The organism is Paraburkholderia dipogonis, assembly GCF_046027395.1.
Taxonomy (GTDB): Bacteria; Pseudomonadota; Gammaproteobacteria; order Burkholderiales; family Burkholderiaceae; genus Paraburkholderia; species Paraburkholderia dipogonis_A.
Genome location: NZ_JAQQEG010000003.1, coordinates 170949 through 347951, shown reverse-complemented (window position 1 = coordinate 347951; position 177003 = coordinate 170949). Strand labels below are relative to the sequence as shown.

The 177003-nt window shown below is 61.7% G+C and carries 171 protein-coding genes and 3 pseudogenes; 88 read left to right on the top strand and 86 right to left on the bottom strand.

Features of this window, described 5'->3' with window-relative positions:
• The 3 genes from PQR32_RS05610 to PQR32_RS05600 all read left to right on the top strand — a co-directional run.
• Positions 1-1295, top strand: a 1295-nt coding sequence (locus PQR32_RS05610) for a collagen-like triple helix repeat-containing protein (RefSeq protein ID WP_408223042.1), incomplete at its 5' end; no start/stop codon positions are given.
• Between the two features lie 81 nt (positions 1296-1376).
• Positions 1377-2645, top strand: coding sequence for an isoprenylcysteine carboxylmethyltransferase family protein (locus PQR32_RS05605; RefSeq protein ID WP_408223040.1), 1269 nt, complete (start codon positions 1377-1379; stop codon positions 2643-2645).
• A 292-nt stretch (positions 2646-2937) separates the two neighbouring features.
• Complete coding sequence (locus tag PQR32_RS05600) at positions 2938-3189, top strand: hypothetical protein (RefSeq protein ID WP_408223038.1); 252 nt, start codon at positions 2938-2940, stop codon at positions 3187-3189.
• Between the two features lie 160 nt (positions 3190-3349).
• On the opposite strand, the gene PQR32_RS05595 is transcribed toward PQR32_RS05600, so the two are convergent.
• Both PQR32_RS05595 and PQR32_RS05590 read right to left on the bottom strand, forming a co-directional pair.
• A complete protein-coding gene (locus PQR32_RS05595) occupies positions 3350-4744 on the bottom strand; it encodes a sensor histidine kinase (protein ID WP_408223036.1) in 1395 nt (464 codons plus the stop codon).
• A complete protein-coding gene (locus PQR32_RS05590) occupies positions 4734-5411 on the bottom strand; it encodes a response regulator (RefSeq protein WP_011492737.1) in 678 nt (225 codons plus the stop codon). The genes PQR32_RS05595 and PQR32_RS05590 overlap by 11 nt, the downstream gene beginning before the upstream one ends.
• Before the next feature lie 238 nt (positions 5412-5649).
• Here PQR32_RS05590 and PQR32_RS05585 point away from each other — a divergent pair, with 238 nt between their 5' ends.
• From PQR32_RS05585 to PQR32_RS05550, 8 genes are all read left to right on the top strand, one after another.
• Positions 5650-6669 (top strand): ABC transporter substrate-binding protein, encoded by a 1020-nt coding sequence (locus PQR32_RS05585; RefSeq protein WP_408223034.1) that lies wholly within the window; start codon positions 5650-5652, stop codon positions 6667-6669.
• A gap of 39 nt (positions 6670-6708) precedes the next feature.
• Positions 6709-7503 (top strand): ABC transporter ATP-binding protein, encoded by a 795-nt coding sequence (locus PQR32_RS05580; protein WP_168789403.1) that lies wholly within the window; start codon positions 6709-6711, stop codon positions 7501-7503.
• A 16-nt stretch (positions 7504-7519) separates the two neighbouring features.
• Positions 7520-8386, top strand: coding sequence for an ABC transporter permease (locus PQR32_RS05575; RefSeq protein ID WP_408223031.1), 867 nt, complete (start codon positions 7520-7522; stop codon positions 8384-8386).
• A gap of 456 nt (positions 8387-8842) precedes the next feature.
• A complete protein-coding gene (locus tag PQR32_RS05570) occupies positions 8843-9109 on the top strand; it encodes a hypothetical protein (protein WP_408223029.1) in 267 nt (88 codons plus the stop codon).
• A gap of 346 nt (positions 9110-9455) precedes the next feature.
• A complete protein-coding gene (locus PQR32_RS05565) occupies positions 9456-10889 on the top strand; it encodes a tetratricopeptide repeat protein (protein WP_408223027.1) in 1434 nt (477 codons plus the stop codon).
• Between the two features lie 99 nt (positions 10890-10988).
• A complete protein-coding gene (locus PQR32_RS05560) occupies positions 10989-11471 on the top strand; it encodes a glycoside hydrolase family 108 protein (protein ID WP_408223026.1) in 483 nt (160 codons plus the stop codon).
• Entirely contained in the window at positions 11471-12163 is a 693-nt protein-coding gene (locus tag PQR32_RS05555) for a hypothetical protein (RefSeq protein WP_408223076.1), read from the top strand. Before PQR32_RS05560 ends, PQR32_RS05555 begins: the two co-directional genes overlap by 1 nt.
• A 228-nt stretch (positions 12164-12391) precedes the next feature.
• Positions 12392-12709: a DUF4148 domain-containing protein gene (locus PQR32_RS05550; RefSeq protein WP_408223024.1), complete on the top strand. Its 318-nt coding sequence runs from the start codon at positions 12392-12394 to the stop codon at positions 12707-12709.
• 344 nt (positions 12710-13053) lie between these two features.
• On the opposite strand, the gene PQR32_RS05545 is transcribed toward PQR32_RS05550, so the two are convergent.
• The 7 genes from PQR32_RS05545 to PQR32_RS05515 form a co-directional block, all read right to left on the bottom strand.
• Positions 13054-13302 carry a hypothetical protein gene (locus PQR32_RS05545; RefSeq protein WP_408223022.1) on the bottom strand — a complete coding sequence of 83 codons (249 nt, stop codon included), beginning with the start codon at positions 13300-13302 and terminating at the stop codon, positions 13054-13056.
• Between the two features lie 105 nt (positions 13303-13407).
• Entirely contained in the window at positions 13408-13545 is a 138-nt protein-coding gene (locus tag PQR32_RS05540; RefSeq protein ID WP_408223020.1) for a hypothetical protein, read from the bottom strand.
• Between the two features lie 93 nt (positions 13546-13638).
• Entirely contained in the window at positions 13639-14685 is a 1047-nt protein-coding gene (locus PQR32_RS05535; protein ID WP_408223017.1) for a phytoene/squalene synthase family protein, read from the bottom strand.
• 146 nt (positions 14686-14831) lie between these two features.
• On the bottom strand, positions 14832-15716 hold the full coding sequence (locus PQR32_RS05530) for an amidohydrolase family protein (protein ID WP_408223015.1): 885 nt from the start codon (positions 15714-15716) through the stop codon (positions 14832-14834).
• Between the two features lie 34 nt (positions 15717-15750).
• Positions 15751-17652: a feruloyl-CoA synthase gene (locus PQR32_RS05525; protein ID WP_408223013.1), complete on the bottom strand. Its 1902-nt coding sequence runs from the start codon at positions 17650-17652 to the stop codon at positions 15751-15753.
• A gap of 250 nt (positions 17653-17902) precedes the next feature.
• A complete protein-coding gene (locus PQR32_RS05520; RefSeq protein ID WP_408223011.1) occupies positions 17903-19354 on the bottom strand; it encodes an aldehyde dehydrogenase in 1452 nt (483 codons plus the stop codon).
• 79 nt (positions 19355-19433) lie between these two features.
• A complete protein-coding gene (locus tag PQR32_RS05515; protein ID WP_408204408.1) occupies positions 19434-20261 on the bottom strand; it encodes a p-hydroxycinnamoyl CoA hydratase/lyase in 828 nt (275 codons plus the stop codon).
• Positions 20262-20398: 137 nt separating this feature from the next.
• Between PQR32_RS05515 and PQR32_RS05510 the strand changes: the two genes are divergently transcribed.
• From PQR32_RS05510 to PQR32_RS05470, 9 genes are all read left to right on the top strand, one after another.
• Positions 20399-20899: a MarR family winged helix-turn-helix transcriptional regulator gene (locus tag PQR32_RS05510; RefSeq protein WP_408223009.1), complete on the top strand. Its 501-nt coding sequence runs from the start codon at positions 20399-20401 to the stop codon at positions 20897-20899.
• Positions 20900-21246: 347 nt separating this feature from the next.
• Positions 21247-22476, top strand: coding sequence for a 3-(3-hydroxy-phenyl)propionate transporter MhpT (mhpT, locus tag PQR32_RS05505; RefSeq protein ID WP_408223007.1), 1230 nt, complete (start codon positions 21247-21249; stop codon positions 22474-22476).
• Positions 22477-22543: 67 nt separating this feature from the next.
• Positions 22544-23683: a porin gene (locus PQR32_RS05500; protein WP_408223005.1), complete on the top strand. Its 1140-nt coding sequence runs from the start codon at positions 22544-22546 to the stop codon at positions 23681-23683.
• A gap of 10 nt (positions 23684-23693) precedes the next feature.
• Positions 23694-25427 (top strand): tannase/feruloyl esterase family alpha/beta hydrolase, encoded by a 1734-nt coding sequence (locus tag PQR32_RS05495; protein WP_408223003.1) that lies wholly within the window; start codon positions 23694-23696, stop codon positions 25425-25427.
• A 350-nt stretch (positions 25428-25777) separates the two neighbouring features.
• On the top strand, positions 25778-27253 hold the full coding sequence (locus PQR32_RS05490) for an ATPase domain-containing protein (RefSeq protein WP_408223001.1): 1476 nt from the start codon (positions 25778-25780) through the stop codon (positions 27251-27253).
• A 6-nt stretch (positions 27254-27259) separates the two neighbouring features.
• Positions 27260-27610, top strand: a complete 351-nt coding sequence (locus tag PQR32_RS05485) for a response regulator (RefSeq protein WP_408222999.1) — start codon at positions 27260-27262, stop codon at positions 27608-27610.
• Positions 27611-27807: 197 nt separating this feature from the next.
• Positions 27808-29241 carry an MFS transporter gene (locus PQR32_RS05480; RefSeq protein WP_408222997.1) on the top strand — a complete coding sequence of 478 codons (1434 nt, stop codon included), beginning with the start codon at positions 27808-27810 and terminating at the stop codon, positions 29239-29241.
• A gap of 27 nt (positions 29242-29268) precedes the next feature.
• The gene (locus PQR32_RS05475; protein WP_408222995.1) at positions 29269-30468 is read left to right on the top strand and encodes a CaiB/BaiF CoA transferase family protein; all 1200 of its coding nucleotides are present in this window, start codon (positions 29269-29271) and stop codon (positions 30466-30468) included.
• A 2-nt stretch (positions 30469-30470) separates the two neighbouring features.
• Complete coding sequence (locus PQR32_RS05470) at positions 30471-31295, top strand: citryl-CoA lyase (protein WP_408222993.1); 825 nt, start codon at positions 30471-30473, stop codon at positions 31293-31295.
• A 29-nt stretch (positions 31296-31324) separates the two neighbouring features.
• Here PQR32_RS05470 and PQR32_RS05465 read toward each other — a convergent pair whose 3' ends face one another.
• Positions 31325-32089: an IclR family transcriptional regulator gene (locus PQR32_RS05465; protein WP_408222991.1), complete on the bottom strand. Its 765-nt coding sequence runs from the start codon at positions 32087-32089 to the stop codon at positions 31325-31327.
• A 321-nt stretch (positions 32090-32410) separates the two neighbouring features.
• Between PQR32_RS05465 and PQR32_RS05460 the strand changes: the two are divergent.
• A pseudogene (locus PQR32_RS05460) lies at positions 32411-32685 on the top strand (dicarboxylate transporter/tellurite-resistance protein TehA); the annotation flags it as partial.
• Positions 32686-32733: 48 nt separating this feature from the next.
• Here the strand turns inward: PQR32_RS05460 and PQR32_RS05455 are convergent.
• The gene (locus PQR32_RS05455) at positions 32734-33198 is read right to left on the bottom strand and encodes a DUF4126 domain-containing protein (RefSeq protein ID WP_408222989.1); all 465 of its coding nucleotides are present in this window, start codon (positions 33196-33198) and stop codon (positions 32734-32736) included.
• Between the two features lie 263 nt (positions 33199-33461).
• Positions 33462-34397 carry a class A beta-lactamase gene (bla, locus tag PQR32_RS05450; protein ID WP_408222987.1) on the bottom strand — a complete coding sequence of 312 codons (936 nt, stop codon included), beginning with the start codon at positions 34395-34397 and terminating at the stop codon, positions 33462-33464.
• Between the two features lie 100 nt (positions 34398-34497).
• Between bla and PQR32_RS05445 the strand changes: the two genes are divergently transcribed.
• Positions 34498-35376: a LysR family transcriptional regulator gene (locus PQR32_RS05445; protein WP_408222985.1), complete on the top strand. Its 879-nt coding sequence runs from the start codon at positions 34498-34500 to the stop codon at positions 35374-35376.
• Here the strand turns inward: PQR32_RS05445 and PQR32_RS05440 are convergent.
• Together PQR32_RS05440 and PQR32_RS05435 are read right to left on the bottom strand one after the other, a co-directional pair.
• Positions 35373-35630, bottom strand: a complete 258-nt coding sequence (locus PQR32_RS05440; RefSeq protein WP_408222983.1) for a hypothetical protein — start codon at positions 35628-35630, stop codon at positions 35373-35375. The two genes, PQR32_RS05445 and PQR32_RS05440, sit on opposite strands and share 4 nt — an antisense overlap.
• A gap of 67 nt (positions 35631-35697) precedes the next feature.
• Positions 35698-36195, bottom strand: coding sequence for a lecithin retinol acyltransferase family protein (locus tag PQR32_RS05435; RefSeq protein ID WP_408222981.1), 498 nt, complete (start codon positions 36193-36195; stop codon positions 35698-35700).
• A gap of 473 nt (positions 36196-36668) precedes the next feature.
• Here PQR32_RS05435 and PQR32_RS05430 point away from each other — a divergent pair, with 473 nt between their 5' ends.
• A complete protein-coding gene (locus PQR32_RS05430) occupies positions 36669-36956 on the top strand; it encodes a hypothetical protein (protein ID WP_408222979.1) in 288 nt (95 codons plus the stop codon).
• A gap of 5 nt (positions 36957-36961) precedes the next feature.
• Positions 36962-37732, top strand: coding sequence for a PP2C family protein-serine/threonine phosphatase (locus PQR32_RS05425; RefSeq protein WP_408222977.1), 771 nt, complete (start codon positions 36962-36964; stop codon positions 37730-37732).
• 24 nt (positions 37733-37756) lie between these two features.
• Here the strand turns inward: PQR32_RS05425 and PQR32_RS05420 are convergent, their stop codons facing one another.
• The 9 genes from PQR32_RS05420 to PQR32_RS05380 all read right to left on the bottom strand — a co-directional run bounded on the left by PQR32_RS05420 (position 37757) and on the right by PQR32_RS05380 (position 50428).
• Positions 37757-39112 carry a sigma-54 interaction domain-containing protein gene (locus tag PQR32_RS05420; protein ID WP_408222975.1) on the bottom strand — a complete coding sequence of 452 codons (1356 nt, stop codon included), beginning with the start codon at positions 39110-39112 and terminating at the stop codon, positions 37757-37759.
• Positions 39112-42168, bottom strand: a complete 3057-nt coding sequence (locus PQR32_RS05415) for a peptidase domain-containing ABC transporter (protein ID WP_408222973.1) — start codon at positions 42166-42168, stop codon at positions 39112-39114. The genes PQR32_RS05420 and PQR32_RS05415 overlap by 1 nt, the downstream gene beginning before the upstream one ends.
• 67 nt (positions 42169-42235) lie before the next feature.
• Positions 42236-42988 carry a peptidylprolyl isomerase gene (locus PQR32_RS05410; RefSeq protein WP_408222971.1) on the bottom strand — a complete coding sequence of 251 codons (753 nt, stop codon included), beginning with the start codon at positions 42986-42988 and terminating at the stop codon, positions 42236-42238.
• Positions 42989-43025: 37 nt separating this feature from the next.
• Positions 43026-44399: a beta-barrel domain-containing protein gene (locus PQR32_RS05405; RefSeq protein WP_408222970.1), complete on the bottom strand. Its 1374-nt coding sequence runs from the start codon at positions 44397-44399 to the stop codon at positions 43026-43028.
• Positions 44377-46959 carry an FHA domain-containing protein gene (locus PQR32_RS05400; protein ID WP_408222968.1) on the bottom strand — a complete coding sequence of 861 codons (2583 nt, stop codon included), beginning with the start codon at positions 46957-46959 and terminating at the stop codon, positions 44377-44379. The genes PQR32_RS05405 and PQR32_RS05400 overlap by 23 nt, the downstream gene beginning before the upstream one ends.
• 229 nt (positions 46960-47188) lie before the next feature.
• Positions 47189-48643, bottom strand: a complete 1455-nt coding sequence (locus tag PQR32_RS05395) for an efflux transporter outer membrane subunit (protein WP_408222966.1) — start codon at positions 48641-48643, stop codon at positions 47189-47191.
• Positions 48644-48868: 225 nt separating this feature from the next.
• Positions 48869-49150, bottom strand: coding sequence for a hypothetical protein (locus PQR32_RS05390; protein ID WP_408204385.1), 282 nt, complete (start codon positions 49148-49150; stop codon positions 48869-48871).
• Positions 49151-49442: 292 nt separating this feature from the next.
• Positions 49443-49877 (bottom strand): DUF4399 domain-containing protein, encoded by a 435-nt coding sequence (locus PQR32_RS05385; RefSeq protein WP_408222963.1) that lies wholly within the window; start codon positions 49875-49877, stop codon positions 49443-49445.
• A gap of 47 nt (positions 49878-49924) precedes the next feature.
• The gene (locus PQR32_RS05380; RefSeq protein WP_408222961.1) at positions 49925-50428 is read right to left on the bottom strand and encodes a DUF4399 domain-containing protein; all 504 of its coding nucleotides are present in this window, start codon (positions 50426-50428) and stop codon (positions 49925-49927) included.
• Positions 50429-50795: 367 nt separating this feature from the next.
• Between PQR32_RS05380 and PQR32_RS05375 the strand changes: the two are divergent.
• Positions 50796-51635: pseudogene (locus tag PQR32_RS05375) on the top strand (caspase family protein); the annotation flags it as partial.
• A 15-nt stretch (positions 51636-51650) separates the two neighbouring features.
• Positions 51651-52766: a formylglycine-generating enzyme family protein gene (locus PQR32_RS05370; RefSeq protein ID WP_408223074.1), complete on the top strand. Its 1116-nt coding sequence runs from the start codon at positions 51651-51653 to the stop codon at positions 52764-52766.
• A 74-nt stretch (positions 52767-52840) separates the two neighbouring features.
• Here PQR32_RS05370 and PQR32_RS05365 read toward each other — a convergent pair whose 3' ends face one another.
• Positions 52841-54976, bottom strand: a complete 2136-nt coding sequence (locus PQR32_RS05365; RefSeq protein ID WP_408222959.1) for a serine/threonine protein kinase — start codon at positions 54974-54976, stop codon at positions 52841-52843.
• A 415-nt stretch (positions 54977-55391) separates the two neighbouring features.
• Here PQR32_RS05365 and PQR32_RS05360 point away from each other — a divergent pair, with 415 nt between their 5' ends.
• The 13 genes from PQR32_RS05360 (at position 55392) to PQR32_RS05300 (ending at position 64330) form a co-directional block, all read left to right on the top strand.
• On the top strand, positions 55392-55670 hold the full coding sequence (locus PQR32_RS05360; protein ID WP_408222953.1) for a hypothetical protein: 279 nt from the start codon (positions 55392-55394) through the stop codon (positions 55668-55670).
• Between the two features lie 88 nt (positions 55671-55758).
• On the top strand, positions 55759-56043 hold the full coding sequence (locus tag PQR32_RS05355) for a hypothetical protein (protein ID WP_132378884.1): 285 nt from the start codon (positions 55759-55761) through the stop codon (positions 56041-56043).
• Between the two features lie 183 nt (positions 56044-56226).
• Complete coding sequence (locus PQR32_RS05350; RefSeq protein WP_408222957.1) at positions 56227-56436, top strand: hypothetical protein; 210 nt, start codon at positions 56227-56229, stop codon at positions 56434-56436.
• A 316-nt stretch (positions 56437-56752) separates the two neighbouring features.
• Positions 56753-56959, top strand: a complete 207-nt coding sequence (locus PQR32_RS05345) for a hypothetical protein (protein WP_408222955.1) — start codon at positions 56753-56755, stop codon at positions 56957-56959.
• A 677-nt stretch (positions 56960-57636) separates the two neighbouring features.
• Positions 57637-57915 carry a hypothetical protein gene (locus PQR32_RS05340; protein WP_408222953.1) on the top strand — a complete coding sequence of 93 codons (279 nt, stop codon included), beginning with the start codon at positions 57637-57639 and terminating at the stop codon, positions 57913-57915.
• Positions 57916-58003: 88 nt separating this feature from the next.
• Entirely contained in the window at positions 58004-58288 is a 285-nt protein-coding gene (locus tag PQR32_RS05335; RefSeq protein WP_132378884.1) for a hypothetical protein, read from the top strand.
• Between the two features lie 183 nt (positions 58289-58471).
• Positions 58472-58681 carry a hypothetical protein gene (locus PQR32_RS05330; RefSeq protein ID WP_408222951.1) on the top strand — a complete coding sequence of 70 codons (210 nt, stop codon included), beginning with the start codon at positions 58472-58474 and terminating at the stop codon, positions 58679-58681.
• A gap of 405 nt (positions 58682-59086) precedes the next feature.
• Entirely contained in the window at positions 59087-59374 is a 288-nt protein-coding gene (locus PQR32_RS05325) for a DUF3303 domain-containing protein (protein WP_408204379.1), read from the top strand.
• Positions 59375-59381: 7 nt separating this feature from the next.
• On the top strand, positions 59382-61019 hold the full coding sequence (locus PQR32_RS05320; protein WP_408222949.1) for an MFS transporter: 1638 nt from the start codon (positions 59382-59384) through the stop codon (positions 61017-61019).
• A gap of 117 nt (positions 61020-61136) precedes the next feature.
• On the top strand, positions 61137-61751 hold the full coding sequence (locus PQR32_RS05315) for a TetR/AcrR family transcriptional regulator (protein ID WP_408222947.1): 615 nt from the start codon (positions 61137-61139) through the stop codon (positions 61749-61751).
• A gap of 94 nt (positions 61752-61845) precedes the next feature.
• Positions 61846-63072, top strand: a complete 1227-nt coding sequence (locus PQR32_RS05310) for a YbfB/YjiJ family MFS transporter (RefSeq protein WP_408222945.1) — start codon at positions 61846-61848, stop codon at positions 63070-63072.
• Between the two features lie 154 nt (positions 63073-63226).
• Positions 63227-63382 carry a DUF3309 family protein gene (locus PQR32_RS05305; protein WP_012429014.1) on the top strand — a complete coding sequence of 52 codons (156 nt, stop codon included), beginning with the start codon at positions 63227-63229 and terminating at the stop codon, positions 63380-63382.
• 147 nt (positions 63383-63529) lie between these two features.
• Positions 63530-64330 (top strand): SDR family oxidoreductase, encoded by an 801-nt coding sequence (locus PQR32_RS05300; RefSeq protein WP_408222943.1) that lies wholly within the window; start codon positions 63530-63532, stop codon positions 64328-64330.
• Here the strand turns inward: PQR32_RS05300 and PQR32_RS05295 are convergent.
• From PQR32_RS05295 to PQR32_RS05275, 5 genes are all read right to left on the bottom strand, one after another.
• On the bottom strand, positions 64327-65673 hold the full coding sequence (locus PQR32_RS05295; protein WP_408222942.1) for a four-carbon acid sugar kinase family protein: 1347 nt from the start codon (positions 65671-65673) through the stop codon (positions 64327-64329). The genes PQR32_RS05300 and PQR32_RS05295 overlap by 4 nt on opposite strands.
• 26 nt (positions 65674-65699) lie before the next feature.
• The gene (locus PQR32_RS05290) at positions 65700-66998 is read right to left on the bottom strand and encodes a ribulose-bisphosphate carboxylase large subunit family protein (protein WP_408222940.1); all 1299 of its coding nucleotides are present in this window, start codon (positions 66996-66998) and stop codon (positions 65700-65702) included.
• On the bottom strand, positions 66995-67534 hold the full coding sequence (locus PQR32_RS05285) for a VOC family protein (protein ID WP_408222938.1): 540 nt from the start codon (positions 67532-67534) through the stop codon (positions 66995-66997). The genes PQR32_RS05290 and PQR32_RS05285 overlap by 4 nt, the downstream gene beginning before the upstream one ends.
• Positions 67535-67637: 103 nt before the next feature.
• The gene (locus PQR32_RS05280; protein ID WP_408222936.1) at positions 67638-69524 is read right to left on the bottom strand and encodes a TRAP transporter large permease; all 1887 of its coding nucleotides are present in this window, start codon (positions 69522-69524) and stop codon (positions 67638-67640) included.
• A gap of 62 nt (positions 69525-69586) precedes the next feature.
• Complete coding sequence (locus PQR32_RS05275) at positions 69587-70612, bottom strand: TRAP transporter substrate-binding protein (RefSeq protein ID WP_408222934.1); 1026 nt, start codon at positions 70610-70612, stop codon at positions 69587-69589.
• A 198-nt stretch (positions 70613-70810) separates the two neighbouring features.
• Here PQR32_RS05275 and PQR32_RS05270 point away from each other — a divergent pair, with 198 nt between their 5' ends.
• Positions 70811-71866, top strand: coding sequence for a LacI family DNA-binding transcriptional regulator (locus tag PQR32_RS05270; RefSeq protein WP_408222932.1), 1056 nt, complete (start codon positions 70811-70813; stop codon positions 71864-71866).
• Between the two features lie 522 nt (positions 71867-72388).
• Positions 72389-72757 (top strand): hypothetical protein, encoded by a 369-nt coding sequence (locus PQR32_RS05265; RefSeq protein WP_408222930.1) that lies wholly within the window; start codon positions 72389-72391, stop codon positions 72755-72757.
• Between the two features lie 75 nt (positions 72758-72832).
• On the opposite strand, the gene PQR32_RS05260 is transcribed toward PQR32_RS05265, so the two are convergent.
• Positions 72833-73453 (bottom strand): LysE family translocator, encoded by a 621-nt coding sequence (locus tag PQR32_RS05260; RefSeq protein ID WP_408223072.1) that lies wholly within the window; start codon positions 73451-73453, stop codon positions 72833-72835.
• 394 nt (positions 73454-73847) lie between these two features.
• Here PQR32_RS05260 and PQR32_RS05255 point away from each other — a divergent pair, with 394 nt between their 5' ends.
• Positions 73848-74321 carry an Lrp/AsnC family transcriptional regulator gene (locus PQR32_RS05255; protein ID WP_408222928.1) on the top strand — a complete coding sequence of 158 codons (474 nt, stop codon included), beginning with the start codon at positions 73848-73850 and terminating at the stop codon, positions 74319-74321.
• Between the two features lie 40 nt (positions 74322-74361).
• Here the strand turns inward: PQR32_RS05255 and PQR32_RS05250 are convergent, their stop codons facing one another.
• Positions 74362-75591 (bottom strand): YbfB/YjiJ family MFS transporter, encoded by a 1230-nt coding sequence (locus PQR32_RS05250; protein WP_408223070.1) that lies wholly within the window; start codon positions 75589-75591, stop codon positions 74362-74364.
• Between the two features lie 275 nt (positions 75592-75866).
• On the opposite strand from PQR32_RS05250, the gene PQR32_RS05245 reads away from it, so the two are divergent.
• The 3 genes from PQR32_RS05245 (at position 75867) to PQR32_RS05235 (ending at position 78029) form a co-directional block, all read left to right on the top strand.
• Complete coding sequence (locus PQR32_RS05245; protein ID WP_408222926.1) at positions 75867-76532, top strand: nitroreductase family protein; 666 nt, start codon at positions 75867-75869, stop codon at positions 76530-76532.
• A gap of 153 nt (positions 76533-76685) precedes the next feature.
• Entirely contained in the window at positions 76686-77165 is a 480-nt protein-coding gene (locus PQR32_RS05240) for a hypothetical protein (RefSeq protein WP_408204364.1), read from the top strand.
• 12 nt (positions 77166-77177) lie between these two features.
• On the top strand, positions 77178-78029 hold the full coding sequence (locus PQR32_RS05235; protein WP_408222924.1) for a 4'-phosphopantetheinyl transferase family protein: 852 nt from the start codon (positions 77178-77180) through the stop codon (positions 78027-78029).
• Positions 78030-78049: 20 nt separating this feature from the next.
• Here the strand turns inward: PQR32_RS05235 and PQR32_RS05230 are convergent, their stop codons facing one another.
• The 5 genes from PQR32_RS05230 to PQR32_RS05210 form a co-directional block, all read right to left on the bottom strand.
• Positions 78050-78745, bottom strand: a complete 696-nt coding sequence (locus tag PQR32_RS05230) for a 4'-phosphopantetheinyl transferase family protein (RefSeq protein WP_408222922.1) — start codon at positions 78743-78745, stop codon at positions 78050-78052.
• Between the two features lie 92 nt (positions 78746-78837).
• On the bottom strand, positions 78838-79314 hold the full coding sequence (locus tag PQR32_RS05225) for a hypothetical protein (RefSeq protein WP_408222920.1): 477 nt from the start codon (positions 79312-79314) through the stop codon (positions 78838-78840).
• A gap of 321 nt (positions 79315-79635) precedes the next feature.
• On the bottom strand, positions 79636-79872 hold the full coding sequence (locus PQR32_RS05220; protein ID WP_408222918.1) for a DUF2783 domain-containing protein: 237 nt from the start codon (positions 79870-79872) through the stop codon (positions 79636-79638).
• Positions 79873-80015: 143 nt separating this feature from the next.
• Positions 80016-81725 (bottom strand): FAD-dependent oxidoreductase, encoded by a 1710-nt coding sequence (locus PQR32_RS05215; RefSeq protein ID WP_408222916.1) that lies wholly within the window; start codon positions 81723-81725, stop codon positions 80016-80018.
• 54 nt (positions 81726-81779) lie between these two features.
• Entirely contained in the window at positions 81780-82739 is a 960-nt protein-coding gene (locus PQR32_RS05210) for an MBL fold metallo-hydrolase (protein ID WP_408222914.1), read from the bottom strand.
• Between the two features lie 219 nt (positions 82740-82958).
• On the opposite strand from PQR32_RS05210, the gene PQR32_RS05205 reads away from it, so the two are divergent.
• Both PQR32_RS05205 and PQR32_RS05200 read left to right on the top strand, forming a co-directional pair.
• Positions 82959-83864: an IclR family transcriptional regulator gene (locus PQR32_RS05205; protein WP_408223068.1), complete on the top strand. Its 906-nt coding sequence runs from the start codon at positions 82959-82961 to the stop codon at positions 83862-83864.
• Positions 83861-84742 (top strand): IclR family transcriptional regulator, encoded by an 882-nt coding sequence (locus tag PQR32_RS05200; RefSeq protein WP_408222913.1) that lies wholly within the window; start codon positions 83861-83863, stop codon positions 84740-84742. Before PQR32_RS05205 ends, PQR32_RS05200 begins: the two co-directional genes overlap by 4 nt.
• Positions 84743-84832: 90 nt before the next feature.
• On the opposite strand, the gene PQR32_RS05195 is transcribed toward PQR32_RS05200, so the two are convergent.
• The 3 genes from PQR32_RS05195 to PQR32_RS05185 all read right to left on the bottom strand — a co-directional run bounded on the left by PQR32_RS05195 (position 84833) and on the right by PQR32_RS05185 (position 87788).
• The gene (locus tag PQR32_RS05195; protein ID WP_408222911.1) at positions 84833-85696 is read right to left on the bottom strand and encodes a MurR/RpiR family transcriptional regulator; all 864 of its coding nucleotides are present in this window, start codon (positions 85694-85696) and stop codon (positions 84833-84835) included.
• Positions 85697-85867: 171 nt separating this feature from the next.
• The gene (locus PQR32_RS05190) at positions 85868-86950 is read right to left on the bottom strand and encodes an ABC transporter ATP-binding protein (RefSeq protein ID WP_408204356.1); all 1083 of its coding nucleotides are present in this window, start codon (positions 86948-86950) and stop codon (positions 85868-85870) included.
• 64 nt (positions 86951-87014) lie between these two features.
• A complete protein-coding gene (locus tag PQR32_RS05185) occupies positions 87015-87788 on the bottom strand; it encodes an SDR family oxidoreductase (protein WP_408222909.1) in 774 nt (257 codons plus the stop codon).
• Positions 87789-88170: 382 nt separating this feature from the next.
• Here PQR32_RS05185 and PQR32_RS05180 point away from each other — a divergent pair, with 382 nt between their 5' ends.
• The 3 genes from PQR32_RS05180 to PQR32_RS05170 all read left to right on the top strand — a co-directional run bounded on the left by PQR32_RS05180 (position 88171) and on the right by PQR32_RS05170 (position 91285).
• Positions 88171-89403, top strand: coding sequence for an ABC transporter substrate-binding protein (locus PQR32_RS05180; protein WP_408222907.1), 1233 nt, complete (start codon positions 88171-88173; stop codon positions 89401-89403).
• Positions 89404-89546: 143 nt separating this feature from the next.
• Positions 89547-90437 carry a carbohydrate ABC transporter permease gene (locus tag PQR32_RS05175; protein WP_408222905.1) on the top strand — a complete coding sequence of 297 codons (891 nt, stop codon included), beginning with the start codon at positions 89547-89549 and terminating at the stop codon, positions 90435-90437.
• Positions 90434-91285 (top strand): carbohydrate ABC transporter permease, encoded by an 852-nt coding sequence (locus tag PQR32_RS05170; RefSeq protein WP_132378946.1) that lies wholly within the window; start codon positions 90434-90436, stop codon positions 91283-91285. The genes PQR32_RS05175 and PQR32_RS05170 overlap by 4 nt, the downstream gene beginning before the upstream one ends.
• Positions 91286-91395: 110 nt before the next feature.
• Here PQR32_RS05170 and PQR32_RS05165 read toward each other — a convergent pair whose 3' ends face one another.
• Positions 91396-91689, bottom strand: a complete 294-nt coding sequence (locus PQR32_RS05165) for a DUF1330 domain-containing protein (RefSeq protein WP_408222903.1) — start codon at positions 91687-91689, stop codon at positions 91396-91398.
• Positions 91690-91945: 256 nt separating this feature from the next.
• Here PQR32_RS05165 and PQR32_RS05160 point away from each other — a divergent pair, with 256 nt between their 5' ends.
• Positions 91946-92617, top strand: a complete 672-nt coding sequence (locus tag PQR32_RS05160; RefSeq protein ID WP_408222901.1) for a DsbA family oxidoreductase — start codon at positions 91946-91948, stop codon at positions 92615-92617.
• A 421-nt stretch (positions 92618-93038) separates the two neighbouring features.
• On the opposite strand, the gene PQR32_RS05155 is transcribed toward PQR32_RS05160, so the two are convergent.
• On the bottom strand, positions 93039-94199 hold the full coding sequence (locus PQR32_RS05155) for a porin (protein WP_408222899.1): 1161 nt from the start codon (positions 94197-94199) through the stop codon (positions 93039-93041).
• A 622-nt stretch (positions 94200-94821) separates the two neighbouring features.
• On the opposite strand from PQR32_RS05155, the gene PQR32_RS05150 reads away from it, so the two are divergent.
• Complete coding sequence (locus PQR32_RS05150) at positions 94822-95268, top strand: Fur family transcriptional regulator (protein ID WP_408222897.1); 447 nt, start codon at positions 94822-94824, stop codon at positions 95266-95268.
• A gap of 24 nt (positions 95269-95292) precedes the next feature.
• Here the strand turns inward: PQR32_RS05150 and PQR32_RS05145 are convergent, their stop codons facing one another.
• On the bottom strand, positions 95293-95775 hold the full coding sequence (locus PQR32_RS05145) for a hypothetical protein (protein WP_408222895.1): 483 nt from the start codon (positions 95773-95775) through the stop codon (positions 95293-95295).
• 310 nt (positions 95776-96085) lie between these two features.
• Here PQR32_RS05145 and PQR32_RS05140 point away from each other — a divergent pair, with 310 nt between their 5' ends.
• Positions 96086-96412, top strand: coding sequence for a hypothetical protein (locus PQR32_RS05140; RefSeq protein ID WP_408222893.1), 327 nt, complete (start codon positions 96086-96088; stop codon positions 96410-96412).
• Positions 96409-98481 (top strand): tetratricopeptide repeat protein, encoded by a 2073-nt coding sequence (locus PQR32_RS05135; protein WP_408222891.1) that lies wholly within the window; start codon positions 96409-96411, stop codon positions 98479-98481. Before PQR32_RS05140 ends, PQR32_RS05135 begins: the two co-directional genes overlap by 4 nt.
• 26 nt (positions 98482-98507) lie before the next feature.
• On the opposite strand, the gene PQR32_RS05130 is transcribed toward PQR32_RS05135, so the two are convergent.
• The 7 genes and pseudogenes from PQR32_RS05130 to PQR32_RS05100 all read right to left on the bottom strand — a co-directional run bounded on the left by PQR32_RS05130 (position 98508) and on the right by PQR32_RS05100 (position 106196).
• The gene (locus PQR32_RS05130) at positions 98508-99092 is read right to left on the bottom strand and encodes a nucleoside 2-deoxyribosyltransferase (protein ID WP_408222889.1); all 585 of its coding nucleotides are present in this window, start codon (positions 99090-99092) and stop codon (positions 98508-98510) included.
• A gap of 196 nt (positions 99093-99288) precedes the next feature.
• Positions 99289-99729: a hypothetical protein gene (locus tag PQR32_RS05125; RefSeq protein WP_408177320.1), complete on the bottom strand. Its 441-nt coding sequence runs from the start codon at positions 99727-99729 to the stop codon at positions 99289-99291.
• A 268-nt stretch (positions 99730-99997) separates the two neighbouring features.
• Positions 99998-101689 (bottom strand): annotated as a pseudogene (locus PQR32_RS05120) (purple acid phosphatase family protein).
• A 588-nt stretch (positions 101690-102277) separates the two neighbouring features.
• Positions 102278-102502 (bottom strand): hypothetical protein, encoded by a 225-nt coding sequence (locus tag PQR32_RS05115; protein WP_132378974.1) that lies wholly within the window; start codon positions 102500-102502, stop codon positions 102278-102280.
• A gap of 136 nt (positions 102503-102638) precedes the next feature.
• The gene (locus PQR32_RS05110; protein ID WP_408223066.1) at positions 102639-103058 is read right to left on the bottom strand and encodes a hypothetical protein; all 420 of its coding nucleotides are present in this window, start codon (positions 103056-103058) and stop codon (positions 102639-102641) included.
• 30 nt (positions 103059-103088) lie between these two features.
• Positions 103089-105023 carry a putative bifunctional diguanylate cyclase/phosphodiesterase gene (locus PQR32_RS05105; RefSeq protein WP_408222887.1) on the bottom strand — a complete coding sequence of 645 codons (1935 nt, stop codon included), beginning with the start codon at positions 105021-105023 and terminating at the stop codon, positions 103089-103091.
• A gap of 234 nt (positions 105024-105257) precedes the next feature.
• On the bottom strand, positions 105258-106196 hold the full coding sequence (locus tag PQR32_RS05100) for a LysR family transcriptional regulator (protein WP_408222885.1): 939 nt from the start codon (positions 106194-106196) through the stop codon (positions 105258-105260).
• Between the two features lie 99 nt (positions 106197-106295).
• Here PQR32_RS05100 and PQR32_RS05095 point away from each other — a divergent pair, with 99 nt between their 5' ends.
• The 4 genes from PQR32_RS05095 to PQR32_RS05080 all read left to right on the top strand — a co-directional run bounded on the left by PQR32_RS05095 (position 106296) and on the right by PQR32_RS05080 (position 110061).
• The gene (locus PQR32_RS05095; RefSeq protein ID WP_408222883.1) at positions 106296-107717 is read left to right on the top strand and encodes an aldehyde dehydrogenase family protein; all 1422 of its coding nucleotides are present in this window, start codon (positions 106296-106298) and stop codon (positions 107715-107717) included.
• A 121-nt stretch (positions 107718-107838) separates the two neighbouring features.
• Complete coding sequence (locus tag PQR32_RS05090; RefSeq protein WP_408222881.1) at positions 107839-108177, top strand: hypothetical protein; 339 nt, start codon at positions 107839-107841, stop codon at positions 108175-108177.
• A 298-nt stretch (positions 108178-108475) separates the two neighbouring features.
• Positions 108476-109504, top strand: a complete 1029-nt coding sequence (trpS, locus tag PQR32_RS05085; RefSeq protein WP_408222879.1) for a tryptophan--tRNA ligase — start codon at positions 108476-108478, stop codon at positions 109502-109504.
• A 176-nt stretch (positions 109505-109680) separates the two neighbouring features.
• Positions 109681-110061, top strand: a complete 381-nt coding sequence (locus tag PQR32_RS05080) for a nuclear transport factor 2 family protein (RefSeq protein ID WP_408222877.1) — start codon at positions 109681-109683, stop codon at positions 110059-110061.
• A gap of 104 nt (positions 110062-110165) precedes the next feature.
• Here PQR32_RS05080 and PQR32_RS05075 read toward each other — a convergent pair whose 3' ends face one another.
• The 3 genes from PQR32_RS05075 to PQR32_RS05065 all read right to left on the bottom strand — a co-directional run bounded on the left by PQR32_RS05075 (position 110166) and on the right by PQR32_RS05065 (position 111437).
• Positions 110166-110477: a hypothetical protein gene (locus tag PQR32_RS05075; RefSeq protein ID WP_408222875.1), complete on the bottom strand. Its 312-nt coding sequence runs from the start codon at positions 110475-110477 to the stop codon at positions 110166-110168.
• A 210-nt stretch (positions 110478-110687) separates the two neighbouring features.
• Positions 110688-111125 carry a DUF1801 domain-containing protein gene (locus PQR32_RS05070; protein WP_408222873.1) on the bottom strand — a complete coding sequence of 146 codons (438 nt, stop codon included), beginning with the start codon at positions 111123-111125 and terminating at the stop codon, positions 110688-110690.
• 150 nt (positions 111126-111275) lie between these two features.
• Positions 111276-111437 carry a hypothetical protein gene (locus tag PQR32_RS05065; RefSeq protein WP_408222871.1) on the bottom strand — a complete coding sequence of 54 codons (162 nt, stop codon included), beginning with the start codon at positions 111435-111437 and terminating at the stop codon, positions 111276-111278.
• A gap of 177 nt (positions 111438-111614) precedes the next feature.
• Between PQR32_RS05065 and PQR32_RS05060 the strand changes: the two genes are divergently transcribed.
• A complete protein-coding gene (locus tag PQR32_RS05060) occupies positions 111615-111866 on the top strand; it encodes a hypothetical protein (RefSeq protein ID WP_408222869.1) in 252 nt (83 codons plus the stop codon).
• Positions 111867-111878: 12 nt separating this feature from the next.
• Here PQR32_RS05060 and PQR32_RS05055 read toward each other — a convergent pair whose 3' ends face one another.
• Complete coding sequence (locus PQR32_RS05055) at positions 111879-112568, bottom strand: substrate-binding domain-containing protein (RefSeq protein WP_408222867.1); 690 nt, start codon at positions 112566-112568, stop codon at positions 111879-111881.
• A gap of 14 nt (positions 112569-112582) precedes the next feature.
• Positions 112583-113512 carry a 4-carboxy-4-hydroxy-2-oxoadipate aldolase/oxaloacetate decarboxylase gene (locus PQR32_RS05050; RefSeq protein ID WP_408222865.1) on the bottom strand — a complete coding sequence of 310 codons (930 nt, stop codon included), beginning with the start codon at positions 113510-113512 and terminating at the stop codon, positions 112583-112585.
• A gap of 616 nt (positions 113513-114128) precedes the next feature.
• Here PQR32_RS05050 and PQR32_RS05045 point away from each other — a divergent pair.
• Positions 114129-114575 (top strand): SRPBCC family protein, encoded by a 447-nt coding sequence (locus tag PQR32_RS05045; protein ID WP_408222863.1) that lies wholly within the window; start codon positions 114129-114131, stop codon positions 114573-114575.
• Between the two features lie 16 nt (positions 114576-114591).
• Here PQR32_RS05045 and PQR32_RS05040 read toward each other — a convergent pair whose 3' ends face one another.
• The 4 genes from PQR32_RS05040 to PQR32_RS05025 all read right to left on the bottom strand — a co-directional run bounded on the left by PQR32_RS05040 (position 114592) and on the right by PQR32_RS05025 (position 117121).
• Positions 114592-114960 carry a nitrile hydratase accessory protein gene (locus tag PQR32_RS05040; protein ID WP_408222861.1) on the bottom strand — a complete coding sequence of 123 codons (369 nt, stop codon included), beginning with the start codon at positions 114958-114960 and terminating at the stop codon, positions 114592-114594.
• The gene (gene nthB / locus PQR32_RS05035) at positions 114957-115622 is read right to left on the bottom strand and encodes a nitrile hydratase subunit beta (protein ID WP_408222859.1); all 666 of its coding nucleotides are present in this window, start codon (positions 115620-115622) and stop codon (positions 114957-114959) included. Before nthB ends, PQR32_RS05040 begins: the two co-directional genes overlap by 4 nt.
• Positions 115619-116287 carry a nitrile hydratase subunit alpha gene (gene nthA / locus PQR32_RS05030; RefSeq protein ID WP_408222857.1) on the bottom strand — a complete coding sequence of 223 codons (669 nt, stop codon included), beginning with the start codon at positions 116285-116287 and terminating at the stop codon, positions 115619-115621. The genes nthB and nthA overlap by 4 nt, the downstream gene beginning before the upstream one ends.
• A 195-nt stretch (positions 116288-116482) precedes the next feature.
• Positions 116483-117121, bottom strand: coding sequence for a CGNR zinc finger domain-containing protein (locus PQR32_RS05025; protein WP_408222855.1), 639 nt, complete (start codon positions 117119-117121; stop codon positions 116483-116485).
• 76 nt (positions 117122-117197) lie between these two features.
• Here PQR32_RS05025 and PQR32_RS05020 point away from each other — a divergent pair, with 76 nt between their 5' ends.
• The gene (locus PQR32_RS05020; protein WP_408222853.1) at positions 117198-118121 is read left to right on the top strand and encodes an EamA family transporter; all 924 of its coding nucleotides are present in this window, start codon (positions 117198-117200) and stop codon (positions 118119-118121) included.
• Between the two features lie 175 nt (positions 118122-118296).
• On the opposite strand, the gene PQR32_RS05015 is transcribed toward PQR32_RS05020, so the two are convergent.
• The 3 genes from PQR32_RS05015 to PQR32_RS05005 all read right to left on the bottom strand — a co-directional run bounded on the left by PQR32_RS05015 (position 118297) and on the right by PQR32_RS05005 (position 120353).
• Complete coding sequence (locus PQR32_RS05015; protein WP_408222851.1) at positions 118297-118752, bottom strand: META domain-containing protein; 456 nt, start codon at positions 118750-118752, stop codon at positions 118297-118299.
• A 242-nt stretch (positions 118753-118994) separates the two neighbouring features.
• Complete coding sequence (locus PQR32_RS05010; protein ID WP_408222849.1) at positions 118995-119666, bottom strand: haloacid dehalogenase type II; 672 nt, start codon at positions 119664-119666, stop codon at positions 118995-118997.
• A gap of 54 nt (positions 119667-119720) precedes the next feature.
• Complete coding sequence (locus tag PQR32_RS05005; RefSeq protein ID WP_408223061.1) at positions 119721-120353, bottom strand: CGNR zinc finger domain-containing protein; 633 nt, start codon at positions 120351-120353, stop codon at positions 119721-119723.
• A gap of 172 nt (positions 120354-120525) precedes the next feature.
• Here PQR32_RS05005 and PQR32_RS05000 point away from each other — a divergent pair, with 172 nt between their 5' ends.
• From PQR32_RS05000 to PQR32_RS04990, 3 genes are all read left to right on the top strand, one after another.
• Complete coding sequence (locus PQR32_RS05000; protein ID WP_408222846.1) at positions 120526-121221, top strand: alpha/beta fold hydrolase; 696 nt, start codon at positions 120526-120528, stop codon at positions 121219-121221.
• Positions 121222-121313: 92 nt separating this feature from the next.
• Complete coding sequence (locus PQR32_RS04995; protein WP_408222844.1) at positions 121314-122168, top strand: alpha/beta fold hydrolase; 855 nt, start codon at positions 121314-121316, stop codon at positions 122166-122168.
• 51 nt (positions 122169-122219) lie between these two features.
• On the top strand, positions 122220-122990 hold the full coding sequence (locus PQR32_RS04990) for an SDR family oxidoreductase (RefSeq protein ID WP_408222842.1): 771 nt from the start codon (positions 122220-122222) through the stop codon (positions 122988-122990).
• A 110-nt stretch (positions 122991-123100) separates the two neighbouring features.
• On the opposite strand, the gene PQR32_RS04985 is transcribed toward PQR32_RS04990, so the two are convergent.
• The 3 genes from PQR32_RS04985 to PQR32_RS04975 all read right to left on the bottom strand — a co-directional run bounded on the left by PQR32_RS04985 (position 123101) and on the right by PQR32_RS04975 (position 125840).
• Complete coding sequence (locus PQR32_RS04985) at positions 123101-124534, bottom strand: MFS transporter (RefSeq protein WP_408222840.1); 1434 nt, start codon at positions 124532-124534, stop codon at positions 123101-123103.
• A 51-nt stretch (positions 124535-124585) separates the two neighbouring features.
• Positions 124586-124975, bottom strand: a complete 390-nt coding sequence (locus PQR32_RS04980; protein WP_408222839.1) for a nucleotide pyrophosphohydrolase — start codon at positions 124973-124975, stop codon at positions 124586-124588.
• 133 nt (positions 124976-125108) lie between these two features.
• Positions 125109-125840, bottom strand: a complete 732-nt coding sequence (locus PQR32_RS04975) for a glycosyltransferase family 2 protein (RefSeq protein WP_408222837.1) — start codon at positions 125838-125840, stop codon at positions 125109-125111.
• A 370-nt stretch (positions 125841-126210) separates the two neighbouring features.
• Here PQR32_RS04975 and PQR32_RS04970 point away from each other — a divergent pair, with 370 nt between their 5' ends.
• Together PQR32_RS04970 and PQR32_RS04965 are read left to right on the top strand one after the other, a co-directional pair.
• Entirely contained in the window at positions 126211-126930 is a 720-nt protein-coding gene (locus tag PQR32_RS04970; RefSeq protein ID WP_408222835.1) for a YrzE family protein, read from the top strand.
• A 200-nt stretch (positions 126931-127130) separates the two neighbouring features.
• Positions 127131-127637, top strand: a complete 507-nt coding sequence (locus PQR32_RS04965) for a phasin family protein (RefSeq protein ID WP_408222833.1) — start codon at positions 127131-127133, stop codon at positions 127635-127637.
• 293 nt (positions 127638-127930) lie between these two features.
• Here PQR32_RS04965 and PQR32_RS04960 read toward each other — a convergent pair whose 3' ends face one another.
• Entirely contained in the window at positions 127931-129373 is a 1443-nt protein-coding gene (locus PQR32_RS04960) for a M6 family metalloprotease domain-containing protein (protein ID WP_408222831.1), read from the bottom strand.
• 430 nt (positions 129374-129803) lie between these two features.
• On the opposite strand from PQR32_RS04960, the gene PQR32_RS04955 reads away from it, so the two are divergent.
• The 4 genes from PQR32_RS04955 to PQR32_RS04940 all read left to right on the top strand — a co-directional run bounded on the left by PQR32_RS04955 (position 129804) and on the right by PQR32_RS04940 (position 133662).
• The gene (locus PQR32_RS04955) at positions 129804-131351 is read left to right on the top strand and encodes a metallophosphoesterase family protein (RefSeq protein WP_408222829.1); all 1548 of its coding nucleotides are present in this window, start codon (positions 129804-129806) and stop codon (positions 131349-131351) included.
• A gap of 24 nt (positions 131352-131375) precedes the next feature.
• Positions 131376-132173 carry a hypothetical protein gene (locus PQR32_RS04950; protein ID WP_408222827.1) on the top strand — a complete coding sequence of 266 codons (798 nt, stop codon included), beginning with the start codon at positions 131376-131378 and terminating at the stop codon, positions 132171-132173.
• 315 nt (positions 132174-132488) lie between these two features.
• Positions 132489-133046 (top strand): glycine zipper domain-containing protein, encoded by a 558-nt coding sequence (locus tag PQR32_RS04945; protein WP_408222825.1) that lies wholly within the window; start codon positions 132489-132491, stop codon positions 133044-133046.
• A gap of 112 nt (positions 133047-133158) precedes the next feature.
• Complete coding sequence (locus PQR32_RS04940) at positions 133159-133662, top strand: universal stress protein (protein WP_408222823.1); 504 nt, start codon at positions 133159-133161, stop codon at positions 133660-133662.
• 295 nt (positions 133663-133957) lie between these two features.
• Here PQR32_RS04940 and PQR32_RS04935 read toward each other — a convergent pair whose 3' ends face one another.
• On the bottom strand, positions 133958-134332 hold the full coding sequence (locus PQR32_RS04935; protein ID WP_408222821.1) for a BON domain-containing protein: 375 nt from the start codon (positions 134330-134332) through the stop codon (positions 133958-133960).
• A 249-nt stretch (positions 134333-134581) separates the two neighbouring features.
• On the opposite strand from PQR32_RS04935, the gene PQR32_RS04930 reads away from it, so the two are divergent.
• Positions 134582-135346, top strand: a complete 765-nt coding sequence (locus PQR32_RS04930; protein ID WP_408222819.1) for a GntR family transcriptional regulator — start codon at positions 134582-134584, stop codon at positions 135344-135346.
• A gap of 85 nt (positions 135347-135431) precedes the next feature.
• On the opposite strand, the gene PQR32_RS04925 is transcribed toward PQR32_RS04930, so the two are convergent.
• From PQR32_RS04925 to araD, 8 genes are all read right to left on the bottom strand, one after another.
• Positions 135432-136397, bottom strand: a complete 966-nt coding sequence (locus PQR32_RS04925; RefSeq protein WP_408222817.1) for a hydroxyacid dehydrogenase — start codon at positions 136395-136397, stop codon at positions 135432-135434.
• A 57-nt stretch (positions 136398-136454) separates the two neighbouring features.
• Positions 136455-137528 (bottom strand): porin, encoded by a 1074-nt coding sequence (locus PQR32_RS04920; RefSeq protein WP_408222815.1) that lies wholly within the window; start codon positions 137526-137528, stop codon positions 136455-136457.
• 207 nt (positions 137529-137735) lie between these two features.
• Entirely contained in the window at positions 137736-138524 is a 789-nt protein-coding gene (locus tag PQR32_RS04915; protein WP_408222813.1) for an SDR family NAD(P)-dependent oxidoreductase, read from the bottom strand.
• Positions 138521-139360, bottom strand: coding sequence for a carbohydrate ABC transporter permease (locus PQR32_RS04910; RefSeq protein ID WP_408222811.1), 840 nt, complete (start codon positions 139358-139360; stop codon positions 138521-138523). The genes PQR32_RS04915 and PQR32_RS04910 overlap by 4 nt, the downstream gene beginning before the upstream one ends.
• On the bottom strand, positions 139357-140289 hold the full coding sequence (locus PQR32_RS04905) for a carbohydrate ABC transporter permease (RefSeq protein WP_408222809.1): 933 nt from the start codon (positions 140287-140289) through the stop codon (positions 139357-139359). The genes PQR32_RS04910 and PQR32_RS04905 overlap by 4 nt, the downstream gene beginning before the upstream one ends.
• On the bottom strand, positions 140286-141395 hold the full coding sequence (locus PQR32_RS04900; RefSeq protein WP_408222807.1) for an ABC transporter ATP-binding protein: 1110 nt from the start codon (positions 141393-141395) through the stop codon (positions 140286-140288). Before PQR32_RS04900 ends, PQR32_RS04905 begins: the two co-directional genes overlap by 4 nt.
• Before the next feature lie 94 nt (positions 141396-141489).
• On the bottom strand, positions 141490-142302 hold the full coding sequence (locus PQR32_RS04895; RefSeq protein WP_408222805.1) for an HpcH/HpaI aldolase family protein: 813 nt from the start codon (positions 142300-142302) through the stop codon (positions 141490-141492).
• A gap of 13 nt (positions 142303-142315) precedes the next feature.
• Entirely contained in the window at positions 142316-144046 is a 1731-nt protein-coding gene (araD, locus tag PQR32_RS04890; RefSeq protein WP_408222803.1) for an L-arabinonate dehydratase, read from the bottom strand.
• A 290-nt stretch (positions 144047-144336) separates the two neighbouring features.
• Between araD and PQR32_RS04885 the strand changes: the two genes are divergently transcribed.
• Entirely contained in the window at positions 144337-144576 is a 240-nt protein-coding gene (locus PQR32_RS04885; RefSeq protein WP_408222801.1) for a hypothetical protein, read from the top strand.
• A gap of 35 nt (positions 144577-144611) precedes the next feature.
• Here the strand turns inward: PQR32_RS04885 and PQR32_RS04880 are convergent, their stop codons facing one another.
• Positions 144612-145367, bottom strand: coding sequence for a phytanoyl-CoA dioxygenase family protein (locus tag PQR32_RS04880; RefSeq protein ID WP_408222799.1), 756 nt, complete (start codon positions 145365-145367; stop codon positions 144612-144614).
• Between the two features lie 300 nt (positions 145368-145667).
• Here PQR32_RS04880 and PQR32_RS04875 point away from each other — a divergent pair, with 300 nt between their 5' ends.
• The 4 genes from PQR32_RS04875 (at position 145668) to PQR32_RS04860 (ending at position 150939) form a co-directional block, all read left to right on the top strand.
• On the top strand, positions 145668-146489 hold the full coding sequence (locus tag PQR32_RS04875; protein ID WP_408222797.1) for an AraC family transcriptional regulator: 822 nt from the start codon (positions 145668-145670) through the stop codon (positions 146487-146489).
• A gap of 67 nt (positions 146490-146556) precedes the next feature.
• Complete coding sequence (locus tag PQR32_RS04870) at positions 146557-147639, top strand: IolE/MocC family protein (protein WP_408222795.1); 1083 nt, start codon at positions 146557-146559, stop codon at positions 147637-147639.
• A complete protein-coding gene (locus PQR32_RS04865) occupies positions 147636-149663 on the top strand; it encodes an alpha-glucosidase (RefSeq protein ID WP_408222793.1) in 2028 nt (675 codons plus the stop codon). The genes PQR32_RS04870 and PQR32_RS04865 overlap by 4 nt, the downstream gene beginning before the upstream one ends.
• Before the next feature lie 19 nt (positions 149664-149682).
• Positions 149683-150939 (top strand): ABC transporter substrate-binding protein, encoded by a 1257-nt coding sequence (locus PQR32_RS04860; RefSeq protein WP_408222791.1) that lies wholly within the window; start codon positions 149683-149685, stop codon positions 150937-150939.
• Between the two features lie 97 nt (positions 150940-151036).
• On the opposite strand, the gene PQR32_RS04855 is transcribed toward PQR32_RS04860, so the two are convergent.
• Positions 151037-151741 carry a GntR family transcriptional regulator gene (locus tag PQR32_RS04855; RefSeq protein ID WP_408222789.1) on the bottom strand — a complete coding sequence of 235 codons (705 nt, stop codon included), beginning with the start codon at positions 151739-151741 and terminating at the stop codon, positions 151037-151039.
• Between the two features lie 209 nt (positions 151742-151950).
• Between PQR32_RS04855 and PQR32_RS04850 the strand changes: the two genes are divergently transcribed.
• From PQR32_RS04850 to PQR32_RS04840, 3 genes are all read left to right on the top strand, one after another.
• Complete coding sequence (locus tag PQR32_RS04850; protein ID WP_408222787.1) at positions 151951-153225, top strand: glucarate dehydratase family protein; 1275 nt, start codon at positions 151951-151953, stop codon at positions 153223-153225.
• A 127-nt stretch (positions 153226-153352) separates the two neighbouring features.
• A complete protein-coding gene (locus PQR32_RS04845) occupies positions 153353-154681 on the top strand; it encodes an MFS transporter (RefSeq protein ID WP_408222785.1) in 1329 nt (442 codons plus the stop codon).
• Between the two features lie 47 nt (positions 154682-154728).
• Positions 154729-156018 carry an MFS transporter gene (locus PQR32_RS04840; RefSeq protein WP_408222783.1) on the top strand — a complete coding sequence of 430 codons (1290 nt, stop codon included), beginning with the start codon at positions 154729-154731 and terminating at the stop codon, positions 156016-156018.
• Positions 156019-156184: 166 nt separating this feature from the next.
• On the opposite strand, the gene PQR32_RS04835 is transcribed toward PQR32_RS04840, so the two are convergent.
• The 3 genes from PQR32_RS04835 to PQR32_RS04825 all read right to left on the bottom strand — a co-directional run bounded on the left by PQR32_RS04835 (position 156185) and on the right by PQR32_RS04825 (position 158444).
• Positions 156185-156994, bottom strand: coding sequence for an alpha/beta fold hydrolase (locus PQR32_RS04835; RefSeq protein WP_408222781.1), 810 nt, complete (start codon positions 156992-156994; stop codon positions 156185-156187).
• 153 nt (positions 156995-157147) lie between these two features.
• A complete protein-coding gene (locus PQR32_RS04830) occupies positions 157148-157372 on the bottom strand; it encodes a DUF3563 family protein (protein ID WP_408222779.1) in 225 nt (74 codons plus the stop codon).
• A gap of 481 nt (positions 157373-157853) precedes the next feature.
• Positions 157854-158444, bottom strand: a complete 591-nt coding sequence (locus PQR32_RS04825) for an NAD(P)H-dependent oxidoreductase (RefSeq protein WP_408222777.1) — start codon at positions 158442-158444, stop codon at positions 157854-157856.
• A 389-nt stretch (positions 158445-158833) separates the two neighbouring features.
• Here PQR32_RS04825 and PQR32_RS04820 point away from each other — a divergent pair, with 389 nt between their 5' ends.
• The 5 genes from PQR32_RS04820 to PQR32_RS04800 all read left to right on the top strand — a co-directional run bounded on the left by PQR32_RS04820 (position 158834) and on the right by PQR32_RS04800 (position 164427).
• Positions 158834-159688 (top strand): LysR family transcriptional regulator, encoded by an 855-nt coding sequence (locus PQR32_RS04820; RefSeq protein ID WP_408222775.1) that lies wholly within the window; start codon positions 158834-158836, stop codon positions 159686-159688.
• 183 nt (positions 159689-159871) lie between these two features.
• Entirely contained in the window at positions 159872-160198 is a 327-nt protein-coding gene (locus PQR32_RS04815) for a DUF4148 domain-containing protein (protein ID WP_408222773.1), read from the top strand.
• Between the two features lie 138 nt (positions 160199-160336).
• Positions 160337-161815: an aldehyde dehydrogenase gene (locus PQR32_RS04810; RefSeq protein ID WP_408222771.1), complete on the top strand. Its 1479-nt coding sequence runs from the start codon at positions 160337-160339 to the stop codon at positions 161813-161815.
• 90 nt (positions 161816-161905) lie between these two features.
• Positions 161906-163981, top strand: a complete 2076-nt coding sequence (locus PQR32_RS04805) for an FUSC family protein (RefSeq protein ID WP_408222769.1) — start codon at positions 161906-161908, stop codon at positions 163979-163981.
• Positions 163972-164427 (top strand): MEKHLA domain-containing protein, encoded by a 456-nt coding sequence (locus tag PQR32_RS04800; protein ID WP_408222767.1) that lies wholly within the window; start codon positions 163972-163974, stop codon positions 164425-164427. The genes PQR32_RS04805 and PQR32_RS04800 overlap by 10 nt, the downstream gene beginning before the upstream one ends.
• Positions 164428-164509: 82 nt before the next feature.
• Here PQR32_RS04800 and PQR32_RS04795 read toward each other — a convergent pair whose 3' ends face one another.
• Both PQR32_RS04795 and PQR32_RS04790 read right to left on the bottom strand, forming a co-directional pair.
• Positions 164510-165313 carry an enoyl-CoA hydratase/isomerase family protein gene (locus PQR32_RS04795; protein WP_408222765.1) on the bottom strand — a complete coding sequence of 268 codons (804 nt, stop codon included), beginning with the start codon at positions 165311-165313 and terminating at the stop codon, positions 164510-164512.
• Between the two features lie 11 nt (positions 165314-165324).
• Positions 165325-166092: an SDR family NAD(P)-dependent oxidoreductase gene (locus PQR32_RS04790; protein ID WP_408223059.1), complete on the bottom strand. Its 768-nt coding sequence runs from the start codon at positions 166090-166092 to the stop codon at positions 165325-165327.
• 351 nt (positions 166093-166443) lie between these two features.
• Between PQR32_RS04790 and PQR32_RS04785 the strand changes: the two genes are divergently transcribed.
• Positions 166444-168519, top strand: coding sequence for a CaiB/BaiF CoA-transferase family protein (locus PQR32_RS04785; RefSeq protein WP_408222763.1), 2076 nt, complete (start codon positions 166444-166446; stop codon positions 168517-168519).
• 2 nt (positions 168520-168521) lie between these two features.
• Positions 168522-168947 carry an ester cyclase gene (locus tag PQR32_RS04780; RefSeq protein ID WP_408222761.1) on the top strand — a complete coding sequence of 142 codons (426 nt, stop codon included), beginning with the start codon at positions 168522-168524 and terminating at the stop codon, positions 168945-168947.
• Positions 168948-169159: 212 nt separating this feature from the next.
• Here the strand turns inward: PQR32_RS04780 and PQR32_RS04775 are convergent, their stop codons facing one another.
• Positions 169160-169303, bottom strand: a complete 144-nt coding sequence (locus tag PQR32_RS04775; RefSeq protein WP_408222759.1) for a hypothetical protein — start codon at positions 169301-169303, stop codon at positions 169160-169162.
• Between PQR32_RS04775 and gcvA the strand changes: the two genes are divergently transcribed.
• The gene (gene gcvA, locus PQR32_RS04770) at positions 169302-170201 is read left to right on the top strand and encodes a transcriptional regulator GcvA (RefSeq protein ID WP_408222758.1); all 900 of its coding nucleotides are present in this window, start codon (positions 169302-169304) and stop codon (positions 170199-170201) included. The two genes, PQR32_RS04775 and gcvA, sit on opposite strands and share 2 nt — an antisense overlap.
• Positions 170202-170274: 73 nt before the next feature.
• Here the strand turns inward: gcvA and PQR32_RS04765 are convergent, their stop codons facing one another.
• The 3 genes from PQR32_RS04765 to PQR32_RS04755 form a co-directional block, all read right to left on the bottom strand.
• Positions 170275-171447: a thiolase family protein gene (locus PQR32_RS04765; RefSeq protein WP_408222756.1), complete on the bottom strand. Its 1173-nt coding sequence runs from the start codon at positions 171445-171447 to the stop codon at positions 170275-170277.
• 69 nt (positions 171448-171516) lie between these two features.
• Positions 171517-172821: an MFS transporter gene (locus PQR32_RS04760; protein ID WP_408222754.1), complete on the bottom strand. Its 1305-nt coding sequence runs from the start codon at positions 172819-172821 to the stop codon at positions 171517-171519.
• Positions 172822-173433: 612 nt separating this feature from the next.
• Complete coding sequence (locus PQR32_RS04755) at positions 173434-174381, bottom strand: LysR family transcriptional regulator (protein ID WP_408222752.1); 948 nt, start codon at positions 174379-174381, stop codon at positions 173434-173436.
• Positions 174382-174500: 119 nt separating this feature from the next.
• On the opposite strand from PQR32_RS04755, the gene PQR32_RS04750 reads away from it, so the two are divergent.
• A complete protein-coding gene (locus PQR32_RS04750) occupies positions 174501-175226 on the top strand; it encodes an SDR family oxidoreductase (RefSeq protein ID WP_408222750.1) in 726 nt (241 codons plus the stop codon).
• Positions 175227-175281: 55 nt separating this feature from the next.
• Here PQR32_RS04750 and PQR32_RS04745 read toward each other — a convergent pair whose 3' ends face one another.
• Positions 175282-176709: a purine-cytosine permease family protein gene (locus tag PQR32_RS04745; protein ID WP_408222748.1), complete on the bottom strand. Its 1428-nt coding sequence runs from the start codon at positions 176707-176709 to the stop codon at positions 175282-175284.
• Positions 176710-177003: the final 294 nt, after the last annotated feature.

Genomic DNA, 177003 nt, shown 5'->3' with positions numbered 1-177003 from the left:
GTACTTCGGGTACTTCGGGTACTTCGGGTACTTCGGGTACTTCGGGTACTTCGGGTACTTCGGGTACTTCCGGCACTTCGGGCACTTCGGGCACTTCGGGTACCTCCTCCACCCCCATCGGCAACATCGTCACCCACGCCAGTAATCTCATCACCGCCGTCGGCACGACAGCCGCCGATACCGGCACGAAGATCACCGGCACCTCGATTCCCGGCGTCAGCGGCGCTACGACCTCGAACCTCGGCACCGCGATCACTGGCCTGGGCAAGGGCGTGAAGGTACTGGGCAACGGCACCGCCGCCGGCCTCGGCACCGTTGGCAGCACGGCCAATCCCCTCGGCCCGACGCTGACCTCGACCTCCGGCCTCGTCTCCAATACCGGCGCCGCCGTAACCGCAGTCGGCGGCGTGGTGTCGAGTCTCGGCAATGGGCCGCTGAAGCCGCTCTCCCCGGTGACGTCGACACTCGGCAGTGCCGTCGGCGGTGTCGGGAGTGGTGTGACTGCTGTCGGCTCGGGATTGAACACCGCGCTCTTGAGCGCGCCGGTCCAGCAGGTCGAGACGCAACTCAGCTCGGCAATCAACCCGATCACCCTCGCCGTCTCCAACACGACACAGACGATCGGCAACGCAACGGGTCTAGGTACGCCGCTCAACAACCTGCTCGGCACGCTCGGCAACGGACTCAACTCGGCCGGTATCAAGGTGTCGGGCGCCACCGGCGATCAGGTCGGCAAGGACGGCGGCGGAGTCGTGAGCCAATTGGGCAAAACCGTCACGAACACGGGCGGACTGTTCACCGGCGCGACGACCAATCCGCTCGCGCCGCTCACGGGCTTGCTCGGGCCACTCGGCGGGCTCGGCGGCACGAGTGGCTCGGGCGGCGGCGTCTCCATCCCGCCGTTGACCGGACTGATTGGCAACCTTGGATCATTGGGCGGCGCTGCGGGTGGCACCGGCGCCTCGGGCGGCGCCGCCGGTCTGCTCGCGCCCGTCACCGGGCTTCTCGGCAAGGTCGGTTCACTGGGCGGGACGTCCGGCACGAGCGGCCCACTCACACCGATCGTCAGCCTGGTCGGCCCGTTGACGGTCAGCGTGACCGGCGGTGTCAGCGCCAGCGCCAACGCCTCTCAAGGCGGCACGGCAGCCAATCCGGTGACGGGTCTCATCAGCGGTTTGACCGGTGGCTCGGCAAGCGGCACAGGCAGCAGCGGTTCGTCCAGCAAGAACCCACTCGCGCCGGTGACGAACCTGGTCGGCGGACTGCTCGGCGGCGTTGCAACGGCCGGCAAATAAGCGTTACGCAAGCACGGCGGCCGGGCGTCAAAAAAAGCCAACAGCCCGGCCGCCTTCAATGTCATGACAACGAGGGATGACATGAACTCCACTATCGATGCCGTCGCGCGCGTACACGACCCGCGCCCCCGCTCGGCGACTCCGTTTTCGATCGGTCTGCTCGGTATCGCCGCCGGCCTGATCACACTCTGGCTGCTGCGCAACAGCAGCGTGCTCGATGGCGCGGCACGCAGCACCGTCGCCTGTCTCGCGATCATCGCGACCATCGCCGCCTACGAGCTCTTCGTCGCGCGCGTCTATCTGCGCCCGAGCGCTGGTCTGGCGAGCCGCGCGGTGAGGCCGCTGAACATCGTGCGCGTCGCGTTGCGCCTCGCGGCGTTAGCCTCGGTGTACGCGGGCATCGGCGCGCTTTACTGGCTGTTGCCCGAATATCACGGCGTCTTCTACAACCCGTTCTGGTCGCTGATCGGTACGCTCGCGCCGTATGTGCTCTTCGCGGCGCCGTTCTATTTTGCGTGGATGGACAGACATCAGCGCGAAATCGACGACGCATATCTCCTATGGGCACGCCTGCTGTTTCGCGGCGAGCGTCCCACGAACTGGCGTCCCGTGCGGGAAATGCTGGCCGGTTGGATGGTGAAGGCGTTCTTCCTCCCGCTGATGATCGTCTACCTGTCCACCAATGCGGACCACCTGAACGCCTCGTTGACGACCGCGCTGAACACGCCGTTCTCTCTCGCGACATTCCGGTTCATGTACGACCTGGCCTTCGCGATGGACCTGATGTTCGGCACCGTGGGTTACCTGTGCACGTTGCGCATTCTCGACAGCCATGTGCGCAGCGCTGAGCCCACCATGCTGGGCTGGCTCGTTGCACTGATCTGTTATCAGCCGTTCTGGTCGCTGATCTCGAACCAGTACATCCATTACGAAGGCTCGGTGTTCTGGGACAACTGGCTTATTTCGATGCCCGTTGTCCGCGTGGCGTGGGGCGTGGTCATCGTTGCTTTGCTGCTTTGCTATGCGCTCGCCACCATCTCGTTTGGCTTGCGGTTTTCGAATTTGACCAATCGCGGCATCATCACTTCAGGACCTTATCGGTTCACCAGGCATCCCGCTTATATCGCGAAGAATCTGTCTTACTGGATGGTGACGGTACCGTTTGTCGAGCCGCTGGGATGGCGGATCGCTGTGACGCATTGTGCTGCACTGCTCGCGGTGAATCTGCTTTATTTGCTGCGGGCCAAGACTGAAGAAAGGCATTTGATGAACGATCCGGCGTACAGGGAGTACGCGGAGTGGATTGCGAGGAATGGCGTGATTGCGAAGCTCTCGCGGATGTTTGATTGAGCGGTGAGTTCGGTCGATCGCGACAACACGACCGGCAGGATACCGATGACAAACCAGCAAATCATGCAGCGCAACAAACGCACCTCACACGGAACAAACCGCGCGACGACCCGGCTTGCGTCGGGTTATCCTTGCGTCGACGAGCGTCGGAAACCTTGACCGACGAATTGTGAGTTTGTAGGATGTTGACCGCCGCTTTCGGACAAACACCGCCTGACAGACTCAGTCCACCCGCGACATAAGAACCGAGGCGGCGACTAAATGGCGAGGTCATCGGGGTTATGGCATGACAATGGATGAAGACATCGCGCACGTGGCGCGTGTGATGGTGCCGTCGCTGAGCGCATTTCGCGGTGAGCCAGTGCTGCAGCCGGCATATTGGCGAAGACGTCTGCATCGCATACAGAACGAATTCCGGTTGACCGAAACCCAAGCCTCGCAGATCCAGCATTTGCTTAGGGATCTGGATAAGTTTGAGGCGAAAAATGGTGCGAAGAAAAAGCCCATCGGTACGCAGATTCGTGCGCCTTGGATACCGCGGTAATGAAGTGCGTGTGCTAACGGGCACACCTGGCGCCTTGCTCACCTAACGATGCAGAATTGATCCGTTGCCGATCGCCCAGAAGACGAGCGTAGCCTCCGGCACTTTGTTGCTCGCGAGAACAACACGATAGTTCGACGTTTCCATCACGCCGGTTCAGGCTTTAATCCGTCTGGGACCGCTCTGCCGCAATCCGCGGAAACGACACGCTGATGTGCACGCCTTTGCCGCCCTCGCCCGGCTTCAGCGTGATCACGCCGTGATGGGCGTCGGCAATTTCACGCACGATAGCGAGGCCCAATCCCGTGCCTTCCGTATCCGCCGACGCCCGGAAGAACGGCTCGAACACCCGATTGCGCGACTCGGCCGGAATGCCGGGACCATCGTCCAGCACGCTCACGGTGACGGTATCGGTATCGGCGCTCACGCCCACGGTGACATGCCCGCCACGGCACGTATAGCGGATCGCATTCTCCGCGAGGTTGGCGATCAACGCCTGAAGCAGACCGCGATGCCCTGCAACCGGAGCGACGCCGTGCAGTTCGGCTCCTAAATCGATGCCTCTGGCCTGGGCGAGTAGCGCAAGGTCCTCGACGACTTCCATTGCGAGCGACACCAGGTCCACCGTTTCCACTGCCAACTGCGTGTTGTCGGCGGCCTCGGCTTGCGCGAGCAGAAGCAGCTTGTTCGTGAGGCCCACCATCGAACGGTTACTGCGATGCATGGCGGCGAGCGCCTCGTCGAGCGCGGGATTCAAGCCGTCCTGTTGACGCGCGAACTGCAACTGCGTGCCGAGCAATGTCAGCGGCGTGCGCAACTGATGCGCGGCGTCGGCGATAAAGCGGCGTTGCGCAGCCACCTGCACGCCGAGCCGCGCGATGCACTGATTGATCGCTTCCACGATCGGCCGCAACTCGGTATGCAGACGCTCGACACGAATCGGCTCGAGTTGCATCGGATCGCGGTCCGTCACATCCTCTTTCACTTTCATCAGCGGACGCAACTCGAAAGTCAGGCCGATGCATACCAGCGCGACCGCCAACACGATCATCTCGATCTGCCTCACGAGTTGCGGTTGCCACAATTGCTGAGCCATGGCGTCGCGCGAACGCACGGTTTTGCCGACCGTCACACGCACGCGGCGCGTCGCGCCGTTGTCGTACATGAGACGCACGAGGCCGACCGCGCGCACAGTGTGGCCTTGCAGATGGGTGTCGTAGTGATCCGGTGTATCCGGTGCTTGCGCCGGACGGGACGGGAAATCAGGTGTGCCGGCGAGCAGGCGTCCGTCGTCGACACTCACGCTGTAGAACACCTGATCGCGATAAGGCGACACGAATACTTCGAGCGCGGCGGGCGGCACATCCACACGCAGAAAGCCATCCACCCATTCCACTTCGCCCGCGATCATGCGCGCCGACGAGATCAACTGATTGTCCTGCACCAGATCCGCCGTGCGCCGCGCGTTGTCGTATTCGGCCTTGCCGGTCACGAACACGTACAGCGCGAGTGGCACCAGCAGCCACCACAACAGGCGCATACGCAGACTATTGGTCATCTTCTTTCTTGCGCAGCAGATAGCCGAGCCCGCGCAGCGTGACGATCGCCGCCGAACTGCCGTCGAGTTTCTTGCGCAGACGCGAGATGTAGATTTCGACGGCGTCTTCGCTCGGCTCGTCGGCGAGGGTGAAGATCGCGTCGACCAGCGCCGGCTTCGTCACGGTTTTGCCCAGACGCAGGATCAGCGTTTCGAGCACCGAGCGCTCGCGCGGCGTGACGTTCAGCGGCGCACCCTTCAGCGTGAACTGGCGCGTATCGATGTCGAATGCGAGATCGCCGCACACCACTTCGCTTGCCTTCGAGGGTGACTGCCTACGGATCGCCACCTTGATCCGCGCGATCAACTCCCGCACTTCGAACGGCTTGACCAGGTAATCGTCCGCGCCGGCTCCGAGCAGTTCCACCTTTTCGTCGATCGAGCCGCTCGCCGTCAGAATCAGCACCGGCGTCGCGTCGCCACGCTGACGCAGACGCCGCAGCACGTTCTTGCCCGACAGCTTGGGCAGATTCAGGTCGAGCAGGATCACGTCGTAGTGATTGGTGCGCAGCAGCTGGTCGGCAGCGTCGCCATCCTGCACAGCATCGAGCGCGAACGCCTCCTGCTCCAGCATCTTAGCGAGCCAGTGCGCCAGCGTGGGGTTGTCTTCGATGAGCAGCAGCTTCATGGCGGGGACGGCAAAAGTCAGGCCGTCGATTGTGCCGTAAAACAAGGGGTTTGCGCGCGTCCTATTTGGTTGGTGGCATACGTTGGGGTGTTTGAGGCGCAGTTTCGGGTTAACACCCATGATTTGCTCACACGCCCGAAAGCTGGCAGAAGGTTTCCAATTTCTATAATCGCCGTCATTCACCCAGAAAGCGCCGCGCGCAACACCCAGCGGCGACCAAACCTAAGGAGACTGCTTCATGCGTACCTTGCGCCAGATTGCCGCTGTGTCAGGTGTTGCGTTCACCCTTGCCGCCGCTTCGGCGGCCGCTCACGCGGAAAAGCTCACGATCATGGTCGGCGGCGCCACCAAGATCATCTATCTGCCCGCCAAGCTCACGGAGCAACTCGGCTACTTCAAGGACGAAGGCCTCGATGTCGAAATCCTCTCGCAACCGGCCGGCGTCGACGCGGAAAACGAACTGCTGGCGGGCGCGGTGCAAGGCGTGGTCGGCTTTTACGACCACACCATCGACCTGCAGAGCAAGGGCAAGGAAATCCAGGCGCTGGTGATCTTCGGCCAGGTGCCGGGTGAAGTGGAAATGGTCTCCACCAAGGCCGCGGACAGCTTCAAGAGCATGGCCGACTCGAAGGGCAAGACGCTCGGTGTGACCGGGCTCGGTTCGTCGACCAGCTTCCTCACGCAATACCTCGCGCAACGTGCGGGTGTGCCGTCCACGCAATACACGCTGCTCCCGGTGGGCGCGGACAACAGCTTTATCGCGGCCATCAAGCAGAGCCGTATCGACGCGGGCATGACGACTGAGCCGACCGTCTCGCAGTTGCTAAAGACCGGCGACGCCAAGGTGCTGGTCGACATGCGCACGCTCGAAGGCACGCGCGCCGCGCTCGGCGGCACCTATCCGGCGTCGAGCTTCTACGTGCAGCGCGCGTGGGCGGAGTCGCACAAGGACGACGCCGCGAAGCTCTCGCACGCTTTCGCGAAGACGCTGAACTTCATCGCGACGCATAGCGCCGAAGAGATCGCCGCGAAGATGCCGAAGGACTACTACGGCAACAACAAAGACCTGTATGTCGGCGCGCTGAAGGCGTCGCTGCCGATGTTCACGAAGGACGGCAAGATGCCCGCCGACGGCCCGGACACCGTGCTGAAAGTGCTGTCGGCGTTCAATCCTTCGGTGAAGGGTAAGCATATCGACCTCGCCAAGACCTACACCAACGACTACGTGTCGGCAGCGGTCAAAACCGCGGCGAAGTAACGCCCTTTCAACATCACGAGAACAGCGAGGCACCAGCCGATGAATCAACCCCTGTCACGCGATACGCCAGCGATCGAGATGCGCAACGTATCGTGCCGTTTCATTTCTCCTGACGGCAAGGCAACGATCGCATTGCGCGACTTCAGCATGTCGGTGGCGCGCGGCGAATTCGTCGCGGTGGTCGGCCCCACGGGTTGCGGCAAGTCCACCACGCTCAGCATGATTACCGGCTTGCTGAAGCCCACCACCGGCGAAGTGCGCGTGATGGGCGCACCGGTGGACGGCATCGATCCGCGTATCGGTTTCGTGTTTCAGGCCGACGCCGTGTTCCCCTGGCGTTCGGTGCTCGACAACGTGGCGGCCGGTCCGCTGTATCGCGGCCGCTCGAAATCCGCCGCTTACGACGAAGCCAACGAATGGCTGCGCCGCGTAGGCCTCGACAAGTTCGGCAAGCATTATCCGCATCAGCTGTCCGGCGGTATGAGGAAGCGCGTGGCGCTCGCGCAGACCTTTATCAACAAGCCGGAGATCCTGTTGATGGACGAGCCGTTCTCGGCGCTCGACATGCAAACCCGCACGCTGATGCAGGACGAACTGCTGCAACTGTGGGGCGGCGCCGGCTCGGTGGTGTTCGTCACGCACGATCTGGAAGAAGCGATTGCGCTCGCCGACCGCGTGTTCGTGCTGACCGCGCGCCCGGCGACGTTGAAGAAAGTGTACGAAATCGATCTGCCGCGTCCACGCGTCACGTCGGAGGTTCGCTACGACCCGCGTTTCATCGAAATCTCGCGTGACATCTGGCACGACCTGCGCGAAGAAGTGCAGATCGGTTAATCAAGGAACGGCAAACATGTCTACTACCCCTCAACAGATGATGCCCCGTTCGGGCATCGACGCCGCATCGCTCGCGCAAGTCGAACGCGTGGCGCAAAGACGCATCCGGCAGCGTCACGCGCTGGTGATCTCGCTGCGTGTCGTCGTGCTGGTGGTCGTACTCGGCGGATGGGAATTGTCCGCGCGCCTGAAGTGGATCGACCCGTTCTTCTTCTCGATGCCCAGCGCGATTTTCGAACAGATCATCGACTGGTTCGTGAACGGTACTTCGCAAGGTCCGCTACTCACCCAGGTGTGGGTCACGCTCGAAGAAACCGGCCTCGGCTTCATTATCGGTTCGGTGGCCGGTGTGTTCTGCGGCATCGTGCTCGGCCGCAACAAGCTGCTCTCCGACGTCTTCAGTCTCTATATCAAGATCGCCAACTCGATTCCGCGCGTGGTGCTCGGTTCGGTGTTCGTGATTGCGCTGGGGTTGGGTATGGCGTCGAAGGTGGCGCTGGCGGTGGTGATGGTGTTCTTCGTCGTGTTCGCCAATGCTTTCCAGGGCGTGCGTGAAGCCGATCGCTACATGATCGCGAATGCGCAGATTCTCGGCGCGTCGCGCCGTCAGGTGACGACCTCGGTGGTGATTCCGTCGGCGTTGAGCTGGATTCTCGCGAGCTTGCATGTGAGCTTCGGTTTCGCTCTGGTCGGTGCGGTGGTCGGCGAGTTCCTCGGCTCGAAGCAAGGTATCGGACTGTTGATCTCCACTGCGCAAGGCGCGTTCAACGCAAGTGGTGTGTTCGCCGCGATGATTGTGTTGGCTGTCGTCGCACTGGCAGCGGATTATCTGTTGACTGCGGTCGAACAGCGGTTGTTGAAGTGGAGGCCGGCTGCGGTTTAAGCAGGCCATATTAATTGCGCAGAAGACTGCTTTAAAAAGAATGCCGTTCGGCCACAGGCCGAACGGCATTTTCTTTTGTGCAAAATGAAAGATGGAAGTAAGGCTAAATTAACCTGGTCGGATTTTTTGAAGCAAAGAGCCATATATGCATTCAGGATGGCTGATTAATGCTTGAATTTGCATGCAGCGTACCCGTCTCCTTTACATGGTGGAGGCAAGATCGGCTCTCTGAACCGTCGCCGAACAATAAAGCCTCAGCGCGCACCTTTCCTTGCTACACGAAGTACTTCGATGACGCACCTCTCTGGTGCGCTGCGCGGAATTCGACAAGGAAGCCGGTGATCGTCTCCGCCCTGTGTTCCGTCAGGTTGTGCGGCATGTATTGCGGGCAATCCCGGCGGAACTTCCGCAATGAGGTGTCGCGAGGGCGACGCCAAGGGTTTGAAGGAGAGGGACATGAAGAAGGCTCTGATCATCGCAGGCGGACTGCTTTGCGCGTTCGCATGGCAAGCGCACGCTCAGGACGCCAGTACCGAGAATACAGCGCAAGCTCAACCGACAGCAGCCGATGCGGTGGGCGGGCAACCCTCCACCACTTCGATGTCCGGTGGCCCTGCAAAAGCACAGGGACTGACGCGTGCGGACGTCTACCAGCAACTTATTCAATCGCAGAAAAATGGCGAAGCGGCGCGCCTGCAAGAGCTGTTCAAAGGAGGCAACTGAACGGCGCCGTAGTATTGGAGGCGACCGCATTGCTGACGAGCTCGCCTCCGGCTTCGCTATATGAATGACGCCGTATCCGGCCCGTCGCCCGACGGGACGAAGCGAATATGGCGTCTCATCGAAACGCCCCTTTCTCACCTCTGCGCCAACTCCCCGCCACCTGTCTCCCGCCACCGAACTCGCGATCGGCATTCGTTGGTCCGCGCGCAACACAATTCCGCTCTCCAGGTCGCCGCAATAGCGTACAGGCCCACTGCATAAGGCACTGTGCGCAATGGCACGGTCGATGCGTAACAACCGTCACCCAGTCGTGCACTTACCAACATCGGTTGAATCGAGGTGCGTCATGTCGAGTGTGCAGAGTCAACGTCGACCAATGAATTCGCGAAGCCGGTCCTTTTCCGCGGCAAGCGGTTCGACGCATCGCGCGGGAAATCGCCACTTTTCAGCCGGACTCGTGCCGTTCGGGTTGCGGACCGCAGGTTTCATCGGGCGAGGCCCGAAACGGTTGTGGCCGTATGTCTTGCCGTGGGTTTTCGCGGTGCTCACCATCGGTTTTTTCTGCCTCGTCGTGCGCGGCGTACTCACGCGGCAATTGCTGGTGCCGCCCGTCGAAACACCGCAGTCGCTGGTGGAACGCGGCTATACATCGAACTTCCTCGCGGAACGCATCATGTCGTCGATGCGGGCGATCGGCCAGGACGCCGAGTCGATTCCGCACGACACCATGACGGACAACGACGCACAACCGGACATTCAGATCCCCGGTCAGGAGATGTCGTATGCGACCACCGTCCGCTTCATCAAAGGCGTCATCAAACGCACGGATGTCGTGGTTCATGTCGGCATCACGAAGGTCAACGACAGCGCGGACTCCTATGTGGCGCATGTGGAGATTGAAGGCGGCCCCTTCGATTCCCGCGAAAGCACCGTGTCTTTCGAAGGACGCGATCTGGAGAAGTTCGTGCACGACATCGCGGTCAAAGCCATGCGTCTTGCCGAGCCGAATATTCTCGCCAGTCATCTCTATTCGCAGGTCCAGAGAACCAAGTGTTCGCTCGCGCAATGCGACTACGGCGAGATCGTTTCGATCTACGACGAAGTGCTGGCACTGCCTGCCTCCGAGCAAGGCGAATGGGCGCTCGCCGGCAAAGCGTGGCTGCTTGCCAATCAGGGGCTATCCAAAGAGGCCGAACAGCAGACTCGCGAAGCGCTGACCGTGTACAAACATTCGGCGGTGCTGCACGCAAGCCTTGGCATCGCACTCGAACAGCAGCATCGCATCGGCGACGCACTCGAAGCCTTGCGAGCCGGCGCGAGCGAAAAATCGAAGACTGCGGAAAATCTGCGTCTCCTCGGCGACGTGCTGTTGCATGCGAATCGCTATTCCGAAGCACTCGATGCATTCAAGCAGGCTGACAGCATGAAGCCGGACTCTGTCGACAACCTGCACGATTGGGGCGAAGCGCTCGTCACTGTCGGCCGCTATGACGAAGCGATCGAAAAGCTCTCGCGCGCTGTCGCACTGCGCCCCGATCTCGCGCCCTCCTACGCGGAATGGGGCCGGGCACTGGATCGCAAAGGCGATCTGCCCGGCGCCTCGCGCAAATATGCGCAAGCGTTGCAACTCGACGCGGGGACTTTGTCAGCGCGGGAAAGTCATCTGGCGCGGCTTGCCAGAGCGGCGCAGGCAGGCAATCGCCCGGACGCATCGAAACCCAATGGCGGAGTCAGACCTGTTTCGAATCCGCCCGCCTTGCTTCCGTTGCAAACCGCGTAACGAACCACCAGCCATACCGAATGGCTCGCAATGCAGATGGCTTGATCCGGCAGCACCTAACCGTTGCAGTAAAGCACCTAGTTGAAGAGGAGATGTTCGATGGACAATTTCGAAGAGGCGTTCAAGGCTCTGATCGGCAATGAAGGCGGTTACTCCTTCAATCCGCATGACCCTGGCGGTGAAACGATGTGGGGCGTCACGGCGCGCGTGGCACGCAGCGCGGGTTATACCGGCGCCATGAAAGATCTGCCGCTGGATACCGCCAGACAGATCGCCAAACAGAAATACTGGGATCCGCTGCATCTCGACGAACTCGACGCGCGCGTGGCCTTCCAGATCTTCGACGCCAATTACAACGGCGGCCTGGTGGTGTTGTGGATGCAAAAAGCTTCCGGCGCGAAAGAAGACGGCAAGTTCGGCCCGGACACACTCGATGCAGTCAAAAGCGCGGACCCGCTGAAGTTTGTCATGCGTTTTGCCGCTTATCGCTTGCGTTACCTGCGCAACCTTCACGCATGGCCCAATTTCAGCCGTGGATGGACCGAAAGAATGGCCGCTAATCTTCTCCTGGGAGCAGCATGATGGACTGGTCTAAAGTAGCGTCGAACATCGGCAGCAGCGCCCCGCTTCTCGCCGGCCTCGTGGGTGGTCCCATTGGCGTGGGTGTGACGGCCGCCGCCGCGATCATTTCGCATGCGCTCGGCACGCCGAGCGATCCCGGCGTGGTGGAACTCGCGTTGAACGATCCCAGCGCACTCGAGAAAGTCCGGCAAGCCGAAAGTGCGAACTCGTTGCAATTGCAACAACTGATGGTCAGCGCCGCCCAGGCGAGCCTCGCGCACGAAAGCGATATGGCGCGCATCCAGGCCGCCGATCGGGCCGACGCGCGCGCAATGGGAATCAGCAACAAGGACTGGGTGCCCAAAGTCCTTGCGATGGCGGTCACCGCCGGCTTCTTCGGCATTCTGCTACTCATGGCCTTCCAGCCGTTGCCGGGCGCGAACAAAGATCTCGTCAACGTGATCGTCGGCGCATTGGGTACGGCGTGGATCAGCATCATCGGCTACTACTTCGGCACGTCGGTGGGATCGATGCGAAAGACCGAGTTGCTCGCCAAGCCCAGCGTTCCCATCACGCCGGACAGCGCTCTCACGCTTCGCGAGCCCGCAACGGCCTCGGCCGCGCGTCCACAAGCGGCGCCGGCTCCGTCGCACAGCGAGGTATTCCAGCAATTCGCGCCGGGCGGACAGGGTCCGATATTCTCGGGCAGCTGATCGGCGACTCGTTCAAGTACCAGACGATGCACGCGACGAGTGAACCGCTCGCCGCGTGCATCGTTGCGCGTTTCTCACCGCCGAATTCCGGCCGTTTGTCTCAAATTTAGCAACAAACATTACCTCAAACGGTGATTACTCTCTCCAGGTCGCAAAACTACAATGCAATCACTGAATACGAACAAGAAGGTTCGTAGCAAGATAAAACTGATCTGGAGGTAGTTCATCATGAAATCGCTCATTCAAGCTGTTGTTATCGCCGCTGTGCTGGCCGCTCCCGTTGCTTCGTTTGCGCAGTCCAACCAGCCCGTGACCCGCGCGCAAGTGCGCGCTGAACTGATTCAACTCGAAAAGGCAGGCTATCAGCCGGGCCTCGCCGACCCGTACTATCCGGCCGATATTCAGGCCGCACAAGCTCGCGTCGCTCGTGAAAACGGCACCGCACAGGCTGCGGGAAGTGGTTATGGTGGTGTGGTGAACGGCGCCTCGCAATCGGGCAGCCAGGTTCAAGCGAACGGCCCGAAGTCGATTTACTTCGGCAATTAAGCCGCAGCCGCGCGGTAATCAGGCAGTAACCCGACCGTAACCAGCCATTCGGCGAGTTGAACTGCACAAGCGCCAGGTCCTGTGCGGTGATTGACCGCCCAGCGCGCCAGTAACCGCTGCGCGATGATTCAAAACGAACTGGCCCGCGACCGGGTATCCCCGATCGCGGGCCAGTCGTCTATTGGTTACCTCCGTCATCGGGCTCCCGATGGCTTCGCCTGGACCCTTCACGGTCCGGGCGCTTTTTATTGGCGCCTTGTTCGGCGGCGCCTTTGTCAGCATCGAAACGGCGCCCGCAATGACAGACTACGCGCCGGTCGCAGATAGTGAGCCGGCGACCCGCGTTAGTCGCGTGCGATCAGATCGCCGACTCGACCGCGCCCGGTGACAAGACAGCTCGAGAGGAAATTCTCGCCCTGGCTGCTGGCCCCGATGTCTCCAAAGCCTTTTTTCAGCGCGTTCGATTTGACCAGTTCAGCGCCCTGGTGACACGTTATTGTCCCCATCTCTCCCGCTTGCGCACGCATCAGCGCTCTATCTGCCATCAGATAGCCGAGCAACAGCACTACGGCAATATTGAACGCTTGTCTCATGGTTCGTCTCCTCTTTTGAAGAGACTAACGCGAACCATGGATACACGGTCCTAGGGGTTTCCCGATCGATGGCTATTCCATGATGCAGATTAAATCAGATCACGCTTACGCGCGATCCGTTATGCGGCGTGGCTGGATCTGGTCTTGCCCGTAGAAATGAAACATCTGAATGCTTCGCCAGACACGCCCGGTGTTCCGCTCGAACAGCGGATACACCGCATAGGCATACACGTTGGGCGCCATGTGAATCTGCATCGGACAAAGGGGTTGTCCGCCAATTACGGTTCACCGCCTTTTTATTCGGTACGTTCCCCTACACTGCGTGTCTCGTTACCCTCAAAGCCGGGCTTCGATCTGCCTGATTCGCTGTTCGATGGCGTTGCGCACCAGCGCATTCGAAGGCACCAGCAACAGCGACGACGCGATGATCTGATACACCTTATTACGCCGCACCTTGGACACCTTCTGCGGATCAAGCCAGGCGTTGTTGTCCGCGAGCAGGATCAGCGTCTCGAGGCCGATCAGAATCGGCCACAAACATGCGAGACGTAAACGCACGGAAAACGCCGGAATCGCCAGCGTGTAATCGAGGGCTTCGCGGAAATGATCGAGTGTCTTGCGCAGAAGCTCGACCATCAACGGCCGGGCACGCACCGAATTCGCCGGCAACAAGAGGTCCTGCGCACTTAGACCATATTGGTCGAGCAGGGTCTGCGGCAAGTAACAGCGGCCGATCCGCAAATCCTTGCCGCAGTCGCGCAGTACGTTGGTCATCTGCAGCGCCTTGCCGAACCGCACGCCGCGCCGTGCCATCGTCTCGGGCCGTTCTTTCAGCGTGCCGGGCATGTGCGCGTAAGTCATCGTGGTCCAGAATTCGCCGACGCAGCCCGCCACCAGATACGTATAGCGGTCGAGTTCGTCGTATTCGCGCAGCGCCGCGATCTGGCCGGAACGTTCGTCAGGGAAAGTGCGAAGATCGAACTCCATGCCTTCGCTGAGCGTCGAGACGATCTCGCGCACCGCCTTGCGATCCGATTCGCTCAGTTGCGACAACACATCGAGCGCGGGGCCGAGCGATTCGAGCAGCACCTTCTCATCCGACTGGATCTGCTGCCCCGCCACTTCGGCGGCCATGCGCTGGAACAGCGCGCCGTCGTCCGTTGCGCCGTTTACCTGCGCGCGCAGCGACAACAGCAAGGCGAGGCGTTGTTCCGGCGAGATCAGCGAGGTGTCCGCAATCGTATCGGCCGCGCGGGCCAGCAGGTACGCGAGTCCGATCGGATCGCGCATCCCGACGGGCAGCACGCGCAGGGTGAGATAGAAGGAGCGTGAAACGCCTTTCAGGAGCGGGCCAAGAAGGAAGGCCCGGGTCGGATTCGGCATGGATGGGATCAGGTCGGAGTTGTGCAAGAAGCGGGCAAAAAATCAGGCAAAAATCAGGCGCTGCCGAATTGTATACGGCGAAGCGCCTCTGCCGTGCTGCGCGAATCTGCCCCGCTACCCGTTAACCCTCTCGCCACCGCTCGCGTTCAGGCGTCTTTCTGAAGCCCCAGCAGACCGATCGCGTTCTGCTTGAGGATCAAAGGCTGCACCTCTTCCCTGAAACCGACCTGCTTGAAATCCTCCAGCCAACGGTCCGGCTGGATCAGCGGAAAATCCGAACCGAACAGCATTTTGCGCTTCAGTACCGTATTGGCGTGGCGGATCAACTCAGGCGAGAAATACTTCGGCGACCAGCCGGACAGGTCGATATAGACATTGGGTTTATGCAACGCAATCGACAACGCCTGCTCCTGCCACGGCCACGACGGATGCGCGATCACGATGTTCATATCGGGGAAATCCGCCGCGACGTCGTCGAGATGGATTGGCTCCGAATATTTCAGGCGCAGGCCGCCACCGCCTCGCATGCCCGACCCCATGCCGGAATGGCCGCTGTGAAAAACGGCCGTGAGCCGGTGTTCGGCGATCAATTCGTAGAGCGGATAGGCAAGCCGGTCGTTAGCAAAAAACGCCTGCATCGTGGGATGAAACTTGAAACCGCGCACACCGTGTTCCTCGATCAGCTTGCGCGCTTCGCGCACACCCATCCTGCCCTTGTGCGGATCGATGCTCGCGAAGGCGATCATGATGTCGCTGTTCTTCTGCGCGAATTCGGCGATTTCCTCGTTCGGGATGCGCCGTCGTCCGAGGTTCGCTTCGCAGTCCACGGTGAACATCACGAAACCGATCTTGCGCTCGCGATAGTGTTCGATGGTCTCGGGAATCGTCGGCCGCCGGCCGAGTTTCAGCACGGTGCCGAAGTACTTGTCGGCGGCATCGTCGAATTCCTTGCCGAACAGATCCGGCGGCTGGCAGCACGAGACTTCCGCGTGCACGTGAGTGTCGATTGCGACGAGTTGGTCGAGATTCATCTACCGTTCCCTGTCTGATCCTGCGGCCCACGCGTCACGTCGCGCTGCATGCGCTCGCGACGATCACCGCGCGATCGCGCTGCGCCACGTCGTACATCGCCTCGACAAGCGCGGCGCGATGCGTCAACACCGCGCGTTGATTGATCGAGCCCTTGTCAGTGATTTCGCCGAGATCGAGCGACGGCGCGACGTCCATGAGCCGCAAACGCGCAATGGTGGTCGCGCCGCCCGTGGCACTGCGATTGAGCGTGTCGAGCAGCGCGGCGAAGTGCGCGCGCACGGCGGGTGCTTCGACCACCTGTTGCGCGCTCGCCGAAGCAGGCAAACGAGCGAGCCGTTTGCAATCGTCGAGCCGCGGAAAGACCAGCAGCCCCACATCGTCGCGATTCATGCCGGCGACCACCACGTCCTGCACATACGGTGCGCCTTCAGAAATCACGCGCGCCCGCATCGGGCCAACGCTCACGAACGTGCCCGAACTCAGCTTGAAGTCCTCCGCAATGCGCCCGTCGAACAGCAATCCAAGTTCTGGTTGCGTCATGTCGACAAAGCGCAGCGCGTCGCCACTGCGGAAGTAGCCTTCTTCGTCGAAAGCGTTTTCCAACTCGGCCGCGTCGGCGCGCCAGTACCCGGCCATGACGTGCGGCCCGCGATAACGCGCCTCGAGCTTGTCGCCGACCGGCGCGAGTTTGACTTCGCAACCGTGCGCGGGCAGGCCCACATAGCCCGCGCGCATGATCGGCCCCGTGGTGAACAGACACGACGGCGACGTCTCCGTCATGCCGAGTCCGGCCATGATGCGTATCCGCTCGCCGCAATACGTTTCAGTGACGCGTTCGAGCCTGTCCCACGCCGCTTGCGACAAACCCGCGCCGGAGAAGAAATACACCTTCACGCGCGAGAAAAATGTTTCTCGCAGTTGCGCGTCGCGTTCCAGCGCGATCGCCAGTTCCTCCCAACCCTTCGGCACATTGAAGTAGATAGTCGGAGCGATCTCGCGCAGATTGCGCAGCGTTTCCTCGAACTTGCCGTTGACCGGTTTGCCGTCGTCGATATAGAGCGTTCCGCCGTTGTAGAGCGCGATGCCCACGTTATGACTGCCGCCGAACGTGTGGTTCCAGGGCAGCCAGTCGACCAGCACCGGCGGTTCCTTCGCGAACTCGGGGAACGTTTCAAGCAGCATCTGCTGATTGCTGCATAGCATGCGGTGGGTGGTCGGCACGGCCTTCGGCAGTTTGGTCGAACCCGACGTGAAAAGAAATTTGGCGACGGCATCCGGACTCACCGTGGCGTGAACGGCGTCGACCGTAGTGGGCGTTGTGTTCAGCAGGTCGTCGAACGAAGTCACGTTGCGCGCCGCCGGGTGTTCCCGTGGCAGCTTAGCGGTGAAAACTTCAATATCGGCCGGCACGACCGCCTCGATTGCCTTGGCGAACGTATCGTAGCCGCTTGCAAACACGAGACCCGGAGTCAGCAGATCGATCGTATGGCGCAGCTTGCCGAAGTCGCCGGAAGCAAGCGCATAGGCCGGCGAAATCGCGGCATAGGGAATGCCGGCCCACATCGCGCCGAGCGCAAGTTGCAGATGTTCGAGATCGTTGCCCGACAGAATCACGACGGGCCGCTCAGCGGACAGATCCCGCGCGAGCAGCGCCTGGCCGATTGCGCGAGCGCTTTGTAATGCTTTCGCGTAGCTGAGACCGATCCATTGACCGTCGCTGCCGCGACGCGCTGCCAGCCATCGGTTGGGATGCGCTTGCGCACCGCTGGCGAGCCGCTCCGTCATACGCTGCGGATGTTCGCCGAGCGGTTCTGCCGCGCGCAGATACCACGTGTCGCCTTGCCGTTGCGTGTGCAACGATGAAGCGCCGATCGTCGTCGCCCGGTAGCGCATCGGCGCGCCGGGGGTATTCGGTTGTATCGGCTCGGAATGCAAAGCCTGTCTCCTGTGTCGATCAGAGTTAGCGCTTTAGCGCTTACTCTGATCCCATGCAACTGCGGTCGATCAGAGTTAGCGCTTTAGCGCTTACTCTGATCCCATGCAAGTGCGGTCGATCAGAGTTGGCGCTTTAGCGCTTACTCTGATCCCATGCAACTGCGGTCGATCAGAGTTGGCGCTTTAGCGCTTACTCTGATCCCATGCAAGATGATTGCGGGAAAAGTGCCCACGGCGCGCGTCGCAACGATCAGATCGGATAGTGCCGAGGTCCGGTTTGAATCGTGATCCAACGCAGATCCGTGAACTCGGCAATCGACGCCTTACTACCAAATCGTCCATAGCCGCTTTTTTTCACACCGCCAAACGGCATCTGCGCTTCGTCGTGCACGGTTGGCCCATTGATATGGCAGATGCCCGATTCAATACGTTTCGCCACGTTCAACGCGCGCGACACATCGCGGCTGAATACCGCTGCCGAGAGTCCGTACTCGCTGTCGTTGGCGATTCGAATCGCTTCTTCGTCGCCATCCACGCGCTGCACCGTCACCACTGGCCCGAACGATTCTTCCGCATACAGCTTCATTGCAGGCGTAATACCGTCGACGATCACCGGTTGCATCACGGCGCCTTCAACTGTGCAGCCGACCGGCAAGCTCGCGCCCTTCTCGTGCGCATCTTCGATCAACGCCTTGATGCGTTGCGCGGCGGCTGCGCTTTCGAGCACGCCGAGCACGGAGTCCGCAGCGGCAGGGTCGCCCGCTTTCAAGGTCCGTGCCTTTGTCGCGAGTTTCTCCACCAGCGCGTCCGCAATCTTCCGGTCGACGACCACGCGCTCCGTCGACATGCAAATCTGCCCCTGGTTGAAGAACGCACCGAACGCGATACCGGCCACGGCCGCATCCAGATCGGCGTCATCGAGCACCACCACGGGCGCCTTGCCGCCGAGTTCGAGCAACGCCGGCTTCAGATGTAGCGCCGCATGCTGCGCGACAATGCGCCCCACGCGCGTGGACCCGGTGAAATTCACACGACGTACCGCCGGATGCGCAATCAGCCGCTCGACGATCGCCGGTGCATCTTCAGCGGAATGTGTGATCACGTTGACGACACCATCGCCAAGCCCGGCCTCCTGCAGCACGCTGCCGATCAACCGATGCACGCCCGGACAACCTTCGGATGCCTTGAGCACGACCGTGTTGCCGCACGCGAGCGGCATGGCAATCGCCCGCGTGCCGAGAATCACCGGCGCGTTCCACGGCGCCATGCCGAGCACCACGCCGCATGGCTGGCGCACCGCCATCGCGAGACTGCCCGGCACGTCTGACGGAATCACGTCGCCGTCGATCTGCGTGGTCATGGCGGCGGCTTCGCGCAGCATGTTGGCGGCCAGCATGACGTTGAAGCCGTACCAGTTCGGCATCGCGCCCGTTTCGGCGACGCCGGTTTCGATGAACTGCGCCGTGCGGGCATCCATCAGATCCGCTGCCGCCAGCAGACGCTTGCGGCGCTCGGTCGGCGCCAGCGCCGACCAGGCCGGAAAGGCCCGCGCGGCCGCTTCGACCGCGGCATCGGCATCGGCCAACGTGGCCGCCGCCGCCCGCGAAGCAGCCTTGCCGCTCGCGGGATTGATCCGCTCGAACGTCTTGCCGTCCGCTGCGCCACGGCTTTCGCCTCCAATCAACAAAGTCACTTCATGCATGTCCGTCGTCTCCTCGCTGTCTCTCTCGCTGCATCTCTCAGTAGTCTGCGTGAACCGAATTCCGTGTCGATGCGACCGATCAGCGCTTGTACGTTTGCAGACCGGGCTTGATCGCCTTGTCGTCGAGGAACTGCTTGAGGCCCTGTTCGCGGCCGCCTTCCGGATCGCGCAGTTGCGCCTGATCGAGCTTGGCGTACAGGTAGTCTTCGTTCTGATCCCACGTCAGTTCACGGCAACGCTTGAAACCATGCTTGGCGGCGCGCAACACCACCGGATTCTTCTCGAGCAGTTTACCGGCGAGCGCACGCGTCACTTCGCGCAGTTCGGCGCGCGGCACGCTCTTGTTGACAAGGCCCATCTGCGCCGCTTCCTGACCGGTGAACGTCTCGCCCGTCATGATGTAATACAGCGCCTGACGATGCCCGACAGTATCGGCCATCGCTTTGCTTACCAGGTTGCCCGGCGGAATGCCCCAGTTGATTTCGGAGAGGCCGAACACGGCTTCGTCGGCGGCGATTGCGAGGTCGCACGCCACCAGTGGCGAGAAGCCGCCACCGAAGCACCAGCCGTTGACCATCGCGATGGTCGGTTTCGCGTACATGCGCAGCAGTTGCCATTGCCAGCGGCACGCGTCGCGGCGAATCTTTTCCTGCAGGATTTCGGGGCCGGCGTCGACTTCGCGGAAATATTCCTTCAGGTCCATGCCGGCAGTCCACGCGTCGCCTTCGCCCGTGAGCACCAGAACCTGCGCTTCCGCGTCGAGTTCCACGGCTTCGAGCACTTCGATCATTTCCTTGTTCAGCGTCGGGCTCATGGCGTTGCGCTTCTCTGGGCGATTGAACGACACCCATGCGATTCCTTCCACGACATCGACCTTGACGGTTTTCCAACGGCCTTCATAACTCATCTGCTTTCTCCGTGAACGTTGGCCGCGACAGCGGCCTGATGAACACATTTAATATCAGGCTGCCTGATATGTAAAGCGGAAATTCACCCGCTCGGTGCAAACCCCTAGCGGCGGAATTCCCGTCGAAGCGCGCTAAGATGCGGGATAGACCGAACCTCCTGCCCATGATGAGCAAAAATCAAAATACGCCTGCCGAACTCGCCGCCACGCGCACTCGCCGTTCCAGCCTGCGTCTGACCTATGTGATCGGCAGTCTCGACCGCATCCTGCGGCGCCGTATGACCGAAGCGCTCGCGCCGCTCGGTCTGACGCTCGCGCAATTCACCGCGCTTTCCGTGCTCGAAGCCAAAGGGCAAGCGTCCAATGCGCAGGTCGCCGAGCGTTCCTTCATCACGCCGCAATCGGCCAACGAGGTGATGAATGCGATGGCGAGCCGCAACTGGGTGAGCCGCGAACCGGACCCGACGCACGGCCGCATCGTGCTGCTGCAACTCACGGACGAAGGGCGCGCCGTGTTGCGCGAATGCGAGCAGGCCGTCAAGGCCATCGAGAAGCAGATGATGGCAGGCATCGAACTCGACGCTGCCGGTGCAGTTCAAACCCACCTCGAAACTTTCGTCCGCAATCTGCGCGGCTAGATCCGCCCGCCGCGCCGCCGAATTGCTAGGTGTTTTCACCGAACAATTTGCGCTTGTGTTATCAGCCTACCTGATATTAAATCCAGTCCACGATGCAGCGTGTGGAGACGCGCCGCATCGCTTCGAAGCAAATGCACCGTCGTATGGCCATCGAAATGATGCGCCGCGCGCGGCGGTGTCCGCTGCGCTGCTGCAGGGCATTTCATCGCGGCCTCGACGATGATCTGACGCCCGCTTGCCGACACCGTCTGTCATGCAAGACGGCGGCTCGGCATCTGCTATCTGTCAGCGAAACCGGAAAACCACGCCATTTAATAAGGATCACTAACGTGAAAAGAGCCGGAACCTTGAATTCGACCGAAGGCACTGCGCTACCGGCGACGTCCAGCCGGACAGGCGCCTACGTCACCCTTGGATTGTGTTTTGCGATTGCGTTGCTCGAAGGGCTAGACCTGCAGTCGGTCGGCGTCGCCGCGCCGCGCATGGCGCGAGAGTTCGGCCTCTCGGTCGCGCAGATGGGACTGGCGTTCAGCGCCGGCACCTTCGGCTTGCTGCCCGGCGCGATGTTCGGCGGACGGCTCGCCGACCGCATCGGCCGCAAGCGCGTGCTCGTGATTTCCGCCTGCCTGTTCGGCCTGCTGTCGATCATGACCGCGCTGGTGAGCGACTTTCACACGCTGGTGATCGTGCGGGTGCTGACGGGCATCGGACTCGGCGGCGCATTGCCGAACCTGATCGCGTTGTCTTCGGAAGCGGTCGAGCCGCGTTCGCGCAGTACGGCCGTGAGTGTGATGTATTGCGGGATTCCGTTCGGTGGTGTGATCGCTTCAGTCATCGGCGTGCTGAGCGCGGGCGACACCGAGTGGCGTCATATTTTTTACGTCGGCGGAGCGGGACCGTTGGTGCTGGTGCCGCTGCTGCTCGTGTTCCTTGCGGATTCGAGGGCGTTCACCAAAGCATCGCGCGATGGCCAGGCCAAACCCGCGCCGGTCGGCGAAATCCTGTTCGGCGGCACGCGTGGGCTCTCCACCGTGCAGATCTGGGTCAGCTACTTCTGCACGCTGATCGTCCTCTACTTCCTCCTCAACTGGCTGCCCTCGTTGATGGCCGCAAGCGGTCTGACGCGCGCGCAGGTCGGCTACGTGCAGATCTTTTTCAACATCGGCGGCGGTATCGGCGCGTTATGCATCGGCATGTTGATGGATCGCATGCGCTCGGGCGTCGTGGTGGCCGGCATGTATGTCGGGATCATCGCGTCGCTCGCAGCGCTTTCGATGGCGCCCGGCTTCGGCGCGCTGGCGGCCTCGGCTTTCTTCGCGGGGATGTTCGTGATCGGCGGCCAATCGGTGCTGTATGCGCTTTCCGCAGCGTTTTATCCGACTGCCATGCGCGGCACCGGCGTAGGCGCGGCGGTGGCGGTGGGCCGCATCGGCTCGGTGGTCGGGCCGCTGGCCGCGGGTCAATTGCTGGCGATGGGCCGCAGTTCGTCGACCGTGATCGGCGCGAGCATTCCCGTCACGTTGATCGCCGCAGCAGCCGCGCTGCTTCTGCTACGCCGCCCACGCGCCGACGACTGACCGTGCGCACAAGAACACTCAACAACAACAACACACACATTCATTCAACGGTTCGGAGACACCCTTCATGCAAGCATCCGCACGTCTTTTACTCTGCGGCGCACTGTGCACCGTCAGCGGCGCCGCAGCGGCCCAATCAAGCGTGACGCTCTACGGCATTGTCGATACCGGTATCGAATACGTTTCGCACGCGAACGCCGCGGGCAAGAGCGTGTTCCGCATGCCGTCGGTCACAGGCGAACTGCCTTCGCGCTGGGGTCTGCGTGGCAATGAAGACCTCGGTGGCGGCTATAGCGCCGTGTTCACCTTGGAAAGCGGCTTCAACGTACGCGCCGGCGATCTCGGCCAGGGCGGGCGGCTGTTCGGCCGTCAAGCGTTCGTCGGCATCAAGAGCCCGTATGGCACCGTCTCGTTCGGCCGCCAGTACACGATGACGTACCTCGCGCTGATGGGCGCGGACCTGATCGGCCCGGACATCTACGGTCTGGGCTCGCTCGACGCCTATGTGCCCAACGCGCGCGCCGACAACTCGGTGGTCTACCTCGGCAGCTATGCGGGCGTGACGCTCGGCGCGAACTACTCGTTCGGCCGCGATTCCGCCGGCACCGGCAACTCGCCGGGCCAAGGCACGTGCACCGGCTCGGTCGCCGGACAGGCGACTCAATGCCGCGAATGGTCCGTGATGCTGAAGTACGACGCGCCGCTGTTCGGCGTTGCGGCGTCGTATGAAGAGCAGCGTGGCGGCAGCACCGCGGCGGCGAACTTCTTCGACGGCATCGCGCCGACTCCGCTCACCAGCGCAGCCGACAAGGACATCCGCACGCACGTGAGCGGCTACGCGAACCTCGGCAAGGCCAAGCTCGGCGTCGGCTGGCTCAACCGCCGCGTCGAACCGGGCGCGGACACGATTGCGAGCGTGCGCTCGAATCTGTTCTTCGTGGCCGCGTCGTACAACGTGACGCCCGCTTTCATCGTCGACGGCGAGGTTTATCACATCACCAACAGCGAGCACGACACGCGCGCCACGATGGGCACGCTGCGCACCACCTATCTGCTCTCGAAGCGCACCGCTGTCTACGCCCAAGGTTCGTATCTCGCCAACAGCGCGAAGGCGCACTACTCGGTCAGCGCCGGCGGTGGCGGCACGACGCCCGCGGCAGGCACTGGCCAGACCGGCGTGATGGTCGGCGTTCGTCATTCGTTCTAGGAGACACGGCATGAAGTGCACCTCTATCGCGCTCGCAGCGGCCGCGACGCTCACACTAGCCGCGTGCGGCGGCAACGATCTCGGCAGCGCCGCCAGCACCAGCGCCAACACATCCGCGTTGCCGCAACTGAGCGTCGCCAGGCCCGGCACGCTCGCAGGCAATTGCGCGGCGCTCGCCGCGAAGCTCAGCTTCGCCAGCACCGTCTTCACCACGGTGACGGACGTAGCCGCAGGCACGCTCAAGGTGGCCGGCAAACCCATCGCCGAACACTGCCTGATTCAAGGCAGCATGAATCAGCGGGTTAGCAGCGTCGATGGCAAGACCTATGCGATCGGCTTCGAAATGCGTCTGCCGATTGCATGGAACGGGCGTTTCTTCTATCAGGCCAACGGCGGCCTCGACGGCAATGTGGTCACCGCCACTGGCGAGATCGGCGGCGGCGGTCCCACGAGCGACGCGCTCAACATGGGCTTCGCGGTCATCAGCTCGGACGCGGGGCACAGCTCGGCGCAAAATCCGCTGTTCGGTCTCGACCCGCAAGCGCGCATCGACTACGGCTACAACGCGGTCGCCACGCTCACGCCGATGGCCAAGCAGGTCATCAAGCTCGCGTACGGCAAGGCGCCGGATCGCAGCTATTTCGACGGCTGCTCCAACGGTGGACGTCATGCGCTGGTCGCGGCGGCGCGTTCGTCAGCGGAATATGACGGCATCATTGCGGGCGATCCGGGCTTTCATCTGCCGAAGGCGGCCGTCGGCGAAATGTGGAGCGCGCAGCAACTGGCGAAAGTGGCGACCGCGACGACTTCGAACGGCCTGCCCGATATCACGACCGGCTTTACCGCCGCGGAACGTCAAATGGTGGCGTCGAAGATACTGGCCAAATGCGACGCGCTCGACGGTGCCAGCGACGGTCTCATTCAGGATATCAAGGCATGCCAGGCAAATTTCAGCCTTGCCAACGACGTCCCGACCTGCACGAACAACGTCCGCGACGGCACGTGTTTGACGAGTGCGCAGAAGGACGCCGTCGGCAACGTGTTCTCGGGTGCGCGCAACAGTGCCGGGACCGCCCTATATGCGAGCTTTCCATACGACGCCGGACTCGGCCCGGGCTGGTCGGCATGGAAGCAGGCCAACTCGATCACGCTCGATCCGGCCGCGGCCGCCTTCACGTTCACCACGCCGCCTCAAAGCGCTTCGGTGTTGAGCCAGTTATCGGCGTACGCGCTGAACTTCAGCATGGACAATGACGCGCCAAAGATCTTCGTCACCAGCGGCGCGTATAGCGAGTCGGCCTGGTCGTTCATGACGCCGCCGGACGAAACCAATCTGAGCGCACTGAAGCAGCGCGGGGCGAAGCTGATGGTTTATCACGGCACGAGCGATCCGGTGTTTTCATCGAACGACACGACCGACTGGTATCAGCGGCTCACGACGGCCAACGGCGGCGACGCGTCGAACTTCGCCCGTCTTTACACGATCGCCGGTATGAACCACTGCAGCGGCGGCCCCAGCACCGACCAGTTCGACATGCTCACGCCCCTCGTCGCATGGGTCGAACAGGGCAAGGCGCCGGATAGCGTGGTCGCCACCGCGCGCGACGCGGGCAATGTCGTGCCGAACACGGACGTGCCTGCCGGTTGGGGCGCGGGACGCACGCGGCCGCTTTGCCCTTATCCGAAAGTGGCGCGCTATCAGGGCGGCGACGTCAACGCCGCGAGCAGTTTCGCCTGTAGCTGAGTCAAGAGCGGGCCATTGGCCCGTTCCGCTGTATTCGCCTCGCGCATGACGTGTGCCTTTGCACGATCGCATGCGCGAGGCGTCGTCTGAATCTCCCTCTCCTTACATCGCGTTGAAAAGTTCGCCGTCATGCCGGCGATCGGCAACGCCCCGCCCCACCGCCTCGGTTCGCACGCCCCTGTGCCGTTCGCCAAGCGCGCCGCCGCCAGGTAGAATCCTCAGCATCTTATGCCGACGCGCAGCGTCGCCACCCCGCAGCGGGAACGTGAATTGCTCATATGAGTAGTTTGAACAATGGACGGCGCCTGTGCAAACCGTCGCTTCTCCGCACTTTGAACGACATTTCGACAATGACTAACCACGAATCTCAGACATCTTCCCGATCCAATGTGGAAACGGGAGTCCCCGGTCTCGACGAGATCCTGGGCGGAGGTCTGGTCCGCGGCGGCGTGTATCTGCTGGAAGGCATGGCCGGCGCCGGCAAGACGATTCTGTCGAGCCAGATTGGTTTTCATCGTGTAAGCCAGGGCGAGAAGGTGCTGTACATGACCTTGATCGCCGAATCGCACGACAAGCTGCTGGGGCATCTCAAGGGTCTGAGCTTCTTCGACGAGAAGGCGGTTGCGCAGCAGATGCTGTTCGTGTCCGGCTATCACGAACTGATGCAGGACGGTCTCGATGGCTTTCTCAAGCTGATTGCCTCGAGCATTTACGATTACCGTCCGAGCCTGATGATCATCGACGGCTTTCGCAGCGCGCGTGAATTCAGCGAGACCGAGCTGTCGCTGTCCAAGTTCATCCACGAGCTGAATGCGCTGGTCGCGGCGATGGATTGCACGACCTTGCTGCTCGCCCCGCTCTCCGGCAACGAACCGCATCCGGAACATACGCTGGTCGACGGCCTCATCGAACTGAACCGTTACAACGACGGCATGCGCCGCGCGCGTGAAATCGAAGTCCACAAGATGCGTGCGCGCAATCATCTGATGGGCAAGCATTTCTTCCGCATTGCCGAAAGCGGGCTCCTGATGTTCCCGCGCCTCGAAGCGCAGGCCGCCCCGCAGCCGGGTCCGGTGGACCTGAAAACGCGTCTCGGCTTCGGCCTGCCGCATCTCGACGGCCTGCTCGGCGGCGGCTTTGCGCAAGGCTCCACGACTACGCTGATCGGGCCGTCAGGCGTCGGTAAGACGCTGCTGTGTCTGCAATTTCTCGCGGCCGGCCTGGCCCGTGGCGAACGCTGCGTGTACCTCGGCTTTTACGAAGGACCGCAACGGCTGGTCGGCAAAGCCGAGGCCGTGTCGATCGGGTTGACCGAGGCATATGAGGACGGCCGGCTCGTGATCCAGTGGCAACCGGCCATTGAACTGGCCATCGACGAACTCGCGGCCACCGCGCTCGCCACGGTCAAGCGGATCGGCGCGTCGCGCATCGTCATCGACGGTGTAGAAGGTTTCCGCGATTCCGCGTTGCGCACCGAGCGCTTTGGCCTGTTCCTGAATGCGCTGCTGCATCAGCTTCGCGAAGCCTGCGTCACCACACTGCTGACCGAAGAACTGCCGCTTTACGCGGACCCCGGCCACGCGAAGAGCGTGCGGGTTTCGGCGCTGACCGAGAACCTCATGCTGCTGCGTTACGCCGAAACCGAAGCGGGTCTGCGGCGCATGATTTCGGTGGTCAAGCAACGTGAAAGCGCCCACGACACGTCCTTGCGCGAGCTTGTGATTTCGTCCCAGGGCCTCGACGTGATCGAAAACTCGGGGAGCCCCGCCAGCCTGCATTCGCCGGGCGGCCTGTCGGCCACGCTGCCGCCGCGACGAAACACCTAGCCGCCCATGAAAACCATTCTGGTCGTGGACGACGAGTTCGACATCCTGACAGTCTGGCGGCTGCTGCTGGAGCGGCACGGCTATACCGTGCTGACGGCGTCGAACGGCGCCGCCGCGCTCGAGCAGATACGCAAGACCCGGCCCGACATCATCGTGTCGGACTGCATGATGCCGGTCATGTCGGGGATGCAACTCTGCGCGGCGCTGAACGCCGATCCTGATCTGCGCGCCATCCCGATCATCCTATGCAGCGCGGCTGCGGATATCCCGGTGCAACCGAATCCCCGCATCGAATACGCGCGCAAGCCTCTTTCGTTCGACACGCTGCTGGCCATGCTTCAGCGCATGTCCGCGTAAAAAGCGGACCGCCCATGCGGCGGACGGGCGCGCTTGCTGCGCGAACGCCCGTCCGCAAGCACCTTTCCCCCTCTCTCTAGGTAAAACCCCGGATTCCTGCCGTCGGCCGCACGGACTACTCTCGGCACACCCATTAAACAGAACGTCGTTCTATTCAACAGAACGTCACTGACGAGAGACACCCGAAGGAGGATTTCATGGCAAGCCTGCCGCTCGACACGTCCGGCGCGTCGCCCCATTCAAGCGCCGGCGCGCAGGGGCTCACGCCCGGCGTCAACGCACGCATCGACCGCCTGCCCGCGACGCGTGCGGTGTGGATGCTGGTGTTCCTGCTGTCCATCGGCGGCTGGTTCGAGTTCTACGATCTGTTCTTCACCGCGTACGTCGGCCCCGGCCTCGTCAAAAGCGGGGTCTACTCGACGACGACCGCGTCGTTCTTCGGCGTATCCGGTCTTGGCGCGTTCGTGGCGGCGTCGTTTGCCGGGCTCTTCATCGGCACGTTCTTTCTGGCTGGCATGGCGGACCGCTACGGCCGCAAGACCGTGTTCACCGTGTCGCTGCTGTGGTACTCCGCCGCGACGCTGATCATGGCGCTGCAAAGCACGGCGCCCGCCATCAATCTGTGGCGCCTGATCGCCGGCATCGGCGTGGGCGTCGAGCTGGTGACGATCGATACGTACGTCAGCGAACTCGTGCCCAAACATTTGCGCGGCCGTGCCTTTGCGTTCGTTCATCTGGTGCAGTACACCGCGGTGCCGTCGGTCGCGTTTCTCGCGTGGTGGCTGGTGCCGCTTACGCCGTTCGGGCTCGACGGCTGGCGCTGGGTCGTGATCATCGGCGCGTTGGGCGCGGTGGTGGTGTGGGCGATTCGCCGACGCGTGCCGGAAAGCCCGCGCTGGCTCGCGCAACAAGGCCGCGCCGCCGAAGCCGAACAGGTGCTGCAGGCGCTGGAAGCGAAAGTCGCCGCGCAATACGGCAAGCCTCTGCCGCCCGCCGTGCCGACCGTCGAACCGGCGACCACCAAGGCCGCCTTCCGCGAAATCTGGCAGCCGCCGTATCGCAAACGCGCGATCACGATGCTCGTGTTCAATCTGTTCCAGGCGATCGGTTTCTACGGCTTCGCCTCATGGGTGCCGACGCTGCTCGTCTCCAAAGGCGTGACGATCACGCACAGTCTGCTGTACTCGTTCGTGATTGCGGTTTCGAATCCGTTCGGGCCGTTGATCGGCATGGCGATCGCAGACCGCATCGAACGGAAGACGCTGATCGTGCTGTCGGCGCTCGGCATCGCCGTGTTCGGCAGCCTGTTCGCGACGCAAACCTCGCCTGCGATGCTGATGACGCTAGGCGTGCTGATCACACTGAGCGGCACGCTGCTCTCGGTCGGTTATCACGCGTATCAAACCGAACTCTTCCCGACGCGTTTGCGGGCGCGCGCCGTCGGCTTCGTCTACTCGATGTCGCGTCTGTCGGCCATGTTCTCCGGCTTCATGATCGCCTTCGCCCTGCGGCACTTCGGCGTGAGCGGTGTGTTCGCGCTGATCAGCGCGTCGATGGTGATGGTGATGGGCGCGATCGGCATCTTCGGGCCGCGGACCAACCTTCGCAATCTCGACGAAATCTCGCATTGAACCGCATTTGAACAAGAGGCTTTAAAGATGACGCTGCCGTTGGCTGGAGTCCGCGTACTGGACTTATCGAATGTATTGGCCGGGCCGTTTTGCGCGTATCAGCTCGCGTTGCTCGGCGCCGAAGTGATCAAGGTCGAACACCCGGAAGGCGGCGATCTGGCGCGCCGCCTGGGCGCCGATAAGGACGCGTCGGCGCGCAACATGGGCGCCTCGTTCGTCGCCGTGAACGCGGGCAAGCAGTCGCTTACGCTCAATCTGAAAGACCCGCGCGGCAAGGCGATTCTGCGCGAGCTCGTCAGAACCGCGGACGTGCTGGTCGAAAATTTCCGGCCCGGCGTGATGACGCGGCTCGGCCTCGATTTCGACGCGCTGCGCGAGGTCAATCCGAAGCTCGTGTATTGCGCGATCTCCGGCTTCGGCATGGACGGCGAGTTTTCAAAGCGGCCTGCTTACGATCAGATCATTCAGGGCATTTCCGGCGTGATGAGCGTGACCGGCGATGCCGACAGCGCGCCGTTGCGCGTCGGCTATCCGGTGTCGGATACGGTGGGCGGCCTCACCGCGGCATTCGGCATTTGCGCCGCATTGCTCGACGCGCGCGCCACGGGCCACGGCCGCATGCTCGATGTGTCGATGCTCGAAGCCACGCTCGCAACCATGGGCTGGGTCGTCTCGAACTTCCTGAATGCCGGCGTCACGCCGACACCAATGGGCAACGAGAACTTCACCGCCGCGCCGTCGGGCACGTTCAAAACCGGCGACGGCCCGCTCAATATCGCCGCCAACGAGAACAAACAGTTCGCGAGCTTGTGTCAGTTGATCGGCCGGGCCGATCTGCTTGACGATCCGCGTTTTTCCGAGCGCAACGCCCGAAAGCTGAATCGCGCGGCATTGAAAGCGGAGATCGAAACGGCATTGGCCAACGATAGCGCCGCGAACTGGGAAGCGCGTTTCTTCGAAGCAGGCGTGCCGGCCGGCCGCGTAATGTCGGTACCGGAGATTCTCGCGCATCCACATCTGGAGTCGCGCGGCTTCATCCGCGAATTTGCCGCGGATGCCAACGCGGATCGCCAGCGCGTGACCCGCGCGGGTTTTCGTCTGCACGATGCGGACACGGCGCCGAGCACACCCGCACCGGTGCTATCGGCTCACACACATGAACAACTCGCCGCGCTCGGTTACGACGACGCCCACATCGACCAACTACGCGCCGAAGGAGTGATCTGAACATGACGCAGGCATTCGACGCAGCGAAGCTCGCTGCCGACTATTGGAGCACGTCGATCATCGACATTCATCCGGGCTCGATCAACGTGCGCGGATTCCCGATTCAGGAGTTGATCGGCAATATCAGTTTCCCGCAGATGATCTGGCTGATGCTGCGGGGTGAACTACCCGACGCCGAGCAAGCGCGTCTGTTCGAAGCGGCGCTGGTGTCGTCGGTGGATCATGGGCCGCATGCGCCATCGATTGCAATCTCGCGGATCGCGACCAGTTGCGGCTTGCCGCTGAACGGCGCGATGGCGTCCGCGATCAACGCGCTGGACGACGTGCATGGCGGCGCAGGTCAGCAGGCGGTCGAACTGTACGACTCGATCGATGCGCGCATGCAGGCGGGCGCCGCGTTGGAAGACGCCGTCGAACAAGGTGTGGATGCCTTCATCGCGGCGCACGGCAAATATCTGCCGGGCTTCGGGCACCGCTTTCATCCGGTCGATCCGCGTGCGCCGAGGCTTCTCGCGCTGGTGGACGAGAGTGTCCGCGCGGAGCGCATCAGCGGACGCTATGCCGCAATCGCGCGCGGCATCGAAGCACTACTCTTGGGCCGCAAGAGCAAGCCCGTGCCGATGAATATCGACGGCGCCACCGCCGTGATCTATGCCGAACTCGGCTTTGCGCCCGAGTTGGCGCGCGGTGTGTTCTGCCTGTCGCGCGCGGTCGGCATTCTGTCGCATGCATGGGAACAGCGCGGACGCAAGGAGCGCAACAAAGGCCCGATGCCGCGCCAGATGGCCTACACCTACACCGGCAAGCCCGAGCGGCATTTGCCTTGAGCCGTTTGCGCTGAACTACTTGTTCTGAACTACTTGTCCTGAACTTCGGCGGCGCGCCGCTGCGCGTTGCGCATGGCGCGCGAATCGCCGCCCAAGGCGTCGGTGGCGCGCGCGGCGCAATCGAACAGCGCACCGAGATTGCGTTCGAGAAACGCGTGATCGATACGCGAGCTCGGACCGGCCAGCGTCAGCACGCCACGCAGGCTCTGGCGCACGCCGAATACCGGCATGGAAACACCCGCCGTCTCCCGGTCGCGTTCGCCGATCGACACACAGTAGAAGTCCTCGCGAATCTTGTCGTACGGTGCGCCCGGCATGCCGTCGAAGGCGAGCAATGCATGGCCGCCCGAGCCGCTTTCCAGCGGCAGCACGTCGCCTTCGCGCACGTGAAAGCGCACCGCGTGCTTCGAATCCACGCGATGCAAACACACCCGTACCGCTTCGTCACGCACGTAGAACGACACGCTTTCGCCACTGGTTTCCGCGAGTTCGCGCATGAGCGGCACCAGAATATCGCCGAGGTTCAGGCTGCGCTGATACAGCGCGCCCAGCATGAAAGTGGCGGAACCGAGCTGATAGCGGCCGTCGTCGAGACGCAGCAGCAGGCGATGCTGGATCAGCGAGCCCGCGAGCCGCAACAACGTGCTCTTGTAAAGCCCCGTGCGCGCCGCCAGTTCGGCGAGCGTGAGCGCGTCATCGTCCGGCCGGAAGGCGAACAGGATGGCGCAAGCACGATCGATGACGGCAACACCTTCGCTTTCCTTCGTGTTCGATTTGTCCGCAGGCGTTGGCATGGATGGCATTACTTCATAGGGAAGCGGAAATTTTACGCCATGATGCGGGGCTGTCATACCCGCCACGGGCGCTTCAGCACTGAATCTGCGCGGAATCCGGGGCATGAGCGGAAACCACGGCGCAAACACTTGCCGGATGCGGCACATTGCATCTTGAGACGATCGCGCAATTTGTTGAGCGCGCCCAGCATTCAGCGTTATGCCGCTTTTTACAGTTCGTCATCGATCGCGCGGAGCCGGAACAGCGGAGCGCGACGCAACTTTCGGAGGGTCGGTGATGAACAGCAATCGTGGGACGATTCCAGTTGCCTTCTTCGGGATCGCAGTGCTTTCGTGCCGGCTTATTGGGCCTTCAGCTTCGGCGCCGCCGCCCTGCCGACGATGGCGCTTCTCGGATGGTCGAACGAGGCGCGACGGGGCCAGTTGAATGGGCCGCGCCGGTTCTGTTTATCGCGGCGAATGTGATCATCGCGATTCTGGCGGTGAAGACTTTGGTCTTGCTGGTGCGCGGCAAGCTGATTCCCACCGCCGCGGCTACGGGCGCCCTGCCCGCACCGCAGGCATCCGCTGATTCACGTATCGCAATGGCCGGCTAGACTGCCCGAACCGATTCAGCGAGGCGCCCCGCGTCTCGCTGAATCGCATCAACGCAACGCCATCACGATCAACGCCGCGCCGACGATCGCCACCGCATCTTCGATCAACGCCGCAGGCTGGTCCCGTCCGAACGCACGCGCCATCGCGCCGCGGACTCGCGCGCCGCCCACAGTACCGATCACGGCGCCAATCAATCCCGCGATCAACCCATTCCCCACTCCGCCATGCGCCGCGCCGATCGCCGCACCGCTCAATCCGCCCAGCACGAGACGCGCGCCGAATTGCATCGGCACGGTACGGCTAGGGGTTTTCGGCAGTTGATCGGTGATCAGTTCGACGATGGCCAGCACCGTGAAGATATACGGCGTGGCGGTGAAGCCGAGAAAGGCCAGCGGGGTGTCTTGCAGCGGCAACCAGCCCAGATACGCCGCCCAACTAACCGCGGCGGGCGCGGTCATCGCGCGAAGACCGGCCACGACGCCGATCAGCAATGCGAGGACATAGACAGACATAGGGGACTCCGAATCAAGGGCAACGATGCGTGGTTGAACAAGCCGACGGCTTACCTGGACGAACGTCGGCAGAAGGTGTCGAGCATTTCCATGGACAGTCAACTTCTCACCGCATCCATCGAGGCCGATTCGCCGTTGCCTCCTTTCGGTGTGGCCCTAGTGTCGCATACTTCGATCGGCGCATCGGCGGCGATGGCCACGGGACGCATCGGCCATCGCATCGTATGCGTGTCGCGTCGCGTGCGTCCCTGTCCGCGCCAAGATCAGATAGACGCCACCACCAGCGCGCCCACGTTCGCGATCGCCGCATTGCTGCGCGCCGCGTCGCCAGCCGTTTCGGTCAGATACACGGTCACCAGCACCGGGCCGCGTCCGGGCGGCCACAGAATCGCCACGTCGTTGGCGGTGCCGTGATCGCCGGTGCCGGTCTTGTCGCCCACGCCCCACTCCTTCGGCAGCTTCGCGCGAATCCGTGCGCCGCCGGTCTCGTTGGCCGCGAGCCAAGCCAGCAGTTGCGCTCGCGACGACGACAACAAATGCTCGCCGAGCAACAGCTCGCGCAGATTGCCGAGCATGGCGTTGGGCGTGGTGGTGTCGCGCGGATCGTCGGGAATGGCTTCGTTCAGTGTAGGCTCGTTGCGGTCCAGACGCGTGATGCCGTCGCCGAGGCTGCGGGCGAATGCGGTCAACCCAGCCGGGCCGCCGAACGTCACCAGCAACAGATTCGCCGCTGTGTTGTCGCTGAGCGTGATCGCCGCCTTGCACAGCTCGGCGATGCTCATGCCCGCGTTACCGGTGAGCTCGCGTGTGTGCTTGCTCGTGGCCGGCGAGTTCGATACCACGTCGCTTTGTGAGAACACCACGCGCCGCTGCAAGTCTTCCTCGCCGCGATCCGTGCGCGCCAGTATGGCGCCCGCCGCCAGCACCTTGAAAGTGCTGCACATCGGAAAGCGCTCGTCGGTCCGCCAACCGGCGTGCAAGCCGGACATCGTATCGACGATCGACACGCCCAGCCGCCCGCCGCTCGCCGCTTCGATTTCAGCGAGCCGCCGACGGATCGCATCCGCCTTGGCCAGTTCGCGCCCTTGCGCCGCCGCGCCCGTTTTCATCGCCTTGCCAAACGCGCCGGCACTGCCAACCGCAACCCCAGCTATCGAAACACCCAGCATCGCGCCCGCGAACTTCCGTCTTGTAATCATCGCCGCTCCTTTGTGTGAAGCCGCAACTATCGGTTTTCCGCCGGCCGCTGACAAACGATGATAAGTTAGCCAACTCACAAGAAAATCTTATGCCTTCGCCATGAGACCGTACCTTCCATTGAACGCGCTGCGCGCCTTCGAATCGTCCGCCCGCCATCTGAGCTTCACGCGCGCGGCGCTCGAATTGAACGTCACCCAGGCCGCCGTCAGTCAACAGGTCAGAACCTTGGAGGAGCGGCTGGGCACCGCGCTCTTCAAGCGTCTGCCGCGCGGCCTCGCCATGACCGACGAGGGCCTCGCGTTGCGTCCGGTGCTGACCGACGCATTCGATCGCATCGAGGCCGTGCTCAAGCAGTTCGAAGGCGGCCACTTTCACGAGGTGCTGACGGTCGGCGTGGTGGGCACCTTCGCCGTGGGCTGGCTGATGCCGCGCCTCAAGTCGTTCCGCGACGCGCATCCGTTCGTCGAACTGCGCCTGCTGACGAACAACAACCTGGTCGATCTCGCCACCGAAGGTCTCGACTTCGCGATCCGTTTCGGCGACGGCACCTGGCCCGGTTCGCTCGCGACCCGCCTGCTCGACGCGCCGCTTGCGCTGCTATGCACGCCGGAGATCGCCGCGCGTCTGTCGAAGCCGGAAGATCTCGCCGACGAGACCTTGCTGCGCTCCTATCGCGCTGACGACTGGATGAGCTGGTTCACCGCCGCCGGCATTCCGCCGCGGCCGATTCGCGGGCCGGTGTTCGATTCATCGCGGCTGATGGTGGAAGCGGCGATGCAGGGTGCGGGCGTCGCGCTCGCGCCCGCGCTGATGTTCGATCACGAGATCAACACAGGCCGGCTGGTGCGCCCGTTCGATGTGGAGGTTCACGCCGGCAGCTATTGGCTGACATGGTTGAAGGGCAAACCCATGACGCCGGCGATGCTGCTGTTCAATCAGTGGATCATCAAGGAAGCGTCTGCGCAGACGCAGAACTAGGCAGCCAGCAAAGCGCGGCGATGGCCGTTCATTGCGGGCCGTTCGGCTTGCGGCGGAAACACATTCCACGAGCCGTCGTCATGACGGAAGAAGAAGATCGACAGCAGACCGCTCGGCCGCAAGGCTTCCACGCACACATAGCGCTGATGTTGCGACGCACGGTGGCAGAACTGCACGACGCGTGCGGGCATCGACGGGGTCGGGGCGAGCCATTTGTCTACGGCCCAATGCAAGGTCTTTTCTGCGGCAACCATGATGTTCTCCTTGAATCCTTGACTGGTTGAATCACTGAATGAGTCACTGAAATTCTGTGTCGCCAGTTCACGCCAACTGCGCGGAACCGTGAGCGCCCTTCGCGGTGCTTTCCACAAAAGCCTTCACGAGGCACACCAACGCATGCATGCCGGTGCGCGGATGGCGCAGGCAGCAATGCACCTGTTCGCTACGGCTTTCGCCGAGTAGGCACCATGCGCAGAAGTGCTCGCAGTTGTTGGTCAGCAGGCGATAGTGGTTTTCGCCGAGACGGGAGCGTGCGCGGCGCACGGCTTCGTCGCCGACGTAGCGGGCGGACGGCGTCGCACGGATCGTCAGCGGATGGCCGGCGGCGAAGCGTTCCAGTTCCACTTCCTCAACCGGGCCGCGATGCGCTGAGCTCGCAAAGCCCGAGTAATGAACCACGCGGCCATTGCCCACATAAATGCCGTGGTGTTCATAACCGGGGCGTTGCGTGACGAGATGCGCGCCGATCGGCAGTTCGATGGTGGACGCGGCGTCGCAGCGGTCTTCGCTGTTTTCGCTGCTGGTTTGGTTCGTGTTCATGGCTGGCCTCGCTTCGATTTCCAACACTGTTGCGAGATCTTTTGCATCATTCGGGCCATGCGCGCGAAAGCCTTTATTTAAAGGGTTTCGCGGGAGAACGAGGCGCTCCGGAGGCGACGAGTGTGCGTTGCGGCCCGACAGAAATTCGGCCGAAGTGTTGGCGAGCGGCGCTCATTTATCGCTGCCGTGGAATGGGGAAGTGCGTCGATTGAAGAGGTGTGGCGAGCACCAGCAATGTGTTGGGTCGCGCACCGGTTCGAATGCGGGCGTGTTGGCTGCCAGCCGACCGCCGAATTCATGCGTGCCCGTGCGCTGCATACGCAAGCGCGCGGAATCGCCCGGCAATCAAGGCATTACGACAAACCGCGCGAATCACTCGCGAATTGGCATGGCACTTGCACTATAACGGCCAGATACTTCTTAACCGCGCGTCACCGCGCGCGTTTTCACACGCGGCCAACCGGAGAAACGACATGGCTTCTATTACAGTAGGCGACCTCTCGCTGAACCTCGCGCTAGACCGTAAAGCGATGGCGGCGATCCGCGGCGGCGGCGGCGCCCCGTGGGTGTACGGCTGGATTCAGCCTTATGTACGCGAAACGCCGAGCATTGGACCCGTCGTGAACCTGTACGATGTGACCAACAACTTCTATGCTAACCAGATGATCAACACGTTCCAGTCGGTCGATGTACGCAACACCGGCGCGAACTCGAACATCAGTGTCTCTCCCGACGCACGCAGCAGAAACGATACGGTGTAAACGTTGTGACCTGTGCGAGCCAATTTCGCTGGACGTCGTCCGCGCGTTCCGACGCCGGACGCGTCCGCGAAATCAACGAAGATGCCTGCCTCGACCAGTCCGCACTCGGACGCTGGGCCGTCGCCGACGGCATGGGTGGACACGCGGTCGGCGATCTGGCGAGCCGTCTGGTGATCGACGCGCTCTGCCGGCTCACGTCTCCGGTCAACATGAAGTCCTTCGTCGCCGACGCGCGCACGCGCCTGCAAACCGCCAATCGTCAACTGCGGGAAGAAGCCGCGCGCCGCCAGGTGCAGCGCATCGGCAGCACGGTCGTCGTGCTGCTCGCCTGCGATCGCTTCTGCGGCTACATCTGGGCCGGCGACAGCCGCCTGTACCTGCTGCGCGAAGGCAGCCTGCGACAACTCACGCGCGACCACAGTCAGGTGGAAGCGCTCAAGTCGCTTGGCGTCCTCACCGAGGAAGAGGCGCGGCATCACCCCGCGCAGCATATGATCACGCGCGCCGTTGGCGCAACCGACGTGCTCGAACTCGACGACGATGCCATCGAGGTCACCGATGGCGACGTCTTCCTTCTCTGCAGCGACGGCCTGAGCAACGAAGTCAGCGAAGAAGACATGCTCGCCGTGCTGAGCAAGGCGGCAAGCGCAAACGCGTCTGAAGAACTCGTCGACCTGGCGCTCGCGCGCGGCGGCCGCGACAACATCACCGCTGTGGTCGTGCGCGCTGAAGACCCCAACGCCTCAGACAAAACGCTGCTTAACCCGGCGCCATGAACCTATTGGCGTGACGCCGCGGTCTCAGGTCTCGTTGTCCTCATCGTCGCGGTCTTCAGCGCCGTTCTTGTTCCCGGCCGGCTGATTACGATTGCGGAAATCCTTCGAATGCAGGCCGTGTTTCTTCAGAAGCATCTGCAGGTGCGAGCGGTTCATGTCGATACGACGCGCGAGTTCCGCGACCGTGCCGCTCACTTCGCGTAGGCCGCGCTCAAGAAAGGCTTTTTCGGCATCATCGCTGGCGGCACGCTTTGCGTCGCTCAGCGACATCAGATTCGCCACGCTGATCGGCTCCTGCCCCGTTGCGGTCGCGGCGTTGGACGACACCGTCGATCCGGGCGCCGCCGGCCGCATGTCCACCGGCAAATGATCCACATCCGCCATATCGCCGGCCAGACATGACACGCGATACATCACGTTGCGCAACTCGCGAATATTGCCCGGATACGCATAGTTCAGCAGAAAATCCCGCAGACGTGGCGTCATTCGCACGGGCCTGCGCTTTAACGTGCCGGCGGCTTCGTCGCCGAACCACGCGATCAGCAGCGGAATTTCATCGCGACGCTCCCGCAGCGGCGGCAACGTCACATGAATCACGCTAAGCCGGTAGAACAGATCCTCGCGGAACTTGCCCTCTTCGCTGAGCTGTCGCAGATTGCGATTGGTCGCTGCGACGATGCGCGTATCCACCGCAATCGTTTCATCGGATCCGACGCGTTGGATCTCATGCGCTTCCAGCACGCGCAACAGCTTCACCTGGCCGGCGAGCGGCAACTCGCCGATTTCGTCGAGAAAGATGGTACCTGTATGCGCGCTTTCGAATTTCCCCTTGCGATCGTTCGACGCCCCCGTGAACGCCCCCTTGCGATGCCCGAACAATTCCGACTCCAACAGATTGTCGGGAATCGCGCCGCAGTTCACGGAAATGAAGGGTTTGTCGGGACGCGAGCCGTTGGCGTGAATCACTTTAGCCATCAACTCCTTGCCGGTGCCGCTCTCGCCGTCGATCAGCACAGGCAAATCGGTCGGCGCCGCTTTCTCGGCGATTTCGAGCGATTCGAGCAAGCGCGGATTGTCGCCGAATGTCCCTTCGAAAATGAAACTGCGTTCGAGCAACGCTTTGCGGCGCGCACCGCGCGATAGATCGCCGCGCTCCTGCGGCTCCGCGGCCACCGCCGCTTGCACGAAGCGCTCCTTGTGCGAGAGTTGCATCACTTCGTCGCGCAGCGAGGTGGCTTGCCGGAGCAGCTTGTCGATGTCCGCGCGCTCCAGCCGCGACGACCAGCGCAATGTCGAGCGTAGAATCTCGATCCGCTCGATCAGCCCAGCATACGAAATCGCGGGGCTGGCCTCTTCAATCTGGTCGAGTATCTTCATCATCACGCACTCAACTGTTTCTGGACCAGCTGGTAATACATGCCGCCGCGCTGGATCAACTCATCGTGACGGCCCTGTTCGACAATCGCCCCTTCATACAGCACGAGAATCTTGTCCGCACGCATGATCGTGCTGAGCCGGTGCGCGATGATCACCGCCGTGCGGCCCTTCAGAATGTCGTGCATATTGCCGAGGATATTGCTCTCCGATTGCGAGTCCAGTGCCGAAGTCGCTTCGTCGAATACGAGCAGACGCGGATCGTGATACAGCGCCCGTGCAATGCATAGCCGCTGGATCTGCCCGCCGGACAAGCCGATTCCGCGCTCGCCCACAATCTGCTCGTAGCCGAGCGGCATCTTGCTGATGAATCCATGCGCGTCGGCCATCTTCGAGACTTCCTCGATGCGGCGCCGATCGGGCGCGTCGTCGCCGCTCGCGATGTTCTCCGAAATCGTGCCGGAGAACAGCAGATTGCTCTGCATCACATAGCCGATCTGCGCACGGTAATAGGCTTTGTCGACCACGCCGAGATCGTAGCCGTCGATCGTCATCTTGCCTTCGGTCGGCGTGTAGAAGCCGACCAACAGTTTGGCGAGGGTCGTCTTGCCCGACCCGCTGCGCCCGACAATCGCCACCAGCTCACCGGGCTTGATATCGAAGCTGATGTTTTCGAGCACGTACGCCGAGTCGTTTTCGCCGTAACGGAAATAGACGCCGCTGAGGCTGATTTCGCCTTGCAGTTCGGGCAGCATCACACGCGAGGGTAAATCCTGCGGCTTCTGTTCGGGCTCGATATCGAGCACATCGCCGAGCCGTTCCATCGCTACGCCCGCGTCGTTCAACATGCTCCACAAGCCGACCAGGCCCATGAGCGGCCCCAGTACGCTACCCATGAACGCATTGAACGCGATCAACTGACCGATCGTCATTTCGCGCGCGAGCACGAGATTCGCGCCGACCCAGAGAATCGCAATCGTCGTCGCGGCGTTCAGCAACTGACTGCCAAGTCCCACGAGAATATTGAACGCGTGCGCGCGATATTGCACTTCGAGCGCCTTTGCGTACTTCTTCTCCCAGCGCAAGCGCACCGGCCGCTCGATACCCATGCCTTTGATGGTCTCCACGCCGGCGAGCGCTTCCATCAGAAACGACTTCGATTCGGTCGACGCGGTGAACACTTCGCGTGCATAGCCTTTTATTTTCGGCGTGGCGAGCGCGGTCAGCGCCATGATCGGAATGACGAACGCGATCAGCACCAGCGTCATCTTCACGTTGTAGACGAACATGATCGTGAAGTAGATGAACACCATCAGCAGATTCAGCGCTGTCGTGACGGTGGATTCGGTGAGGAACGCGCGGATCGTCTGGTTCTCCTGGAAGCGCGCGAAGATGTCGCCGGTCTTGCGCTTGGCGAAAAACGAAAACGGCAGCGACATGGTGTGCTTGAAGAACTGCGACATCATCGCGAAGTCCATGTTGCGCACCATGAAATTCGCGAGATACGCGCGAATCGACGACATCAATTGCGAAAAGACATTGGCGATAATCAGGCCGCCGATCAGCAGATGCAGCAGGCTGACGTTCTGATGCACGATCACGCCGTCGAGAATGTTCTGGATAATCAGCGGCGGAACCACGCCCAATACCTGAATCACGAAAGTGGCGAGAAACAGGTGGCCGAGAATCTTCTTGTACGGCTTGAGGTAGCCGACAAAGCGTATCCACGGCGAACGCGCGGCGGACATTTGCAGCAGATGCGGTCCGCCGGTAAACAACAGACAGGTGCCGCTCCAACCGCGCTCGAAATCCTCCACGGTCATTTTTTTGAAGCCGACCGCCGGATCCGCCACCCACACGTAATCCTTGGAGAGCCCGTACACCACGACGTAGTGATAGCCCTCCCAGTGCACGATGAACGGCAGATCGAAACCGCGCAACGAATCGAACGTGCATTGCACGCCGCGCGCCGTGAAGCCCAGTGATTCACCCGCGCGCGCGAGACTGTCGAGCGTCGCGCCCTGGGTCGTGACGTTGGCCAGTTCGCGCAATTTGCCGAGCGTCATCGGAATGCTGTAGTGGCGGCATACCATCGCAAGGCACGCTGCACCGCAATCCATTTCTTCGGCCTGTTCGACCAGCGCGAAGCGTTTGATGACTTTCTCGCCGAACTCGGGTTTGCTCTGCAGATCGAGCATCAGCGGCAACTTGCGGCGCTGTTCGACCCGTTTTTGCCGCTGCAATTCGCGGTCGCCGTAGCGAATCCGCTCGTCGAGCACTTCGCGCAGCTTTGGATTGCGTTCGAGAATGAAGTGAACCGTGCGCTCCGGAATCACCAGCAGCCGCGTATCGGTCGTCGCGACCACCGACGCCATCTGCTCCTGGCGCATCAAACACGCTTTCTCGCCGAATATCTCGCCTTCTCCAAGCGTGGCGAGCGTATAGTCGTGCCCCTCCTCGTGCCGCACGATGCGCACTGCGCCCTGGCGCACTACGTACAGGCGCCGGTCCTCGCGCCCGTCCTGCTTGAGGATTTCCTTGCCCGCAGCCACCCGTTTCACACCAACGCTGCGCACATACTCTTCGAGTTCCGCCTTGTTCAATTTGCCGCGCAGATCGAATAACTGCGCGACGAAACCACCCGCCGAATTGATCGCCACATAGCTGGCAACGAACGCCAACGCGGCCTGATTGCCGGCCATTACCGGTTCGATTGCGGCACGCGGAATGAACAGCAGTTCGGTTTTCGCCGACGCCCGCACCGACGCTTCGTGGACATAGGTACGCAACATCGCAATGTCGGCGAAAATCTCGCCCGACTTGCGCACTCCCATGCTGGTTTCCTTGCCGTGCTCCTCCGTGAAGATCCGCACGGAACCCGAGCGAATCACGTACAGACCGTCAGCCGTCTCGCCCGCAGAACAAACCGTTTCGCCGAACGAATAGAAGCGCGCTTGCGCATATTCGGCAAGACGCTCGATCTCGTCGCGCGAAAACGGCGAAAGAATTTCCACCGAGGTGAGAAACTCGGCTGCGGAGGGCGCGGTCTGGGGTGCATCCATGTGCTTGCGGACCTCGAATCGGCGTGTCGTTGCGTTGTTTTCAGTACGGCGTGTGGCCTCGAACGGCCTAGCGCGCTTCGATCACGTGCTCCTGAGCGCGTGCGATCAGCCAGCCTTCGCGCAGCAGGCGCCGGACCTCGGAGGCCACGTCCGCGTCGAGCGTCGCCGGATATTTGGCCGTCACGGCGAAAATCTCGAAGCACGAGCGATCCGCCGACGGAAACGGACCAAGCAGATCGCCCACCGCCGCGTTGAAGATCTTCGCCTCGATATCCGGCTTCAACGAGCCGCGCAGCACCTTGCCGATCACACCGCCCGCTTCGCGGGTATCCGCAATCGAGTGCTCGCGCGCCATGTCGGCGAAACTGTCGGGATCGTCGTGCAGATACGAAATCATTTCCTTCGCCTTGCCCTCGCTGTCGAGCACGATGTGGCTCACTTCGATCGCGTCGAACTTCGGCGAATTCAGCGCGAAGTAGTCCTTGATCGCGGCCTCGTTGCCGATCTCGTCGAGCATCTTCTCCTGATACAGCCCGTCGGTAATGAAGGCCTCGAATTCGTCGAGACTGACATTGAGCGCGTCGAGGTACTGATTCATATCCGTCGCGCGATGCAGGCCGCGCACACGACGGAACTGATCGGCGCGTTGCTGGATTTCATCGGCGGTGACAGTGATGCCTTGCTTCTTCGCCGCGTGGACCGTGAGCTTGTCGCGCACGATCTGCTCGATCAGGCTCTCGAACTGGCCGGTCAGTTTCAGAAGACGAATGAACTCGGCCACGTCCACGACTTCGTCATCGATTCGCACTATCGCGGTCATTTCTTCCGCTCCTTTAATTGACGTGTGATCCGCGCGGTCAACCCGCAACCTGCCTGAACGGATCGAGACCCAGATCGATCAGGCGCCGCTCGCGCACCACGATCTCAGCGCTTGCCGTCATGCCGTAGCGCAACGGATAGCGCGTGTCGGCAATCTGGTAGTAATTTTTGTCGAGCGTGACGCGGCCTTCGTAGACCGGCTGCTTGTCCGTCAGCGACGGCTTGGTGGCCGGTGAAATATAGGCCAGCGTGCCGCTGATCAACCCATAGCGTTGATACGGAAAGGCGTTGAATTTCAGCTTGACGGGCAAGCCCTCGTGCAGAAACGCGCGATCGTGTTCGGCGATTTCAATCTTCAGCACGGGCCGCGCATCTTTGGGCGCAATGCCGCCAAGCGGCGCGTTCGCCTGAATCTTGTCGCCGCGCTGCGTCGACGTCACATCGGTGATGACGCCCGAAACCGGCGCGAGAATCAGCAGGAAATTGTCTTTGTCGATGTTCTCGAAGCGAATCCGCGCGGCCGCTTCAGACACTAGCCGTGCGCTTTGCAGCTGCAGGCGCAACTTGTCTTCCGCGTCGGTAATGTCGCGCACCGCCGAATCGTATTGAAGCTGCAGGTCGGTGGTCTGCTGGCCGCTGGTTTCCAGTTGCGCATTGGCCTGCGTATATTCGTGGCTCAAACGGAAATCCAGCTCCGCGAGCTTCGATTGCGCGACACGGTACGCGTTATCCGCTTCCATTGCCGCGGTGCGTTTCTGTTCCACCTGCAATTCGGCAATGCCGCCGCCGCCCGGCTGCGCGAAGAGCCGCGAGTATCGGTCCAGTTCCTGACGCGCCGCTTCACGCGCGCGCCGGGCGTTGTCGAGCATGCTGCGCGCTTCGTCGAGTTCGGCCTTCTGCCCTTCCGCGAGTTTGGTCGTGCCTTCGGAGACGCGAGTTTCGTGCTGGCGCGCTTCCACCTCCATCTGCGTCTTGAGCGCGGCGGCTTTACGCTCCATCAGCGCTTTCTTCTCGGGGAACTGCTTCCAGTCGCGCTCGGCGTCTTCCAGTTTGAGTTGCGCTTGCAATGCGTTGCTGGCGGCCTCGATCGCGCCGCGCGCATTCAGGCGCGCGAGCACGTCACCTTTCGACACCGGTTGCCCCTCAGCGATATACAGATCGGCGAGTTCGCCGTCGATCGGCGCATAGATTCGGCGTACCTCCGATTCCGGCGACAAGGTGCCTTGCGCGCTGACGATCACGTCCGCACGTCCCACGAACGACCACAACAGCCCGACCACCACCAGCGCGACCATCGCCCAGATCAGCGCGCGCGCAAGCCGCACCGGCTCCGCCATCAGAATCGCGATGCCCTCGACGCTGTGATCTTCCAGCGCCTCCGACAACGGCTTAGGGTGACTGTCGCGTTTCACTCTGCTCGCCTCCAATCAACGCCAGCTTCGCTTTCAGAAGTCCCGGATCCAGCACCATGCGCAACTCTGTCAGCGAGCGGCGCTGCAAATTGGCTTCGGCTTCGATATCCGCAAGCAGACGGTCGAAGTCAGCGGGATGATCGGCCTTCAGTTGCGTGTAGATGCGCATGCCTTGTTGCGCCGACGTTTGCGCATCGGAAAGCAGGCGCGCCTCACTGCGAAATCCCGGTGAAATACCGGCTTCGAGACGCTGCGTACCGCCGATCGATCCACCCGCGCGATACTGTTTCCACAGGCTCTGGGCCCGCAGCAGCAGGTCTTGCGCACGCGCCAGCGCTTTGTCGTGCAAGGCGGCGACGTCTTTCTGGATCGACTGCAGGAACCACACGTCCGTTGCCGGATCGAGGCTCGCGTAGAACGACAGCAGGCGCTGGTCGTAATCCTTGTCGCCGCGCGTCTTCTGCAATTGCGCGTACTGATCGAGCAACGTTTTCTTGTGTGCCAGTTCCGCCGCGAGCACGTCGGACCACGGCCCTGCGGGCATCGCCTGCAAACCGGCAAGCGCCTGCTGCGCGTCGCCGCGCTGCCATGCCGCTGTCACTGCGTCATGGCGCGCAATCACGTCTGACGAAGGCAAACGGCTGGCCGCCAATTGTTGAAACTGCGCCTGAAAAGGCGGCGTGCTGAAGCGCGCCGTTTTCAGCATCGCGAGCAACGGCGCCAATTGGCGGCTCAGCGCGGCGTTCAACAAATCGGTGTATTGGCGCAAATCCTGACGCACCCGATCAATGCCCGCGAGACGCGGGTAGCGCTGCGCGTAGTCGTCGAGCACGGGAGGCAGCGCGTCGGGTTTGTCGCGCGCCAGTTCGGTGCGGATCGTTCCATTCAGACGGTCGATGGCGGCGAGGTACACCGAGTCGTCGCTTTCCAGTTTGCGCAGATGGCTCAGCGCCCGTGCGTAGGGATCGGCGAACACGGGCACGTAGGAAGCGATGCGATCGAGCGCGCGCTGATGGCTCTTCGCGTCGTCTTCCCAGCGTTGCAGCAGGTTGTTGATCGTGCCCTCGTCCGTGTACATGCGAATCGGCGCGTCCATGCCGCCGCGCGCCGCGACGAAACGCTCCAGATCGCCCACCCATTGCAATTCGCCGATCAGCGACGCGGCGTCCGCGTTGTTTGCGCTCAACGAACGCATCTCCTTGAGCAACGCGTCGGCCTGATCGAACTGTGCCTTTTCCAACGCATTCAGCCAGCTGGGGAGCTTCGCCTTCAACAACGCTTCGCTCGCAAGCGCGCTGACTTTGGTGTCCGTGGGATGGTTCGCCAGATAGCCCGAGGCCGCCGTGACCGCACTCGTGTAATCGCCGTTCGCCAGCAGGTTCTTCAACTCGCGCTCCGACGAACCGCGCATGTAAAGCGTCGTTCCAATCGCGGCTATCACCACGACGCCCACGCCGCCCCATGTCGCCATGCGCCGCACGCTCGTGCGATCGTCGATTGCAAACGCCTTGCCGAGTTCGCCCGCGAGCAAGCGCCAACGGCGCGGCCGGCCTTTCGCGGCGGCCGCGTTGGCGGCGCCACTCGCACCGTTGGTTCCGTTCGTGCCAGTCGCCCCTCTTGCCGTGCCCGTCGGCGCGTCGCGCTTCGCATGCGCGGACGCGGCCTGTGCCGCCTCGTTGACTTCGTCTTCACGCTGGAGGCCGGGGTCGACGCAAAAGATATCGAGGAATGAATGCGCAGCGCCGACAAACGTGGTCTTGTCGGGATCGACAGCTTCGTCGGCGGCCGGATTGAGGAATAGTTGTGTCACGGTGGGCTCGACTTCAGGGGGTTTCTGCAGCGACACCCTGTAGACGAAGTGGTCTCCGCCAAATGCAACGAGGTCTCCCTCTACCAGTGGCAGCGCGGATTCGTCCAGCCGCTTCCCGCCGACGAATGTGCCGTTGGTGCTGCCGAGATCTTCGACATAGAGCTCGCCACCCTTCAGAAAGATGTGCGCGTGACGGCGCGAGATGTAATTGACCTGATGCGGATAGCGGTCCTTGTAGCGCGAAAAGACTTCGTCCGCCTTGCTGACGAGAAACGGGAATGCCTGCACCTCGATGGGTTGCAGGCCGAGGTCGTCGCGCTGCGGCACGAGCAGCAATCCCGGCGCGGTGGATGAACTGGCGGCCGCCACGATACGCGCGCGCGGCTCGATGCTCACCCGGTAGCAGAGCTCGCCGCCGAAGCACAGTTCGTCGCCGGCACGCACACGGGCCGGTGTTTGCCGCACCGCCACGCCGTTCACCGTCGTGCCGTTCTTGCTGCCGAGGTCGGCGACGTAAACCGCGCCGTGTTCCGTGAAAACCCGTGCATGACGGCGAGACAGGCGCGCAATCCGCTCTGCGGGATAGTCGGTAAAAGGTGCCTCGCTGCGCCCGATTGCAAACAGGTTGTCGACGATCCGGATCGCGTCGAGCGCGGGACGTTGCGCGGACGCAGCCGGCGACAACACCACGTCGAACGCGGCGTCTTCTGTCGCGCGCATCTCAGCAATCGGAGCTTCGCCGGCGGCCATTTTATCTGGATCACTAAGCGTTTACCCGTTGCGGCGAGAGCGCAACGGAAACGGGACGAAGGACTACGGCGGAAAGATATTGTTCGAGTGAGCCGTGCAAAAGCCGGCTCCTTAAAGATTGTAAGTCACACATGGCGAGTGTCAATTTTCCGATCGTCGAATTATGAAGGCAACGAGCGCGTCAGAGACAGCCGAAATACCCACGCTGCGCGCCACATTGCGGATTAGCTCAGTGTTCCTTTACTTCAGCCTGCACGTCGACGCTCGGCCAGCCGCCGCCCAGCGCTTTATAAAGCAGCACCGTGTCGGACAGAATCTGTTGATGGTTGGCGAGCAGTTCCTGCTGCGCCTCCAGCAAAGTCCGCTCGGTTTCGAACACCTCCAGTTGCGACACCACGCCGAGACGCAATTGCGACTGGATCTGGTCCGCGACGATTTGCAGCCGCGACACTTCCTGCTGTAACTCCACACGCTGTTCCTTGTGCGAATTCACATTGACCAGCGCGTTCTCCACTTCCTCGAATGCGCCCATCACCGCCACGCGATACTGCTGTTCGGCCACCGTCGACTGTGCTTGCGTAACTTTCACGTGCGCGCGCACGCCCGGATCGAGCAGCGGAATGTTGATGCTGGGCATGAAGCCGTAAGTGAACGATTTCAGCAGATCGGTCAGCGCAAAACTCGCGGTGCCGCCGTGCCCGGTCAGGCTGATGGTCGGCAGTTGCGCGAGCTTGGCCTGGCCGACGAGGTCGTAGGATTCCAGCACTCTGAACTCGGCGGCCACCACGTCGGGACGGCGCGCGAGCAGTTGTGCGGGCAGGCCGTCCGGCACGGGCGGCAGTTGCACGCGCTGCTGCAAATGCCCCTTGGGCATCTGAAACTCGCCCGCCGGCACGCCGATCAGCGTGCACAGCGCGTTGTTGGCCAGCGCGCGCGAACGGCGCAGGTCGAGCAGTTGATTGGTCAGGCGGTTGATCTCCGCCTGCTGGCGCAACACCTGGGTTTGCGGCACGAGCCCGTTGCGGCGCTGGCCGTCGTAAATCGTGAGGATTTGCCGGTTCGTTTCGAGCGTTTTCTGTTGCTGTTCGATCTGGTCGTCGAATTGCAGAATCTGGAAATACGTGCTGGACACGTTCGACACCAGTTCGAGATAGCCGGCGCGCCAGTCCGCCTCGCTGGCGTGGAATTCCGCCTTTTGCGCCTGCACGCCTTTTTCGACTTTGCCCCAGATATCGATGTCCCAGTTCACCTGCGTCGCGAGGTTGTACTGCTTGGAGAAGGTTTGGTGCGTGGTCTTTTCGAAATCGGCGCCGGCGCCGAGATCCATGGTCGGCAAGGCGCCCGCTTTGGCTTCGCCGATCTGCGTGCCGGCCACGTCGATACGCGCAGCCAGCACCTTGATATCGAAGTTGCCGGCAATCGCCTTCGCGATCAGCGTGTCGAGATAGGGATCGTGGAAGCCTTTCCACCAGTCGGGTTCGATCGTCGCGGCGGCCGAAACGGGCGAGCCTTTCTGATCCGACCACGACGCTTTGGCGGGCGTGTCGGGACGCTTGTAGTCGGGCATGCTGACATCGATACAGGCCGACAGCGAAAGCGCGCAAACGGTCGCCGCGCAAACGCAGCGCAGCGCGGATGTTCTGCGGAAGAAGCGCTGACGAGCTGATGAAAGCAACGCTGACACGATGGTCTCCGATGGCGCCCACGTCGTTGCACGAGTAGAGCGCGCCCTTTAAGTAAAGCATCTCCTGCGCGGCTTCACCATCGAAGCGATGCAGGAAGGTCGGCGCGGGAATCGGGCGGTGAAACGGGGGTGGCGTGAAAAGAACGATTGGCTGCGAAATCTTTTTGAGGAGCGGCCGGTAAGAGTCCGCGGAGGCTGTCGCGCCTCCGCGGCGGCCTGCGCCGTTTAGTGCACGTTGATGTTGTTGCTGGCGTACACGTGCGGGTCGATCGTGGACGAGATGCCCGAGACGAACGCTGCGTTGTTGCCGTTGGCGTTCTGGATGTTCATCGTCGTGTTGATCAGTTGGGTGGCGTCGACGGTCTTGCTGTTGTTCGGCGCGTACACCGGCATGAAGTTGAAGTACGACGAAGACGGATAGTAGCCGGTGCCGCCGCGCACGGCGCTCATGGCCTTGCTGTCGAGTTGTTCGGTGATGGACAGGTCTTTGATCATCAGCGTGTTCATGGTAAATCTCCTGGAAGGGAATACAGCACAGTTTGCGGTTGGGTTCGAGCAACTTGTCTGCTCGAGTGTCACTAATGCATGGGCTGTGCCAGGATTGCTTTCCTATCCTAAGAAATGTGCCGGAGCGCCGTAGATAAAGGGTTGCAGGGCTGGCCGGGAGATGAACGCGAGACGCAGCCGTGAAGCGACGCAGGGAGGATGGTGGATCGCGGCCAACAACCCGTGCGGAATTGTTGGTTGCGGCGTGACACCGAGGCGCTAACCGACGCGCCGCGCCACGCCGCGCGCTACGTCACCGCGCAATGACGGTAATCTTCTTCGAATACACCGGCGGATTGTGCGGCACATGCATGTCGTCGCCCATCAGCAGCTGCAACGTGTGCTTGCCCGGCGGGAGTTGAATCATGGTCTCCGTTTCACCCGCGCCGAAGTGCAGATGATTGCGATCCGACGGAATTTCCTGGTCCATCGGCGGCAAGTCAGTGTCGATCAGCAGATGATGGTGGCCGGTGTTCGGATACTTGACGCCTTTCGGCGCCACGCCCATGTAGCGCAGGCCGAACCACACCTTGAACGGCTTGTTGGCGGGGACGACCTGGCCATCGTTGGGATAGCCGATATATGCGTAGGCGCCGGCCGGCGCCGGCGTGCTACCTGCAATGGCGACATTCGGCGAAGCCAATGCCGCAGACATGACGAGCGCCGCGACCGCGATGATCTTGTACATGAAGGTCTCTCCGTCCTGACGGACCCGCTTTGAACGAACGGATCGCGCTAGTCTTTTAGCACGGTGATGGTGATCTTTTTCGAATACACAGGCGGCACATGCGGCACGTGGTTGTGGTCGCCGAGAATGAGTTGCAGCGTGTGCTTGCCCGGCGGCAACTCGATACGCGCGTCCGTCTCACCGGCGCCGAAGTGCAGGTGATTGCGATCCGATGGAATTTCCTGATCGAGAGGCGGCAGGTCGGTGTCGATCAGCAAATGGTGATGGCCGGTGTTCGGGAACACGACGCCCTTCGGGCACACGCCCATGTTCCGCAGTCCCATGCGCACCCACAACTTGCCGCCGTGAATCACCGTGCCGTCCGATGGCCAGATGATGTATTCCTCGGCGCCCGGCGGCGACGCCGTATGCTCGGCCGCCGCAAAGACGCTGGGCACCGTGTTGCCGAACATGAGGACGAGCGTCGCGCGCAGAGCGCGGCGCAGCGCCTCGCGACGCGCATTCGATCCATGCCGCACGTCGAGAACAACGGGGGTAACGGTTCTTCGCATAGCGCACTCTCCCGAAGAGTGGTCATGGCCAGGTCGGCTGCACGGGGCAGGCCGGGCGTTCCGGCTGGATGTCGCGGGCGCACGCGCGATTGGACGGCCACTTGGTTAAAACGAGCTTGCCGCCCTACTTTGTGAATTAGCTTAGGTCGTAACTTGCCAAAAAGATACGCCACACCCGTTAACCGTATAACGCATTCGGGGCACGCGGACAGTTGTGGCGCGCAAAGCGCGTGCTATCGTTATTAAGAGGTTGCAGATGGATGGTCGATAGCGGCGTCGATGTTTCGCGCGATTCACTCCAGCAGTTGCTGCGAGTAGCGCGGTCCCCGATTGCCTATGTTCTGTCCGGAACAAACAGGATGTGAAGATGTGGCGAATATTCATGCTGGTGTGCATGGCCGGGGCGATGCAGGCGCATTCGGGCGACGCTTTTGCGGCGCCGCAACGTGACGGCGCCGAGCGGGATACGAGTGCGGCGAGTTTGCCGCTCACGCTGGTCACTCCGTTCACGCCACAACCGGGCAAAGGGCTTTCTCCACGTATCGCGCTTGTGATCGGTAATGGCGCGTATGGTGCGGACGGCGCGGATCGTGCGGATCGCAATGACCCGCATGTGGACGCGTTGCGGGAAAACGCGCCGCGCGACGCCGAAGCCATGCGCGACAGGCTTCAAACGCTCGGCTTCGACGTCATCACGCGCACCAATGCGACGCCGCAGCAAATGCGCGAAGCCATCGGCGAATTCCATCAACGCTTGCGGGCAGGCGGTGTTGGCCTCTTCTATTTCGCGGGACACGGTATGCGGATCGGCCCGCAAACACTGCTCATCCCAGCGGGACTCGATGCTCGCTCGCCGGCTGAGGTCGTGAGCAACGGTGTCGATTTGCACGCCGTGCTACAGGCCATGCGCGGGCCGCGGGACGGCCGGCTCAATCTTGTGATCCTCGATACGTGTTTGAACAATCCGTTCTCGGCGGACGTGACGGACGATACGTCAGCGCTTCCCGGCAATACGGTGGTTGCCTACGCAACCGCGCCTGGCGGTTTTGCAGCGGACGGCGCACGCCACGGCGTCTATACGAATGCATGGCTGCACGCGCTCGACAGCGCTCCGTCGCTAGCGATGGCGGATCTGTTGCAACGCGTCGCAGTGCAGGTTCGCGACGCGACTGGCGGCGAGCAATCGCCGTGGCTTGCCTCGTCGCTTCCTCGGCCCTTGTTGATGGCCGATGCTGCGTCGACCGCTCGGGATAATCCCGTGGTCACGCTGCATAGCCGAGGCATCCTGCCGAAAGACAGCAGCGAACAATACGAAATCACGTTCTGGAATTCGATCAAGGACAGCAACTATCCGGGCGACTACGAGGCGTATCTGAAGGCCTATCCGAACGGCCGCTTCGCCACGCTCGCTCATGCGCGCATCGAGCGCTTGCGGGCTGCGGCGACATCAAATGCGCCGTCCGCGGCCACGCCTGCTGCGCCTTCAGTTGCGCCCGCGCCGCAGGCCGCGCGGCCGACGCCGCCGGCTAGTGCTCCAGCACCCAAGCCCACTGCGAGCGCTGCCCCGCCCGCGGCGCCACCGGCGGCGGTCGCGCAAAAGCCCGTCACGCATGCGCCAGTTGCCGGCGAAAGCCGTGATTGCGCGACCTGTCCGATCATGATCACCGTGCCCGCCGGTTCGTTCTCGATGGGCAGCAGTACCGACGACCCATCCGAAAAGCCCGTTCATCACGTGACTATTGGCGCGCCGTTCGCGATCGGCAAGTACGAGGTGACGGTCGACCAGTGGAACGCGTGTGTCGCCGCCAATGCCTGCCAGAAGCTCACGCCGGAAAGCAACACCAACAAGGCCGCACCGGCGCGCGACCTCAGCTGGGACGACGCGCAGCAGTACGTGAAATGGTTGAGCAAGACCACCGGCAAACCGTACCGTCTGCCCACCGAAGCGGAATGGGAATACGCGGATCGCGGCGGCACCACGACCGCCTACTGGTGGGGCGACCAGATGCGCAAGGGCAACGCCAATTGCAAGGACTGCGGCGACCCGTGGCACAAGGAAGGGCCTGAGGCCGCCGGCTCGTTCGCGCCGAATCCGCTCGGCCTGTACGACATGAACGGCAGCGTCTGGGAATGGACCGCCGACTGCTGGCACAACTCCTACCAGGGCGCGCCCGCCGATGGTCATGCATGGGACACCCCCGGCTGCGACATGCGCGTGATTCGTGGCGGCTCGTGGCGTGAAGGCGGCGGCTACATGCTCAGCGCGACACGCTTCAAGTACAGCGCGGGCGTGCGTCAATCGCAGGATGGCTTCCGGGTCGTCAAAGATCTGAAGTGACTTGCCACAGGCCGCGTTCAGGTCTCGATCGGACTCACAGCCCCTTACGAGAGAAAACCGCGCTCCCGCTCCGCTCAGGGCGAGCGCGGTTTCGTCGTGATCGGAGCGAAATCGGCGACGATATGATCGCGGCCGTATTTGCCGCCGATCTGCGCGAGGCGTGCATCGAGCGCACGCAGATAATCGGCGCGCGATTCGCTCTCCGGGCGCGGCTTGTCGAATAGCGGCGCCGGCGTGATCAGCAGCACCACCATCTCCGATCCGAACGGCTTCGAAATGATCCAGTCACCGGCGCTGCCGACCGTGGCGGCGTAGTGCGGCGGCGCCTGATTGTCCTTTGCGCGCGGGCTCGGCACCATGTGCACGACGCTGCCGTCGAGCTGGTAGTAGTCGAGGTTCACATATGAGTCGTAGCCCGGTGTGGTGACGTCGACCACTAGCGGGTCGCCGTCGCTCAACTGGCCGCCTGGCGGCCGCACATGCAAGGCCGCAACGTGGCCGGCCTGCATGTTGTGAATCCAGTAGGGCGCGAACGCCTTGATGGTGTCGCATTTGTCATCGGCGAGCGGCTCGACCTGAAGCGTCAGCGTATCGACGCCCGGCAACGCCGCCAGCGTGTCCTTCAGATGCGCCGCGCCATAACGTTGCGAGACGTAACCCCGCACCGTCAGCGAGTGATCCTGCACTGAGGCGGATAGCGCCGAACAAGGCACTTGCGTCAGCGCCGGTGTGACGGCGGCGAGAGTCAGTGCCGGCTTGGGCGCGGGCTTGGCTGCCGGCGCTGCCGGTGGCGTGGCGGGCACTGCCGCGACCGGACTTGCCGGCGGCGCCACCGGCGGCGCGGTCACCGTCCCTTCCGAAATCGACGAAGCCGCCTGCTCGGTCAAAGCCTGCGAGGCGCCTGCCTGCGTCTGTGGTCCGTTATGCCGGTTCGCCCCCGAGCGGAACGCGAACACGCCGACCGCCGCGGCGCAAACCACCGCGAAACTCGCGAGCCCCACCTTCGCCAGCGTGCCCGACTTTTCCGCGCGCGCTTCGTTATCGAACTCCGCGATAAAGCGCACCACGCTTGGCATGCGCGTATTGCGATCGAACGACAGCGCGGAACGCAGCGCGCGCCATTGTTTTGAATCGAGATTGGCCGGCCGCTGCGGTTTGAAATCAGAGTTGCGGGCTTGCGTCGCGGACAAGCGGTCAAACGGATGGTGGCCGGTCAGCAACTCATACGTGATGCAGCCCAGCGCGTAAATGTCATCGCGCGGATCCGGCTCGCGGTGCTCGATCATTTCCGGGCTGGCATACGCGGGCGTCAACGCGCCGAGGCTGCCCGGATCGAAGACGGTTGCATCGCTCTCCTCTTCCGGACGCTGGAACACGCGGGCAATGCCAAAGTCGATCACCTTCACTTCGGCATTCGTCGTGAGAAACACATTGGCGGGTTTGAAGTCGCAATGCACGAATCCGCGTTCGTGCGCATACGCGAGCGCGCTGCACATGCCGCGCACGATCGGCAGCGCCGCGCGCACCGGCATGCCCTGGTAACCCGGCGTGCGCAGCAACTGGCTGAGCGGCTTGCCGGACAGGTACTCCATCGTCAGATAGACGATCGGCCCGTCGCGGTCGAAGTCGTACACCGTGATGATGTTGCGATGCGCGAGCACTTGCGCCTTGCGCGCCTCGCGCTGCAACGCGACCAGCGAATTCGGGTTGCCGCGGAACTGGACGTTGAGCACCTTGATCGCGAGATACGGCTTGCGGTCCGAAGCCTCGAGCTTGCGCAGATCGAGCGCCTTGTACACCGTCCCCATGCCGCCGACGCCGAGGCATTCTTCGAGCACGAAGCGGTTGTTGAGCGTGTCGCCGGTGCCTTTGATCTGGTCGTGTCCTGCGGCACTACCGGCGCCAGCTATGTTGGCCGCGCTACCCGCGCTGGATGACCGTATCGACGGAATCTCGACGGTGGTCTGGATGCCGGTTTCGTCGCCGCCCGCCGCTACGTTCGACACGCGCAACTGCTCGATGCGTCGCCGCACTTCCACATAGAGATCGTCGGGGAGCGGCGCCTTGCGATGTGCAGCGCCAAGCATGTCCAGCAACTGCGTGGGACCGAGTCCTTCGGTCGTCAACGTGCTGTCGAGTTGAGCCACGAACTCGTCACGGGACAGCTCGCCGTTCTGAAAGTCGTGAATCACACGCGCAAGGCTAGCCATTTGTGCGAAGCGCCGCCGCTGCCGTTGGGCTGGGTCGCATGCGACCCAAGCCTCTCGGGCTGATAGAGAACCTGTCGTAACCAGTTACATGTGCCGCTTCGATACTAGCTCCGGCTCCGTGCTTTCGCAAACCAGGATTGGCCCGCTGCCTGCGCGGCGAGCCCGTGTCGGGCGATATCCAACAGCATGGGGTGGTCTGTCGGGCGTATGCCGTCTGTCGTTCTTCCCTTCCGCACGGCCGAGCTCCGGTGCGAGCCCGGTACTGCAACGCGAAACCCCTGTGCAGCAGGCCTCCACCAACTTTCTTAGGAACCTTGAATATAACTGGCACAGCCCGTGCATTAGTGACACCCGAGCAGACAAGTTGCTCGCACCCAATCGCAAGACCCTGACCTTTACCTTCTGGAGACTCACCATGAACACGCTGATGATCAAAGACCTGTCCATCACCGAACAACTCGACAGCAAGGCCATGAGCGCCGTGCGCGGCGGCACCGGCTACTATCCGTCCTCGTCGTACTTCAACTTCAGCCCCGTCTTTGCCCCGAACAACAGCAAGAAGGTCGACGCCACCCAGCTCATCAACAACGAGCTGAACCTGCAGAACGCCAACGGCAACAACGTCGCGTTCGCCACCGGCATCAGCTCGACCGTCAACCCGTACATCTCCACGAGCAACAACATCCACGTGTAATACGCGGCGACGCGAGGCGCCCGGCTCGCCGGCGCGCTTCGCCTGCCACCGATTACCCCCGTCTTCCGCGCACCTTTGGAGAAGCACCATGTCATCCCTCATGATTCGCGATCTGTCCGGCACCCGCGAGCTCGACCGCCGCGCCATGTCGGCGGTGGCCGGCGGCACCGGCAGCAGCGTGCCCGGCCTGCCCTCGGTCGCCGGCCTTGGCGGCATTGCCAACGTCAACGTCTCGATCAACCAGAACCTCAACCAGCTGCAGTACGTCAACGTCGCCGCACTCAACAACGTCGGCGTGATCGGCGCGGGCTTCGTGCCGCTGCACCTGAACGTCAGCCCGTCGCTGTGGGGCGCCAACTACGCCAACGTGTGACCGCTTGCCGTAGCGAGGGCCGGGGGGCCTTACTACTGCCGGCAGGTTGTCACCGGCCAGCGGGCGGCAGACAGATTTCCTATACTGATAGTGCGGGGAGACCTCAGCACATTTCACGACACACCCGAGCGGCGGCCGGCGCATTGCACCGGCGCGCCGCTCGACTTCTTTCCTGGAGCCACCATGACCAAGCTGATCATCAGGGACCTCAACGATAGCGTCGAACTCGACCGTCAGGCGATGGCGGCCATCGTCGGCGGCGCGCGTATCGGCGCGCGGCTGAACGCGGCCGTGCCGCTGGTGCCGGCTTCGGCACGCGTCGTCGAATATCCACCGGGGTTCCCCGGGGTGCATCAGACGATTGCCACAGCGGCCATGCGGCGCAAAACATAGCGCGCCTCGCTTCGGCGTCGCACAGTCACAGCAACGGCACGCGTCACACACGCGTGCCGTTTGCTTTTGTTGCCAACGGAGCGCCGTAAGCCGACATTCCGCCCGCGATTGGTCGGGCCTCACCGAACAGTCCCGTCGAAATTCGCGCTCACTGAACATCATGCTCGGCGAACGCATGACGTCTATCGCTTGCTGCCCTTGTGTTGCCGCCTCGCATTCGGTTTCCTCGCTCATCGCACGCAAATTGGCATAGCCCTTGCAGAACGAGGGCTGAGCACTGCACTGTGCTCGCCCATCCACGTTCAGGAGTAACGCCATGAAATCCACGCTCATCATCAAAGACCTGCCGCGTTCCGCGGATCACGCACACGACGAAATGACGCTCACCGCCGAGCAGATGAAGGCGCTACGCGGCGGCCGTTCCGTCATTGTCACCGTCGACCATGGCCCTCTCGGCCAAGTCGACGACTTCGGAATCAACACCGCCATCTTCGAAGGGCGTATTAAAGGACCGTACCTGTAGGACGCGCGAGATGTCCGCAATTAGAAACAGGCCCCCTCGACGTCTTCGCCGTTGGAGGGGGCCTGTCCATTGACGGGGTGAATGTCCCGCGTCTCGTGTTCTCATCGATGCTTGCCTCTTGCCAGGCAATCCGTTTCAAGCGGCGTCGGTTTGACGCTCACCCTTCGACGTCCCGACGTTGAACGATATCTCTTCGGCCACCGCTTCGCCCAGGCCAACCAATCCATCGAATTCCTCGCACGAAGCCATCCGGTCTGCGACAGCATCGGGCAATCGTTGAAGCGATCCGCGCCGGCGACAGCGTAACAACGGAACGCGCTGTGCCGCGAATCTCTCGCGCGCTGTCTTCGGTTCCCGTTCGACATCTTGTGCGTCATCTCGAAGTTTGACCGCCATCGGCCGGAGTGAGTCCATTCGCCACTGCCCGTGTCGTGCGATATCCAACAGCATGGGGTGGTCTGTCGGGCGTATGCCGTCTGTCGTTCTTCCCTTCCGCACGGCCGAGCGCCGGTGCGAGCCCGGTACTGCAACGCGAAACCCCTGTGCAGCAGGCCTCCACCAACTTTCTTAGGAACCTTGAATATAACTGGCACAGCCCGTGCATTAGTGACACCCGAGCAGACAAGTTGCTCGCACCCAATCGCAAGACCCTGACCTTTACCTTCTGGAGACTCACCATGAACACGCTGATGATCAAAGACCTGTCCATCACCGAACAACTCGACAGCAAGGCCATGAGCGCCGTGCGCGGCGGCACCGGCTACTATCCGTCCTCGTCGTACTTCAACTTCAGCCCCGTCTTTGCCCCGAACAACAGCAAGAAGGTCGACGCCACCCAGCTCATCAACAACGAGCTGAACCTGCAGAACGCCAACGGCAACAACGTCGCGTTCGCCACCGGCATCAGCTCGACCGTCAACCCGTACATCTCCACGAGCAACAACATCCACGTGTAATACGCGGCGACGCGAGGCGCCCGGCTCGCCGGCGCGCTTCGCCTGCCACCGATTACCCCCGTCTTCCGCGCACCTTTGGAGAAGCACCATGTCATCCCTCATGATTCGCGATCTGTCCGGCACCCGCGAGCTCGACCGCCGCGCCATGTCGGCGGTGGCCGGCGGCACCGGCAGCAGCGTGCCCGGCCTGCCCTCGGTCGCCGGCCTTGGCGGCATTGCCAACGTCAACGTCTCGATCAACCAGAACCTCAACCAGCTGCAGTACGTCAACGTCGCCGCACTCAACAACGTCGGCGTGATCGGCGCGGGCTTCGTGCCGCTGCACCTGAACGTCAGCCCGTCGCTGTGGGGCGCCAACTACGCCAACGTGTGACCGCTTGCCGTAGCGAGGGCCGGGGGGCCTTACTACTGCCGGCAGGTTGTCACCGGCCAGCGGGCGGCAGACAGATTTCCTATACTGATAGTGCGGGGAGACCTCAGCACATTTCACGACACACCCGAGCGGCGGCCGGCGCCTTGCACCGGCGCGCCGCTCGACTTCTTTCCTGGAGCCACCATGACCAAGCTGATCATCAGGGACCTCAACGATAGCGTCGAACTCGACCGTCAGGCGATGGCGGCCATCGTCGGCGGCGCGCGTATCGGCGCGCGGCTGAACGCGGCCGTGCCGCTGGTGCCGGCTTCGGCACGCGTCGTCGAATATCCGCCGGGGTTCCCCGGGGTGCATCAGACGATTGCCACAGCGGCCATGCGGCGCAAACCGTAGCGCGCCTGGCCCCACCGCTGCACAGTCACAGCAACGGCACGCGTCACACACGCGTGCCGTTTGCTTTTTGCCGAAGGTGAATCGCAACAACCAGACATCCTCAACGACGCGCGAGCTATCCGCATCCAGCAACACCCTTCTTCGCTTCTTCGCCATGAACGAGCGCTTGTTCAATTAGCCTGGTGAATGTCCGCACGCGGCGACGCCGCCCGCCCTGCGCTCACCTATGATGCTTAGGACGCCACGTGGTTTTTTTATCGCTGTCCGCCAATAGCACGCACTATCCGGACAGCTTGCTGGCGCAGGAGTGAACACGGCGCGCTGCATCCTCGACGCGCCGTACCCATAAGCGACGATGGCAGCGCGCCACGAGCCGGCATCGCCATTTCGGATTGGAGACGCGCAATGAAATTTATCGTCCTATGGAACGGTCTGCCGACTGCGGAGAGTTCCGTCATCGAACGTTTCATGAAGACCGGCGGCCGGGTGCCGGACGGAGTCAAATTGCTGGGACGCTGGCACGCTATCGGCGGCTTGCACGGCGTTGCGATCGTCGAGTCTGACGACACGGGCGCGATGGCGGCGCTGGCGCTCGAATGGGGCGACCTGCTCACGATGAACATCTCCCCGGCCTTGACCGACGAAGAACTGGGCGGCGCCCTCGGCAAATATGCCGCAGCGGGTAACAAGTAAGCACGCCATGAGCGCCGGGCTCGCCGCGCCGCTTCCGAGCGGGCAACTGCTGCCGTTCCGCGAATCGCTGCTTGCGATGCTCGGCATCGCATTTGTCGCGATGCTGGTGGCGCTGGATCAAACCATCGTCGGCACCGCGCTGCCGCGTATCGTCGCCGAACTGAAGGGCTTCGACCTGTACGCGTGGGTCGCGACGTCGTACATGCTGGCCTCGGTCATCACGATTCCCATCTTCGGGCGGCTGGGCGATCTGTTCGGCCGCAAGCGGTTTCTGATCGCCGCGATCCTGTTGTTCACGGGCGCTTCTGTGTTGTGCGGCTTTGCCAGCAGCATGTTGCTGCTGGTGATTTCTCGCGGCCTGCAAGGGATCGGCGGTGGCATTCTGATCGGCACAGTGTTCGCCACCGTCGCCGATCTGTTTCCCAATCCTAAACTGCGGCTGCGCTGGCTGGTGTTCGTCACGTCCGCGTTCGGCGTGTCCAACATGATCGGGCCGACGCTCGGCGGAATGTTGACGCAGTACGGCGGCTGGCGGCTGGTGTTTTTCGTCAACGTGCCGGTCGGACTCGTATCGCTGCTGTTCGTGCAGCGCTTTCTGCCGCCGCTGCTTCATCTACGGCGCAAAGGTCCCGTGCGGCTCGACTGGCTCGGCGCGTTCGTGCTCGCGGTCACGTTCGGCTCGCTGCAAGTGCTGATCGAACTGTTTCCGAGGCGCGGGATCGACACGACGACCATCGTGCTGACCATCGTGGCCGCGACGTGTGGGCTGATTCTATGGCTATGGGAGCGGCGCATCGGCTATCCGATCGTGCCGGTGGACATGCTCATGGATCGCAAGCTCTCCGCGCTGTTCGCGATGTCGGTGCTCGGCGGCTTCGCACTCTTTTCGCTGGTGTTTTATGTGCCGCTGCTGTTTCAGGGCGGCTACGCGATGTCCGCGCACGACTCGGGCATGCTGATCACACCATTGCTGCTCGGCACGACCGTGGGCAGCGTGCTCAACAATCGAATCGTCACACGGGTCCGCCGCGCGAACGGCATCATGTACGCCGGCTTTGCGCTGTCCGCGCTCGCATGTCTCAGCGTGGTCGTATTGCGGGGCACGGAGCCGCATCTGGTGTGGGCATCGTGCATGGGCATCAGCGGACTCGGTCTCGGGCTGGTGGCGACCAGCCTGACCGTCTGCTCGCAGCAGATCGTCGGGCGGGACCATGTCGGCGCGGCCACCGCACTACTTCAATCGCTGCGGACATTCGGCGGCATGCTCGGCACGGTGATGACCGGCGCGTTGCTCGCCCATCTCTATTCGCGTGGGGTGCATCGCTCGCTCGATTCGTATCAGGCAACGCAGTGGTTCAAATCCTTCGCCAGTCCCGAACTGCTGGTGGATCGCGCGGAACAGGCCGCGCTGATCAATCGTCTGGTGAGTGCCGGCCAGTCAGGCGACGCCATGATGAGATCCGCGCGCGAAGCGCTGGTGCAGTCCATTCACATCGGCATTCTGGTGGCCGGCGCCGCCGCGCTGATCGGTTTGTGCCTCGCGTGGTTCGTGCCGCCCGTGCGGATCAGCTATCCGGAAACCGAACTCGCACCGGATGGGCAACCGCCCGCCGAGACCCTTCCACCGCACCGCAGCGCGCTTTGAGCGCGCCGCCGGCTGTCCTCGAATCTTCTTCTTGCGTTCTGTATCAGTCGATATATAATCGCGTTCTATATCGACTGATACAGAATCGCCGTTAGCGACGCTGGAAGGACATTCACCATGGCAAGACCCCGCGGATTCGATGAACACGAGGTGCTGGAAGCCGCCAGCGCGGCCTTCTGGACGAAGGGCTACGAGGCGACCTCCACGCGCGATCTGGTCAAATCAACCGGCCTGACGCAGCCAAGCCTCTACAACGCGTTCGGCGATAAGCGCACGCTGTATGTGCGCGCGCTCGAGCATTATCTCGAGCACACGTTGCGGGAACGGATCAGGCGATTGGAACAGTCCGTATCGCCGGCTCTCGGCATCACGATGTTCTTCCACGAGATCCTGGAGCGAACGCTCGCCGATCCTGCCCAGCGCGGCTGCATGTTGGTGAACTCGGCGCTGGAAACCACATCGGAGGACGAAGCATTCCGCGCAATCGTCGCCACGGAATTCTCAGAAATCCGCGCGTTTTTCTACCGCCGCATGGTTGCGGCCGGCGAGAGCGGCGAGATCACCGCCATCGTTTCCGCCGATGACGCCGCTACTCATCTGCTAGCCACGTTGATCGGCGTTCGCGTTCTCGCGCGGGTCAATCCGCAACAGGCGCTGCTCATTGGCGCGATTGCGCCGGTTTTGCTGCTGCTCGGTTTGCCTGCCCTACCGGCGATAGACAACGACGTCTGAGCCACGCGCCTGACAAGGCGCGCCCCTTCGCTTCGCTTTCCCACCGACATCCGGCAGCGCCGCTACCAGCGCGCGCACCGGTAAAGGAACCGTCATGTCCGCTGCACCGATAACGTCCGACAGTCCAGTCTCACTCGATGCCCGCGCGCTCTTCGCAACGCTCGCGGGACTGTGCGGCAGTCTCGTCGCCATCGGCCTCGCCCGTTTCGCATACACGCCGCTGATTCCCTCGCTGATCCAGGCGCACTGGTTCACCTCGTCGCAAGCGGTGACGCTCGGCGCGGCGAACTTCGCCGGCTATCTGGTCGGCGCGTTGATCGGCCGTCCGCTCGCAGCGGCGCTGTCGAACCGCAGCGCGTTGCGCATGCTGATGGCGGTGGTGACGGCCGCCTTCTTCGCCTGCGCGTATCCGCTTTCGGTGAGCTGGTTTTTCACGTGGCGTTTGTTGTCGGGCATTTCCGGTGGCGCGATCATGGTGCTGGTGGCGACGTCGATTCTTCCGCACATTCCGGCGCCGCGCCGTGGCTTCGTGAGCGGCATGATCTTTCTTGGACTCGGCTTGGGTATCGCGGCATCCGGCACATTGATCCCGAAGCTGCTTCACTATGGTTTGCACACTACGTGGATCGGTCTCGGCGTGGTGGCGCTGGTGCTGACCGCGTTGAGCTGGTTCGGCTGGCCTTCAACGAATCCGCCCGCAGCGGTCGTGCCGTCCGGCGCGCATGACGCAGTGCGCCCTCAAGGCTTCACGCTGCGCGTGCTGTACGCGCAATACGCGGCGAACGCCCTCGGCCTCGTACCGGCGATGGTGCTGCTCGTCGACTATATCGCTCGCGGCCTGGGACGCGGCGCCGCAATCGGCGCGGATTACTGGGTGCTGTACGGCCTCGCTGCGATCGCCGGACCGGTGATCTGCGGCAACGTGGCCGATCGCATCGGCTTCGGCAAGGCATACCGCGTCGGACTGCTTCTGCAAGCGGCCGCGGTCGCCATGCTCGCGTTTTCGGGCAACTCGCTCGTACTGGCCGCCTCGACTGTGATTCTCGGCATCTTCACGCCAGGCATCGTGCCGCTCGTGCTCGGCCGGATTCATGAACTCGTGCCGCACGATCACACCGAACAGCGGGCCGCATGGAGTCGCGCGACGACGGCCTTCGCGCTCTTCCAGGCGCTCGGCGGCTATGGGTACTCGTACCTTTTCTCGCATACGCATAACGACTACGCGTTGATTTTCACCTGTGGAGCGGTGGCGCTCGGTATCGCCTTCGCCGCTGATCTGCTTGCGTCGCGTATCGGCGCCGCACGCCACAGCGCGGTGTGAGTGGTTTCCGACGTTGCCCGCTCGACTTTTTCGCTTTGGGCATGCGGCTTGCTCAATCATGACACCGATACTGCCTTCGCAGGAACGCCCACAAGGCGTGCCTTGCGTAGCTGTCGTGAAGGCAGGTCCAATCAACCAGGCGGAGGTCATTCATATGTTGGGAACTATTCTTCTAGTCGTGCTGATTCTTCTGCTCATCGGTGCGCTCCCCACGTGGCCGCACAGTCGTGCGTGGGGTTACGGTCCTACGGGCGGTCTAGGCCTCGTCGTGATCGTGGTGATCGTATTGCTGGTCGTCGGCGTCATATAGCCTCAGCTGCGTAGCGTTTCGTAGTACCCGCATTCTTTGAAATCGGGTCGGCCGCCGGATATCTCCGCAGTTCGCCGCATGGATATCCGGCGGCCTGGCTATGTCGATGGCCGATGACATTGCCACCTTGTCACGCCGGGAGCCGCGATGGAAAAGTTACTCGCGAATCAGGTCGCGCCGGTCACGGGCGCCAGTTCGGGCATTGGTTCTGGCGTCGCCAAAGCGCTCGCGGATGCGGGCGCGGCCGTCGTCGTGAACTATCACTCACATGCCGAAGACGCGGAGCAACTCGCGCGCGAGATCGAGCAAGCAGGCGGCGCCGCACTCGCGGCTCAGGCCGACGTCTCCGATCCCGCTCAGGTCGAGAGGATGTTCGCGGCATGCCGCGCGCGTTTCGGGAGCGTCGATATCGTGATCGCGAACTCGGGCTTGCAGAAAGACAATGCGTTCGCCGATATGACGCTGGACGATTGGCAACAGGTGCTGGCGACCAATCTCACCGGCCAGTTCCTGACTGCACAAGCGGCTGTGAAAGAGTTCCGGCGGCGTGGACCGAAAGCCACGTCCAAAGCGCTCGGGAAGATCATTTGCATGAGCTCGGTGCACGAAGTCATTCCGTGGGGCGGGCACGTCAATTACGCGGCGTCCAAAGGCGGCATTCAGATGTTCATGAAATCGCTCGCCCAGGAGCTCGCGCCCGAACGCATCCGCGTCAACTCCATTGCGCCGGGCGCGATTCGCACGCCGATCAACAAGGACGCGTGGGACACCCAGCCCGCGCTGCAGAAACTATTGAAGTTGATTCCCTACGGCCGCGTGGGCGAAGCGGACGACATCGGCAAGGCCGCCGTCTGGCTCGCCTCGGATGAAAGCGACTACGTGGTCGGCACGACGTTGTTCGTCGATGGCGGCATGACGCTGTATCCGGGGTTCGCCGACAACGGTTAAGCGTTGCCTTCGAGCAGCTGCTCGAACAGATCCGCGTCACCCATTTGCCCGCCTTTGAGCATGATCTCCATGCCGTCGAGTTCCGCGCGATCGGCATGGAGACGGCACACGGTGACGCCCGCCGATAACGGCGCGAGATACGACAGTCCCCATGCGCCGAGCGCGCGCACGGCAAAACTCGACGTGTCGCCTCCCGCAATGCCGATGCGCTGTAATCGCACGGCGCCGAGTACCTGTTGCAAGAGTGACGCACAGGCGTGCGCGAGTTGCGGCAGCGCGCCGCTTCCGCTCGACGCGCGGCGCGTCGTGAAAGCAAGCACATTGCGTCCGTCGCGCAAGGGTCCGGCTATTGCCGCCACGCGCTCCGCCAGATAGCCGGAGGCGGCGTCGCCAGTCATTTTCAGTGGGTCCAGTTCCACACGCAGATAGGACTGCGCCGCGCCGATCTGCACCTCGGTCAATGGCGAGAGACTGCCCGCCAGCACGAATACGGGGCCGCGCGCGCGAGGCAACAGCGGCGTGGTTCGGGTTTCCGCAGCGGCATCTTTAACGCGGTTGTCATGCGCCAACGCATAAGCCTGCGCGACGCTGCTCGCGCCGACCGCGAGCAACGGCGCCGATTCCATGGCGTGACGCGCCATCACGTGGCCAATCGCCTCAAGATGTGAATCCTCAAGCACGTCGAACAGCACGGCGTCGGGTTTCGAATCGAGGCGGCGCTGCACCTGCGCTTGAAGTTCGGCGTCGCCGTGCGCGTAGCAGCGCCAGTCGATCGATTGCACATTCTTCACACCTTGGCGCTGAAGATGCACGCGTAAGTCCGCTTCGTTCATCGGCGTGACGGGATGACGGCTCATCGTCGGATGACGGTCGATGCGGTAGATCGACTGCGCGCTATCGTCCGCGCCGGCTGCCGCGAAGAGTTCGCCGAACACGCAATAGCGCCGCAGATTCGGCTGACCGCCGACCACCGCGACGAGTTCGTTCGCGCAGTACTCGCGCAAAGCGCGGATCGCCACGCCGATGCTGCCGGTTTCCGGCGCGCTATCGAACGTCGAGCACACCTTGTAGTGCATCACCCGCACGCCGAGCGCAGCGAATGCGGCGCCGACACGCTCGAGTTCCTGCCGCTGCGCGGCAGGCGGCATGGTCCGCGCGGCGCCCGCTACGCCGAGCGCATCGAGCCGGCCGAGCATCGAAAGACGCGCGGCATCCGGCGGTGCGAAGAACAGCATGGTGCGCAAACCGGCGCGGGCGAGATGGGCGAGCGTGTCGGTTGCGCCGGTGAAGTCGTCGCCGTAGAAGGCGTAGGCGGGACTGTCGCCGTTCGCTTCCTCGCTCATGTTTTGTTCCGAGTCGCCTGAAACGTTCACGTGCGGCTGCCGAAAAATGCCAACGCGCGCCGCAACTCGGGCATGTGCTCGGCGTATACCGGCAGCGGCGTGCCCGCCTGCACCGCAGCCCACGCCTGGCGCACGCTCGTGACGCCTGCTGCCGGACCATCGGGATGCGCGAGAATGCCGCCGCCCGACATGAACAGCAGGTCGGTGGAGCGCACGGCGTCGAATGTCGCTTGCACGGTGCCGGCCCATTGCCCTGATGAAAACGCCGGCAGTACGGCATCGTCGCAACCGGCGGCGAGCGGCGTCGCGCAATCGCGCGCCGACTCGATCACTTCGGCGTCGCTCTGCGCGAATTTGCCGGCAAGGCCATGCACGTGCATATGATCGACGCCGCTCAAACGCCAGAGCGTCTGATACGCCTGAAACGACATCCCCAAGGCGGGATCGCGCGACATCATGCCGTAGCCGTTGCGATGCGCGTGGAGCACGAGCGGCGTCGCGCGGCGCAGCGTCTGGAGCGCGGAAAAGCCGCACCAGTTGATGCTCGCCATCACGCAACTGCCGCCTTCGCGCTCGACCAGTTCCGCGTGACGACGCATGGCGTCGAGATCGTCGGTGATATTGAACGCGATCATCACAGGACGGCCAGTGCGTTCACGGTAGCGGCGCACTTCGGCCATCACCGCCCGCACACGCTCCGCCAGCGGCGCATGGGCGGGATTCGCGCACACCTCGTCGTCCTTGATGAAATCGACTCCCGCTTCGCACAGTTCGCGCACCAGCGCCGCCGTTTCCGCCGCGCTCAAACCCACGTTCGGCTTGATGATGGTGCCGATCATCGGCCTGTCCTTCACGTCCGTCAGCGCGCGCGTGCCGGCCACGCCATGACGCGGCAATTCGAACCGCGCACGATACGAAGCCGGCAAGCGCAACGACAGCAGCCGCATGCCGGTCACTTCGCCGAGATCGTACAGATTGCCGGCGACGGTCGCGGCCAGCGTGGGCAGATTGGCGTCGATATTGGCCAGCGGAAACGACAGCGTGATGCGCGCACGCCGCCACGGCCCCGGCGTGCCTTGACGCTCGAGCCATGCGTTCGGCAAGCTGGCCCGCGCCGCGGCCTCCAGTTCTTCGATGCGCAGCACGCTCGCGCGGCTGCGCGCGCGCAGCGCATCGGATTCGTTGGCAACGCGCACGAAAGTCCCACTCGATTGCTCGCCGGCCATGACGTCGGCGACGCGCGCGAGATCGAGCGGCGTCTCGATCAGATAGTCCGCCTCGAGCGCATCGTCGTGTACGGCCAGCGGTTGCAGCGTCCCGCTCATAGCGTGCCCAGATCGGGAAAGCGGCGCACCGGCTCGCGGCCGTCCCAATCGCGCGACGCCGCGTAGATCATGTCGAAGAGTTTGCCTTTTGGCCCTGCAATCTCGGACAACTCGATCACGGTACCGGGATGATTTTCCGTATCAAAGTAGACGAAGCGCCCGTTGCGCCCCACTTCGCCGCTCATCGCGACTTTGAAACCCTGCTCCTGCAGGCGCGCGAGATCGGAGTCGAACGAAGTGGTCCAGTACGCGTTGTGTTGCAAGCCGGTATGGCCCGCGGCGAGAAAGTCGCGATACATGGACGGCGCGTCGTTGCGTGTCTGGATCAGTTCGACCTGCAACGGTCCCGAATTCGCCAGAGCCACCGAGTTATGCACCTCGTACGGTTGCCCACGGTAGGTGTAGTTCTCGATCGGCACGCGTTCGTTGTAGAACCACGGACCGACACCGAGCACGCGGCTCCAGTAGTCCATTGCGGCTTCGATGTCTCGCACCACGTAGCCTGCCTGCCGGATTTCGCCAAAGAAACGACTCATGAAACTCTCCCGATGCTGCGGGGTTGAAAGACGAGCGACGCCCCGGCGCGGCGAGGACGCAGCGCCCGAAGGTCGAACCTGTTAATAAACTTGAGAGACCTGCTTAGAGAAACCCGATCGAAATCCAGGGAATCGCCGCGACCAGAATCAGGCCGACGATCAACGCGCCCATGTAACCGACAATCGGACGAATGCCCGCGTCGGGATTGACCTTGCTGATCGCGCACGCCGAGTAGTAGCCGACACCGAACGGCGGCGAGAAGAGGCCCACGCCCATCGACAGAATCACGACGATCGCGTAATGCACTTCATGCACGCCCGCGAGCCGCGCGATGGGAAACAGCAGCGGCCCGAACAGCACGATCGCGGGAATCCCTTCGAGCACGCTGCCGAGCATCACGAACACGACGATCGACACCGCGAGAAAACCGTAGGCGCCGCCGGGCATCGAGCCCATGAGTTGCGCAAGGTCCTGCGAAAAGCCGGATTGCGTGAGCGCCCAGGCCATCGCCGTGGCGCAGCCGATAATGAAGAGGATCGCGCCCGACAACGTCGCTGCATCCACCAGCATGCGGCCGAGCCGCCGCCACTCGAAGCGGCGATAGATCAGCAGGCCGATCAGCATCGAATAAGCGATACCGATGGTCGACACCTCCGTCGCCGTCGCCACGCCTTCGACCACCGCCATGCGAATCACGAACGGCAACGCCAGCGCCGGCAACGACACGATGAACAGACGGCCGATCTGCCGCTTGCTGAATCGCTGCGCGCCGCTCAAGTCTTCCTTGCGATAGCGCCACCACACCACCACGCACAGGATCAGCGCGAGCACCGCGCCCGGCAGCATGCCCGCGGTGAAGAGCGCGGATATCGACAGACCCGTCACCGAACCGATCGTGATCAGCACAATGCTCGGTGGGATGGTTTCGCTTTGTGCGCCGGTCGTGGCGAGCAGCGCGACCAGGTCACCTTCGGAAGCGCCGCGTTTTTTCATCTCCGGGAACAGCACCGGCGCGATGGCCGCCATGTCCGCCACTTTCGAACCGGAGATGCCCGACACCAGGTACATCGCGCCGATCAATACGAACGACAGACCGCCATGCACATGACCGACGAGGCTCGCGAGAAACTCGATCATCGCGCGCGCCATGCCGGTCATTTCGATCAGCAAGCCGAGGAACACGAAGAGCGGCACGGCGAGCAGCACGAGATGCGACATGCCTTCGTCCATGCGGCCGACCACGACTTCGAGCGGGGTAAAGGTCGAGAGGCCCAGATAGCCGAACGTGGCGAGCGCAAACGAAAAACCGATCGGCACGCCCGAGAAAATCCCGATCGCCACCACGCCGACGAAAAAGATCACGAGGTTGGTTTTGCCGAGCGTCTGAAACCACGGCCCGGCGAACACGGCCACCGCGGCCAATACAGCCGTGATTGCGAGCACGATCACGACGTCGCGCACGCGACTCACCTGGGCAAGGCGGTTCAGGCCGACCAGCAGCATGAGCGCCGCGCCGATCGGCAACGCAAGCGCGCGCCACGCGTTGCTGATCTGCAAGGCGGGTGTCACGATCGCTGCCTCGCCGGCGGCATAGTCGTATGCGGGAGCGATCAGCAGCGCGAGCAATGCGATCGACGCGGCGATCGCCAGCGTGTCGACGAACGCGCGCCGCTGCGGCGACAGGCGGCTGACCAGCGCCGTCATCCGCATATGTTCGCCGCGGCGCAACGCGAGCACGGCGCCGAGCATGGCGAGCCACAGGAACAGAATGCCGGCCAGTTCATCCGACCACACGAGCGGCTGATGCAGCAGGTAGCGGCACACCACGCCCGCGAGCATCACGACGATTTCCATGGCGAGCAGCGCCGCCGCGCACACTTCGACGAGCGCGATCAGGCCGCGATCGAAACTCCTTAGCCAGCGGCGCGGCATGCTCGCCGCGCGCAACGGCACGCCCGCGTCCGCCGGATTCAATGCGTGATTCGACATCCTGCTGTCTCCTCGCGGCGCCTCGCCGCGCTTCGTCTCAGGCTCACCTGTATGCAGCACGATCAGGCCAGCTTGCCGACCGATTGTTCGAGCAGGTCCCACGCCTGATTGCCGAACTTGCTCTTCCATTCGGCGTAGAAACCCGCCTGGCGCAGCGCGGTGCGGAACGTGTCCGGCGTAGGACGGTTGATCGAGAGACCCTTGCTTTGCAGATCCGCGACCGCCGCGTCGTTCAGCTTGCGCACGTCTTCACGTTGCTTGAGCGCCGACTGGTTGAACGCGTCGCTGGCAATGCCCTGCAGATCCTTCGGCAAGCGTTGCCACGCACGCGGGTTCAGCACGAACCAGTAGCCGTCCCACATGTGATTGGTGAGCGAACAATACTTCTGCACTTCGTAGAGCTTCGCGACTTGCACGATCGGCAGCGGGTTTTCCTGCGCATCGACGATATGCGTTTGCAGCGACGAATAGACCTCGCTGAATTGCAGGCTGGTCGGCGAAGCGCCGAGTCCCTTGAACATATCGATGCTGAGCGGACTCACCGGCACGCGAATCTTCAGACCGCGCATGTTCTGTGCGCTCGTGATCGCGCCGGTGCTGGTCGTCGTCTGACGAAAACCGTTGTCCCACATCTTTTCGAACGATTCGAGGCCGGCCTTCTGCATTGCGGCCCGCACGTAGGCACCGAGCTTGCCGTCCATCGCGCTCCACACCTGGTTGTAGTCGCTGAACGCAAAGCCCACCGCGTTGATCGCGACCGATGGCGCGAGCGTCGACACCACCAGCGCCGACGGCGTGAACATCTCGATGCCGCCGCTGCGCACCTGCGCGAGCATGTCGGTATCGCCGCCCAACTGGTTGTTAGGGAATATCCGGATCTCCATGCGCCCTTTCGACGCCTCTTTGATCTGATTGGCCGCTTCCTGCGAGCGCACGTTCAGCGGATGCGTGAGCGGCAGGTTATTGCCGTACTTGAACACGAACTCCGGGCCGGACGCCGCGCGCACGATTGCCGGGAAGCCCAACGCGCTGGCTACCGGCACGGCGGCTGCGGCACGCAGCACGGTGCGTCTCGCGAGGTTGATCATTTGAGCGTCTCCTTGCTTATAATTGATGTGACTGTCGAATCCATCAAAAACCATCATCGCCCGCTCGCTACACCTTGATTGCCAGTCGCCGGTGCTGAGTCGTCGCGTGATAGCTGCAAGACTAGGCGTGCGCGGTAAGCGCTGTCAAACCGCGAACTTGATGTTTTTTGATGGACTTCCCTTCTGCGAAGGACCGCTATGTCCGAAACGGTTCACCTCACCGCCGCCGCGCGCGCCCGCATTCCCGACATTGCGCGCGCCGCCGGTGTTTCGACCGCCACGGTGGATCGCGTGCTCAATGGCCGTGAAGGCGTGCGCGCCGTGACGGCGCAACGCGTGCTGCAAGCGGCCGCCCAGCTCGGCTATCTGCTCACGCCAGAGGCGCCCGTCGTGCCCGCCTCGAAGCCGATGCGTATCGCGTTCCTGCTGCCCGCCGGCACCAATCGCTACTTGCATATGCTCGGCGACTACATCGACTTCGCACACGATCAGTGGAACGCGTTGGATATGAAGTGCCGTGTGCACTACGTCGAGAGTTTCAACCCGAAGGAACTGGCCGACCGGCTGTTGCACTACGGACAGCGCGCGGATGGCGTGGTGTTCATGGCGCTCGAACATCCTGTGGTGCGCGACGCGGTGAATGCGTTGGCGGACCAGGGCGTACCGGCTATTACGCTGATTTCGGATTTATCGAACGCGCGGCGGCTGGCTTATGTGGGCATCGACAATCGTTCGGCTGGACGCACGGCAGCGTTGCTGCTAGGGCGGTTCATGGGTCCTCGGCCGAGTGGGAAGATCGCCATGCTCGCGGGCAGCCTCAACTATCGCGGGCATGAGGAACGCGAGATCGGTTTTCTGCATTTGGTCGAATCGACGTTTCCACAAGTGCGCGTGATCGGATTGCGTGAGGGACACGACGACAGCGAACGCAACTATATGCAGACGCGCAAGCTATTGGAGCAGCATCCCGATCTTGCCGGCATCTACAACAGCGGCGGCGGGTCGGATGGCGTGGCGCGTGCGATTGTCGAGGCGCGCTCTGAGCAGAAGATCCTGTTTGTCGGCCATGGTTTGACGCCTGACACGCGAGCGTTGCTGATCGACGGCACCATGGATGCGTTGATCACGCAAACGCCGCAAGCCATGGTGGGAAATTGTCTGCGTATTTTTCGCAACGTGCGCGAGAAGCGTGACGCGATGAGTGACGTGAAGCCGGTGCAATTCAGCATCGTTCTACGGGAGAATTTGCCTTGAAATTGTCGTGGCGGCGTCGATCCAGACTTGCATGGGATGATGTTCGGTGCGGTATGTGCAAGCATCGAGCAGGCTCCGCTGGCTCAAAAATGGCACGTCAGGCACGTCAGGCACGCCGGATGCTGAATTACCTTCGTATTCAAACCTCGATACGAAAGGAGATCACATCATGCCTTACCTTCTCGGCTGGTTGCTTGGCGTCCCGTTGATCGTACTGGTCATCCTGTACCTCATCTTCCATTAATCCGTTGAAATCTGCTCGTTTGCGGAGTTGATCCGAGGTTCGTTTTACTGCGCCGCAGCCCCCACGCGGTTGCAGCGCGAAAGGCGACGCCCGCGTCCGGGCGCCGCCTTTCGCGCGTCCGTTCGATGCTCGCGTGCCGATGCATCGACGGCACCTATCTTTCCGCTTGCGCTGCGAGGAATGGCGCGTAAAACTAACCTTCCCTAGTCCGCGCAAAATGCCATATCCGCACACGTACGTTCAGCATCTCAGAATGCGTGCGAGGCAAGGAGGGACCGATGGCCAGCAACGAGTACACGCTGTCACACCAGGACGTGGTGAAAGCCGTCATTATTCATCAGGATATTCACGAGGGTTTCTGGACACTGAACATCAGTTTCGACGTCGCCGCCAGCCACGGTCCGCAACTGCCCGACCCTTGCCTTGCCGTGACGATCAAGGGCATCGGCATCATGCGCGCGTCGCCTGCCGATCCGTTCGCGATCGACGCCGCACGCGTCAATCCGCCGGCTCAGCATGTCGAGGGAACGGTGCGCATCGCGGCCGCTGTCAACGGCACGCATCAAAGCGGCATGCAATTCTGCCGCGACGTCTATCGCAATGTCGCGGTACAGAGCGCGGTCAAAGCGCCTACCAAACCAAGTTGATCGAGGAGCCACGCGTCGCTTTTAATTCGAGGCGGCGCGTGGTGTGGTGTTCGCCGCACAATGTAGTTGACACGCTCAGCGCACCGCCGCCATCAGCGCACCCATGCCGACCAGCACACTACCCATTAAACGATTCACGACGCGCAGCCGCTTCGGCCGTTGTAAAACGGAGCGCAAGCGGTGCGAGAAAATTGCCGTCGACGCCACGCCCAACGCGAACACGGATGCAAATGTCGCGGCCAGCAAAACATATTGCTGATTCGCGGACCAGTGCGCCTCATCCGAAGGAGCGCTAATGAACTGCGGAAACAAGGACGGAAAAAACAGCAGCGTCTTCGGATAGAGTCCCGAGGTGGCGAAGCCGCGCCAGAACAAGCTTCGTTGCTGAGCGTCGGCGGCCGGCGTCGCGAGATTCCCGCTGCGCCATTGCCTGCAACCGAGATACACCAGGTAGATCGCGCCTGCCCAGCGCAGCGCGGTCAATGCGCGCTCGTCGATCAGCAACAGCGAGTTCAGGCACAACGCGGTAAAGAGCAGTTGCAGAAGCACCGCACAGGTGCCGCTCCACACGCAGGGCAACGCGGCGCGCCAACCGGCGCTGAGCGCCTGACTCATCGTCAGCACATTGACGGGACCGGGGGAATAGACGAGGACTAGAGAAGTGAGAAGAAATGAAACGTACAACTGGATCGACATCGGCGGGCGTGTGGTTGCGGCATGCCAGTCCACGCCGCCGCTATCTGCGCGGGTCGAGGAACCCGTTGGTGCGGACGATCATGCTGGCAAGCATTCGGTTAGGAACATGCGTCCATGCCCGGCGAGCGCGTCTTACGGCGCTGGTGACGCCGCAATTCGCCCGCGTGCTGCCTTCCTGTGAAAGGCAGCAAGACACCGGATGGCAGCTTGTGGCCGCGCAAGGCCGCGGTCGCGAGGACCGCGGCCCGGACGGTTGTCCCGGGCATGAATGCACTCTGAAAATATACCGGGACGCACGCTGGATAGGCTTCTTAAAGCAATAGGCTTCCCGTGCGATGTCGGGACGATCTTCCTTTAGAATGCAATTTTCCAGAACAAGCTTCCCGTGACGCCCATGAGTACACGAAATCGCCCGCTCGACAACCAGGACCGCAAGATCATGCGCGAGTTGCAAAAAAACGCGCGCCTGAGCAATGCCGAACTGGCGGAACTGGTCGGCATGTCGACCACTGCGTGCTGGAATCGCACGCGTCAGTTGGAAACGGAGGGGTATATCCGCGGCTACGTCGCACTGCTCGATCAGCACAAGCTCGGCTTCGCGGACATCGTCCTGCTCGAAGTCACGCTGGACCGCCACGACGACGACGCCCTCGCCCGCTTCGGCGCCGAGTTGGCGACGCTGACCGAAGTGCTGGAGGCGTATCTCGTGTCGGGCGACTACGACTATCTGGTGAAGGTAGCGGTCGATGGCACGGCGGGCTACGAGCGGTTTCTGCGAGAGAAGCTCTACAAGATCGCCGGCATCCGGCATAGCCGCTCGATGTTCGCCTTGCGTTGCATGAAGAGCATTCCGTCCGTGCAGGTGTGAAAAGCGTGAGGCGCACTTGTGTGAATGCGCGGATTCACATTCAGCGCAACGCCTTCTGACACGCCGCCAGCGCCGCGCCCGCCGCGAGCAGCAGCGCGGAATAGACGAGCCCGCGCGCGAGACCTGCGCCGTCCGAGACCCAGCCGATCACCATCGGTCCGACGATTTGCCCGAACGCAAACACGATCGTGAACGCACTGATGCCTTTGGCCCAATGACTCGCGGGCAGATTGTGGCGCACGAAAGCCGTGGTCGACGCCACGGCGGAGAGAAACGTCGCGCCGAACAGCACGCCGGACACGAACGCTACCCACGGTTGCGTGAACAGCGCGGGCAGCAGCGTCGCGACCGCGAGCAACGCGTTCAGCACCGCGAGCGCCTGGCCGCCGCGCATGCGGTCGAGCAAGCCCGACCACACACGCGCCGAGGCCACGGTCGCCACGCCGAGCAGCAGATAAAAGCACGTGACGACAGCGGCGCTCATGCCCGCGTTGCGCAGCAGCGCGACGATGAACGTCATGTAGCCAATATAGCCGACGCCGAACAAGCCGTAGCCCGCCAGCGCGAGACTGAATCGCGGCCAACGGGGTGCATCGGCGGCGGCGTGTGATTGCGTGGCCGACGACGCCGTCGCGTGCAGCCTCTCGATTTTTCGCGCGGCGCCGATGGCCACTGCGGCGAGTACCGCGCACGCGAGCGCGAGGGCAAACCACGCAAACTGCCAGCCGTGCGGGACGTTGAAGATAGTCAGCGGCACCAGCACCGACGACGCCACGATGCCCCATCCCGTGCCGCCGTAATACAAGCCGAGGACGAGCCCGGCGTCGTGCGGCCTCGCCGATGCAAGCCGCGCCGCCAACACGCCGCCGCTGATAAAAACCGCCGCGCTGCTCACGCCGGTGATCACGCGCAAGGCGAGCAGCGGGTCCGTGTCGGAAAGCAGACCGCTGACGGCCATCAGTAGCGCGGTGGCCACGCAACCGCCGCCGAACAATGCACCGGCCGACCAGCGGCGCGCAAGACGCGGAAAAGCCAGCGCGCCGAGCAGATAACCCAGCGCGTTGGCCGTATTCATCGCGCCGGCTTGCGCGAAACTCCAGCCGAGGTCGAGTTTCATCGACGGCAACAGCAGTGCGTACGCGAAGCGGGCAAGCCCGAGCGCGATCGCGCTACCCAGTGACAGGGCCGCGGCAAGCATCAGCGTGGGGAGGCGTTGCGCCGCTTCGGTGGCCTTGGAAGGGGATGCGGCGTCGAGTGTTTTTGTCGGCATGTGGCAAGCGAAAGTGGGCATGGAGGCTGCAAGCCGCTTTTGCCAGAAAGGCTGAATTCGGCACTTCGCCATCATATCCGCGGGCGCCGGGCGCGGTTGACCGTTAGTTGCGTTAATGCATTGCCCTTCGACCGCCCAAGTTGCCCGCGTTTCGCATCGAGGGCCGGGCAGGCGCCTAACCAATTCACAGACTCGTTTTTCTAAATGCGAATGATTTGCATTTACTGGCAAATTAGCTCATTATTCAGCCCATTCCATCCGCCGAACCCGAAATCATGACGACGCTAGACATCAGCCGCCCCGAAACCGAAAACCAGCGCCCGGCGATGGCAAAGCCAGCCACCGGCGCCGGGCCAAATGCTCCGGCGGCGCTCGAAGTCCTGCTGTCGCGTCAATCGCAATGGCCGCTGACCGAGCCCGGTCCGGCCGACCCCGAACTCGACCTGATCTTTTACGCCGCCTTGCGCGCACCCGACCACGGCAATCTGCGTCCGTGGCGCTTTGTGACGATTCGCGGCAACGCGCGCGGGCCGCTCGGCGACGTGCTGGTCGACCTCGCCTGCGCCCGCTCGCCGGACGAACCGCGTTCGGCGCATGCGCATCGTCGGCAGAAGGCATTCGCCGCGCCGCTGGTGATCGCGCTCGGTGCGGCGATCTCAGCGCATCCGAAGGTGCCTGAGATCGAGCAATTGCTGGCCGCCGGCGCGGCGGCGATGAACATGCTCAACGCGATCCATGCGCTCGGCTATGGCGGCTTCTGGTCCACCGGTCCGGACAGTTATGAACCGCGCCTGCACGACGCGTTGGGCTTCGCGCCGAACGAGCGCCTGCTCGGCTTCCTGTTTGTCGGCACGCCGAAAACGCCGGGGCAAGCACCGGCGCGTCCGGCGCGCAGCGCGCACGTGCGCGAGTGGCTGCCGACGCAGCCACCTCAAAGCTGAAGCAAGCGCCGGTAGCGGCACCAAACGTGAGCACCCGGCGCAGGCTCTGCGTCGTCGCCCATCCGTCGCACGCGACAAGCGCTGGCCTGCGACGCGGCACCCGTCCCATCCGGCCGGCGCGATTCATTGGACCGTGTCCATTCAGGAGCAACGATGAACTTTCGCTCTCAACACAGCAGCCGCCCGGAACTGATCGACGATCATCCGACCGATACCGCCGACGCACCCGACCGCACCGTCCTGAGCGCCGTTCGCACGTGGCTGCGCCCCGCTTGCGAAACGGCGCGCGGCGGCGTGCACTGGCGCGACATTCTCAGCGGCGTCGGTCTGCGACAGGACGGCATCGAGCACTTCGATCTGCTGATGCGTTCGCTGATGCACGTGTCGTACCGACCGCTCGACATGCGCTGCCGCTGCGCCAGCGATCTCGGCAAGGACGAAGCGGTGATCCTGCAGACCATCGCGCTGCTGCAAAAAACGCATAGCGGCGCCGCGTTGCGCATGTTGAACGAATGGCTGCCCGCGCCCGCGGTGAGTGGCGTCCTGAAGCTGATTCGCTGGTTCGCCATCGATCTGCTCGACGCCGGTGTGGAACTCGACGTGCAAGCCCGGCGCGTCACGTACATGCATTGAGGAAGCAGGCCTATGCCATTGGAACTGGACCAGGCTTGCCCGGCGATTTCGCGTATGCGCGACGGCGGCGAGTCGCGCGAAGTCGCCGCTGAACGCAGTACTGCCGAACATGCCGTGCAGCCCGCCCGCATCGCACCCCCTATTGCCGCCGCGGCTGCACCCGCATTCCTGTCTCATCCGCTGACACGCAGCTATCCGTACAACGTCGCCGCGCCGCGCGCAGGCGAGTTGCATCTTTGGCGGTTCCGCTGTGAATGGCTGCCGGTGCCCGTGCAGGAAGGCGATAGCTGGCTGTCGAAGAGCGAACGCGAGCGTGCGCGGCTGCATCCGAACGCCGCGTTGCGCAAACGCTTTATCAGTGCGCGCGTGGTGGTGCGCTGGATCGTTGGGAATCTGTTCGACTGCGAGCCGCAAGCCGTCGAGCTGCAGGACGACGGCAACGAGAAACTGCGTGCGCGTCATCCTCGCGACGGCCGCGGCATCACGATCGATATCGCGTACGGTGGCATCTGGATCGTGATCGGCGTGGCGTCGGCGACGCTAGGATTGAGCGTCGTCGTGCCTTCGCCAGGCGCGTCGCCCGACGAGACACCGGAAGCCTCGCGACGCCGCGCTCGCTATGGCAGTCTTTGCAATGCGCTGCGTTACGCGCCCGTCGATATCGATGTCGAACTGCTGTTCAGCCACACCACAACCGGTGCGTTCGATCTCGCGGAACACGGCCGCTGGCATGTGCTGGATGTGCCGATGGCCGGCAAGATTCGCGCTGCGGTCGCGCTTGCGCAGCCGGCCATGCAGCCACTCACGCAAGTGCATGCGTTCGGCTGGCCGAAGGCTTTAGCGTTCGGGCGGGCCAACGCTTAGCGCGCCGTGCTTGTTTGCGATTACCGGAACGCGGTCACCGACCAGGCTACGCATGCAGCGTAGCTGTCCGGTGCCGCAAGCCAGTGCGCGGCGACCGCGCGCATGTCGGCGGGAATCTGCTTGCGCAGCGTCACGCGCTTGCTCTCACGCGGCAGCACCGTCAAATGCTGCAATCCGCGCGTGATGCCGACGCCCGTCGTTTTGACGAGCGCTTCCTTGGCGACCCACGCATCGTAAAACGCAGCGCTCTGCTGGCCTGCGTCGAGCCGTTCGATCCACGCGGCTTCTTCTGGATCGAGCGTCAAGGCCGCGATCGAATGCCAATTGAATTTGTCGCTGTGCTGCTCGACATCCACGCCGACGCGCCGAACCGGCGACATCGCGATCAGTCCGTGCGCGCCCGCATGCGATACATTGAAATCGAAGCGATCCGAATCCGCGAGATGGGGGCGGTGATTGGCGTCGAGCGCGAAACGCACTGCGTGTGCTGCAATGTCGAGCCGCCGCGCGAGTTGTTCACGCAGCGCGGCGCGTACGGTCGCGAAACGCAGCGCGTCTTCATGGCGGCGAAAGTTGCGGGCTCGCGTGCGTTCGTCGTCGCTGAGATATGCGAAGGCCGGCGCGTCGAGCGACGCAGTGAAGTCGATGTCGATCCGCCACAACGCAATGTCGGACGGGCCATCGTGCGGCAGCGGAACAGGGTCGATCGAATACATGCCAGGGGTCGGACGTGATGGGCGCAATCGCGGACGCATAACCGCGACTCTACCCGATCTAACGTCCGAAGCCCTCCATCTTTAGCGACGCTTCAGGCCTTCGGCATGTTACCGATGTGGCACATCAACTGGCAAAGCGTGGGATGACACCCGAGGAACTGCGGCGCGTTCTTCGCACAGGCGGCGAACTGTCGCGACCAGTTCGCATCGGTCGACGCTGCTGCCTGAGCGTCACGGGAGATTTTTTCACGACACGCTGTCAGCGTCGCGGCCAACGCTTTTGCGCTCAAAGGATGCGCGTAATTCACCGTTGGATAGTCGCTGAACAACTGCGCTAATGGCGAATCTTCGACCGACGCTAATTCGCCGACCGCGAGTTGCGTGGCAATTTGCAACACTTCGCACTCGAGTTCGAAAAAAAACGATTCGGGCACTGCCAGGCCAGGCGCGTAATGGTTAATCCAGAGCAACGCCGACTCGGCAAACTGTGCAGGAGAAAGCCACTTCCCGTCGACTTTCATCGACGCCAACTCTTGGACGACAAGGTCGCTTATCAAAAACAATTTCATCTCGTGTCTCTTTCTGGCCGAATGTGGGAAATTTCCCACCGGCAACGCACGAGGACATGGTGCGCCGGTACGAAGCAACCTGGCCCACCGGAACATCACACCCTATGCGATCGGATCATCCTTCGCTCAACAAGCCGGCTAGTATGAGGCAGCGCATGTGCCGCTTTGCTAAGAAGAATCTGATAGTCAGAAAGAACAAATTGAGAGAGATCGTGAATTGTCTCCTGCGAGTTTGAGACGAAGCGCGCGCAACAAATCATTACTATTGACGTCTTCCGAAATCTGCCTTGCGCAAAGTCACTTCGTGGTCGCGCTATGCGCTTAAGCAGCTAGCGAACGCGCTTTACCGTTTCGCGCCGACACGTCGGCCACGCCTTCGCGGGCATGCCGCAACGCTTCGAGCAGCGTGGCGTGATCGCCGATATGGTTGGCGAGCAGCAGGATTAGTTGCGCATTGGCCGACTGGCTCTGCGCATCGTCCAGATCGCGATGCATATCGATCAACGCCTCGTAGAAATCGTCGGGGCGGGCGAGATTCGGTTGCGTGTTCAATGCCATGTCTGTCTCCTGTCGACCAGAGTTGGCGCTTTAGCGCCTTACTCTGGTCCCATGCAAAGCGGTCGACCAGAGTTGGCGCTTTAGCGCCTTACTCTGGTCCCATGCAAGCTGCTTGCTGCTATCTTTTTGCTGATGCCGCACGTTCAAGCCGTGCCTTCGACGCACAGCGCGCGTTTCAACGCACGCCCGACATCATCCGCGTCGGGTTGCCGCCAGCGCGCGCAAACATGCTGGTCCGGCCGAATCAGATAGAACGTTCCCGGCTTTGCGTCGTAGCGTGCGTGGGCCAGCCCCTCGATATCGTGCGCAACTTGCGCTCCCGCCGACACAACAGCCTGCGGATCGTCACGCGTCACCACGACGAGCTTCAACGGAATCGGCCCCGCGCGCAAGGTGTTCAACGCGGCCTGAATCACCTGATCGACACCTTGCTCGCCGCAGAACAGCACGCCGGTGAATTGCTGGCCGAGTTGCTGCAGCAGCCATGCCGGTTGTGCCGCGACCTGAACCGGCGCATCGACACACGATGCGCCCGGCACCATCGCCCCTTCAAACGGGTCACAGTCCGCTGTATTCAACGGAGAATCGCGCAATACCGCCGGCACCGACAGCCGGCCGCTATTGGCCAGTTGCCGCGCAAACGGATGACGACGCGAGAGCTTCAGCACGGCATCGCGGAACACACGACTCACGGGGCTCTTTGGCGTAATGAAATCGGTGGAGCGCGTGGAGTTGCGGATGTTTTCGTCTGCGGCGAATTCGCGTTCGCTTGCATAGGTGTCGAGCAAAGCATCGGAGGCTTTGCCTTCGAGCACCATCGCCAGTTTCCATGCGAGGTTTTCCGCGTCCTGCACGCCGCTATTCGCACCGCGCGCGCCGAACGGCGACACGCCATGCGCGGAGTCGCCGGCGAACAAAACGTTGCCGTGCCGGAAGCGGTCCATGCGCAAACACGAGAACGTGTAGACGCTGACCCATTCCAGCTCGAACTTCGCGTCCGGTCCGAGCAGCGCACGCACGCGCGGGATCACGCGCTCAGGTGTCTTTTCGAGCACCGGGTCGGCGTCCCACCCTAGCTGGAAATCGATCCGCCACACGTTGTCCGGCTGACGATGCAGCAGCACCGATTGATTCGGATGAAACGGCGGATCGAACCAGAACCAGCGTTCGGTCGGAAATTCCGCTTCCATCTTGACGTCGGCGATCAGGAAACGATCCTTGAACGTCACGCCTTTACTGTCGAGTCCCATCAGATTGCGGATCGGACTGCGCGAGCCGTCGGCGGCGACCACATAGCGGCCGCGCAACGCGTACTGACCATCTGGTGTGTCCACTGTCAATGTCACGCTGGCGTCGTGAGTGCCGGACGTACCGCTTTGCTGCACGCCGACCACTTTGCTTTTCCAGCGGATCTCGAGATTCGGCATCGCCTGCGCGCGCTCGAGCAGAAAGCCTTCGACGTAGTACTGCTGGAGGTTGATGAACGCGGGCCGGTTGTGGCCCGCTTCCGGTTGCAGATTGAACGTGTACACCAACTCGTCTTTCAGGAATACCTTGCCGACATTCCAACTGATGCCCTTGTCCACCATTCGCTGCCCGCAGCCCAAGCGATCGAAAATATCGAGCGAGCGCTTCGAAAAGCAGATCGCGCGCGATCCCGTGGACAACGAACAATCGTCGTCGACCAGCACGACCGGCACGCCCTGCTGCGCGAGATCGATCGCGGTGGCGAGACCCACCGGCCCCGCGCCGACCACGATCACGGGATAGGCCGCCTGGTCCGCGCCGCCCTGCGCGCCCTGTTCGCGACACGGCTGGTATTCGAACGACAGCGTCTGGTAGTTGATGCTCATCTTTTGTCTCCGTCCTTCTCCGCTCTGCTTTGTCTCGCTGGGCGTTTATTCTTATCAGGCTTGCAGCGCGTCCCACATTTCCTTGTCGCGCTGCGCGGTCCAGATGCGCGGATGCGTGATGCCGCTCGCTTCGTCGAAAGCACGCGACACGTCGAACGGCAGACAGTGCTCATAGATGAAGACGTGGCCGAACTTCGGATCCATGGCCTTGCGCGTGTGCGCCATTGCGGCTTTCAGATCGAGCTTCTGTTCGACGGCTTCACGGCCTTGCTGCAGCAGCGTGGTGACAAAGTCTTTCGTGTAATCCAGACCCTTGTTGACGTCTTCCGGCGTAGTCAGCGCGGGGCCGCGGCCCGGCACGAGCTTGTCGGCCTTCAGCGCGCGCAATGCCTCGAGCGTGGCCGGCCATTGTTCGAGCTGCGCGTCGCCGCAATAGCAGGCTGCGTCGTACTCGACCAGGTCGCCGGAGAACAACACCTTCTGCGACGGCAGCCATACCACCGTATCGCCCTTCGTGTGACCCGCGCCGAGATGCGCGATGCGCACTTCGAGCTTGCCGAGAAACAGCGTCATTTCCTTTTCGAACACAAGCGTGGGCCAGGTCAAACCCGGCACCGTTTCGACGCCGGCGAACAGGCGCGGGAAGCGTTCGATTTCCGACTTCATGTCCGCTTCGCCGCGCTCGACGATCATCTCGTACGTGCCGCGGCTCGCAATCACTTCCTGCGCGCCTTCCTCGAAATACGCCGATGCGCCGAGCACGCGCACCGCGTGGTAGTGCGACAGCACGACGTATTTGATCGGTTTATCCGTGACGCTGCGAATCTTTTCGATGAGGTCTTGCGCCATGGCCGGCGTGGCGGTGGTGTCGACGATCAGCACGCCGTCGTCGCCGATGATCACGCCCGAGTTGGGATCGCCCTCAGCGGTGTAAGCGTAGGCGTTCTCGGACAGCTTGGTCCACGTGACTTTCTTGACTTCCAGATCGGCCTGGGATGCGAATGCCTTTGCCATGCTTGTCTCCCTCAAAAGTTGGACGTGAGGCGAGACGGCCGGCTGCGCGAATGCGGCGCGAGCTGACGGTATTGGAGGTTTGTCTCGCCCCGTTTTGACTCTGTGACTGCGCCGGTGTGTCGGGGTGAATGCATCTTAGGGCGAGGCCAGTTTATTTGTCAATAGCGAAATGTATCGCTATACACAAACTCCAGGAGGCCTAAGATGAGGCAGGAAGGCATGGGCCTTCGGTTAACATGGACCCTTTTTTTACGGACGAGCGCGGGTGTGAGCAAAGCAGCGAAATCGGCCACGGGCAAAGGCGCTGGCGACAGCGAGACGACGGACGTCGGCAAGACGCAACGCGGCATTCAAAGCGTCGAAGTGGGCGGCCGCGTGTTGCTGGCGCTCGCGCAGGCGCGCACGCCGCTCGCCTTGTCCGACCTCGCCAGCGCCGCGCAGATCGCGCCGGGGCAGGCGCACGCGTATCTGGTGAGCTTGAGCCGGTTGGGTCTGATCAAGCGCGACGAGCTCTCGGGCCGCTACGAACCCGGTCCGCTGTCATTGCGGCTCGGTTTGCTGCATCTGGAAAACCAACCGGCGTTTCGCGCCGCCGTGCCGCGCGTGGCCACGTTGGCCGAAGCGATCGGCTTCAGCGTCGCGATCTGTATTGCCGGGCCGCAAGGGCCGACCATCGTGCGCTATGAACACGCGGGATTTCCGTTGCATGTGAATTTGCATGTGGGCACGGTGATGTCGCTGCCGGCTACGTCGACGGGACGGGTGTTCTGTGCCTATTTGCAGCGCGAGTTGCTGGATGGGATGTGGGCGAATCAGTCGGGCGCTGTGGGTAACGCCATGACGTCACCTGACGAAATCGCCGCCTTCGAGGCCGCATTGGACGCGATCCGCGCGCGCGGCCTGGAATGCAGCGTGGATGCGCCGAGCCCGGGCATCAGCAGTCTGAGCGTGCCCGTACTGGATGGCGAAGGCCGCTTGTCGCTCGCGCTGACGGTGATCGGCTCGACCGGCGCGATCGACGTCGCCGCTGACGGCCCGATCGCGCGTGCGCTGCTTGCCACGGCGCACGACATCGGCGCCGAACTGGCTATCGCCCCTTCCTTGCTAGCTTCTTCCGCATCGTGACCGATTCTCTCGACACCTCTCACGCTCATTCCGCCGCCGATGCGAAACCGCAGCGCGGCATCCAGTCGCTCGATAGCACGGGTGAGTTACTTGCAGCGCTGGTCGCGGCGGCGCGGCCGTTGAGCTTGCGCGATCTTGCGGCCGCCGCTGGCATGCCGCCGGCGAAGGCGTTTCCGCATCTGGTGAGTCTGCTGAAAATCGGCTTGCTCAGTCGCGATGCGGCGGGCTGTTTCGAAGCCGGGCCGCTCGCGCTTGAGCTGGGTTTGATCGGTTTGCAGCGCTTGTCGCCGACGCGTGAAGCGGAGCCTGAAGTGGTCGAACTGGCGGCATCGACGGGCATGAGCGTCGCGATGGCAGTGCTCGGGCCGCTTGGGCCGACCGTCGTGCGTCTGGAGGAATCCGCGCGGCCGCTGCATGTGAGCTTGCGGGTCGGTACGGTGATGTCGCTGGCCAATACGGCGATAGGCCGCGTGTTCGCCGCCTATGTCGCGGATGATGTGCGGGCTGGTTTGCTGGTCCAAGATCATCTGCGGCTGGCGGGGGCCGATGCGGCGGATGTTTTTGCGGGGACGGCAGCTTCGGCGGCCGGTCCGGATGCAGCGTCTGCATTGCCGCCACTGACGAAAGCCTACGCTCAGCGTCTTGCGCAAATCCGCGCGGACGGGATCGATACCGCGCTCAGCCGGCCTGTGCCGGGCATCAATACGCTAGCCGCGCCGGTGCTGGATCATACGGGCAGCATCTGCCTCGTTCTGGCGTTGATGGGGCCGAGCGGCAGCTTCGACAGTGAATTGGCGGGTGGGCCGGCGCAGACTTTGCGCGCCGCGACGTCACGGTTGTCGCGGCGTTTTGGGTGGATGGCCGGGGCTCCCGAGTAACCGTTTTTTTCGAAAACTGGCCGTTCGTAATCGTTTCGAGAGCCGAATAATCAAAACTGCGCGGAAAACGAGCTACTTTCGCGCCATCCCTCAATCCCCCGCCGCCTCCGGCGCATGCGACGCCAACCGCGCCTTCGCATGCCGCATCTTCTCGAGCGTCTTCGGCCCGGCTTTGAGCGCGACGCCAATCGCCAGCGCGTCCATGATGCACAGATGCACGAGCCGCGACACGCCCGGCGTATTCGGATCGATCGGGCTCGGCACGCGCAGCAGCAGCGCAATATCCACCAGCCATGCCAACCGCGAGCCGACATTGGTCAGCGCAATCGTGGTCGCGCCACGTTCCTTGGCAATCTGAATGCTTTCGTTGACTTCGACACTGCGGCCCGAATGTGAAATCGCAAAGGCGACATCGCCCGGTTCCATGAGGCCCGCGTAAAGACGCTGCAAATGTCCATCCGTAAACGCAGTGGATGCAATATCGAGCCGCAAAAACCGCAGCGCCGCATCTTGCGCGACCAACCCCGAGCCCGAACCGACGCCGAAGAAAAACACACGCCGCGCGCTCGACAACGCCGCGATCGCACTCTCCACCACCGCCGGATCCAGCGCGCCGCGCGCATGCGTGATGCCGTCGACCGCCGCCTCGCCCACCTTGTCCATGAGCGTCTGCACGTCGTCGTCGCGCGCCACCGCCGTGGATGCATACGGCAGCCCGCCCGCCACGCTCTGCGCCAATTGCATCTTGAAGTCGCGCAGACCATGCGCACCGATGGCGCGGCAAAAGCGCGTGACGGAAGGCTCGGACACGTCCGCGCGCTGCGCGAGTTCGGTGATGCTCGCACGCATCGCGAAGTCGACGTCGCTCAGCACCATGTCGGCAACTTTGCGCTCGGCGGGCCGCAAACTGGCGAGTGCGCTGCGGATGTGGGGAATCAAGTTCGGTGCGGACACCCGGTGTTCCTTAAAAGCGCCCCAGACCTGTCGCTTCGCGCGAGGCCCCCCGAGGGGGTGAGAAAACTTGGGGCGGCCCGGCGTCTTCTCACGGGTTAAATGAATCCACGTCGCGTCGCAGCTTCAGCGAGCCCGAGGCAAGCTCGTATCGACCTCAAACAGACATGCGGTTCAGACCAGCCTGCGTCCACTCTCCGTATCGAACAGATGAATATGTTCGGCCGGCAAACGCAGCGTCACGCGCTGGCCGGGCTCGATTTTCGAGCGCTGGCGAGTCGTCACGCACCACGTGCTGCCGCCTATTTTCCCGTACAAGTGAGTCTCCGCGCCAGTCGGCTCGACCACTTCGACTTCCATTGTCGCGTCGGGTGTCTGCGTCATGGTTTCGATATGCTCCGGCCGCACGCCGAGCGTGACCTTCGCGCCGACCACGGCCGAAGCGGGCGCGCCCTCCAGCACGATCTCGCCGCCGTCCGTGAGATTCAGCGCGAGTCCCTGACCTTGCGCGCGGCTCGCGATCACACCTTCGGCGAAATTCATCGACGGCGAGCCGAGGAAGCTCGCCACGAACAGATTCGCCGGATGATCGTACAGCTCCAGCGGACGGCCGATCTGCTCGATCCGCCCCGCGTTCATGACGACGATGCGGTCCGCCATCGTCATGGCTTCGATCTGATCGTGCGTGACGTAGATCACCGTATTCTTCAGCCGCTGATGCAGCGCCTTGATTTCGGTGCGCATCTGCACGCGCAGTTTGGCGTCGAGATTGGACAGCGGCTCGTCGAACAGGAACAGCGACGGCTCACGCACCACCGCGCGGCCCATCGCCACGCGTTGCCGTTGACCGCCCGACAGCGCGCGCGGCAAACGGTCCAGATAGCCGCCGAGGTTCAGCATCTTCGCGGCGGCTTCGATCCGCGGCTTGAAACTCGCCGACGACTCCTTGCGAATCCGCGGCCCGAACGCGATGTTTTCGTAGACGGATAGATGCGGATACAGCGCGTAGCTCTGGAACACCATCGAGATATTGCGCTGCTGCGGCGCGAGACTGTTCGCGCGCGTGCCGCCGATCATCAGATCGCCGCCGCTGATTTCCTCGAGCCCCGCCACCATGCGCATCAACGTGCTTTTGCCGCAGCCCGACGGCCCGACCAGCACGACGAACTCGCCGTCGTCGATGTCGAGATCGATGCCGTGCACCACTTGCGTGTCGCCATAGCGTTTGAAGATGCCGCTTAGTTGCACTGCTGCCATGCTGTCCTCATCGTCTTGCTTCGTTGACTCGATCTCGTGCTGCCTGCGGGTTGCTTCGGGCGGTTCAAAGCGATTCGAGCGTCAGTTCTTCCGCCATCAGACGGTTGCCGGCCATCAGGCCGCCGTCGACCGGCAGCGCGACGCCGGTAATCACGCGCGCCATCGGCGAGGCGAGAAACAGGACCGCGTCGGCGATGTCGTCAGGCGTCGCGAAGTCGCGCAACGGGTACCACTTTTTCAGATCCTCGAAGACCTGCGGATTCTTGTCGACGCGCGCCTGCCACGCCTGCGTTTTCACCGTGCCCGGACACACGATGTTGGCGCGAATCCCGTAGCGGCCGAGTTCGAGCGCAAGCGCCTTCGTATAACTGATGAGCCCGGCCTTCGCCGCGCTGTACGCCGGATGACCGAGCGCGGCCATGCCGTTCACCGAACCGATCAGCACCAACGCGCCCCGTTGCCGCTCGATCATCGACGCGCGTACAGCCTCGACCGTGTGATATGTGCCGTTCAGATTCAGATGAATGTCGCGCTGCCAACTCGCGACATCCGTCGTGGCGAGCGTCAGACCTTCTGCGGCGCCCGCGTTGGCCACCAGCACGTCCACCGGACCGCGCACCTTGACCGCGGCGGCCACCGCTTGCTGCACTGCGGCGGCGTCGCCCAGATCGACCGCGATCGGCGTGACGTGCGCCTCGCCGAGTTGCGCGGTCAAAGCCTTCAGCGCGGCGGCGTCGATGTCGAGTGCCAGCACCGTATCGCCCTGCTCCACGAAGCGCTTGCACAACACGCTGCCGATACCGCCGCAAGCACCCGTTACCAACACCGCACGATTCATGTCCGCCTCGCTCTTCAACCGCGCCGCCAACACCGGATTAGCATGTAAATTTCTTACAAACCCAAGGCCGGCGCAGTTGTCTAGTCATCCCGAAGATTGGGTATCCGTCACATCACGCTACGCAAAATACCCCTGCTTTACAGCATCTTATGCACAAAACCGGCTGGGAAAAAATATGGCAGACCCTACGTGACAAGCTATTTTGCGTCATGTAGGATTTTTTCAAACAATTTAACCCAAAGCGGCCGGCGACGGCGGCAAACCACCCCCCATTGCAGGATGGGACCGGAGTAAGCGCTAAAGCGCTAACTCCGTTCGACTGCTCTGCATGGGACCGGAGTAAGCGCTAAAGCGCTAACTCCGTTCGACACAGGAGAGAGAAATGTCGTTGCATGCCCGTGCTTCCCTCGCGCTAGGCAAAGTCGCCGTGGCGCTCGCGTTTGCAGGTATCGCCGTCGCGGCTCACGCCGACACGGTTCGCGTGACCGTCGCGCACTATAGCGACGCAACTGCACCGTACTTCGAAAAGATGGCCCGTAACTTCGAGAAGGCCAATCCCGGCACGACCATCAAGATCGAAGACGTGAACTGGGACACGCTGCAACAGAAACTGCAGACAGACATTTCCGGCAACGCCAACGCCGATCTCGCGATCGTCGGCACACGCTGGCTGCTCGACTTCGTGAAGGACGACGTCGCCGAGCCGCTCGACGGCTATATGGATGCGAGCTTCAAGAGCCGCTTCATCGGCCCGTTCCTCGCGCCGGGTGAAATCAACGGCAAGGTGTACGGCCTGCCGATCGCCGCTTCCGCACGCGGGCTGTACTACAACAAGGACCTGCTCGCTAAAGTCGGCTATCCCGACGGCCCGAAGACCTGGAACGACGTGATCGAAGCGTCGAAGAAACTGAAGGCGCAGGGCATTGCCGGCTTCGGTCTGCAAGGCAAGGAAATCGAAACCGACGTCTACTATTACTACGCGCTGTGGACCAATGGCGGGGACGTGGTCGGCAAGGACGGCAAGGCGGCGTTCAATTCGGCGGCGGGCATCAAGGCGGCCACGCTGTACAAGACGATGATCGACCAGGGCCTGACGCAACCGGGCGTGACCGGCTATAGCCGTGAAGACGTGCAGAATCTGTTCAAGCAGGGCCGCGTCGCGATGATGATCTCCGCACCTTTCCTCGCCAAGCAGATCAAGAAGGAAGCACCGAACCTGAAGTACGGCATCGATCCGATTCCGATGGGCACGGCGCACGCCACCTACGCCGTCACGGACTCGATCGTGATGTTCAAGAACTCGAAGGTGAAGAAGTCGGCGTGGAAGTTCCTCGACTATCTGTTCACGAAGGAACCGCGCGTGGAGTTCACCACGACCGAAGGCTTCCTGCCGACCACCAAGGCTGAGGCGACCGATCCGGCATTCAACGATCCGGACACGAAGGCCTTCGTCGCGCTGCTGCCGACCGCCCACTTCGCGCCGACCGTGACCGGCTGGGAAGACACCGCGAAGGCCGTGACCGATTCAATGCAGTCGATCTATCTCGGCAAGGCAAAACCGGCTGACGCATTGAACGCGGCGGCCACGCAAGCGAACAAGTCGCTTGGTAAGTGATCGCGTAGTCCCGTAGCGATCTGCTGAACACGGAACGCGCGCCGCCACTATGAAGGCGGTGCGCGTTTCGGTCGTACTGCACTATCCGGCCCATCCCGTCGCGCCCGCTCATCAATGCGGACGCGTCTTACGATCGAGCACGCATGAGCCGTTCCGCTTCTTCGCGCCTGCAAGCGCCCTGGTTGCTGATTGCGCCGAGTCTGGTACTGGCGCTTTTCATCATCAGCTACCCGATATTCAACATCGTGTGGCAATCGCTGCACGAGGTCTCGCGCTTCGGCGCAATTCGCGATTTCACCGGTCTGCAGAATTTCTACACGATCTTCAGCGATCCCGCGTTTCTTGCCGCCGCTAAGCGCACCATTGTCTGGACCGTGTGCGTGGTGGGCGGCACGGTGCTGATCTCGGTGCCCGTCGCGCTGGTGCTGAATCAGGATTTCTATGGGCGCGGCGTGGCACGCACGATCGTGATGCTGCCGTGGTCCGTCTCGCTGACCATGACCGCCGTGGTCTGGCGCTGGGCCTTCAACGACGACTACGGCATGGTCAACGTCACGTTGCAGCGGCTCGGCTTGATCAGCGGTCCGATTCATTGGCTGGCAACGCCGGAGCTCGCGTTCCCGGTCGAAATCGCAGTCGGCATTCTGGTGTCGGTTCCGTTTACGGTGACGATTCTGCTAGGTGGTTTGTCCTCGGTGCCCGGCGATATTTACGAAGCCGCGCGCATGGACGGCGCGAGCGCCTGGCAGCAGTTTCGCAAACTCACCATGCCGCTGTTGCGGCCGTTCATCAACATGACGATTCTGTTGAACGTGATCTACGTGTTCAACTCGTTTCCGATCATCTGGGTGATGACGCAGGGCGGCCCCGACAACAGCACGCACATTCTCGTCACGTATCTCTATGAGCTCGGCTTCCGGCTCGGGCGTCCCGGCGAAGCCGCGGCGGTGTCGTTGATCATGCTCGTCATGCTGTTCGTTTTCTCGATCGCCTATCTGCGCCTGCAGCCCGCGAAAGAAGGAGATCCGTCATGAGTCTCAGCGTCAAGATGAAGCGCTCGCTGTGGTGCTGGCTCGCGCTGTCGCCGCTCATCGTGGTGGTGCTGTTTCCGTTTGCCGTCATGCTGTTCACCGCGCTGAAACCGGCTTCCGAGATTTTTGTCTATCCGGCGCGCTGGCTGCCGGTGCATTGGCAGTGGAGCAATTTCTCCGATATGTGGGTGGCAGCCAATTTCGGCGTGGCGCTGCGCAATAGTACGGTGATCAGTTTGCTGTCGACCGCGCTTGCGCTGGCTGTCAGCTTGCCGGCGGCGTATGCGTTGGCCCGATTTCCGTTTCGAGGACGCGGGCTCTACCGTCAGTTTCTGCTCGTCACGCAGATGTTGTCGCCTATTCTGCTCGTGGTCGGCCTGTTCCGGTTGGCAGCGATGATTCCCTACGGCGATGGGAACCTGGTCGATTCCAAGATCGGCGTGATCGTCTCTTACGCGGCCTTCAACATCGCGTTTGCCGTGTGGATGCTGTCTTCGTACTTTCAGACGGTGCCGCGAGATCTGGAAGAGTCGGCATGGCTCGAAGGATGCGGACGGACCAAGGCGGTCTTCAAGGTGTTCCTGCCGCTCGCGGTGCCTGCGATCGTCGTCACCGCGATCTTCACGTTCATCAACGCGTGGAACGAGTTTGCTGTCGTGTATACGTTGATCCGCTCACCGGAGAATAAGACGCTGACCGTGCAGGTGACCGACATGGTCGCGGGGAAATACGTGGTCGAGTGGCATCTGGTGATGGCCGCTACGCTTTGCGCGACATTGCCCGTTTCGGTCGTGTTCGCGTGGTTGCAGAGGTATCTGGTGAAGGGGCTCGCGCTGGGCGCGGTGAAGTAGATTTTGGGGAAGCGCGGCAGGGGTGGCCTGCCGTTGCATTGCATCACGCTGGATTGCCACCTTGGGGCGCGAACCTGCATAAGCAGGTCGCGCTCGCTGCATCTTTTGCGTTACTCCGTGCCGCGCACAATCCGCAGATCGCGCTCGACGCCATCGCCCAATGCCGCCAGCGCTTTCTTGTAGAGTTCGCTTTCGTAGGCCGCGACGGCCGCTTCGTAGGTCGGAAACTCGATCACGACCGTCCGCTCCTTCAAGCCTTGTTCATGAGCCTCCTCCGCCACGCCACGCACGATGAATTTGCCGCCGGCAGCCGCCACGGCGGGCGCGGCAAGCTGCGCATATGCGCCAAGCTTGGCCGCGTCTTTCGTCGCGCGATATGACGTCACCCAATATCCCTTGCTCATTTGAAGCTCCTTTCAACGTTGGAAAAACAGTCGTTGCCGTGCATGACGGCGAAGAGGGATTATGACGCCTGCCGGCATCCCTGTTGCTCGCGTGGTCAATGGCTCCCACTGCGGTTGGTGAATTGTAAGACGCAGGGTCGCGTTCCGTCACGAGCGCGGTCCTGCAAATACTGGCAATTCAGGTTACGCTGTTTGCGGCCGTCGCTCTGGCACCAAGCGGGCCACGCAAAAGATTATCTCCACCAAGACCACCGAAATGACACAAGCGCTCACAATCGATTTTGTCTCCGATATCGCCTGCCCATGGTGCGCGATCGGCCTCTCCTCACTCCAACGCGCGCTCTCGCGCGTCGGCGACGCGGTCGACGCGCAAATCGTCGTGCATCCGTTCGAGTTGAATCCGGACATGGGACCGGACGGCGAGACCATTGTCGACTATCTCGGCAAAAAATATGGGCGCACGCCGGAGCAAATCGCGGAAACGCAAGCGACGATCCGCGAGCGCGGTGCGAGCGTTGGTTTTGCTTTCGGCCCGCGCACGCACGTCTACAACACCTTCGACGCGCATCGCCTGTTGCATTGGGCCGGCATCAAGGGTGCGCAGTTGCCGCTCAACCTGGCGCTGTTGCGGGCCTATCACGCCGAGGGCAAGGACACCAGCGACCACGAAGTGCTGATCGAAGCGGCGCAATCCGTTGGGCTCGACGCCGCCGAGGCACGTGACGTACTGCAAAACGGAACCTATGCCGCCGAGGTTCGTGCGGAAGAACGGAATAACGAGGCAATGGGTATTCAGTCGGTGCCGGCCATTATCTTCAACCGTCGCTATCTGGTGAGCGGCGGACAACCTGTCGAAACTTTCGAGCAAGTCATTCAGCAGATTCTCGCTGAAGCGAAGAACGAAGGTTCGCAGGACACGTCACGCTGAACGTTCCTCATGCACCGGCAACATCATGCGGCCGGAAATCGGCGGCATGCGGCGAAGGCGCCACTTCGCCGTGGAGCCCATGACGTGCGTAGACGCTTGAGCCTCGCGTACTGCCGTGAGCATCGCGTGTTATTGACCTGAGTCCCGCTTACGGCGACACCATCCTGTTGCGTCGCTGCTAATCCTGCTCGTTCAACTGGATACACGCGACAAGCGCCACGATCACAGATAGCGAACGACGCGCAGTCGCTTTCGGTAAGTTCATCGATCCTCCTGGTCAGCCGCGCCGAAGATGGGACGATCGCGCTTCTGAGCCAGATCGTTCCAATCGACTGAAGACCTCGAGCATCACGCTCGCACGATGACGCATGCCCGGCAGAAGCCAGGCATACGTCTTCACACATTACTCATGCGAGCCTGCTTAGAACGCGTGACGCATCCCCACGGTGACCGCCACTTGCGTGTTGGTCGCCGACGGCGACAACGTGTTGATCATGGCATGCGAGAGTACGGAGTCCGCAGGCGCGCCGTGCACGTTCTGATAGACGCCTTCGAGATAGAAGTCCGTACGCTTGCTGATCGAGTAATCGGTCTGCAGCATGGCCGTGTTCCATCCCGGCGACGAACCGTTATAGGCGCCATGCGTGTACGTGTACTCGCCGGATACGCTCAATGCCGACGTAAGCGCATACTTTGCGTTCACCTCGTAGTTGTCGAGACGCAGTGAACCAGCCAGCGATCCGGCAGACGTGTCGCCCGAACCGAGGTAGCTGCCCGTGCCGAACGAGAACACGCCCGACGCGTTGTCGATCTGCGTATGGCTCCAGACCAATCCGACAGTGGCCGGCCCAAACGTGTAGTTGCCACCCAGCGACCAGATACGTTGGCGTTGTGCGAGGAAGTTCGCGCTTGCATCGCCCGAAGTCACTGCGCCGCTGCCGTTGCCCGCGTTGTTCAGTTGCAAGTAGCCGGCAGCCAGATTCACCGGACCTTGTGCATAGGAAACGCCGAATCCGTATGACCGGTTGTTCCCGAAATCGCCGGCCTTGTTGCTGAACGAATACATCGTTTCGAACGTCACGCCGCGGTAAGTCGGGCTCGCGTACTTGACCGAGTTATTGATCACGACGGAATTCGCAGCCAGGTTGTCGTTTTCGAACGGATGCGCGGCCATGCTGCCGCCCCACGTGTTGAACTCCGCCGTGAGCGGTCCGACGAGGTCGTTCATCACGTCGAACTGGCGGCCGAACGTCAAGGTGCCGTAAGGATCGCTTTGCAGGCCGACCCAGGCCTGAGAGCCGAAACCATCACCGGAGAATGCCTGGGCGCCGTTGTTCAGCAGGAAACCTTGCTCGAGTTTGAAGACCGCGTGCAAGCCGCCACCCAAATCCTCCGAGCCCTTGAGACCGAACACCGTGTTCTGGGTCGAACTGCTCACTTCCTGCCAATTGCTGTGCCCAAACTGATTGTTCGTGTAAACCAATCCGGTATCGATGAGGCCATAGAGCGTCACGCTACTTTGCGCATGCGCCGACATCGTAAATGCGCCGAAAAGCGCGGCCGCGAGTAAAGACTTTTTCATACTTTGTTGGCTCCGAGATCAAGCGGTAATTGAGGGTATCAATTGCTCTTTCCACCAGCGCCATGAACGCGCATGCAATACATTTGCAACCGTTGTTGCGCAAACTGCGAGAAGCATAAGTAGTTATTGGATGTTTATTGCGCGACACATCATTTCAATGGCGTTGCCATGGTGCGCGCTTATCTATTGCATGGTTTTCGAATCGGCTCAGTGGACGCGTACTAGCCAGCGCGGCGGAAAAACGAGCCCCCCAATCATAGGGCGATGAAAATAAATGAGGTGTCAAAAAAATAAGCCGCGTGGCGTCAAAGGAACAATGAGGGGGCGAAGCTTAACGCGTTGCGGCAAGCGACGGGAGTCTGTGTAGCGCGATTTTGATGGCAAAGCCCGAGCGAAAGGAATACGTAATTTAGCTAAAACGACCCGTTTGAGTTCATCGGTTCGCCACCCTCCAATGTTTCCTGAAACTGGCGCTTAAGGTTCTCTTAAGGAACCGGCTTACATAGTTCGGCCACTCGCGGTTCGTCTTGCTGAAATAGCGCGACGTCATTCCCGAGGGCGTTTCATGGTGGCGACTTGAATCCAACAGGTCGGCCGCCGCTTCTCCATTGCCACGACGTCCATGAACACTCATAGAATTCTGGAGCGAGCCCGCTTGCGACCCACGTTCCCACGAGTCCTGGTGCTGGAGTTTTTTCATGAGCACTCTCGTGACCACTTGACCGCTGAACAGGTCTATAAGCTTCTCAATGAAGATATGCGCAACATGAGTCTTGCCACGGTCTATCGCGTGCTCGGTCAACTCGTGGATGCGGATTTATTGTCCGGCGTGGCCTTTGGCGACGGCCGCATGGTCTACGAACTGAATGACGGAACCCGGCACGATCACCTCGTCTGCACGGTCTGCGGTCGAATCTATGAGTTCTTCGATGCGGAAATCGAGGCGCGACAGCAGTCTGTGGCGAACAGCCTCGATTTCGCGGTGACGGGACGTCAGTTGGTTCTGTTCGGCATTTGCGCCGAGTGTAGAAAGAGCGGCGCGCAGGCAAGAGCGGTGATCAGGAGATAGACTCTCGCGACGCCGCTCATCGATTCAAACTTGCGCCGCTGCAGCCGCTGCAACCGCAAGAGCGCGTAAGTTCGCGGGCGTGGCAAAGGCGAGATACTGTTTCTGCATCTCTTCCGTCAGCACTTCGATCAGCAGAACGTTTTCGATCCACAACTCGATCACATCGAAAAAGTTGCGGCCGCGCGTGCAGCGCACCGCGCGCCAGCCTTCTCGCTCGCCGATCGCGAATACTTCCTCGGGGGACAGTTTGCTCGCGATGGCAAGGTGAAATGCGCTGTATCGCGGGGCAGTGCTCGACCCTGGCACAAACGAAACTTGTTCGCCGTCGGGACTAAGCACGCGATCGTTGGGATAGATCTCGATGATCGAGCCACGATCGTCGCCGGCAATCGCCATCCACGAATCGGGAAAGGAAGGGAACGGGGCGTGAAATCCGCCCCACAGTTCGGCAATGACACGTGCGACGTTTTCCGGATTGCGAGCCGGGATCGAAGCATGAAACAGCATGAGTGACCTCCGTCGAAAATCTACATTGAAGGTTCGGCCCTTGTATTGCGTTCTAAAGGCGGCCTGAAAGCGGCACGCGCATTCGTCGAGTTCAGCAGTCGCGTTGCCGCGCACGGCGCATTCCGCGAATCAGCAATTCATGCGCATCGGGCGGCGATACTGTCACTTGGCGGATGCACCGTCAAGTGGAGCTATTACCTCCACTTTCGTGTGATGAATTGCACTGCGATTCGCGACCTTTTTTCTTTCTGGCGGGTACGGATCGTCTTACCTAAAACGGAGAAATCGGCATCGACGCAAGGAGGCTGCCATGGGCGTGCGCGTTCGGCCAAAAGCGCGGGAAAGTGCGGCGGACAAGGCGCCGGAGCCGCAAGGCGTGTGGGGCTGGCTCAAGCGAAAGGACAACCGCACGGTGCTGCAATTCGTCGGAGCGGGCATTGTCGCGCTGATCGGCGTGCTCACGACGATGGGCATCCTCCATCAACCGGCCCCGCCCGAAACTCACCCCGTTCCGTCCGCCACTGCGGCGGCGCCCGCGCCACCCCCGCCGCAACCGGTTAGCCAGAACGCGACCGCGAATGGTGGCGCCGCTACCAACGTGGCGGGCTCGAGCAACGTAGTGGTGATCAGAAAATGAACCCGTCGAGCCACCTGTCTGTGCTGATCGGCACGATCGTGCTCGCCGTCGCTGCTGTCGCGGCGGGATCAGTATCGGCACAAACGGCAACGCGCACGTCGAATGAGCGCCAGTCGGCTTCAGCCTCGGGCGGCGGCATCGCGACCAATGTCATCGGCAACGGCAACACGATCAACGTCAGTTCGGCCGACGCCGCGGTGCTGTCGGAGTTGAAGTCGCGAATGCGCGAAGAAGCGCGACTGCTCAACGAATTGAAAAAAGCCGTGGCGTCCATCCAGGCGATGACGCAAGCATCGACCACCGCGCCGGCGGCCAACCAGGCACTGGCAGCCCTGCGAGCAGGCGATTCGGCTCCGTCAGTCGCGCTATTGCATGATCAGGAAGCCAACGTCGCCAGACAGGCAGAGCAGAACGCGAGTTCGGCCGCGGCCGACAAGCATAAGGCGGCGGAACTGGCCCGCCAGCAAGGCGCATTGGCGTTCTTTACCGACACCGAAGGCGCGCTCAAGGCTTACCAGCGCGCGGCCGCATACGAACCGGACGATCCGGACACGCTGATTTTCATCGGCGACCTGCAGGACCGGCTCGGCCAGACGCAACAGGCACTGACAACGTTCGATCAGGCGCGCGCGCTGCTCGAACGAAAGCGGGCGGCGTCGCCCGACAATGCTGCTTTGCTCAGCGACCTTGCGGTAGCGCATGACCGAATGGGTGTCGAAATCCAGAAGCAAGGCAACCTCGATAGCGCGCTTGCGCACTTCAGACAGGCGCTTGCCATATTGCAGAAGCTGGTTCAGCAGGATCCGGGCAAACAGGAGTGGCAACGCGATCTTGCCGTCACGCACGACTCGATCGGCGCCGTCCTTCAATCGGGTGGAAAGATCGCGGACTCCCTGGCGGAGTTTCGGCAAAGCATGGCGATCATCGAATCCCTTGCACGTGACAAGCCCGACGATGTCGATCTGCAGCTCGATCTCGCACTGGCCCGTTCGCGCATCGGCGACAGCCTTCTCGAACAAGGTGACCTGACCGGTGCATTGGCGTCGTATCGCCAGGCGGTGACGGTGGCCGACGCGCTCGATCGACGTGGTCAGGCTGATCCGGCTAAACCGCACAACTCTTCGCCCAGAATCATGACGGTAGCCGAGGCGCGATTTTCCGCTCATCAAAGGCTGGGCATCGCGTTGGAATCGAAGGGAGACTATGAGGGCGCGCTGGCGGAGTATCAGACCGCGCTGAACATCGCCCAAGCGCAGTCGCAGAAAGACCCGAACAATGTCGATGGGCAGAAAGAAATTCTGTCCGCGCATTTGCGTCATGCGGATGCACTCATTGCGCACGGTGACAACGACGCGGCGTTAGCTGAGCTGCGCGAGGCGCTAACGCTCGGCGAGTCGCTCTCCAGCCGTGAACCTGACCACCGCTATTTGCAGGAGAGCGTGGGCGTCGCACACGTGAGCATCGCCATGCTATTACTCGTGCACAAAGACGCAGCACAGGCGGCAAACGAGGCGCGGCGCGGTATTGAAATGCTCAGCGCGCTCGCGCAAAGCGCGCCTGGCAACAAGTCATGGCAGTCCGATCTCGCCACGGGTCACTCGTTTTTGAGCGCGGCGCTCTTAGGCCAGAATGATTTGCCTGGCGCTTTGGCCGAATCGCAGAAGAGCATCGACATTGTCGACGTGCTCGCTCGCGACGATCCGTCGAATGCGAGTTTACGGCAGACTCTCGCGGAGTTTCACATCATCCGTGCAAGCACGCTCATGGCGCAGAACAACGCCGCCGGCGGCGCATCTGAAGCGCGCAAGGCCACGGACGCCATCGAGCCCGTCGCCCAGCGTGATCCAGACAATGCAATGACTCAGTCGACGTTGGCGGAGGCGTATTTTCTGCTGGGTAAATTGAGCGCCACACCGGATGAGCAGCGCAAATTCCGCAACCGGACGATCGAGATTCTCACGAAGCTGAAAGACCAGGGGAAGCTCATGGGCGCTTTTGCCCCCATGCTGCAAACGGTACAAGCCGATGCAAGCGCGGACTCTGCCGCACTTTCGCAATCTTCCAAGTAGAGTGCCTGCCTCGCGGGCATCATGGCTTATGGCTTCTTGAAAGCGCTGCACAGCGTCTTCGCAAGCGAAGTCAACTCACCACCACCCTCGCGAAGCGACGCGATCTCCGCGCCGTTCTCCAACGTCTGCTCCACGCGGCGACTCCGATCTCGCCCGACCGCTTCCAGAATGGCCTGCGGCAATGCCGACAGTTGATCGACCACGTCGAAATCACCCAAGCCCGTGAGCATCGGATTGTCGGAGCCGCTGAGCATGGAGCGTGCGTCAGCCTTGAAGAGAACAAGCGGTTTGCCCGCGTGCCACGCAAGCGACGCCTCGACAACCGTGCCTTCATCGGCAACACGGCCATTGAGATTGGCGACGACTGCATCGCAACGCCTGAGCAACTGAAAGGTATCCAGGCTGAAGATTGCGCGGTCGAGCATATGCGCGGCTTCTTCAACCGACGCGCCGAGCTTTTCGAGCTCCGGCTTGAGCCTCGCGAACTCGAGACCGTCGCGATGCGGAAGAAATGTCGTCAACCCCGCAGCCTCCAGCGTGGCTGCAATTGACTCCATTTCGGTTCGTTCGGCTGCGTTGAAGAGCGGCCCTGCGCAATACACTCTCGGCATCTTTTTTCGTCTCCTGAGGATGGAGGGAATCGTGAAGTACCCTCGCAGCATGTGTCGGCATGCGACTGCGAGGAACGTTTACGATAACCATCGACGAAACAAAGTCAATGCAGAGCGTCGGTCACGTATTGCCCGGCGCAATTAGCGCGCGGGCAAGTACCTGTGCTACGAACTACGTCGCCGTCTCGCTCTCCGCTCAGTCGTAATGCCGATGCTTGTGATGACGCTTGCCCGATCGGTTGCCGCGGGAATAGTCGTCGGCGTAGGAGTTGGAGCGCGAGATATTGCCGCCGAGCGCCGAACCCGCGCCGCCGCCCAACGCCGCGCCGACGAGACCGCCGCCGCGACCGCCCATCGCATTGCCAGCCGCAGTGCCGGCACCGCCGCCAAGCGCGCCGCCGATAATGGCGCCCGTGCGTTCCCTGCGGTTCGACGTGACCGCGCCGCCAGCGCCGCCGCCCACTGCCCCGCCGAGCACGGCGCCCGTGCTGCCGCCGACCGCGCCACCCAGCGCAGCGCCGGCGACACCGCCGAGCGCGCCGCCAAGCGCGTTGTTCATATCGCCGGCCATTGCCGACAACGACGCCGAAGCCGTGAGCGCTGCAACGGCAACAATCTTGAGGATTCTCTTCGACATAACAAGCTCTTTCATTGTTGTTGACGGCGCCGAGTATAACCGCGCTTTTGAAAGGCTTTTGTAACCACGCCGCTTTGCATCGGTAAGACGTGTAACAAAATGATCGAAGGGTCGAGAGCAGAGGCTTTTATAGCCTCATCAAATAGGAAGAGAAGATGGCCGGTTGTTTTTGAATATCCTACGGATAGCTAATCATATTGATGATCGTGCCAACGATACTGGCGGGCCGCCGTAGACCAACAGCCCGCCAACCACTCACATTCGAACCTTATCCGCGACGTTTCTTTTTCAACTCGATGGTCTCGAACAATTCGTAGTTCTGCGTCGGCGTTTGATCCGCGCCGGGCGCGTGATAGTAGTTCATCGTAACAGTGGTCTCGCCGCCCGGATGCCCCGGATCATGATCGAACACCGCAATGCCCTAGCCAGTGCCGGTATCGCGTTGCGCAGACCAGATCGCATCTTCCACAGCGTCCGCGTTCGCGCGCACGAAAGTGCCGGCGGTCGTGCCGGCAACCGGGCGATTGGGGCGCGTAAAAATACGCGCCTGCGGCAGTCCCGTGCCGGCATCCACGCCATAGACATCCAGTGGCGCGCTCGTGCCGCCACCGCCTAGAATCAGGTGAATCGTGCCGTGGCTCGTATCGAATGTGGATGCGCCCGACGACACCGCCGACATCACCGGTTTCGGCTGCAACGTATCCACCGGCCGGCCCGTCGCGATGTCGGTGCCCTTGTTGTGGTTGCAGCCGCGAACGGGATAACTGCGCTCGTAGTCGTGATCGTGGCCGCACAACACCAGGTCCACGCCGTAGCGGTCGAACAGCGGCAACCAGGCTTCGCGGATGCCTTTATCGGAACCGTTGCCGGTCTTGGATGAACTCAGCGCGTCCTGATGCATCTGGACGATGATCCAGTCGACCTCGTCGTCTTCGGAGGCACGGTGCAACGTCCTCTCGAGCCAACGCGTCTGCTCGCCGGCGCTATAGCCGCGCACATAGAGCGACGTGCCGGGCTGAATGGCCGGATTGCCGGTGCTGGCCACCGGCACCACCGGATCCGGGCCGGCAACGAACGCGGCCGCGTCCTGATAGACGACGTCGTCCGCATCGAGCGAAATGAACAGCACGGAGCTCACGCGAAAGCTGTACCAGCGGCCCTGAAAGCGCGTGTGATTGTCCGGCAGCGTATAGCGCGCTAGATACGAGGCGAGGCCTTGTTCGCCGTTATGGAACTCGAGTTCGTGGTTGCCCGGACACGGCATCCACGGCCGGTTCGACGCGGACGTCTGGCAATTGTTGCCAAAGTCGCGCCACACATCAGGCTGGTGCGTCGGATTCAGATTGGCGTAACACAGGTCGCCATTGAGCAGGTGGAACAGCGGCTGAAAGCGTTCGACCGCCTGCACGGCGAAGCGGCTTTGCGGCGACGACAGAACCCAGGCGGTATTCGGCGTCGCGAGATCGCCATAACTCGTCCAGCGAAACGGCGCACGACCGCGCGGCGCAGTACGGAAGCTCGCCGTGAAGGGCTGAGCCGCGTTGCTGTCGTTCTCGGCGGTCACCTCGTATTCGTAGCTCGTATCGGGCTTCAGATCTCGCAGACGCGCGTGATACGTGAACACGACCTCGCCGTTGAGGCCGTCCGTATACGTGCTCTGGACGCCATGCACCGTATGTTTCCCCTCGCGCGCGCCGCTGACGCGCACCTGCGGATTCACTGCCGGCGCGAGCGACGCCCACGACACCGTGACCTCGTGGGTCGGATCGTTGCCCCAAGTCAGGTGGACCTGCTCCGGTGTACCGTCGGGTGCGCTGTTCGCCGCGCGCGCCGCCGATGAAAGCGAACCCGCCGCCGTAGCGAGACTGGACGCGCCGGCAAACTTCAGGAACCCACGACGCGAAACGATGGAAGCGCCTTGATCGGTCGGCGAAGCCTTAGCGATTTTTCTGTTCGACATGTCTGGTGTTGTTGTACGGGGGTGAAAGGACGCCGACGCATAGGACGGGCACACCGCGTTCTTGCGTGAACGGCGAGTGCGCTGAAGACCGGCGCAATGGAGACGACCAGACATGGTAGTCGCCAGGCTATGACACTCGGATGAAACCGCCCGGGGCGGACCGTCTCATGCTCCCACATCCGCACTGCAAATCAGACGATTGACAGCTTGGTAGACCGATATATGTCATTTGAAAAAAGCCAAAATTCACCTCATAAAATCATTCATTGAAAAGTCATTTTTTAGTGGGCATTTCGATATGCGGCGCAGCTAGAAATAATCGCCGAACGGCGTGTACGGCGAGCTACGCGCACGTTCAAATAATTGATTTTGCAGACACGCGCGGACGTCAACTCCGACGGCGCCGTTTGCCATTTCGCATTTGAACATGCGAGTTTCGCGTTGAATAACGCCCCGCACTGAGGCAACAACGAGCGGCGGCAAGCGCGCTGAATGAACTGGCAATTGACGACACTCAGAACAGAGCGCCGAGGCGTTGCCGGCGCATGTATTCCATCGTGGATCATGCGGCCGGCGGCAAACCACCACTCACGTCTGCGGATTCGTGTCGTCCGTGGGCTGGGTGTTGTCGGCGACGTCCTGCTTGTCGTCGTCTTTTTTTTCCATCATTGATTCCAGCTTACCGGCGCCTTCAAAACCGGCGATAGCGGCGATGCCTTTCGTCAGCAAACCCGCTTCCGGATCCACTTTTTCTGCCGCTTCAACGGCGGCGATCGCCCCCGCAATCTTTCCTGCTTCGTCCAAGAGTCCCACGTCGTTCTCCTCGAGAAAAAGTGAGCTTGCATCGTCTCATGAACTCGACGCGTTGTCGCCAAATGTAAAACCGCAATGACGATTAGCTGACGCCGCGCAGAGACGCGACGAACTTTACGTTTAGTAAGCGTGGCCGCTATCGTCTGGGCGGCTGCGGATTATTCGCCGGATTGGTATCGAATCTGGAGACACGTTGTATGCCGTCTTCGCTGACCAACTGCAATAGTTCGTTCTCCAAGATATCGGCGACATCTTTGCCGTAGACCTCGTCGCCACTCATATAGACGGTAAACGATTGCAGGTACTTCGCCTTCTTCTCCGGGTTCTCGATCGTCTCGCGCGTCCATTGATAGAGCGGATAGTTTTCCGTGCCCTGCCGTTCTGCTTCGCTCACGTAGTCGGCGAATGCTTCGAACTGGCATTTCAACGTCGCGTCGTGTCTGCGCAGAACATCACGAAGCGCGCCATGCGAAGCACACGTCGGGTCAGCACGTAACGTGTCGGCCAGTGCGGGCGAGACGGCAATCCGTAGCTGGAATCGCAAGGCAGGTTCCATATTCGCCTCGGTGTGGGCATTCATGAACGCTCATCCCTTATCCGCGGAATGCGCGGCAACCTTTTCTTCGATCCGCGCGATCTCGTGCCCCTGCACTGGCTTGCCCAGCAGAAAGCCTTGAGCATGCGTGCATCCGCATACACGCACGAAATCCAGTTGCTCTTGCGTCTCGATGCCTTCCGCCGTAGTCGGCATGCCGATCTCCCGCGCCAACGCCACGATGCCACGCACCACCGCCGCCGATTCTCGACGATGCACGGACTCCTTGACGAACGAGCTATCGATCTTGAGCTTGTCGAACGAAAAGCGCACCAGCGTCGACATGGTCGAGAAGCCGGTGCCGAAATCGTCGAGCGCGAGACCGATGCCCAACGCACGCAGCCTCCCCACGTTGCGCCGGGTCACGACGTCGTCGTTCAGCAGCACCGTTTCCGTGACTTCGATATTCAGGCGCTGCGGTGGAAGCTTCGTCTTGCGGAGGATCGCCGAAACAATCGACGCAAACGACTCCTCCCGCAATTGCACCGGCGATACATTTACGGCGACGGTGACCCTGTCCCGCCAGGTCACCGCTTCCTTGCACGATTGCAGCAAAGCCCATTCGCCCAACGCCAGAATGAGGCCCGTACGTTCCGCGGTAGGAATGAATGCGGAAGGCGAGAGCTCGCCGCGCGTGGGATGGGTCCAGCGCATCAGCGCTTCGCGGCCGGACACCGCACCGCTGCTGAGATCGACGATGGGCTGGTACTCCATGCGCAAACCGCTGAAGGAATGCAGCGCGCCTTCCAGATCGCTGCGCAGAAGGCTCAGGCTTTCATCCGACGCGTGTTTCGCGGCGTCGAAAATAGCGAATGCGCTTTTGCCGCTGCGCTTCACGGCATACAAGGCGCGATCGGCGCAGATCAGTAGTTGCGGGCCCGTCCTCGCGTGTTCGGGATAGAGCGAGACGCCCACGCTCGCACCGATATGCACCCGCGCCTCGCGCAGCGCGAACGGTCGTGCCAGCGTCTTCACGATGCGATCCGCCAGAATGCGGACGTCGCGAGCCTGTCCCGTACCATCGGAAAGCGCCACGAACTCATCGCCGGCCAGGCGTCCAACGAGGTCGCCGCTCGGCAACACCTCACGCAAGCGAATCGCCGCTTCCTGAAGAATCTGATCTCCGGCGGCATGGCCCAGGCTGTCATTGATGGCCTTGAAACCGTCCAGATCGATTAGTAGAACAGCGAACGATTGATCTTTGCGCAGCGCGCCCATCTCCGTGCGTTCGAGCAGCAGTTCACTGATCCGCGCACGATTGGGCAAACCGGTAAGACTGTCGTGATGCGCGAGCCGGTGGCTGTTTTCCCGCGCCAGAAGCAACGCGACTGTGTCGCGATTGCTGCGCAGCGCAACCGTAAAGAAGCCGGCAGCGCAGAACGGCGCCTGGAAAAGCAGCACAAGTTTGCCGGAGCCGGGAGACAGCGCCGCACCGAGAGCCAACAGCCCGAGAATGAAGGTAATTTGCAGCAGCACGAGCCGCGGCGTGCCCGCATTACGTCCGGCCAATCCGCCGATAACGCCCACTGCACACACGTTGCCAAGCAGGAAAAGTGTTTGGTCTCCACTAATGTTGCACAGCAAGGTGCCGTAGCCGAACAGCGCGCTCCAGAGCAGGCTTGCGAACAGAAACGCGGAGGTAGGGGTCGGCTGGCCGTTGGCGCTGCGCGAGCAGCACAACCCGATTAACGTGAGCCGGGCGATCAGCAATGCGACAACGGCGCTGCCCCAACTCGCGTAAAGAGCCTTTGGATAAAGATAGTAAGCGGTGGCGCAGACGCTGATTTCACAAATCGACGCGAACACGATCGACGCAGTTCGCGTGAACAGATTGGCAAGCAATATCTGCCGGTTGTCCGCGCTCAGATCCTGAGAGGAGGAGACGACCCACTTAAAAAATGGAGACCTTGGTTCGCTGAAAGCCATGACCTACGCATTTTTGATGGTTGATGAATCGAAACCCGCGCGTATTGCGATTATTACGTAAACATAGAGGATCGGGTTAATTCGACTGAGGAAACACGCCGCCCCGTCTGAGGAGGAAAAAATTACGTATTGGCATGGTCCGCTGTGCGCGCGTTTAACGGCACACGTGCCAAGGCCTGGCACTCTTTCGACGAATTCGCGCGGAACGACAATGGCGGCCGAACTGTACGAGATTTACCGTGCGCCACGTGGCTTGCGCCTCGTCCGCGCCTGTTCGCGCTGTGCATCGGCATGTTCGCGAATCATATCGATGAGCGCCCGTAACCCGGCAGGCGCGTGACGACGGCCGGGATAGTACAAACACAGGCCGTCCAGCGGCGGAGTCCAGTCCTCCAGCACGCGCACCAGCGTGCCCGCCTGCAGATCCGCGGCAACATTCCATTCGGTCAGATAGGTCACACCGAGGCCGGCGCGTGCCGCCTCCAGCATCAGACCCGGTTCGTCGAGCGTCAGCGCGCCTTTTCCGTCGATACGCACCGTCTCGCCGCGGCGCTCGAATTCCCAATGGTAGATCGCGCCACTCGGCATGCGTGTGCGGATACAGCGGTGCGCGAGCAGATCGGCGGGCGTGCGCGGCGCTTTGTGCTGCGCGAAATAAGCGGGACTGCCAACGACGGCGAAGCGTTGCTTATCGCCGAACGGCACTGCGATCACGTCCTGCGGCACCGTTTCGGCCAGCCGAATACCCGCATCGAAACCTTCGACAACGATGTCGATCAGCCTGCCCTCGGTCACGAGATCGAGTTTCATGTCGGGATAGCGCTCCAGAAACGCGATGAAGAGCGGCATTGCCTGCTTCGCCGCGCCCACCGACGCATTGATGCGCAGCGTGCCCGACAGCGTGTCGCGAAAGCTGCCGGCCTGTTCGATTGCGACGCGGATCGTCGACAGCGCGGGCGCCACGTTGTCGACGAATTGCGTGCCCGCTTCCGACAACGACACGCTGCGCGTCGTGCGATTGAAGAGCCGTACGCCGATGCGCGCTTCGAGCGCCGCAACCGAGTGACTGAGCGCGGACGTCGACACGCCGAGTTCGGTCGCCGCCGCCCGAAAGCTGCGATGGCGCGCGACGGCCAGAATGGCCTCCAGCTCACCCAATCCCGAAGTTTTCATTGTCCCAAATCGTTCAACGTGACGTGCTTGATTGTACGGCTAGTCAACGCAATGCCGGCGGTCTATCGTGAATCGTTCGGAACCTTCTTTGGAGCAAGCATGCAAATCATCGACAAGATTTATATCGACGGCGAGTTCGTCACGCCGCACGGCAGCGAAATGTTCGATCTCTTCAATCCGGCGACGGAGCAGGTGATCGGCCAGGTACGCCTCGCCGACGCGCAAGACGCACGCGACGCCATCGCCGCCGCGAAACGCGCGTTTCCCGCCCTCTCGCGCACCAGCCCGCGTGAACGCATCGACATGCTAAAGCGGATGCATGAAGCCGTCGTGGCAAAAGAAGACGAACTTTACGAAGCGATCACCGAAGAATATGGTGCGCCCGTGTCGCGTGGCCGCTGGATGGCACAGCATGCGAGCAGCGTCCTGCTCGAAGCGGCGAAGGTCTTGCAGAACTACGCATTCACGCGCCGCGCGGGCAGCGCCGAGGTCGTGATGCAACCGTTGGGCGTAGCGGGTTTGATCACGCCGTGGAATAGCGACGCGGGCTTCATCTGCGGCAAGCTCGCTGCCGCTCTGGCTGCGGGCTGCACGGCCGTAATCAAGCCAAGCGAGATGAGCGCGATCCAGACGCGCATCGTGACCGAGGCGTTGCATGAAGCGGGCCTGCCTGCGGGCGTGTTCAACATCGTGACAGGGCGCGGCGACATCGTGGGCGCGCAAATCAGTGCGCACCCCGATGTCGCGAAGCTGTCGTTCACCGGTTCCACTGCTGTCGGCAAAACGATTCTGCGCGCGGCGTCCGACACGCTCAAGCGCGTGACGCTCGAACTCGGCGGCAAGTCGCCCGTGATCGTGCTCGACGACGCGGACTTCGACGAAGCGGTGCCGCTCGCCATTCAGGCCGGCTTCATGAATAGCGGTCAGGCGTGCATCGCGGGCACTCGCATTCTCGTGCCGCGACAACGGCTCGCGGAGTTCGAAACGCGCGTGCAGGAAGAGGTCGCACGCAGCCAGTCAGGCGATCCGCGCGACCCGCAAACGACGGTCGGCCCGATGGTCAGCCAGAAGCAGTGGCAGCGCGTGCAGCGTTATATCCGCATCGGCATAGACGAAGGCGCGCGCCTGATCGCGGGCGGCCAGGGACGGCCGGATGGCGTCGACGCGGGCTGGTTCGTGCGCCCGACCGTCTTCAGCGATGTCACGAACGACATGACGATTGCGCGTGAGGAGATTTTCGGCCCGGTGCTGTCGATCATCGGCTATCGCGACACCGACGAGGCAATCGCGATCGCTAACGATACGAGCTACGGCTTGCAGGCTTATGTGCTGTCGCGGGACAAGCGACGCGCGCATGAGGTCGCGTCGCGGATCGAAGCGGGACGCGTACTTGTCAACACGCTGGCCCATGAGCCGGCTGCGCCGTTCGGCGGCTTCAAGCAGTCCGGGATTGGGCGTGAATACGGTACGTTCGGGCTCGAAGCGTTTCTGGAGCCGAAGTCGGTGCTGGGTGTTCTCTGATTGGCCATCGTCGCCCCCCAGAGGTCTCGCGAGTCGAGTATCGATGTACGATGCCGTATAGTGGATGCACCGCTGATCTCCAGCGGCCTACCCGCAGATCGGCGCGATGGGGGACTACAAGATGACAGTCGCAAATACATCGATGAACGGCTCTCACGGGCCCGTGCCAGAGTCGCTGCAAACATTGGTGGAGTATCTCGAACTCTCGCTCGACAAGGCGTCGAGCGTGGTCATGACGCGCCACACGAACGACGTTTGCACCGTCTACCTGGGCGACCCGGCCGGTCTGCTCGAGGAAATGAAGAAGCTCGGCACGATTGCCATCCCGCTCGCCAATGAGATGCTGGAACTGACCCGCTCGGGCGTCAACGAGATGGAAATCGGCGGCCAGGCCTATCGCTTTGTGCGCACTTTCACGCAGGTCGAGGACGCCGCAGCGGTCGTTTTTTCGGCGGCCTAGGCGGCGGTGCGAAATGGTTGCACGGCGGGGTTGCACGGCGCGTCGTCGTGACGGGTCCGAGCTCACCGATGCGGCCGTTGTGACGCACTTTCCGGTCCGCCGTTGACGCCCAGGCGATCTGCCGCGTTATACTCTGCTGATGGATACGAAGCCGATTACGCTGAATTGTTGGTGGCGCGCCTGACTTAGGCGGCCCGTTTCCACTCGACCATCGAAACGTGATGCCGCCAGTCCTGGCGGCATTTTCGTTTCTGCGCGCTGACGGCTGGTGGTATCGACAAACGCACAACCCCAGACCATGACAGACGCAAAACCGATCACGAACCAGCCTATTATCCTCACCGGCGACCGCACGACCGGCCCGCTGCACCTCGGCCACTACATCGGCTCGTTGCGCTCGCGTGTGCAGCTCCAGCACGAAGCGCAGCAGTTCCTGCTGCTTGCCGATGCGCAGGCCATGACCGACAACGTCGGCCGGCACCAGAAAGTCACGGAAAACGTCATCGAGGTGGCGCTCGACTATCTCGCGGTCGGCATCGACCCGGCGAAGTCGACCATCTTCATCCAGTCGCAGGTGCCCGAGCTGGCGGAACTGTCCCAGTACCTGCTTAATCTCGTGACGGTCGCGCGCCTCGAGCGCAATCCCACCATCAAGGCGGAAATCGTGCTGCGCGGTTTCGAGCGGGACATCCCCGCCGGCTTTCTGACCTATCCGGTCAGCCAGGCCGCCGACATCACCGCGTTCAAGGCGACGCGCGTACCTGTCGGTGACGACCAGTTGCCGATGATCGAACAAACCAACGAACTGGTGCGCCGTTTCAACAACACGGTCGATCAACAGGTGCTGGTCGAATGCGAAGCGGTGCTCTCGCACGTCGCGCGGCTGCCGGGCATCGACGGCAAAGCCAAGATGAGCAAGTCGCTGGGCAACGCGATCACGCTGGGCGCGACGCCGGACGAAATCACCAAGGCCGTGAACAACATGTACACCGACCCTAACCATCTGCGCGTCAACGACCCGGGTCAGGTGGAAGGCAATGTCGTGTTCGCGTTCCTCGACGCGTTCGAGCCAGACGTCCCGATGGTCGACGAACTCAAAGCGCACTACCGCCGCGGCGGCCTTGGCGACAGCGTGGTCAAGCGCGTGCTCAACGAACGGCTGCAGTCGATGATCGCCCCCATTCGGGAGCGCCGCCGCGAGTTCGAAGCCGACCGTGCGGAGGTGCTGAACGTCCTGCGCCGCGGGACGATGCGCGCGCGGGAAGTGGCGGGTGCGACGGTATCCGAGGTGAAAGGTGCGCTTGGTCTGAATTACTTTCAGAACTGAGCGACGGCCGGCGGCGCGGCGTTTATCTCCGCGCGCCGACCGAACCGCGCTGCAGCGTGAATTTTGACCGGACGGGTTCTATGATAGGACGCAGTTACTGTCGATAGCGGAGCAACGCGTCTGTCCATGTCTGCGTGCTCCTCTATGTCCACGTTGACTGCCGCTGGGAGATTGACATGAGCAACGCGATGAAGGTCGTCAAAGACGCGTACGCCGCTTTTGGCCGAGGCGATATTCACGCGCTGCTGGCGCTGATTCCCGCTGACATCGACTGGCGAGTGGTGGGGCCTGCCAGTCTCCCGTATGCCACCCAATGTCGCACACGCGCGGACGTGCAGCGATATTTCGATGACCTCTTTTTGGCTGAAGAAATTACCCGATTCGAGCCCCGTGAGTTCATCGATGCGGGCGAGCACATTATCGTCCTCGGCTTTGTCGCGTCGACCATCAAGGCGACAGGCAAATCGTTCGAATCAGAATGGGTGCACATCTTCACAGTCAAAGACGGTCTGGTGACCCGCTGGGTGGAGTTCTTCGATACAGCCGCGCGGCCTTAGCCTCGAACGCCCTGGCTCGAATCAATCTTCAGGCTTCGCGCTACCGCACTACGCCCGTTTGATGAGGAGGTTCGCCCCGCTGCTCGGGCCCTTCCTCGACCGGCCTAGGATTTGCCCTTGAGCGTGAATGGAGCCAGCAGGGACTGCACATCGATCTGCCGCCCCTGAAGCAGAAGCAGCCTTGCGTGAAGCACTGTGTTCTCAAGAACCAGCTTGGCGGTGCTCAGGAGATACAGCGCATGGATGTCGGATACCGGCATGTTGCCGGCCTCGACCTGGTGGCGGCGCTCGACAAGAGAGGTCATCACCAGACGCCTGAGCTCCTGCTCTCCGAAAGGAAGGTCGGCGTAGTCAATCGGGTCGTCGGCTTCGACCTCTCGCAGCATGTCAACAAGCGCTTCTGTGCTCACTTCCATGTTTCGGCTCCCACGTTGTCGGTCAGGACAGCATCGCCAGATTGCATCGTGCAATGTTGTCAGACTAACGGGTCTATTTGGAGGAGTCCAGTATGAAGGGTAACTTTATGCGATCTATGCAACGCTGGATGTGAAAGGTGGCCACCGCAGTCACGCCGGCGCAGGCCTGCGCTGTGTTTTTCCACTCCAGGTAACCGACGGCCCTTACCCTCACATCGCTTTACTTTTGTCCACTTTCGCCCGTGTACTCGCGGGCGCTTTGTTCTTCTTCAAATGGGTCTGGTTGTACTCAACAGCGGCGCGGACGAGATTTTTTAGCGCGCGCGCATTGACCTTATCGCCCTCCAAAAAATCGATCGCTCGTCGCGCGTTGCCTTCGAGACCCGCATTGAAGAGCTTGTCAGGATCCGCGATGCCCGCCCCGTGCGCAAAGGTAACCTTCACCTTCCCTTTGTGGGCGTTGGCGACCGCAATCATGCCGTCGCGAGACCACACCGGGCTTCCCATCCACTTCCATTCTTCGATTATCTCCGGGTCGGACTCAAGGATGATCTTGCGGACACTCGCGAACGTTTTGCCACGCCAGTCCGTTAGTCCGGCGATCAGCTCGTCAATACGTTCCGATGCATCTATTGGATCTTTACTCATCGATTCTGGTCCCCTTTATGCGGCCACAATGGGAGGTAGCGACTGCATCGTTTAATGAGCGCTCGGAAAAGCACGCCATGACGGTACGGCTTTGGCATTCGATCACCTACGGCAATCGTCTGGAATATAAGCACTGAGATCATGTGTGAGTCAAGCGGGACCGTCGATCCACCGAAACGAATCGCGAACAACGCGTAGCAAGCCCGCCTCGCCCAAGCGCTTGCGCGTACGTGCAGTACAAGGCGCGTCGAATGGCGGCGGATAACCCGAGCTATGACGCGCGAGCACAGTGGCGATGTCGGCCTTGGGCATGCCGGCTCCTTATGTCGTTTGAAGACTCGCGCAAGGAAAGTCGCAAGTGCGCCAATCCGCAGCGGGATATGCCGACCGATCCTCTACGATTTCCCGCGACATGTCGAACGAGGGAAATCGGCGCGTGCGTATCGCTGACAATTGGTATCCTGTCAGACTGAACCAACGGACCATGCGATGAAAAAACCAACGAAACTGGCGCTTTTTGCGCTGGCATTCACGATGTTCGGTCTGTATAAATTATTTGTCGTTTTCCAGTACGCTCAGACCGGCTGCATCCAGTTTCGAACTCATCGAACATGCAGCTACGAAAACGCGGAGAATTTCCAAAGCCTGTTCGATCTCGAACTCATGTTCGCGTGCGGTTGGGCCGCGGGTGCAGTGGTCTGCTGGATGGTCGCTGCGCAGGCGCAAAAGAAGGAGCGGTGACTCCTTCAGGTTTTATGCCGGCTCCATCCCCTGACTCAGCTTGGCTTTATCGCATCGTGACGAAGCCAGAAAAGAGAGCAACGCCTTCGCGACATCTTTCTTCCCGGATGCCGTACATATGCCGGCTGAAAAGACGGTTACGATCTGAGCTTCCGCGGGCATAGGGCCAATCACATCGATGCCCGGCAAGTGCATTAATTCGCTCAACTGCTGAAAACCCAACTCGACGTCCCTGCGTGCAACAAGCGCCCCGACCGGAACACCGGGTGGGGCCTGCACGACCCGTGGCGCAACCACGTCGGCAATACCCCAGCGCTCGAACAGACGGGTCAGGTGTAAACCGCTGGGTCCCGTCGAATACCCGACACGGTGCGCGGCAAGAACGGCGTCGCGAAGCGCCGCCTCAGTGCCGACATCGGGTCGCGACGCACCGGCCGCCACCGCGATCGCCACGCCCGAACGCGCTACGTCGACCCGACTGCCCGACACGACACGGCCGGCGGCCTCCAGCCGGTCAATCACATTGGCGGCGAGTACGACAAAGTCGAACTCTTCGCCGCTCTCGACGCGACGGGCAGCATCGACACCGCCAACAGACTCGGCGACAACCGGCTGGCCCGATAGCCGCTCATAGTCCTGGATCAACTCGGCGAGCAGCTGGCGCGTCGCCATCGACGAGATGCCGGTGAGTTGCTCACTCATGGTTTCTCTGCCTTTCAATCGATGTAACGCAGCCCAGCCTGTTTCAGCGGCTCGCGCATGCTGTACATGTCAAGGCCGAGCACACCCGAGGCCAGCTTCGCACGCTTCTCGCCTTCGTTGGCTTCGCGCGCCGCCGCCTTGTCGAGTACCTTCTGCGCCGACGCCGCGGGGACCACGACCACACCGTCGTCATCCGCGACGACGACATCGCCGGGATTCACCAGCGCCCCGGCGCACACCACCGGAATATTCACTGAACCGAGCGTCGCCTTGACCGTCCCTTTGGCCGAGATCGCCTTGCTCCAGACCGCGAACTTCATCTCGGTCAGCACGCTCACGTCGCGCACGCCAGCATCGATGATGAGGCCCTGGGCGCCGCGCGCCTTGAAACTCGTCGCCAGCAGGTCGCCGAAATAGCCATCCGTGATGGCACGTCGCAACGCCTGTCCAAGCTTGTAAAAGCGTCGCGCACTCGGCACCGGCAGTTGCAACACGCCCATCTGCAGCGGCACGAGCTTCACCGGCCATTCGGGCTTGTGCGGGCAAAGCATCGACAGCGGCGAAAAGCAGCCGTGATCGAGCGCCTTGTTCTGAAAGAACGACATGTCGAATTCGTCGGTCATGAGCGAGGTGCCGATGTGCGCGGCCAACTCCGGATGGCCTTTGATCGGCGGCAGATCGCGCACGCCGCCCCCTTCATCGGCCACACTCCACTCGGGTCCCACGCCTAGTGTGAACGCGGAATAGTGGTCGAAGAAAAACGAAGTGACATGGTCGTTGTAGATCAGCAGCACGTCAGGGCTCTTGTCGGCGAGCCAGTCGGCCAACGGCGCGAAGTTTTCGAAGACGGGTGCCCACACGGGATCGTCACGCCTGTTCTTATCGAATGCAAAACCGATAGTTGGTGTGTGCGAGGCAGCGATGCCTCCAATGATCCGTGCCATACCTGTACTCCTTCAAGAACTCATTTGGACCGCCGCGCAACGAACTCAGATAGCGGGTGCAAAAGCGCAGTGCAAGCGCTGAGCCTAAGGCGCTTCTTGCCGGCCGATCGAAAGTGCGTGCGTCTTGGGATGCAAAGGTATGAATTGCAGGGTCTCGCAGGAAGCGCGGGTAAACCACGAGTTAGCGGCTTGAAAGTGCCGTTACGCTTCCCGTCGCTTGATCTGACGATATCGGCAGGCCACGCCCCGTCAAGCGTTTTCGGGATTCCCGTGTGCAATCGGCTCTCCGAACCGGTTTTCACGGCCTTTCAGATCGCGATAAACAAAACAGATGGGGCTAAATTGCAATCGCAAACTGCCGAACGCACGGCGCCAGCGCGGAGAGATCGCAGGCACGCTAGTACATGGGGAGCGGGCCCGTGGATGACTTGGTAAAAAGACATATCCAACGCAATGGAATGAGTGAACCACTCCGAGGGAGTATGCTTGCGCCGATTTGCGATATGGAACCGCGCGGCGCCCCCGGGTTTTTCCTGGTCTTAACCTATGTCGATACCGGCGTCGCCAGATCGTCGTAGGAGTATGTCCAACTTCTCTAATGAAAGGAGAACACACCATGGCTACCGGAACCATCCATCTTCACCGCGTCTTGCGCGCTACGCCCGAACGCATCTATCGCGCCTTCCTCGAACCGGATGCGATAGTGAGGTGGCTTCCTCCGTACGGGTTCACCTGTCAGGTCCACCACATGGATGCCAAGGTCGGCGGCACCCACAAGATGTCCTTCCGTAACTTCGGCACCGGCAACAGCCACTCGTTCGGCGGCGAGTATCTCGAACTGGTGCCGTTCGAGAAGATCCGCTACTCGGACCGTTTCGACGACCCGAACCTGCCGGGCGAGATGCAGGCCACCATTTCATTGCGACAGGTGTCGTGCGGGACCGAACTCACCGTTTTGCAGGAGGGCGTGCCCGAGGTCATTCCCGTGGAGATGTGCTACCTCGGTTGGCAGGAGTCGCTTGTTCAGTTGGCGAAGCTGGTCGAGCCCGAGATTCCTGACTGACGACGCGTGCGGACCGTCACTCAAGTTCTATCGGCTGTCCATGCGGCGTGCGGCGCGCTGCCGCGTCCCACGCGCTGCGGCGGCGCAGAAGCGAGTCGTCGGTCACGAGTCCCTTGATCGTGCTGATGCGCTCCAGCGCTGTCAGCCAATGCGAGTAGTAAGTGTCGCCGCGGTCTGCATCGCCAGCGGCCTGCGCGTCGCGGATTGCCTCGTTCAAGCAGGTTGCCCACTCGCCCCAGGTGAACATGCCGCGCTCGTACAACGCGAGCGTCATGGCAAACGCCTGGGCTTCCCACGGCGCGTTGAACAGCGGCCCTGCGTTGTCGCAAGGCAGTGCTGGCAACGCGGCGCGCAGTTCGGGGAGTTTCGTTAAAGCATCAGTCATGGTGCCGGCGGCAGTTCGAGATACGGTTCCCAGCAATCGACACATACCGACGCCGCGGTCGTATCGAGTCCCCAAAGCTCAGCACCGTCGAAGCGCACGGTATAGAGCCATTGCGGTTGCTCGCCCTGGCCGATCGCGTTGGCGTCGGGATAGACATGCGCGCCGTGTACGGCAACAATGCGCCCGCGTTTGCCCCGACAGTAACGCGGCAAACGAGTATGCGAGGAGGGATTGATTTGACGAGCCTGCACCCAATCGCCAACGGCAAACTTTGCTTCCACGGCTGCGGGCCGGTCGACGGGACTGCCCCGGAACAGCGCCGCCGATACGTCTTTGGCCATCAACACGCGCGGCACCGGCGCCGCTTGACTCGTCGACACGCCTGACTCGATTTCGTCGGCCGTAGCCAGACCGGTGCTCACGACGAGCTTCTTCAAACCCTCGAACCAGATCTGGTAGTAACTGCTGGAAAGGTATTGCGCCGGCGGCAAACTCTCCCGCGCCGCGCGCGACATATCGATGTTCCACTTACCGACTGCGCCCATGGCGATCGTGGTCGCGTGCACCCTGCGCTCCCAGTCGGCGTGAAACGGCGAGATGTCGTTATCGGGGCGTATCGGACCGAAAGCCTGCATACCACCGAGATCCTGCGCGCCGTTCATGGTGCCCCTCGTGTCGACTCAGGCGTCTTCGGCAATCCCGTGCCGATCATCGAATCACGTGTTACCAGTTCAGCTAGCGCTTCTTCAGCGAAGTCATCGGTCCCGGGCGGCTGCATGGGCAGCACGAGGTACCGAACTTCCGCAGTGGAATCCCACACGCGAAACTCGACTTCCACGGGTAATTCGAAGCCGAACTCCTTCAATACGCCACGGGGATCGATGACGGCGCGCGACCGATAAGGTGCGGATTTGTACCATACCGGTGGAAGTCCGAGCACGGGCCACGGATAGCACGAGCACAATGTGCAGACCACCATATTGTGTACGGCGGGCGTGTTTTCCAGCACGATCATATGCTCGCCCTGTCGGCCTGTGTAGCCGAGCGACGCGATCGCTGCAGTGGCGTCGTCGAGTAGCCATTGTTTGTACGCCGGATCATGCCACGCCTTTGCGATCACGCGAGCGCCATTGCGCGGCCCGACTTTGTGCTCATAGGTTTCGACGAGTATGTCGAGTGCGTGCGGGTCGACATACCCTTTCTCGACCAGCAGGGATTCCAGCGCACGGACACGCAGATCCATCTCCGACAAAGCACTGCCGTGGTGGTCGTGAGTGTCGGTATGCGGGTGCGCGTGGTGATCGCCATCGGGATCGTTACCGTTCATCGCCGTTCACCGCGAACAATGCTAGAGAGAACAAGTATGGTTCGCGCGGGGAGCAAATGCAAACTTGGTCGAGCGTGATGCGCTGGGCATGGGTCGCTCTCAGATTGATGCTCCCTGCGATAGTGATTGAGGGTTTCGCACCGACCCGGTGCGGGAACCGACTGCGTGCTTCGCGAGATGCCTGATTTCGCCTGTCTAAACGTCAGCGTCGCGTTGGCGCACATAGTGACGGCGGGCTTTTGCACGGTTCCCGCAGTCGCCCATCGAACACCAACGTCTGTTCTGCGCACGACTTTCATCGACGAAAAGCCAACCGCAGCCCCGGTCGTCCTGACACTGCTTCACCTTATGCGAATGGGGACCGGTTAGCAGCGCCAAAGCAGATATGACCACAGGCATGAGCAGAACACACACGCCATTCGCGTGCCCGTCGGCGCTCCATAGGTAGCGCCCTCGCTGGACTGATAGCTGCATGTCTGGCTTGCCTGCATTGAGCAACTGAGACAGAAGCGAAAGGTCGGTTTTCGCCGGGGCCTTGTCCGACGCCGCGCTCTGAAGCGCCCGGTAAATCGTCTCACGCAACGATAGAGCGGTCTGGTATCCGTTTTCGGCGAGGACAGGGTCGCCCTTCCATTCAAGCGATAACGCGCGCAAAAAACCCGCATCGAACAGCCGGGCCGCGGCAAACCACCGAAGCAGAGCCTCGGCGGATGGCAAACGCTCTTCCTGCTCATCGGACCGGCGCCATGCAACGGTATTCACGAACCGAATGGCCAACTCCTCCTCGACATGCGACGCCCTGCGCGGCCGAGCTTCTTCATTCTGGACGGTCATACTCAATGCCCCTTGTAAATCCGCCTTGAAAGTATAACCTGTTAACCGGTTATACAAACCAACGAACGGACCCGTTATGTCGACTCGCCCGCTGCTAGCATTCTCTGCCATTTATCTCGTTTGGGGGTCGACCTATCTTGCCGTTGCGGTCGGCTTGCGCTCATTCCCACCGATGATTCTGATGGGAACCCGCTGCTTGATTGGCGGTTTGATCCTGCTGGGGTGGAGCCTGCTGCACAATCAGCGCCTACCGTCCGCTCAGTTAATGATTCATGGCGTGACATGCGGCCTGCTTTTCTTCGTCGGCTGCCACGGCGTTCTGGCAATTGCGCAGCAGCATGTGCCGTCAGGAATCGCCGCCGTCATTCTGGCGACCATTCCGTTCTGGATCGCCATGCTGCGCTTTTTGCTTCCGGGAGAGCGCCGTCCTGCACCGGCCACCATTTGCGCACTGGGTGTAGGTTTTGCCGGCGTCGCCGTCATCGCGTGGGCAGCACCCTCGTCAGGCTCGCACCGAATGGAGCTGCCCTGGCTTGCCGCGTTGCTCGGTGCAAGCCTTTCGTGGGCACTCGGAACGGTCCTGACCCAGCGACATAAGGGCGAGACGCCCGCGCTTACGCTAGCGGGAGTCGAACTGCTAGCGGGCGGCGTGACGCTCGCTGTGTTGTGCGCGATAACAGGAGAACTACGCGGCTTCCGGGTCCAGGCAGTCTCAGCAGACTCGCTTTTTGCGCTTGCCTACCTGATTCTCGCAGGAACGGTCCTGTCATTTGCCGCGTATGTCTGGCTGCTCGACCGCGTCGATCCGACGCTGGTCGCGACGTACACTTTCGTCAATCCAGTGATTGCCGTGATACTGGGGTGGGCTTTTCTTGAGGAACGTCCCACCGCAGGGATGCTGGTGGGCGCACCGTTGATTGTAGGAGCCGTCGCTACCGCCTGGGTAATCGATCGGAAACAGCAAATCATGAAAAACGCCGCGGGCGTTTCACGGATTTAGGTGATCACTATCGTGCGTCGGAGCGCCTGCATTGTCGGCACCTTCCAGGCGTCGAGCGGCCAGCTCCTGGCTCTGGTCGCCTGAGCGGCGCACGGCAATCCTGAACATGCGGAGCATGCCGGCGTGTCGGCATGCATGGGCCGACAGATCGCAGAGGCGCCGCCCGCTCCAGGCGTTACTGACCCGACGCGTGTGTCCTGAGAAACGCCACATAGCCGTTCTGTGTCTTGAGGATCTTTTCCGCGCACTCGTCATAGTCCGAACCTTTGGCGTTGTCCGGCCCATACATGCCGCGGCACTGTGCAAAGAGTGTCAAGGTCGCGCCCGCGCCTTTTGCAGCGCGGGTCGCCGAAAAGGCGACCTTGCCCGAACCACTCGGCACGTCGGTGTCGATTGCGACCGCGTCCGCGCGCGTCACGGCCGTATCGGAATGCTGCTCGATATAGCGTTTCGTCAGCGCCCAGGCGGCGTCGCAGTTCGCCGAGTCGCAGTCGACCGCCGCATTGCGTTGGGCGGCGACAAGGTTGGTTTCGTTGTGGAGGAACTTCTGCTCTTGCTGCTCCTGCTTTTCGGCAGACGAGCAACCGGTCAATACAAGCGCAACAAGCGCAAAGGCAGCGATCTTTTTCACGAGTAGACTTCCCCTAGCCATGTTCGAGCGCGATTATAGCTGCGCGCCGGACGCGTTCGCAGATTCGCCCGAACGGCTTGCGCCGGCATTGCCACTTCTGACTTCACAAAGGCGACCGTGGCGTGGTGATGATTCGTTCGGCCGTCGCGGTCATTCGCGATTTGTCATTTTCATCATTCAGCGAATGGCCGCTTCCGACTGCAATGCTCCAGAGATCAGCGCTGTATCGGCGGCCCGGCGCCTCAATCGAATAGCGCTAGCAATCCGTCAAGACCTTGCAGTTCCCAGTCGGGTTTCTGGCCCATTTCTTCGAAGACATTGCCGCTACGATTGATCCAGCATGTCGGAAAGCCGAAATAGCGTGCCCCCGTTGCATCCCACGCATTCGACGACACGAACAGTATCGACGTTCGAGGGAGCCCGAATGCCTGCTCCGCAAGCAGGTAGGCGCGGTCGTCCGGTTTGTACACGCGGACCGGGTCGACGCTCAGCAGATGGTCGAATTCCGCGCGAAGTCCCGAGTTTCCCACCACGGCGCCGATCGAATGAGGCGAACCGTTCGACAGCACCGCGAGCTTCAGTCCTCGCCGACGCAATTCGCCCAGCGTACCCGGCACTTCAGGGAACGGCTGCAGGCGCAAGTACGCATCGCAAAGCATCTTGCAGGCTTCATCATCCAGATCGAGCCGAAGGTGCCGACAGGTAAAGCGCAATGCATCTTCCGTCGCGTGCTCGAAGGTGACGTAGCGGTTCATCAGACTCCGCAGCCACGTGTATTCGAGTTGCTTCTGTCGCCACAGCGTGCTGATTTCACGTCCACGCCCCGGAAATTGTTGATCGCACCGCGCCACCACTGAGTGCACATCGTAAAGGGTGCCGTACAAATCGAATGCAATCGCCTTGATGTGATCCATATCACGCCTCCAAAACAACCCTCAGTTCAACGCTGAACCGCTCACCACGTCACGTCACTCGCCTTGCTGCTCCTTGAGCCGCTTCCGGTGAGCGGCAACCTTCGCGCGGTTCCCGCAAATTGCCATGCTGCACCAGCGGCGCGCGTGACCCCGCGTGTGATCGGCAAACATCAATGTGCAGCGCGGACCTTCACATGCCTTCACGTGCGTGAAGTCCTCGTCACACACCAGGTTCGCCAACGCTTCGGCGATGGGCATCAGCAATGACTCCGGCGACTTCCAACGCCGATTCGTCCGGAGTTCAAAAGGCGACGCCTCGCCCGTTGCATTGGCGACGATTTCTCCATATCGGTCATCCCGCTCGAGCAGTTGATTCAGCGGCGCGAGTTCGCGCAAATCTCTCGCGGTCAACGGCCGCCCCTTCCTTTTCTGCGCAAATGCCCTGAACCACTCGCGCAGCGCGCGAGCCTGCGCCGCAACGGCGTCGAGTTCGGCCGGCGTGGACTGCGCTCGCAGCGCCGTGAGCGCGGCGCGCGGGGCCATTCCAGCCTGCTCCAGCCAGGCCAGCAATCCGCCTCCATCGCTAATCCAGTCGACCTGTTCATCCACGGGCGTCGCGACCGAGTTCAGGAAATCGAGGCCCGGCGCGTCAGCAACGAATATCGCGGGAATCTGACGGTAGTCCATTTTCTTGTAATCAATGTGCAATGACGATGTCGGTATCGTAACCACTAAAAACGCACTTGACAAGTTACACCTTGTATTAGTAACCTTTAAAACATCGTCAGACTGGTTACACAGACACGGCGAAGTTGGCCGGTTTCGCAAGCAGCATTCACTATCTTCAAAGGAGCGGGACATGTCTTCTGGCAATGTGAACGCAGTACTGGTGCACGGCGCATGGGCGGACGGATCGAGCTGGAGCAAGGTGATCGAGGGTCTGAAGGAACAGGGGATCAATGCTGTCGCGGCTCCGCTGCCGCTGACATCGCTGGGTGAGGACGTGGCCGCGCTCGACCGGACGCTGGAACGGATCGAAGGTCCGGTGGTGCTGGCCGGCCATGCGTATGCCGGCGCCGTGATCGGGTCGAGCCGGTCCGAAAAAATCAGGGCATTGGTCTACGTCGCCGCGCTGGCGCCCGATGAAGGTGAAACGGTTGGTGACGTGTTCTATCGCGGCGAAACGCATCCGCTGGCGCCAAAACTCGCGCAGGATCGACACGGATTGATATGGCTGCCACAAGAGGCGTTCGCCCAGGCGTTTGCGCAGCACGCGACGCCTGAGGAGTTGGCGGTGCTCGCTGCCGTGCAGCGTCCGATTTCCGTGTCGTGCATTGGCGAAGCGGTCGGGCGTCCGCTGTGGAAAGACCGTCCAAGCTGGTTCCTGGTCGCCGAACAGGACCGGATGATCAACCCTGACACCCAGCATTTCCTGGCAGCGCGCATGAATGCGCACGTGCGGTCGTATCAGGCCGATCACGCGCCGATCGTGACGGCTCCCGACGCTGTGACGCATGTCATCGCCGAAGCGGTCCATTCGGTTTCCGCTCGCTAACGTTATCCGCGAGTTCCGTGCGACCTGCGATATCAACATCGCGCGGCGCCTTTCGTGACCCGTTCAACTTTGTTCCCCTCAGGAGGGAGATCATGACTTCAATCGCCTATCGTCACGCCGACGTCGACGGCTTCAAGGTGTTCTACCGTGAAGCCGGCCGCCCGGGCGCCCCAAAGCTGCTGCTCCTGCACGGCTTTCCGAGCTCGAGCCATATGTTTCGGGACCTGATTCCGAAGCTCGCCGACCGTTTCCATGTCGTCGCGCCGGATCTGCCCGGCTTCGGTCAGTCCGACATGCCCAGCCGCGACGATTTTGCTTACACGTTCGACAACATCGCCAACATCATCGAGCATTTCACCGAGGTGATCGGCTTCGACCGTTTTGCGGTCTACGTATTCGACTACGGCGCGCCGACCGGCCTCCGCCTTGCAATCCGACATCCCGAGCGGATCACCGCGATCATTTCGCAGAACGGCAACGCTTACGAAGAAGGATTGAGCGAAGGCTGGAATCCTATCCGGGCGTATTGGCAAGACGCTTCGCCGTCGAATCGGGACGCGCTTCGCGCACTACTCACGCACGAAACGACCGTCTGGCAGTACACGCACGGTGTGTCCGACACGGCGTCCGTGTCGCCTGATGGCTACTCGCTCGACGACTTCTATCTGAGCCGGCCGGGTGCGCACGAAGTACAGCTCGATCTGTTCCGCGACTATCAAAGCAACGTCGCGCTGTATCCGGCATTCCAGCAATACTTCCGCGCGCATCAGCCGCCCTTGCTCGCCGTGTGGGGGAAAAACGATCCGTTCTTTCTGCCCGCCGGCGCCGACGCATTCAGGCGCGACATCCCGGGCGCCGTGGTGCGCTTCTTCGATACCGGCCACTTCGCGCTGGAGACGCATGCTACGGAAATCGCCGCGGCCATTTTGGACTTCCTCGACCACTGAGATATTCGAAGCACTGAACCGCGCTTCATTTAACCAATCAGGAGAAGCAATATGTCCAGCAAAGTCGCAATCGTGACGGGCGCAAGCCAGGGTATCGGTCGCTCGACCGCCATCAGACTGGCGCGGGATTTTGATTCGATCGTGCTCGTGGCGCGCAACCGCGCGAACCTTGAAGAGACCGCCGTCGAGGTGAAGAAGGCCGGCGCCGAAACGCTTGTTATCGACGCCGATCTCTCCGAACCCGACGCCGCGCGGCAAGTCGTCGACCAGACGCTCGCGACCTTCGGGCGGATCGACGCGTTGCTCAACATTGCTGGCGCAGTCCCGCAGATCGACGTGCTCGAGATGACCGACGAGCAATGGGAGCGCGGTCTCGCGCTCAAGCTGCACGGCGCGCGACGATTGACGATCGCGGCGTGGCCGGCACTGAAGGAAAGTTCAGGATCGGTCGTGCTGATGTCCGGGAATTCGGCACTGTTTCCCAAGGCGCCCTATGCGGCCGTGGGCACGATCAACGCGGCGATCGTGGCGCTCGCGAAAGCATTCTCGGATCGCGGCATCGCCGACGGCGTGCAGGTCAACAGTGTGCTGCCAGGGCCCGTGATGACCGGCCGGCGACGCTCATATCTGGAGCACTGGGCACCGCTGCACAACATGTCCGTCGAAGAAGCGACGGCAAAGTTTCCCGTTGAAGCCGGTATCGCGCGTTACGGCACGCCTGAAGAGATTGCCGCGTTGATGGCGTTCGTCGTGTCGCCTGAGGCGCGCTGGATGACAGGATCGACCTTGCGGATGGACGGTGGAGAAGTGAAGTCGATTTGAGTCGGGGTCCGCGATGCTCGCGTGTCACGGTTTATCGTTTAAGCAGGGCGTAAAACGTTGGGTGTGCGGATTGGATCGCGAATGGGTCGGGAGCGCGTTCGCCTGTTTCGTCACGACTTCTCGCCCGCCCGCCGATGTCCGCTGACATGCGCGCCGGCATCCGGCGACAACGAAAAAACATCGGCTATCGCGATCACGCTCAATGCCGCCATCATCAGAAACGCGATGGTGAAATCGGCCGGCGCCAATGTTTGCCCATCGTGCCCGTGCCACCACGCCGCGATCCGTAACGCAATCGCGCCGGCCGCGACGCCCATCCCCATCGTCATCTGGCCCAAGGTGCTCGATAAGGTGGACGCGCCGCTCATATGCTGCTTCGGCACATCCGCGAAGCCGAGCGTGTTGATCGCAGTGAATTGCAGCGACCGCGCGACGCCGCTGACGAATAGCGCGAAGAGGATCCATCCATACGGCGTGGAGGCGCTCAGCAGACTCATGCTCGCCAGCGTCACTGCGGCGAACGCACCGTTGTACAGGAGCACTGTCCGAAAGCCGAAGCGCCGCAAGATCTGCGTCGTGACGAGTTTCGTCGACAGATTGCCGGCGAATACCCCGAGCGTGAGCAAGCCCGACTGAAACGGATTCATGCCGAAGCCGACCTGAAACATCAACGGCAGCAGAAACGGCACCGAGCCGATCGCGATCCGGAACAGCGACCCGCCACCAATCGCCACCATAAACGTCTTGATCCGGAACGCCGACAGATCGACCATCGGATGCGCGCTGCGTCGCAGATGAAACCACGCCGCCGCGCAAGCCGCGAGACCGATCGCCAGAAACAGCAGCGCCGAGCGCCATGATGAGTCGCGGCCGATCGCCTCCATCGCATACATCACCGAGGTGCCCGCGACGCCGGTCAACACGAAACCCAACATGTCGAACGGACGACGATCCGTGTTGCGTTCCGCGCTGATGAAGCACCACGCCAGCACCACGCCGACGAGTCCGAGCGGCACGTTCAGATAGAAGATCCAGCGCCACGACGAATACGTCGTAATGAAGCCGCCGAGCGGCGGTCCGAGGACCGGCGCGACCAGCCCTGGCCACGTGATGATCGAGATCGCGCGCATCAGGCCTTCTTTGGGCGTGGCGCGCAGCACGGCGAGCCGTCCGACCGGCACCATCATCGCGCCGCCAATGCCTTGCAAAATCCGCGCGCCGGTGAATTCGACGAGGTTGTCAGTCAGTCCGCACAGCACCGATGCGGCGGTGAAGATCGCAAGCGCAGCCGTGAACACCGTGCGCACGCCGACCCGGTCGGCGATCCAGCCGCTGATCGGGATGAATACCGCGAGCGTCAGCAGATATGACGTGATGCCGATGCTCAGTTCGACCGGCGTGATATGAAACGAATGCGCCATCTGCGGTAGCGCGGTTGCGATGATCGAGCCGTCGAGGTTTTCCATGAACAACGCAGCCGCGACCAGCGAGGTGATCAGAGAGGAAGCGCCGGGGCGTGTGGTGGCGGATGACGAAACCGACATCGACTGACACTCCTGAATTGCGGGCGAGGCTGGCGGAAAGGCCCGCTGTTTTTAGTCTTCGTACTCGGAGTACTTGCGTGAGTCGCCGCGCACTTTGTCGGCGGGATATTTTTCCCGATTGAGCGCCATCTTTTCCACCACAGCCTGAAAGAGGTCGACATCCATCTTGTCGGCAAGGCGAACGAGGTACACCAGAACGTCGGCCATCTCATGTCGGATAGCGGTCTGCTTCGCTTCGTCGAGTTCGCTTTTGTCACCCGAAACAAGCCACTGAAAAGGTTCGAGTAGCTCGCTTGCCTCGACACTTAGCGCCGTTGCCAGATTCTTCGGCGTGTGGAATTGGTCCCAGTCGCGCTCGTTGACAAACTCGCGGATGAGTTCGCGCAGTTCCAATAGGTCGTTTCGCAACTCCGTGTTTTTCACGTTGCTCCCGTGCTGCATGCGTGGATCGATCGCCGAGTCCGATAGCATACTGGCAGGAGCCCGTCTCTGCCAGTTTGGCAGGGTTGCTTACGACAGGTTGCGAGCGCAGGCAATCTCACCCGCTCGTCCCACGTCAAATCAGGCGAGGTGTTCAAGGCGTAGCGTCGGAACGCTCGGAATCCTCGCACGCCTGCGTTACCGTGTCATTGGCCATCCCCTCCGCCGCAGCCAGTTGCAGACTGACAGCCCGTAGCGCCGCGCCGAAGCCGTGAGGTGCGCGCGAATCAAGGCGGGCGCTAGTGACCACTCGCGTGGCGGCGCTCCATGCTACGGATGCCTTTGCGGCAATCAGCGCTTCGACGAACGCCACGTCCTCATTTGATGCGAATGGTCTGAACCCGCCTGCCGCCACGTACGCCGCGGCAGACACCCCCAGATTCGCGCCATGAACATGGCGGTGCCCGTCGCGGTCCCGATAAGTCGTGGTGAAGTCCCTGCGAACTGCAGCGCCGTGTCCGGCCCAGTTCTCGATACTGATCACTCCGCACACCGCGTCGGTTCGACAGTTAAGTTGCTGCACGAGCCAGTCTCCCGCGACCGTTGTGTCAGCGTCGCTGAAAGCCAACCACCGGGCGCCCTGTGCCAGCGCTGCCTGTGCACCCGTCGCGCGCGCCACGCCGACGTTGCGCATCTCCACCGATAAGACCTGCGCGCCCAGCGACGCGGCGATCACCCCGGTGTCGTCAGTGCAACTGTCCATCACCACAAAAATGCGGACTTCCTCGCCGTCGAGATCGGAATGACGGGACGCGCGAATAATCGAACGGATGCACAGACCGATTAAATGAGCCTCGTTGTGGGCTGGAATGACGACGGCAAGCATGATTTCTCCCTTTTTTCTTCTTGGACCGTCAAGGTCGCATTGTAAAGATGCTTTCAGCACGCGCTGTGCCCGTTCGCCCGTGCATTGCGTTTGGCTTCGCCAGTTCCGTCGAACGGTTCCGGCAGGAGCTTCGTAACTATCGACGCTGACCCATCGCATCGACCAGACCGCGCGAAGTGGATTCCTCTTTCCAGCGGCATGTGCCCGGCGAAATTCTTCCAGCCGGCACCTATAGCGATCGCCCTTGCACCGAAATTGGCAGCCAACCGAGCTGAAGGATTGCCGGGAACAGCCGTTGCGCGGTTCAGATGTCATGAGCGCAAGCCATCTTGCGATCATTCCTTTTAATCCTTCACGTCTCAGGCTAACTATGAAACTCCTCACTACCCAGAGCGGACTACCCCGTGTTTCGTGGGGCTCTGTGATCGCAGGCGTCATCCTCTCGCTGATTGCCTACCTCATTCTGAGCGTGCTCGGCGCGGCAATCGGCATGTCCGCGCTCTCGCCCCTTTCCCGTCCCAATCCTCTGCAAGGATTCGGCTTTGGTTCAGGCGCCTACCTGATCGTGATGACCGTCATCGCCGTCTTCATCGGTTCCTATTTCGCGGGACGCTGTGCGCCCGTACTCGGTTGGCTTCACGGCCTGCTCGCGTGGGCGGTGATGATTCTCATGGTCGTCTACGGAGCAACGTCCCTGCTCGGAAGCGCGGTGAGCGCCGCCGGAAACGTCGCGGCGACCGGCGCAACGGTCGGTGCGGCAGCCGGTCCGTCAGGAGCCACTGGCACGATGGCGGGCTCATTGACGCAACGCGTTCAAGGGGCGATTGCCTCTGCGACCGCCGAAGCCTCGAGTCCGCAAGCCGAAGCTGATGCACGTCAGGCAGCAGACACCGCAGCACGCGGCGTAGCACGCGCCTCATGGTTTTCGTTTGCGGCACTCGTTGTCGGCGCAATCATCTCCATCGTCTCGGGGCATGCCGGGTTTCGCCATCAACCGCCCTTCGAGGACGCCGGCGGTGTATCGAACGATGACGACGCTCTCCTGCGCCGCAACCCGGCCCGTGCAATGCAAGGCCGCCCGGCTGCCTGATTGATCCCGTCGAGCCTCCTGACCGCGACGCGTAACGAAGCACCAAATTGCCGGATGCGCGCCGCGTTCTTCTCGGAAATGCCCGTTGATCCTCCTCGCCCGACGCATGCAGCCGAAAATACGGGCGCTGGAATGACGGTTGCTGACTGGGTCCATGCCGGCATGTGCCTGCCCCTTCACCTTCACCGAGCCTTTCTCCCATGCACGCGACTACTCTGAACTACTCTCCTCTCTTTCGCCGCGACGCCGATCTTCCAGGCGCCTTCGACTGGATGGCCTGCGCCGTAGCCGGGCTGGAGAAGCTTGTCGAATTGAATCTGCAAACCGTAAAGACGTCTCTCCGCGAACAGGAGGTGTTGGCCGGAGCGGCACTTTCTTCACGATCGTTGAATGAAGTGATCGAACTTCAGTCGCAACAACTGCCCGCCGCGCTAAAAAAGACGTTTGCTTACTGGCGGCACGTCCAGGAAATCGCCGTAGAAACTGGAGGAGGATTCGCTTCTGTTATGCAGGCGAATTTCCAAAGTCTTGTGACGACGCTGCAAGCGCCAGTCGACATCGCGACGTGGACCGCTAATGAGCAGGGCCGTACCTCGCGACTGCTTTCGACGTATCCACCGAGCGCCGCGGCCGGGACGCCAGCTGCGATCGTAGACAGTTCCGGAAGAATGATTTCTGACAGCGAGTCAGACGGCGGTTTTCACTAGGTCGTGTCATTTCGCGCAGCGGCCGCGGCGCGGCCGATGCGCAGGCACCGAGGTATTCAAGCATGTGTGCCGGCAGGAATATTGGTTGCGCGAATACCAGGTCACCGTATGCGTGCAATCGCCCGTGAGCGTTGGCTTACTTGCTGTGGATTTTCAAATTGAGCCGGTGGCCGCCCTATCATGTCGGCAACAGCTTTCGGGGTGGAGGAGTCTCCACCTCGCGCGCGGAAGGCTCGACCAAACGCGTTCATCTCGTCCCGTCCGGCCTTCGCCGATGCTGCGCCGAGCCCGTCTCACTCCATCGTCACGCTAATTTTCATCTTGTCAGCCCCTGGCGTACCCGACACGGCGATCGTCACGCCGCTCCATTTGCCATCGGGCAAATGGAGCGCGGGCTTGGTTGCCTTCCCGATCGAACGTTTGGTGCCGTTCGGATACAAGTCCGTCGAGTCGCCGCGATTGCCCTGCCCGAAGATCTTCGCGAGATCGCGCCGGTTGTCGGCCTGCATCAGTTCGATCGCGAGATGCTCTTCATCGTTCACGTTGTCGATCCGCTCGTCCACTACATAGATCGCCACGCCCTCGTCCGGCGAAAACGCGTCCTGTCCGCGTCGCCGCCGGTACTCGACGATGATGTACTGCTCCTCGACCATTCGCGCAGCGTTGTTGATATAGACGATGCTGCCACCCTCAGCCGCGGGTTCGAGTTCAATGTTTTTCGTCGTCTTCGTGACGAGCCTCGGTTCGATCCAGCTATGAAACATGCGCAGCATGCCGTTCGGAAAAACGGGCGTCAGTCCGTTGTTGCCCCACGAGCCCGCCGCCATCAGGCAGTAGTTGCCGAGCCCGTTCGACTGCATCTGCTGAACGCGGCCCGTATCGTAGTAATCGGCCCAGCGCGCGGCGAGATGTCCCCATTCATGCGCGCATACGCCCATGTTGCAGTCTTCCGGCACCGTCAGATAGGTTTGCACGGCAAGGTTGGGGCCCACCTTCACGCCGTCTGGAATGACCCATTTGTGGCTCCATACATCGTCGCGCGACAACGTCTGTTCCGCTCCGCCGCCCGCATGGATGATGAAGAGCGCCGTGACCAGATGCTCGCCGAGCATGTCGTACGGGGCGAAATTGACGCCGGCCTGCTGCGCCGCCAGCACGGCATCGTGTGCGATGCCCTGGGCGTTGCGCGGAAACGTGCCATCCATGCCCGAACTGCCGTCCGTGTAAAAGCTCAACGGCTGAGGCAGGCGAAACCAGCCGAACACCTTGCCTTGCACGTCGATGCCCTTTCCCGCCGCGCCGTCGAAGTTGCTGACCGTGCGGTAGTAATCGCGCATGCTGCCGGTGGGGAACACATGGTCGGCGCTGAACAGCATCTGCTCGAAGAACGCAGGGCTGCGGTTGGCGTCATGGGCGCGATCGGGAAAATCGACCAGCAATACAAGCGTCTGAATGACACCCTTGAGCATTCGCGGAGGACGTTCGATCAGCTGCTTGCTGGTGCTCGATGAATGCTGGAGCGCGCCGTCGTCCAGGCCCACGAAATTCTCGCCGCGCCTGCTGCTGCGCCAGACAGAATAGTACTGGTCGAACGTCATGCTCCTCGGCAGCCTGCGCTTTTCCTTGAGCTCCATGAAACGCGCATAGAGCTGGGCAATTGCGTCCGGCGACAGTGGCACGCGACAAAACGCGTGAGTGCAAACATGATTGCGGATCGGCTTGACATAGCTGCGCATGGCAATCACCTCCGTTCATCAGGATCGAAGACAGCTATCACTTTCGATTTCAAATCGGTAACCAGCAGGTTCAGTTTGGCGGCCACGGCCCTCTCCTCGTTTCGGATACACGAAGTTGCGTGTGCGCCTTTCAGCCGGTCTGGATCGGTCGTTAGCGCATTATTTCTTTTTGCTTTCACATAGCTTTCATACGCCTGGCGCGCCTGCTTGAATGTTGACTGCCGCACGTTCGAGCAAAATTGATCTCCTGTTTGGCGATCCGGAAAACCCTCATTACAAATTGTCAGGTCAATTTCTATGCTGTTGAGAGAATTCCATCTCGACCGAGTGGGCCATCGAATTCCGTGCTCGTCCGCGCAACTTCGATTGCGCCGGGCAAGTGTTGCCCGTTCGAAACACAAAGAACGAATCATTCTTCCGGACCATCGAAATGATCGTGTCTCTTGTGAATCACGTCGCCGATAACGCCACGACGTTGCGCGTGTGGGCGGGTATTCTCGCGGCTACCAATGGCACTGCGTCGGCACTGGCCTGGACATTAGGCGGCAAACCGGTTGTGCCTTCGCCAGTACGCCCGCTGCAGTGCTGGAAGGTTCAGGGCAAGCTCCCCTTCTGCTCCACGGTTGTCGAATTCAGTGGCCTTGCGTCAGCTTCCGAGCATGAGGTCGGATTGAGCGTCGACGCAGCCGCACCCGTCGTGCGGTCGTTTCGCACCCTGCCTCAAGCGATCCCGCAGGAATTCGGCGAACGATTCAATCTGCTGCTTCTGTCATGTTTTCACGGTGCCCAGGATCGGCATGGAGAAGCGGGCAGATGGATCTCTTCATATAAGCCGCGTCCGGATCTCGTGTTGTTCGCGGGCGATCAGGTTTATTTAGATCTGCCCACGGAACTCAACTTTTCGAATGACCAGGCCTGGCTCGAAGCGAAGTTTCAGGAAGACTACGTGAGCAACTGGTACGCACCCGGTGCGTCGCCCGCGAATGGAAGCGGCATTCCAGAGGGGTTCCCGCAATTGCTATCGCTGGCGCCCGTCGCGTCGATTCCCGACGATCACGAGTACTGGAACAACGCACCCTTCAAGAGCCCGCTCATCCAGAACAGTTGGACGGAAGCGGGCAGGGACCGCTGGCGCACCGCAGCCGAAATCGGCTTCAGCATGTTTCAGCAAGGCTACCCGGGCCCGATGGGCCAGCCGCGCGTGATCGACATAGAGCCTCTCACGATCCTGTTGCTGGATACGCGCAGTCAGCGCGAAAGAGGTGTCGGTAATGCGCCTGATCACGCAACGATGCTCAACCCGCCAGCTGCGCTGCTTGGCAACGCGGGCCGCAATGCGCTCGCTGCATGGGTGAACACGCTCGTTGCCTCCGCGAACACGCCCAAACCCCGCTACGGTTTTCTATTGACGGGACAGTCGCTCTTTGCCGACCCGGCGAGCGCGTTCGATGGCCACGTTGCGGACTACGAGCTGGCGAATTACGAAGCCGACTATCGCTTCATGGTGGAACAGATAGAACGCGTCTCGACTGCGGGATTGCCGCTGACTTGCCTGACCGGCGACGTTCACTGGGGCAGGATATTGCGCGCCGATACGTTGAACCGCGGCCCGGTCTATGAAGTAATTTCATCGCCCACCTCGCTGGTCAAGTCGATCGGGATTGACGAATTCAAGACGGTCAAGTCGGCGATTGCCGGCTGGTTCGGGCCACGCGATCCCTGGCCCACGCACCCTAACCCTGGCGATCCGCCGTCGAGATTCGGCAGCTTGGGCGACTATCAGTCGCTGCTGCTGCCGACGACGCTCAACCCTCGCCCCTCGTCATCGATGAGAGGCAATCTTGCGCTGATGCTCGGCATTCAGCGTGTGGGCGGGTCTCTCGATGTTCAGGTCGACTACGTGCCTCTTCATCGCGATCAGGAAGTGAATGCGAAAACGCGTTGGAGCGCGCATTTCAAACTGACGGCTGCTCACTGAAACGATCAAAGGGAGACCACCATCATGTCAGTCATCGCACGCCGGTCAAGAGCGGCAGCACGCAATAAGAATCTGCTCGCGCTGAGACGGCAGAAGAAGGAAGGCAACATCGTGTGGATCAACCGGGCGCTCAGGAGCGTCCCGTTGAAAGGCATCAAGGAGCACAGTTTCGTCCTGTTGATCGGCGGCGCCGATCCGCTGTCGTTCCGCTTGAGACTCGCGCAGGCACACGTGCGCAGTGACATGTCGCCGAGTTCGTGGTCGCAGGCAATGTTCGTGGGCGTGAAAAGCAAAGCCGCGACGAAGGACACGGAAGTGACCAGTGTGTCGCTTTCACCTGACGCATGGTATCCGCCGGATGGATTTGCGCCCATCTGCAATGCGATCCAGACAGGCACGCTCGCGCATATCGATTCGCCCGAACAGTATCCGAACCTGGCGCTCATCGTGTGGCCCGTCGCGGGCGACGCGATTCAAGCGAGTCTCACGCAACTGCGGCGGGAGCGCATGTCGATTGATCTGTCGAGTCTGCTGCTGCGTTGGATAGGCTATGCGTGGGGTTGCGGCGTGCCGTCGAATCCACTGGGTGAAGGCTTCGGCATGCCTTCGGCTGCGATGCTGGAGACGGCGTATGCGGCCAACGGATTCGATCTCACGCCCGGACTCGAGAGCCGGTCCAGTTGCCCCGAGGCGATCTGGCAGTCGGCAAGCTGGTGGCACGAGTACTACAACAAGGACGTCGAGAACCCGCAATACATCTACGGTGCATTCACCCGCGAGCACTATCTCGTCGACGCATCGTATTTTCCGAGCGGCGGGTGATGCCTTCTTGCGCTCACGCCGCTAGCACTAGCCGTCTCGACCAGACACGATTGACCTGCTAGCACCTCGCGTACAAGGCAACAAAACAGGTCGCTGAAAAACAGCTGGAATGTGTCCGGTGCATTGCTTTTCAGTCTTTTCAATGCACGCTGCGTCGAACAACCCGCGCTCTTCCCCAATCGATTCGCGTGCCCGTCCTCCCCGATTTTTGCCCCTCAGTTACACAAACCCTCGCTCGCCCTGCGCAGCGTCAAGCTAATTCAACGCTAACTGTGCGCGCTCAAGATGGCGTCATCGAATCAGGGGACGAACATCATGAAACTCTTAAGAACCACTCGTATTGTCTTGCCCGCATGCTTGATCGCCGTCGCGCTCACCGGCTGCGCCGTCATGCCGCCGACTGGCCCGTCAGTCGTTGCATTGCCGCCAAGCGGCAAGCCGATTAGCGTGTTCCAGCAGGAAGACTATGCATGCCGGGACTACGCATTCCGCTCGGACAATGCCGCCGGACAAACACACGGCGCAATACCAGCCGGCCTCGGCAGCAGTGCAATCGGAACCGTGGGCGGAGCCGCCGCTGGTGCGTTGCTCGGCGCCGCGGCAGGCGACGCCGGCGTCGGCGCAGCGATCGGTGCGGGCGCTGGCCTGCTGCTCGGCGGTGCTGTAGGTGCAAACGGCGCGCAAGCCACGTCGGCCAGCCTGCAGGCGCGATACAACGCCGCCTACGCGCAATGCATGGCCTCTAAGGGCAACAGTATTTCTCAACCAGCTGTCTATACCACGACCCCCGTCTACGCGCCGCCTCCTGTCGCGTACGCGCCGGCTCCTGTCGTGTACGGCTACCCGCAACGCTTCGGCTACTGGTCTTATTGATTGCTTCAGCTAACTCTCCGCTCACTCTGCCGAGTGATGATGCAGTCATGGATCACGAACAGATCAATTCTGTTGGCGTGTCTTACTTAACCGCTACATGAGGGCATTTAACATGTTCACGAAGATTCTCGTCGCAGTCAGTGCAAGTCCCGCCGATACGGTCCTGGCGGCGGCCATTGAAACCGCGCGAAAGTACGATGCACAAATTGTCGCGCTGCATGTGGTCGACCCGACGCCCTCCTATTTGGGAGCCGCTGACGACAACTTCGGCTTGATCATCGAGGCAATGAGCGCGCACGGACGCAAAGTCGTCGCGCATGTCAGGAATGTGCTGGACGATCAAGCGCCTGAAGCGGAAGTCCGTATGGTGACGCTGCCGATGTCCGGCATGACGGTCGGCCGCGCGATCGCCGCTGTTGCCGACGAGATGGGTACTGACCTGATTCTTCTCGGCGAACGGAGTTCATCCCGGTTTCGCTGGTTGAGTGAAGACGTTGCATCGGAGGTAGTGCGCCGCTCCGGCAGGCCAGTCCAGATCGCGTCCGATGTAATCGCATTGAGGTCGGCGCGTCGTGCCGGCACACGTTGGGCTGGTCTATCTACTGCCCGCACCTGAAATTCCCTGTGCCTTCGAAAGGTCCAGAGTATATCGACGATGTGCTTTGCTGAGACACCGGTTCTTGCACTACCCTCCTTTAGATCGCGCCGCTCACGCAGATCGCATACAGGTTCAAGTTTGGTCCCGATGGCGACACGAATCGTGAGGGCGCTGTCCATCATATTGCCCGTCGGACGGCGCGCCGTCGAGTAGATCCGACGTCAGGAGTCCGTGGCGCGATACAGCCACTGGAACTCCGAACGTCGGGCACATCGGCGGCGCCCCATAAGAGCGCACGCATCGGCAGTCAAGCTCACTGAGCCTGTCGGATCGTCGTCAGATCGTTCTTGACGCTGGCGACGCCGGTCACTGCGCTCGCGACTTTCGTGGCCTGATCGATCTGGCCGGTATCCGGCATCGACCCCTGCAGCGTCACGACACCTTGCTTTGCGCGAACAGTCACGTTGACGATATTCAAACTCTTCGTCCGCGCGAGCGCCTGCCGTACATTCTTCGCGAGTTGGCGATTCGCAGCACGCTGCGCTTTCGCGTTCACCGGTGAAGCGCTCACGACCGGCGCTGACGCGATCGTTGTCGCGGACGCGTTCCCGACAGATTGCGCCTGTGCCAGCGTCGCCGTTGCGAGCAAGCAGACGACAATCCATCTATTCCCGCCGATTATTTTCATTCGTGTCTCCTATGTGAATAAAACCAAACGCCTTATGCCGCCAGCGCATGAAGTGATCGAGCAGCGACTTTGCTTCGGCACCAAAACATCTTAGGGATCCCATACATTCATGTCAATCACGTCATCTATATGTGTCGATCTAGTCGATAAAAAAACTTAGCTCATCTATATGTTTCATATGAGACATATACCGTAAAATCGTTCGGCAAAGACCTTCAGCGGCTGACGATAACGGGGAGCGCGGCGGAGATGACGATAGACAACCTCGGCATCGGGGGAAAACGCTACAAGGAAGCCAAGCACGCCCTGCTTGCAGCGCTGGCTGCGCAGGAATGGAAAGGCGGCGAGGCCATTCCATCGGAGCGGCGCCTTGCGGAGCGATTCGGCATCTCGATAGGCACCGTGCGTAAGGCGATCGACGAACTGGTAGCCGAAAACATCCTCGTGCGGCATCAAGGCCTCGGCACCTTCGTGGCTCATCATCAGCGTGACCGGCATTTTTTCCGCTTCTTTCGGGTTGTCGGAGTGGGCGGTGACAAACGCTATCCCACCGTCGAGTTGTTGTCGTTCGAACAGGCGAAGGCGTCAGCCAGCGTCGCGCGCCTTCTTGGCATTGAAGCCAATGCAACCGTCTATCAGTTTTCGAACAGCCTCGCGCTGGAGGGCGAAGTCGTGATGATCGATCGCATCATCGTGGCCGAACCCCGCTTTCGCGGCTTGACCGAAGATGCGCTGCGCGAGCGGCCAAGCACGCTCTACAACTTCTATCAGGACGTCTTCCACGTCTACGTCACCGGCATCGAAGAACGCCTGCGCGCAACTATCGCCGATCACACCCTGGCTGCGTTGCTGGACGTCTCTGCTGGCGCGCCGCTGCTCGAGATCCAGCGAGTCGCTTATTCCTACCAGCAAGTCCCAGTCGAAGTCCGCATCTCCAGTGTCAATACGGCGAAGCATGAATACCTTGGGGCGTCCACGTTGACGACGCCGTCATACGACCGAGGTGTTCCCTGAAGCAATGCGCCCGGAGAGCGCTAACGCGAGCCCCGGGCGTGATAACTTTCGGCTTTCGACGCAGCACGCGTCGATAACCGCCCGATTAGCTGCGCTCCTCCTTCTCGGCCAACGCGAGCTCCGCAGCACACAATGCTGCTTTGACGCGCGCGGCGACCAGCGAACTGACGCGCTCGTTTGATTGCATGGTCAAGCCCGCGATATGCGGCGTAAGAATCAGATTGGGCGCGCCCGCCAGCGGTGATCCTGCGGCAAGCGGCTCATCGGCGAACACGTCGAGTGCGGCACCCGCCACGTGCCCGGCGCGCAACGCCGCAGCCAGCGCAACCTCGTCGACAATGCCGCCACGAGCCGTATTGATCACGACCGCCCCCTTCTTGAGCATGGCGAACCGCGCAGCGTCGAGCAAATTGCGCGTCGCCGGCAACAACGGTACGTGTAGCGTGACGACATCGGCACAACGCAGCGCGTCGTCCAGGGAGACCGCACACGCGCCCGTTTCCCGCCAGCAGGGCGCATCTGGCGAGAGTTGCGGATCATGGCCGACGACCTGCATGCCCAACCCACCCGCAAGCCGCGCTACAAGTTGTCCAATGCCGCCGAACCCGATCACGGCAAGCGTGGCACCCGCCAGTTCGCGACCGTTCGACAGCGCGGTGCGAGGCCAGTGTCCGTGCGCCACGTCCGCGCTCGCGAAAAAGACGCCGCGTAGCAGCATCAATGCAGACGCGATCACGTACTCGGCCACGGCCTGTGCGTTGGCGCCCGTAGCGGGATGAACCGTCACGCCGCGGCCGGCGCAGGCGTCGAGATCGATATTGTCGAGCCCGACGCCGAGCCGCCCAACCGCAAGCAAGTTTGGGGCGCTATCCAGCAAAGAGGTGCTGACCTGAGTGCGATTGCGCACGATCAACGCATGCGCGTCCGCCAGCGCTTCGCGGAGGGCTTCGGGCGCATCGACCAGCGAGGGGTCGTATTGGACTTCGAAGTCGGCTCGCAACCTGTCCACTGCGGACACGTCCATGAATTCGCTAACCACCACTCTTTTCATATGGAATCCTTATTTAATAGGTCAAGGCACCGACCAGAAAAACCAACCGAAGCTAACTTAGAACGACGTCCGCAGACCGGCGGTGAAAGCCCAGGGCTTGAAGCCCGGCGTAATCGTCGTGAAATTCGAATTCAACAACCCGAAGCCTTGCGTCGATTTCGAATTGTTCTGGATGTAAGCGGCGTACGCGTACAGTTGCGTCCGTTTGGTGAAGTAGTACACATAGCCGAGGTCGTAGGCCAGTGCCCTCGCGTCCTTGTTTTCGATGCGCCGCGCCACGCCAAGGTTCACGTCGCCAGGGCCGACGGGAATCTTCGCGTTGATCATTTCTGCCGAGGCGAAGAAGTTGGTGCCGTCGGTGGTTTTCGTGTAAATGTAGTTGCCGCCGAGAATCACCGGTCCGAAGTTATATGTCGCACTCAGCACGTGCGTTATCTGCGCGGAGGCAGTCAGCGTCGTCGCGTTGGCGTAGTACTGGTCATGATTGAAACCATACGCCAGCCAGAGGCTGTTGCGCGAATAGATGACGTTGAAGCCGAGGTTGCGGCCGGCGGCGGTTTGCCCGCTCGCGTTCTGCGCGCCGAACGAGTAACCGAGTTCCGACGACAGACCGTAGTAATTGGGCGTCCGGTATCGCACCGAGTTCGGATAGAAGCCCCCGGTGCCGGATTTGCCGAGTGTGTAGGTGTGCTCCAGCGTGATGATCGCCGAATAAGTGGCCAGTCCATAAGTGCCGACGTCGGAGCCGAGGAACGTCCAGTAGATCGGCAGGTACATATAGCCGAAATCGAGGTTGCCGTACTGCTTGCTTCCCAAGCCGACCGAAGCGCCGCGGGCCCACAGCGTCGCGCCGCCGCCTGCACCCGTATAGGTGTTGAAATTGGTTTCCATCATGAAGTTGGCGCTGTATCCGCCACCGAGGTCCTCGGTGCCGCGAAAGCCCCAGCGCGACGCCTGCAGGTTGCCCGTGGCCGCCTGGGCAGTTGGACTGACGCTATGATCGTATTTCACGTATTGGACTGCTGCGTCGACAATGCCGTAGATCGTTACCGAGGACTGCGCATGGCTTGCCCCGGCAAGCACCATCAAGCCCATCCCCAACGCGGCACGCCCCAGCGGGTGTTGTTTCATTCGATGTCTCCTGTCATGCATTGTTTTAAGGTAGCGCTACCGGTCGGGAGAAAAAGTGCAGCCTTTTTCGCCACGGCCGTTTGTCCACCCGCCTTGGTTCGCCTGCGCTGCTGCACAGGTCGATACCGGTCTTACCGGCCCTCTTTTCTTTCGTGATATTGCCCAGATCCCGAAGCGCTCCGTCGCCCTATTACCTGGGTATCCGTATCAACCCACCACCGATGTCTGGGCGAGACCCGCGTCGACGAGCAGGTTCTGTCCCGTGATCGCGGCGGACTCCTCGCTCGCCAGAAACAGCACCATGCTGGCCACGTGATGCGGCTCGACACGGAATTTCAGGCATTGGGATTCGATATAGCGCTGGTCCGCACCGGCGTCGCGCCACAGCCGTTGTTGCCGCTCCGTCACGACCGCACCGGGCAAAACCGCGTTGACCCGAATGTTGAGTTCCCCGAGCTCCCGCGCCAGCGTGCGGGTGATTCCGCTGATGGCGGCCTTCGAGGCCGTGTAGCCGATCAGGTTGGGCCGTCCGCGTAGCCAGGAGATGGACCCCAGATTGATGATCGCGCCGCCTCCCGCGGCAGCCATGCCCGAGACGACCCGTTGCGTGGCGAACACGTGGTGCGTGAGATTCACCGCCAGCAGTTCATTCCAGCGCGCCTCGCTGAGATCGGCGAGCGCATGACGATCGTCGCGCGCCGCGTTATTGACCAGCACGCGGATGGGGCCCGTCGCGGCGGCCGCGCGGTCCAATACCCGATGCAACGCCGCGACGTCGCGCACGTCGCAGCGCGCAAAAAAGGGGCGCCGCTCCGGAGGATAGGTATCGCACAGGGCCACGCCGGCAGTTTCGTCGATATCGCAGAAGGCCACTCGCGCGCCCTGCTGAACGAAAGCGTCCACCAGCGCCGCGCCGATCCCGGATGCGCCACCCGAGACGAATACGGCCTTCCGGTGCAGGCTCGGATAGAGCGTGTATTGCCGCGTCGCGCTCATCCTTTCAGCCCTCCGGCAGTGAGGCCGCCGATTACCCGCTCCTGGAAGATCGCCATCAGCGCCGCGATCGGCACGATGGCCACCACGAGCGCCGCCGAGATCAGCGGCCACGGAAATCTGAACTCGCCCTGGTAGAGCGTGATGCCGACCGGCAGCGTGCGGAATGCCGGCGCCGAGTTGAGCGAAAGCGCCAGCAAGAACTCGTCCCACGAATTGACGAACGCGAGGATCGCCGCCGTGAACACGCCGGGCGCCGACAACGGCAGCACGATGCGAAACAGCGCACCGATGCGCGTGCAACCATCGAGCAACGCGGCGCTTTCCAGATCCTCAGGAATCGCCTGGAAGAAGCTCACCAGTACGAGCGTGCAGACGGGCAAACTCAGCACGCTATACGGGATGATCAACGCAAGGTACGTGTTGAGCAGCCCCAGCGTGCGCATGATCTCGAACAGCGGCACGAGCAGTGTGACGAGCGGGAACATCGACGACGCGATGATCAGCGAGAGGATCAAGCCGCGGTACTTCAACTTCAGGCGCGCGATCGCGTAGGCCGCGCACGCCGCCACCAGCACCGCGATCGCTGTCGAGCAGAAGGCCACGACGAAGCTGTTGGCGAGGAACACCAGCAGCGGCTGGTCTGTGAAGGCATGCACGTAATTGGCGAGCGTGGCCTGATGCGGCAGATAGGTGATGGGCGTGCGCGCCAGTTCCGCCTCGCTCTTGAACGAGGTCAGCAGAATCCATACGGCCGGGAAAAATCCGTTGAACACCACGACCGCGGCCGCGATCCAGCGCAGCCGCGCGCCGCCAAAGAGTCCTTGTAGCTGATTCATTTTCTGCCCTCTCCTCGCACGAACTTGAGATACAACACGCTGATCGCCAGCGAAATCGCGAACATGAATACCGCCAGCGCCGCGCCGTAGCCGACGTCGAGATAGTCGATCATGGTCGAGTTGATCAGCATCGCCAGCGTCGTCGTACTGTTCCCCGGACCGCCGTGCACCATCGTGTAGGGGATGTCGAACGTTTGCAGCGCGCTGATGGTGCGAAAGATCATCGCTACGACGATCGAAGGCACCAGCATCGGCAACGTGATGTGAAAGAATTTCTGCAGCCGGGTTGCCCCGTCGACCTCCGCGGCTTCGTAAAGCGAACGCGGGATCGTTTGCAGCCCGGCCAGCAGAATCAGCGCGACGAAGGACGAGGTTTTCCAGATCGTCGTCAGGCACACGGCCGCGAATGCCCAGGCCGGACTCAGCAGGAACATCACCGGCGCGAAGCCGAGCCTCACCAGCACGTCGTTGACGACGCCGTGGTCCGTATTGAAGAACCACGCGAAGATGAGACCGGAGAATGCCAGCGGCAACGCCCATGGCAACAGCAGCGCGAGACGGATCGGCCAACGCACCCGGTACGGCAGATTTGCGAGAAGCGCGAGCGGCAGTCCGACGAGGAAAGCGCCGGGCACAGTAATCACCGTGACGAGCAACGTATTCTTCGTCGCGTTCCAGAAGTCCGGATCGTGCAATGCGTCCGCGTAGTTGCGCAGACCGATAAAGCTCGGCGCAAGACCGCCTGAGAGCCGGATGTCGAAGAAGCTGTTGTACAGCAGCTTGCCGATCGGATAGACAACGATCAGCCCCAGCAGCAACGCGGCAGGTGCGAGCAGGATGAAGGCGAGCTGCTTTTCCGAAGGGTCGAGCCAGCGTGAACGCCGCTGTTCCGTCGGCGCGTGTTTCTCGGTGACGCTGACACTGTTCATCGCGGCCTCGCTTGCTGAAGGGACGCACCGGTCTGCGTATCGAACCAGTGGGTCTTCTCATGCTTCACGGAGAGCCACGCTTCGGCGCCCGGCGGCAAGCGGATATCCGCGGGAAGTCGCGCCACCAGCGGCTGGCCGCCGAGATCCAGCGTGCACAACGTCTCGGCGCCGAGCGGCTCGTTCACCACCACTCGCGAGCGGATCGGGCACGCGCCGCCCTGTGCGGCTGCCTCGGCGTCCGTCGCATACTTCAGGCATTCGGGCCGAACGCCGAGCGTGAGGCGGCGCTCACCAGACTTCAGCTTGGCCAGTACGCCAGCGGGTATTTCGATGTCGATACCCTGGCCGCGCGCGCGCGTCCGCTCGATGTCCAGTTCCAGCAGGTTCATCGCGGGGGAGCCGGTGAAGCCCGCCACAAAGGTGGTGCGCGGCGCGTTGTAGATTTCGTCGGGCGTGCCGTATTGCACGACCCGGCCGGCCGACAGAACGGCGATACGGTCCGCAAGCGTCATGGCCTCGACCTGATCATGCGTGACATAGATCATCGTCGCGCCCAGCCGCCGGTGCAGCTTCTTGATCTCGACGCGCATTTCGTTGCGCAGCTTCGCATCGAGATTCGACAGCGGCTCGTCGAACAGGAAGACCTTCGCATTGCGCACGATCGCGCGACCCATCGCCACACGCTGCCGCTGACCGCCCGACAGATTGCGCGGCTTGCGCTCGAGTAGATGATCGAGCTGCAGCAGTTTCGCCGCCGATCTCACGCGTGAGTCGATTTCGGGTTTGGGCGTTTTACGCAGACGCAAGCCGAACGCCATGTTCTCGTAGACTGACTTGTGCGGATAGAGCGCATAGTCCTGGAACACCATGGCGATTTCGCGCTCGCGCGGCGCCAGACCGTCCACGCGCTTGCCGTCGATCATGATCTCGCCCTGCGTGACTGTTTCCAGCCCCGCGAGCATACGCATCAGCGTCGACTTCCCGCAGCCCGACGGTCCGACGAACACGACGAACTCGCCGTTTTTCACATCGAGATTGATGTCGTGCAACACCGCGGCGTTGCCGTCATACGCCTTGACCACACGGTTGAAGGTCACTGTCGCCATTATGTGTCTCCTGTTCGCCTCTCATGGACGCGAATCGATGTTGTGCTGCCTGCGATGCTTGCCCTGCGTCATTCCTCCGCAACACCTGCGGCGCTCAATACGGTCCCGCGCTTTCGGTGCTCGCCGTACGGCCCTTGATCATCGCGAGCCACGCCGCCGCCTGCCGCATCATCATGCCCATATCCGACGCGATGGCGACATAGCCGTAGCCCGCATGCACGAACGAATCGACCATCTCGGGCGTCGGCCCTACTATGCCGATCGGCATGCCGATACGGCGCGCGCGCTGCGCGGCGTCGAGAATCATCGCCTGCACCGCCTCGTCTTTCAGGTTGCCGATCTTGCCCATGGCGGCGGACAGGTCGCCAGGGCCGACGAACAACGCATCGACACCCGGCACCGCCGCAATCTGTTCGAGCCGTTCGATGGCCGCAGGCGTTTCCAGTTGCACGATGCAGGCTGTCGTTTCGTTGGCCTGCGTGCTGTACGAAGCCTGCGTGCCGTAGCCGCTCGCGCGATGCATCGCGGCATAGCCCCGTGTGCCCAGCGGCGGGTATTTCGTCGACGCTACCGCGCGCCGCGCGTCGTCCGCGGTCTCGACGAAGGGAAACATCAAGGTCTGCGCGCCCATGTCGAGCGCGCGCTTGGCCAGCACGGCATCGTTCGCCGCCAGCCGCACGATGGCCGTGGCCGGCGTGCAGCCGACCGCTTGCAGCAGTTGCCACGTGTCGCGGAATTCGATCGGCACATGCTCCATGTCGATCAACAGCCAGTCGAAGCCCGCGCGGCCGAGCGCCTCGGCGGTGCTGGCGGTCCCCGACATCAGCCAGGTGCCGACCGGCACGCCGTCTGCCGCGAGGGCACGCCTGAAGCCATTCAGGTCTGTGTGGGTGCTGGTTTTGTCCATCGCGTTGGGTTCCTTAAAAAATCGTGGGTTCGACCGGGGCTTCGCGCCCCATCAGGAAGTCGAAGTCGCATCCTTCGTGTGCCTGAGTGACATGGTCGAGGAAAATCCGCGTATAGCCGCGCTTGGCGCGCTGTACGCCGGGTTGCCATTCCGCGCGCCGGCGAGCCAGTTCGGCCTCGCTGACGCGCATGTCGAGGCGGCCCGCGGCCACGTCGAGTTCGACGATGTCGCCGGTTCTGATGAGCGCGAGCGGACCGCCCGCCGCCGCCTCGGGCGCGATGTGCAGGACGCAGGTTCCGTAGTGCGTGCCGCTCATGCGCGCATCCGAAAGCCGGACCATGTCGCGCACACCCGCGGCCAGCAGCTTGCGTGGGATCGGAAGATTGCCCCACTCGGGCATGCCGGGCGCACCGAGCGGCCCGCCGTTGCGCAGCACCAGCACGGTGTCCTCGGTGACGTCGAGCGCCTCGTCATGGATGCGCGTGTTCATCTCCGCCATCGAATCGAATACCAGTGCGGGTCCCGCGTGCTTGAGGAATTTCTCGCTCGCGGCACTGGGCTTGATGACGGCGCCGGACGGCGCAAGGTTGCCGTGCAGCACTGCGAGTGCGCCGCCTTGCGCGGCCGGATTGTCGCGTGAACGCACCGTTTCAGCGTCCATGCAACGCGCGTGCTGCAGGTTCTCGCCGAGCGTCAGGCCGTTGACCGTCCCGCAATCCAGATGCAGCAGGTCGCGAACCTGCAGCAGCAGAGCCGGCAGGCCGCCAGCGTAATAGAAGTCTTCCATCAACCGGTCGCCTGATGGAAACAGGTTGGCCAGCACCGGAATGCCGTCGCCTTTGCGCGCGAGGTCATCCAGCGTGAGCGAGACGCCACCCCGTCCGGCGATGGCGATCAGGTGGATCGCCGCGTTGGTCGATCCGCCCAGCGCCATGTAGGCGACAATGCCGTTATCGACCGCATGCGCGTCGAAGAACGTCGAGGGCCGCAGATCCTCCCAGACCATCTCGACGATGCGCGCCCCACTTGCCGACGCCATGCGGGTATGCGCGGAATCCATCGCCGGAATGCTGCTCGCACCCGGCAAAACAAATCCCATCGCCTCCGCGATCGAGGTCATCGTGCTAGCCGTGCCCATCGTGTTGCACGTGCCGGGCGTGCGCGTCATCCGCGCTTCGAGCGCGATCCATTCGGTCTGCGGGAGATTGCCGGCCTGGTATTCGTCCCAGAACAACTTCGTGTGCGTTCCCGCGCCGACGGGCACGCCACGGTAGCGGTCGTTCAGCATCGGTCCCGCCGGCACGAAAATGCACGGCAGGTCTGCGCTCAACGCGCCCATCAGCAGGCCCGGCGTGGTCTTGTCACATCCACCGAGCAGCACCGCGCCGTCGATCGGAAGCGAGCGCAGCAGTTCCTCGACTTCCATCGCGAGAAAGTTGCGATACAGCATGGTGGTCGGCTTCACCATCACTTCGCCGAGCGACATCGCCGGCAACTCGAACGGCAAGCCGCCGGCCTGCAGAATCCCGCGCTTCACGGCTTCAGCCCTTTCGCGCAGATGGCTATGACACGGCGACAGATCGCTCCACGTATTGACGATGGCGATCCCCGGCCGCGCCATGAATTCCTCGCGCCGTAAACCCATTTGCTGAAGACGCTGCCGGTGCGCGAACGAACGCATATCGTCCGGGGCGAGCCAGCGTTGACTGCGCAACGATTCGAGTTGTCTGAGTTTCTTGTCCAAGCGGCTACCTCTAGATTGTGTTGCCGTTTATTCGCATCCAATTACCGTGAAAATTCTCCGAATTAACCTCACAGACACAAAAAAAGTTAAAGTCTTATCATTCACATCAGTTAATGCAGCCAAATCTAACTCACTGATTAAGCTCAAGAATCGCAATAGTCTTTTACTTCCCCTACTACCCCCGCCCCTTGCCTTAACACGACGAAAATTGCTACCCTAATTAATAAGTCGACACGAGTCCGACGAGCCGCTCCGCTCCAATCGGCGTTTTCCAGAAGGAGTCCCACAAAATGACTACGAGACAACGTCTCATTCCCTCCTGCGTGCTATTGGCATCGCTGGGTCTCGCCGCTTCCGCGGCTTTAGCCGACAGCAACACGCCACTGCCGGCTGCGGCGAACGGCGCCTCTGCCGTGCGGACCGCGAACAGCGAAGACGCAGCCCGGGAGGCACGCAAGGCCGAGCGTCGGCGACTCGCTCGACTGCCACGTCCAACCAATCCGGCGTCGGCGGCGGATTACGGTTCATAAGCGGCGGCGCCTCCTGTTCACGCGATCACAACGCCTCACGCATCCACGGTTCCCGCCCCGCACGGCATCGGTACGGCCCGGTTGTGCGGCCGGCCGGTTTCGGGGCGCAGCAATGGTTCCGCGGTGTACTGGCAAACCAGCGCGCGGCGCGGATGCGCGGTGCGATTCGCGCCCGTGCGGTGCATCATGACGCTCGAGAACGCCACCGCCGCGCCGGCCGGCACTTCGATCACCTCACCCTCATCAGCGCCGCGAAAGCCCACCAGATTGGCGCCGTTCGAGTCCCACTCGTGTTTCGTCACGGAGAGGTCGTGCGAGATATCGCGCGGAATCACGAACAGCGTGCCGTTGTCGCGTGTCGATTGGTCGAGCGCGCACCAGACCGTGAGGTACGGCTTGTGTGCAAACGGCACATAGCCCGAGTCCTGGTGCCAGGCGAAACTGTCGCCGTGCTGCGGCGCCTTCACCACGATCTGTTCATTGAACAGATAAACCTTCGGCCCTAGCAGATCAGCGGCGAGTTCCGCCATCATCTGGCCTTTGATAAAGCGATCGAGCGCGGGAAAGATCTCGCAACGGTTCGAGAAGAAGTGCCGGTTTCCCTTGCTGATGGCGCTGTACGCCTGCCCTTCCCGCAGGAACGACGGCGGATACGGCCGGCCCTTCACTGCTGCTTCCACGAGGGCGTCGGCCGCCTCGCGGGCCCCCTCCAGTTCCTGCTCCGACATCGCATTCTCGATCACGCAATAACCCTTCTTCCTGAAACTGTCGATCTGGTCCTGGCTGAGCATCGTCTCGCTCCTGTCGTCAAAGAGCCTTCAGATTAGGCTCAACGTTCGCAGCGATCTCTGCCGATCAAACCGACGTTTCTGCATTTCGTGCTAGGTGCGGGTGTACCCGTATCGCCATGGCAATGGCAGGGTTCCCGCGCGCGGCTATCCGCGTACTCCCCTTCTTGACAGAAAACCAGGAGCCCCCGAACAATGGCGGCTCGCAGGCAAACGCCGCGCCGGGCCGCAAGATCAGCCCGCATGCCATGATTCGTGCATAGCGTATCTGGCTATTGTGAGGACACAATGAGGACACGGTAAATGGCTCAGAAGACCGACATCATCCCTTCCACGCTATCCGGAATGTGCTGGTTGAGCCCCGCGGCCCGGCCGCGCTACAAACGCCTCACCAGTCCGCACAGCCACGTCGAGATCGAGGCGAATCTGGTCGAGTCGGGCACCTGCCGCTATCTGGTGGACGACCGCATCCAGAACCTGACGCGCGGTGATTTGCTGTGGCTCTTTCCTGAGCAGCCGCACATGCTGATCGATGCGAGCGACGACATGTCGCTGTGGGTGATCCTCGGTCGACCCGGGTTTCTCGCGTCGCGCACGCAACGCGTGCCGGCTTCCGCGCACGAGCGCGAGCAGTTTGCCCGTCCGCATCGGCTGCGCGAAAAAGAGCGCACCCACCTGACCTCAGTGCTGCAATCGCTGATCGAGTGCGAAGACGACCCGGCTCATCATGCCAATGGGCTCGCCTGGTGGTTCGACGCTGCGGCCCGCATCACGGAAACGCAGAATGGCCGCGTCGGACGTCCGATGCATCCCGCCATCATCAAGGCGCTTGCATTGCTCGACGCGGATCCGTCGACCCCGCTGCCCAAACTCGCGCAAGTGGTTCACCTGAGCCCGAGCCGCCTGAGCCACCTGTTCGCCGAGCAGGTCGAGCAATCCGTCTCCGCCCACCGCAACCACGTCCGGTTGCGGCGCTTTCAGGAACAGCTGCAACTCGGCGGCTGTCGCAACCTGACACAAGCTGCGTTCGATGCGGGCTTTGGCAGCTATGCGCAATTTGCCCGCGTGCTCTATGACGCCACCGGCGTGACGCCGCGCGAATTGTTGGGCGACAACGCGGTTTAGCGGCAAGTGACGACACCTCAGCACGATCCGCACAGCGCGCGATCGGCCGAGCGGCGATCATGCATTCATGACAAACGCCGCGACTCTTCTCATCGGCATCACGGGCAACAGCGTGGTGCACACCGACGTCGATACATTCGACCTCGAGACCCGCTTTCGCATGGTCAGCGAGGCAGGCGTCTTCGACTACTACGAACGCACGCCACCACCGCACGAGATCGACCTTCATCTGCGGATGAGCGAGCGCTACAAGCTGCCGATCCGCGCAGGCGGATTTATCTACATGCTCGAACGCGACGAGCCGTTGCTGGACTGGCATATGCGCATCGGCGGCGAACTGGGCGCGAAGGTACAGAACGTCCAGTTGCGGCATCTCGATGCGAACGGCGTGCCGGTATCGAATGCGCGCGTCGCGGCTGCATACCTGCATGCCTTTGAGGTCGGTGCGAAAGTCGGTGTGACGCCGTGCTTCGAGGTGCATGTGGATACCTGGTCCGAGCACTTCGGACGGGTCGAGGAAGTGGCGCGGCTCGTGGAACGGGAAGGCGTGCCGTTCAACATCACGCTCGATCCGTCGCACGTCATCTACAAGATCGGAAATACCGGCGAGCAGCAAGCGCAAGGCATGCTCGCCGACGTGCAGGCGGGCCGCGTACGGCTCGATCCCTTTGATGAACACGGCGTGATCCAGCGCTGGATCAGCGGCAATCTTGTCGGACACGCGCACGCGCGTCCCGCCGTGCCGAACAATCCCGTCAACGTGTGGAGCAGCGGCCCCGACGGCCGGCCGGGACGCGGCATCCAGTATCCGTTTCGCAACCCGCCCGCCGGCACCTGGCATAGCGCATGGAGCGAAGCGGCACTCGAACCATGGAAGCATGTCATGCGCACGCTGCTTGCGCATCATGCGCACGCGCCGTCGAGCCGGCTCGGGCACGTCAGTACGGAAATCCTGCCGTTTCACGACTACGGCGCGGGTTCTCGCTATTCGCTGTTCGAAGACAGCGTGGCATGTGCGCGCTGGCTACGCGAGACCTGGACTAGCGTTTCCAACAGCCCCGCGCATGCCCTCATCCCAGACACGCACCATAACTTGCCAAATGGGCCAGGCCTCGCCGGCCAGCCCGCTACGACGGGAGCGCAGCAATGACACTGGAGTTCGAACACGGCACCTTGACTCTAAAGTCGGGAGGCCGCGTATTACTCAGTCATCATGAGACACGGCCTTGTTGCTTCGTCGGCACAGGTACCGGAATCGTGAAGACGCGCAAGGGCCACGCCGACTTGCGCGACGATCTCGAGGAGAAGATCGCCCTGCGTGCCGCGCGGCTGCAGCGGCGTCATGGTTGCGAGTGCATCGATTTCTCGATGAGTGCGGACGGCCCGGTTGTTCTGAGCGTCGAGATATCGCCGGCCGAGACAGGCGTACAACTGCGCTTTCAGTCACATGATGCGCGTATCAACCGTCTCTGGTGGCGCGTACCCGCAGAGGCCGATGAGTATGTGTGGGGCTGCGGTGAGCAGTTCTCCTACTTCAATCTGCGTGGACGGCATTTTCCGCTCTGGACCTCGGAGCCAGGCGTCGGTCGGGACAAGTCGACCCACATTACATGGCAGGCCGAGATCGCGGGCGGCGGCGGAGGTGACTACTACAAGACCTACTATCCGCAACCCACATTCGTGTCCTCGCGCCGCTATGCATTGCATGCGCAGACGACGGCCTACGCCGACTTCGATTTTCGTCGCGCGGAGCATCACGAGTTACATTTCTGGGCCGTACCCGAACAACTGGAGTTCACGCTCGCTGATGACTTCACGACGCTGGTCGAGCACTTGTCGACGCGCTTTGGCCGCCAGCCGCGCCTGCCGGAATGGCTGCATCAGGGCGCGGTACTCGGCCTGAAAAACGGGCGCCGGCATGCCGATCACGTACTGGCGCTCGCCCTCGAACACGGCGTGCAGGTGAGCGCGTTGTGGTGCGAGGACTGGGCGGGGGTGCGCAAGACATCGTTCGGCACGCGGCTCTTCTGGGACTGGCGTTGGAACGAAGAACGCTATCCGGATCACGCACGCTGGGTGCAGGCGTTGCGCGGCGCGGGTATCCGTTTCATGGGCTATGCGAACCCTTATCTGTGTGAAGACGGACAACTGTTCAAGGAAGCACGGGAGCTCGGCTATCTCGTGCGCGATAAGAGCGGCGCCGCGCAACTCGTCGACTTCGGCGAGTTCATGTGCGCCAGCGTGGACTTCACGAATCCCGCCGCCGCGCGTTGGTTCAGCGAACGGATTCTCGTGCGCGAGATGCTCGATCAAGGCCACGACGGCTGGATGGCCGATTTCGGCGAGTATCTGCCTGTCGATGCGCGACTCGCGAGCGGCGCGGACCCGATGCTGGCCCACAATGCGTTCCCTCCGCAGTGGGCCGAGGTGAATGCGCAGGCGGTCGCGTCAACGGGTAAAACCGGAGAGGTCGTGTTCTTCATGCGTTCGGGTTACACCGGCGTGCAGGCACACTGCCCCATGCTGTGGGCAGGCGATCAGTCAGTCGATTTCAGCCGTCACGACGGCTTGCAAACGGTGATATGCGCCGCGCTCTCCGCGGGGCTCGTCGGCAACGCGTATCATCACAGCGATATCGGCGGCTATACGAGTCTCTTCGGCAACACGCGCACACCCGAGGTATTTCAGCGCTGGGCCGAAATGGCCGCGTTCACCCCGATGATGCGCACGCATGAAGGCAACCGGCCCGAGCAGAACTTCCAGTTCTACCAGGACGTCGACGTGTTGCGGCATCTCGCGCGCATGACGCGTCTGCACGTCGCCCTGTCGCCCTATGTGCGCGAGCTGGTCGAAGAAGCTGCGCAACGCGGCTTGCCGCTGCAGCGCCCCTTGTTTCTGCACTATGCGGACGACCGCAGCACTTACGACATCCAGGACCAGTACCTGTATGGCGAGTCGCTGCTGGTGGCGCCCGTGCATACCGTCGATGTCCGCACATGGCATCCGTATCTGCCCGCCGGCGCCAACTGGGTCCATTTGTGGTCGGGAGAAGTATTTGCGGGCGGCATGCGAGTCGAAGTCCGAGCCGAACTCGGCGAACCACCGGTGTTCGTTTTGCAGGGGAGCCGCTGGCAGGACTATCTTCTCTCGCTGCCGGCGAGCATGGATCGATAAAAGACGAAAAGGAGACGAGGTGAACACAAGATATTGCAAGGCGCTATGCAGCGCGGTCGCGGCACTTTTCGCACACGGCGCGATGGCTGATACCACGCTTCACGTCTACGTAGGCGGCGCCAACCGACCGGACCTGATGCGCAAGATGTTCGATCAGTTCGAGCAGAAGACGCCCGGCGTGAAGGTCGTGATCGAGTCCGGCGGCAGCACCTCGGAACTCCAGCGCGCGTACTTGTCCACTGTGCTATCCGCGCACGATTCCAGTCTCGACGTGATGATGATCGACATAGTGAATCCCGCGCAGTACATGCGCGCGCAGTGGATCGAACCGCTGGACAAGTACCTGGGCGGCGATGCCACGAACATCATGAAATCCTATATGCCGGCCTATGCGAAAGCGAGCGTCGTCGACGGCAAGATTACGTCGCTGCCCGCGTATGCGGACGCGCAGTTCATGTACTACCGCAAAGACCTGCTCGCCAAGTATCATCTGCCCGAACCGAAGACCTGGGATCAACTCGCGTCTGAAGCGAAGGTTGTGCTCGCGGGCGAGCGCGACGCTTCGCTACAGGGGCTGTCGATCCAGGGCGCGCCGATCGAAGGCGCCGTGTGTACATTCCTGACGCCATACTGGAGCCAGGGCAAGGAGTTGATCGATGCCAGCGGCCGCCTCGCGCTCGACAAGCCGGCCGCCGAAAAAGGCATGAACATGTGGCTGAATCTCGTTGACCAGGGTGTCATCAAGAAGAACGTCGCGGAGGTGAAGACTCAGGACACCACGACGGATTTCCGAAGCGGCAAGGCGGTATTCGCCGTCAGCTGGGGCATGGTATGGAGCCACTTCCAGGAGCCCGATTCCACGGTGAAGGGTAAGGTCGGCATCATGCCGATCCCCGCGATGGCGGGCGGCAGCACCGATACGTGCGCCGGCGGCTGGCAATGGGCCGTGTCCGCGTACTCGACGCAAAAGAAGGATGCCGTGGCGCTGGTGCGATGGATGGCGACGCCCGAAGTCTCGAAGTTTCTCGCCATCAAAGCGGCGATGATGCCCGCTAACCCAGCCGTCTTTCAGGACGCGGCCGTGCTGCAGTCGGCGCCCTGGTTCGCGTCCGCAAAGCCCGTCCTCGAATCGGCGCGAGCACGCCCCGTATCGGACCGCTATGGGGAGATATCCGACACGGTGCGCACGGCAACTTCCGCGATGCTCGGACGCGCAGTGACGGTGCCCGATGGGGTCGACGGAATGGCTGCACGACTCAGGCGTGTGATGAGATGAAACGGGCACGCGGGCAGAGCATTTAATTCTCGGGGCTCAATCGCCCCTTGACGGTTCGCCCGCTCAACCTCTCGTTTCGTCGATCGGGAGACCGCATTCAGACGTCCGTCAAAAAATTCGGATGCCTCGTGCGGATCTCATCGACCTGGTTCAGCGTACCCGAGAGATGCTTGCGCAGCGCCGCCTGCGCGGCCTCGGCATCGCCCCTTTCGATTGCATCGACGATCTCGGTGTGATCGCGCACCACCGCCATCGTCTTGCCCTTCACCGGCAGGTGCAGGCGACGCAGCCGGTCGATGTGGCCGCTCAGCCTGCGCACCAGATCCCAGAGTTGCGGCACGCCCGCCGCCTCGTACATCTGACGATGAAAGGCCTGGTCCAGCAGCGAGAACTGCTCGTAGTTCTTCAGGTCGCGCACTTCCATCTGCCCGGCAATCGTGGCGCGCAACTGACCGATCAATGCGGCATCGCGCTGCTCCGCAACCGTGCGCACGATTTCCAGTTCGATCGAGCGGCGCAGGAAGTGCGCCTGCAGCGCGGAAGTCACGTTGATCTGGCTGACGACTGTGGCGTGCTGCGGAAAAATGTCGACGAGGCCTTCCTCGCCGAGCTTCATCAACGCGTCGCGCACGGGCGTCTGACTCAAACCGTACTGAGTCGCCAGATCGGCGCGCGAGAGCACCGTGCCCGGCGCCAGTTCGAGGGACAGGATCATTTCGCGCAGGCGTTCGAATACTTGCGGCGCGGCATGGCGGGACCGGTCGAGCCGGGTCGCCCTCGTCGGGGAAGCGTTGATTTTCATGGCAGGACCAGAAACGTGGGCGCAGGCGGGCACTGCTGTTTCCACCCGCTGAAATATTAATACTATAGCCGACGCTCCCCCGCTCCCTGCAAGCGTGTAGCCGCTTTCAGCATGCTGAGGCTATGGGTTTTCCCCACTGACGCACTAATACATTAGTGCTTTACCATGCGTCCATCCACTTCCAACCCTTCCATCTCCGGACCGCCGCCATGACTCGCGACATCACCGTCACTCAGGTGCGAATTACGCCGATCGCCTTCCGCGACGGCCCTCTGCTCAACGCTGCCGGCATCCACGAACCGTGGGCATTGCGCGCCATCGTCGAACTGGAGACGAGCGATGGCCGCGTGGGCATCTCGGAGACATATGGTGACGAGCCGACGCTGCGCGTGCTCGAGCAGGCCAAGGCGCTGGTGATCGGCCTGTCGCCGTTCGACCTGAACCGGATGGAAGAACGTGTGCGTGCGGCGATCAAGCCGAGCTCGGGCGCGATCGAATTCGAACTCGCCCCCGGCTCGCACTCGGCCAAGAACGCGCCGAAAGTCATCAGCACGCTCGAAGTCGCGATGCTCGACTTGCAGGGGCAAATCGTCGGCGCGCCGATCGTCGATCTGCTCGGCGGCAAGGTTCGCGACGCAGTGCCCTACAGCGCCTACCTCTTCTTCAAGTACGCGGAGCACATCGACAAGCCCTATGCGCCCGATGCCTGGGGCGAAGGCCTTAGCACGGAGCAGATCGTCGCGCAGGCGCGTCGCATGATCGACCTGTACGGCTTCCAGAGCATCAAGCTCAAGGGCGGCGTGTTCGAACCGGCGCACGAGATCGCATGCATGCGTGCGCTGCACGAGGCTTTCCCCGGCGTGCCGCTGCGCCTCGATCCGAACGCCAACTGGACGCTCGAAACGAGCATCGGGGCCGCCCCCGAACTCGACGAGCTGCTCGAGTATTACGAAGACCCGTGTCCGGGGCTCGCAGGCATGGCCGAGCTGGCGAAGCATACTCGCCTGCCCCTCGCGACCAACATGGTGATCACGACCATGGAAGATTTCCGTCGTGGCGCCGAGATGGGTTCGGTCAAGGTGTTGCTGTCGGATCATCACTACTGGGGTGGTCTGCGCGCGACCCAGACACTCGCGCGCATGTGCAAGCTGTGGGATCTGGGCATGTCGATGCACTCCAACTCGCATCTCGGCATCAGCCTGATGGCGATGACGCACGTCGCGGCGAGCATCCCCAACCTGACCTACGCGTGCGACACCCATTACCCGTGGCAGGAAGAAGAAGTCATCAAGGGCGGCCGCGTGAACTTCGACAACGGCGCGCTATGCGTGCCCACCACGCCGGGTCTCGGCGTCGAGCTCGACCGCGACCGTCTGGCTGAACTGCATGCCCAGTATCTGTCGTGCGGCGTGCGCAATCGTGACGACCTGAAGCAGATGCAGAAGTACGACCCGAGTTTCAGCGGCAAGAACCCGCGCTTCTGACCCGACCGGACGTGCCGCGCGCGCGATGCGCATTGCCATTTGCGCAACTGTGTTGCATGGGACCGCTTTGCATGGGACCAGAGTAAGCGCTAAAGCGCTAACTCTGGTCGACAAAGGAGACAAGCCGATGAGCAGATCCATCCCGGCCGCGGCCGGCCCGGACCGAGCGGACGCGCTGGCAAGCGCCGTGCGCAAGATCAAGTGGCATGTACTGCCCCTCTTCGTCGTGATGTTCGTCGTCAACTACATCGACCGGGTGAACATCGGCTTCGTCCGCCAGCATCTGAGCGCCGATCTCGGCATCGGCGCCGCGGCCTATGGACTCGGCGCGGGGCTCTTCTTCGTCAGCTACGCGGTCTTCGAAGTGCCGTCGAACATGCTGCTGCAGCGATTCGGCGCGAAGGCGTGGCTCACGCGCATCATGTTCACGTGGGGTCTGGCCGCGGTCGGCATGGCTTTCGTTCGGGGCGAGACGTCGTTCTATGCGATGCGGTTGCTGCTCGGCGCGGCCGAGGCCGGCTTCTTTCCGGGCGTCATTTTCTATTTCACCCAATGGCTGCCGCGCGACGAGCGAGGCAAGGCGATGGCGATCTTTCTCAGCGGCTCGGCGCTCGCCTCGATACTTTCCGGGCCGATCTCCGGCGCGCTGATGCTGATCAGCGGCTGGGGCCTGCACGGCTGGCAGTGGATGTTCGTGATCGAAGGCATGGCCTCGGTGGTGCTGGCCGGCTTCATCTGGTTCTGGCTCGACTCGAAGCCGCGCGACGCCACATGGCTGAGCGGCGCCGAGCAGGACGCGGTCGTCGCCGAGATAGAGGAAGAGCAGCGCCAGCGTGATGCGGCGCATGCGGTCAAGCCGTCCGTCTGGACTCTGCTGCGCGACCCGCAGATCCTGATCTTCTGCGTGATCTATTTCTCGGTTTCGCTGACGATCTACGGCGCGACGTTCTGGCTGCCCAGCATCATTCGCAAGATGGGCCATTTCAACGATTTCCAGGTCGGGCTCTTCAATTCGATCCCGTGGCTGATCTCGATCGTGGCGATGTATTTCTTCGCGATGCTCGCGGCGCGCTTCAAGTTTCAGCAGGCATGGGTTGCGTGCGTGCTGCTGATCGCCGCGCTCGGCATGTATGCCGCCGGCCAGGGCAGTCCGATGTTCTCGTTCGTCGCGATCTGCTTTGCGGCGATCGGTTTTAAAGCCGCGTCGGCATTGTTCTGGCCGATTCCGCAGGGCTATCTGGATGCGCGGATTTCCGCGGCGGTGCTGGCGCTGATCAATTCGATCGGCAATCTCGGCGGCTTCGTTGCGCCGGCGGCCTTCGGCTTGCTCGAGCAGAAAACCGGGTCGATCGAAGGTGGGCTCACCGGCCTGGCCTTGATGTCGGTGGTGGCAGCGGGGGTCGCGTTCTTTTCCCGGATGAAGCCTCGCGAGGGGCGGTCCGCCCTCGCGCTGTAGACGGTGCGCGAGCCAGTTTGCCTGATTACAAACTTCCCGGAGACACGATGAAAATGTTAGAAGTCCGTGCCGTCGCCGATCAAACGGCCGCCGGACGATACAGATGGACCATCTGCGCGCTCATCTTTTTCGCAACGACGATCAACTACATGGATCGCCAGATGCTTGGGCTGCTCGCGCCGCTGCTGCAAAAAGACATTGGCTGGAATCAGGTCCAGTACGCGCAGACCGTGATGGTGTTCACGGTCGCCTATGCCGTGGGTCTCGCGACGTTTGGCCGAATCGCGGATCGGATCAGCACCAAAGTGGTCTACGGCAGTGCGATGGCGATGTGGAGCCTGGCCGCGATGCTGCACGCGATGGCGGCGACCGTCCCCGGCTTCGCGGCCGTGCGCGGTTTGCTCGGGTTCGGCGAGGCGGCCAATTTCCCTGTCGCCATCCGCACCACGGCCCTATGGTTTCCGAAGAAGGAGCGTGCGTTGGCCACGGGCCTGTGGAACATGGGTGCAACCGTCGGCGGGATCGTTGCGCCCGCATTCGTACCGATCGCCGCTGTCATGTGGGGCTGGCGCGCGACGTTTATTGCGGGAGGGGCGGCCGGCTTCGTGTGGCTGGCGGTGTGGCTGCTCGTGTACCGTCCTCCGGCGGAGCATTCGTCGGTATCGAAGCGCGAACTGGATTACATCAATTCGGATCGCGACGAAAGCGTTGAGCAACCCGTGAGCTGGCTTTCAGTGCTGAAGTACCGCGAAACGTGGGCGTTCATTTTTGGCAAACTGCTGACCGATCCGGTGTGGTGGTTTTATTTGTTCTGGCTGCCCAAATGGCTCAATGAGTCGAGGCACATCGACATCGCCAATCTTGGGCTGCCGTTGATTGTCATTTACACGATGGCATCCGTCGGCAGCGTGGCTGGAGGATGGCTGTCGTCCCGGCTGATGCAGCGTTCCCATCAACCTAACGTCGCACGCAAGATCGCGATGGGTGTCTGCGCGCTGTGCGTACTTCCGATTGCGACACTTTCGCTTTTTCAGAGCCTCTGGTACGCAGTCTTCGCTGTCGGCCTTGCCGCAGCGGCTCACCAAGGGTGGTCGGCAAATCTTGTCACGACCGTCGGCGACGTGTTTCCGCGCCGGATGGTTGGCACGGTGGTCGGTATCGGCGGCGTGGCAGGGATGATCGGCTCGTTCTTCTACTCGGGAGTCATCGGCGAGACGTTGCAGCGCACCGGTCAGTATTGGGTGCTCTTCGCTGTCGGTGCATCGGCTTATCTGGTCGCGCTCGGCATCATTCATCTGCTCATGCCACGCATGACGCCTGTGAATCTGGAGCGCTAGACTGCTCTCGGCTGAAGATCTTCGGCAACGGCGATTTCCGAAACGGGATCACATTTTTTCGACACCTTCTCGTCTGAGCGCCGGACCGCTGCAAGATATCGCGTAACGCTCAAGAAGCGCTGGTTTGTCTGCGGTACGTGCTGATTGGTTTACTCAGGAGACCGCTTCAAGCTGTCGCATCCGCCTCGGCGATATGCTGCACGATCATCGCGTTGACGTTGTCGGCGTGCGTGAGCGGCCCCATGTGTCCCGCACCCTCGACGATCGCAAGACGCGCTGTGGGCAGCAGCATCGGCAGCCGCTCGGCGATCGCGCGCGTCGGCACGGGCGCGTGCTGGCCGCGCATGATCAGCGCAGGGACACGCAGGCCCGTGTACGCGCTCGCGGGCGTGCGTTCGTCGAGCAGCGCGCGGAAGTCGAGCGGCGCCTTCGGCGCCCAGCGTGTGAGCGCCGCCTGCACCGAGGGCCGCAGCGCTTCCCATGCGCCCCGGCCGCCCCAGTAATCGACGAACGAAGCCGCTGCGCCCCGATAGTCGCCACAGGTCACGCCATCTGCGGTGCGCTTCGAGATCGCGATGATTTCCGCCAGCGCGTGCGCTCCGTGCGCGCCCATCATCTTCAGCAGATGAAAGGCCGAGGGCTCGTAGAGCGTGATGCTCGCGATGCGCTCTGGCCGTTCGACGGCCGCGCGCAACGCCACGCCGCCGCCATACGAGTGGCCGACGAGATGCACCTTGCCACGCGAGGCGTCGATGATGCCGATGGTCCGCGCGGCCTCGTCGGCGAGCGTGAACGCGCGCTCGCCGCTCCACGGGCCCGTGCTATCGCAGCCGTAGTGCTCAGGCGCGACGAACGCGTGGCGCGCGCCGAGCGCCTCGCCGAGTTTGCGCCATTGCGCCGCTCCCGAGCCGGAGCAATGCAGTGCGATCACCGACGTTGCGGATGAGAAGGCTTGCGAAGCGATAGTGCTGTTCATGTCGTTCATGGAACTCAGGAGTTGGACGCACGGATGCCGGATCGCGGAAGTCTCCACTATCGGCGCTGCGCGGTCGGCTGGCTATGATCGAGACGCCGGCGCGCATGTCCAGGCGTCCAAACTGATTGCGAGAGGGCGCGTTGGCTTGTCGCCTCAGCGGTCAATTTCCGTCAAATGCATGCGGCGTTCGAGCTCGCCCATGTCGGCGGCGGACGCGAGGTACGCGTCGCGACGACTGTGTTCAGCACGGTCAAGCGCCTTTCTCAGCAACGGGTAAAGATAGAAGAGCAAGATGAACAAAACGTCCTCCGGTTGGCGACCTGGTCGATGGCGTATCGCGCACGAACGGGGCGCGATACTTGGGTTCCAGGCGTGCATCCGGTGCGGGGCATCCGAGTTCGATGGATGGGCGGGTCGTGCTACGGCTGGACATTGCGTAACGCAGAGTCCGTGCCACCTTGTAGCGAGCCTTGTCTGGCGGACGTTTCAGTTGTCTTTGAGCGATGCGGATGGGGCGAAGTGTCGTCATGTAGCCGACGGATATTCGAGTGGAAGTCGGGCCGCGACAAACACGTATTCAGTACATGTCACGCTGTACCGGGCGCCACGTTTCAGAAAGGGGCGAGAACACGGCGAGGCGAGAACTCGGTCACGAGTTCCAGTGTGAATGCCCGACTACAGCGCAGTGACATCGAGCATTCACTATTCATTTAGAACTGGTGGCGAACACCCACGGACACTGGCGTTAATGGAAGAATTGGTACTTCCGGGTCTTGAAGAGCCTGACAACGCATTGTCGAAGCCTCAGGCCAAGGGCACGCGGCGTTCGCCGCGCAGCCGCTGATGTTTCTAATCGTCTTCACATGCTGAGACTCTCCGTTCGCCGGCGTTGGTGGACCATGATTTCGCCCTGGTCGTGCGGTGCCCGAATGTGCTCGATATAGTCGTTCGCGCTACGGCTCAATTGATCCGCCGGAATAACGTGATTCGCACCTTGTAGCGCGAAAAGAGGCAAATAACGCGCGCCGACAAAGCGCGCCGTTTGTTCGAGCGGACGAAGCAGCTCGAACAGCGTGTGTCCCACACGGCCATCTGTCTGATATGCGGCTTCAGGGCTGCCGGTCGATACGACCAGCCCTATTTCTTTGTGTGCCAGCCGGTTGCCACCCGGACCGTATGCCCAGCCATAAGCGAGGACGTCGTCGAGCCATTTCTTCAGCAGCGGCGGAGTGCTGTACCAGTACAGCGGAAACTGCAGAAAGATCCTCTCATGGCTTTCAAGGAGCGCCTGCTCCGCGGCGACGTCGATATTCCAGTCCGGATATAGCTCATAAATATTCCGAATCGTGACCGGACCCGCAGCTTCCTCGAGCCTGGATCGCCACGCCGCATTGATCTGCGACTCGGCAAGGTTCGGATGAGCGAGTATGACGAGTGTTTTCTTGCTCATGATGTCCTCGCTCAATGACGGAAATCGATGCGGTCGCGCTCGATACGCGCAGCCGTGCCGGATGCGATCATGATGCGTTTCATGTCAGGCTCCTTGACGGATAAGAAGGGACCCAACGACCCGGTGTCTGCGCAAGGTCTGCCTTCGCGCTCCGGTGCGTTGATCCGTTGCAGCCATTCTTGCCCACCTGAGCGGCCCCGCCAATTCCCCAAACATGCGGGCCGCGGGTGCAGCAATGCACAAGTCCGCGCACAGCTGCAGCCTTGCATCTAAAGTCAATCGTGGGCACAAAAATATTTGATTGAGATCGGTCCAGTCCGCTTCTAATATCTTTGTCCAGCTGCGTCACCTCGAGATTCGGACGATCAAGAGAGAAAAGGAGAGCACCCATGTTCGACTGGGAGGATTTACGCTATTTCGTTGCGTTCAGTCAGGAAGAATCCCTCGCAAAAGCGGCGCGGCAATTGAAGGTCGACCACGCGACCGTCGCGCGGAGAATTGCTTCACTCGAACAGGCCCTTGAACTCAAGCTAGTCGACCGCCGCCCACGTGCCTATGTTCTGACCACAGACGGCGAGCGCATCGCCGAACGCGGCAAGCGCATGCAGGCAGAGTCGTTTGCTGTCGAGCGGATGTCGATCGCCGGGCAGGAAGTCGTTTCCGGCGAAGTGGTGATCAGCGCGCCGCCTTCGATGGCAAGCAGCGTGATCGCGCCGCATCTCGGCAAATTGCGTGCGCAGCATCCGGCGGTGCACGTACGGCTTATCGCGGATACGCGCAACGTGTCGTTAATACGGCGGGAAGCCGATATCGCCGTGCGCTTGAGCCGGCCGGCCGAGGCTGACCTTGTCGCGCGCAAGATCGCTGTCATTCCATTTGCACTCTATGCGTCGCCGGACTATCTGGCGTCCCACGTCGCCACTGACTATGAGTTCATTGGATACGACGACAGCATGGACGGAACCGTGCAACAGATGTGGCTGGACGCCCAGGCCAATTCGCGTCCGGTTGTGTTCCGCAGTAACAGTCTCGACGTGCAGGTCTCGGCGGCGCGGGCCGGCGTGGGCGTGGCGGCCCTGCCTTATTTCCTTGGCGATTGGGACGAGAGCCTGAGCCTCGTCGAAAGTACAGGTGAGCCATTGACGCGTGAAGTATGGCTCTCCATCCACAACGATCTGCGGCACGCGCCGGCCATCCGTAGCGTCATGCAGTTCATTGCCAACTGCTTCCCCGGCGACGGGTGACGCCAGCAGCACATCACCAAAGATTGTGCATTTCTTCACGGACCATCCGCACATTTCGGGAATTGGCAGATAGAAGACCGGTAGCAATAATGAGTTCACCGATCGACGAACAATACAAGACGGATCGTAGATTTTCCGCCTCGTCGTTGAACGTCTTCTCTTCGATCTCCCAAGGAGCATGAAATGAAACGCGTACTGATCCCGGCTGTTGTTATTGCCAGTGTAATCGCATCCTCCACAGTGTTCGCCGAACCTGCCGACTACGGCAAGACCCGCGCACAAGTGCGGGCGGAACTGACCCAGGCTCGCGAAGCGGGTGTACTCGACGCGCCCGATACCACGTACCCCACCGCTCAGTTGCGCGCAGCAGCCGCACTGCAGGCCGCCAACACGGCCGCCACGAACGCCAGCGCATCGGCTGTGGGAGGCACCGTCACGGGCCACTCTCAAAGCGGACGCCGCACCGTGACCGCGCCCGAAGCACGGGACAGCATCTATTTCGGTCAATGAGCGTCGCGTAAAGGAAGCATGCGCATCTCCAGAACCCGATGCGCATTTCTTCACATGCGGCGTGCAGTAATGGGGAGTTCCGCGACGCCGGTCAGGCAACTACGATGAACTCACCGTAACCAGTCAAGGAGTAACGTGATGGAACAGTTCAAGATGCGCATCGGCAGCGAGTGGCGCGGTGCGAGCGATGGTCGGACGTTCGAAAGCCTCAACCCCTACAACGGGGAGATCTGGGCCGAGGTGCCGCGCGGCACCGCCGAAGATGTCGACGCCGCGGTGCGGGCCGCTCATGCAGCGTTCAAGCGCGGCCCCTGGGCGACGATGACAGCGAGCCAGCGCGGCATGGTCCTGCACAAGATCGGCGATGCGATCGCCGCGCATGCGGAGGAGCTGGCCGACATGGAAGTGAAGGATAACGGCAAGCTGAAAGCCGAAATGCTCAAGCAGATGGAGTATCTGCCGCAATGGTTCTACTACTACGGCGGCCTCGCCGACAAGGTTCAGGGCGACGTCACACCGTTCGACAAACCCGGCATTTTCCACTACAGCACGTTCGAGCCGCTCGGCGTAGTGGCAACGATCGCGCCGTGGAATTCGCCGCTGCTGCTCGCGGTATGGAAAATAGCGCCGGCGCTTGCAGCAGGCAACACGGTCGTCATCAAGCCATCCGAGTTCTCGTCGGCATCGTCCATTCTGTTCGCGAAACTGTGTGAAGAGGCCGGTGTGCCGGACGGCGTCGTCAATATCGTGACCGGCTTCGGAAAAGAAGTGGGTGAGCCGCTGGTCGCTCATCCATTGGTCGCACGCGTCGCCTTCACCGGCAGTGAGGGCGGTGGCCGCCATGTGTATGAAAACGCGGCACGTTCCTTCAAGCGCGTTTCATTGGAACTGGGCGGCAAGTCGGCCAATATCGTCTTCGAGGATGCGAACCTCGACGATGCCGTGAAGGGCGCCGTAACCGGCATCTTCTCGGCAACGGGCCAGAGCTGCATGGCCGGATCACGCCTGCTCGTGCATTCGAGCATCCATGACGAGTTCGTCGAGCGGCTGGTGAAGTTCATGCAGGACGTGCGACTGGGCGATCCGATGTCGCCGGAGACGAACATGGGCCCTGTCTCGACCCAGCCGCAACTCGAAAAGACGCTGTATTACATCGACGTGGCGAAGCAGGAAGGCGCACGCCTCGTTCTGGGTGGCGGACGTTCCACGCGGCCGGGCACCGAGAACGGCCTCTTTGTCGAGCCGACCATTTTCGTCGATGTTCGCAACGACATGCGCATCGCTCAGGAAGAGGTATTCGGACCGGTCGTAGCGGTCATCAAGTTCGACACGGAAGAGGAAGCGATCGCGATTGCCAACGACAGCAACTATGGTCTGGCGGCCGGCGTCTGGACGCGTGACCTGCGCCGCGCCATGACGGTGCCGAAGCAGCTCGAAGCCGGCAGCGTGTGGGTCAATGCGTATCGCCTCGTCAGCTATCTCGCACCGTTTGGCGGCGTGAAAGCGTCGGGAATCGGCCGCGAGAATGGCATTCGTGCGATTTACGAATACCTCGAAGCCAAGAGTGTCTTCATCAATCCCACGCCGGGTGTCGAAAACCCGTTCGTGCTGAGCTGAGCACGCTGAGCAGCCAGGACGGTCGCCGACGTAATCGCACGCCGACGATCGTCCCTATGCAAGGACACCGACTGAAGGGCTGGCAAGGCAATGCGTTCGAAATGGATACCCTCTTATAGCCTCGTGATGTTCGCAGGCCGTGCGGCACTGGCCGCGACGCTCGCGCTACTCTGTTCGCTGCTCCTTGGCCTGCACGAGCCGCATTGGGCCGCATGGACCGCGGTTTCCGTAGGGCTTCCAGCACGCGGGGACGGTCTGCTGAAATCGCTCAACCGGGCGATCGGAACGGCAATTGGCGCGCCAACCGGCGTTCTGCTAGCTTTCGCGGCGCACGGCAACGAGCCGCTGCTCATCGGGTTTCTGGCGGCATGGCTCGCTGTGTCTGTGTATGCAGGTCTCTCGTTGCGTCATTACCGCGCCTACGCGGCGGTACTGGCCGGCTACAGCGCCGTCATCATTGCCATGTCGCTCACGGGCGAAACCGGCCAACTGTTCGAGGTGGGACGAGATCGTTGCGCCGGTATTTTCATCGGCATCGCCAGCGCCTTGCTCGTGCTTCTCTTGTCGCGCGACGTACAAAGCGGGCATGCAAGCCGACGTATTCGTCGCGCGATTGCGACGGCATGCACCTGGGCCGCAGACCGGCTCGTCGGCTTGCCGCGCGCCTGGGCCGCTGACGGCAGCGGCCCGCAACGGCTGCGGAACCAGTTGAGCGATATCCTGACGCTTGACGGCGCCGTTCACAGTGCAGTCGCCGAGTCGCCGTCGCTATGGGCTCGTGCTGGCCGTTTGCACAAAGTCGTGCCAGCATTGCTCGATCTGCTCCTGGTGTCGAGAAGCGTCGAGCGGAACTTCGAAGAGGCTGCCGCCAGAAATAACCCGATAAGCGAAGAGGTCGATGTCGCCGTCACCACGGCATCCGTCTTGCTCAGGTCCATTGCTGGCGCACTGCACGACGATCCGGCACGCGACATCGAAAAGCTGCCGGACTTTCGGCGTCAGATGCAGGCATTGCGTGACATGCTCGTATCCATTCAGGCACGAAATGCGATTGAACGCCGGCGCATCGATCTCGTATCGGCACTCCTCGACGCAACGGAAATCGCACTGAGAACCTCTGCCGCCTTAACAGGGGAACGAGGCGGCGTCGATACAGAAAGCTATCCAGCCCCGCTCTACGCACTTGATCACAGCTACGCGATCGCTGCGGCGTTGCGCGCCGGGTTCGCGTTAATGTTAGCCGGAGCTATCTGGATTGCCACCGGTTGGCAAGGCGGACCGCTGTTCGTTGCGTTCACGGCGATCGCAATCGCCCTCTTCGCCATCCGTCCCGACCCGCGCGATACGGGCCGTCATTTTCTCGCGTCGGGCGCGGTCGGGGCCGGCGCAGCGTTCCTGTTCTACGTGATGGTCTCGCCGCATCTTCCTCACGCGATGGGCGTTTCGCTCGCAGAGGGCGGCATTGTGTTTCTTGGGATTATTGTCGCGTCCGTGCTTTCGAACACGTTCTGGGCGTCGGGTTTTTGCCTGGTGTTCCTCGTCGTGTCGGATCCAGAGTCCATCGCTCATACGACCACGGTCGCCATAAGCGCGCATGCGCTGGGTGTGCTGGCCGGCTCCGCACTGGCCGCGCTAGCCTTCCATCTTGTCCCGTCGCGCAGGCTTGAACAACACTGGCGCAAACAGCGCCTCAAACGGATAGCTGAAGCGATCAGGGCCTTGATCGCTTCGCCCGTCGCGCAGCAAACGGTCGAAATGCGCCATGCGTGGCAATGCCGCAGTATCGATACGCTGGTGCGACTCGCGTTGCCCGCCGCCTCCGTCAAGGAGGTGGACGAATGCATGGCGTGGATAGAGATTGGAGTTGAACTTCTCAAACTGAAGGAAGCTTCGCGCGTCGAGCTGCTTCCGTTGAACGCCAGAAAGTCGATCGGCGACTTGCTGACGGACCTCCAGAGTCTCGAACTACAATCGTGGCATGCGCGGTTGATCGTAGTCGAGGCCGAACTTCGCGACGAGAAACTTCCCGGCAATCAGCACCTACTGGGGACTCGCGCGGTGGCTCTTGAACTTGCCTCACTTATACAGCGCATTGCGGTGGCGGAGGGTTGCGCCAACGGCGCGGAGTATCAACTGAAATCCAGGAGCAATACTGTATGGCAATGAATACCGATACCGGCTTCTTCCAGCTTATCGCCGGGTCTTATGAGCGACTCCTTGGGAAACCGCTTGTTCCCAACGGACTAAGCCTCGCTCAGGGCGTTGAATGGCTTTATGCCGAGGCCCCGTTTGGCATTCTGGCGCACAACACCGCTGCTGATCCCGTGTTCGTCTACGGCAACAAGCGCGCGCAGTTCCTCTTCGAATACGACTGGGATGAGCTTACCTCGCTGCATTCGCGACTGTCGGCTGAAGCACCGGAGCGCAGCGAACGCCAGGCGTTCCTCGATCAGGTAGGACGCGACGGATTCGTTACCGGATATCGCGGCATTCGGGTGGCAAAATCCGGCAGGCGTTTCTGGATTGAACGAGCCACCGTGTGGCAACTCTTCGACGAAGACGGGACATATCGAGGTCAGGCAGCGATGATCCCTGAGACGACCGATATCTGACGCATCGTTCAAATTCTTGAGGCCAGTTGTGACGCCCATGCGTCTGCGCTGGCCTCGGGCACTGCTTGCAACCGCGCTGGTTTTATCGACCCTTGAACTGCGGCTTGCGCTTTTCCGCGAAAGCCTGGCGCCCTTCGATGCGATCTTCCGATTCCCGCATTGCGCCCCACGCCAACTCCGTGAATTCAAGAGCCTGTGTCAGTGGCACATTGCTGCTGGTTTCGGCGACCTTCTTGATCATCTGGACGGCCAGCGGCCCGTTACCCGCGATGATCCTTGCCAGCTCCAAGGCTTTATTCATCAGGGATTCGGGCTCAACCACGTCCGACACCAGCCCAACACGTTCTGCGTATCCTGCGTCGACCTTGCCACCTGTCAGCAGCATTTTCATTGCGACGGCGGAGGGAACCGCTTTCTGAAGCGCCTGAATGCCGCAGACGGCTGGAATGCTGCCCACGACAGCTTCAGGCAGGCCGAGCACAGCGTTAGTGGCGGCAATGCGCAGGTCGCACTGAAGGGCCAGCTCAAGGCCTCCGCCCAGACAATAGCCGTTGATGGCGGCAATCATCGGCTTGAAGATTCGAAGTGAACTGAGTTCGATCAGACGGACGTAGACACCTTCAGCAGCGGCGCGATCGATGGATTTCACGAACGACGAACTGAAGCTGGTCGAAGGCGGCAGCGTGTTTTTCAAGTCCGCACCCACGCAGAACGACTTGCGCCCGGCGCCAGTCAGCACAATGACGCGAACCTCCTCGTCATCCCGAGCCTCAGCCAGAACGGCGCGGAGTTCCTTCAGGCTCTCCAGATCGAGTGCGTTCAGCGCTTCCGGACGATCCAAGGTAACCGTTGCGATTTGATCCGAAACTGAGTAATGGATGGTCATTGCCTTGCTCCTCAAACGCTCGGCGAGGACAGCGATCGCCCACCGCAGACATATAGCGTCTGTCCCGTGATATAGGACGACTCCCTTTGCGCGAAAAACAGAACCGCCTGGGCGATATCGTCGGGTGTTCCAATGCGCTGGACCGGAACCGATTTCTTCAGACGTCCCTGCAGTTCAACGTCAAATTTGCGAAACAGTGGCGTGTCCACGATTCCCGGAGCAACGGCATTCACCGTAATGCCAGCACTCGCCCATTCAAGCGCCAGACTTCGCGTGAGGCTTACTACGCCACCCTTGGCCGCCGAGTAGTTCGATTGCCCCACGCCACCCAGCCATGCCCGCGATGAGATATTGACGATGCGACCATAATTGGCCGGAACCATATGTTTCAAAGCCGCCCGGCAACACAGAAACTGCGATTTCAAATTGACGTTGATGACCGAGTCCCACTCATCGTCGCTCATCCTGGTGATGCGTTTGTCTTTCACGATGCCGGCGTTGTTCACCAGAACATCCAGCCGGCCCAGTCGTTCGGCGACCGCATCCACTGCCTGGTTCACGGATTCGCTGCTCGTTACGTCCACTGGCATGCCCAGGACGTCGGCCCCAGCGCGTGAAAGGGTAGTCGTGGCTTCCTCGAGGCTGTCGCGGTCCAGGTCAAACAGGACGATCCGTCGACCTTTCCGCGCCAAAGCCGACGCAATACCGAAGCCAATGCCTTTGGCACCGCCGGTGATAATTGCGACTTCGGCGTCGCGACCAGTTTCAGATGAGTTCATGATGTTTACGCACGCGAAGAGATGAAGGAACACGGCCGCCATGAATGCCGGCGAGCGCTCGGGCCACCCCCGTTGAAGCGTGGACCGATTGAGATAGATGCTATTGCCCCGCTGTTTGGTGGGCAATTCACTTTTTCGTCGAGTTCGATTGACTTTCACTGTAGCTAGTCCACGCGCGTTGCCATCACTCTTCATTCAGTTCATCAAAAGTCAATTCAAACGGCAGGAAATGTCGGTTGTACCGCCCAGTTGGTTGCCATATCGTTGAATCAGGGTGCGGCGTGTGTTGCTACCACGCGATCAATCCTGTCATCGGTCAATGGATAGACACCGGACGTTTAGGAGACTGGAATGCTGGACAGAATGCGAATTCTCGCGTGGGGCTCACGCAGTGCAGTTGAATTGAGCGCGAGTCTGCTTGGACACGCGGGTGCGCAAGTGCATGTTGCAGACCCTGACTCGTTACCCTCGTTCTTAGGGTACGACGTGGTGATCGTCTCGTCTGATACAGCCGGTTTTGAAGCGTGGGCGGAGATATCGAGTTTGAAGGCGTCTGGCAAGCTCATCGTCTGCGACATATCCGCTATGGGCCCGCAGAGTGCGAGATTGGGAGGCCGCTGGACGGATGGCCAGATTCAGGCAATCACGGGCCTGATGGACACGACGGGCTTTGGAAGCGGAGAACCGGTGAACATCGGTATCCCGTTCACCGAGATCTCCGCAGCGTTATACGCTGCGGCGGCCATAGCGGCAGCATCGCGAGTCCTTCGTACGCAAGGATTTGCACAGAACATCGACGTTTCCCTATTCGCCTGCGCAAGCAGCGCACTGACCACCTTTCTGCCGAAAGCGTTCGCCCGCAGCAGCGTTGAACGTGTCGGGAACCGGCACCCGGCGTGCGCCCCGTGGAACGCATATCGGACACTCGATGGTTGGGTTCTGATTTGTACCAGTACCGAAGACCAGTGGCGAAAACTGAAGATCGCGATCAATCAACCGGCACTCGACGACAATCGCTTCGCGACCTTGAATGAAAGGGTCCGCAACGTAGATTCACTTGATCCGTTTATCGAGGCCTGGTCTTCCGGGTTGACTACCGATCAGTGCTGCGCCCTGTGCGAGGAAATCGGCGTGGCAGCGGGGCCCATCGTACCCATATCGTCGCTCCATGAAGAACCGAATTTCAAGCTGCGGCATCCAGTGGCCGCCACACAGATTTTGGCAGGTGAAATCGGGAAGCACACGTATACAGCAGTTACGCCGTTCCGGACATTCCCTCTGATGAACGACGGCGAGTTTCACGGTAATGCAGCCGGAACTCCGCGACGGTTGACTGCGAAATCCGCTGGTTACGCCGCAGGATTCGAGGCGCGACAAGGCCCGAGTCCAACCGGAGCGTTGGCGGGCGTCCGGGTGATCGAGATTGGGCAATACACCACCGCACCTCTCGTCGGAAAACATCTTGCGGCGCTCGGTGCCGAAGTGATCAAGGTTGAGCCGCCGGAGGGGGAAGTTGCGAGAAACTGGTCTCCAGGACAAGACGGGCTGAGCTATTTCTTTGCCCTCAACAACACTGACAAGAAGAGCATTTCGCTGGATCTGAAGCAGGCATCTCACCTGCGTTACCTCGAAGCGTTGCTCGCCACGAGTGATGTTCTCGTCGAAAACCTTCGTCCGGGAGCCCTAGCCAAACTTGGCCTGGACCGTCCCTCTTTGAAAGAGATTAATCCGGCGCTGATCTACTGCTCGATCTCGGGATTTGGAATCGAGTCCGCCTATCCGACGCGACCTGCGTTTGATACGGTCATCCAGGCAATGAGTGGTCTCATGGATCTCACGTGCGATGGTGAGGGCTCTCCCGTAAAAGCAGGCGCATCGGCAGCCGACATTCTCGGCGGCCAGGCAGCCTTGTTTGCGATAGTCGCCGAACTCGTCGAACCGTCCGAAGAAAGCGGGAGGTTCATCGAGATATCCATGCAGGACGTGGCGGCATGGAGCTGTCTCTTTGCTGCCGGCAATCCTGTTTCGAAAGGCATGACGATTGCCTGTTCGGACGGATACGTCTCGGCCGAGGCAAAGAATTCCGCGGAAATTGAAGTGGTTCGTAGCCAGACATCAGGCGCTCAATGTGAAGCGATGACTCGTGACCTCCTGATAGCAAAGCTTGAGTCACTGGACATTGCATCCGTGCCTGTAGTTCGTATGGACGAGATCATGGACGACGCGGATTTTCTGGCCGATATATTGAGTGTCGGTCGGGACAATGATGGGGCATTCTGGCCGCTCATAAAAATGCCCTATAGGCTGTCCCGCACGCCAGCAAAAGTTCGTACAGTTCCTGGACGCCCTGAACCCGTGATGGTGCAGTCCACTGAAAAGCATGAATCGACAAACGAAATTTCTATCACCAATACGCAGGAGAGTTGAAAGTGGCAAAGCGAGATTCAGTTCAGATCGCCGAGAAATTCTGGCGTGAAGTATGGCAGTTGCGGAATCCGAACGCTGCGGACCATCTGGTTTCAGAAGACTTCACCGTGACGTCCGGCGGTGTGGATATCAGATCGCGCGAAGCGTTCAAAAAGTGGGTGGCGGCATTCCTGTCGAGCATTGACGACTTCGAATTCAATGTCATCGAGACATTCCAGAACGAGACGGGCGACCGAGTGGTGACTCGCTGGCGTGTCACGGGAAAAAACAAGGGCTTTATGGGTTCTGAATCATGCGGGTCGCCGATTGACATGACAGGGACGGCAGTCTTGCATGTTGGTGACGACGGCCTGCTGAGACACAACTGGGTGGAGCGCAGCGCGTTGGAAGTGTTTCGGAGCCTGGCCGCGAAAAAGTCGATCGCTTGAGGTTGGATCCGCGTCGAACTGTCGACGTTCTGGGGTCCTCGGATTCAGCGACCTGATCAAGGTGAAGCAGCCGCTTCGTTCACTCCTGGCGCCGCGCCGGCGAATGAAGTTCACAACTGGTGGCCCCCCACAAATCCCCGCGACCCAGTCGGAATTCGCGCTGCCTATCACAGCTTTTTTCTGCGCTCACGCAGCGAAGTCCGACGCGCTTCTCACACCTCCTTCCATACGTCCGCCTCCTGCGTCACGTAGGCGTTTTTCGCCGCGATAGCGGCCAGCGTGTCGATGCCACGCGGCCGTCGCAACGGAGATTTCGACGAATCGACCCACGTGGGTACGTGGTAACATTTCGTCATGCGAACGCTTCCGTCTCTCAACGCTCTGCGAGCTTTCGAAGCTGCGGGTCGACTCCTCAGCGTCCAACTGGCCGCCGAGGAATTGCATGTCACGCCCGCCGCCGTAAGCCGCCACATCAAGCTGCTCGAGGATCAACTCGAGGTGACGTTGTTTGACCGGGGACATCGGTCGATAACGCTAACGCCGATGGGCGAGCGCTATCTCGTGGACATCGCTCGCGCCTTCGAGTCGATGCGCACCGCGACCGTCAATCTGACCGAGAGTCGACGCAGGCGGCACCTCAAAATCCGCGCCTACACGACATTTTCGAGGAATTGGCTCATCCCTCGCCTTTCGTCATTTCATCTTCAACACCCGGATATTGAAGTGATTCTGACAACGTCGCTTCACGCGGTCGACTTCAATACCGACGATGTGGACGCCGCGATTCGGCTGTCCCACGCGCCGTCATCCGACATTGGCTTTGATCGGCTCGTGCCGAACGAGCTTGTCCCTGTATGCAGCCCGGAATTCCTGCACGCTCATCCGGACCTGACGGACGCGACGCCGGAGTCTCTGCGCACAGTACCTTTGCTTCATTCGCTTGCTCGCCGGGAAGATTGGGCAAAGTGGCTCGATGCTGCGGGCGTAAAAGGCGTCAATCCGCTCGGTGGTCTGAGTTATGAGAGTTCGATCCTCGCGTACTTCGCGGCCACGCAAGGGCATGGCGTCGCAATAGCGCAGCGTGTTCTGATAACAGAAGATCTGGATTCCGGTCGTCTCGTGATGCCGTTCTCTTTTGTTCTCGATGAAGGCGCGTTCACGTACTATCTTGTCTATCCCAAGAGCCGCATCTCGTCGCCCGAATTTACGGCTTTCCGCGAATGGCTTCTCTCGGTGGGTGGCGGGCAGACCTGATCCGCGCGCCACTCTGACTGCCCGCACTGCCGTCCTATCGGCGACATGGCGTGCGGTGCAGCCCGTCTCGGTTTCAAGTCGAGAGGATGGTTACGAGAGCGACGGCCGAATCACCCGCCAGTTGACCACCATTGTTCTCGGCGAGTGCCACTTTGGCACCCGGACGCTGGCGAGCGCCCGCCGTTCCCCGAAGTTGCTGGGTCAATTCAACAATTTGCGCGACCCCTGTCGCCCCGACCGGATGACCACGGGAAAGAAGGCCGCCGCTCGGGTTGACTGAGATGCGGCCGCCGACGTCGGTGTCACCCGAACGGATGAGTTTGGCAGAATCGCCCGGAGGACAGAGGCCCAGATTTTCGTAATGGATCAGTTCGGCCGGCGCCGATGCGTCGTGAAGTTCGACCACGTGAACATCGGACGGGCCAATTCCCGCTTCTTCGTATGCTGCTCTCGCCGCTCGCACTGCAACGAGATCACCTGACCCATCGGCTTTCGCGGATACGATCGAACTTGCGCGAATGTAGACAGGGCGAATATCGTGCTTCTTCGCGTAATCTTCCGAACAAATGAAGAGCGCGGCTGCTCCGTCGCCAATCGAGGAGCACATGAACAGCGTGAGCGGATTGCTGACCATCCGACTCTCCAGGACTTCCTCGATTGTCGTTTCCTTGCGGAATTGCGCGACCGGGTTAAGGGAACCGGCGCGACGGCTCTTCACCACGACCCGCGCGAAGTCGCTCGCCTCTGCACCGGTCCTTTCCATCCATTTGCGAGCCTTGGCGGCATAAAGATCCATGAAGAGCGAGCCCGTACCGGCTGTCACGCCTTCGGGCAGCGGTTCCTCGAGATCGACGGCCTTCGCGAATGCACCGAACGAGACGGCCTTGTCTTCGTGAGTGAGTTTCTCCGTACCGACCACCAGCGCCGTTTCGGATTGTCCGGAAGCGACTGAGAGCCACGCCAGATTGAGGGCTGAGCTGCCAGAGGCACAGGCATTCTCGACGTTATACATCGGCTTGCCGTCGAGCCCGGTATTGCGAAGCGAAGATTGCGCGCGAATCATCTCCTGACCGGTAACAACGCCTGCTGCCGCGTTGCCGAAAAAAATCCGGTCTACGTCGTTGACCGTAACGCGAGCGTCTTTGAGCGCGAGGCCGACTGCTTCCTCGGACAGTGACTTCAGATTCCGCTCGATAAATTTACCAAAGTGCGTCATACCAATACCGCCAATAACGACCTTACGCATTTCTCTCTCCATCAATTCCAAGAATGTTCCACGAGGCACTCACTCAGAGGCACCCGCATTGCCCATGCATCAATCCAGCACCCTTCCTTTCGTTTCGGGCATCACTGCGTAGACGCAGAATCCGCCTGCGCAAACGACCGCGATGTAGACCCATATGTAATCCGAGAAACCCGCATTCGACATGGCTGTCACGATGTACGGAAGCGTTCCGCCAAAAAGCGTCGCTGAAATCGCGTAAGGCAGGGCGACGCCGGTCGCGCGGATCTCCGCCGGAAACTGCTCGGCCATCACCGCTGCGCAGGTGGCGGTAAAGCCCGACGAGAGCAACATGCCGATCGTCACAATGACCGTGTCCGTCAAGAAGTCATTCGCGAGGTAATGAAGACTCGGCCACGCGAACACTGCGGAACCGCCAGCAAACACGAGCAGAACAGGCCTGCGGCCAATTCGGTCAGAGAGCTTTCCAAAAAAGGGAATTGCGAAGAGCGAGACCACGATTGAAATGACGCTGGCGCTGAAGCCGTCGCGCAGCGGCAGACCAGTTCGCATGTGGGCAAACGTTGGAAACAGCACGAGCCAAAGATAAACAGACAGGTTCCCTGCCATGGCGATACCAATCACGCGCAACGCGGCCCGACGATGCTCGCCCAGCAGGACGAAAAACGGATGACGTCGATTTTGTTGGCTGACAGCTGTTTTCTTGAAGGCTTCGGTTTCTGAAACGGATAGACGCACCCACAGAGCCACGAATCCCATCAGACCGGCAATCGCGAACGCAAGTCGCCAGCCCCAACTTGCCATGCTTTGTTCGCTGATACAGGATGTCAGGATGTAGCCAATCAGCGCCGCGACAAGGACGCCAGCGTTCACCGCAAAGTGTTGCCAGGAGCCGGTAAATCCACGTCGTGAGGGAGCGGAGGACTCTATGAGAAAGGTGGACGCGGAGCCGAATTCCCCGCCGGCTGCAAATCCCTGCACCAGCCGTGCGACAACGAGAATAATCGGCGCCACCATTCCGATCGTCGCGTAACCCGGACAGACTGCGATCACCAGGGAACTCCCGGCCATCAATGCAACTGAGAGAGCAAGACCATTCTTTCGTCCGTGACGATCTGCATAAGCGCCCAGAACAGCACCACCGATTGGCCGCATGACAAATCCGACTGCAAATACCGCGAAGGCAGAGAGCAGCGAGATCTTTTCGTTGTGGGCTGGAAAGAAATGCCGTGAAAACAGCGAGGCGAATGTTGCATAGATGATCCAGTCGGCAAACTCGACGATAGTGCCCAGAGTCGCGGCAGCAATCGCTTTTTTCTGTTCACGCGTGAACGGGATCGGGGCTTCCACGATAGCGTCGGACAAGGCGGTATTCATATCTGTCTCCATCAATCCTTATTGGCAAAGCCCATTGCTAGTCGCGGTGGCATGCAAGCGCTTGCCACACTCTCCACGCCTGCGTGCGTGGAGAGTGTGTTCAGCAGCTCAAGCCATCATTGCCGGAGTTCTTGCCGGTGCCGCCCTGTCGACTTAGCTTATGTAGGCATCGTAGGTTTGCCTGCGATTTCGACGCAAACTACTTTTTTTGCTGGTTGGATTGATTTTTTCTGGTGCAGCGAGGGCCGCAGAAATCGAGCGGCACCATGTCGGACAAGGCGCTCGGTAACGGACATTCTGGCCTGTCGCACCGATTTGATGCGTCGTTGGCATGGGAGCGTCGACGCTCCGATGGACAGACTTTGAGGGTCGCCGAAGATGGGCCGGTAGTCGCTGGGAGCAAGACGGCGCGATTCGTCGCAAGCGAGGTCGGTCTGTTGGAGTCGACTGACATCGATCCTGGCATTGACCGCCTTTAAAGCGTTAGAAAGTCGGCGCCCAATGCAGAACTCGACTAGCTGGCACATTGATACAGCACGCTGCTCTGCTCGCAGCCCGCCGCCATCACGAACGCTCGCGTTGTTTCTATTACCGAATCGCGCGTCGTCTTCATCAAGGATGGGTCGATCTTCTTTCGCTTACATCAAACGCGTCCATAAACTCTGCTGCCAACCACGCGAGTCCCGGATCCTGATCCCTCGAAGCAGCCCACATCAGCGCGACTTCGTAGCCCGGCACATCGAATGGCAATGGACTCATCGCCAGGTCCAATGTGTCGCGCCAGACGCGGCCAATGAAATCGGGCACCGTGGCGATCGCCGGCGTGTGCCGCACGATAAACGGGCTAGTCGCGAAATTCGAGCTGGAGAACACCACGTCGCGCTTGAGACCTTGCATGGCTAGTTGCTCGTCTATAAAGCCCTGCAGGCCAGCGCTGAACGAGGTGAGTACGTGCCGGTGCCGCAGGAACTCATCCATTGACAGGCGCTTGCGGCGCGTCTTGACGATGCGCGGATTGTAGACGCTCACGAAGCGCCACTGAAACAGCGGCCGGCGCCGCTGCCACTGCACGCATTCCGGGAACACGCCGACCGCCAGTTCGATCGCGCCCTCGTCGAGCATCGCCGCCGCGCGCGTCGAGTCTGTAGCGCGGGCGATCAGTTTCACGCCGGGCGCCTTGGTGGCGAGGCGGCCCATGATCTCCGGCATCAGCAGGACCTCGAGCGAATCGCTCAAGCCAATGCGAAACACGCGCTGAGCCTGTGCCGGATCGAACGCCGGCGGTTGCGTGAGCGCCTGGTGCAGTGATTGGAGGAAGGGCTCGACCTGCCGCGCCAGTTCGAGCGCGCGGGGCGTCGGCGTAATGCCGTGCGGAGTACGCACGAACAATTCGTCGCCGAACGCCTCCCGAAGCCGCTTAAGCGCCCCACTCATCGCCGGCTGGCCAAGGAAGAGTCGCTGCGCGGCACGCGTGACGCTGCGTTCCTCCAACAGCGCGCGAAAGGCCAGCAGCAAGTTCAGGTCGAACCGCCTGAAATCATTCTCAATGATGTCGGTCATCGCCACAAACGATTTGAATGATATGAGCCTGACACGCATTCTATCCCCAAGGAGGTGCGCTGCAAGCCAATGTGACGGCACATCGGCAGGTGCCTCCCTTCATCGACAGGAGCAGCGACATGGATTGGCAGAATCAGAAAGTCGTCGTGTTGGGCGGTTCGTCCGGTATTGGACTAGCGACGGTGTCGCGGCTGAAGGAAGCCGGTGCACACGTCGTGGCAGTCGGCCGCGACCAGGCCAAACTGGATAAGGCGCTCGCCGGCCTCGAAGGACGTGGGAGCGTCGCCGGCAAAGCACTCGATTGCGCCGACCGCGCTGCGCTCGACCGTTTCTTCGGCGGCCTGGGTGGCATCGATCATCTGGTGCTGACGCTCTCCGGCGGCGACGGCGCCGGACTGTTCAAGGACCTCGATTTGACTTCCTTGCGCCGTGGCTTCGAGGCCAAGTTCTGGCCGCAGCTCGAAGCGGCACAAGCGGGTCTCGCGGCCCTGCGCCGCGACGGCAGTTTGACGTTCGTGACCGCGATTTCCGCGCGCATTGCCAATCCCGGCACCGCGGGATTGGGCGCGATCAACGGCGCGCTCGAAAGCATGATCGGGACGCTCGCGCGCGAACTGGCGCCGCTGCGCGTCAATGCAGTTTCGCCCGGCGTGGTCGATACCGCCTGGTGGGACAGATTTCCCGGCGGCGTCAAAGAGGACCTTTTCCGTCAGCAGACCGAAACCCTGCCGGTGCAACGTGTCGGTCATGCGCAAGACATCGCGCATGCGCTTCAGTTTCTGATGGAGAACACCTTCATGACGGGCGCGGTAATCGAGTGCGACGGCGGCTTGCGGCTGCTATGACGGTGCCTCCATCGATCGCCCGAATTGCCGCTCCGATGCGGAGGCACCCCAGCGCTCATGACTGTCTCGCCGGGCCACGTGTGACACTGGCGCCCACTTGTCTGCGCCGATAGTGGGTGTCCCGCGACGCGAGCCAGTAATACAGCGGCGACGTCAGAAGCAGCCCGATAACCCACGAGAGATCCGCGCCGTCGAGATACTGCGGTACGGGCCCCGCATACATTGGCGTGTTCATGAACGGAATCTGCACGACGATGCCGATGCCATAGGCAATCAGCGCCTGTGGATTGAAGCGGCCGTAGATGCCGCCGTCCACCTGGAAGATCGACTGGATGTCGTATTTGCCCTTGTGGATCACATAGAAGTCGATCAGATTGATCGCGGTCCACGGCACCAGCACGACCAGCAGCGCGAGCACGAGATCAACCAGATTGCCGACGAAATTCGTCGACGCGCCGATCGCTCCATAGCAGCATGCGACGAGAATCGCGATCGACAGCACGGCCCGCGCTTTTGCCGTGGGAATCCAGCGATAGGCGAAGGTCTGCAGCGACGTGATGGCCGCGAGCACCGCGCCGTACAGGTTCAGCGCGTTATGGCTGATCACGCTCAGCAGGAAGAGGACGAGCATCGGCAGCCCGAGCGGTCCGGTGGCCTGTTTGACGGCGTCCATCGCGTCGGTGCCGGGCGGCACCGCGAGCACGGCTACCGCGCCGAAGACGAACGCGAGCGTCGAGCCGATCGTGCAGCCAAGATACGTCGCCCAGAAGGTCGATGCGACGCGCACGTTCTCCGGCAGATAGCGCGAATAGTCGGAAACGTAGGGGGCGAAAGCGATTTGCCAGAGCGCCGACAGCGAAACGGTCGCGAGCCAGCCGGCGATGTTGAATCCGCCACGCGTCAGAAAATCGTCCGTGGCGATATGCGTGAGGATATAGCCGAATCCGATGAAAATGCCGATCCCGAGCACCCAGGTTCCGATGCGGTTCAGGATATGGATGATCCGGTACCCGATGATCCCGATCAGCCCTGATCCCAACGCGCCGATCACAATACCGACAGGAACCGGGACGCCGTTTTCGATGCCATGAAGAGACTTTCCGGCGAGCACGATATTGGACGCGAAGAAGCCCACGTACATCACGCCTGCGATCACGGTAACCAGCAGCGCGCCCCATGAACCGAACTGCGCGCGGCTCTGAATCATCTGCGGGATGCCCATTTGCGGGCCCTGTGCCGAATGCAGCGCCATCAGCACGCCGCCGACGGCCTGACCGACGACGATTGCCACGATGCCCCACAGCAAGTTCAAGTGGAAGATCTGCACGCCGAGCGCGCCCGTGACGATGGGCAATGGCGCGATGTTGCCGCCGAACCATAGCGTGAAAAGATCGCGCACCTTGCCATGGCGATCCTCGGGCGGCACATAGCCGATGGTGTGTTTCTCGATCAACGCCGAGGCATTGCGTTCCGAAGTATTCAAGTTCGTCTCCTGTGTCGACGGGAGTTAGCGCTTTAGCGCTTACTCCCGTCCCATGCTTTGCGGTCGACGGGAGTTAGCGCTTTAGCGCTTACTCCCGTCCCATGCTTTGCGGTCGACGGGAGTTAGCGCTTTAGCGCCTACTCCTGTCCCATGCTTTGCGGTCGACGGGAGTTAGCGCTTTAGCGCCTACTCCCGTCCCATGCGTAGTTAGGCGTGTTCGGTCTACTGAATCGCCATGCCTGGCATTCGAAAGTATTTGAGTTGAGTGGTCTTGCGGATCGTCTCGCTTATACG

Coding starts and splice junctions, on each gene's coding strand:
- PQR32_RS05605 (WP_408223040.1), top strand. CDS start 1,377: ATGAACTCCACTATCGATGCCGTCGCGCGCGTACACGACCCGCGCCCC.
- PQR32_RS05600 (WP_408223038.1), top strand. CDS start 2,938: ATGGATGAAGACATCGCGCACGTGGCGCGTGTGATGGTGCCGTCGCTG.
- PQR32_RS05595 (WP_408223036.1), bottom strand. CDS start 4,744: ATGACCAATAGTCTGCGTATGCGCCTGTTGTGGTGGCTGCTGGTGCCA.
- PQR32_RS05590 (WP_011492737.1), bottom strand. CDS start 5,411: ATGAAGCTGCTGCTCATCGAAGACAACCCCACGCTGGCGCACTGGCTC.
- PQR32_RS05585 (WP_408223034.1), top strand. CDS start 5,650: ATGCGTACCTTGCGCCAGATTGCCGCTGTGTCAGGTGTTGCGTTCACC.
- PQR32_RS05580 (WP_168789403.1), top strand. CDS start 6,709: ATGAATCAACCCCTGTCACGCGATACGCCAGCGATCGAGATGCGCAAC.
- PQR32_RS05575 (WP_408223031.1), top strand. CDS start 7,520: ATGTCTACTACCCCTCAACAGATGATGCCCCGTTCGGGCATCGACGCC.
- PQR32_RS05570 (WP_408223029.1), top strand. CDS start 8,843: ATGAAGAAGGCTCTGATCATCGCAGGCGGACTGCTTTGCGCGTTCGCA.
- PQR32_RS05565 (WP_408223027.1), top strand. CDS start 9,456: ATGTCGAGTGTGCAGAGTCAACGTCGACCAATGAATTCGCGAAGCCGG.
- PQR32_RS05560 (WP_408223026.1), top strand. CDS start 10,989: ATGGACAATTTCGAAGAGGCGTTCAAGGCTCTGATCGGCAATGAAGGC.
- PQR32_RS05555 (WP_408223076.1), top strand. CDS start 11,471: ATGGACTGGTCTAAAGTAGCGTCGAACATCGGCAGCAGCGCCCCGCTT.
- PQR32_RS05550 (WP_408223024.1), top strand. CDS start 12,392: ATGAAATCGCTCATTCAAGCTGTTGTTATCGCCGCTGTGCTGGCCGCT.
- PQR32_RS05545 (WP_408223022.1), bottom strand. CDS start 13,302: ATGAGACAAGCGTTCAATATTGCCGTAGTGCTGTTGCTCGGCTATCTG.
- PQR32_RS05540 (WP_408223020.1), bottom strand. CDS start 13,545: ATGGCGCCCAACGTGTATGCCTATGCGGTGTATCCGCTGTTCGAGCGG.
- PQR32_RS05535 (WP_408223017.1), bottom strand. CDS start 14,685: ATGCCGAATCCGACCCGGGCCTTCCTTCTTGGCCCGCTCCTGAAAGGC.
- PQR32_RS05530 (WP_408223015.1), bottom strand. CDS start 15,716: ATGAATCTCGACCAACTCGTCGCAATCGACACTCACGTGCACGCGGAA.
- PQR32_RS05520 (WP_408223011.1), bottom strand. CDS start 19,354: ATGCATGAAGTGACTTTGTTGATTGGAGGCGAAAGCCGTGGCGCAGCG.
- PQR32_RS05515 (WP_408204408.1), bottom strand. CDS start 20,261: ATGAGTTATGAAGGCCGTTGGAAAACCGTCAAGGTCGATGTCGTGGAA.
- PQR32_RS05510 (WP_408223009.1), top strand. CDS start 20,399: ATGCGGGATAGACCGAACCTCCTGCCCATGATGAGCAAAAATCAAAAT.
- PQR32_RS05500 (WP_408223005.1), top strand. CDS start 22,544: ATGCAAGCATCCGCACGTCTTTTACTCTGCGGCGCACTGTGCACCGTC.
- PQR32_RS05495 (WP_408223003.1), top strand. CDS start 23,694: ATGAAGTGCACCTCTATCGCGCTCGCAGCGGCCGCGACGCTCACACTA.
- PQR32_RS05490 (WP_408223001.1), top strand. CDS start 25,778: ATGACTAACCACGAATCTCAGACATCTTCCCGATCCAATGTGGAAACG.
- PQR32_RS05485 (WP_408222999.1), top strand. CDS start 27,260: ATGAAAACCATTCTGGTCGTGGACGACGAGTTCGACATCCTGACAGTC.
- PQR32_RS05480 (WP_408222997.1), top strand. CDS start 27,808: ATGGCAAGCCTGCCGCTCGACACGTCCGGCGCGTCGCCCCATTCAAGC.
- PQR32_RS05475 (WP_408222995.1), top strand. CDS start 29,269: ATGACGCTGCCGTTGGCTGGAGTCCGCGTACTGGACTTATCGAATGTA.
- PQR32_RS05470 (WP_408222993.1), top strand. CDS start 30,471: ATGACGCAGGCATTCGACGCAGCGAAGCTCGCTGCCGACTATTGGAGC.
- PQR32_RS05465 (WP_408222991.1), bottom strand. CDS start 32,089: ATGCCAACGCCTGCGGACAAATCGAACACGAAGGAAAGCGAAGGTGTT.
- PQR32_RS05455 (WP_408222989.1), bottom strand. CDS start 33,198: ATGTCTGTCTATGTCCTCGCATTGCTGATCGGCGTCGTGGCCGGTCTT.
- bla (WP_408222987.1), bottom strand. CDS start 34,397: ATGATTACAAGACGGAAGTTCGCGGGCGCGATGCTGGGTGTTTCGATA.
- PQR32_RS05445 (WP_408222985.1), top strand. CDS start 34,498: ATGAGACCGTACCTTCCATTGAACGCGCTGCGCGCCTTCGAATCGTCC.
- PQR32_RS05440 (WP_408222983.1), bottom strand. CDS start 35,630: ATGGTTGCCGCAGAAAAGACCTTGCATTGGGCCGTAGACAAATGGCTC.
- PQR32_RS05435 (WP_408222981.1), bottom strand. CDS start 36,195: ATGAACACGAACCAAACCAGCAGCGAAAACAGCGAAGACCGCTGCGAC.
- PQR32_RS05430 (WP_408222979.1), top strand. CDS start 36,669: ATGGCTTCTATTACAGTAGGCGACCTCTCGCTGAACCTCGCGCTAGAC.
- PQR32_RS05420 (WP_408222975.1), bottom strand. CDS start 39,112: ATGATGAAGATACTCGACCAGATTGAAGAGGCCAGCCCCGCGATTTCG.
- PQR32_RS05415 (WP_408222973.1), bottom strand. CDS start 42,168: ATGGATGCACCCCAGACCGCGCCCTCCGCAGCCGAGTTTCTCACCTCG.
- PQR32_RS05410 (WP_408222971.1), bottom strand. CDS start 42,988: ATGACCGCGATAGTGCGAATCGATGACGAAGTCGTGGACGTGGCCGAG.
- PQR32_RS05400 (WP_408222968.1), bottom strand. CDS start 46,959: ATGGCCGCCGGCGAAGCTCCGATTGCTGAGATGCGCGCGACAGAAGAC.
- PQR32_RS05390 (WP_408204385.1), bottom strand. CDS start 49,150: ATGAACACGCTGATGATCAAAGACCTGTCCATCACCGAACAACTCGAC.
- PQR32_RS05385 (WP_408222963.1), bottom strand. CDS start 49,877: ATGTACAAGATCATCGCGGTCGCGGCGCTCGTCATGTCTGCGGCATTG.
- PQR32_RS05380 (WP_408222961.1), bottom strand. CDS start 50,428: ATGCGAAGAACCGTTACCCCCGTTGTTCTCGACGTGCGGCATGGATCG.
- PQR32_RS05370 (WP_408223074.1), top strand. CDS start 51,651: ATGGCCGATGCTGCGTCGACCGCTCGGGATAATCCCGTGGTCACGCTG.
- PQR32_RS05365 (WP_408222959.1), bottom strand. CDS start 54,976: ATGGCTAGCCTTGCGCGTGTGATTCACGACTTTCAGAACGGCGAGCTG.
- PQR32_RS05360 (WP_408222953.1), top strand. CDS start 55,392: ATGAACACGCTGATGATCAAAGACCTGTCCATCACCGAACAACTCGAC.
- PQR32_RS05355 (WP_132378884.1), top strand. CDS start 55,759: ATGTCATCCCTCATGATTCGCGATCTGTCCGGCACCCGCGAGCTCGAC.
- PQR32_RS05350 (WP_408222957.1), top strand. CDS start 56,227: ATGACCAAGCTGATCATCAGGGACCTCAACGATAGCGTCGAACTCGAC.
- PQR32_RS05345 (WP_408222955.1), top strand. CDS start 56,753: ATGAAATCCACGCTCATCATCAAAGACCTGCCGCGTTCCGCGGATCAC.
- PQR32_RS05340 (WP_408222953.1), top strand. CDS start 57,637: ATGAACACGCTGATGATCAAAGACCTGTCCATCACCGAACAACTCGAC.
- PQR32_RS05335 (WP_132378884.1), top strand. CDS start 58,004: ATGTCATCCCTCATGATTCGCGATCTGTCCGGCACCCGCGAGCTCGAC.
- PQR32_RS05330 (WP_408222951.1), top strand. CDS start 58,472: ATGACCAAGCTGATCATCAGGGACCTCAACGATAGCGTCGAACTCGAC.
- PQR32_RS05325 (WP_408204379.1), top strand. CDS start 59,087: ATGAAATTTATCGTCCTATGGAACGGTCTGCCGACTGCGGAGAGTTCC.
- PQR32_RS05320 (WP_408222949.1), top strand. CDS start 59,382: ATGAGCGCCGGGCTCGCCGCGCCGCTTCCGAGCGGGCAACTGCTGCCG.
- PQR32_RS05315 (WP_408222947.1), top strand. CDS start 61,137: ATGGCAAGACCCCGCGGATTCGATGAACACGAGGTGCTGGAAGCCGCC.
- PQR32_RS05310 (WP_408222945.1), top strand. CDS start 61,846: ATGTCCGCTGCACCGATAACGTCCGACAGTCCAGTCTCACTCGATGCC.
- PQR32_RS05305 (WP_012429014.1), top strand. CDS start 63,227: ATGTTGGGAACTATTCTTCTAGTCGTGCTGATTCTTCTGCTCATCGGT.
- PQR32_RS05300 (WP_408222943.1), top strand. CDS start 63,530: ATGGAAAAGTTACTCGCGAATCAGGTCGCGCCGGTCACGGGCGCCAGT.
- PQR32_RS05295 (WP_408222942.1), bottom strand. CDS start 65,673: ATGAGCGAGGAAGCGAACGGCGACAGTCCCGCCTACGCCTTCTACGGC.
- PQR32_RS05290 (WP_408222940.1), bottom strand. CDS start 66,998: ATGAGCGGGACGCTGCAACCGCTGGCCGTACACGACGATGCGCTCGAG.
- PQR32_RS05285 (WP_408222938.1), bottom strand. CDS start 67,534: ATGAGTCGTTTCTTTGGCGAAATCCGGCAGGCAGGCTACGTGGTGCGA.
- PQR32_RS05280 (WP_408222936.1), bottom strand. CDS start 69,524: ATGTCGAATCACGCATTGAATCCGGCGGACGCGGGCGTGCCGTTGCGC.
- PQR32_RS05275 (WP_408222934.1), bottom strand. CDS start 70,612: ATGATCAACCTCGCGAGACGCACCGTGCTGCGTGCCGCAGCCGCCGTG.
- PQR32_RS05270 (WP_408222932.1), top strand. CDS start 70,811: ATGTCCGAAACGGTTCACCTCACCGCCGCCGCGCGCGCCCGCATTCCC.
- PQR32_RS05265 (WP_408222930.1), top strand. CDS start 72,389: ATGGCCAGCAACGAGTACACGCTGTCACACCAGGACGTGGTGAAAGCC.
- PQR32_RS05260 (WP_408223072.1), bottom strand. CDS start 73,453: ATGTCGATCCAGTTGTACGTTTCATTTCTTCTCACTTCTCTAGTCCTC.
- PQR32_RS05255 (WP_408222928.1), top strand. CDS start 73,848: ATGAGTACACGAAATCGCCCGCTCGACAACCAGGACCGCAAGATCATG.
- PQR32_RS05250 (WP_408223070.1), bottom strand. CDS start 75,591: ATGCCGACAAAAACACTCGACGCCGCATCCCCTTCCAAGGCCACCGAA.
- PQR32_RS05245 (WP_408222926.1), top strand. CDS start 75,867: ATGACGACGCTAGACATCAGCCGCCCCGAAACCGAAAACCAGCGCCCG.
- PQR32_RS05240 (WP_408204364.1), top strand. CDS start 76,686: ATGAACTTTCGCTCTCAACACAGCAGCCGCCCGGAACTGATCGACGAT.
- PQR32_RS05235 (WP_408222924.1), top strand. CDS start 77,178: ATGCCATTGGAACTGGACCAGGCTTGCCCGGCGATTTCGCGTATGCGC.
- PQR32_RS05230 (WP_408222922.1), bottom strand. CDS start 78,745: ATGTATTCGATCGACCCTGTTCCGCTGCCGCACGATGGCCCGTCCGAC.
- PQR32_RS05225 (WP_408222920.1), bottom strand. CDS start 79,314: ATGAAATTGTTTTTGATAAGCGACCTTGTCGTCCAAGAGTTGGCGTCG.
- PQR32_RS05220 (WP_408222918.1), bottom strand. CDS start 79,872: ATGGCATTGAACACGCAACCGAATCTCGCCCGCCCCGACGATTTCTAC.
- PQR32_RS05215 (WP_408222916.1), bottom strand. CDS start 81,725: ATGAGCATCAACTACCAGACGCTGTCGTTCGAATACCAGCCGTGTCGC.
- PQR32_RS05210 (WP_408222914.1), bottom strand. CDS start 82,739: ATGGCAAAGGCATTCGCATCCCAGGCCGATCTGGAAGTCAAGAAAGTC.
- PQR32_RS05205 (WP_408223068.1), top strand. CDS start 82,959: ATGGGCCTTCGGTTAACATGGACCCTTTTTTTACGGACGAGCGCGGGT.
- PQR32_RS05190 (WP_408204356.1), bottom strand. CDS start 86,950: ATGGCAGCAGTGCAACTAAGCGGCATCTTCAAACGCTATGGCGACACG.
- PQR32_RS05185 (WP_408222909.1), bottom strand. CDS start 87,788: ATGAATCGTGCGGTGTTGGTAACGGGTGCTTGCGGCGGTATCGGCAGC.
- PQR32_RS05180 (WP_408222907.1), top strand. CDS start 88,171: ATGTCGTTGCATGCCCGTGCTTCCCTCGCGCTAGGCAAAGTCGCCGTG.
- PQR32_RS05175 (WP_408222905.1), top strand. CDS start 89,547: ATGAGCCGTTCCGCTTCTTCGCGCCTGCAAGCGCCCTGGTTGCTGATT.
- PQR32_RS05170 (WP_132378946.1), top strand. CDS start 90,434: ATGAGTCTCAGCGTCAAGATGAAGCGCTCGCTGTGGTGCTGGCTCGCG.
- PQR32_RS05165 (WP_408222903.1), bottom strand. CDS start 91,689: ATGAGCAAGGGATATTGGGTGACGTCATATCGCGCGACGAAAGACGCG.
- PQR32_RS05160 (WP_408222901.1), top strand. CDS start 91,946: ATGACACAAGCGCTCACAATCGATTTTGTCTCCGATATCGCCTGCCCA.
- PQR32_RS05155 (WP_408222899.1), bottom strand. CDS start 94,199: ATGAAAAAGTCTTTACTCGCGGCCGCGCTTTTCGGCGCATTTACGATG.
- PQR32_RS05150 (WP_408222897.1), top strand. CDS start 94,822: ATGAACACTCATAGAATTCTGGAGCGAGCCCGCTTGCGACCCACGTTC.
- PQR32_RS05145 (WP_408222895.1), bottom strand. CDS start 95,775: ATGCTGTTTCATGCTTCGATCCCGGCTCGCAATCCGGAAAACGTCGCA.
- PQR32_RS05140 (WP_408222893.1), top strand. CDS start 96,086: ATGGGCGTGCGCGTTCGGCCAAAAGCGCGGGAAAGTGCGGCGGACAAG.
- PQR32_RS05135 (WP_408222891.1), top strand. CDS start 96,409: ATGAACCCGTCGAGCCACCTGTCTGTGCTGATCGGCACGATCGTGCTC.
- PQR32_RS05130 (WP_408222889.1), bottom strand. CDS start 99,092: ATGCCGAGAGTGTATTGCGCAGGGCCGCTCTTCAACGCAGCCGAACGA.
- PQR32_RS05125 (WP_408177320.1), bottom strand. CDS start 99,729: ATGTCGAAGAGAATCCTCAAGATTGTTGCCGTTGCAGCGCTCACGGCT.
- PQR32_RS05110 (WP_408223066.1), bottom strand. CDS start 103,058: ATGGAACCTGCCTTGCGATTCCAGCTACGGATTGCCGTCTCGCCCGCA.
- PQR32_RS05105 (WP_408222887.1), bottom strand. CDS start 105,023: ATGGCTTTCAGCGAACCAAGGTCTCCATTTTTTAAGTGGGTCGTCTCC.
- PQR32_RS05100 (WP_408222885.1), bottom strand. CDS start 106,196: ATGAAAACTTCGGGATTGGGTGAGCTGGAGGCCATTCTGGCCGTCGCG.
- PQR32_RS05095 (WP_408222883.1), top strand. CDS start 106,296: ATGCAAATCATCGACAAGATTTATATCGACGGCGAGTTCGTCACGCCG.
- PQR32_RS05090 (WP_408222881.1), top strand. CDS start 107,839: ATGACAGTCGCAAATACATCGATGAACGGCTCTCACGGGCCCGTGCCA.
- trpS (WP_408222879.1), top strand. CDS start 108,476: ATGACAGACGCAAAACCGATCACGAACCAGCCTATTATCCTCACCGGC.
- PQR32_RS05080 (WP_408222877.1), top strand. CDS start 109,681: ATGAGCAACGCGATGAAGGTCGTCAAAGACGCGTACGCCGCTTTTGGC.
- PQR32_RS05075 (WP_408222875.1), bottom strand. CDS start 110,477: ATGGAAGTGAGCACAGAAGCGCTTGTTGACATGCTGCGAGAGGTCGAA.
- PQR32_RS05070 (WP_408222873.1), bottom strand. CDS start 111,125: ATGAGTAAAGATCCAATAGATGCATCGGAACGTATTGACGAGCTGATC.
- PQR32_RS05065 (WP_408222871.1), bottom strand. CDS start 111,437: ATGCCCAAGGCCGACATCGCCACTGTGCTCGCGCGTCATAGCTCGGGT.
- PQR32_RS05060 (WP_408222869.1), top strand. CDS start 111,615: ATGAAAAAACCAACGAAACTGGCGCTTTTTGCGCTGGCATTCACGATG.
- PQR32_RS05055 (WP_408222867.1), bottom strand. CDS start 112,568: ATGAGTGAGCAACTCACCGGCATCTCGTCGATGGCGACGCGCCAGCTG.
- PQR32_RS05050 (WP_408222865.1), bottom strand. CDS start 113,512: ATGGCACGGATCATTGGAGGCATCGCTGCCTCGCACACACCAACTATC.
- PQR32_RS05045 (WP_408222863.1), top strand. CDS start 114,129: ATGGCTACCGGAACCATCCATCTTCACCGCGTCTTGCGCGCTACGCCC.
- PQR32_RS05040 (WP_408222861.1), bottom strand. CDS start 114,960: ATGACTGATGCTTTAACGAAACTCCCCGAACTGCGCGCCGCGTTGCCA.
- nthB (WP_408222859.1), bottom strand. CDS start 115,622: ATGAACGGCGCGCAGGATCTCGGTGGTATGCAGGCTTTCGGTCCGATA.
- nthA (WP_408222857.1), bottom strand. CDS start 116,287: ATGAACGGTAACGATCCCGATGGCGATCACCACGCGCACCCGCATACC.
- PQR32_RS05025 (WP_408222855.1), bottom strand. CDS start 117,121: ATGACCGTCCAGAATGAAGAAGCTCGGCCGCGCAGGGCGTCGCATGTC.
- PQR32_RS05020 (WP_408222853.1), top strand. CDS start 117,198: ATGTCGACTCGCCCGCTGCTAGCATTCTCTGCCATTTATCTCGTTTGG.
- PQR32_RS05010 (WP_408222849.1), bottom strand. CDS start 119,666: ATGGATCACATCAAGGCGATTGCATTCGATTTGTACGGCACCCTTTAC.
- PQR32_RS05005 (WP_408223061.1), bottom strand. CDS start 120,353: ATGGACTACCGTCAGATTCCCGCGATATTCGTTGCTGACGCGCCGGGC.
- PQR32_RS05000 (WP_408222846.1), top strand. CDS start 120,526: ATGTCTTCTGGCAATGTGAACGCAGTACTGGTGCACGGCGCATGGGCG.
- PQR32_RS04995 (WP_408222844.1), top strand. CDS start 121,314: ATGACTTCAATCGCCTATCGTCACGCCGACGTCGACGGCTTCAAGGTG.
- PQR32_RS04990 (WP_408222842.1), top strand. CDS start 122,220: ATGTCCAGCAAAGTCGCAATCGTGACGGGCGCAAGCCAGGGTATCGGT.
- PQR32_RS04985 (WP_408222840.1), bottom strand. CDS start 124,534: ATGTCGGTTTCGTCATCCGCCACCACACGCCCCGGCGCTTCCTCTCTG.
- PQR32_RS04980 (WP_408222839.1), bottom strand. CDS start 124,975: ATGCAGCACGGGAGCAACGTGAAAAACACGGAGTTGCGAAACGACCTA.
- PQR32_RS04975 (WP_408222837.1), bottom strand. CDS start 125,840: ATGCTTGCCGTCGTCATTCCAGCCCACAACGAGGCTCATTTAATCGGT.
- PQR32_RS04970 (WP_408222835.1), top strand. CDS start 126,211: ATGAAACTCCTCACTACCCAGAGCGGACTACCCCGTGTTTCGTGGGGC.
- PQR32_RS04965 (WP_408222833.1), top strand. CDS start 127,131: ATGCACGCGACTACTCTGAACTACTCTCCTCTCTTTCGCCGCGACGCC.
- PQR32_RS04960 (WP_408222831.1), bottom strand. CDS start 129,373: ATGCGCAGCTATGTCAAGCCGATCCGCAATCATGTTTGCACTCACGCG.
- PQR32_RS04955 (WP_408222829.1), top strand. CDS start 129,804: ATGATCGTGTCTCTTGTGAATCACGTCGCCGATAACGCCACGACGTTG.
- PQR32_RS04950 (WP_408222827.1), top strand. CDS start 131,376: ATGTCAGTCATCGCACGCCGGTCAAGAGCGGCAGCACGCAATAAGAAT.
- PQR32_RS04945 (WP_408222825.1), top strand. CDS start 132,489: ATGAAACTCTTAAGAACCACTCGTATTGTCTTGCCCGCATGCTTGATC.
- PQR32_RS04940 (WP_408222823.1), top strand. CDS start 133,159: ATGTTCACGAAGATTCTCGTCGCAGTCAGTGCAAGTCCCGCCGATACG.
- PQR32_RS04935 (WP_408222821.1), bottom strand. CDS start 134,332: ATGAAAATAATCGGCGGGAATAGATGGATTGTCGTCTGCTTGCTCGCA.
- PQR32_RS04930 (WP_408222819.1), top strand. CDS start 134,582: ATGACGATAGACAACCTCGGCATCGGGGGAAAACGCTACAAGGAAGCC.
- PQR32_RS04925 (WP_408222817.1), bottom strand. CDS start 136,397: ATGAAAAGAGTGGTGGTTAGCGAATTCATGGACGTGTCCGCAGTGGAC.
- PQR32_RS04920 (WP_408222815.1), bottom strand. CDS start 137,528: ATGAAACAACACCCGCTGGGGCGTGCCGCGTTGGGGATGGGCTTGATG.
- PQR32_RS04915 (WP_408222813.1), bottom strand. CDS start 138,524: ATGAGCGCGACGCGGCAATACACGCTCTATCCGAGCCTGCACCGGAAG.
- PQR32_RS04910 (WP_408222811.1), bottom strand. CDS start 139,360: ATGAATCAGCTACAAGGACTCTTTGGCGGCGCGCGGCTGCGCTGGATC.
- PQR32_RS04905 (WP_408222809.1), bottom strand. CDS start 140,289: ATGAACAGTGTCAGCGTCACCGAGAAACACGCGCCGACGGAACAGCGG.
- PQR32_RS04900 (WP_408222807.1), bottom strand. CDS start 141,395: ATGGCGACAGTGACCTTCAACCGTGTGGTCAAGGCGTATGACGGCAAC.
- PQR32_RS04895 (WP_408222805.1), bottom strand. CDS start 142,302: ATGGACAAAACCAGCACCCACACAGACCTGAATGGCTTCAGGCGTGCC.
- PQR32_RS04885 (WP_408222801.1), top strand. CDS start 144,337: ATGACTACGAGACAACGTCTCATTCCCTCCTGCGTGCTATTGGCATCG.
- PQR32_RS04880 (WP_408222799.1), bottom strand. CDS start 145,367: ATGCTCAGCCAGGACCAGATCGACAGTTTCAGGAAGAAGGGTTATTGC.
- PQR32_RS04875 (WP_408222797.1), top strand. CDS start 145,668: ATGGCTCAGAAGACCGACATCATCCCTTCCACGCTATCCGGAATGTGC.
- PQR32_RS04870 (WP_408222795.1), top strand. CDS start 146,557: ATGACAAACGCCGCGACTCTTCTCATCGGCATCACGGGCAACAGCGTG.
- PQR32_RS04865 (WP_408222793.1), top strand. CDS start 147,636: ATGACACTGGAGTTCGAACACGGCACCTTGACTCTAAAGTCGGGAGGC.
- PQR32_RS04855 (WP_408222789.1), bottom strand. CDS start 151,741: ATGAAAATCAACGCTTCCCCGACGAGGGCGACCCGGCTCGACCGGTCC.
- PQR32_RS04850 (WP_408222787.1), top strand. CDS start 151,951: ATGACTCGCGACATCACCGTCACTCAGGTGCGAATTACGCCGATCGCC.
- PQR32_RS04845 (WP_408222785.1), top strand. CDS start 153,353: ATGAGCAGATCCATCCCGGCCGCGGCCGGCCCGGACCGAGCGGACGCG.
- PQR32_RS04840 (WP_408222783.1), top strand. CDS start 154,729: ATGAAAATGTTAGAAGTCCGTGCCGTCGCCGATCAAACGGCCGCCGGA.
- PQR32_RS04835 (WP_408222781.1), bottom strand. CDS start 156,994: ATGAACAGCACTATCGCTTCGCAAGCCTTCTCATCCGCAACGTCGGTG.
- PQR32_RS04830 (WP_408222779.1), bottom strand. CDS start 157,372: ATGCACGCCTGGAACCCAAGTATCGCGCCCCGTTCGTGCGCGATACGC.
- PQR32_RS04825 (WP_408222777.1), bottom strand. CDS start 158,444: ATGAGCAAGAAAACACTCGTCATACTCGCTCATCCGAACCTTGCCGAG.
- PQR32_RS04820 (WP_408222775.1), top strand. CDS start 158,834: ATGTTCGACTGGGAGGATTTACGCTATTTCGTTGCGTTCAGTCAGGAA.
- PQR32_RS04815 (WP_408222773.1), top strand. CDS start 159,872: ATGAAACGCGTACTGATCCCGGCTGTTGTTATTGCCAGTGTAATCGCA.
- PQR32_RS04810 (WP_408222771.1), top strand. CDS start 160,337: ATGGAACAGTTCAAGATGCGCATCGGCAGCGAGTGGCGCGGTGCGAGC.
- PQR32_RS04805 (WP_408222769.1), top strand. CDS start 161,906: ATGCGTTCGAAATGGATACCCTCTTATAGCCTCGTGATGTTCGCAGGC.
- PQR32_RS04800 (WP_408222767.1), top strand. CDS start 163,972: ATGGCAATGAATACCGATACCGGCTTCTTCCAGCTTATCGCCGGGTCT.
- PQR32_RS04795 (WP_408222765.1), bottom strand. CDS start 165,313: ATGACCATCCATTACTCAGTTTCGGATCAAATCGCAACGGTTACCTTG.
- PQR32_RS04790 (WP_408223059.1), bottom strand. CDS start 166,092: ATGAACTCATCTGAAACTGGTCGCGACGCCGAAGTCGCAATTATCACC.
- PQR32_RS04785 (WP_408222763.1), top strand. CDS start 166,444: ATGCTGGACAGAATGCGAATTCTCGCGTGGGGCTCACGCAGTGCAGTT.
- gcvA (WP_408222758.1), top strand. CDS start 169,302: ATGCGAACGCTTCCGTCTCTCAACGCTCTGCGAGCTTTCGAAGCTGCG.
- PQR32_RS04775 (WP_408222759.1), bottom strand. CDS start 169,303: ATGACGAAATGTTACCACGTACCCACGTGGGTCGATTCGTCGAAATCT.
- PQR32_RS04765 (WP_408222756.1), bottom strand. CDS start 171,447: ATGCGTAAGGTCGTTATTGGCGGTATTGGTATGACGCACTTTGGTAAA.
- PQR32_RS04760 (WP_408222754.1), bottom strand. CDS start 172,821: ATGAATACCGCCTTGTCCGACGCTATCGTGGAAGCCCCGATCCCGTTC.
- PQR32_RS04755 (WP_408222752.1), bottom strand. CDS start 174,381: ATGACCGACATCATTGAGAATGATTTCAGGCGGTTCGACCTGAACTTG.
- PQR32_RS04750 (WP_408222750.1), top strand. CDS start 174,501: ATGGATTGGCAGAATCAGAAAGTCGTCGTGTTGGGCGGTTCGTCCGGT.